The organism is Clostridium sp. DSM 17811 (genome assembly GCF_018861905.1).
GTDB classification, from domain to species: domain Bacteria; phylum Bacillota; class Clostridia; order Clostridiales; family Clostridiaceae; genus Clostridium_AD; species Clostridium_AD frigoriphilum.
The window spans coordinates 1-230686 of the sequence record NZ_JAHLDU010000007.1; the positions used below are offsets into that span (position 1 = coordinate 1).

Genomic DNA, 230686 nt, shown 5'->3' on the forward strand with positions numbered 1-230686 from the left:
CCTTCCCGAATTGATTTCAGTACTTAAATAACCTATTTCCCAGTCTGCCATTGTATCAAATACATAAAGATATACTTTGTTTTTCATTTTCTATTCCTCCACTTTCATTTTATTAGTACTATTTATCACAGGATGGTTTCAAGCTCCATCTTAATCAATTATATATTATCTTTACTGACAAATTCAGTCAGTGGAGATAATAGTCCAGCAAATCTTTAAGAATTGATGCCATAGCAGCTTTAAAACTATTTGGTTCAAGCACCTTTATTGCTTTACCATATGGAAGTAGAATATGCGGAACATAGGTATGGATTGAGTATTCATCCATTAAAAAAATCGTTCTGCATTCAGTTCGTTTTATCAGATGATATCCTAAAAACCAATGTGCACTTAGGTCATTCAATGCTTCTGACTTGCCCTCAATTACTAAAGTGCAAAGTCCTACTTTACTTTCTATATTCGGTAATAAGCTTTCTGTAAAAAACTCACGTGCCGAAAAAGCTTCAGGACGCTTAAACGTATTTTTAGTACTTATAATATTTATTATTCTATCTACCCTAAAGTTACGAATTTCATTCCTAAGATGGCAAAATGCAATAGCGTACCATTTATTGTTCCAGTAAAGAATCCCATAGGGGTCAACAACCCTATGCTTGGGATGCCCTTCATAACCTGTACAGTATTCAATTTCCATAGAGCATTCATTTGCAACAGCTTGCTCGAGTTCCATTAATATAGGTTTGACAGCTGGATCGCAAATACGGCTCACTACTTCAAATCCAACTAAATGACGATTGAGAACTTCTTCTTGTTCTTGATTCGAAAACATCTTTAACTTTGATGTTGCATTATTTAGTGATTCCATAAAAGGATATCCTGATTCCATTGCAAAAACAGCAGCATGCAAAAGTGATTTTTTCTCTTCAAGATTAAAAAACAGGGGTGCTCGGATAAAATTGTTAAGCAAACTATATCCGCCGTTATGACCAGGCTCCGATATTATTGGCACTCCACTAACACACAGTGCATCCATATAACGATAAACTGATCGTATGTTTATTTCTAACCTTTCGGATATTTGCTTTGCAGTTATTTTTGTACCTGAATTCAGCATCCATAAAATCGCTAGCATATTATCATTTTTTGGCATAATGCACCCCCTAATCTGGTAAACAATTAAATTTTATTGTTTAGGAATATAATATCATCAAATATTGTTTTTAAAAACTTATAACATTTTTTATTATTAAATCAACTGTGCCGCATTCGGAAATGAAGGTATAGCACTTATAAGCAAAGCCGTAAGAGGGAAGGCATCTGTTGGCGCTGTTAAATTTGACCACCATCCTGGATTTGATTTTAAAAGTGGTGATGAACTTTTTAAACAATTTCAACAAACTATGTGCTAAATAAATAACAAAGTATATTAGAACTGTAATTACGACAGAATATTCATATATTCAGTCGTAATCGAACTAATATTATCATCCAATCAAGGACTTGGGGGTTGGACTTTTACAACTTGTGTTAAATCCACTCTGGGTCTATTGACTACTTCTTAAAAATTTCACATTCATGATCCAATATATATCATATAATTATATATATTCAAGCCTATAATTGATTAGTTAAATTTAACTAAATGCTTAACAACCCATATATAGCTTAAAACGATAGATCTCTGAAGTAACTACAAATACTATAACCTGACTTTTTTGATTTTTGTTATTTTATCACATCTTCTCTCATAATATGAACCACTTTTTTAGGCTCTTCAAATATTGGACTGTGGGCAGATTCCTTAAAAAGATAAAATCCCTTTACAGGTGCACTAAGCTTTTTAAGATAAGCCTCTGACATCGAATAATTTACTGTATAATCATATATTCCCGAAAAGAAATATACCGGAATATCAAGTTTTGTTATAGTTTTGCTTAAATCCGTGCTGTAAAATTCATTCTTTAAACCAGTAGAATTTGAAAATGCTTTTCCACGCCATATGTTAATTTTCTCTTTCAAGATATATTCACTATTCTGCATAACTGGCAGAAAAATTCCAGAGACTACTGATTCCATTTTATGAGTTGTACCAATTCCTGCTCTATGCATCACATCGTCTCTTATCTTTTCGTATGCATCTGATAGACCATCCATTGTTTCAATAGGTGTTGCTTCAAGTTTCTTTACAGTTTTTTTATCGCCTTTTGCATTGTAGTACTTAATCATATATTCATATGCAATTTTCTCTGATTCCATTTGATTTGATATTTGTCCTACACCAATATAAGCGTGATATAACTCAGGTGATTTTGCTGCTGCCTGCAACGCTATATATGAACCCCACGAGTGTCCCATAAGGTATAATTTGTCCTGCCCGAAACGTTCACGTAAATAGTTTGTTACGCTTATTGTGTCAGACACAAACTGCTTTGTTGTCATTGTTTTTGCGGAGATATCACTGCTATAGGATAACCCTGCGCCCCGCTGATCCCACCATACCACCGTAAAATATTTTTCAAGTCCCGTAGGATATATTTCAGTAAGAAAATATTCAGGCATACCAGGGCCTCCGTGAACAAAAAGCAGTACTGGATTTGATATATTCTCACTTTTAATAATCATTCCCATATTCACTCCGTTAATTTTAACATTAATCTTTTCGGAAATACTGCCCTTCATAACATTTCCATTTTTGTCTCGCAACGGGTTCACTTTCCCAGGACTTTGTACTAATAAAATAATTGCAAGTGCAATGATGCATAGAGTAATGAGAGAAAATGAAATCAACATTATTTTACCAACCTTTCCTGCTAAATCTCGTTTAAAAGAAGTAATTATTTTGTGCTTTTCCATTTTGACAGTTCCTTTCATTTATAATTGCTCAGCTACATAATCCTAGCAATCTCTTATACAACATGCAATAGCGATTGTCCTATGTTACAAATACACTGTCATTACTTACAAATAAGTCACCTGCCAGCAGCTTTTTGCTGCTTTCTAACACCTAATTATTCATCTGTTTTCCCCTCTTTTTTCGCTCTGTTAATTTTTTGTTGATATAATCAGCATCCTTTCTTATCCCTACCAATCGTAGTAAATATCCAACTGCATATACTGGGATTGTATATATAAATACGAACCATTCTTCTCCTTTGGGGTACCAATTGAATTTTATCCCGAAGGCAAAAAACAGAAGTACCACAACAACGTATTGGGCAAACATAGAAATCACAGGCCTATTATCTAATACTAATCTAATCACAATCGGTGCCAGACACATTATAAAAGAATAAGCCACGATAGATCCAATGATTTTAAAGTTTGACCATAAACCATAAAAAAGAGCATCGATACAAAACACCCAAAATATAACAAGCATGCTAAATGCAAGACTTGTAATAATATAATCTCTAAAAATTTTCTTTTTACTTTTCATAATGTTGAGCCTCCCCCTCTAGCCATTTTTTAATTGCCGGAATATAGGTTCTTGTAATAATAACATTTTCACCATTAATCAATGTTGCTTTCAATCGGCTATTAAAAAGTGTATTTACACTATCTAGTACATCAATATTCATAATGCATGCTTTGTTTATTTGAATAAAACCCACCCCAGTTAATTCATCAATTAACTGATATAGTTTTTTACTACTTTTGAGTACCTGATCTTTTGTATAAATAAAAGTTTTCCTTTCAATACTTTCAATGTAGAAAATATCACAAATATTGAGGACTATATTTTTACCATTATTACTTCCAACTATTTTCATATCTATACCCTTAATTCTTTGTATAAGCTGCCGTACTTGTACATTCATAATCGGGTACCTGATTTGTACTTCAATGTTACTCTCCTTATCTTCTACAATTATAATATCCACTCTGTTACTCCTTTCTCTCTAATTCAGTCTCCAAGTTGCTCACAAATAATATCTATTTCTCATAATTTCACGATTATGAAGTAACTTCGAATGCTACTAGATCCATTTACTATTAAATTATTTGTACCAAAACGCCAAGCGTCAAAATAAAAACAAGAAAAACCGTTAAGAGTTCGTAATCTATGAAATGCTGAGACGACACAAAACATTTGTTTAATCATACCATAATTACCGTAAATTAGAGTCGTAATCAAAGGCTAGTGGCTCTATAAATATGTAGATTATTGTATCAGCCTTATTATGCATGTTTCTAAGGGTTTTACAACGAATTGTATTTGCCAAAATTACTATAAAAACAAGAAGAAACCATTACAAGTAATTATGTGTACATATATGTAAACAGTAATGTTTGTATATTTGTTTCCCTAAATGTAATACTCCCATTTGACCACAACTTACAGGTTTTAAAAAATTAGTTTACAAATCTGGACATCAAAAGAGAGGCTTTATAATTTACATTGTGCTAAACTTTTATACAAGAAGGGAGGGGGAGTAAAAGTGAAATGGAATTATGTGTTCCTACTGCTGAAACACCAAATGGGAATGGTATTACAGTAAAAGACCTTCCGCGAATAAAAGCTGTTTGTGCTACTCATATCGATGCTTATGAAACTATGAATTATGCATATGAAGCAATTGACCGTTATGCAAGGGAAAATAGACTAACATTACAGCCTCTCTTTAGGGAAGTCTATATCAAGGGAACGGGAATGTTTTTGAAAGGCAATCCCAAAAAGTATATTACAGAAACACTATTTCCGATTAAAGAGGTGAAGTAGAATGTCTGCAATTGTAATTGATAAATTAGTTAAACAGTATAAGAACGGTGTCAGAGCTTTAGATGATTTAAGTTTGAAAGTAAACAGCGGAGAAATTTTTTCTTTGCTTGGACCAAATGGTGCTGGGAAGTCTTCACTTATCAACATACTAACAACACTTTACAAGCCTACATCTGGAACTGTAACCATATTAGGTAAAGATCTATGCAAGGACCCTACAGATCGCCTGTGTTTCACAGCGCGTTTCTATTGATGATCATCTATCTCTTATGGAAAATATGATATTTCAAAGCAGGCTCTACAAGGTGGGCAATGGTACAGCAAAAAAAAGGATAAACATCCTTATTGACAGTTTTGGACTGTCGAAGTATTTGAAATACCCAGTTGCTTCCTATTCCGGCGGAGTAAAGCGTCGATTGGATATTGCAATGAATATGGTATCAATGCCTAAAATACTTTTTTTAGACGAACCAACGGTTGGTATGGAGGTTGCTTCCCGAAAAGCCATGTGGGAAATCATGCAAAAAATCCGAGATGATTTTAAAACAACGATTTTTCTGACCACTCATTATCTTGATGAAGCTGATCAACTTAGTGATACAATTTGTATTATGAAAGAAGGTCACGAATTGGTTCAGGAAACTCCTGGGAATCTGAAAGAATATATAAGACAAAATATACTCCGCATTGGTTTTTCTGAGAAGAAAAAAGCGGAAGAATGTGCAGATATACTTACTAAAGAACATATACTTACATCCATAAATGTCCGTGAATGCTCAATTTTTGCGGATGCTGGAGATGATCAAAAAACTTTTAAAAATGTTAACAAGCGACTTTGGGAAAAGAGTGTTTCTTTTGAGGCGATAGAAATAGTACAGCCCAGCCTTGAAGATGTATTCTTGAAGTTAACTGGGTATGGGGAAGAGGTAATTAAATGGAGATAATAAATATTTTATGGCGCAATATAAAGTGGCGCTTTCAGAACCCTATTTCAATACTACTTACAATTATACAGCCCCTTATTTGGCTAGTATTATACAGTTCAATCGCGAAAGAGTCCATGAAGAACATATCAGGCAGCAACTGGGTATTTCGGAGACTGAGAAAAGAAACTGTTAATTAAAGCGATTTATAAGAGTTAATTCTTCGTTGCACAATATATGCATGGAGGTGATTTTATGATCGCTATAGGTTATTCCAGCGTAAGACAAAACTACAAAAGATTTTGAAAGCATGAGTTGTTCAGTTATTGGGTTCGAAGAATAAAAGCTGTCCCTAGATTTATCTATATTGCAATTTGGAATGGAAATTATCATAATCAACTTTTAAAAAGATAGGTTATATAATACGCTATTATTAGCATAATCAATCCAAAGAGATTTGGAATCATTATATTAATATTTTGGAATATGTTTTCATAATGCAATAATGGTGTTAAATAAATTGCATTACACATAGATATTATCAATCCAATGGTAGGTATTATAATAACTACTTTTTTTATTATTGCTATTTCTGCAATGATGTAATAAAAAATTATAGTACACATCCAAAAACTTAACACAAGCCACGCGTGAGATAACCTAATTGCATATTTAGTTTTAAAATAAGTAAGGGTCAAAGTCAATATAATAAATAAAACTATTATTGGAGCAATTTTAGTGAATTTCAGCATTGTGTCTAATCTTTTTTTTATCTTTAAATTGATTTTGTCAGAATATTTATAAAAAATATTTTTTGATGATATCATTAAAAAAATTACTAATAAACTAAATCCTAAAATTAAGTATGACAAAGTGATCCCCCTTTTTACTACGCAATAATTTGCATGATAGTATTTTACTAATTATGATTTAAAATCCCTGATATGACAAAGGATTGGAAATATACAAACTGTATAAATTAAATTATTAAATGGTTCAGGATGTTCTCTTTTAAATGTATATTCTTTATTTTCAGACAAACTAATCACTCTTCTCCTTTATCTACTCACTATAAAGTACAATTTCTACTAACACTACATATTTGATCATACCATAATTATCATAAATTAAGTATATTTACTAATAATATTACTATAGAGAATTGAAGGAGCGGTATTAAAAAATAAATCCGCGATATATCATATAAATAGATATATTCAAGTCTAAAATTGCTTAGTTAAATTTAACTAAATGCTTAACAACCCATATAAATCAAGGCGTCATGCTCTACGCTCTTTAATACTATAATTAAATAAACTACCCACATATCATTAAATATGTGGGTACTTGCGACATATAAAAGAAAGATACAACAAAAACTAAATCTAAAATTATTCTACATCAACTTTACAAATTGGAATTTGATGAACTCCGAATTGTGCTCCTTTACGTAGTTATTTTTTCTTAACAGGAATCCAAATTTCGCTGTAGTAGTTTTCATCTTGATTACCTTGCGGATAATCAGCCGTATTGGTGTACATTTCTATATTATAACCTGCTGCAATTTCATAATCACTGCAATTAGGCAGCCATTCTGAGAAGATTTTTCTGTTCACATCTTGCAGAGTTTTCGGCATTGGGCCTTTGCAAGCAAAAACAGCCCACGTGTGTTTAGGAATAATCTTTGTAACAAAACCATTAGATGTTTCTATGGACGGATTATAATTGTCTGCAATCAAATATTCGAACTCATCTGAACCCATGCTATCATCTATGCATACTCCGTACATTCCGCATACAAATTTCCCTTTTCCTGTTTGATAATGATCTGTCCAAAACTGTGGAATTTCTGTAGTTGCACTATCATATTTAAATACCTTTGATACGCCTATGACAGTAAACGAATCTTTGTTAACAATTTTGTAATCCATAATATAACCACCCTCCAATGAAAATTTGATTTTCAGCGGAGCAAATGATTTAATCATTGCTCCATCTTTTCGAACAGCAGTAGGTGTGACACCATGGAATCGAGTAAAAGCTTTTGTGAAACTATCTGGTGAGGCGTAGCCATATTTCAGTGCAATATCAATGACTTTTTCATCAGCAGAAACAAGCTCACTGCCGGCAAGGGTAAGCCTGCGTTGTCTGATGTACTCTCCCACCGTAAAACCACAAAGCATTGCAAAGCCTTTTTGGAAATAGAACGGAGACATAAGTACTTTTTCTGCAATATTTTTTATTGCGATTTCCTCAGTGATATTCTCCTCAATATAGTTGATAGCTTCGCCGATTTCTTCAACCCACCCCATAATCATCCCCCCTATCTGTAAATATATCGTATCTCTTTTCAAGCGGTTGTTCCCGACTTTTTGTGTTATGTTTTGTCTTATATGAAATATTATTCAATAATACCATATTTACTATAAATATTAACATATTTATACTTAATAAAGATTAGCTTTTAGCAGCCTAATACCTTCCTCATAATCTTTCAATCCTGTTAAAACGTTTAATGCGGAATCATCTATATATGATTGGTACATTTTCTTTCTTACGGATTTTTGGCCTTCTGCAGCTACCTCTAATTGAATATCTTTGAAAAATTTATTATTACTATAATCGTATTCGGTAGAAATCACACCTTCAACATAAATTTTAAAATATTTTGCCGCGGAATCTAATTGTCGCTTTTTAATATATAACTTGCAAAGACTATAGTCACCTAAATGCAACCCTACATTAAATAAGCTTTGTATTTTACGAATAGCATCTATATATATTTGTGCATTTTCATATTTTTCAGTACTAATAGATATATTCGCTATAGTAGTAAGCATTGAAGTACTTTGAATTATATGCGATAAAAGCATATTTTCACATTGGACTTTAGCTTCATCATTTTTCCCTTGTCGTTGTAAAAGCATTGGGTAAATTGTCATAGGGTCTATAGATGATGAGGTTGAAAGTTCTTTTAATGCTTTTTCGCTTTCATCATAGTTTTCTAACATCATTTGAATACTGGCAATAGCAAATAGAGCTTGGGACATATATTTAGCATCTTTGCTTGTTACAATTTGCTCTAATAATTTAAGAGCACATTCCATTCTTGATTCAAAGAGCTTCTCGGACTTATCTGCGTGCATCATTGAATACATTTGTATAAGTTCAGCAATTGTCAACTTGAGATACACGCTATTAGGGTATTCATTTAAAAGTCCTTTGCACTTTTCGTATCCTGCGTCATAGCCTTCTTGTATAAATACTTCTGTCAATTTTTTCTTAATGTTAATAACATCATCTTCTAACAGTTTAGAATTAAAAGACAATAGTTCATCTAATGAAATATTTAATGCACGTGCAAGCGGTGCAAGTAGTTCAATATCTGGAAATGATTTTTCAGTTTCCCATTTACAAACAGCACCAGCCGAAACCCCTACCATATTTGATAGTTGCTCTTGAGTAATGCCTTTTTCTTTTCTACAACGCAATATTGTATCACCAATATTTAGATTTTTCATATAAACCTCCATTTGTTAAATTTAAAATCTTTTGATGATTTTATTATAAGTTAGTTCAAAAATCTATACAATGGAGGCTAAATCATAATAAGGTTAATAAAAATTGAATGCTATTCAATACAGAAGCACATCAAACGTTAAGGAATATATCAATTAATAAAGTTCGTGTTATATCATAGAAAAACTCATGACATACTCTAATGTTTCTCACGCTTTAGCATTAACAAGGACTTTATGATAGTATTAGGAAGAATGTATTATGAAAATCACCTTTTTATTAAGTAATAGATTATATTGAGTTTTTCTTTTTTCGTATTTTTTTAGCGCTAATATCAAACTATAGTCCCCTAATCTTTAACATAGTAATGAACAATATCCCTGCCATTGAGATGTAATATTTTATAATTGTGATACAACTTCTATACTTTATTTTACCATATATATCCATGTTATATTTCATTACTTGTAAGGGTCTCAAAAATCTATAGTTAAATGATACCCGACTCCTAAATAAATTACAAAAATGAACAAGAATTGATATGTATTAATTGGTGATATATACTACAAATTAAATTTAATATTGACTCTCACATGGTGTTAGGCATTATTATAAAGATGTCATTCGAATGGCAGCAATTTAGAGGAGTTGATTTTATGTTCAAGATTGGAGATTTTTCCAAGTTGACCAGAGTGTCCGTCCGCATGCTCCGGTATTATGATGAAGTTGGACTTTTTAAGCCTGCTAAAATTGATGACTTCACAGGATATAGATATTATTCGGCAAAACAGATTTCTGACATTAACCTAGTAATGTCATTAAGAGACATGAGCTTTAACGTAGCTGATATAGCAGTGTTTATGAAAGAAAAATCTGAGGAAAAGCTAGAATATATTTTAAAAGTCAAAGGTGAAGAAATTGAGAACAATATAAGAGCTGAGGAAATAAGACTTAAAAAAATCAACTCTGCCATTAAGGATATGAAAAAGGAGAGGGTTAGTATGAGTTATAATGTTACATTAAAATCACTACCAAGCTATAAGGTTATTTCTTTAAGGAATGTTATACCAACTTATGAAGCAGAAGGATTGCTTTGGATAAGATTGGGTGAATACATAATGAAAAAAAATATTCACTGCAATAATATATCTTATTCTACCTATCACGATGCAGGTTATAAAGAAGGTGAAGTTGATGCAGAGGTAGTAGTGGGTGTTGATAATCTAATGAAGGACGAAGACGGATTTACATTCAAGGAAACTGAGGCAGTGGATCAAGCTGCTATCATATTAGTTCCAGGAGATTATTCAAATGTAGCAGAAGCATATAATTTCTTAGCAAATTGGATTGAGGAAAATGGATATATTATGATAGGAAATCCACGTCAAGTTGCTATAAAAGGGCCTTGCAATGAAAAAAGGACAGAGGATTACTTGAGCGAAATCCAGATACCAGTAAAAAAGTAAAAAATGCAATTAAAAGCTATGAAATTTAAGATTAATCTCTTAATTTCATAGCTTTTTACATTATAAATGAAAGAAGGAGCCAAAACAATAATAACACTTTTACTGTAGTTTTAGTAAGTTTGGAAAATTCGCCTATTCGGAACATATTCACATCTCCTTTCCTTGTAAATTAAGATTACAGTATCCTCTAAAGGGAGTGTCAATAGGTCTTTTTAAATTGAGTCTTCATCCCAAAAATCCTCTATTTCATTCATAATTTCACTTGTAGGTGTTAAAGTAGCTTCTACAATTGATTTTCCTGTCTTTTTTAGATAATGCTTAACCATATGATAACCACAAGCATATCCTGCACAATATGGAAGTCCTACAGGGAAATAGCCTCGTAACTGTGCCATTTCATCACCATAAAGATACGCTGTAATGTTATCAAACCCTGTTGCATTTAAGCCATCTTTGATAATTGGCTTGATATAATTATTAAGAGTTTCTATATCAGTTTTACTTACCCAAGGTCCAATCATATCATCACCAAATATTGAGGTAGCAAAGTTTTCAGCGAGTCCCTCACTAATCATCATCTCTGCTAAAGTAATATTATTTTTCCATTTTTCAAATTGAAAACGCACATTATGATTACATTCATGAGCTAAGGCTACAGGAAGTCTTTTAAGTGTATGCTCATTTGGAACGAGGGATATAAAAATATATCCTGGGATACCTCCATCACCGCAATAACCATCATTCATAGACATATATGGGCTTTGAGGATTACCAAGTAAAATTGAAAACAGATAATCTTTTACAGGCAACTCATACCCAACTTTCGTAAAACATTCTAAGGAATTTTTAATTGTATTTTCACAAGTACGCCATAAATTTTGGTCTGAAATCATCTCGATGTTTTTATTTTGTTTATCATCTACCTCTGATGGTGGCAAATATCCAAACATATTACTTGCCATAACTACATCATATCCACCTTTTTGTGATGAGTTTATAGGCACATTAATGCAAGACCACTTAAATTCAAAAGGCCTCATCATTTCATAGCGATAAATATCATCTCGTTTTTCCTTTAGTGAATTCATCATTTTTTTATAAATTTTATCTGAACGTATTAGTGTAATATTCATCTTACCATCCCCTTTGTAAGCTTAATATACACTATGACGTAACGTGATAGTCAATAGGTTTTACAAAACAAATAGTATTAAGTAAATTACTCTTTAAAATGATAACTAAATAAACTATCCTTTAGTGTTATTCCAACAGAATTTTTATCCTAGGATCATCTTTGACGAAATCAAGAGTTTTATCTTTTTTAAATGATCCTTTTACTGCTTTTTCATATCTATCTTTGTCCCAACTGCTATTAACATTAATTTTTATATGCTTATAAAGTTTTGAATTCATAGAACCATCTATGCTACTTGCTTCATTTACCATATTTATAATCATTTCAATAGCCTTTTCTTTATCCTGTTTTTCCTTTGCATACCATAAATCTAATGAATATTTATGGTATGCTCCTAAATCAAATGCATCAGCAACCTTTTTAGCACGATCTATGTATTCTTCTGCCTCATTAAACTTCTTTTCTTTGAATAACATCCGTATTATTAGTGATAACGCAGTAAATGTTTCATGAGCACTTTTCCTTAATATACCTTCATAGGCGCCATAAGCCTCATCGATTTTTCCGCTACTTTCATATAATAATGCCTGTTGAATTTTTTTATCCACCTCTACTTCTGGAATTTTATCTAATAATTCTTGGGCTTTTTTATACTCTTTTTTAGCCCTATACATTGCTGATAATTCTAATTTTGCCATAGAAGCTGTCTTTTCTTTACTACTTGTTGCTACAAATTCAAGCCAAACAATGATTTTTCTTTCATATTTATCCTTTTCCTCAATTTGAGGCCCTAATAAATATATCCTTAATACTACTGATATCCAATATATCAACTCATCACAATTTGGATATTTTTTAATTAAATCACTGGCCTTTTCAAAAGCCTTTTGGAGTCCCTCTTTTGATGCCATTTCACCTACCTCTTTTGTAAGCTTTTTTACTTCTACATCTGTTAATTCCTCATTGAATGCTAATAAAGTATTAACATCAATTTTTAAAACACGTGCTAGAGGTGCTAACAGTGCTATATCTGGGCATGATATTCCGCTTTCCCATTTATTTACTGCTGGCGCACTTATATTTAAATAATTAGCAACTTGCTCTTGAGTAAGACTTTCCTTTTTTCTATAATTTCTAATAACCTCACTTATTTTCATAAAATTAACTCCTCCATTTGTTCATTTAATTAACCTAGGACTTAGCTAATTAAATTATATCAAAGCTATATAACTTAAACAATTGAAGCATTTTCATCTTTTATTCATAAAAATTAACCATTAGTTAATTTTCATAATAAAAATATTTAGGATCTTACTTGTGATACAGTATTTCCACTTTCCCAAATAACTGCTCATAAATTTTTAATTAATAAATCAATTTTAAATTCGCTATTTTAATGAAAATGCGATGGATAAGAATTTTTTATAAGCACAAAAGAATAAAGAATATAGGTATTCACATTCATTCTATCTGCTTGCTGAAACATATATAGCAACCCTTCTTAAGTTGTATTATACTTAGGTTATTGTTAATTCTCATTTACAGTATCAATTTTGTTTGCTAAGTCAATATATTTTTTTACAATAATATCATATACATCGAAAATTGACAATAATTTCAATAGACTAACGAATATTGACTACTGAATATTAACATAAGAATTGTGGTAACATCAACATCTAGTATTAATAATAGTACTCCCTAAAACAGAAAATTCAAGTGTACGCAAGTAATGAAATCGGATTAAACATTAGTAATGTCATTGAGAGACATGAGCTTCAAAGTAGCTGATATAGCAGCTTTTATGAAAGAAAAATCTGAGAAAAGGCTAGAAGATATTTTAAAAGTCAAAGGTGAAGAAATTGAGAACAATATAAGAGCTGAGGAAAATGGATATATTATGATAGGAAATCCACGCCAAGTTGCTATAAAAAGATCTCTTACATTCACATTGAGACTATTAAGCATTTTAGCAAAAAAACTTAGACCTGAATTAGTATAATTAACTGTACTTTTACTTAATTTCTTTTTCATGATACAATAATGAAGATATTCACGTATTTCTTTTTCTCTTAAAAATTTTGGTGATTTGTTGTAGTATTTAGCAAATTCACTAATGTGGCGGATATAATTTTTTATGGGCTTTGGGGTATTATGAAAAAGGTTTTTGTCTATGTAATTCATATTATATGAGTTATCTTTCTTATATTGTACATTCTAAAAATTTTAAGGGGGGATACTATTATATGATAAAATTTAATGCCAGTAACTTAAACTTTTTTTCCGGAATCTTATTTGCAATTGCATCAATAATATATTTTATTTCCAATAATAAAGTACAAGGAATTATATTTATATGTTTAAGTTTTACATTTATTGCACAGGGGTTTATCCAGAAAAAAAAAGAAAAATAGTAAAGTATATTAGAACTGTAATTATGAGAGAATGTTCATATATTCCGTCGCAAGTAACTCCCATATTTAATAAGGATAGGGGTTTAATATTAAGCGTATATTGATATTCCGAAAGTAACACAAGGGTAAGTGAGTTGCTTTCAGTTTGATTCTATTGGTCATTCTTTACTATTATATTTAACCTCACGCTTGATACTTTAAAGGAGAATGACATACTTAATGATAATGAATATATAAAATCATTAAATTATTTTAATTTATATGAAAGAAGGAAAAAGGTATAATGAGATTTTTAATTATTATAACATCAGCAATTGTAATTTATATTGTTTTTTTGAAACCAATGGCTAAAAAATATTATTTTATTTGCCCTAGTTGTAATAACAGATTTAAGGTGTCACCAATAAAAATGTCTACTACCACTACTGTGCCAAATTTTTATAAACATAAATTGAGATGTCCTTCTTGTGGAAATAAAAACTACATGAAACAAATAAAAGAAGAATAGTTTTTAATTTTACTTGAAAATAAAGTGAATGTAACACATAAATGACAAAATTAATTCTTATAAAGGGGCAGGACCTTTGTTGCATTTATAGTCTACATACTTTTAAAAAAATGTTTGAGCTTCGGGGTGTGGTTTATTTAGGGTATATAGAATTTATATATCTTGATAATTAATCAAATAAATCTATATGAGAAAGCTTTATATTACTGCTGGTGCTTATGTTGAAAGTACCACTTGCCTTTTCTCCGACAATTCTAATAGAATATTTTCCATCTTTAGGTGTAGTGAAATTTAGATTTCCATTATTACTTAGCTCATTTTTTTTTGTTATAATTTTATATTCTGAATCTAAAATCACAATATAAAATTTACCTTTACTAATTTTTGTATTATCATTAATAGTTATCTTATTACCTTTGATTGATGTGAACTCCATTAAAGACCATTTGCCATTAAAATTTCCAAAGTCGAAACTTTCGGTATTCTCACCACTTTTCTCATTTCCGTTATATTCAAAACTTTTTTCAGATAATTTATCATTACTTGATAAATAATTATTTGAATCAATATTAGGGAAATAAATTCTATATACTACTCTTCCTAAGAGTAGTATGCCTATTAAGTATATGATAATAAAAATACTTCTTTTTTTCATTTTTATAAGACCCCTTCCTAAAGTATTAGGTATATTACATAAAAAAACATTAAAAATCCCATAAATAATTTTCACCTTAGCATGTTAATTTTGCTCATTTTTAATGAATTGAGTAAATAATTCTTAAAAAAATATATTTCTCACTTTTGCTTCAAAAAGTTTTAGCTTTAAAAGATTTTCTAAGTTCTTTATATGATTAAATACTGAAGTTTGTGTTATAAACAATTCATCTGCTGCTTTTCTATAATTTTCATATTTTGCAATAACTATAAAGGTGTAATACCATTCTAAATTCATTTTTTTCTCCTATCGACCAATCATTAAGATTTCCTTAATAGTATATCAAGAAATTACAAATTTTTAAATATATAGTTTTAATGTATTATCTATAACAAAGGGGTTAACATTACGATAGAATTATCAAGATAATACTATAAGATACGGAATGCAACAAAGAAGTATTCATAAAGATCTTAAAAAATTAGGTAGAAAAGAAAGGACATGAGAATTTATGAAAATTAATGTTACAACAGAAAATGGTTATTTACCAGCTAAATATTCAAAATTTGCTGAGCAGAAATATCAATATAAAGGAAATCCATGTATATCTTTTCCTATTGAATTTATTGATGTTTCTGATAAAGTTAAATCAATAGCTATTACTTTTTTAGACTATGATGCTATTCCACTTTGCGGGTTCACTTGGATAAACTGGTCATGTTGTGGAGTCTGATGAATTAAAAATATTAGCACATTCTTAAACCTGGAGTATTTTACTTTGTTAAATAACTTCTCTTGTTCTTTTATTTTCAGCCATCGCTGGAGAAGCTGTTAGCACAGCAGTTTCTTTTTTATCAATTGTGTTTAATATTTCAGAAAGACTAACGCTTTTATCACTACCTATTTTGATAGAAGAAATCATATAGCATATATAGATATATCTTTCCATTAATACCTGCCACATTTTTAATAACACCATATTAAATGACATGGAGATCTGTTTTCACGATATTTATTGTAGATACAGAGGTATTACTTTGAATGTTATATTTTATGTAAAAGTATGTTAAACTAAAAAGGTAACATGCAATAACATTATAGAGGCTTACTAACTATCATTTCATCTAAACTACATTATATAATTTTTTTATTCCATCATTTGTAACCTATTATACAGAAATACAACCTATTCAAGATAACTCAATACAGGTTTAAGATATTCTGAAAGTAACACAATACCAATTTAGGTGTTGTTCATAAGTTTATGGATGTATTTACTGGGTGCTTAGCCAAATATGAACATAAAAGTTAATGAACAGTATTTTTATTTGGATACAAAACTCTTTAAAATTTCCCTAAACTACGTTATTAATCCTTATTTTAGTTATGTAATTATCTTTTGTTTCAACTGGTGATTCTATTGTGATGCAATCATTCATATTGTTGTCACTATCTATCGATGCTTTACGCTAATAGTATATTCTTTTTCGAGTGCTACCCCTAAAATTCCATAGTGTGAAAGTATTGCGTTTTTAATCTTGATGAGGATTACCGTATTTTTTACAAGTAAAATAATTTAGTGCGGGAGAACAAGAAAAATAGTGTGATTGTTAAATGTTAAGGAGGTTCGCGAATGCTTAAGATATTTTTGATTGAAGATGATGAAACAATTGCTTTAGGTATAAAAACATTTTTACTTAGAAATAGTTATAAGGTTATTCATGCAGAGAATTTTAAAAAGGGGAAAGAACTTTTTAAAACAGATATCGACATAATATTATTAGATTTAAATTTACCTGATGGTTCAGGGTTTGATTTTTGCCGTTATGTAAAAGGGATTAAAGACATTCCTATTATTTTTATAACTATCAGGGATGATGAATGCGATATTATAAAAGGACTAGATATTGGAGGGGATGATTACATCACCAAACCTTTTAAATTAAGTGTTTTGCATTCTCGTATACTTGCTGTTTTACGCAGAACTGTAAAACAACAAATACTTGACGATATTCTATGGTGTGGAAATATTAAAATGATTAAATCAGAAACAAAGGTATATAAAAATAATATCGAAATAGAACTTACAATTGGTGAATACAATCTATTTAGGCAACTATTAGAAAATAAAAACCGAACTTTAACGCGAGGGGTTTTACTTCAAAAACTGTGGGATATCGATGGTGAATTTGTAAATGATAATACATTATCAGTAGCTATAAAGCGTCTTCGTCAAAAACTTACGAATAATACAATTATTAAAACAGTGAGAGGAATAGGTTATAGGTTGGATGATTAAGGGGTATATAAGTAAAAAGAAAATTACTGTATGGATGGTTATTAGTTTTTTATGTATAACATTTTTTTGTATGATATTTGGAAATTTTATTTTTAAGCAGACAGAGAAGATTTTTTATGAAAAAGCCGCACAGATTATAGCGTTTGGTGTTAAGGCTGATCCTAATATTGAACAAGTATTGATATCATCGCTAAAAACTAATAATATAGCAGAAATTAATAAAGGGAAAAAAATATTAGAGCAATATGGATATAGTGAAGGTTTTTTAAATAGTTCTTATAATAATCGTAAAAGTTTTAATATAGTTACGGTTGGTATTTTATTTTTGATTGCTTCACTCTTGTTTTGTTTTGGAGGATTTCTGGTAGGGCTAAATCATATAAAGCGTAAACGCATCGATAATCTTGCAGAATCTCTTTACGCTATCAACGAAGGAAATTATAAAATAAACCCTCAGAAGAAAGAAGACGAATTCTCTATTTTAGAAGACGAACTATATAAAACAGTTGTGCTGCTTCGCGAAAACCGAGAAAAAGAAAGGAAAGAAAAAGAAAAATTAACAAATAACCTTGCAGATATTTCTCACCAAATGAAAACACCACTTACATCAATGTCACTTATGATTGAGTTATTGGAAGGCAGTCCTATAAATGGAGATGACGCTTTGTATATTGAGCGTATTTCAGCTCAGATATACCGTCTTAATCATTTGGTTTCGTCATTGTTAACACTTTCTAAACTAGATGCAGGAACCTTATCATTAGAATATAAATCGATTAATGTTTATGAAATGGTATGTACTGCTGTTGAGCCATTAATCTTAATGATAGAAAAAAAAGAGCAACAACTTTCTATTCAAGAGAATAGTGATGTAGTTTTTATGGGAGATTTTTATTGGAACAATGAAGCCATCTTAAATATTGTTAAAAATTGTGTGGAACATACACCGCGAGGAGGAAAAATTTCCATAGTATATGAACAAAACCCTATTTGTACACAAATTATTATTGAAGATAATGGAGAAGGGTTTCAAAAAAAGGATATACCGCACTTATTTACTAGATTTTACAAAGGCGAAAATTCAGCCAAGGACAGTGTAGGAATTGGACTCGCTCTTGCTCAATCTATAGTTAAGAAACAAAACGGTGAAATTCGAGCAGAAAATAAAAAAACAGGGGGAGCGTCATTCACAATTAAGTTTTATATAAATTAATTGTAATCAATGTCACCGAGAGGTCACTTAACAAAGATATAATTGGGTTTAGAAGAAAATAAGGACTAAATATTATGGAAGTAGGCCTTATTAAAGAGGGGAGATAACACTTTGGAAATATTAAGAACTGAAAATCTTACAAAAACCTATGGAATTGGTGAGACAAAAGTCACTGCATTGGATAATTTAAATTTGAGGATAAGCAAAGGACAATTTGTTGCAATAATTGGATCAAGTGGATCAGGAAAATCAACACTCCTGCATATGTTAGGTGGAGTGGATAACCCTACAAAAGGAAAAATATATATCGATGACATTGATATTTCATCAATGAATGAAACTGAATTAGCAATATTTCGTAGGCGAAAAGTAGGAATAATATATCAGTTTTATAATCTTATTCCGACACTAAATGTAGAAAAAAACATATTATTACCTATGCTTCTGGATGGTAAAAAACCTAAAAAAGAAGAATTTGATAAAATCATAAAAATGCTTGGTTTAAATGAAAGGCTTAGTCATCTACCAAATCAGCTTTCAGGAGGTCAGCAACAAAGAGTTGCTATAGCACGAGCATTAATTTATAGACCGTCTATTATTCTAGCAGATGAACCTACTGGAAATCTTGACAGAGCAAATACAGAAGCTATTCTTGAGATGTTGAGGGTTTCAAATAAAGAATATAATCAGACTATGATATTGATTACACATGACGAAAAAATTGCGTTGTCAGCAGATAGAGTGATTACAATTGAGGATGGTAGAATTGTGTCAGATGAGGTAATTAAAAAATGAAAATTATGAATGAATACACATATAACCATATGAAAAAGAATAAGCGACATACAATTTCTATACTAATTGCTATTATAATCGCTTCGGCACTTCTATGTTCGCTATGTATATTTATACATTCTAAATGGAAAACAGAAGTAACCACAACAATTGAACATACAGGTTATTGGCATGGAGAATTATACAACTCTATAGCTGGTGATAAATTAAAATATGTCACAGAAAATCCCGAGGTTGAAACCACGATGATTAAAGGACAGTGGGTTACGGCTAAACTTTCCAATACAAAACTCCCGTATCTATCAATGAGAGATGCTAATACAAATTTTTGGCTAGACATGGATTTAAAAAATACTCTTACTGAAGGTAAACTTCCTAAAAAATCCGGAGAAATTGTTATGTCAAAATTATTCTTCGCGGATAATCCTTCATATAAAATTGGTGATAAGTTGACTCTTCCCGTAGGTAATCGAATGCTTGGTAGTGACCTAGTTAACCATCAAAGTACGAAACGATCAGGCGAGACGTTTAAAACAACAGAAACTAATATATATACAATAGTTGGAGAATTAGATGTTTCTGCGAGTTCTGCATACCCCGGATACATCGCCATGGGATACTTGGATACTTCGCACATTAAGCCTAAAGATGAACTTACGGTTTATATGCGTTTTGTGAACCCTCGCACAATCTATGAAACATTACCACGAATTGCGAAAGCTACGGGATTAACCAAAAATGAAAATGGAGAGTATGGAGTTAAGTATAATACACCTTTATTAACTTTATATGGAATTAGCGATAAAAGTGTTGCAAACACTCAAATCATTATGATGATAGCAATGGCAATAACAATTATGTTACTAGTTATGGGGTCATTTATTCTTATTATCTATAATGCATTTTCTTTATCTGCTAACAGCAGGATTAAGGAACTAAGTATTCTAAAAAGTTTAGGAGCAACTCCAAGGCAAATTAAGTCGTCTGTTCTCTATGAAGGACTTTTGCTCTGGATTATTCAATTACCAATTGGTATCATGATAGGATATCTATTTAGTAATATTGTGTTTTCTAAAGTTAATAAAATTCTTAGTGTTACAGAAGATTATAGGAATGCATATGTTTCCTTTTCATGGGTAGTAGTTGGTTTTTCCATCATAGTCTCATTGATTACCGTTTTAGTTTCAGCATATATTCCTGCAAGAAAAATGATGAAAGTATCTGCTATTACTGGAATACGTCAGAATAGTACCAAAGTAAAATTAAAAAAACAAAAATCCCACTCAATAATCAATAAAATATTTGGTATAGAAGGTGAACTAGCAATATCACAATTTTCAGCTAACAAAAAGGCTTTGCGTACGGCAGTCCTATCTCTTTCAATGTGTTTTATCTTAATAGCGGGGTATCTGAACATTATAGCCATCCTCAATTTAGCCAATTCTAAGAATGCTGAAATACCTAATCTTCATGATATGAAGATTAGCATAAAAACTGTTGATAAACCAAGTGATAAGATGATAAATGAAGTTATTTCTCTGCCTAAGGTTAGGGATAGTGTCATTAGAAGACAGGTACGTACTTCAACTTATGTAACATCAAAACAGGAGTCAGATGTTTTTGCTAAATATGGAGGATTTGCTAAGGTACCCTCCAAACATAATGTATCGAGTGAAAATGGAAAGTATAGAATTATAACAAATTTAGTTGGATTAAGCGATAAATCATTTAAAAAGTATTGTGAAAAAATCGGTGCCGATGATGAATCATATTATAAGGAGGGTGTGACAACAGGAGTATTGTTAGATAGCACAAGATATGTATCAGAGAATGAAAAAGTTATGCGAAAAATACCATTGTTAAATGCAAAACAAGGCGATAAGCTAGTAATAAATGAAAAAACAGAAAATGATATGAAAACAAATTATAAATTTAATGCTCAAATTGGTCATGTTACAGAGATTTCTCCCTCTGAGCTAGGAATGGGTGGATACAGCTTAGCATATATAGTTCCTATGAAAACCTATCAACAACTAGTTAGTAATTTTATGCCAGAGCGTATGCTTGAATCTAGCAGTATGTCAATTGATTTATTGGTGGGTGATAAGGCTAGCCCAGCTGTGAAGAAAGAACTAACTCGAATTTGCAGTTCTTATCTTGGAACCGAAGATTTTACTATATGGAGTCTACTGGTCGAAAAAAATAATGACAAACTGGTTCAAAAATCCATTTCTATTGGTGTTTTTGCTGTAGCCTTAATGTTTGGATTAATTGGCATTATTAATGCTTTTTCTACCATTTCGAATAATCTTAGACTGCGCAAGAGAGAATTTGCTATGCTTCGTGCAGTAGGATTAACACCAAAAGGATTAAATAAAATGTTGATGATAGAAGGGTTGTTCTTTGCATTAACACCGATTATTGTTAGCATACCAATAGTATTATTTATTTGTTGGTTTATGTTAAGAGTAGCATTAATCACATGGCCTGAGTTTATATCTGTTTTTCCAGTTGTACCAATTCTAGCGTATGCTATGCTTATAATTGCATCTATATTTTTGGCGTATGGGATTTCTTCAACAGCCGTTAAAAAAAGTAATGTAATAGAATCAATTAAAGACGAAATAGTATAGTACTGGAGTCTGTTGTAAAAAAATTATTTTTTACAACTATAATCATAGGTGGGTAGTAACCGCAAAATGCGAAAATATACATTAGGACATATATTTCCAAAACACCGATATAATCAAAAAGGTTTTTGACTATATCGGTGTTTTAATTACTCTAAAATATATTCTCCCCATTTTTTACAATCTAACAGTACTGTTGCAACATATATTATGAATAATTATAGTAAATCTAACTTTGAGTCTTTTTCTGTAATTATTCTTATTGGTTTGCACGGATTCCCATATGCAAGATAGTTATCTGGTATATCTTTTGTAACAACACTGCCAGCGCCGATGACTGCGTTATTTCCAATATGAACACCACCGCAAACCACAACGTTACAAGCAATCCAAACATTGTTTCCAATATGGATTTCCTTTGCGTATTCAGATACAGACACATGTCCGTCCTTGTATTTCATGGCAACTCTTTCTTCGGGGATGAGTGGATGTGATGATGCCATGAGGGAAACGTTAGGTCCAAGCATAACATTATCACCGATATAAATTTTACCATCATCTAAAATTGTGGTATTAAAGTTCGCACCGAAATTTTCACCGATAAACGTATGGCACCCGTAATTAAATTGTATAGGACCTTGCAAATAATATTTTTCTCCGATTTTTCCGATAAATTCTTTGATTATTGGTAGACGACTTTCATCGTACTCATCAAGCAAATTAAATTTCTGACAGAGTATATGTGTCTTATGTTTAATATCTCGAAGTTCTTTCGTACGGGCATCAAACAGCCTGCCCGCAAATATTTTTTCTTCTTCTTTCATAGGTTACCTCCTAAAAATAATAGATTTGATTCGCAGGATATAAACCGACTTTTATAATTTAGCATCCATAAAATTTTAGATATTTCTCAATATTCGATTGTATATATTCAGCACTGTGATTACCAAGGAACACATGATTTTGAGAATTTATGCCTTTTTCTTTCAATATTTTATGTAATGTTGAACAACCTTCATAAAATCTACCTTCATCCTTATCTCCAGCATCAAGATAAACATCAATATCAAAAGAAATATTATTTTTTCTTGCAATATATATTGGATCATATTTTTCCCAGACACCCATGTCTTTAAAATATGGCTTGTCTTCCTCTTCAAGTTTCAGTTCTAAAGCAGGCATATGACCTCCTACTTTTGAAAACATATGCTGATGTCGAAATGTATTGTGAAGAGCTGCATAGCCACCAGCAGATGCCCCTCCTATATATCTTCCTTTTCTATCTTTTATAGTATTAAAAGTTTTATCTGTTAAAGGTACTATTTCTTTAATAAAGTAATCTTCATACATTCCTAAATTTATGATTCGATTATTCTCTAAAGGATTAGGTGCCTCTTTACATATTAAGGATGAGTTCACCCCCCGGCTGTTTTCAATTCTTGGACATACAATTATCAAAGGCTTAATTTCCCCATCTTTTATCATTCGATCAGCTTTAGTGGGTATGTCCATTTCAAACATTATATTTTCGTTCCCACTTCTCCCATGTAGAAAATATAATACAGGCAGAGGAGGTGAATTATTATAGCATTCAGGTAAATATACCAGCATTGCTATTTCTTTATCAAGTACATCGCTATAAAAGTTTACTTTTTCTACTTTTGATTTATTCATTTTTGTAGCACCTCATTTGGAATTGAATCGTACGAATACAATATAGGTTTTTTATCATACTTATAATACCATAATTTAAAAATAAAGTATATTTACAACAATTTCAAAATGGCATATAGCCTAAATGTGAGTTACATTTAAAATATTAATTGTAAATTGTTATTTCCTGTTTGATTTTCTCGTTAGAAACAATAGTGGATAGGCAGTCCATTTTATTTACTTTAGCACTGGTCTGATATACTTAAGAAACCGTTCCGGATTATAATAAAGGTAAATTATTCTACCGGGGGAAGTATCAAAGCAGTAGCCAGTGATTGCAAAATCAAAAGTTGCCATTGCCTTTTCAATTTTTTCCTCTACACTACGATTTTCCTGCTCATAATCAAATGGCCCATGTTCAAAAACAATATACTCGGCTTCGGGAACATCAATCATAAGCATTTGTGGTGGTACTTCGCCTTTATAATCAAAAGGAAGACGTGTACCGTAACACTCTGTGCGTGGAATACCCCAATCGCAGAGTCTGCCGTCCGGGTTGTTAATGTACGCCATAATCTGACCGCTACCGCTGTTAGATTCGCTACCACCATCGTCATCCAATTTGCCCTTGATGCTATCGAGTAAGCCGCAAATTGTTTCACAGTCCTGTCCCGGAATAAGACTTTGCTTTTGCCAAAAATCCCAATACCCATTACTCTCATAGTTTTTAATGTGCAAAAATTTGTGTGCGGGAATGGTTACAAAATAAATTTTAACATCATCTGTAGATTTCATCATACCAATCTCTCCCAATCCTAAAAAGTAGCGGTCGAAAGGGTTTATTTTTGTACGAAGAACGACATGATTAGGTTTTTTTCACTATCCCGAACCTCTTTTAGTGCAAAGGCTAATTTCCTATGCCGCAGATAATCCCTAAATTGCATACCAGATATTTCTTTGAATTTTCTCGTTGTATAAAATTCGGAATAACCCAACCTGCGAGAAAGAGATCGTAGTGTCAAGGCTTCGCCATTATAATTTTTAATACATTTGTCAATTTCAGCAACGATTATTTGAATTTGCTTCTTCCACTCGTACATTCATATGTTCACCTCGTTTCAATCACCCTACATTCATTATAAAGAAATAGAGGGATTACTGCTTGATTTTACTTGCTGTTATTTCATTTTTTTATTGGTTTTAATAGCCATGATGAAAATCATCAATGTTGCCAATAAGTCCACAATTGGTAATGAGATTCTTCAGTAGAAAAACCTCATTTTAGTGATTGTTAAATTTAATTAAATTTTTACTATATATATATTATTGCACTATGAGCACTGAACCGTACCATAAGTAAATGAGGTTTTTACTAAAATTGGATTTTAAAATGTAATGATAAAAGTTTGGATAACGCCTACAGGGTTGGCTATAGTAGAAGCCTTCCTTGTGGTGTTTTTTTTATAATTAAACAAGAGTATATAAATAAAAAAGCAGTAGATAAACAATTGACAAATATATCATTTATTGATATATTATATTTGATGATATATCAATGAATGATATATCATTAAATGATATATATAATATGAAGGAGAATTTTATGCCAAGAAAGGATTCTATTGATATTGGGGAACTAACAGATTCTGCTTTTTATATTTTATCTAGTGTTATTGAGGAAAAGCACGGATACCTAATTATGAAAACTATTGAGAACCTTACTAATAATGAAGTTACTATTGGTCCTGCATCACTTTATACAACACTGAAAAAGCTTTTAGCAGCAGATTTGGTGGAGTTAACTTCTGACACAGATAAAAATAAAAAAGTATATAAAATAACAAATAAAGGACGAGAGATGCTCATAAAAGCGATTGAGCGTAAAAAACAGATGGTTAAATTTGCTCAAAATTTTTTAAATTAGAAAAGGGGGATATTCATGAAAAGTAAATATGTAATGATTAGTGGACTTGCCTTTAGTGAAGAAGGTGATATGGAAAAACTAAAAAATTATGCAAGTCAAGGTTGGATATTAGAAGACATAGTAGGGTGCTTTTTCTATAAACTAAGAAAAGATAAGCCTCAAAACATAGTATATAACCTAGATTACCAAACAGAGACAAATGAAGAATACTTCACTATATTTAAAGATGCAGGATGGAAACTTGTTGTTTCTATAGAAAATTGTATGCACATTTTTTCAGCGCAAGCTGGAACTAAACCTATTTATAGTGATTGTGAATCAGAAATAGATAAATATACAAGTATAAAAAATCAAACCCAAAAAGGAACTCTATATTCTTTAATAATAGCTATAGCACTAATGGGGTTGCTAGTTGTTTCCTCAATTGTAATTAAACCTATATTTCTGATTATCCTTGGATTATTAATAATTGATATATTTATATTTGTCTTTAATTTTATGCCTTATTTAGCATATAATTCAAGAATTAAGCAAATAAAAAAATATGGTAAGTGTAATAGTAAAGTAATAGATAATAAAAGTTCATGGAAATTATATGCAATTGCAGGCGTTCTATGGTTAGCTATAGGAATATGGCATTTAATTGGGAAACAATATTTTTCAGCAGTATTTTTTATAATTTTTGGTGCTTTTTTTATTTTTTCAAGTTCAGCCTACTTTAAGAAATATAAAAAGTCTTTATAAATTATATACAAATTAAAGAAAACTCTTACCTTAACAATATGGGTAAGAGTATTTTTATGTAGGAGGTAATAACTATGATAGAAATTAGTTATTTTAGAGTTGGAATAGAGAATGTATATATTTCATTGAGAATTGTTATAACGCAAAGAGATGATATAGAGAACGACATAATAATTGTCTAACAAAATAAATCCTAGTGATCATTCTATCATTTGATTAAGGTACTGGCGAAAAATATTTCCCCTAGCCGCAGTTATTTCTACTTTAAATCTTAATTCTATTATAAAAAAATAGAACTAAAATCTTTACATCCACTCTTCAGGATGATTCATTGTCCGTTGTAATTCATCTAAAAACACCTTTATTTGATAGCCATCCACCGTAGCGTGGTTAACCGTAATAGATAAAGGCATTGTAGTCCTACCATTAGTTTCAACAAATCCGCCGGCTTCAAAAATCGGTGCATAATATTTTTTTGTATCTTGCAGATTCATGGATAAACTATTAAAGGTAAACCACGGAACACAAGATATGATATAGTTGTTAGAAGGCGGTGCACCCTTTGATGACATAATACCATGATTGGTTTCATGTTGTTCCATGTCTGTAATATAACGTTTATAAAACATCTCAAAACCATCATCATATTCTGACCGATCTCGCTAGAATCAAATCTCATCATTACCACCGCATTCGCTCCCATTACAGTTGCATTTTTAACTAATCGGTCAAGCGCTTGTTTACGTGCATCTTCAAGCATTGATGTATACTCATGAATTTCTCCACCAACTAGACTTCTTAACCCAGCCATGATATTACCACCTAATCCACGACTTCTTACAATTAATCCAAAAACTTGACCTTTTACTTCTAGTGCCTTGTATCCAGTAATATTTTCAGTTGTAACAACTATCATTCAATCTACCTCCCTAAATAAAAATCTCTTAATATTATTTTGTTTCCTATAATTTAAATGTATCCTTCATAAAATTAATTAAACTTTCTTTAAACATAGAAGATAAAGGTAATTTAGGATTACTATATGTTTTTAAATTTTTTTCTTGTTCAATCGGGGCATCTTTTAGAATATGATTCATTCCATCTATTATTTTTAATACAGCATCAGGGTTAGAATTCTTTAAAATCATTGCATCATCCACAGTAACTTGTAAATCAGTGCTGCCTTGAATAATAAGTACAGGAATGTTAAGCTTATTAATCTTCACTGCAGGGTCATATACCAATTAAAGAACCCTCACTATGACCTAAAATGTCAATCTTTAAAAATCGTTTATCATTATGTAACATTTGAACCCAATTGACAGTTCCATAAATGGTCTCTATGCCTGCATTTAGTCGGATGTTCTCTTCCTGATATGTCACTTTGTGTACCCTCCTTGATTAGAATATTTTATATTACATTGATTTAACGAAAGATAATATAAAAAGTTCATTATTTATATTATTTTTCTTGTTTTTTAGTAATTTAATGGATCTACGAAATATTTGAGGGTAGTTGATATCTGAATTTGTCCACCTGGAACCAATAATATATATTCAATTATACTACTATTGCATTATCCAAGAGTCAAAATAATAATGATAAAATGGATGAAAAAACATTAAAAGTTCGTGTCATAACCTAAGTAGGGTCAACATAAAGTATTTATACTGACAAAAACATAAAAGGCATATCAATTTGTTAGTGTGCCTTTAAAAAAGTTGACATTGATATGTTTTTTCAGCCACTGTCTGAAAAATTGTAGTTGTTCTTCGGTGTGGAAATAGTGTTCGCCTTGCTCCATTACTTGTAACTCAAAATTGAAGCGTTTTGCAAATGCGGCTACCACATCAAATTCACATAAGTTATCTTCCGAGCCATAGAGAATTGAGGTTGGATTATTCCAAGCAACAATAGGATGTTCTTTCACATAGCAGTAGTAATCCCAATAGAGTGTTTGTCCAATAGGTGTCGAAACTTCTTTTTCTGTTTTTAGTCTATTCTCAGTTACGCTAAACCATATCATCATATTATTTATGATACGTTCCATATTTACCACAGGAGAGAGAAACAAACATTGTTTCAACTGATCCTGGCTGTATGCTAATAGGCTAAAATATGCTCCCATACTACAAGCAAATAGACTTATATCATTTGATAATGATTTTGCATAATGCATAATGGTGTTAAGGTCTCGAACACAGTTTTGGACCTTGCAAGAATAGTTTTCATCCTTACGCTCACCATGTTCAGGCAAATCGAAACTAAGCACTTGATAACCTAGTACTGTTACCTCTTCGGCAAATACAACAATAGCATCGTCTGCCTTATTTGACATATTACCATGCACCACTACGAATATCTTATCTGATTTGTCGCCCCATAAAATTGCAGGGATATTTTTTATTTTCAAATTTTGTTTTAGAATCATAATTTCTCCTCCATAAAATATAAATACTCTGTAATTCGCATTTTTTAACAAGTATCACATAAAGTATTTATTTATACTACTAGTGCTTTATCCAAGAGTCAGAATAATATTGATAAAATGAATAAGTATGTTATATGGACAATATTTTAAAGATATAGTTTTGTACCTTGTTAGCAAAATGAATAGTTTGATCATCCACTCCATGTTCTAATATCCAATTTATAAGTGCAAAAACATTGGCCACATAAAGTCTGGCTAATAACTCCGTTGAAACAATTGTCATCTTTTGTTGTTCTTGTAAAAAGGCATGACATTGTGAAAAAAGAATCTCTTCAATTTTTGCGCGTAAATCCCCATTAGGAATATGAACCTTTAACAACACTTTTAAATCCTTTTGATGTTGTGAGTAAGTCTGAGCCGCCTCTTTAATAAACGTTTCGATATTGTCACTTTGCATTTGAAAAAAGCGTATTTGAGCTTTCTGCTTAATGAGATCAGCGTAATGATTTACGATTTTTTCTAACAGATCGTATTTATCCAAATAATGACTATAAAAAGTAGAACGACTTGTTAAAGATGCTTCACAAATGTCCTTAATTGTAATATGAATAAAATCTTTTTACTTTAATAAATTAATAAGTGCAGCTTCAATATTTCTTTTATTTTTAATAATGCGCACGTCTTCTACCATTTAATTTCACCCCTTTTGTACGGTTTCATACAAATTAGCTTATTTAGTTCGATTACTAATACATTGTACGATTTTGTAAATTGTCTGTCAATTAGATTGTTACTATACTTTAAGTATAAATTAAATATGAATCTGGTCAAAATTAACCAGAGAGTAATTAAGGGAGGTTATATTTATGTTCAAGAAATACACAGGCAACGAGCAATTCGATTTACAAATCAATCGTTTTACTCGTGACTATGAAGACAATTCAAAAGTACAGGCTGATTTAAAGAAAATTATTCCACAATTAGTAGATACTAAGGGTTGGTATAAAAGTTGGTCACAATTTGCTGCCAAGCGAGAAAAAAATGGTGATTATAGTATTGCCTCAAATTACTATAAAGCAGCTGATTTTTATTTATCAACAACTGACCCCAATAAACAAAAAATGTATGACGGCTTTCGTGAGAACTTTTATAAGGGATATCATGAATTTGAATTCGAGCAGTATGATGTTCCTTATGAAAACTCATTTTACCGACTATTAAATTAATAAATAAGGGTGCACACAAAACTCTGCTTGTCTTTGGTGGTTACGATGGTTACATGGAAGAAATTATTCCTATGATGAGATTTTTGAAAAACATAGATTACAATATTATTATTTTCGACGGGCCTGGACAAGGTACAGCTTTGAAAAATGGGCTGAAATTTATTATGAATTGGGAAAAGCCGGTTTCAATTATAATTAATTATTTTAATTTACAAAGTGTAAGTTTGATGCGTATGTCTTGGGGAGGTTACTTTGTTATGCGTGCTGCTGCCTTTGAAAAACGTATTGACAAAATTATTGCGTTAGACATTTTTTACTGTGGTCTAGATGAATTAACGCAAGGCATGCCTAAACTAAAAGCAGATATTCTGATGAGTTTGATTAAAGATAATCAAACTGATAAATTAAATTCCACCATTAATAAAATGATGGTTAATGACATTGATCTCAATTGGAAAGTTAACAAAAGTTATGAGAATACCGGCGAAACAACTCCTTATGGTCTGCTTAAAAACTTTGAACGTCACACAATGAAGGGTATCGGACAATTAGTTAATCAGGATGTATTACTACTAGCGGGAGAAAATGACCAATATGTTCTAATTTCAAGACTTCCACAAATTCAACAAGAACTCTGTAATGCGGCCTCAATTACAACGAAAGTCTTTACCAAAAAAACTGGTGGTGCAGAACACTGTCAAGCTAGCCGACCAGATTTGGAATTTGATGAAATAAAAAAGTTTCTTTAGCTTATTAGTTAAAAGCCCGTTAATATAATATAAAAAAGGACAAAGGCCGTGAGAATAAAAATCTCACGGCCTTTGTTTGATGCATGTTTTTTATAATTTTATGGAAACTATAATATTTACTACAAATTAATCATATTGTATATAAATATTATAAAGAAAGGAATGATACAATTATGAACAAGTTCATAAAAAAAACAAACTTATTTTTAATTTTTGCTTTTGTACTTGTGACACTATTTAATTTCTCTCTTACAACTACAGCTAAAGCTGATACTACAAACAAGACAATTAAAGCTACTCTAACAAAGGAACTAGTTAAAGCTAACAGTACGAATGTGAGCACAATAATAAATGATTTCCAAGGTGTGGCTAATTATATACATCAGTATAGTTATTTACCTGATAACTATATAACAAAACGACAAGCCAATAAACTTGGTTGGAGACCTGGAAGCGACCTTTGGAAATATGCAAAAGGAAAAAGTATAGGTGGAGACATATTTACTAATTCTGAGCAATGTTTACCAGATTCAAAAGGAAGAATTTGGCATGAATGTGACATAAACTATAATGGCGGTCATAGAGGTGCTGATAGATTGTTATTCTCAAACGATGGATTAATATATGGAACAACAGATCACTATCAAACTTTCACTTGCTACTATGGCGCAAACGGTAATTCATCTAGTAACTAAAAGGGGGGGAAATAACATTGAAGAAAATAATATTAGATGGTACACAATTTACTAGTAAAGAAAAGCTTCATGCTATACTCAAATCCGAACTTCAACTTCCCGATTATTATGGCAATAATTTAGATGCACTTTGGGACTGTCTTACATGCGATATTCATTTGCCTATGACAATCGAATGGATAAATTTTGAATGCAGCAAAGCATTACTAGGAGATTACGCTGAAAAAACATTAAAAATATTTTTAAGAACTGCTGACTTCTTAAATGATGATTTCAATATAAAGGTATATTAACCAGTACTTTTTACGCAAAAACAGCTAGAGCTTGTACGCTAGCTGTTTTTATTAGCTATTAAGGTATATGATTCAACATAGACCTTGAAGGATATAATTAATAGTGTTGTATGGTACGTAATGGGTATTCACCAATTATAAAATTAATTCCGCTTGTCATGATAAAAATAGCTACTTATTTCAGAAATAAACATAATCGAAGTAGTTATGCCAAAGCAACAAATAATGCCGAGAAACACCTCGTTTTTCGTTGCTCCCCATGCAATCATTGATAGTATTAAAACAGTAGCACAAGTGAATAGTGTAATATTAAAAGCGCTGGCTTTTGATTTCATATTAACTAAATTTACTCGTTCATCATCATTTTGATCATCTTCTTTTGTACATTGGCTGCTCAAACTTCTACATACGTCTGTAACTCCAAATAGGATACAAAAGACATCCACTATAATAGACTTGGCGTTTCTTAAAGTACTTAAATTATCAAACTGCTTAATTGTACTTGGAATGCTAATTAATGCTAATAATAAAAATATTATACCAATCCAAAATTTGTTTTTATTATATATTTTTTTCTTCATTTTTTAAATTCTCCTTTAAACAATATAATTTTTCAATAGTGGTGTTGAAAACGCAAGCTATCTTATACGCCAGCATAATCGAGGGGTTATACTGTCCTTTTTCAAGTGAAATAATTGTTCTTGATGAAACTGAAACTAAATCAGAAAGCTGCTGTTGCGTTATATTTGCTATGGTTCGTAATTCTTTTACTCTATTTTTCACTTAGACACCTCCAAATAACATGAAACAAGCTTCATGTGAAGCTTATTTCATGTTATCATTATATAAACATATTGTCAATAAATAGATAACAGAAATCTGTTTTTACAAATCACTGTTAATCAAATTCTTTGATATACTTATTAAACTTATAAGGTAACTAATTAAAGATATAAACAATAACTTATATGGAAATTTATATATTGTCAAAAAAATGCTCAAGTACGAGGTTCAATACTACCAATAGAAGAATATAATTATTACATTTAACATAAAATAATACCTATTAAGAAAGTTTGGCTGTGACATAGAACATAACGGTTACCAATGCTATTAATTTATAAAATACCCATCGGGTACTGCCGACATACCGGTAAAAACAAGCATATGCCGGAATCAATATTCAATATGTAATTTTTAAAGCGTTTCATTTGAAAATTACAATAAATAAGGTTTTAAAGTATGTAAATAAACAAATAGACCAAAAGATAAGAGAGGTGTATAAAATCTCTCTTATCTAACATGGTTACTTTCTGCCAACAAACAATTTCATTAGCATATCACTAACTAATATTGCTGTATTTGCAAGTTGGCCCTTGTAAATACAAATGCCTGCTATAATCCCTATGACTACGGTAGAAAGCACTATATTTAAAAAAGGAAGAAAGTGTCTATTATCAATAAAATCAATAATAAACTTGTGGTTTTCTTTTGCTTCTAACAACATTAATTCATTTGTTTTTGTTTTCGGTTTTGAATTTGATTTTCTTGTTGACATAATACACACTCCTTCTCTTAAATATTTTTTGACGATACATTGGTCAGATGTATCGTCAATTAAATTTTTAAAAGAACTAAGGTAGCGAAGCATGACCAGTGCTATCGCTACCTTAGCAAGGTATGCTTTTGTCAACAAGAAATCAACCGAAACAATTTGTTTATATTACAGCTGCAAACTATGGTCTTAAAAAAACCTCCATATTATCATTAACATTTCCTCTTTAAGGTTTACTTAAATTATTATAATGATATGGATTACTATACATGTTAATTATACATACTTGTTAAAATTTTACAATTAATCAAATACAAAGTTTATTGTTTTATTACATGTTCTTATTAGATCAACTTTTATAATATAACACTTTGATTATGTTTTGGATTTCCTGCATAATTAAATAATGGAGATAATAACTCAAATTCAAAAGATTCTCTACTTATTGCTCCAACCACCTCGCAACTATCATGTAATTGAAGTAAAAAATCAGCCATTTCTTTACTAGTATGATAAGTACCAAAAGACTTATCATAATCATACGCTTCTATATTGTTAGCTACGTTTCCGAAATTTGTTCTTGTAGCTGCAGGTGCTAATACTTTCGCTTGTAATTTAGCATTAGATCCTTCCAATTCTCTTGCTAACCCTTCGGTAAATGTACTTACAAAAAATTTGCTTGCGCAATAAGTTACAGCAGTTGGTACAATAATATATCCACCCGCAGATGAAACATTTATAAGCTTTGAACCCTCAATATTTTGATAATCACGTACAAATAGTGAAGATAGAATGACCAACGCTTCCACATTAAGTCGTAACATAGTTTCTATCTTTTCTAAATTTTGATTAGCGACACTATCATAATCACCAAAACCAGCATTGTTTATCCATGTTTCAAGCTGATATGGCTTTAGGTCTTGATACAACTTATAAACATTTTTAATAATAGATAAATCAGTATCCTTAACTATGACATTTAATGATGAATTATCATTTAAAATCTCCGTTTTTAATTTTTCCAAATTACCTTTGTTACGGGCAACAATAACTAAATTCTTACCACGTTTTGCAAATGCATTTGCAGTTTCATATCCTATGCCTGAACTTGCTCCTGTAATAACTGTGTATTTATTATCTTGTCTCATTTGAAAAACCTCCTTTAATATGGTACTATTTTCATTATATAATGTAGAGTTAACTCTATGTCAAATATTAAAAGGAGATTGATAAGATGGATTATTCAATAGGAGAATTTTCAAATCTTACTCAGATAAGCATATACACATTACGCTATTATGAGAAAGAAAATTTAATTATTCCAAATCGCAAACAAAATGGTAGGCGTTGTTATAGTGAAACTGACGTGAGTTGGATGCAATTTATAAAACGATTAAAAGATACACAGATGCCTATTAAGGAAATTCAAAAATATGCCGAGCTGCGTGCTTTAGGTGATTCTACTATGAATGAAAGGATGGAAATGCTGATAAAACATAGAATTGCGCTTAAAAAAAAAATTGCAAAATCAAATGAACATCTCGAGAAATTAAATGACAAAATTAATTATTATAAAGGTGTAATACTATTATAAATTCATTTTTTCTCCTATCGACCAATCATTAAGATTTCCTTAATAGTATATTAAGAAATTACAAATTTTAAAATATACAGTTTTAATGTATTATCTATAACAAAGGGGTTAACATTATGATAAAAATTCAAGTATAAGAGACGGGATGCAACAAAGAAATATTCGTAAAAATCTTTAAAAAATTAGGTTGCAAAAAAGAAAGGATATGGGAATTTATGAAAATTAATGTTACAACAGAAAATGGTTATTTACCAGCTAAATACTCAAAATTTGCTGAGGAGAAATATCAATATAAAGGAAGTCCATGTATATCTTTTCCTATTGAATTTATTGATGTTTCTGATAAAGTTAAATCTATAGCTATTACTTTTTTAGACCATGATGCTATTCCAGTTTGCGGGTTCACCTGGATACACTGGTTAGTTTGTAATATTCCAGCTAACATTAACTGTCTTACAGAAAATATAAGTGTAGATAATAGTCTGAATGTTGTGCAAGGTCAAAATAGCTTTGCTTCACCATATGTCGGGGAGACTGATTCTAATATAACAAATAGATATGCTGGACCAACTCCACCAGACAAGGAACATGAGTATACACTAAAAGTATATGGGCTCGATAAAAAATTAGATTTAAAGCAAGGATATTTCATGAATGATTTTTATAAAGCTATTAATGGCCATGTTGTAGAGTCTGATGAATTAAAAATATTAGCACATTCTTAAACGGGAATATTGTCTGCAGAAATGTAACAATTTAAGACATGTGATTATACACTTTAATATAAATTTATATTAGTCCATTGAACAAAAACAGGTCCTACTTCACTTGAGTAGGACCTGTTGCCACTGTGGGTAAGTGGGAATATTTCACTTTGTTAAATGACCTCTTTTGTACTTTTATTTTCTTGAATTAATGCCTTAGCGCTATCCGCGAAGCATTGTTTGTGTTTTAAACAACCTGCTTATTTTTTATATTAGGATATCTCTTTTTGTCACTGAATAATGCAAAAAGTATACCTGGTAAAAGAATTACAGCACTCATTTTAAATGTAAAACTAAAAGCTTTAACAGTATAGGTCAAAAAGTTATCTTGGATAACAGGTACTATTTTTTTGGTTTCTTTCTTTTGAGCTTCAAAACTTTCTTTGATTTTATTTTCAGTCATGGCTGAAGAGAAAGCTAGCACAGCAGTTTCTTTTTTATCAATTGTGTTTAATATTGCTGAAAGACTAACGCTTTTATCACTACCTGTTTTGATAGAAGAAATCATCTGCAGCTTGGTTTTATTATCAAATACAGTGTCATTCTGTATTATTTGCACAGCAGAGTCTTTAGCATCAGATATCTGAGTAGTCATATTTGATGTAAATATAGTTAAGACTAAGGCAACTCCAAGTACAGTTCCAAGTGTTCTTGTCATGTTACTTATTCCAGAAGCTATTCCTATTTTATCTACAGGAACGTTAGCCATTATAGAACCTATTAGTGTTGCCATACTAAGACCCGTACCAGCACCAGCAACAATTAATCTTAAAATAATATCTATATTTGAAGAATTTTGAGTAAGAGAACTATTTAAGTAGCAGGAGACACAAAGTAAAAGAATACCCAATGCACTAATTAATCTGCTACCTAATTTTTTTGTCAAAATAGCAGCTAATATTGAAAAAAGCATTGAGGTTAAGGACATAGTTGAAATAATAAGTCCTGCTGACAGTTGATTTAATCCTTTAACCTGAATTAGGAAAAAAGATAGCAAATAGGTACCAGACATCATACCAAGTCCCAGTAAGAATAGAGAAATCGAGCCGTTTGTAAATTGTACGGATTTAAATAAACTAAGTGGAAGCAGGGGCTCCTTAACTTTTAGTTCAATAATAACAAATAGTATAAGGACTATAGCGGAAACCGCAAAGAGGGAAAGGATAAAGATTGAAGTCCAGCCTTTTTCATTAGCCTTCATTAATGCGAAAGTTAAGCAAAACATAGCAGTGGAGATTGTTATAATTCCACCAAAGTCTATATTTTTACTTGCAGTTGGGTCATAAGATTCCTTTATGAATTTCATAGTTAGTATTATACAAATACAACCTATAGGTACATTAATAAAGAAAATATATCTCCAATTAAAAAATTGAGTTACTATACCACCAATTGATGGTCCACTTGCAGCAGCAAGACCAGCAAAAGCTCCCCAAAGTGCCATAATTGTTCTTCTCTTTTCTGGTGGGAATATTTCAGCAGAAAGAGGCATTGCAATAGTCACAACAAAAGCTGCAGATAGCCCTTGAAGTGCTCTAAATAATATAAGTACCTCAAGGGAATTCGAAATACCACATAGCAGTGAAGATATAGTAAATAGAAATACCCCTGTAATAAACAGTTTTTTTCTCCCAAATTGATCTGAAAGTCTTGAAGCAGTCAGTACAATAGCTGCAAAAGCTAGATTATAGGCATTTACTACCCAAGAAATATGGGCCATAGTAGTATTAAAGTATTCAGTCATTTTAGGCAAAGTGATATTTACTATAGTTGTATCTAATAATGCCATAAAAAACCCCAAAATAATGGCCACAAAAGAAATGATTTGATATTTTTTGTTCATAATATAAACCTCCTAAATAATAATGTTAAATATATTAGTATATAATAAACTACTATACATTATAGTAGCTAGGCGAAAAAAATGTCTCTCAATATAAAAATTTATTAGAGACACCCAATTATTAATTATAATGATCAAAAACTTTTTCAGACCATTTTTGTAGAATGTTATAAAATTCGTTATATAGATCTAATATAAGCAATTCAGAACCAGATCTTTCATTTTGATGTTTTGCGTTATTGTAAATTGACTCCACAAACGATCTACGTTCTTCTGCCTTGTTTTTGAAGTTTTCAAGGTATTCTTTTCTTTTTTCTTCTGGTACATTCTCTATATTAGCTAAAAATGCATTAAAATCTAAATAAACATTTCCTATATGTTTTGAACTTTCTTCCATTAGTTCATTGAAATATGAATTTCCTTTTTCATTCAGTGAATATAATGTTTTTTCGGGCATTTCACCTTCTTTAACAGTTCTTGAATTTAAATATCCATTATCGCATAATTTAATTATATTTTTATAAATTGAGGGGTCACTGATTTTTAGCCATTTAGTAAGATTCCAGATATCAAATTCTTTAACCATTTCATAGGCACTTTTCTCTTTGTGCTGCAGATAGCCAAGTATTATTAAATTTATTGAAGACACTTTAATCACCACCATTCACTATACTACTATAAAGTATAGTGGTGTATGATATATTTGTCAATATAGAATTTGATATAATTATTTTAAATATGTTGTTAACTTTTCTTTTTTACATCGATTTAACTATAAGTGTATCTAATTGTTATTTTACAATTTTGGTTAATTATAGTATAATTTACGCAAATCAAGGTTGTTAACAAGAGATAAAGAAAGGAGTCGTTATAATTATGAAGATTAGCACTTTAAATTTGTTATCAAAAGATGCTTCAAAAAATCTTAGAAACAATGCTACTACTAGTATTTCCTCTATGACTTCAATAATGTCAACGTTATTTATTTTGGGAATATTTGTACTATTCATGTTGAATCTTAGAATGGGTATTATCGGCATATACTCCAAATATGAAGTGCGGGTGACTTTAAGAGATGATATAAAGATTACTGATCAGCGAAATATATACAAAAAAATACAAGCATCAAATGTTGTAAATGATAGTGCTTTTGAAAACAATACTCCTCTATCAGCATCATATATAATTAAAGTGAATGGGCCAAATGATATATCTAAAATAATTTCTCAGTTTAAAGGGGTACAAGGTGTAAATAAAATTAACAGTAATCAAAACATTCCTAATAATATTTTGGGGATGATTAAAATGATTCAATGGGTAGGAGTGATACTTTTTCTTATACTTATGGTAGCAACATTTTTTTTAATTAAGAATACAATAGAACTTGCTATATATCCAAGAATTAATGAAGTCAATATGATGCAATATCTTGGTGCAACCGATTGGTTTATTAGATGGAAATTTATTTTTGAGGGGATAATAACTGGATTTTTAGGAGCAATATCCGCAGTAATAGTGCTTTATTTCTTATATAGTTTTGCATATCATAAAGCAAATTCTTATTATGAAGCATTGTGCATTAGTTTTATAAAGCCGTCGTTTATATTCACAACTATATCATGGAGTTTTATACTTATTGGAATAATTCTAACTGCTATAGGAAATATTTTTGTTATAAAAAAGTTGTTAATAGTTTAAAAAAGGCATATTGCATATTAAGTAAATATACACCCAATTAGGAATCGCAAATAAAACACGCCTATTTAATGGATGGAACTATTACTCCTAATATAAATATGTTGAATACTGATATTGCCAGTAGAATAAATAATCCTGTTGAACCTCTACTCAATTCAGTATTATTAATATTAATTGAAATTATTAGAAACAGCGTTCCACATATTATACCTTGTATTCCCAGTATTTTAGCTGTCTTGTCATGATTCTTAGTTATTGCACTTCTTATACGGGAATTACAAACTGTCCTTAATTTCATTGAGTATTTAACTAATATTTTAGAGGTATTTGTTAATAAATTTATACTGTCCAATAGTATCGCTACTGAAACTACTATAAGTACTACTTGTGATATATTCAAAATAAACCTCCTATTATATGTTCTATTTTCTTTTCTTTATGCAAATGATCATTATTACTAATCAATTACTGTGCACTTGATTATGGTTGAGATACAAAACATTTATTTAATTATACCATTTTTACCGTAAATTGGATATGAAAAGAATATATGATTTTAGCTAGGACATTATCTAACCATTTCATAAAAATAATGCTTTAATGAAATACAATATATGTTATAATTGCATTATTAATGTATTCTAAATTAATATAAGCAAAAAGAGACAGTTTAATGATAATAAAATTAAATTTTAAAATTTTATGTATTTAGGAGGAATAATGAGAAAAAATACAACTGTTATTTTCATAATTATATTTGCTATTGCATTCTTCGTTATTGGATATGTTAAAAATGTTATGTTTGTGGCAATAGACTGGGTAGCAGGTGCAACAATTTGGCAAAAATTCAGTGCTTATTTTTTAAGTGGTTTTTTCTCTAGTATCATCATTGCCTTTATAACAGCGCTGATACTAACAAGTATAATAAGCTTTGCTACTAGAAAAATAAGTTAATATACAATACAGAAATTTTACTAAAGCATTTAGCCGTTTTTATGGAGTAGCTCCTAAACAAATGAAAGGAGATGCATAAATTCCAATTTCGTTTGACTAGGTAAAATGCAGAAAATGTGTGGTTGAATTAATACATATTATATATATATCGTTACAAGTAACCCTACATAATTAGATGTAGGGTTACTTGTGTTCATATTATAACTAAAAAAATAATATGAACTTTTTATAATGTTAAGAACTCATATAAGTAGGTATAGTGGAACAGAGAAGAAAGTATAAAATCAAAGGGGGCAGAAATTTGGAAAAGCGGCTACTTGTTAAAAGTGCTAAAAATGGAGATAAAGAAGCACTTTTAAACTTAATTATGGAAAGAAAAAATGAGTTTTATAAACTTGCTTATGTTTATACTGAAAATAAGGAAGATGCTATGGATGCCATGGAGAATATGATAGTTATGCTGTATCAGCAAGATAAGCTCAGGTAGCATTAAAGAGCTTAATGAACTTGGAAGGGGACAAGAACTTAATAAAAGTTATAAGTTTAAAAATGGAGTAGAGGTTATTTTAGATGGGGTAATGTTTGATAATAATAAAACAACTATTATGTATAGAATTGTAGGAGAGAGCGAAGATAAAATTGAAAATTTAACTATATCAAATATCTTCTAATTCAAATGATATATCTAATGGAGAAGAGGGACATATAAGTTTTAAAATTAATATGTATAAAGCAATAAAGCGGGTAGTAAACAGTAATATAAATAAAATCATAGAATCTCAAGGCGTTAAATATAAATTCACAACTTTATCAGCAAGCAAGATGTCGGTCTTGGTAAATGGGACTATTCAATTAGCTGATGAAAAAGACAGGAAATTATTCACAGATATGATGAATGGTTCACAGCGGACACGTAGAGTGGAACTATTAGAATCATATATTAAGGATGGAAAAGTGGCAACAGAAATCATTGAAGGAGGAATGGGTAGTATGGGTTCGGATGGCAACAGAACTTGAATCAAAATCAAAAATTATAGATAATAAGGGAATAAAATTTTTAGAGAAGACCTATACGTTTAAAGGTAATGCTGAGGCTATGGGACTTATGTTTAAAACATTAAGCCATAGAATCATTATTAATAAACAAATAGTAATATATAAAGGATAATATATATTCAAATTAAATCGTAACCTCATTAGTACACTAATTGATATATAACATTCCCATTTATTTTATTTCTATGTAACTATTTAATTACAAATAAAGGTTATAATGAAAATCTAGACAGGAAAAAACAATTGTTTACGATATATATAAAGGGGTGTTTGTTATGAATAAAAGGTCTATATTAATGTTTTCTTTTGTAATGTCTTTAATGTTTATGGGGGGGTGTACTGTATCAAGTCCGAGTGAATTAATACAACCGCCTAAACTTTTAGATTCACAGCTTAAAAAGGATGATATAAGTTCAATAGCAAAACAGTTATTACCAGACAAAGCAAAGCTAGTGGCTATATCAAAGATATCTACTGGAAAACCTGTTATTAGTGTGGATGTTGATAATGATAAAAAAGATGAGATTATAGCATTCTTTGATCTCCCAGAATCTTTTGAAAAGGGATTTGTAGTAATTAAAGAAAAAAATGGTAAATGGAATAAAATATATGAGTACAAAGGTGAAGGAAGTAAAATAGTAAATAGTGAATTTCTAGTTATTAATGGTAAAAAAGCTTTATTATTTGGAAATCTAATCTCAACTCATGCAGGAGTAGTATATAACTTATTTACATTTGATAATGATAATATTAAAAAAGTTGACTTAGGCACGTGGAATAAGATGGAGGTAGTAAAGACTTCCTTAGAAACTGATAAAAAGGAATTTGTATTTGCAGGATGGAAAATATATGCTCCAGATAAAACCTATGTAATCGACCTAATTAGATTTGATGGCGAAAAAGTTACCTATGCTAAAGATTTATATAAAGAATACTTCAAAAACGTAGTTAAATATTATAAAGGTATAATAAAAGAAAATAGCCGCGATGTATCACAATGGTACTTTTTAGCTGATTCACAAGTGAAAGCAAATATGTATAATGATGCTCTTATATCTATACAGAAAGGTATTGATGTTAATAATGATAAAAATAAAACGTTTGGCGCATTTTCGGATACAGAGTTTTATTTATTAAAGGCACAATCTTTAAATGGGCTTAAAAAATATGATGAATCAAAGACTGTTTCAGAGGATTCAGCGGTAAAGCAAATCAGTAAACTAGAAAAAAACTCGAAGGCTAAAGATGATAAAAATGATTTTAGTTATATGAATGATGAAAAAGTTTTAGCTGATATTTATTTAGAAACTGCAAAGTCATATTATAATTTAGAACAAGTTGATAAAGGAACGCAATATTATCAAAAATATCTGGCAATAATTAAAACCCTTGAGAAGAAGGGGTATTTTAAAGATAGCATTGTAAAAGACAATGCAGAGCAACTACAGAAAATAAAATAATCATTGGGGCGTGGTGGTAAATGAATGAAAAGGTTCTTGTTGTTGAGGATGAAAAACACATTAGAGATTTTATAACTTTAAATTTATCATTAAGTAAGTTTAAAGTTATGGAAGCATCATCGGGTGAAGATGGGTTAATTAAATATGAAGCTGAAAAACCTGATGTAGTAATTCTTGATATAATGTTACCTAATATTGATGGTTATGAGGTATGTAAAAGGTTAAGAGAAAAGGGTTATGATTGCTGTATAATAATGCTAACGGCAAAAGGACAAGATATGGACAAAATAACAGGGCTTGATATTGGGGCGGACGATTACATGGTTAAGCCATTTAATCCTATGGAACTTATTTCAAGGATAAATGCTAATTTAAGAAAAATAAAAAGAAATGACATTAATTCGGATATTCTTATATACAACCAATTAAAACTTGATAAAATATCAAGAAAAATTTATAGAAATGAATTGGAGATAGAATTCACTTTCAGAGAGTTTTGTCTTATAGAGGTATTGATGGGAAATATAAATAAAGCACTTTCAAGGGAAAAGCTCCTAGATTTAGCTTGGGGAGAGGATTTCTTTGGTGAAATAAAGACTGTTGATGTCCATGTAAGGAGAATAAGAGAAAAAATAGAAGATAATCCATCGAAGCCTATTTATATAAAAACGGTTTGGGGAGTGGGGTATAGGTTTGGAAAATGAGAGGATACGTGTGAGGAGTATTAAGACAAGGCTTACAGTAAGTTACTTAATACTTATAATTTTGATTGTACTTATATTTGAAGGCATTCTTATGATTAGTATAAAAAAATATTATAACAATACTATTGAAAATACACTTAAAAATCAAGCAGAGATATCAAGTGATTTTTACAAGAAGTACCTTGCTGATACAGACCTTTTAAAGGCATCTAATGACATAATGGATAATTTTTCTTATTTAACAAACTCACAGATTCAGATTGTGAATACAAATGGAATAGTAATTAACGATAATAAGGGTGTTTCATCTGGAATAAAAATACAATCACCAGATATTGATGAAGCACTAAATGGAGAGATAGTAATTTTTAAAGGCACATATAAAGAAAGTATAATGGTAGTTTCAAAAAGTTTAATATCAAATGGTAGAACGGTTGGAGTTATACGGCTTATAACATCAATGGCAAAGGTAAATAAATTTCTTATAAGAATATATTTTGTACTCGCATTAATAGGAGTTATTGTTATTTTAGCCACAGCAAAACTAAGTATAATTATGTCTGAAACGATTATAGAACCCTTAAAAACTGTAACAAATGCAGCTAATGAAATGGCTAAAGGAAAATTTTCAATAAGAATAGATAAAAAATATAATGACGAAGTAGGTATAATGGCTGATACCTTAAACTATCTATCTGAGGAAACATTAAAAAATGAAAAATTGAAGAATGAATTTATATCATCAATATCACATGAACTTAGGACACCATTAACATCTATAAAAGGCTGGGCATTAACATTAAAAAGAAAAGAATTTACAGATGAGGTTAAAAAAGCGGAAGCACTTAATATTATAGTTGAAGAAAGCGAAAGATTATCATTGATGGTAGAGGATCTTTTAGACTTGTCAAAATTTCAAGCTGGCAGAATTACTCTTCACATAGATAAAATTGATATAAGCGAAATTTTAAAAAGTATAATTATGGAGTTTCAGCCAAGAGCACAGAAAAGTGGAATTATGTTAATTTATAATACTGAAGAAACTATATTTATTGATGGAGATAAAAACAGACTAAAACAAGTTTTTATTAATATATTAGATAATGCTTTAAAGTTTACAGGTAGAGGGGGAACAGTTTATATAGGGCAGAGTGAGGAAAAGGAAAGTCTAACGATAACTATAAGCGATAATGGTATAGGTATAAGCAAAGAAGATTTAAAAAGCATTACCAAAAAGTTTTACAAAGGAGACTCTAAAAAATCAGGAAGTGGATTGGGACTTGCAATATCAAATGAAATAATAAACTTGCATAAAGGAGATCTAGTGGTTAGTAGTGATTATGGAAATGGAACTAAAGTAGAAGTAAAGTTGCCAAAAATAAAAGATGCTTTTATTAGCAACAATTAAGGTAAATCAGTTGTGAAATATTACTTATTCAAAGGCAAAAGCTAGTTATGGAACTAATATATGTACAAATCCGGTTTATAAAAAATCAAGTATTTCTAAATCAGATTTTGAAAGCGGTTATCATGTTAATTTTAGCAAATTAAATAGTGCAAGTTTTCCTCTTAAGCAGGTTGTTGTAGATGGATTAAGTGATATAGGCAATCGTTTTTATGTAAAAGATGCTAATACACTTTTACTATTTAGTGGTGGATATTTTTTTGAATTAGACAGATTAAATTAGATTAATTAAATATTGTTATACAAGCCACAGTATGGATAGTAGTTCTATACTGTGGTTTTTAAAACACTTTATTTGGAAATTAACGATGGTTAAAAAATTCTTCTGCTTTTTCCACCCATTCTTCTGGACGATAATCACTTATTTCTGAATGATAATAACCTTTCAATTCAACTACTTTACACTTTTTAATATAAGACTGGAATAACTTTGCGGATTGTTTAATACATTTCATTTCCTTACCTCCATACCAGTAAATGGTATCTGCCTGACTGTCTCTTAAACTTTCTTTCATTTTGTATTGATAATAGGTATCAAGAATCCGAATTAGATTTTCAGTTTTTATAGATGTAATATCTCTCATATACAACTCTGCAATCTCTTTAGGATACTGCATACGTTTAGGAAGTATATTTAGGGCCCATTTGTTAAAAGTTTTGGAAAACAACAATTTGCCACACAATTTTACAACAAACGTACTGTATTTTACAAGAAATGGCTGAGGAATACAAAGTCCACTTTCTACAATCGCTTTTTCTGCAATATCCCTTCTTCTTGATAGAAGTTCTATTGTAATCTGACCACCGAGAGATACTCCGCTGACTGCAAAAAGTTTACCAGAACAGTTATTGTCAATATACTCAATTAACTGGTCTACAATTTTTTCTGTAGAAATATAAGGAACATTTCCTTCTTCACCATGTCCATCAATCACCGGTAGTATTACATGATATTTATTTTGCAATAATCTAGCTTCTCGTAAATAAAGCCAATAGGATCTACCTGCACCATGAATTAGCATTATGTGTGGTAAATTTTTATCTCCATACTCATAAAACTTCATAATTGTGGCTCCTTTCTGGATTTATTTTAAAATATTTCATCCAACATATTCTCTATCATTCTATGAATTATTTTCTCAATACCTATTTCGATTAAAATATCTTTTTTTCCATTCACGTAGCGTAAATTTTTCTCCATTTGCATTTTTGCATCCGATATTTTACTCAAACAATCACTGGGAAGTCTAGTAAGAAATTTCTGTATATCATCTCTTTTCAGGAAGCGATACACATTATCTTCATCCTTCAAAATCATACCAGAGTATAGTTCTCTCAAATCTTACCGATCTAGATACCCTTTTATTTGAATAATTTCTTCCACCTTCTGATTGATTCTTTCTTGATAAGCATTTAACAGAGAAGCAATTTATATATAACTATGTTAAATATTTGAATAATCTCATGACTATGTTGTATAATTGAATAAGGATACATTAATAATAAATATTGAAAGAGGTGAAACAAATAAAAAAATTAAGTAATGATAATTTCTTTATAAAATGGAAGCCAATTCACGAAAAAGGTATTATTGCATATGAGATAAGGAATACAGTACCTTTAATACTATTCATTATTCTAATGAATAGTATTTATTTAATAAAATATCCCATGAATACAGAAGCTCATACAATTTCAATTAGATCTTCTGCATTAATTGTATTAATCTTTATAGTATCAAGTGTAATAAAATGGTTTAATTCCGAAAAAAGATACACGTATATAAAGAAAGTTTATGAAGAAAACATATAAAAAATTTAAATATAGAATTCAAATAACCTTAATATAATACTGCAAAATAGTTATAAATTGTAAATCAAGGGAATAAAAAAATGAGTTCCCTTAAAAATCATCATATTATCAACACTATTATTAAACATAGCCAATATATAAATGTAATGGTTAATGGAAAATGGTGCATTCATTTATGATGCAATATATGAATGTTATGTACCAAAACTTCTAAATTTATAAACGATAAAAACGATTATTCTCATTATATATAAATCCGAATTTTTTATAAAAATTATAAAGGATATCTTTTGCTATTAGACCAACAAATGCTTTCTCTAAGCAATTTATTCTGATATATTCCATTATTTTTTCCATAATTCTAATACCAATTTTTTGTTTCTGAAATTTTGGTGATACCATTATATCATGAACATAAAAAACTGTTGCTCCATCTCCTACAACTCTTCCAAATCCAACGAGGGAGCCTTCACATTCAACACATAAACAATAACATGAATTGCTTATTCCTTTTCTGGTGACTTCTATATCTAATGCTCCCCAACCAACCTCTTTCCTTAATTTAATATATTGAGTTGTATCTGGTAATTTATCAATGAGTACAATATGCTTCATAAATTTCCCTCCAAGGTAATACGTGATTTTTTTACTGCTGACCAATCCCACCATTTTAAGGTTAACAGATATTGGATTAAATTATCATCAAAGCGTTTTCTTATGATTTTAGCAGGGGTTCCAGCAACTATATGGTAATCAGGAACATTTTTTGTAACAATAGAATTGTCAGCAATAATTGCACCGTTACCAATATGTATGCCAGGCATTATAACTACATTTTGGCCTATCCAAACATCATTACCGATAATGGTATCTCCTTTTACAAATTCAATGCCATGAGCAATTGCACAGAACTTTCCTATAATTAGTTTATCAGCTAGAAAATCATACCATTAAACATCATTTTAATAAACTATGGGTTTAGTATAAAATAAACTACAACAAATTGATAGAATGAAAATTATAATCATTAAATATTTTTTCATTTCATTAGCTCCTTTAGTTTAAATCTTATTAAATTAAGCAATATATTACCATAGATTTAAGTTGTATGCCATTATTTAATAGTTATAAAAATGCTCTATTTTTAAAAATATGGTATTATGTACTATATTAAATAAATAGTATATGTAGTATTTATTTAATATTACACCATATGAAAGATCTACAACAACTCAATAAATAGTAAAATTTGAAAGGAATAAGATAATGGATTTTAAAGAAATTATGAAACAAAATAAAGGATATTCTTCAAAGAACACAGATATGCCGTCAGAATTACAACAAAAGGCGAAAGAATTATGTTGGAAATATAATCAGACTGGACCATCTGAGGGAGAAAAAAGAAGTAGCATTTTGAAAGAATTACTTGGAACTTCACATCCTCTAACATTTATTGAACCATAATTTCATTGTGATTATGGTTTCAATATACATACCCATGGACTTACTGTGATTAACTATAATTGTGTGATACTGGATACATCGCCAGTCTATATTGGTGCAAATGCATTTATAGCTCCTGGGGTTTGTTTAGCGTGTTCAGGACATGCAGTTCTTCCAATGCAAAGGGCGGAAGGAATTGGAACTTCCAAACCTATTATAATAGAAGATGATGTATGGATTGGTGCCAATGTTACTGTATGCGGTGGAGTTACTATCGGAAAAGGTAGCATTATTGGAGCAGGAAGTGTGGTAAATAAAGATATTCCAGCAGGGGTAATTGCAGTAGGTAATCCTTGCAGAGTATTGCGAGAGATTACAAAAGAAGACATAATTAACTTATCCGCTGAGTAAGAGAAATTCAATTTTGTAGAGTTAATGTAAAATAAGGTGTTACTCTTTACTTGGAATGCATTATAAAAGTTAAGTAAAATAATATAACCTATAACGCAGACAATTTAAATTGTCTACTTTATAGGCTAGTGTATTATCTCTTTAGGTGTGTGTGTTTCAGTAGTTCTAGGGAGTGGTCACATCTACTTTTTCTATATCTTTTATGGATAAATAAGCTACAAAAATGCCTATAATCGCAAGAATGATAGGAATTATGATTATAGAACTTAATGTATCGCCATTAGATCCACTATTTAAAAAACTCACCACTATTATTGAAGTTATTATTGTGGCAGATCCTGATTTGTTTTTCATACCTATATATAGTGGAATTAAACTCACAAAGGAAAATGTTGCCGAATACACAAAAATATTAATTAAATTTTTCATTAAAATATCTTGAGTTAAAGGAATTTGAATAAAATTTGCAAATATATTTAGAAGATATATACTGAAAATCAAGAATATATTTGATAAAATCATAGTTGTAAAAGCAAATATAACCACAATAGCTAACTTTGCTGCCATAATCTTTTTTCTGTTTATTGGATAGCTAAACATAATATTTATTGTTTTACATTTGTATTCACCAATTATTAATTTAGAAATAAGAGCCGCTGCAAAAATTGAGAAAGTAGCTCTTACTATAGTACCTGTATATAGAAAGACATCACTATAATTTCTGAACATATTTTCCTTAGCGTTAAATTTTAAAGAATATACACCTAGAAGTAAAACAGCTAGTATAATTAAATTTGTAATCATAACTGTTTTTACATTTTTATTAAGTTTAAATTTCTTGATTTCTAATTTAATTAGTTTAAGCATTTATATTACCTCCATTTAAAAGTTTTAAGAAATAATCTTCTAAAGAACTTTTTTTCTTATTTATAGATTCAATTTCAATACCTTTTAAAATTAATGCTTTTGAAATATCTTTTTGAGCTAACTTCAAGTCATATATTCTTATAAATGTATTGTCTACAATCTTAAAGTTAGAAATGTTTAACTCATTTTCTAAAATATAAGAAGCTCTTATAAAGTCCTTAGTATTAATTTCTACATACTCAGTATGATCTGTTCTAATGCTCTCCATTGAGACCTCTTTTATTAATATTCCATTAGTTATTATCCCTATAGTATCTGCTATTTGTTCAATTTCGCTCAAAATATGACTAGATATTAAAATGGTAATACCATATTCTTTGCTTAACATTTTTAATAAATTTCTAATCTGTTTGATACCTATTGGATCAAGCCCATTAATAGGCTCATCTAATATTAAAAACTCCGGTTTTGTTATAATTGCCCTTGCAATTCCTAGTCTTTGTTTCATTCCTAGAGAAAAATTCTTAACTGGCTTATCATCTATACCACTTAAATTTACTAGTTCTAATGCCCTATTGATAGCACTTTTATCGTAATATCCCATATATTCACAATGAAGCTCCAGATTCTCTCTACCAGTGAGTTTATCGTAAAACACAGGATACTCAATGATGCTTCCTATCCGTTTCAAAATTTCATAAGCTTTAAAATTTAGTTTCTCACCAAAAATTTCAATTTCCCCAATGCTTGGTTTAACAAGATTTAATATCATCTTCATAATTGTAGTCTTACCAGCTCCATTGGGCCCTAAAAAGCCGTATATTTCTCCTTTTTTGATATTCATATTTACATTAGTTACAACCTCATTGTCTATAAATTTTTTCGATAAATTTATAGTTCTTAATATATAATCCATGGTTCATCCCCCTTTTTTTATCTACTATAGTTCTATTGTATGGTATAGACTTATCTTTTTTATTAACCAAATCTTACAAAAATCTTAAGTTGAAAATCAAAATACTTTTTATTTCGCATCTTACTAATATAAACTAATAAGTTATTCTCTTTAATAGAAAAATAAAGCTAGTTTTTTCATAAGGTTTGCTTTCTAGTGATATCTTCCCACCTAATTTCTCAACAAGCCTTTTGGTTATTGTAAGTCCTAATCCACTTCCTTGATATAATTTATTTCTTGAATCTTCAAGGGTGTACATCCTTTCAAATACCCTGTCAACATTAATTTCTTCGATTCCTTTACCTTTGTCGCAAATTTCTACATAGGAACAGTTATCATCATAAGTTAATTTCAATCCTAAGTATTTACCATCACTCCCATATTTAATTGCATTAGAAATTAAATTGTTCATTATTCTATGAATGGCATCTAAATTACCAAGTACATAAATGTTGGTACTAGGAATATCTATACTTACTTCATAACCTTTTGAAGTCAAATTCTCATAAAATTCTAGTATGCTTTTTTTGCAAATTTCGTTTATATTGACCCTTGATATAGTTATATCCTTATCACCTGATTCAAGCTTAGCCAAATCAAAGAACTCATTGATAAGATCAATTACTTCAAGAGCTTTGGTATAAACATTAGAAAGCAATAAATCCCTTTCAGCCTTACTAATATTATTGTCTAATTTTATTGTCTCGATATAGCCTAATACTACTGTGAGTGGAGTTTTTAAATCATGTGAAATGTTTGATAACATTTTGCTTATAGATATTTCCTTTTTTCTATAGTCAGCCAATATTTTTTGATTAAAATCTAAAAGATTATTAATCTCTACAAGTATTTTTTTAAGCTCTTTATCATCAGTGTCAACTAGGAGCCTTTCATTAGTATTTTCCTTTATAATTTTGTTTAACTTCTTTTGAATATATTTTAAATTATTACTTTTCTTCTTTTCAACATTAGTCTTAAAAAGTATTATACAAATTAGAACAAAGATAATTATTATTAATAAAGTAATCAATTATTAACCTCCAACTTGTAACCAATACCCCATAATGTCTTTATGTACTGTGGATTTGAAGGGTTATCCTCTATCTTTTCTCTTAGTCTTCGCATATGAACATTAATTACATTCTCATCTCCACAGTAATTATCTTTCCAAACAAAGCTGTAAATTTGAGCCTTAGTAAATACTCTATTTGGATTCTGGATAAACAATTTTAAAATATCAAATTCCTTAGAAGTTAGCGAAATAACCAGGTTATTTTTAACAACAGAGAAATTTTTTATATTTATAGTAAGTTTTCCAACTTTAAATATCAGTGATTCATCTTTCTTGTCACTAGCAGAATACTTTGTGGATCTTCTTATAGCGGCTTTAATTCTTGCAGAGAATTCTATCATAGAAAAGGGCTTAGAAATATAATCATCCGCTCCTAACCCGAGTCCCACTGCTTTATCTACATCACTATCCTTGGCAGACATAATTAATATTGGTACTGAACTTTTTTCTCGAATTATCTTCATAGTTTCTATACCGTCTAATTTAGGCATCATTAAATCAAGAACAATTAAATCAAAAACATGACTTAGATATTTAACAATCGCTTCTTCACCATCAAAGGCTGTTGTTACGATAAATCCATCCTTTATCAAGTAATTCTTAACCATTTCGCTAATGGCAATATCATCTTCAACAATCAAAATTTTATTATTCATAATCATTATGCCCCTTTTCATAGATATTTAAATTTTTGTACTAATGCAATAATTATACTATTTTACTGTAGATTAAACATAACAAATAAGCAAGTGATCTACATATGTAGTAAATAGTAATGGGAAAACACAAAAAGTTGAATTTTCACCAATTCTAAAATATTCTATTGTCTACATTAAATAAAAGAAGAGTGTACTTGCATAAGGTCTCTTTTAGAAATTGTTAAATATCTATGAAAAAATTATTTTACTCACAAGTGACCTCATATCTAATGATATGGGGCTTAATATATTTAAATTATGGTAATTATGGTATAATTATATACAATATGAGCTGCAAGGCAGCACGCGAAAGCGTCTTGTTTCTTCTTTGAAATGGAAGAAATGCTGTTTCTATTAGTAAGCTATTAATAAATAGTAGGAATACAATACAATTTTAAAAGGCTACACTACCAGAGGGGAAAGGCGTGAGGAGGCTCCATACTTACTCGACAATTTAAAAAAGGGGTGCAATAGAATGAACTGGATTGGTATATTACCAGTTGTAATTGGAGTAATTTATTTAATATATTCTGTTTTGTTTGGAGATAAAGTTAATTATTACAACAGAAGATTTAGTAGAAGAAACAAAATGACAATTATAAAATCAAGTGAATTTTTGAGGGTACAATTAAATTTTTCAATACTAAATTCTATATTCTGTATTATATCTGGATTGTTAATAATCATATTTAATCTTAATAGTTTATTTATTTTAGTAGTAGCTATAGTATCCAGTCTAATGGATTTTTTATTAGTAGTAAAAAGTAAAATGAAAGGGTATGTGGACTATAAATATAATTGAGGGTTAGAATAGGTCATAATATTTGTCGTCACAAGTAAACCTACGAAGAAGAAGTCAGAGGTATACAAAGTGGCATTAACAAATTATTAAAATGCAGTGTGTTCGTAAAACATGATGAAGTATATTTATATAGGATAGGGGTATTAAATTGAGAAAGATAGTGCTGTATAGTGACCAGATTATAAAAGAAAACCGAAAAATAGATTATGAACTTCTACGATTACTAAATAAAAAAAATCCATCAATAGGATATATTCCATCATGTTCAGATTTAACAAGAAAGTATTTTAATCCTAAAGTTCAATATTATAATGAATTGGGGATTAGTAACATACAATATTTTGATTTAGATAAGGAATATGATGAAACAAAGATTAACGATATATTTCAAAGTGATGCTATACATCTTTCTGGTGGAAACACGTTTTATTTTCTATACTTAATAAAAAAAAGAAACCTTGTTAAATCATTACAATTATATGTGGAACAAGGAGGAATATTAATTGGCATTAGTGCTGGAAGTATTATATTAAGTAAAACTATTGACATGGCACAATTTGGAGATGAAGATATTGTAGGTATAGATGATAGAAGTTCATTAGGTATTGTAGACTTTCAGTTTATGCCCCATTGGAGTGATGATGAAAGTATTAAGTATTTAGATGTATTAAAGGATTATTCAAAAGTAAAGAAAACAACAATATATGCATGTAATGATGGTGATGGAATAGTTATTGATGGCAACGACATTAAATTTATTGGTAATGTAATGAAAATTTAAAAGTAATTATTTATTAAAGAACAGTAGTTGATAAAAATTCAACTTGCTATTTTAACAGTAAATAAGCAAATAAAAATACTGCACAAAGGATTTAAATCCCTAGGTGTAGTATTTTTTGAAATTAGTATATGAAAATCCTAATATTAAGGAGATTTTTAAGGTAAGTTACAATTCACTTATTATCAATAAGCACCCAAATTACTTTTAAATACTGTCATTCATTAAACAACTAAGTGTTAACAAGCTATCAGTTAAATTGACATTTTCTAAAATTATTTCTTTTGGTACCTTTAAATCCACAGGTGTAATATTACAGATACATTTAACTCCATTTTCAATTATCATGTTAGTAACCGTTTGTGCATAATTCTTTGATACACAAATTATCCCGATGTTTGTTGGTGTTAACTTTAAGAAACTTACTAATTTGTCTATGTCTAGCACTTTAATATTTTGAAGTGTTAATCCTATAAGTTCTGGATTAACATCAAAAATACCAACTAATTTAAAATTTAATTGCTTATATCTAGTATAAGTAGCAATAGCTTTTCCAATATTATTCGCTCCTATTATTATCATATTGTGTTTTTTAAAGAGTCCCAATATACCATTAATTTCAATTAGTAATTCTTTAACATTATACCCTATTCTTTGTGTCCCAAAATCTCCAAAATAATTTAGGTCTCGTCTTATTTGACTAGAGGTAAAACCAATTATTTCACCAAATTTTCTTGAGGATATTGTAATCACATTATTAAGTACGAGTTTATTTAAATAGGTATGGTATTTAGTCAGTCGTCTAATAACCAACATTGGTATATTTTTTTGATTTTCCACAATATTAACTCTCCTTTGCTACAATAATAATTTAGATTTAAGAGATTTTAGTATTTTATTAGAAAGAAGCATCTTAATTAAATCGGACAAACAGTAAATTATTTAACTTTTACTTGATTTTACCAAATGAATTTATAAATATCTGTTTTATCTCATTTATCATTGGATATCTAGGATTAGCGCTAGTGCATTGATCATCAAACGCTTTCTCTGACATATCATCCAATGTTAAATAGAAATCTTTTTCTTTAACTCCTGTATCTTTTATAGTCAATGGAATATTTAATTCTTTTTTAAGATCAGTAATTGATTTTATTAATAAACCTACTTTTTCATCATCTGTATTCCCACCTAGATTTAAATAATTAGAAATAGCAGCATATCTCTCTTTTGAATCTGGGTATTTATTTTGTGGGAATGAAGTTTGTCTTACTGGAATATCTACTGCATTAAATTTAATTACTTCCTCAATCAATACAGCAATAGCAATACCATGAGGCATATGGTGTTGTGCTCCTAATTTGTGTGCCATTGAATGACATATTCCTAAAAATGCATTTCCAAATGCCATGCCTGCTATTGTGGATGCATGTGCCATTTTCTCTCTAGCAACTATATTGGTAGTTCCTTCGCTGTATGCTGTTGGTAAATATTCAAATATCATTTTTATAGCTTGAAGCGCTAATCCATCTGTATAATCCGTAGCCATGACAGATACATAGGCTTCGATAGCATGACTTAATGCATCTATTCCTGTAGCTGCAGTTAGACCTTTTGGCATATTCATCATAAATTCAGCATCTACAATTGCCATATTAGGTGTTAATTCATAATCTGAAAGTGGATATTTCATTCCTGTTTTCTCATCTGTTATAACTGCAAAGGGGGTTACTTCTGAACCAGTACCTGCAGTTGTTGGTATTGCTACTAATATAGCCTTAATCCCAAGCTTTGGAAAATGGTGTATTCTCTTTCTTATATCCATAAATTTCATTGCTAGCTCATCAAATTTTTCTTCTGGATGCTCATATAACACTTGCATAATTTTGGCTGCATCCATAGCTGATCCTCCACCGATTGTTATTATGGTATCGGGCTCAAATTCAAGCATTTCTTTGGCACCTTGATAAGCACATTCAAGTGTAGGATCAGACTTAACATCTGAAAACACCTTAAAACTTATATCAATTTTTTCAAGAACTTTTGTTATTTTATCTGCATAACCTAATTCACAAAGCATTTTATCAGTTACAATAAACGCTCTATTCTTGCCCATATCCTTTAATTCCTTAAGTGCAGATTCTAAGCATCCATATTTGAAGTATATTTTTTCTGGAACTTTAAACCAAAGCATATTTTCCCTTCTCTCTGCTACTGTTTTTATATTTAACAAATGTTTAGGTCCTACATTTTCTGAAACTGAATTTCCTCCCCAAAATCCACAGCCTAGGGTAAATGAAGGTGCTATTTTAAAATTAAATAAATCACCACTAGCCCCTTGAGCTGAAGGCATATTTATAAAAGTTCTTACAGTTTTCATTTTAGAACTGAATTTTCCTACTTTCTCTTTTTCCCTCAAAGAATCTATATACAATGAAGAGGTATGTCCCATACCACCTAATTCAATGAGTCTTTCTGCTTTTTCTAAAGCTTCATCAAAACTTTTTACTTTATACATAGCTAATACTGTTGATAGTTTTTCACGTGAAAACAGTTCTGTTAATTCAACTGAGACTACTTCTCCAATAAGCACCTTTGTCCATTCCGGTACATTAACATCTGCTAACTTGGCTATGTTACAAGCAGACTTTCCAACTATACTTGGATTAATCTTATCATTTTTAAACATAATCTTTTTGACCTTATCTATTTCATTCTGATTTAATATGTATGCTCCTCTTTTAATAAGTTCATTTTTAACTTTAGTATATATTGAATCTAACACTATTATAGATTGTTCTGAAGCACATATTGTACCATTATCATAAGTCTTGGATAATATTATTGAACTCACAGCCATTTCTATATCTGCACTTTCATCAATTATAGCTGGTGTATTTCCTGGTCCAACACCAATAGCTGGTTTTCCTGATGAATAAGCCGATTTAACCATACCTGGGCCTCCTGTAGCAAGTACCACATCAGCTTCACTCATAAGTATTTTTGAAAGCTCTATAGATGGGTCATCTATCCAAGCTATTATTCCCTCAGGGGCTCCGGCCTTAACTGCAGCATCCAAAAGCAATTTTGCTGTTTCTATTGTTGATTTTTTAGATCTTGGATGAGGAGAAAATATTATACCATTTCTCGTTTTCAAAGAAATTAATGACTTGAAAATTACTGTAGATGTAGGGTTAGTAGTTGGTACTATAGCTGCTATAACACCAATCGGTTCTGCAATTTTAGTTATACCATAAGTTTCATCTCTTTCAATAACACCACATGTTTTTTCGTCCTTATACTTATTGTAGATATATTCTGCTGCAAAATGATTTTTAATTACCTTATCTTCTACTAATCCCATACCACTTTCTTCCACGGCCATTTTAGCAAGGGATATTCTAGCACCTAAGGCTGCCATTGCTACTTTTTTAAAAATTTCATCTACTTGAGCCTGGGTAAAAGTAGAAAATTTTTCTTGAGCTTCTTTTACACTTTTTAGTTTCTTATTTAATTCTTCTACGTTTGTTAATTTCATATATAAACACTCCTTTTAAAATTTATATTATTTCAAATCGGGTTACATTGACAATAAATTAACATATATGTGGATCATATTTAAAAATAAACTAATGTTATATAACAATTTTATAAAGAATATTAATAATTAGATTTTAATTACTTAGTAATACTGGTAATGTTATGAATTATCACTTATCTAAGTTCTAGGTTAGTATAGATCAGCACAATATGTTTGTCAAATGTTTAACAATGAATTTGTATGATAGTTACGTTTACATTTATATTTATTTTATGTGCTGTTTTTGATATTCTAATGGGTAAAGATTTAAATCTATTCCTAGTTTTATTAAATCTTCAGTTAGTGATTTATCATATTCAGATAGCGATTTATTATCATTTAATTTAGTATTAATAAGATCACTAAACCTTTGTTTAGTGATCTTATCATATTGCATGTAGATGTTAGTTTAATGGCTTTGATAGGCTATAGGAGAGATAAGAGCATACCTAGAGTTAGAAGAAATTTATTATAAATGTTATATGTATTACTAGTAAAATATGGTGGGTGTGGTAGAATAACCAGTATATTACAACATAAATATAAATCGTAAAGAGGATATTATGTTAATTAATACAACTAGCTATGGAGATTATTTAAGTAATAAAAATGTAGGAGGGTACTATTGAAAGAAATAAGAATATTTAAAAATACCAATAATGTTTGTTTAGTTACGGAGGTAAATGATTTTATCAAGAATAATAAATTTAAAATTAAGGAGCTCCAATATAGTTCCAATACTGGCGGTTTATTTACAACTGAATATTCTGTTATGGTTGTGATTGAGGAAGAGAAAATATAAAGTAAGGATTTACTTTTCTCATATTTCGTTGCAATTAACCTCATATATATTTTAAACGGGAGGAAGATTATGGAGAATACAGATGAAGCGTTTGAATTTTACAATGCAGGTGCTGAAAAAAGCAGATTAGAAAGAGGTCTTGGAGTTTATTCTTCTTGGCTTTCAGAGATGAATAATGAAGTACATCTTTTAGAATTAGTATCATCCGCAGTTGAATATGTAATTAAAAATCAAAGCCAAGATAATACTTTCATTGCAGAAGTTTGTGACGCAAGAAATATTAATTAATATTGTGTAGTAACCAAATATCATAGATTCTATAAAATAATAATTTTTAATATGGACACAATAAAACCAAAATTATTATTGAGGTGATTATATTGAAAAGAACTTTGGTGTTTGTGTTAATATTATTTGTTTTAGTTTTTATACCTATACAAAATCCTAAGGCTTACTATGTTATAGGTGTAGTGAACAATAAAACTTTAAGCTCAGATATAGCAATTAAAGATGGTAATATAGTAATGATTTCTTATACTGATAGTGTTTCGGAGAAAACCCATAACGACATGGAAATATATAATATTAAGAGAATCGATGATTTTATAAGAAATATAAACAAAGGGAGAAAAGATAAAATTCGTATTGTAGAGTATGGAAAAAATGCCACTGGTACATGGGTAAATAAATTGTATGATTTAAAATATGATGGAAAGAAAATAATTGATATTGAGTATGATACATATTCCAATCCTAATGCGTTTATTCCAAGCCAACCAGAAATGTTCAATACGATAATAAAGCGAGATTATCCTGATGGAATATCTTATAGAATTTGTGATTCAGAAGGCGAAAATGATGATTGTGCCAAATTAATTAGTTTTTCCAAAAGCAGTATAATTGACAATAAAAAGTAGTATTATAAATAGTTTTTTCGATTAGTGGTTTTATCATATTTCGTCACAAGTAACCCTACATAATTTAATGTGGGGTTACTTGTATTAATATTGTGAATGTAACAAGTGAGTTACATTCACATTGATGCTATTGCTTATTTACTTATATCTCATTACCATTTTTACAATAATTAATACAATTTTCCAACCATTTAATAGTAGACTCTTCTCGTATAATAGCTCCGTCTAGAACCAGATAATCTCCAAAAACATCACTATTAAGAGGTGGAACGCCATCGTAGGGTTCCTTTTGCTCGTGTAAAAAGGTAAGTCTTTCATTATGCTTAAGTAATTGATGTTCCAATAAGTCGATTCTAGTATTTACATCTAAATTACTTGAAAAATACATTCTAAGCCTAAAAATATTTTTGGGGGTTTGCTCCATAGGGACATCCTTTTTCAACCATTTTAAAAATTCTTTTTTACCTTTTTCTGTGATATCATAAATTTTTTTTTCTAATATATCCCCACTAATTTCGATATCATAAATTATAAGTTTTTCGTCGACTAATTTTTTTAATTCTGGATAAATCTGACTGAGTTTTGCACTCCAAAACTCAGCTAATTGAAAATTAAATTCTTTTCCTATGTCATAACCAGTTATAGGTTTTCTATTTATTAATCCTAAAATTGCATATTTAAGAGTTCTCATTAACACACCTCATCCTTTTACCTATTTATTATAACACGGTTTTTGTAAATTACAATTTAAGTTGATTAGTAGAATCATATAACATAATACATATAAACATTTATATATATTATATTATATAACTGCATTGACATGATTGGTACATTGTGATAATATTAACAAAAAGAGACAAGGGGGACAATATTATGGAATTGACAAAAAAAAGATGGGGTATTTTGATTGCAAGCTGTTTTATTAATCTATGTGTTGGGTCGATATATGCATGGAGTGTATTTGCAGCTCCCATGGCAAAGCACTTGAGTAGTATTACTGGAATTGCATTAACTGCGGGTAGTTTAGCAATTGCATTTGTTATCACTAATTCAATTGCACCTATTACTATGATTTCGGGTGGTAGAATTAATGATATGTTTGGACCAAAAAAAGTTATTTTTGTCGGTGGTCTGCTTTTTGGAGGTGGTATGATATTAGCAGGTTTTTCGAATGGAGTAGGGTCCTTAGTATTTGCGTATGGCATCGTAACAGGTCTAGGTACTGGGTTAGTTTATGGATGTACAATCAACAATTCAATTAAGTTTTTCCCAGACAAACGTGGTTTAATTGGGGGTATCACAACTGCAGCTTATGGCTTAAGTTCTGTAATAGTACCACCAATTGCAAATGTATTAATTATTAATACTGGAGTAACTTCAGCATTTAAGATAATAGGTATTGCATTTATTGTTATTGTATGTAGTGCTTCTTTCTTTATTGAGAAATGTCCAGTGAACTTTGTTCCAGAAGGGTGGACACCACCGGTTTCTAATGGTAAGTTGAACAGAAATGAGAAAGACTTTAGAGGAATGCTAACAAGTCCTAAATTTTATGTAATGCTTGCAATGTTAACATGTGGTGCATTCTATGGTTTAATGTGTACTTCTCAGGCTTCTCCTGTAGCACAGAAAATGATTGGAATGTCAACTGTGGCAGCAACTGTTGTAGTTTCTACCTTGGCATTATTTAATACTGCTGGTCGTATTATCGCAGGTTATATTTCTGATAAAATAGGTCGAATCAATACGCTCACTGGTGCTTTTGTCCTTTCTATTGTTGGACTTATATGCCTGTATTTTTCAGGACAAGGAGATGTTGTGACCTTTGATATCGGTATTTCAATAGTTGGTTTATGTTTTGGTGCATTTATGGGCGTTTTCCCTGGATTTACTGCAGATCAATTTGGTTCTAAAAACAATGGTGTGAATTATGGAATAATGTTTATAGGATTTGCATTGGGAGGCTATTTTGGACCAACAGTGATGACAAATGTATTTAATACAGATAATAGTTATCAAAGAGCATTTATATTAGCTGCGGTTATTGGGATTGTAGGTCTTTTATTAACATTTGTTTATCGTTATGTGAATAAAAAAGATATGAATACCAAAGAAACTATAAGCGTATAAAATAAATATTTAACAAACAGATGAGGATTAAAAATATAAATCAAAAGGGAGAATAAAAGTATGCAAAGAAAGTATCCAAACCTATGTAAACCAATCAAAATCGGAAATGTGAATTTCAGAAACAGAATGTTTTCAGCTCCAATGGGAGGAACAGATATAACAGCTGATTGCACTATTGGACCTGCTTCAACAGCTTTTTATGAATTAAGAGCTAAGGGGGGCGCGGCATCGGTTACTGTCAGTGAATGTGTGGTTCATCCAGAAACAGAAGGTTCCCATATGTTTCATTTAGATTTGGAAACAGTAGGTTCACTTGCAAGCTTTACTTATACTGCAGATGCTATCCGCCGTCATGGTGCAATTGCTAGTGTAGAATTATCTCATTCAGGACAATATGCTGGAACTTATTTAACTGACAAGAATAAAAAACAAGGACTATCTCAATGGGGACCAAGTGCTGCGATTCGTCCAGATGGTCTTCCGGTAAAAGAACTTACTCAAGAATTAATTGATGACATAGTAGCAGCTTATGGAAATACTGCTGGACTCGCTAAAAGAGCAGGTTTTGAAATGGTTATGATTCATGGTGGACATGGATGGTTAATTAATCAATTCTTGTCTCCTTATTTTAATAAGAGAACAGACAAATACGGTGGCTGTCTAGAAAACAGAGTACGTTTTGCACAGGAGGTTATTGATAGTGTCCGAAAGGCAGTTGGGGCAGGCTTCCCAATCGAGTTTAGAATGAGTGGTTCTGAATTATTTGAAGGTGGTTATGATTTAAATGACGGCGTTGAAATCGCTAAATTAATAGAATCAAAAATAGATTTGCTTCATGTATCTGCAGGAACTTATCAAAGAGGATTTGGAATAACGCATCCTTCTATGTTTTTACCACATGGATCTAATGTTTACCTTGCAGCAGAAATTAAAAGGAATGTAAGTGTTCCGGTTGCAACGATTGGTGGTTTAAATGACCCAGAGATGATGGAGGAAATTATAGCCAGTGGTAAGGCTGATGTTGTTGAAATGGCTCGTGCACTTTTAGCTGATCATGAACTTCCGAAAAAGGTTGTGACAAATAAAGATAAGGATATTGTAAAATGTTTAAGATGCTTTACATGTATGGCAGAACGTGCTATGACATCTACAAGGCGTTGCACTGTTAATCCATTAATTGGACGTGAACTAGGTGGATCAGAAGTTATTCCTTCTCCTCATCCAGGTAAAGTTCTAGTAGCAGGTGGTGGACCAGGTGGACTTGAAGCTGCTATCACTGCTGCAAAACGTGGGCATAAGGTAATTCTTTGTGAGAAATCTGATGAGTTAGGTGGAATACTTAAGGGAGAACAAGCAATCCCATTTAAGTACGAAATGTATGAGTTAGGTGTAACTCTTGGAAAATTAGCAAAGGATGCTGGCGTTGAAATTCGATTGAATACAACTGTTACAAAAGAATATGTTGATAAAGAAAATGTTGATGCATTAATTATAGCAGTTGGTTCGGAACCGCTTGTACCGCCAATACCAGGTTTACATGGTGATAATGTAGTTATTGTTAATGACTATTATTTAGAGAAGGACAAGGTTAAGGGTGAAGTAGTAGTCCTTGGAGGAGGTCTTGCTGGATGTGAAGCAGCAATACATCTTGCACAAGAAGGTAAGATTGTACATCTAGTAGAAATGAGAGCAGAACTTGCTCCAGATGCAAATATTAGGCATCGTCCTATTTTACTTGCAGAAATAGAAAAAAATAATAAGATCCATGTTCATATGGAATATAAGGGATTATGTGTAACGCAAGAAGGTGTTGTCTGTGCTGATGTAGCTTGCGTGGAACATCTAGTTCCAGGTACTACAGTAATCTGTGCACTTGGACAGAGAGCAAGAAGAGATGTAGTAGAAGACTTAATTGACTGTGCACCTTTTGTTAGAGAAATTGGTGATTGTGTAAAAGCATCTACCATAACAACTGCAATATATCAAGGATATCATGCAGCTCTCGATATATAGGTATGAGATCTAATTATGAATAAGTAACATTTCAAGTAATGCAAAATTAAACCCTCAGACTGGATTTCTCTTAAGAAAGAAAATCCAATCTGAGGGTTTTTAGTGTCATGAAATGCTAAAAATTATTCATTGGAAGTTTTATATACTTTCCTCGGATGTCTTATCTGGAATTACTGTCCATCCAATGGAGTGCCAAAATTCTTCAAAATCAAAGGTGCTATTTTGGGTAAATATAAACCCTGTATTAATTCCAATTTTTTTTAATTCGCATAATGAACGATCTACCATTAGTTTGCTTATTCGTCTGATTTCATATTTATCATAAACAGCTATATGGTAAATAAAACCTCGTATGCCATCATATCCACATAATACAAAACCAATTATTTTTCCTTCCACTGTACATGATACTGAACTAATTTTAGGATTTCTTTTTAAGTAGTTCATTAAAACTTCCTTTTTATAAAAATTTTTCGAAACTACAGAATTAGAATCTATGTTCCTTAATGAAAGGACGTTCTGTAAATCCGATTCTTCCATAGCCCTAATTATTATTTCAAGTTCCATTTAACTCACCTCAGATTAGTCAAATTATTAGCTGGTACAACAAATAATTATACACTTTTAAATATTCTTTTCAATAAAAGAATATTTAAAAACATTGAGATGAAAATAAATTTATAGTATAATTAATTTGGAAATAGAACAATAATTTACATACTTACTTAAAATTATACAAATAGTTAAATATTAAACGTGGGAGATGTAACATGAAAAAGATTTTTAAAGCATTTATAATTATGATTTTAGCTTTCGTTGTGTGTATACCTATGCAAACAATGGTACAAGCTAGCACATTTACCAGTATGAGTTCTAAAAAAGATGTGGAAGTTAGTAAGCCTTGGACAGTGAGTTTTAATAAGGCTTTAAGTCTTCCAACGGTAAATACCACGAATATTAAGGTGGTTGATGAGAATAATAATAACATAGATATTACAGTTGTCCTAACTAATAACAATAAAACTGTAGTAGCTCAACCTGTTAAAAATTATGAATCTGGAAAGACTTACACGTTGATAGTAACAGACAATGTTAAGTCTAGCGACGGAAAAGTTCTTCCGAGTGAAGTTAGAATGGATTTTACCACCAAAAGTTTACCTACTAAACCAAGTGAGTTTACGGTATGTATTGACCCAGCTCAATACTATAGTACAATAACTAGTAACAGTGGTGTCAAAGCTAAGGATATAAATCTAAGTACAGCATTAAAACTAGGTACAATACTAAAAGCAAGAGGATTTAATGTAGTATATACAAGAGATAGCGATGCAGTATCTTGGACTCAAAGTGGTGAGGATGATGCAAAAGCACTAATTGCTAAAAATGCAAATGCTGATGTGTTTTTAAGCATAAACATGAATTCGTATACGCCAGATTCTGCTGCGAATGGGATTGAAACATATTACACAACTGACAAAAGTGCGAATAAGTTACTCGCGTCTTCGTTGCAAGCTGAACTAATAACAGCAACAAAAGCTAAGGATAGGGGAATACAAGTAGCAGATAGTACAAGTAATTTTGCAATATTAAATAAGACAAGCTGTCCTGCGATAGTTGCAGATTTAGGATTCATAACTAATCCATCTGAAGAAATATTATTAGAAAGTCAGCAGTATCAAAATAATGCTGCAAAGGCAATAGCTAATGGGTTAATGAGTTATGCTGGATTTGCAAATAATGATACTACTTACGATAATACTTCAACAGCAACTTCAGCTGCAGATATACTTGTTAATGTAAACGCAGGTGATAAATATATTCTCCCTGCAACTACAAATGTTACTATGAGTAATAATACTAAGAAAACGCTTGGAGTAACATGGCCTAATAATGTATTCAATATAATTGATTCAGGTACTTATAACTATTATGGAACTATAAACGGGACTAGTGTAAAAGTAAAAGCTATAATTAATGTAGGAGCGGCAATTACACCAGCTGCACCGATTATAATAACTACACCAACTACAGAATTGCAATCTACGGTAATCGGAGAAAAGTTATTTATATATTTGACTCCATCAGCCAATGTTGTTAGTACACTAAAGGCAGCAGTAAAATTGCATGATGGAGTAACAATAAATAACTGTGTTTATTTTTCAAGCGAGGCAATGCGAAGAATAAGTGTACCAGTACCTATAGGGGTATGCAACACACATCAATATTTAAATTATTTAAATAGTAATAAATGGTCAAAAACAAAGGATATTAAAGAGCTTGCACCAGGAAGCCTTTGTTTTACAACAAATGATTGTACTGGATATCCTACACATACGTTTGTATTTATGGGATGGGTTAATGACGGTGATTACACTATAGCATATGTTGCAGATAATCAAGGACAGGCTGTACACACACGAAGTATGTTAGCAACAGGTGATACAGATGCTTTCGCTTTCTTTATGTCCAAATAAATATTTTTTAGAGGATACGTACGAATTTAGGTTTACGGCTTTAAGCATGTTATATATGGTATGAAAGATCTGTATTAAATAATGAGGAGCTACATCGGTTGATGTGGCTCTTTTTTGCTCGCTTTTCAGGAGAAGTGGGAGAATATAACCTTATTTTTAATAAATAGGGGAAAGGGATAGAGAAAATAATGATTATAAATATATTGCTTGATACTATTGTGATAAAATGATTATAAATAAAAATCATAAAAATAATGGAACACATGGAGTTGATATTATGAACTATACAGAGGCTCAAGATAAATTGAATGAAGATAAATTTAGCCACAAATGTATTTTAATTAAAGGGAATTCGGCAAGTGGCAAAACAACTCTTGCAACTACTAAATACAAGAATCTTATAGAAAATGAAAACATTAAAAGTTCAAATATATTATGTTTATTTATGAATAAATATCAAAATATAACATGGACCAAAGAGATGATTTTTAATACTTCTGGTGAGATTAGAAAAAGCTCTTATTATGGATTTATTAGGAGAGAACTATCCCTTTATTGGCCTTATGTAGTAGAGGGGTGCACGGAAATAAAAATTAATATATTAAAGCCTGAGTTTGCATCTTTTGATGCTACCAATTATGCTATGAAAGCCTTAGTAGAACATTTTAGAAAAGCTAAAGGATATTTTCAAGATATAACATCAACCTCTTCAAAAATAGCATCAGATTTAATTTCTAACATTAATAATGCTGCGCTGTCATTAGTGCCTTTCAATGAAATAGGAACTAGGCTTTATAATTCATTAGAGGTAAATGATTTCTTAATTAAAGAAACATATAATCAATTAGACGAAGTAACTATGTATTATATTTCAAAATTACTCTGTAATGGTGTTGTAGATTATGGACTATCATTTTATTTATATAATAATTACTTACTTCATGATCCAAGATATAATAGTATAAATAATATAAAATATCTTATAGTAGACGATATAGATGAATCATCCCCTGCAGAGCAAGAATTGATATTTAAGATTATTAGTAATGTAGACAGGGCATATTTGTTTTATAATCCTAAAGGGGGTTTGTGTAGTTACTATGGAGCCAATACTGATTATTTGAAGAGTAAATTAACTATAAAGCATCACGAGATTATTTTAGATGATCATTTTTGCTGTAATGATGATTTTATTAATCTTTCTAGGATAATAGATAACAGGGCTCACAATCTCTTTATGGAGGATAAAATAAATGAAGATGTGCCAGCCTTTATAGATATGACATCACAACTAAGATCGGAAATGGTCCAAAAGATAATGTTAAAAGTTGAAGAACTCTTAAATCAGGGACTTAAACCAAGGGATATAGCAATAATATGTCCATTTAATGATTTTATTGTTTCTTATGAGCTTTTGAAAAAAGCTAAGGAATTAAATATATCAGTTATGGAGACTTCTAAAAAGGATAGGTTTATAGATAATGAATATTTACACCCTTTAATAGTACTCGCGGTATTGTGTAATGATTATAAAAGTATCTCTTTAACAAAGGAAGATTATAAAAACTTTTTCTCATTTATGCTAAAGCTAGATGTTATTCGAGGGTCTTTGCTATATTCTTTTGTAACTGAAAGTGGCCTGCAAGACATTAGTCCCGATATTGAAGATAGAGTGGGCATCGAGGCAGTAGGTAAATATAATGAGTTAAAAGAGTGGATAGAAAATTATAAAGTTAATTTAATAGATCACAGGGGCTCCCTTGGCGAATTTTTCAGAAAAGCCTTTTCAGAAGTTCTTATAAGGTTGCCAAAAGTTAAAGAACATATAGAGGACTATATAGGTTTATATGAAAGCTGCGAAGGCTTCATAAATACTTTAGATAAATTAGAGTTTAAAGGGAAATCTTCAGAGGAGAGGTTTATAGAATTTATTAGGGGACAGGGAAGTGGATTTTACAACATGAATGAGATTCAGGAAATGTTATTACAAGATAATAGTATAGTCTTAACATCTCCTTATACTTATTTGACATCTAATTTAAGCAGTAAGGTTCAGATATGGACGGATATTAATAGCAATATGTGGTCTCCTAGAAATGTAGGGGAATTATCAAATTCTTATGTATTAAAGAGTAATCGAAATAGTGATGACATGTATACTGAAAGAGAAGAAAATAATAATGTTTATGGAATTCTAATGTCTGTGGTTAATTGTTTATTAAGAAAATGTAGAGGTGAATTATACATATATGGTAGTGAATATTCTCTAAGTGGATTTGAGCAAGAAAGTAAATTTGCAGATATTCTTATAGAAATATTAAGTGAAAGAGGTGAAAGCATTGATAAAGGAGATAAATGATGAAGTTAAAAAAATTGTTTATAGGGAGGACCAGTTGCCTATAATGTTGTATCGAGGAGGAACTATGGCAGTGCCAGCAGTTCCAGGTGCAGGAAAGACTTTCATAATATGTAATCTAGTATGTGAAATTATAAAGGATAAGGTCCATAAACCTGGTAAAATACTTATAGTAACTTTTATGAATAGTGCAGTTAACAACTTTAAACATAGAATCTCTATGGTGTTACAAAATAAGGGAATAAACGCAAGTAATGATTATGAAGTCATGACTATCCATAGTTTAGCACTGAAAATCTTAAAAGATAGACCAGATGTAATGGGTGTTAATGAAGAATTTAAAATATTGGATGATGTTAATAAAAGTTTATATTTAAATAATTGCATATCAATGTGGCGAAGGAAGGGCGGAGAATTCACATTTAAGAAGATGATATCGGATAAATCCTTAAATAAATACGGTGGGAAACAAGATAAGTGGTGGAATGATTTTTTTACAACAGTTGATACAACTATTGGTGAATTAAAGATAAATGACATTTCTGCTGAAAAATTAAAAGAAGATATAAAATCATTAGATCAAAATAGTATCTTAGTACATATATCTGAAATTTATGATACTTACAGTAAAATTTTAAAAAGTGAGGGGTATATAGATTATAATGATTTGCTAATTCTTGCGTATAAACTTTTAAAAACTGATGACACAGTTAGGGAAAAGGTGCAAAAAAAATATACATTTGTCTTTGAGGATGAATGCCAAGACTCTAATTTAATTCAAGGAAAAATACTAAGTTTAATTTCAGAGAAAAGTGGTAATTTAGTAAGAGTTGGGGATGTTAATCAAAGTATAACAGGAACATTTACAGCGTCTGACCCTGAATATTTTAGGGAGTTTTGTGGCAAGGCAAATAATGCATTCAAAATGTTTATGGCGGGGCGTAGTACAAATCATATTATTGATTTAGCAAATGAACTAGTTGAGTTTACAAACAATAAGCATGGAGAAGAAAAGTGTAGAAATGCATTAGTAGATCAAAGAATTAAAAGTTTAGATGATAAAATTGAAACCTGCAAGGATAACTATGGTATAAGCACTATGATTTGTAATTCAAGAGAAGATGAAACTAAAAAAGCAGTTCGCGTGGCTATGAAATTTAAAGAAAAATTTCCTGGGAAAACCTGTGCAATATTAGTTCCTTTTAATAATCAAGTTAGAGAAATAGCAGATATTCTTAGAGCTTCTAATATCGAATGTGATGAGTTATCAAATAAATCAGATAAAAAAATTAAAGTTACGAGTACATTAGGATATATACTGCAATTTATTTCAAGACCACAAGATAGTGTTTTATTTAAAGATTTAATTAAGAATGTTTTCTGCGAGGAACAAAATGAAAAAAGTGAAAAATTATTCCATTTTATTTGTGGTTATGATGTTGAAAAGCTGATGTACCCAAGTTGCGGCAAAATAAATGAACTGGATATTCCAGGAGAAATATTAAACTCTAAGGTGTATAAACAATTTATTAGTTCTATGGATTTAATTAAAACAATATTTGAATATCCTCAGACACATTTTGATAGATTAATTTTATATATTAGCGATGTTCTAAATTTTACGCTTGAAAACAAAGCAATGGCAGAGGCAGTTGCGTCTTATGTTAGATTTGCGTCTATTGATAATAGTGGATTTTCATTAGCGTTTGTAGCAGAGCAATTGCTAGATGGAAAGAATGGAATACTTGATCATATCTCAGGTATAATATACGACTTAGAGGGGTATGAACCATCCCCTGATAGAGTAACAATATCAACTTGTCATAAAGCTAAAGGGCTAGAATGGGATTGTGTACTAATATTAAATATTACATCTTATCAGTATCCTTATATGACAAATGATAAATTTAAAGACTATTATTATTTGAAAGATGAATTTAAAAGCCCAACAGTTCTTTGCAGGGCCGAAATTGCTAAAATTTTAGGTAATAATATTTGTGAAGATCCATTAAAGGAAGCTAAAATACAAATAATAAATGAAAAAATAAGACTTTTATATGTAGGGATAACAAGGGCTAAGGAATATTTAATCTTAATGGCAACCCGATCTAATGAAGGAAAATGGAATGAAGATAAACCATCAAAGTATTTTTATGTTCTTCAAGATTACATAAATAGTCAAAGGGGTGTTTTATAAATGTTGGACATTAGAAAATTAAATCATGTCTATTATAGTCAAAATCTTTTAAATACTTTTGATAAATGTCCTCTTAAATTTAAAATAAAATATTTGGATAATATTAGATGGAAAAAAGATTCAATAGATGATGAGGATTATTATGAGAATATGAACATGGGACTGGATTTTCATCTCATAGCTCAAAGATATTTTTCAAATATTACTTTGGTTATAAATGAGAGTAATACTGAATTACTCCACTTTACAAAGTCGCTTCGAGAAAAATTTACTATTATAGATGAGAATATATATTTGCCAGAGTATGAAATTAAAATGAGAAAAGATAATATTAGGATTCAAGCGAAGTATGATTTAATAATTATTAAGCCAAATAATAAAATAGAAATATGGGACTGGAAGACAGAAAATAGGAAGCTCGATTATAGTGAAGTAAGTAAAAGAATGCAAGCTATTGTTTATATGTATATAGTAGGAGAAAGGTCCTTAGAAATATTTGATAGAGAGATACCATTTGAAAATATAAGCATGAGTTTTTGGCAACCTCAGTTTAAAGAGGATATCATCACTATTAATTATTCAAAGAGTAAGCATAAAGTATATGAAGAAAAAATTATAGATATAATACGCAGGCTTACTAATTATGATTTTAGTTTAGATTTCAATATTGAATTGTATAGAAAAATGTGTAAGTATTGCGAATTCGCAGGGGATACTCAGGCATGTGATGCTTTTGTTTAGTGCTTCATAAATGTGGATGTGTAAGTATGAAATATTAAAATAGAGTCAAACATATTGTTAAGTGGATTAAAGAAATATTGTAATATTTTATAATATAAAGATTTTAGTGTATTATCTTATAATAGACATAATATTATTATTAAATTTAAGAAAAAGAAATGGAGAGATATGATTTGAAAGGTAAATGTTATTACTGCAACGAGAAATTATCAGAAAGAACCGTTAAAAAACATGTTAAAGGCTGTAAAGTTAGGAAAGAAAAGATAGGAGAGTCTATCGCGAGTTCTAAAAAAACTAAGAGTCAATATATTTTGTCTATACTTCCACAGTATGGATCAAAAGAGTATAGTTTGTATATAGCTATAGATATAGATTTAACTTTAAAGAATCTGGATAGTTTTTTAAGAAATATTTGGTTAGAATGTTGTGGACACTTAAGTAGTTTTATTATTGATGACATAAACTATGACTCTTCAATAGAAGATGAATTTGAACTTTTTCCTCAAACTGAAACAATGGATTTTAAATTAAGACAGGTGATTTCTGTAGGTGATAAATTTAAATATGACTATGATTTTGGTTCTACTACTGCATTAAAACTTGAAGTTATAGATGAGTATGTGGTAGGGGAGAAGTATAGTCAAATAGAAATATTAACTAGAAATGATGAAATACAAAATTTTTGTGCGAATTGTAATCAAAAGGCAAAGTATTTTGATTATGAAGAAGAAAAGTATTTTTGTAAAGATTGTGTAGATGAAGACGCTGATATGGTAGGTGAATTTGAATATAGAAATTCACCTAGGGATGGAGTTTGTGGATATGCAGGAGAAAGAGATACGGAAAAGCAGTACTTGCCAGGAAATAAATTTAAGTTTAAGAAAACTAAAATAAAAGGGCGAAAGGATATAGTTCCATTTATAGAGGATGATGAATTCAATGTAGATGATTTTAAAGGGGACTTTGAATCTCTTTTGGATATTGCAATGGATGATATGAATTCAGAAGTTGGATATAAAGCAAAAAAATTATTGAATAGATTAAAAAGAGGGAAGTTTACACATAATTTAAGAGAATTATTAGAATGTGATACAAAAGATGAATTATTAAAAACAACATATATGCTAAATATTACGAGGGTATCTAAGTTTAATAAAGGCCAACTAATAGAAAAACTTTTAGAGGTATATGAAGAGAAAATAAAAAAGGCACTATATTCAATTGATAGTGAAAGATATGAATTTTTAAAAAGAATAATGGAAAACCAGGGATATATATCTTTTGAAGATGATAAGTTCACATCAAATCCAGAATATTTTTTAGAATGTGGATTTGTTTTTGCAACGATGAGAGAAGATGGTATATATTTAATCATGCCAAATGAAACAATAAATGCTATAAAATCCATAGATAATGTGGAGTACAGAAAGATATTAGCTAAAAACACAGAAATAATAAAGTTGATGTGGGGAATGACCTATAATTATGGAGTACTATTTATGAGTGATTTTATAAAGATGCTTAATAATTATATTGACTATTCTTTAGATGAAACTGATATTTACGCAGTAATTGTAAGTGGTGCAGATTATTATGATGGGTATAGGCTGCAAGGGAATATAGCTAGTAGTATAATGGTTCCTCTAGAAGATACTATAAATATTATTAATACAAGAGATAATATTTCAAGCGATAGGGATTTCTGTATTATAGAAAAGGCTGAGCTACTTGAAGCCGCTAATGAGGAATATTTAATTGAAAATAAAATAACCATGAGATTAAAAAAGTATTTAGAGAATAATTGGGAAATAGAAGAAACACAAATTGAAATGATTATAATTAATTTATATGATGATATTCAAGAAAATGAAAAAGAAGAGGTAGTAGATAACATCATAAGTGCATTGGGAGATATAAGTGAAAAGGATCTTCAAAAACTTTTAGTAGAAATAAATAGTTTTATAAATAACACTAGACTTTGGAGACTAAAAGGATATACTTTTAATGAATTAAATTCAGAAGATAATAATAATAATAATTCTACTCCTAAGATAGGAAGAAATGATCTTTGTATTTGTGGAAGCGGTAAAAAATATAAAAAATGTTGTGGATCTAAGGTTATTCAGTTATTTTAATAAGCTTTCACTATGGCAAGGATGTATTTGTTACAAAAGGTCTAGGTAATCTAAGGGCTACTTCAGCAGATGCAGACGTTTTTAGAGTTAGAGGATAAACATTTATCTTCTAGCTCTATTTTTCTAAGTTAATATATTATGGGTGGACACTTTAATTTGCAGTATAAATAATTCATCTTAATTAGTAATAATTATAAAGAATTTATTAAGTTTAATAAAAAGATAGAATATCCGTATATAATATAAATTGGAAGAACAATAATATTGAAATGTCGTCTAAGAATTACGTGGATCAAAAGTAGGTATTAAAATCGATTAAAGGAATTAGAGTAGGGGAGACGGAATATAGTTAAGTATGAAGTAAAAAGTAAGTGATGAGGAGGGGAAATAAAATGAAATTATTAATTGAAAATTTAGAAAAAAATTATGGAGAGAAACAGGTGCTTAAAAAAGCATCCTTTACTTTTGAAAAAGGGAAAATATATGGACTATTAGGACGAAATGGAGTAGGAAAAACAACTCTTTTTAATTGCATTAGCGGGGAAACTAAATATGAAAGTGGTAGTGTTAGTATTATGTGCGAGGGACAAGCAGCAAAGGAGATAGATTATAGAAAGGTAGGATATGTTTTTTCAGATCCCGTTATACCAGAGTTTTTAACTGGATATGAGTTTTTAAAATTTTATATTGATATTAATAAGGACAAAATTGAAAATTTGCTTACAATAGATGAGTATTTCGATATTATAAAGATTAAGAATGAAGACAGATATCGGTTGATGAAGGGATACTCACATGGAATGAAAAATAAAATGCAGATGGTTTGTCTTTTAATAACTCAACCACCCGTAATTTTACTAGATGAACCTTTGACTTCTTTTGATGTAGTGGTGGCCCTGGAAATTAAGAATCTGTTAAAAAAAATGAAAAGTGAGCATATTATTATTTTTTCTACTCATATTCTTCAATTAGCTACAGATTTATGCGATGAAATATTGGTTCTAAATAATTGCATTTTAGAAGAAGTGGATAGTGAGATTCTAAAAAGTGCTGAATTTGAAGAGAAGATTATGAAGATTTTGAAGGAGGGGGGGAATGATTAGTACATTTATTAATAGTTTTAAGGTATCTTTTGCAGAGCAAGCTAATACTTTTATTTATTTTCTTAAAAGGATACCTCTTCTGGGAAAAAAAATTCCTGATAATTTATATGAAAAAACTCACGCTAAACTAATTATAGGGGTAATACGTGAAATTTTAGGAGTATTCGCAGGATTCATAGGGAAAGCCATATATTTAGGTATAATGATTATTTTGCCTTCCTATTTAATCACTAAAGATATAACAAAGATGCAACCTATTTTCATACATATACTTTTCTTTTTAAGTTTTGTTTTAGGACCAATTATAAAAAGTATAATTTTTGATGAAAACAATAAAGATGCCTTTAACATGATAACCTTAATGAAGGCTGATGCTAGAGAATACTATTTGTCAAAGATAGTATATAGAAATATAACAGATTTTATATACTTTGTAATTCCAGTAATCATTATAGGAATAATAATAGGATTTTCGCCACTAAAAGCTATAGTGCTAGTTGCGGAATTAACAGCTTTGAAATTAATTGGTGAAGGTTTACAGCTCCATATATATGATAAGAAAGAAGTTTTGATTAAAAAGAAAGCAATATTTATATCTGTAGTAGTGATTGGCGGGCTTTTTCTTGCTTATGCATTACCATGTTTTGGACATGCAATTAATTTTAATCCAATATTATTTAATGTTTATGTTGTAATTATTCTATTAGGACTAGGCGTAGTATCATTTATATACCTATGGAAATATATAAAATATACACTAATTGCAAAAGCTTTATTAACTAAGGATAAATTATATAATGTAGAAGCTATTAGAAAGGGCGCTACTTTTTCAACAGTAAAATTGGATGAAAAGAGAATGAGTAAGGAAGAATTAAATACAAAAAAATATGACGAAAAGAAAGGATATGAATATTTAAATTCATTATTTTTTCTTCGTTTTAGAAGAATAATGGTTAAGCCTATAAAGCAAAGAGTTGTATTAATATGTGTTATATTTTTAATTGGAATGTATTTGGTATTTTTTATGCCAAATAAAAGGACAATGTTAGTGACTGAAATTAAAAAAAGTATTCCAATATTAATATTTATTATGTATACCATGTCAACGGGGGAAAGAATTTGTAAGGCCATGTTTTATAATTGTGATGTTAGTTTATTAAGATATGGTTATTACCGAGAGGGTAGTGTGATTTTATCTAATTTTACGTCTAGGCTTAAGCGGGTAGTTATTCTTAATCTGATACCTGCTTTAACTTTATGTGCTGCTATAGTTTGTATTATAGTGGCCAGTGGATACAGTTACGAGCTTATTAGCATGATGCCATTATTTTTGTGCATACTCTGTTTAGCTTGCTTTTTTTCCATACATCATTTGTTTATGTATTACGTGTTACAGCCTTATACAGCAGAGTTAACGGTAAAAAGTCCGTTATTTAAATTCGTAAATATGGTTATGTATCTTGCTTGTTATGCATGTCTTCAAATTCATACTCCTCCATATTATTTTACTGCAGGGATTATTATAACAACTCTTGTATATATGGGGGTTGCATTGGTTTTAACCTATAGAGTGGCTCCAAGAACTTTTAAGTTAAAATAGAGATCCCTATTTCTTCTTCACACTAGTTTAAGATATAGGTTATCGCAAAAAATATTGAAATGGTGTTGCACCATTTAAAACTAGTAAGGAGCTATCTCATAATAAAACTTTGAGATAGCTCCTTTATGAGTATTTTCTTGATTATTTTCCACTGGCACCATAATTTGACAACATTCTGGCACTAGGATCATTTACGTTACAGCCTTCCCATTCTTTGTTTGGCATCCAAAAGTCTACTATCATTTCTGATTGTAATGGATAATATTTTTCAAACAATTCTCTGTATAACAATGATTCTTTTGTGAATGGTTTAGAATTGTATTTATACTTGTTAGATAGTTTTTCAAATTCTTCATCAGTATAGCAATCCTTGGCATATTCTTTTAAATAGTCTACCATAGAATGCCCTACAGCATCGCTAAATGCTGCTTTTTCACGATATAAAATATTATCTGGTAGATAATCACCTTCAAACGAATGCCTTAAAAGGTATTTACCCATGTTGTATTTGTTTAATTTCTTTTCAGGGTCTATGGACATAACATATTTTACAAAATCTAAATCGCCAAATGGTACCCTTGCTTCTATAGAATTTGAGCTGATACAACGGTCTGCACGAAGTACATCGTACATATGAAGCTCTCTTATTCTCTTTTGTGATTCCTTTTGAAATTCCTCTGCATTTGGAGCAAAATCAGTATATTTATATCCAAATAACTCATCAGAAATTTCACCGGTTAAAAGTACTCTGACATCAGAAATCTCGTGTATTTTCTTGCAAATCAAATACATTCCCATACTTGCTCTTATCGTGGTAATATCGTAGGTTCCAAGAAGTTTAATAACCTGCTCAAGTGATCCAAGCACTTCTTCTTTTGTCATATATATAGTTGTGTGATCACTATGAATGTAATCTGCAACTTCCTGAGCATATTTAAGGTCAATTGCATCTTCAGTCATACCTATGGCAAAGGTTTTAATTGGTTTTCCAGGATACATTTTTTGAGCAATTGAACATACAAGGGAGCTGTCCAGGCCTCCACTTAACAAGAAACCTACTGGAGCATCAGCATCCATACGTTTTTCTATAGCAGTTACAAATTTATCATGAATTTTGCTGCAGATAACTTCTATGTCATCATTGCAATAAGCACCCTTAGTTTCTGCGATATCGCAGTAGCATGTAAATTTACCATCAGCATAATAATGGCCTGGTGGAAATGACATGATTTTGTACGTAAGACCAATTAAATTTTTCGCTTCACTTGCAAATATGATTTTACCTGATTCGGAATAACCATAAAAGAGAGGACGGATTCCAATTGGGTCTCTTGCTGCAATGAAAGTGTCCTTTTTTCCATCGTATATTACAGTTGCGAATTCTGCATCTAATTTTGAAAACATATCTAGCCCATATTCATAGTACATTGGAAGTAATATTTCACAATCACTATTAGAAATAAACTTATGTCCTTTTTCTATTAGGTCTTTCTTAATTTCACGGAAACCGAAAATTTCACCGTTACAGATGGATGCATCTGTATTTCTTGTGTATGGTTGCATTCCGCTGAAACTTAAATCCATAATAGAAAGTCTTTGAAACCCTAAAATACCAGACGGTAAAGTAAGAATCTCTGTCATATCTGGTCCTCTAGATTCGGTTCTTTGCAGAGCCTCTGCAAATTTATCATGTTTCATATCTGTTCCTGTATAACACATAATTGTACACATATTAATATCCTCCTTTTAGTCGGAACAGGTGGTAATTAAACCCGCTCGATCCGCTCACAAATTACCCGTTAAAGTCCATTTAGGACTTTAACCTCCTTAATTTTAGATACAAAAAAAAGCCCTCATCCTATAAAAAATAGGACGAAAGACTTATACTTCCGCGGTACCACCTAAATTAGCTTAAAAAGCTCACTTTAATCAGTACGGAATTAATATAAATTCGATACTGTCCAAGATGTAACGGTTTGGCTCCGTCCAATACTACTCTTAATAAATTTCGTTTGGAAGCTCCGGGATGTTCTTCACCATTTGATTAGTATCAGTCTCTCACCACCACTGATTCGCTTTGACTATTTCATAATAACTACTCTTCCCATCAAGGCTTTTATATTGATTATATGAATTTTGTTTTTGAATTCCTTTCATTTTACTTCGTATTTTATAATTCGTCAATAGTTTTATGAATTATTTTTTAAAATAAAATTCATTTTTTTGAAATATTATCTTATCCTTTTAAAGATCCACTAAGCATACCTTGTATAAAATTCTTCTGAAAAAAGAGAAATAATACAAGTACTGGAACTAATGCCATAACAGCTCCAACCATAATAGCACCATAATCTACTATATTTCCACCAGCCCGCATTAATGCTAAAACTAGCGGGATAGTAAAAGAATCTTTAGTATTTAGAACAATCAATGGCCATAAATAATTACCCCATTGTTGAACAAATGATAAAATAGCTAAAGAAGTAAATGCTGGTTTCATAGTTGGTACGACAATCTGAAAAAACATCCTGAAATCATTAGCTCCGTCGATTCTTGCGGATTCCATAAGTTCATCCGGGAACGCCATAAGGTTCTGACGCATTAAGAATACTCCGAAGATACTAGCAAGTGCCGGCAAAATAACTGCTGATGGACTGCTAATTAAATTCATTGCTGAAAGTTGCATGAAAAGGGGGACTAATGTAACTTGCTGTGGTATGAACATGGAGCATACACAAATAAAGAAAAGAACGTCCCTTCCTTTAAATTTATATTTAGAAAATGCAAAGGCAGCCATTGAATCAATTATACAGACTAAAATCGTATATACTGTGGCAATAAAAATACTGTTAAACAAATTTCTCCAAATATTAGAGAATGCCATAAGGTTGATGTAATTTTTAATAGAGTTCGTTCCTATAACAAATGATTTAGAACTCTGGAAAATTTGCGTGTTTGTATGAGATGATGCAATGATAGTCCATACAAACGGAAAGAAACATACTATAGCAACAATTGTTAATATAACATAAACAAGTCCAGACCCTTTTACGCTTTTAGATTTTTTTATTTCAGCCATAACTTAATCTCCTTTCGTCACTTTCATCTGAATAAAGGTTAAAATAGCAATCATAACCGCAAGAATATATGCCCCAGCAGATGAAACCCCATAGTTAAATGAAACAAATCCCGTATTGTATAAATATTGAACAATTGTTAAAGTTCCATCAACAGGCCCGCCTCTAGTAATTAAGTTTGTCTCTGTGAATAACTGAAGTACCCCGTTTACTGATAAAACTACTGAAAACAGTAACACTGGTTTTACCCCTGGTAATGTTATCGAAAAAAACTGTTTTATTTTAGTAGCTCCATCGATAGAGGCTGCCTCATATAAATCAGCAGCTATATTTTGTAGACCACTTAAGATGATAATGGCGTTATAACCTGTCCATCTCCAGGTTAATGCAGTAATAATTACAATCTTTGATAACCATGCTACATTCATCCATTCAACGGATGATCCACCTAACATACTAATTAAACTATTAATTAAACCATCTTTACTATTGCTAAAGAAGAGTAAAAATACAATAGAATAACTTACTGTATCTATAAGTACAGGCATAAATACAAACATTCTAAAAAATCCTTTGAATTTCAAGTTCCTGCTATTTAAAAAATTTGCTATTACAAGTGCAAGCATAGTTTGAATCGGAACTTGAATAATCAAAATTGTAAATGTATTTTTAATTGCCTTTAGAAAAGTAGGATCCGTTAAAACAAATTTAAAGTTAGATAATCCAACAGGAACGAATTCTCCACCTCTGTATTTTGTAAAACTAATTGCAAGTGAATAAATGATTGGATATACCATAAAAGTTAAAAATATAATTAGAAATGGCGCTAAGAACATCCATGGTATTATCTTTCTTTTGGTGTTTTCTTTCAAAATGATCACCTTCCTTTCTTATTATGGAAGTTTTAAAAATAAAAGCTTCGTACCTATGTATGGTACAAAGCTTTCATTACATATGAATGAAAGTTTTATGGTTTAATAAAGTTATTTAGCATCTATTGTATTCTGGGCAGCTTTTGTTGCTGCATCTAAAGCAGTTTTAGGATCCATTTTGTTAGCTAATATATTACCAGCAGCAGTTTTTAAACCAGCTGAAACATCTGTAAAGTAAGGACCCCAAGTAGTTGCTTTAGCACCAGTTAATTTCGAGAAAATAGTACCAACTTCCACGCCGCCATAATATTCATTTTTAGATTTGAAAAATTCTGTTTCATATGCAGGTTTGTATGAAGGGAACTCACCAAATTTCATGTTTACATCGTTACCTTCGTTAGTTTTCATTGCATATGATAAAAACTCTTTTGCCAAAGGTAAATTTACAGTTTTAGCAGAAACAGCTAGTATAGAACCTCCAGCATTAGCATAAGAGTTTCCTCCTTCTTCAAAAGCAGGCATTTTAATAATACCCCATTTACCAGAAGTAGTTGCACATGAATTTTTCATTGTTCCCATGAACCAACCTGGATACGCGAATGCTACTAATTTATTATCATTAATTGCTTTAATCCTATCATCCCATGCATTTGGAATATCCATAGCAACTTTTGCATCAGCCATTTTATTAATTAAATTTGAGGCTTTAATCATTTGCTCAGATGCTAAGTTTACTTTACCATCCTTATCATAATATTGTCCTCCTAATTGATTTAGATAAATCATAAATTCATCTTGACAAGTAGAACCGTTAAAATTGTATGCTTCTAAATAATAATTACCTTTTGTTTTTATTTTTTTGCCTGCCTCAATATATTTATCCCAAGTTGTTAATGTGGAAACATCAATTCCGGCAGCTTTAAATACATCAGTTCTATAGTACAGGGCAACTGGTCCGATATCCCATGGAATTGAATAGTATTTACCGTCCTTTGCTTTACATGTCTCTAATGCAAAATCTACCCAATTTGCAGAATCCGGGTTAACAATATCACTTATATCAGCAAATGACTTTAACCCATAATTGTTATAAAATGCAGGTATATCACGATTTTGAGTTTGAAAAATATCAGGTACACCACTACCCGAAGCAAGTGTAGGTTTAAGTTTTGAATAATCACTATCTGCATAATCAATAATAACCTTGCCGCTACCTTCATGTGTTAGATTGAAAGCTTTTGCAATCGTTGTTAAATTATCTGCTGCATTGTTCCATGATGCAATGTGTATGTCTTTCCCTGTACTTTTGGTGCTTTCCTTCGTTGCAGTAGCAACTGTGGATTTACTATCTTTTTTACCACATGCAGATAGACTAGTAAGCATAATTCCGGTTATTAGAAGACAAAATATTTTTTTCATTCTCATTGTTTACATCCCTCTTTCTTTTTTAAATTTTAAGTGATTTAAAATAGTAGGACTTTGTAACTTTAAGATATTTATTAATACTGATATGCAATGTTGTGAGAACGATTTCATATTGCCGTGTTCCATAATAGAAATAAATTATTAATATTATATACCACACTAATAGTATATTAATAGACTACCTTAATATGTTAAATCGTATAATTATATTTTTCACTCAGGCTTATACATCTTATTTAAAGTGATTTAAATTATTTTCTCTAACTAAATTAGATGCTCATAAAAAAGTTGTAAAAAAGTGTTGACCCTAACACAGTGTCATAGTGTAATATAAAAATAGAGCTTAAGTATATTGACAAAAACTCATGGCCGGCAGAGTGTCTGGCAGTATTGATAGCTTTAAAATCAAAGTTGGAGGTGCAGCAATGAAAACAATAAAACAAGTTTCGGATTTGACAGGAATAAGTGTGCGCATGCTACATTACTACGATAAAATAGGATTGCTAAAACCAAGTAATTTCACAGACTCAGGTTACAGACTTTATGACGATGAAGCTTTTGAAACCTTGCAACAAATTTTATTCTTTAAGGAACTTGATATACCTTTGAAAGAAGTTAAAGAAATCATGGCTAGTGCCCACTTTGATAAAATGCAAGCACTAAAAAGTCATGAAAAGTTGCTTATTTTAAAGCGCAACAGATTAAATGGTTTAATAGATCTTGTAAATAAAACATTAAAAGGAGAAAATACAATGAGTTTTAAAGAATTTGATATGAGTGAATATTATAATGCACTAGAAGGGTTTAAAACTGAACACAAAGACATTATAATTAAATCTTATGGCAGTATGGATAAATATGATGAATTAATTGAAACATGTAAATCTAAAGAAACTGAAATTGCTAAAATGGCTGTAAAGGAATATGGAAGTATAAAAAAATATGTGGAATCTATGAAGAAAATTTTTAATAGTGATGCAATGACTAAAGCAGAACAAATTGATGATTTTAAAAAAGAGTGTATTTATGATAGACATCCTAAATTAAAAGAGCTATATAAAAAACTTACAGCTGACTTAAGTAAAGATCCTTCTTCAGATGAAATTCAAGATATTGCGGGTGAAATAACGGGTATAGCTAAAAGAGATTATGAAGTTTTTAAAAATGAGCTTGGAGATTATTATTGGAACATTATGGTGAAACTTTTGTTGGAATTTCCTAAGGGCTTAGAAAAAAACTATGATGGAAGTGGCATGTCGTGGATAGAATCAATGGATAAAAAATATGGAGAGGGTTCGTCTAAATTTATGGGAAAAGCTTTAAAAATTTATTTGGGAGATTATGAGCCTAAAATAGAAACACTATATAAAAAACTTGGATCGGACTTAAGTAAAGACACTACTTCAAAAGAGATTCAACAAATTGTTTCTCAAATAGCAAATGAGAACCGAAAAATAAATGAAACTTTAAAAGTAGATGAGGGAGAAAATCATTGGGGTTATACAGCAGAACTTTATTTGTCAAATCCTATGTATATCAAAGTAATGGACAAGAAATATGGCAGTGGTTCATCTAAATTTATGGGAGAAGCTTTAAAATTTTATGCTGAAAATAATAAGTAACGGATAAAAGTATTGTTTATTCTCAATTAGATACTAATATATGAAGTTAAGTATTTATTATATATATTAAATTTGAATGAGGGTATAGAACATGAAAAATGACGTGAATTTTGGTTTCACGTCATTTTATTTTTCTCTTAATCATTCTGGGTACTGGAAAGAATAAAATAGTAGAAATCAATCTCTTATGTAAAGCTATTCTACTGTAATTGATTTAATTTTTTGCTCATTTGTAGCTTAAAACAAGTTACAATTAACTCGTAACAGGTAAGTATTAAAATAAATCCTGCGACAAATATAAATATATTGGTAGAAAATGGTATATAATCATTCGTTTGTTTTGATATACTTACATGTATAGATTTCGATATATACATGGCTACTGGATATGTCAGTAAATAAAACATAATGATTAATCCTTTGTAAACATCTATAATCATCTTGAAAATTTCTTTACCAGAATAACCTAATTTACGCATTATCAATATGTCCTTTTCACTATCCTGAAAACCAGCTTGTATTGCAAGGTAGAACAAGACAAGGCCGGAGATAACCGCGATTACCTGATTTATAATGGCACTTGATTGATTTGAAGAAGAACCTACTTTTATAACTGTCTTTTCTTCATCAAGGGTTATTATCTTAGTATAATTATTACTTGCTTTTATTGTATCTGTAGAATAGAAAACTCCATTATGTACCATTTTTGACACACCCAACATTCCTGCAAGCTTTTCTTTGCTTGTGTATACCATAAAAGTACCACCATTGCTACATACATCTGTTATTGTTTCATTATTTGACAATCCATTTAGCTTTAAATTAATCTGATCTCCCTTTTTTAAATTGTATAAAATACTTACGCCTTTTGATATAATAAAACTATCTTTAACTATTGTTATTTCCTTGCTTTCATTACGCAATTTCATATATTTACTGTTTCTTTGAAGTCCAATAATGTCGAAATTATTTTTCTCATCCTTCATTAAAAGTTCTGCTGATACTTGAATAAAGTCTTCGTAATCATCCCTGTCATTCGTGTATACCTCGCTAATCGCTTTTGCTTTATAGCTAACACCTTCAAACTGATTATCCATTGCATATCCACTTGATCTGTAGAGTGATATACTTGTTACAAATAACGTACTTACTATTGCTACAGCTCCAAAGCTCATTATGATATTTGATTTTTTTCTAAATAGTATTCTATAAGAAACTTTATTCTTTTCAGGAACCAATCTGCATAATACATTACAGAAAGATGTATATAAACCCATCTTGTTTTTTATAACTTTACTTTTCATTAATAATGATGCATCTTCTTTATAAAAAAGGTATACATATATTAAAATCACAATGATATTGATTACCGGCAATGAAAATATACCCAATGCATAGGTACTTATATTACATCCCTTTGTAAATCCATCAAAACAATAAGTTTCTACAAAGCGATTAACTAGGACCGACGATAAAAAGTAGCCGGTAACTGTTCCTAAGATGTTTCCGATAAATATATATGGAAGTGTACAGCCAAGCAATACTTTAACAATTTTACCTGTAGTAAATCCTAATGCTTTATACAATCCAAATTTTTTTCTATATAACTGGATAAACTTTTTATATAACATGGAATATACATATACAGTTACAACTAAAAATGATAGCAAAAATGTAAATGCTAATGATCTATTTGAGTTAAGCCCCATAGTTGGAAGTGAATCTCCATCAATTTTGGAAGATTCTTCAAAGTATTTAAAACTCTTATTATTATTTATATTACTTTTTATAGCTCGAGCATCCACATTTTTATTATATTTACCACAGAAATATTCCGTTAAGTTTCCAGATATCAGATTAAATGTATTGCCACCAGCAATTACAAAGGAAGCATTATCAAATGTTTGTTCCAGTTCACCGTATGGCACAAATGCTACATAATCTGGTAAATAAATATAACCTGTAATTGTATAGGTGGTGTTATTTATTTTGATAGTGTCTCCAATATTCACTCCATTTTTTTTTGCATATCCAGGAAGAACTGCTATTTCATTATCCTTTTTCGGAAGTCTTCCTTCTAAGAGATTAGTTTTATTAACATCTGTTAGATTGTTAATAAAATAATATGTTTTGTAACTGGTCACAATCTTTTTTATTGATCTTTTAGCAAACATAAAACTATATTTATTTCCTAACTTTTTTGCTAGCTGGGTTTCGAATTCAGAAACATCTATATTTTTATTTTTTATAATGGTTTCAATTCCATATTTTTTTATGTCTTCGTCTGATATATTATATTTCCGGATAATGTCCTGCCGCAATTGTCTATCATAAAATACATCCACTTTGAATCGGAAATCTTCTTGATTATATGCTTGAATATAATCATTTACATTTGTTACATTCTTATCGACTGAATATCTAATAAATAAAAACATTGATGTCGTAAACAGAGCCATTAAAACTATCACCAGTACATAACTCTTATTTTTCATGAAATCTTTTTTAATCTGTTTACTAATATATTCCATATATATTTACCTCGTATGAGATATTAGTTTCTACCATTTCATATCCTGCGCATCTATTCTGTTATTGTTAAAATAATCGCTACTGATTGTACTATTCTTCATTGTTATGATTCTTTCTGATGTCTTTGCAATTTCTTGATTATGAGTTATAAATATTACTGTAGTTTTATACTTTTTCTGTATTTCACATAGTAAAGAAACTACTTTTTTACTGTTTTTCTCGTCAAGTGCTCCTGTTGCTTCATCACAAAATATTAATTCAGGCTTTTTAATCATAGCTCTTGCAATGGATACTCTCTGCTGCTCTCCTCCTGATAGTTGACTCGGAAACTTATCCTGAAATTCAATAATTCCTAAATCTTTCATAAGATCATCTAGATACTTTCTTTGTGATTTATCATCCATGCCTAATAATATATTTTCTTTTACAGTTAAATCATCAAGCAAATTATATTCCTGAAATATATGGCTTACATTATGTCTTCTGTAAAAAGCCAGTTTTTCATTATTATACTTTGTAATATCTATCCCTTTAAAAATAACTTCACCATCTGTAGGCGTTAGTAAGCCTGATATGATATTTAATAATGTTGATTTACCAGATCCACTTGGCCCTACTATTGTAGTAAATGTTCCACGTACAAAATTAACTGATACATTTTTTAATACTGTTTCCGTTTTGTCGTACATCTTTAATAAATTTTTGACTTGTAAAATATATTCCATTGATATCCTCCTACCTATAAATATCCATTTACCACAGTGGTAACAGTTATCTCCAATTAAAGATTATTATAGTATAATTAGTATAAAATGTACACAAAAAAACATAGCAATAATAGATGGTTATAGAAATTTGTGAAGAAAGATTAAATTTACTAAAATATAATCACTATTGACTTTAATATAATTAAGGTTATACTTAATATTATTGAATATATTATGAAAGGAGAGTTTAAATGGATATCGATAAAATACCTGAATGGATACTTGCTTTGGAGCAAGAGGATGCTACTTTTTTTAAAAATTTTATTTTACTGTCAGGTTCATTAAAAGAAATTGCCAAACTTTATGGAGTTTCTTATCCAACAGTTAGGTTAAGATTGGATAAGCTTATTCAAAAAATAGAACTCTACCAAAAAAAAGAGGAACAACCATTTCAATCATTTATTAAAGGTTTAGCTGTTGACTCAAAAATAGATTTACAAACTGCTAAACTTATTATTGAAAAATACAAAGAATCACAAGGAGGAAAATAGTATGTCACAATTTGTTGTCACAATTATTGTTATAGTAGGTATAGTTTTACTTATGGCTGCTCAATCTGTATTGAGCAAGTTGGAAAGTTGGGCTTGGGGTAGCATCATACCAATAATTATTATCTTATTTGCTGTTTTTGTTTTCTCTTTTGCAGGACTTAATTTCGGGTTCAGAAGTTTCTTAAGTTTAGCACTTCCTTTTCTTTGGAGTTTAGAAGAATGGGATAAGGGACGCAAAAAACTGAAAGAGCAAAAAGAAAGAGAAATAGAAATTATGAAAGCGAAGGATTTAGAGTAATTTCTATTAGTATGATATTTAGTATACATTTTTCTTCTATTTCGTTGCAAGCAAGCCCATATTTAATTGGGCTTGTCAAAATAATGTCTATTATGTATGGAACATTCATTGATAAGCCAATTGATAATGCCGAAAAGGAGGTTGCATGGGTCGGCATTATAAATAATTTATTTATTGTAAGTTATTTTTGTCTTTTTAGCTACTTTCTTCGAAATGGAATATATGATATTCCCCAAAACATGTTTGTATAATGGAAGGGGTATTTCCGTCGCATAGGCAACATCAACTAGTCCAGTCTTTTTCCAATACTCATTGTCATAAAATTCACCCTCAGTTCCAGAATGGCTCATCCCACGAAAAATATTATAAACTAACAAACTCACAAATGTTGGAGAATATAATTTTCCACAAGATACATCCATATAGAATTTTTCAGCAACTATTTTGACCTTTTTAACTACTTTTGGGGAAGGATTATATCCTCCGTAGCTATTGGATATAACTGGAAGTTCATATCCATGATTAAATCCCCAACACATAAAAGTTTCTCGTAAGTATTTTGTGCATTTTTTAGCACCACTCCCACCTGCAGTTGAAATTGCTAACATTTTATTTTTGAAAAATTTTGGTCTATGAGTGTTAAAAGCTAAATGATCTATAAAATTCTTCATCAATGCAGTCACATGATTGGCATAGCAAGGGCTCGCAATAATTGTGGCATCATTTTCTTCGATTTTGTCAATAAATTTTTGTACTTCCAAGTGATGAGGACAACTTTTATTTCCTCTAATTAAACATGAACTACATCCGATACAAAAGGGGAGATTTATTTCTGCCAAATGTATCTCGTCAAACACTATTTTATTATGTGAAATTTCTTGCATATGTTTTTTTATTATTTCCACAAGCGTCCATGTGTTTCCTTTATGTGCACTACCATTAACAATTAGTATCTTCAATTAGCATTACCTCCAATACATCCATTTACCCCAGGGGTACATCCATTCACCCCAGGGGTAACAGTTATATCCAATTAAAGATTATTATAGTATAATTAGTATGAAATGTACATTATATCTGAAGTATTAATTACAAATGCAACTGTTACTTGTAGCCAAGTAAGAACTGCAGCAGTCATGATATTTTGTAAAACCACTTAGGGAGGATATTATGTATAAAATATTAGTAATTGAAGATGAAGAGAAAATTAGGGATATAATAAAAAAATCCCTTGGCAAGTGGGGGTTTGAGGCTTATGCAGTTGATAACTTCAATAATGTATTTGAAGAATTCACTAGGATAAATCCGGGACTTGTTCTTATGGATGTAAATCTGCCTGCTTTTGATGGCTTTTATTGGTGTAATAAGATTAGAAGCATTTCTAAGGTGCCAGTCATATTTTTATCTTCTAGAAGTACAAATATGGATGTTATTATGGCCGTGAATATGGGCGCGGATGATTACATTACAAAACCTTTTTCAATGGATATACTTATGGCAAAAATAAATGCAATTTTACGTAGAACCTATTCTTATGGAGATACAAGTATGGATACCATTGATTATAAAGGAGTTGTGTTATCACTAAGAGATAACATGTTATATTTCAATGAAAAATCAATTGAACTAACTAAAAATGAATTTAAAATACTATACATATTAATGAAAAAACATGAAAACATAGTAAGCAGAGAGGCTATAATGCAAGAGCTTTGGCAGGATGAAAACTTCATCGATGACAATACACTAACAGTTAATATAAATAGACTCCGAAAAAAGCTAAAGGAAATTGGGCTTATAGATTTTATTAAGACTATTATAAATCAAGGATATGTTGTTAAATGAAGTTTACTAAATATTTAAAGGAAAACCTTAGGCTCTTAGTATTTTATTTTATTCTCATGGGCTTTATTTTATTAACTATATGTTTTGACAGACAAAACCGAGTACTTACTTCTAATGTTCTTTATATTATATTCGTTTCTTTTTTTATGTTAATAATTTATATAAGTATAGATTATTATGTACAATTTCAAAATATTAAAAAGCTTTTATTCGTAAAAGATTCAGAGGATAAAACTCCTATTTTACCTAGCCCGATGGATTATAGAGATGAAATATATGCTCAGATAATTCAGATGATTTATGAAGATTTCATGAGAATGGCAAGGGTCACGGAAACAGATTTCAAAGAAAATGCAGAGTTTATGACTGCTTGGGTTCATGAAATTAAAACGCCAATTACCACCTCAAAGTTACTACTTGAGAGTGAGGAGAAAGGCTGTGAATCATTAAAGGAAGAAATTGAAAAGATTGATGATTATGTTGAAAAGGTGCTTTGTTATTCTAGAAGTAATAGTTTTTCTGAGGATTATATTCTTTCAGAAGTAAGTATCAACAAATTAATTAAAGAAAGCATTAAAAAACATTCAATTATATTTATAAAAAAACACATTAAATTAATAAATAAAGTCCCTGAAACACTTATTATAGATACTGACAAAAAGTGGTTGCTTTTCATAATTGATCAGCTCCTATCAAACTCATTAAAATATACCAGTAATGGTGGAAGTATAATATTTAAACATATTGAAGCCGAAAAAGAAGCTTTATTAATAGTAGAAGATACTGGAATAGGCATTAAAAGAGAAGATATAAATAGATTGTTTAAAAAGTCCTTTACAGGTTTTAATGGAAGAAACGAAAACTTGAAAGCTAGTGGAATGGGTTTGTACCTTTCACAAAAGATTGCTAAAAAACTTGGTCATTATATTAGTCTAGAATCAGAATATGGTAAAGGAACCAAAGTAATTATTCATTTTTTGAAATGGGATAATTATTATGATGTTACAAAAATGTAAGTTGAAAGAGCAAAATGTAAGCCGAAGCAATGGCGGTATATTTTGCTTTTTTGTATACTAAGAGTGTAAAACATATTCAAAATAATTAATGTTACGGGGGTCTTTATAATGACAGAAGTATTAAAAATAGAAAATTTAAGAAAAGTTTATGGATCAAAATTTGGAGGTGTAAAATATACAGCACTTGATAATATAAATTTGAAAGTAGAAAATGGTGAATTTGTAGCAATAATGGGACCATCTGGTTCAGGAAAAACAACTTTTTTAAATGTAATATCAACTATTGATAAACCAACTTCAGGAAGTGTTTTAATAAGTGGTGATGACATAACCAAGCTAAAGGAGCCAAATTTGTCTAAGTTTAGAAGGGAAAAACTAGGGTTTATTTTCCAAGACTTTAATTTACTTGATACTATGACGCTAAAGGAAAATATTGTGCTTCCCTTGGCTTTATCGAAAACTCCTTATAAGACTATAAAGGCAAAGCTACAAGAAATAAGTATTAAGCTTGGCATTAATGATATATTAAACAAATATCCTTATGAGGTATCAGGCGGACAAAAGCAAAGAGCAGCTGCTGCAAGGGCAATGATTACGCAGCCTTCTATGGTACTTGCTGATGAACCTACAGGTGCTTTAGATTCCAAAGCTTCCAAAGAATTACTAGGCTGCCTCGAAAATTTAAATGATAAAAATAAAGCTACAATTATTATGGTTACTCATGATGCCTTTGCAGCATCTTATTGCACGCGAATTATATTTATTAAAGATGGTAAACTATTTAATGAAATTTATAAAGGTGACAAATCAAGAAAGGATTTTTATCAAAATGTATTAAAGATTCTTTCAGTCATAGGAGGTGGTGCAGATGACCTTAATTAGTATGGCTGTAAACAATATAAAGAAAAACTTTAAAAATTATTGGGCATTTTTTATAAGTTCCACCTTTAGTGTTTTTGCATTATATCTATTTATGTCTATTATAAATAATAAAGATGTAAAACTCCAACTAGGTGATATGAAAAGCCTTATGGTTTTATTTATCATAGCTGCATATATGATTGCAGCTTTTTCAGCGTTTTTTATATGGTATTCTAATTCTTTCATTATAAAGTCAAGAAAAAAAGAGTTCGCAACTTATATGTTACTAGGCATGTCTAAAAAACAGACTGTAATACTAAACTTTATAGAAAATCTTATAACTATAGCTTTTGCCTTTTGCTCTGGAATTGCTTTAGGATTGATTTTTAATAAATTTTTTATAATGCTATTATATGTAATGATAAGAGCTACAGGTGATGTGACTTTTCAGATTAGTTTAGAAGCTTTAAAATTTTGCTCTATATTATTTGGAGCTATGTTTATAATAATTACTATTCACAGTTCTATTCTTATATACAGGGATAACCTTATAGATCTTTTCAATTCATCCCAAAAAGCTGAGAAAGGATTAAAAGTATCTTTTTTAACTTTTATAATAGGCATCATTTCTATGGTTTCCTTGGGTTATGGATATTATATGGCTATTAGAAAGCTCTCTATTAATATTCTTATAGCCCCTATAGTAGTATTGTTAGTTGTTATAGGTACTATATTATTTTTTACAAGCTTTATTTCTTTAATTATTTATATTAATAAAAAGAATGAGAAAGGTCTCTTTAAAGGAACAAAACTCATATATATTTCACAGCTTTATTATAGATATAAAGGTAATGTAGGTACACTAAGTGTGATAGCAGTTACAACTACGATAGCTCTTTGTGCCATGATTTTCTGTTTTGGACTTTTTAATAAAGTAGAAGTGAACTCAAGAAACATGAGACCATTTTCTGTAGAATATACAAATGGTAATAATACAGATACGATTTTTAACGATACTATTAAAGAGCATAAAGAGATTTCGATTGTGTATAAGGATACTATGGAGTTTCTTCGCGTAAAAGCTAAAAATCCCTTGTCTGGTACTAATGATACATTTTTAGTTCTTAATGAAAGTAAATTTAATGAAGTTAATAGTCATGAAAAATCAGATGTAAAAGTAAATTTAAAAAACGATACAGATTGCTATTTTTTTCAAATAGCCGCATTTACTCCTGATAAAAGCGTGATTGGTAAAGATGTTAAATTAAAGAGCACAAATAAAGACTATAATCTAAAAATAGCAGGTACTGGTATGAAATACTTTATGGCACTTGATGACTCCAAACCAACGCTCATTGTAAGGGATGGTGTTTATTCTCAGATTAAGGGTACAATTTCTAAAGATAATGGCTATAAAGTAACGGGATATATTCTTAATAATGATTTCATTTCACAAAATTTTATAAAGGATTTAAAAAGTGAAATACCACCAGAAAATAAGCTTTTAACATTTTATGATCATTTTACGGATGGTCTAAAATTAACAGGGATGATGAGCTTCATTGGATTATTCATTGGAGTACTATTTATTACAGCTACAGGAAGCATTATATATTTTAAAATGTCTATGGAAGCTTCTGAGGATAGAAATAAATTCATAATTCTTAGAAAAATAGGGGTTAGCACACCTGAAATAACAAAGGCTGTTTCAAAGGAACTTATGATTTTATTTGGAGCACCATTGGTTGTGGCATCTATAAATACTTTTGTTGCTTCAATTCCACTTGGCAAAATGATGGGATTTGATATTACTAAAGAACTTATTATTATGATTTTGGTTTATGCTCTGCTTTATAGTATATATTATTTAATAACATTAAAATCCTATATTAAAACTGTAAGCAGCTAGAAGGTAACTTAAATTTTAATATTAGGAATCAAAGTTGGAAATGCACTGAATAATTTAATGTTATAATATTGTTTAACGAGACCTACAAAATGCAAAATTAAAAAGCATATATCATTCCTAATGGTGGAGTGATATATGCTTTTTTAATTTTAGGAGAAGGAACTATATTAAATTGCATTAAAAAGTAAAAATCAATAAAATAGAATTTCAGTGTATAATAAGACTATAATTGCAGGATTACAAATATTAAAAACATAGATTAACCTTGTTGTTAAAGAGTGAAGTGAAAAGGAGAAAAATTAAGGAATGATGAAAAACTTTCAAATCAAAACTGTACAATCAAAAACATTTAAGATAGCATTATCCGCCACTATAGCAATTACTATATCAAATTATATAGGATTAGAATTTGGAGTAACTTCAGGTATAATTGCGATTTTAAGCATTCAAGATACCAAGAAAGAGGCACTATTAGTTGCAGGTAAGAGAATAATATCATCCACTGCGGCTATACTTCTATCTTTTACGTTATATACATTATTTGGAAATAATCCTATGATATTTGGACTGTTTTTACTTATATTTATACCATTAACCAATATTTCAAAAACCACCGAGGGGATGGTTATTGGTGCAGTATTATCAACACATCTTTTAATAAGTACAAATATTAATATTTTGTGGATTATAAATGAAGCAAAGTTAACTATAATAGGCATTGGTGTTGCAATGATATTTAATCTATATACTGCTTCTTTAGAGGAAGAGTTTGAAAAAAACAAGGCGAAGATAGAAGAACAATATAGATTAATTTTATCAGATATGGCTACCAGCTTAGTAACTCAAGCAGTGCCAATTTATGAGCAAAATGTACTTTTGACAGTTGAAAAACTAATTGTGAACACTAAATTAATGGCACAAAGAATAAATAATAATAATTTGTTTAAAAGCAAAGATTATTATGGAAGTTATATAGACATGAGAATGCTACAACTAGATGCTATAAAAAGAATGAAAAGGCATTTTTCTAGGGTTTATATGACCTATGAACAAACTACAATATTGGCAGAGTTCACAAATGATGTTGCAGTAAATATTCATGAAGATAATGATTGTATTGAACTTATTAATAAGCTAGAACTACTTAGAAAAAATTATGGGGACATGGAACTACCAAAGGACAGAAATGAATTCGAAACTAGAGCATTATTATTTCAATTTTTAAATGATTTAGGGGATTTTCTAATTATTAAGAAAGAATTTAAAGAGCTTTTTAGAAATATATATTGAGATATAGATGTAAAAATAGATTGAATAACGCATATAAATACAAGGTAGAAGAATTTAATATATGAATAAATAATATTAAAAGAGGAAAATATAGCGTTTTGTGGAATATAAATGGTATGCTATAAATTATTATTAGTAAGTAGGACTACCAGATTAAACAATGTGTAGTTAAGTTGAAAAACAGTATTTTAATCTTACAGTGGAGGGATAAATATGAATAAATCAAATATTATAATAACAATCGATCGTCAGAGTGGAAGCGGTGGAAAAGAAATAGGTGAAAGACTAAGTGAAAAGTTGAAATTTTCATATTATGATGATGAGATAGTAAGAGAAGCAGCAAAGGACTTGAAGACTTCTGTTGAAGAGATGGAATCATATGATGAGAAGCAAGATGGTATATGGAAAAATATATTGTCATATTCTGAACATGGTAACCTTTCATCTTTTTCAAATGTAGAAATAATTACGGATGATAAAGCACATAAAGCAGAGTCAAATGTTATTATAAAGGTTGCTAATGAAAAGTCAGCAGTAATAATAGGAAGAGCAGCATCTTATATTCTTCGCAACCATCCTAGACATGTAAGCATTTTTTTACATGCTGACGTGGATTATCGTAAGAAACGTACTCGGGAATCGTATAATATATCAGGTGATGAAGCACTACACTTAAACGAAAAAATTGATAAGCAAAGATTAAAATATTACAAGGTATTTACAGAAACAGATATGTACAATGCATGCATATATGACTTGTCAATAAATACAAGCGAATTGGGACTTGAAAAAAGTGAAACCTTAATAATGGAGTATATTAAAGAAAGGTTTGGAGATGAATTGTTAAAAGCCATAATGTAGTTAAAAAAGAAGGCTATTTTAACAATCTGTTCCGTTTAAGCTTTAAAACACGCAAAAACTTCTAGTTATTACTACGATCTTAGAGGTCGTAATAGAAATTGGAAGTTTTTGTTTTTTGTTTCATTACAGGCAAAATAGTGAACTGGAATGTTGATATACAAAGAGTTTTAGCAATTGTAATGTAGTAGATGGAATGTATAATTGTGACAAAAATGATAGCTTTAATCAAAAGTAAACATTTACAAAATGGGCGAATAGTATGTATAATTCAGATAGGATACGAAAAGACAAATTGTATACAACACTTACGTAAGTGATTTCATATAATATCAAAGATCTATTTATTATCAAAATCTTAATAAAGGGATGTGAAGAAAATGATTCAATTAAGAGGTAGATCTACAAAATTATTTTCAATGATTCTTATTGTAATGTTTATTGCAGCAAGTTTATTTGTTAGTCCTCAGAAAGTATATGCCTCAAGCAATATTGCTATGGGTAAAACATCGACATCTGATAGTGAACTTTTAGGGCACGATGCATCAAATGGTAATGATGGTAAGCAATCAACGTATTGGAGTGCTGCGGATACAAGTGACAACCATTACTGGACGGTGGATTTGGGAGGCCTTTATGAGCTTAAAGAAACTGAAGTAAAGTGGCAAAAAAATACTGTTTACAAGTATAGAGTGGAAACGTCTACAGATAATTTGCATTGGACTTTAAGGATAGATAAAAGCAATAATACCAGTACTATCCAAAAACAAAAGGACATTTTTAATGGCCTTGCAAGGTATGTGAAAATTATTATTTTAGATGTTCCATCTAATGATTATGCAAGCATTTGTGATTTTAAAGTATCGGGAAGTGCATTCAAAAATAATTCACCCACTATGGTTTATATTGCTGGGGATTCAACTGCGCAAACTTATGGTGCAAGCTTTACTCCACAAACAGGATGGGGGCAATGTATTGAAAAATATTTTAGTAGAGATGTGATGTTTGATAACAGAGCTATAGGTGGAAGAAGCTCAAAATCATTCATTGTTGAGGGCAGGCTGGATGATATTTTAAACGTAATTAGGCCAAAAGATTACCTATTTATCCAATTTGGTCATAATGATGCGTCGTATATTCCCGCTCGTCATACAGACCCATATACTAATTATAAGGATTACCTTAAACAATATATTACGAAATCCCGTGATATAGGAGCGATTCCTATATTGATTACGCCTGTAGCAAGGCTTAATTACAAAAATGGAGTATTTTTAAATGATTTTCCGGATTATGTGATTGCAATGAAGCAGGTAGCAATTGAAACAAACACACCAATAATTGATATGATGAACACTTGCATCGATTATTATACCTCCGTTGGATATGAGACTGTATTTCCTAATTATTTAGTATCATCCAATGGAACAGATTATACTCATTTTACACAAGCCGGAGCAAATATGATTGCCAATATGACGGCGCAAAAAATCAAAGCGCTTAATATACCTATTTCAAAATATGTTATGAATTCAAATGAAAAACAAATAAATTATAAGTTTGATTTTGGAGGCGTGGCAGAGCCAGGTTATACAAATGTTAGTGCATCACTAGAATACAATCCATCTGTGGGTTATGGTTTTAATACTCCGGTAAACATGAAAAATGTTACAGCAGCTGGTAGCGGGGCAGGAAGTGATGCAGTTCAGTTCCTAACTTTTGGCACAAAAAGTTCAAATACATTTAATGTAGATCTACCAAATGGACTTTATGAGGTTGCGGTGACGTTAGGGGATACCTCAAGAACAAGTGTAGCAGCAGAGGGCGTTTATCAAGTAATGAATATGACCGGTAACGGTGCTACTGATAAATTTAAGATTCCTATTACAGATGGACAGTTAAATATACTTGTGACGGAAGGTAAGGAAGGCAAAGCATTTACGTTAAGTGCACTTGAAATTACAAAGATATCAGATAAGGCCGAAACAGATAAGACTATATACATTAGTGGAGATTCTACCGTATGTAACTATTATCCAATTGATACTAGTTTGCAGTGTGGTTGGGGGCAGATGTTGCCACAATTCCTAAGTAATAAGGAATATCAAATTAGAGATATGGCTACAGGTGGACAGTTTGCAAGAGGATTTCGTGATGATGGACAATTTGAATCTATAATGAAATATATTAAAAAAGGAGATTGCTTTATATTAGAATTTGGTATTAATGACTCAAAATATGAGACAGAAGCGGAATTTAAAGAAATTATGCGTGATATGATTAAGCAGGTGAAAAGTAAAGGTGCAAAGGTAGTGCTCGTAACTTCACAAGGAAAAGCAACTGATTTTGATTTAAATAATGTACACTCTGCTGTAGACAAATGGTATAGACATTCAACAGTCGCTTTGGCTGATGAGGAAAAAGTTCCATTAATAGATCTTAATGTTTTAAGCTCGAAATATTATACATCAATAGGTCAAGAAGCCACAGCTAAGCTTTTTATGAGTGATAGTTTACATCCTAATCGCGCAGGAGCTATAAAACTTGCTAGTATTGTGGCATCGGAGCTTAAAAAATAAAACACCAGGGGGCACTAAATGTATAGAAAAAAAATTAGTTCGATTAGCATTTTAATTTTATTTTTCTTCGTTTTTAGTATTTTTCCAATGGAAAGTGTGCATGCGGCTAGTTCACTTTCAGTTCCAGAGGCGTTAACTGTAGTTCCAGCAGTGCCATCAAAAGTTATAGTAGACAAAGCTGGTTGGTCTGTAGTCCAATTAACAAGTAGCTCTACTAGTTTGGCAATAGGATGTAATGTATATAGATCTGATGCTAAAGATGGTACTTATGCATTAGTAGGAAAGGCTACAAAGGCCAATAATGATTACCATTATAAAGATACAAATTTAACTGCACATAAGGACTATTTTTATAAGTTCGCTGCATTTAATTATATTGGAGAATCAGAAAAAACAGCAGCAGTTAAAGTAACTACAAAGAAGGTTATTCATAAACCATCTACTCCAATAGGACTCACATTAAATTCTATGGTAGCAAGTGCTGGAATTTATAAAGTGAGAATTGACTGGACATACACTTATGGTGCTACTAGTTACAATGTGTATAGATCTACTAGTGAAAGTGGTACTTTCACTAAGATAGGTACTTCAACTAATGGATTATATATAGACAGTAATGTAGGCGCAGCAAATGCAATGTATTACTATAAAGTGTCAGCTGTGAATATTAGTGGTGAATCATCATTATCAGAGGTTATAGCTGCAAAGCTTACAGCTACATTTAGAGCGGTTCCAACAGAACTTTTAGTTAATAGTCAGGCTACTAGTCAGGCAGCTATTAATTTAAGTTGGGCAACAGTAACTGGTTCAACCGGTTATAATATTTACAGAGCGGCAAAGGTGGATTATGCTTACAGTAAAATAGGAACTTCTACAAATGTAACTTATAGGGATACAAAAGCAGCTGTAGGGGTTGAGTATCTTTATAAAGTATCTTCAATAGATGAAAATGGAGAGTCATTAAAATCTACTGAAGTTACAGGAAAATTAGCAGATAGCAGTGTAACTGTTTTATCTGAAGCAGTAAAAGACTTAGAGTATAAATATGAAAGCAAGGATAAGTTAAAACTTACATGGGATGCTTTAAAGAATGCAACATCTTATAATATATACAAGTCATTATACAAAGATATGAAATATACCTATGTTGGCAGTACAAATAAAAATAAGTATGTTGATGAAAAAAGTGTAGACAGCGCAACTTATTATTATAAGGTGGTAGCAGTAAATGCAGGAGGAGAATCTTCCAAGGCTAATCCATTAACTGTAGGGGCTAAGGTTGTCTTAAAACGTCAAATGGAAAATATTGATCGCGGAATAAATGCGGTAAAAGCAGCTAATGGAGTCCTAGTTAGTTGGCGTTTACTTGGTACAGAAGCACAAGATTTAGAATTTGATGTATATAGAGATAATGTTAAAATAAATAGTAAACCCATAAAATCAAGCACAAATTATTTAGATGCAAAAGGAACTACAACTTCAAAATATTATGTTCGTACTATAGGTGGAAAATCGAAAGAATCACAATCGGAAACGGTTACTGCCTGGGAAAATAACTATAAGGAGCTACCAATTAGAAAACCAGCAGCAGGGATTAATAAAGCTGGTGAAATCTATGATTATACAGCAAATGATGCTAGTGTTGCCGATTTAGACGGCGATGGCAAGTATGAAATAGTTCTAAATTGGGCACCAACTAATGCTAAGGATAATTCGCAGGCAGGATATACTGGTAACACTTATATTGATGCTTACAAATTAGATGGAACTTTTATGTGGAGGATAGACTTAGGGAAAAATATAAGATCAGGGGCTCATTACACTGACATAATGGTCTATGACTTTGATGGGGATGGTAAAGCTGAACTTACTACTCGGACAGCAGATGGTACAATAGATGGAGAAGGGAATATAATTGGTGATGAAGATAAAGATTATAGTAATGCAAGGGGTTATATATTAGATGGACCAGAATATCACACGATGTTTGAGGGCGCAACAGGCAAGGCTTTAGATACCCAGGTATATGAACCCCAAAGAGGAGCTTTTGCTACTGATATTAATGAATGGGGCGATACCTATGGAAATCGTGGGGATCGTTTTATAGCAAGTGTAGCCTACTTAGATGGAAAAACACCAAGTGTAGTAATGCAACGTGGTTATTATACTAGAATGGCAATAGTTGCTTATGGTTTTAAGAATGGAAAATTTGTTAAGCAATGGACTTTCGATAGTCAGTTTGATGAAGTAGATCCAAATGGTCTTAAGTACACGGAGTATAGAGGTCAAGGAAATCACAATGTTAGTGTCGGTGACGTTGACGCAGATGGTATGGATGAGATTATTACTGGAGCTGCTGTTATAAATCAAGATGGTAAGGCTCTTTATACTACAAAACTTGGACATGGAGATGCTATGCATTTTGGTGATTTAGATCCTACTAATCCAGGACTTGAGATATATCAAGTTCAAGAAGAAAAAGGTTCACCTTACGGAATGGATATAAGAGATGCTGGGACTGGAAAAATTCTTTTCGGCGTTAAATCAGGAATTGATACAGGAAGAGGACTTTCGGCAGATATTGATCCAAATTATATAGGTGAAGAAATTTGGGCAATAGATGGCGCATGGAATAGCAGTACAGGTGGACTTTATAGTGTTAAGGGAGAAAAAATATCTGAGGGGATACCATCATCAAACTTTGCTATATGGTGGGATGGAGATTTGCAAAGAGAATTACTTGATCATAATTGGAATGGTTATGGTGGCCTCGCAAGTCCAGGAACTATTAGCAAATGGGATTATGTTAATAAAAAATCTGTAAACATATTAACTGCGACGGGTACTAATTCTAATAATGGAACAAAAGGTAATCCTTGTTTGCAGGCAGATTTGTTTGGTGATTGGAGAGAAGAAGTAATTTGGAGAACGGAGGATAGTAGTGCTTTAAGAATTTATGCTACTAGTGATGTAACGGAAACTAAATTACCTACTTTAATGCATGATCCTATTTATAGACTTGGAGTTGCGTTTCAAAATACAGGTTACAATCAACCACCACATACAAGTTATTATTTAGGAAGTGGAATGACAACTCCACCACAACCGAACATTACAATGGCACGTGGGGGCACGGAAATTAAAATAAAATAACCTATTAAATAGCGTATTGATTAATAAAAAAATCAGTGCGCTATTTTAATTTGGGGAAAGATGATTTGCAAAGGCGTATGCAGGAATTTGGACTAGTAATTATATGGAACTAAGTGGTATAATTGTTATATTGTGTGAGTAGAGTTTTAGGGGGATATTCATGAAAAAAATATCAGTAAACAGATTTCCAATGATTGTGAAGTTTTTTTTGGCATTTACTCTTTTTTTAGTGATTCCGTTAATTATTACAGGAATTATTTTTAATTATACCATGATTAGTTACTCGGAAAATGAAATTGGTAGTACAGCTGAAATTAATTTAAAAACGGTTAATAACATAAATGTTTTATTTAGTACCAGCATATTAAAAGACGTAGCGAGAATATCACAAAGCGATGTACTTAATAATTTAAGTACTGTAGAAAATTATAATAACATTAAATCAGATGCTAATAATGTAGTAAAAGTAACTCAGGTTTATACATTATTAAATGAGGTTTTAGCATCAAATTATAGGATAACTACAATTTATGTTTATATTGATGGAGCGGATTATATTATCACTTCTAATCGCGGAACTGTGGAGATGAGCAAATTTAACGATGTCCAATGGATTAAAGCATATAAAGAAGCTAGGTCTATAAATTTGGAACCACATTGGATAGGAAATAGAATAATTCCAGATAGAAATCCTCAAACTGCTGTATTACAAAATGAAAATTCTAATATGGCCTCTGTTATATCCTATGTATATCCTTTGGCACCTATAAACTCTAAAGTGGATGGAGCAATAGTTATTAACATGTATGAAGATGAGCTGAGTAAATTAATAAATAATAGGGATCTTTCAGGAGATGGTTATATTTATATAACAGATACTAAAGGAAATATAATTTCACATAAAAATAAGTCCTTAGTAAGAACTAATATTTCTAGCACAAAGTATGTGAAAAATATATTAAGTTTTGATAAAGTAAGTGGGTATATGATTGATAATGTGGATAATGAAAAAAAAGTTATTACATATTATAAGTCACAATTTAATGATTGGATTTATGTAGGGATTTATCCTCTTGCAAACCTTATGGAAAAGGCAAATAAGTTATCAACCAAAATCATTTTAATTATTATTTTTATTATAGTTTTAGGTCTAGGATTTTGTTATATAGTTGCGAAAAGACTTTATAACCCTCTTAATAAGTTAGTTCAAGATGTTAAAGTAAGAAATAAATGGACTGATTTAAAAGAAGATGAAATGAAACTTCTTTCTAATGCTTTTAGTGCTATGGCAAGAGAAGAGGATACCATGTATGGGATATTAGAAAACAATAAGCAAGACTTAAAACAGGGGTATATTTTAGATTTAGTTAGAGGAAACTTACAGAAATATATTAACTCTGAAAATCAAGTTGAATATGATTTTTTCTATGAAAATTTTATTTGTGCAATAATTGCAATCGACAGATTTGATGAATTTTTGGCGAAATATTCACAGGAGCAGCAATACTATTTAAAGATGTTAATTATTAATGTGTGTGAAGGAGTAATCAACAAAACTTATGTAAATGCAAGTGTGCTATTTGATATTAGTAAAATCGCAGTAATTATTAATATGGAGGTTTTCAACAAAAATGAAACCTATAAAATAGTAGAAGACTTGTTTAAAGAAGTACAAGGTGAAATATTAAAAGTAATGGACAATACAATTTCAGTTGGAATAGGGGAATGTCATAGTGAAAAAACAGGAATAAGATTATCATATTTTGAGGCTAACGAAGCTATAAAACGTAAAATTTTATACGGCTATGGAAGTATAATTAAATGGAAATCATCATTAGATGATGACTACAAATATTTTTATCCATATAATATTGAAAAACATATTTTTAACTACTTAAATGCTGGATCTATGATGGATATAGATAAGGAAGTTAAAATTATTATTGAAGAAATAAAAGCTATGGAAGAGATATCCTATGATAATATTACACAAATTTTTAATCAGCTTGTAGGTAGTACAATAAAATATCTTGTGGATAATAATACTAATATAAGTTATATTTATGGAAGCGGCTATAATATTTATCAGAAATTGTCTGCAAAGGAGACACTAGATGATATAGGGTTATTACTACTAGATTTTTATTCTCGTATAATTTTATATAAAAAGAAATCTGCAGATGAGAGTCTAGAATATATGGATACAATAGAAGGATATATTAAGAGTAATTATCATAAAGATATAGATTTTGAAGGTATGGCTAGATGTATTGGTATAAGCTATTCTTATATAAGAAAGATATTCAAAGAAAATACAGGAAAAACAATTATAGAATATACCAATAGATTAAGGATAAATGAAGCCAAAATACATTTAAGGGATACAGATAAAAGTTTGCCAGAAATAGCTTCATGTATAGGATATAACAATGATCAAAGCCTGTCTAGATTTTTCAAAAAATATGAGGGTATAACTCCAGGAGAGTATAGAACATTAAATTTCAAGAACTGTGCTAAATAATAGAAGCTACTATCAGTATTGTTTTTGATGGTAGCTTTTATTATTGTCTTTTATTTATTTTGTTTTATTAGAAATCAGCAAATTTAAATAAAGGAAGCCTTCGGAATAAAGGGTTTGAGGATGTTATCAAAAACAAAGCCTATTGGCAAAAGTGATTATATACAAGTATTGTGAAAGCGGATAAGATATAAATGTAAACGATTTATATTTTTAAAAAGGAGTGAACCTTATGGACAACAGTAATACACCTACACCGAGTAACTTTGGTATTTTAGATGTTTCCAAAGTAACTAAGAAAAAGAAAAAAGGAATTTTATACTATATTAAAAAAGACTTCTTTTTATATTTGCTATTATTCATACCCGTTACATATTTTGTGATTTTCAAATATGTACCAATGTACCAAATAATAGTAGCGTTTAAGGATTACGATGTAATCAATGGAATCAATGGTAGTAAGTGGATCGGACTAGATGCATTTAAAGAAGTTTTCAAAATGGCGGATTTTTATAAAGTTTTAAGAAATACATTATCGCTTAATGTATTAGATTTAATTCTAGGTTTTCCAGCACCTATAATCCTTGCTATATTATTAAATGAAATAAGGATTAAATGGTTTAAAAAGGTATCTCAGACCATACTTTATTTACCACACTTTCTTTCTTGGGTTATTATAGGTGGTATGGCTTATCAGCTACTATCTCCTACAGGCATGGTTAATATTTTAACTAAATCATTAGGGGCAGAGGCAGTACCTTTTCTTATTGAAAAATGGCATTGGTTAGGAACTTATTGTGTAATTGGTGTTTGGCAAGGGGTAGGTTGGGGAACGATAATCTACTTGGCATCAATAACGAGTGTTAACTCAGAATTGTATGAAGCAGCTATGATTGATGGAGCTGGTAGATTAAAAAAAATATGGTATATAACTCTACCTGCGATTAAGCCAACCATAATTATGATGCTTATCTTAGCTGTTGGAAATGTAATGAAAATAGGTTTTGATCGTCCATTTGTATTAGGTAATCCTTTGGTAATGGATTTTTCAGATGTTATAAGTACCTTTGTTTATAGGGTTGGACTTCAATCAGTTAGATATAATATAGCAGCGGCCGTAGGTTTATTCCAATCAGTTATAGGATTAGTTCTAATACTATTTGTAGATAGGTTGGCTAAAAAATTCGGTGAACAAGGGATTATGTAAGAAAGGAGTTGAAAATATGAATACAAAGTTATTAGATAAAATTTTAGATATAATAGTATTTTTGTTTATAAGTATTGTAGTTTTACTATGCCTAGTGCCATTAATTCATGTTGCAGCAGTATCATTTAGTAGCTCTCAGGCTGTTGTAGCGCAAAAGGTTACGCTTTTGCCGGTAGATTTTACTATGGAGTCATACAAGCAAATTTTTAATGATAAATCAATGATTACATCACTTTTCTTTACCATAAAAATGACGGTGATATATACTGTATTAAGTATGGTACTCACCATATGTGCAGCTTATCCATTGACAAAAAGCTCTTTGAAGGGCAGAGATTTTTTCTTTTTACTAATTATAATCACAATGTATTTTTCAGGTGGTATAATACCAGATTATATTCTTGTTAAGGATTTAAGTTTGTTAAATAGCATGTGGGGGCTTATTCTCCCAGGAGCAATAAGTGTATTTAATCTCATAATACTTAAAACTTTTTTTCAAAACTCAATACCTAATAGTCTTGAGGAATCAGCAAAGCTAGATGGATGTACAGAGATAGGCATACTTTTTAAGATTGTACTTCCACTTTCAATGCCAATAATTGCAACCTTGAGCTTATTTTATGCTGTGGGTAGATGGAATGGATTTCAAGATGCACTTTTCTATATCACAAGGCCAGAATTATATCCACTTCAATTAAAGCTTTATCAATTAGTAAGTGCCACTTCTTCAAATGGAGCCCTTGCAGCAGAAGGAGTTGGAGCAGCTGTGCAACTAGCACCAGAAGTTTTAAAAGCTTCTGTAGTAATGTTTGCAACAGTTCCTATATTACTAATATATCCGTGGCTTCAAAGGTACTTTGTATCAGGTGTAATGATTGGTGCTGTAAAAGAATGATAGTTTACTGCTAAAATAATATGCAGTTTCTATATAGTTTGAAATTTTAGATTATAAGGGGGAGAATTAAAAATGAACAAAAAACTTCTGAAAATCGTCAGTGTGGCTATGCTAACGACTGTTATTGTAAGTAGCCTTGCAGGGTGTGGCTCATCAAAAGAATCAGCAGATTCAACAAGTGATTCTTCAGTTGCCGTGGATGCACCTTATAAAAAGCAAGTGGAAATTAAAATTCCAATATATGACAGAGGCATCCAAGGTCAAGCACCTGTAGATAACAATCATTGGACTAAATACGTTAATGATACCTTTGGGAAGAAATATAACGTAAAAGTTACTTATGTTACAATCCCAAGGACTACGGATGTAGACAAGTTTAATATGCTTCTTGCATCTGGTGATGCCCCAGATATAATTTTTAGTTATGACTATACAACGGCGTCAAGTTTTTACACAAGGGGTGCTTTCCAAGAAGTAACGAAGGCTGAACTTGATAAATATGCACCAAATCTCGAAAAAACACTTGGAGCAGATGTTTTGAAATATGGAGTGTTTGATGGTAAGCAAATGTTAATACCAGCTAAAAGACCACTTGTAGGTGGTATATCTAGTGTTATAAGACAAGATTGGCTAGATAAATTGGGGATGAAAGTTCCTACAAATAGAGATGAGTACTATGCAGTTCTTAAAGCATTTAAAGAAAAAGATCCCGGTAAAGTAGGAGCTAATAATGTTATACCACAGGGATTGTGGAGTATGTCTGCTGCTGGTTCTGGGAATATAAATTATGCATTTAGACCAGCTAATGTTTCGGCTGAAGAATTTGCAATGTATTCTGATGTAGTAATTCCATCGTTATCATGGAAGCCAACAGAGGATACATTAAAATGGGACAATAAACTTTTTAATGAAGGGCTTATAAGTCCTGAGTTTGTACTAGATAAGGATGGTACAAAATTGCAAGCAGATATAAGTAATGGTAAGGTTGGAGTATTTCTTATGCCTTTAAAAACTCCTCCAGTTTTACAAACACTTGTAAAAAATGTACCTACAGCAAAATTTACGGTACTTCCTGCAGGTGCACTTTTACCAGCTGGTCAAGCACCACAAGCTTTCGCATACGCACCATATGGTATGCTTAGTGGCATAAATAAAAAGTGTAAGCATCCTGATGCAGTCCTAAAATATATGGATTGGATGAGCAAAAGCGAAAATTTATTTGTACTTCAAAATGGTGTGGCAGGTAAAAACTATAATTTAAAGGATGGACTTCCAGTGGAAGTAGCTAATTATACTGGAGAGGATAAACTTAATTTTAGCTCTAACAAGGATATGTGGGGTATTGTTACTGAACAAAAAGAATTTGGGAGTTTAGATAAAAATTTAAAGATGGATGCAATTGCTAAAGGAGCACCTGGCTTTGAAAAAGTGTATATTGATGGTTACAAAGAAACGTTAATAGGTGCAAAACCAAACTTTATGTTTAATAAACCTGTAACTTCTTTAACAAAAAACTCGAAAACACTTGGAAGTAAGTGGGAAGAAGCTTCTGCCAAAATAGTTATGGGTAAAGTAAGTGAATTCGATGCTTTATATGCAAAATATAGTAAAGATTATTTAACAAGTGGATACCAAGAAGTTATTAATGAAAGAAAATCAATATACGAAGGTATGAAAAAGTAAAATAATAAAAATATAGACCTGTGACAAAGTAATTTGTTACAGGGCTATATTTATAATAGAGTGTAATTTTAAAAATTCACAAGATATATATGAAGAAAGGAAGTAATTTTAGTGAAGAGATTAGAATATGATGAAGAAAAAATAAAAGAACTTATAGACAAGGTTGTAAAGAGAACCATGAGAATAGACTTTACTTGGGATTGGCCTTGTGGAGTTGCCTTTTATGGTATATGCAAGGCTTGGGAGGTCACTAAAAATCAAGAATATATCGATTATCTTGTCAAATGGGTAGATGAATATATTGAAATAGGACTGCCTGAATTTACTGTTAATGTAGTTGCTATGGGACACACTCTAATAACTTTGTTTGAGGCTACAGGGGATCAGAAATATATGGATTTGGCTATAGAAAAGGCTGAATATTTAAGAAAGGATGCAACTAGGTTTGGGGAAGGGGTTTTTCAACATACAGTTTCGCCAGGCAATGATTTTCCAAAGCAAGCCTGGGCAGATACTTTGTTTATGGCAGCTTATTTTCTTCTTAGAATGGGTAAAAAATTAGATAATAAAGAATATGTGGAAGACGCCTTAAATCAATACTATTGGCATGAAGAATTTTTACAAGATAATAAAAATGATCTATTTTTTCATGGATGGGATAATATTAACCAAAACCATATGTCAGGCATTCATTGGGCGCGTGCAAATGCTTGGGCAGCCTATACTATGGCAGAAGCAACCACCCTTATAAATTATTTGTATCCAGCTTTTATGGGCATAAGTGGTTCGTTAAGAGATCAACTAAGTGCTTTAGTTAGGTTGCAGTCAGAAGAAGGTTTATGGCACACCATATTAGATGATGAAAGTTCCTATTTAGAAACTTCAGCTTCTGCTGGAATTGCTGCAAGTCTTGTAATTGTGAGACATCCTCTTCAAAGAAAGTATGTTCAAAAGGCGTTAGAGGGAATAATGAATAATATTTCAGAAGATGGATCAGTTATGAGTGTTTCTGCAGGTACTGCAGTAATGATAGATACGCAGGGTTATAAGAAAGTTCCTAAAAAGAGGGTTCAAGGCTGGGGACAGGGGTTAACTTTGGCTTTTCTTGCAGCAATCTTGAAGTATGAACAATAATTTAAAGGGTGGGATAGTATGAGTGAAAAAATATTAAATAACGGTGGATTTACATTGCCAGGAGAAGCTGGTTTTGAAGATTTAACTTTAAAATTGGCAGAAAAATGGGGAGCCGATGTAATTAGAGATAGTGATGGAACTCAATTATCAGATAAAATAATAACTTCGGGTTATGATATTTATTCCACCATTTGTTTAGTTCGCGGTTCCAATGAGTGGGCTAAATTAAATATGGATAAACTTCAACAATGTTATCTAAGGAGTTATCCACTAATTGCTAAGGGTGATACGGTTAAGATAGATATTTTAAAAGGTTTTTTTAAAAAACAATTTTTGATAAATATTAAAGATAACCCAAAAGAGTTTTGGCAAGTCTTTGATAGAACTACTGGATTGGAAATAGAAATTTCTAATTGGGAGTTAGACATAAACACGGGAACAGTTATGGTGAAAAACACAAAAAAATGGCACAAATACACGGTTAATTTTCTTGTGTATAGAATTTGGGAAGAAATATCCGCATACAACCATATAACAAATAATTGGGGGAATAGGGAGCATGAATTACCTATAGAGCCTATGTACAAAGAGACTCAAGAGCATATTCTTAAATATTTAGATCAATGGCTTATAGATCACCAGCATACAAAAGTAGTACGATTCACATCTATGTTTTATAATTTTTGGTGGCTATGGGGCAGTGATCCTAATTTGAAGTTTATCGTAAATGATTGGGGCGCCTATGATTTCACAGTAAATCCTTTATCTATGAAACTCTTTGAAAAAGAAAAAGGTTATAAAATGACTTCAGAGGATTTTGTAAATAAAGGTTTATACAATAACTCATATTTACCACCTTCTGAAAAATATAGAGATTGGATGGATTTTATAAATAAATTTGTAATTGAGTTTGGTAAAAAGTGTATTGATTTAGTTCATAAACATGGAAAAAAAGCCTATGTATTTTATAATGACCATTGGATAGGAATGGAACCTACCTTAGATAGTTTTAAAGAGTTTGGCTTTGATGGGATAATTGATGGCGTGTTTAGTGGATTTGAAACAAGAAAAGTTTCAGGAACTAAAGGTGTTGCAATAAGAGAATTAAGACTTCATCCCTATTTCTTTCCAACAGGAGTAAATGGAGTTGGAACTTTTATAGAAGGAGGAGACCCATCGCTGGAATGTAAAACTTATTGGTTAGATATAAGGAGAGCTCTGCTTCGTGATTGCGTAGATAGAATTGGTTTTGGTGGATACCTGCATTTAGTTGAGGATCATCCTGCATTTGTTGATTATGTTCAAGAATTAGCAGAAGAGTTTAGGACAATTAGGGAATTGCATAAAGAGGGCAAACCTTATTCTTCTAAATTTAAGGTAGCTATTTTATCTGCTTGGGGAAATATGCGGGCGTGGGGTTGTCGTGGTCACTTTAATCATGGAAATTATTATAATGAAATTATGGAATCTATCTCAGGATTGCCTGTAGAAGTAGAGTTTATTAGCTTTAAAGATATTATTGATAAAGGTATTTCTGGTGATATTAAAGTAATAATTAATGCTGGACAACTTGATGATGCTTGGAGTGGGGGTTGGCACTGGAGTAATGAGAAAGTTATTGAAATCCTTACGGAGTGGGTTTCAAAGGGAGGTGGCCTTATTGGAGTTGGAGAACCTTCTGCGGTAAAATATAGTGGTCAATACTTTCAGATGTGCCATGTATTTGGGGTGGAGAGAGAAGTCGGTTTAACGGTATGTTTTGATAAATATGCATATAAAAAGGCTGAAGAAACCCACTTTATCCTTAAGGATATTCAAGGCGAATTGGATTTTGGAAAAGAAATTGATAATATATATGTAATAGACAAAAATATACAGGTTATTGCAGATAAAAATCAATCAATTCAAATAGCTACAAATACTTTTGGAAAAGGTAGGAGTGTATATTTCTCAGGGCATAAGTATAACCCTGAAAATATAAGAATATTATTAAGAGCAATATACTGGGCAGCTGATGAAGAGGGAGAATTTGGTTTGTGGACTTGTAGCAACGTAAATACAGAATGTGCTTACTACCCTAAAAGCAATAAATTGGCAGTTATTAATATTACTAGTCAAGCTGAAGAAACCACAGTATATGATTGTAAGAAAAATGAAATTCCGGTTTCTTTAAAACCGTATGGAATAAAAATAATAGATCTAGGATAACAACTAGGCGTCTTTAAACAGACGCCTAAATGTTTAAAAGAGGAGTGAAAACCGTGTTTTTTAAAAAGTTTATATTCGGCGCAACTGCAGAAGTTGAAGGCTTTATAAATATATTGAAGGATACCTTATATGCTGAGGAAACTGGTTATGGGTTTGTTACTGAAAAGCTAAAAGAAAAAAATGAATTGCTTCAAATTCCTGAAATCGGAAGTGCTTTTGACATTGATCCAGAGTTAACTAGGCAAAAGATTACTAATATTATTATGGAGCAAAAGGGAACACTAAATAGCTTAGTTAGCGGCTTTTGTTCTAGCGATAAGCCGGATGTACCACTATGCTTTAAAGTGAAAGTTCCTCATAGTGGAAATTATAATATAAAATTAGTTATGGGAAATAATAATTCAGATATGATTATATCCGTCTTTTCTCAAAGAAGAAGATGTGTTCTTAAAAATGTAATGGTTAAAGCTGGAGAACTTCTAGAACATAATTTTACGGCTAATGTTTGTGACATAATACCAAGAGGAAAAACTGAAATATATAGGGATGATAGTATTGATATCACTATAATTGGCCAAAATGCATGCATGAATTTAGTAACTCTTGAGGAAGCTCTTGAGATACCAACAATCTATGTTGCAGGAGATTCCACTTTAACGGATCAAGGGACAATTTATCCCTATAATCCTTTGACTAGTTATTGTGGGTGGGCCCAAATTTTACCCCTTTTTTTGAGTCAAGGTATTGCTGTATCAAATCATTCTCATTCAGGGCTTACTACAGAAAGTTTTAGGCGGGAAGGCCACTTAAGTATTGTAGAGAATAATATAAAACCAAAGGATTTATTTATTATGCAATTTGGCCATAATGATCAAAAGGACAAAACCTTGGATGCTTTTGGTGGATATGCTAATAATTTAAGGAGATATATAGATGAGGTAAGAGAAAAAGGTGCTTATCCTGTTATTGTAACTCCAGTTAGTAGAACTATTTGGAATGGTTTAGATGGTGCATTTAATGATATGTTTAAAGATTATGCTAATGCCTGCATTTTAGTTGCAAAGGAAAAAGGAGTGCCATTAATAGACTTACATGAAAGAAGCGTTGCGTTTATTTTAAAGCATGGCCAAAAAAACTCTTCTAAATACTTTGTTCCTAAGGATTATACACATAACAATGATTTTGGAGCTTTTGAAATGGCTAGATTAGTAGTTGAAGAGATTAAAAAAGTTAATATAGAATCTTTAGTTAAATATTTAATTGATATACCAGAAGATAAAATACAAATAGAACAATTGAAAAGTTGGGTAGAGCCTAGTGATGAAGAGATTAAAGCTGATATTAAGCAGTGGACAAAGGCAAATAGTTGGGCAGAGGAAATTGATGTTAACAACTATATTGATATATTTAGAGCTAATAAAAATGTTTCTAAGGTTGAATTTTTAGATAGGATACTTAAAGATTTAAAATATCCACCTACCAATGTTTATAATGATATATTTGAAGATGTATTTGGAGATGAGTGGTACGCAGGAATAGTTCAAGCTGCTTATAATTATGGCCTAATTTCTAATGAAAACAAAAACTTAGGTCCTAAAGAACAAATTTCTATTGAAGAAGTTAAGGTTATAGCCAAAAGAGCATATAAACTAAAAATTAGAAGTTGTGTATAATAAAATATAGAGATAAGCTAACTCTTATTGGTATTTATTAGATAACATAAAATATAAAAAGAAAAGGATATATCTCATTTAATTTGATATATCCTTTTCTTTTTTGTTTTTTATATACTTCAAGCTAAGAAACAAAACTTATTTATATTATTTTACGAAAGCGATAGAAGTTAGATTTAGTAATAATATGAATAATGAAGACCTTATCATAATAAATTGCATAAAACACCATGAAACAGCAAGAAAATTTAAATAAATGAATAAATAACTATTGCATCTTGCAATATTTTTTAGTATTATAAATGTTGTGGATTATATTTATGTAAAGCAAAAATAAAGGGGGAAAAAAATGAAGAAAATGATATTAAAAGTATTGATTATAGCGACAGTTACAATGGGGCTCGCTGGGTGCGGTAATGCTATTACATCTCAAACTAAGGATTCGAATAAAAAGTTTACTAAAACATATGTTATTTCAACTGATGCAACATATGCTCCTTTCGAGTATGAAAAGGATGGTAAATACATCGGGATAGATATTGATTTATTAGCTTCCATTGCAAAATTAGAAGGGTTTAAATATGAATTAAAGGCTATGGATTTTAAAGGGATAATTCCAGCTCTCCAAGCAAATCAGGTTGATGGTGCAATCGCAGGCATGGGAATTACTGATGTGCGAAAAAAAGTTTTAGATATGTCAGAGGGCTACTTTGAATCGGGACTTTCAGCAGTTGGGAAAAAGGGTAATGATAAACTAAAATCAGAAGCGGATTTCAAAGGTAAGATTTTTGCTGTTAAAAAAGGAACACTTGGAGCAACATATGCTGAAGATAATAAAGATAAATTAGGAGCAACAGTTAAGTATTTTAATGATACAGCTTCTATGATGCAGGAAGTTAAGAATGGTAATGCAGATGTTACTTTTGAAGATTACCCTGTAATCGCATATATGATTTCAGTTGATCCAAATTCAGGTTTAAAAATTATTGGTAATAAGCTAACAACACAAAATTATGGCTTCGCAGTTAAAAAAGGAAGCAATACAGAATTAGTAACTGCTTTTAATGATGGATTAAAAAAATTAAAAGCTAGTGGCGAATATGACAAAATAGTACAAAAATACATTAAAAAATAAAATGAATTTGTAAACTTCAAAGGGACTACAAATCTCTTTTTGAAGTATTATAACAATGTATGCTGTTTCAATACCATAAAGGAGGTAAAACAAATGGACATATTAACATTATTTAAACAAAGTCTACCTGCACTTTTATCGGGATTTTATGTGACATTGCAAATAACAATAATATCATTAGTAATAGCAACTATTCTTGGCTTAAGTTTTGGAATGCTCGCAATAAGCAGAAACAAAATACTAAAATTCGTGGCTACTGCCTATGTTGATATATTCAGAGGAACGCCACTTATTGTACAGGCCTTCTTTATTTATTTTGGTCTTCCAGCTGGTCTTGATATAAAGATACCAGCCTTTGTTGCAGGAGTACTTTGTATCAGTTTAAATGCTGGTGCCTATATGGTAGAAATTTTTAGAGCGGGAATTATGGCTGTAGATAAAGGGCAAATGGAGGCAGCTAGAAGTTTAGGATTACCTTATGGGAAAACTATGAAACTAGTTATATTGCCACAGGCTATAAGGAATATGATCCCAGCAATTATTAATCAGTTTATTATTTCTTTAAAGGATACTTCTCTTTTATCTGTAATTGGAATTAGAGAACTTACCCAGAGCGGTGAAATAATTATCGCAGCTAATTTTCGCTCTCTTGAAACGTGGAGTTTCGTTGCAATATTTTACTTTGTTGTAATTATGGCACTAACCTATGCAGCTAGGTCTGTGGAAAGGAGACTTAAAATATGATTCAAGTTAAAGGATTAAAAAAAGTATTTAAAGATTTAGAGGTTTTAAAAGGTATAGATTTTAATATAAGAAAAGGCGAAGTTGTTTGCTTAATAGGACCTTCAGGGTCTGGTAAAAGTACGGTGCTTAGATGTCTTAATAGACTTGAAGAAATAGATGGAGGAACCGTTTTAGTTGATGGCGAAGATGTTGCTCATAATAAATTGGATGTAAATATTCTTAGACAAAAATTAGGAATGGTATTTCAATCTTTCAATTTATTTCCTAACCTTACAGTGATTCAAAATATTACTTTAGCACCAATTAATTTAAAAAAATTATCTAAGGGCGAAGCAATAAAAAGGGCTCTTGAGCTCCTAGAAAAAGTAGGTTTAAGTGAAAAAGCTGATGTTTATCCAGATAAACTATCAGGGGGACAAAAGCAAAGAGTAGCTATAGCTCGCGCACTAGCTATGGGGCCGGAAATAATGTTATTTGATGAGCCTACATCTGCTCTGGATCCTGAGATGGTTGGAGAAGTGCTTCAGGTTATGAAGGAACTAGCAATTGAAGGCATGACTATGATTGTAGTAACTCATGAAATGGGATTTGCAAGAGAGGTAGCTAATAGAGTATTGTTCATGTCTGATGGATATTTAGTTGAAGAAGGAAAGCCAGAAGATATTTTCGACAATCCTAAAAATTTAAGAACTAAAGAGTTTTTAAGTAAGGTACTATAATATTAAAAGTTAGCATATGAGGTCGTTTGTAGAAGCAGGTTTAGTAAGGAGCTACTGAAGTATATTTTTATATATTTCAGTAGCTGTTTTGTTGTTAAGGTTAGGTCTCTTAGAAAATATTTCCTGCTTCGTTGGTATATTTTTATAGGGTCAGAACATTTTACTAATAAAAAAGTGGGTAACCCAAAGGGCTACCCATTCATGTCTAGTAGTTTATTTACTATTCTTAATGAAATCATTTGTTTGTTTTTGAACTTCAGCTAATACTTTATATAATCCTGCTTTTTTTAGCTCTTTCTTATAAGTATCAATTCCTGTAGTTGGATCAACCTTCCCAAGATCTAAGGGAACTCCGAACTGAGTAATTACTTTACCTACTGCAGCCACTTCATTCTTAACCTTAGAATCATCAAAGTTAAATGTTTCAAGAGGATTGTGAACTATATCACTGCTTGACCATTTATCACTAAATGATTTTACCGCTTTAGGCTGATAAATATCCATCCTGTTAATATTTGTATGCCATCCCCAAGGACATACATTGCCTGCTGGGAAATTAGAAGTAGCATCCAAAACTGTATACATGCTGTCGCCTACTGGTTCCCAGTGTGTTCCTTTAATTCCATAGGAAGTTAAATCATATATTTCTCGGTCATATCTTAATAAATCTATTGCCATCATGGCTCTTTCAGGATTCTTTGACTTAGCATTTATAGCCATACCATTGTTAGTGTAAGTATTAATTAATTTCTTTGAGCCTTGAAATACGTCCACAACTTCAGCTTTCCAAGCAGGATGAATTCTATTTACTTCTTGAACACTCTTAGCAACTGTATTAAGATTCCATACCATTGAGGCTGCTGTTCCTGCTTTAAATGCTTCGTCTCTTGTTCCGTTATTTGATCCATTTGTTTTTGACCAATAACTATTATTAGCATATTCCCTCATCTTTACAACATAGTCTTTGTACTCTGGGGTATCAACAAAAGCAAATACCTTTCCTGATTTATCTTTTATATTATAACCTATTGTGGGAAGCGGAGTTCCAGATACATATGAAATTTCCTTTCCATCCATCAAATATGGACTTTGAAGATCTTGTCCTCCTGCCGCATTAGCTAAAGGAACAATGGCTTTTTCATTTTTTGCTATTGCATCATAGTATTTTTTTAGCCCATCAATTGATTTGATTTCAGGTATTTTGTATTTTTCTCTTAAATCTCCTCTTATAGCAAATAGTGAATAATTATATTCATTTTGATCATTTGGTACCATATATACTTTTCCATTAACCTTGGCCTGGTCCCAAGCTGTCTTAGGTTCATTTTTCCATGTCTGTGGGGCATATTTTTGTATAAAGTCATTGCTTAGTTCGTAAAAACCTTTGTTTGTTGCTATCTGATTATAAAAACACCAGCCTGTGGCGGTAAATGCTAAATCAAAGTTATCGCCGGATGAAAATAAAAGTGGATACTTAGTATCCTTATCAGCCCATGATATAAACTGTACGTTTAGTGTTGCATTAATCTTTTTACTCATAATCTTGTTAACCTCTGCATAAACTTTATCAAAATCCTTAGGTTTATCACCTAGAATGTACATTTTTAATTCTACCTTGTCTAGCTTACTTACATCATTTGTATTTGCCACTTGTGTATTACTCTTACTGCAACCAGTAAATATTAATGTAAAAGACATTAATAGAGCTAATACTAAAATAGGTTTCTTTGAAGATTTTCTCATATGTTACCCACCTTTTATAGTTTGAATTTTGAAACTATTTCATTAAGCTCTTGGGTCATTTCTGACTGTGTAATAGATGCTTTAGCTATATGTTCCATAGCCGCTGTTGATTGCTGCATACTATTTTGCATGTCATTATATCTATCTGAAGAAGACTTAGTCATTTGAGACATGTTTTTTATTTCGTTATTAACTTCGTTCATTGTTAATGAAATTTCCCCTGTCATTGATGACAATTCTTCAGCAAAAGTATTAATAAAATCAGCATCCTTAGAATAATCTTTAGCCATAGTTGTAAATTTATTGAATTGAGAATTTACGTCGTTATCTATAAAGCTTAATAACTTTCTACTCTGATGTGAGAGATTTTTGAATGCTAGTTGAACTTTTTCAATTGTCTCTTTAACATTTTTAACTTCATTATTAGATAATACGGCAAGTTTTCGTACTTCATCTGCAACTACTGCAAATCCTAGCCCATGTTCACCGGCTCTTGCAGCTTCTATAGCTGCATTTAGTGCAAGAAGGTTAGTCTGCTCTGCTATACCTGCGATGGTGTCAGCCATGGTCTTTATGCTATCTACAACATTACCTTCTTCAATTGCCTTAACAATACTCTCTTCTGTTTTTAGATGTACTCTTTTAACCTCTTGTATAGCATTAGAACTACTTTCTTGTATTATAGTTGCTCTGTTCTTAATTTCACTAGCATTATTGCTTGCGTTTAAAGCTTTGCTTGATAAAATACTTATCCTTGAGTCTGCTTTTTGGATTGAAGTAGATATTTCCTCGCAAGTGACACTGGTATTATTAATACCTTCATTTATGTATGTGGTTTCATTACTGATACTATCAATCTGGGAGGTTATCTCCTCTACAGTAGCTGCGAGTTCTTCGCTGGAAGAACTAATCTCTTCTATGTTTGTGATTAGCAATTTAATTAAGTTTCTAGTATTATTTTGAGAAACATTAAGAGCTGTAATTGTTTGTCCAAATTCATCTTGTCTTTTCACATCTATTGATGATGAAAAATCATAATTAGCAATTTTTTTAGAATAATTGTTTATAATAGTCAGCATACCAACTGAATCCCTTTTAATTAAATAACCGATAATTAAGGATACAATAAAGCATATTATCGCAATTAAACTAAATTGAATAATAATACTATTAAGCTGTTTTTGATTTGAAATCTTAGTGTTATTAGCATACATATCCATTATATCTGCAACTTTTTTTAAATTTTCTCTACAGGACGAGAAATTTGTATCAAAGCTCTTGGGATCGTATACTGTTTTATCTACATAATCAATAGAGTATAGCCATGCTTCAAATTCCTTATCAAAGTTATCTAATAATTGAAATGCAGTTTTGTTTTCAGCTTTATCCTTCAATCCATTAAAAACACTTTTATCTAAATTCATGATATCTCTAGCTTGTTTTTCATTAACTTTTATTTGTTGAACATTTTTAACAAAATCACTCATGTTCGTTTTCAAGGCTTCTGCATCATCCTTGTTTATGGTATTTAGTCTCATTTTATTTATGGACACTAAGGATTGGAACATACCTCTATCGGCACTTAAAATCATAGAATTAGTTTTATAAACTTTATTATAATAGCTGTCTGTTAAATTTTTAGATGTATTTTGGATATATGTAATACCTAGGATTGAAATAATTATGAGTGATACTAGGGGCATTAACAACATTCCGTTAAGTTTTATACCTATTTTTAGGTTCTTTAATTTGTTTTTCATCAGCAATTCACCTCATATGTTAAGATAGTTTTTGTAAATGATTATTTGAAATTCTCAGATGATTTGAAATATTTGGTTATAAACTCCAAATCAACCAATGTAAATAGCCGTGTTAAATCTTTAACTATCCTCCCCTCAATTCTAAATTTTTAATTAATTGTTCAATGTTTAATGAATTATTGAATATTATTGAACTTTTCAAGAAAATAACTTTAAAAACCGTTACATTTTATAACAATACTCCTTTTTTTTATAATGTTCAACACATTTCAACTATTTTTAATATATTTTCCATATCGAGTGGATTATATATTGCTTTATAGAGTGCTGGATTAGAAAAGGGATTCCTAAATATAGGGATCCCTTAAAACAGATCTAGATTAAAAGTTGTGTATTATAAAATATATATATGGTAAGGATGATAAATCATTGGGATAATATGAGTGGAGATATAGAAAGAGGTTATGCAGGGAAGTCTATATTTTTAAGGACAACCATATTATGAAAAATAAATCTAGAATTAGGGAGTATGCAAGACTTATGGCTTCTGTTACAATAAATGGTATTATTATATATAATGTTAATGTGCATAAGCAGGAGACAAAACTTATTACGGATGAATTATTACCAGAAGTTAAAAAAATAGCAGATATATTTAGAGCGTATGGAATAAAGCTTTATCTAAGTGTGAATTTTGCTTCGACTATTGAAATTGGAGGACTTTTAACTGCAGATCCTCTTAATATATGTTGGCAGAAGCATTAAGACCTTTTGGAGGAATAGTTATATGGAGATGTTTTGTTTACAACTGTCAACTTGATTGGAGAGACAGAAGCAAGGACAGAGCTAAAGCGGCATTTGATAATTTTAAACCACTAGATGGGGAATTTGATGAAAATGTAGTGCTTCAAGTTAAAAATGGACTTATGGATTTTCAAATAAAGGAACCTATTTCACACTTGCCCACTAGGTGTAGGCTGGATGATTAATCCAAATCACCACTATGGTCCAAGTGTTGAAGGTTATGAATATTCACCTTGGGGGAGATAGAACTCTTGCTACTGGAACAGGGTATATAGGTGAATACGAACCCCTAGTAGCGGCTAAATTTGAAAATATAGCAACATGCCCGGAGGAACTTCTTTTATTTTTCCATAATGTTTTATATTCATATAAGCTTAAAACAGAAAAAACTGTTATTCAGCATATATATGATACTCATTTTGAAAGGGTAGAGAAAGTTGATGAAAGTATAAATAAGTGGGAAACACTCCAAAACAAAATAGATAGTAAAATATTTGATTTAGTAATGGAAAAGTTTCAAATCCAAAAAGAGAGAGGATGGTTTATATGAAAGTTATATCCAAATATAAAAATGAAAATCTAAGTTTCGAAGACCGTGCTAAGGACCTTGTATCAAAAATGACGCTGTTTGAAAAGGTAAGCCAAATGACTTATAATTCAGCTGCAATAGATAGACTTTCTGTACCTTCATATAATTGGTGGAATGAAGCACTACATGGCGTTGCTAGAGCGGGGGTTGCTACAATGTTTCCACAGGCTATTGGCATGGCAGCTACTTTTGATGAAGAGTTAATATATCAGGTTGCCGGCGTTATATCAACTGAAGGAAGGGCTAAATACAACGAATCGCAAAGAAAAAAGGATCATGATATTTACAAAGGGTTAACTTTCTGGGCTCCAAATATTAACATTTTTAGAGATCCTAGATGGGGACGTGGGCATGAGACATATGGTGAAGATCCTTACTTAACAGGTAGATTAGGTGTAGCATTTATAAAAGGTTTGCAAGGAAATGATAAAAGATATATGAAGTCAGCTGCTTGTGCAAAACATTTCGCAGTGCATAGTGGTCCGGAGGCGAAAAGGCATAGTTTTAATGCAGTAGTGTCTAAAAAAGATCTTAGGGAAACATATCTCCCCTCTTTTAAGGAAGCTGTAAAAGAGGCCAATGTTGAGGCTGTTATGGGTGCATATAATAGGACTAATGGAGAAGCATGCTGTGGAAGCAAAACACTTTTAAATGATATTCTTAGGGATGAATGGGGATTTAAGGGACATATAACATCTGATTGTTGGGCAATAAAAGATTTCCATGAAGGTCATGGGATTACAAGTAATGCTGTAGAGTCAGTGGCTCTTGCAGTAAATAACGGTTGTGATTTAAATTGTGGAAATATGTATTTAAACCTTTACCTTGCTTATAAAGAAGGAATGGTAACGGAGGAAACTATTGATAAGTCAGTCATAAGACTAATGAACACAAGAATGAAACTTGGTATGTTCGATGATCCAACAAATGTTCCGTTTGCAAAGATTCCTTATGAGGAGAATGATAGTAAGGAGCATCTAGAACTAGCTCTAGATGTATCTCGTAAAACTATGGTTTTATTAAAAAACGAGGATAATATACTACCATTAGATAAAAATAAAATAAAATCTATAGCTGTAATTGGTCCAAATGCAAACAGTAGAGATGCGTTAATAGGCAACTATTATGGTACATCATCAAAATATGTCACAGTGCTTGAGGGTTTGCAACAAGTTGTAAATCAAGATACTAGAGTTTATTACGCGCAGGGCTGCCATCTCTTCAAAGATAAGGTTGAAAATCTTGCAATGCCTGAGGATAGAATAGCAGAAGCAGTTTCTGTGGCGCAGAGATCAGATGTAGTAGTTATGTGTTTAGGGCTTGATGCCAATATAGAAGGTGAAGAAGGCGATGATTCAAATGCTCAGGCAGGTGGAGACAAAATGGATTTGAACCTTCCAGGATTACAGCAAAAATTATTAGAAGAGGTATATAAAACAGGTAAACCTATTATTCTTGTACTTCTATCAGGGAGTGCTCTTGCAATTAATTGGGCGGACGAACACATACCTGCAATTGTTCAGGCTTGGTATCCAAGTGCACAGGGTGGTAAAGCTATAGCTTCATTAATTTTTGGAGAATATAGTCCATCAGGAAAATTACCTGTAACTTTTTACAAATCTACGCAGGAGCTTCCGGATTTTGAGGATTATGCTATGAAGAATAGAACTTACAGATACATGGAAAATGAAGCACTTTATCCCTTTGGATATGGTCTTAGTTATAGCAAGTTTGAATATAGTAATCTTAGGATTAGTAAGTCAGAAATTGAGGTTAATGAAACCGTTAATCTTAGTGTAACAGTGAAAAATATTGGGCAATATGAAGGGGATGAAACGGTACAGCTGTATCTTAAGGATGTAGATGCTACTGTAGTTGTACCAAAATATCAACTTAAGGGAATAAAGAATGTAAGTTTAAAGCCAAGTGAAGAAAAAGAAGTTAGTTTTGAGTTAACACCAAGGCAAATGGCACTTATAGACGATGAAGGTAAATGTATACTTGAACCTGGTTTATTTGAGGTATTCGTAGGTGGGAGCCAGCCAGATAAACGAAGTAAGGAACTCACTGGTGTTTGTATTCAAAAGAGTACCTTTAACGTTAAAGGGGAGAGTATAGTATTAGAGTATTAAATGGAGGTTGTGAACACCATGATTTAGGAGCCTTGGGATCTGCGTTTAATAAAGTTGCCATAAAAAGAAGGTTTGTGGATGCAATTTTGATTTTGGTTGGTTCCGTTTTGAGCGGTAAGAGGGATACTCAAAGTTCTCTCTTATTTTATGACAACTAAAACATATAATTAGGAAATTGTCTAAAGTAGTAAGTTTTGCTATGGATAATCAAACTTTGGGTAGCTTTACAGTGAATGTTGTACATTGATTGATTTTACTTTCTACTGCAATTTCTCCACAAGTAAGCTCTACAATTCGTTTAACGATTGAAAGGCCAAGCCCATTACCTGGTGATGTGTGAGATCTATCTCCTTGATAAAATTTATCGAAAATATGCTTCAAGGTATTATCATCCATGCCATTACCATCATTGCTTATTTTAAACGCAATATCATCAAGGGTTTCATGGCACTCGATTGTTATATTGCCGTTATCCTTGGAGTTTTTTATTGCGTTTTCAATGAGATTTATCCAAAGATGTGAGAGCATCTCGGTATTTCCATAAATCTTAATAACCTCTAAATTAAGGTTGATTTCTATATTCTTCCTGCTCCATTGATTTTCAAGAAGTATGATACAATTTCGAATTTGTTCATCCAGTTCATATTCTGTTTGATCCGTAATAATTCGTTGATTTTCAAATTTGGTAAGGATTAGAATATTTGCAGACATATTAGTTAGCCTTTCAGATTCATTTATAATAATATCAGTGTATTCCTTTCGCTTTACTGTTGAAAGATTATCATTTTGAAGTTGCTTTGCAAATCCACGAATTGAAACAATTGGTGTCTTAAATTCATGAGAAAAATTATTAATAAAGTCATTACGAAACATTTCTATACTGCCTAGCTCTTCTGTCATATGATTAAAATTTCTAAGTAAATCCGCTATTTCTGATCTAGAGCTGAGTTCTTGTACGCGAACGCTAAAATCTCCCGTAGATACTACTTTAGTTGCCTTAATCAGTTGATTAAGGGGTTTTAATATGTTTTCACTTGCTACAGCTGAAATTGAAGTTCCTATAACTATACTAACAAACAATGCAATTAATTGAGAAATAATTGGTGCAAGTACAGGAATTGCAAAAATACCAGCTGAATACAAAAAAAGAAAACATAACCATGTTAACAATCCGGCAGATATCATAATACAAAATACAAGAAACACCATTGTGATTTTTAGAGATTTTATTCTATTCATGTTTTTGTCACCGCCTTGTAACCAAGTCCGCGAACTGTAATAATTTCAAAATCAGAATTACCTTTAAATCGGTCACGCAAACGATTTATGTGAACATCTACCGTGCGTTCATCCGTACCGGAGTTCATATCCCATATTTCATCCATCAAACTTCGCCTGGTAAAAATTTTATTTTGATAGGCCAACAATTTGTATAATAGCATGAATTCTTTATTGGGTAATTCTGTAGTATTACCATTTTGAAAAACGGTAAGTGCATCATAATTCAAAATAGTTTTCCCAACCGTAAGTTTATGTTCATTTACGATTTTAGAGCGACGAAGTAGTGCTATAATTCGAAGAATCATTTCCTCCTCGTCAATGGGTTTAACCATATAATCATCTGTTCCTACTATAAAACCTTCCTTTTTATCAGCATGTGTTTCTTTTGCTGTTACCATTAATATTGGTAGAGTGTTGTTACAGCTGCGTAGAGTTTCCGTTAATTCATAACCATTCATACGTGGCATCATAATGTCGAGAACAATCAAATCAACATGATGATTATCCATTTTATCAAGGGCATCTACGCCGTCACTAGCAAGAATAACTTCATAACCACTTTGAAGCAATACCTCTTCCATTAATTTTCTTGTGTTTTTATCATCTTCTACAACTAAGATTTGAAACATTTGAAAGCCACCCTTCTTATCCTTATATTATGATAGTTTATCAATTTATTGTAAATAGTTTTTTTGATTTTAGTCTCAGTTTACATTCAGTTAATATTAGTAATATATAATTAAAGATATAATTATAGAAGAAAGGAGTCTATTGAATGCTGATTCTTAAAAACATTGTAAAAGAATACACAGCAGGAAATACAAGAATAAAAACCTTAAAAGGTATAAATATTGACTTCAGAGAGAATGAATTGGTATCTATATTGGGACCACCAAATTGTGGGAAAACAACTATGTTGAACATTCTTTGCGGGCTTGATATATATACAAGTGGTAATTTATCTGTAAATGGAAAATCCACAAAGGGATTTTCAAATAGAGATTGGGACGCCTTTCGCAATAATTCTATTGGTTTGATGCTTCAAAGATATAACTTGATTTCGCATGAGACTGCACTTGCAAATGTCGAGCTTACTATGAAACTTTCGGGTGAAGCGAAGTTTGAGCGCCGCGCAAGGGCAATTGCAGTTCTAAAAAAAGTTGGTATTTGTGATAAGTTTAATAAAAAGCCAAATCAAATGTCCTATGGTGAGATAAAGCGTGTTACAATTGCAAGAGCACTGGTAAACGATCCAGATGTTTTGATTGCAGATGAGCCAACGGAAACACTTGACTTAGAAACAAGTATAAAAATCATGGAGATTTTAAAAGAAATTTCAAAGGATAAACTGGTTATCATGGTTAACAATGACTTGGAGATTGCACAGAAGTATTCGACAAGAATTATAAAACTTTTTGACGGCAAGGTGATTTATGATTCTAATCCTTATCATGTGGTTGTAGAAAAGCCGACAAGGAATGAAAAAGGTAAAAAAACTTCTATGAGTTTATTAACCGCTTTGTCCCTAAGTCTTAACAGCTTGATGACCAAAAAAGGAAAGACTTTCATAACTTCATTTATTGCAAGCAGTGGTATTATAGGAATTGCACTTATTTTGTTGCTTTCGAGCGGTGCTACGACTTCTAGTATGAAAATTAGGTGTAAATTTATTGTATTTGCATTAATTTCACTTGTGGTATCTTTAATTAGTATTAGTACTAGCATATATATTTCTGTTTTGGAGAGGACTAAGGAGATCGGTGTATTACGTAGTATTGGTGTTTCGAGAAAAGATATTTTCCTTGTTTTTAATGCCGAAACACTTATTATTGGTTTGGTTTCCGATGTAATAGGTTTTTGCATTATATATGTTTTAGGGATTTTCAAATTGCCTGCGACTTCCTGGATGGTGATTGTTATAATCAGCATGGTAGTTCACCTTATGGCAGGTTTTATTCCTTCAATAATTGCAGCAAAGAAAGATTACTTTCTTGAGTTAAAAAATAGCTAATTAATATAAAAATTATCGGACTATACGTTATTTGAAAGAAAATATTTTATAATATAAAGGAGAGAACATTATGTCTAAAGTAATAGGTATTGATTTAGGTACAACAAATTCTTGTGTGGCTGTAATGGAAGGCGGGGAGGCTGTCATAATTCCTAATGCAGAGGGTGGCCGCACAACTCCATCCATAATTGCATTTTCTAAAACAGGCGAACGTTTAATAGGTGAGCCTGCAAAACATCAGATAGTTACTAATCATGAGCGTACAATAAGCTCAATAAAGCGTGAAATGGGTAGTGATTACAGGGCTAATATTGATGGTAAGAAGTATTCACCACAAGAACTTTCTGCAATGATACTTCAAAAACTTAAAACTGATGCAGAAAGCTATCTGGGTGAAACTGTAAGTGATGCTGTAATTACAGTACCTGCATATTTCACAGATGCACAAAGGCAAGCAACTAAAGATGCAGGTAAAATCGCTGGCTTAAATGTACAACGAATCATTAACGAGCCAACAGCAGCCGCAGTTGCTTATGGTGTAGATAAAGAAACACCTCAAAAAGTGATTGTGTACGATTTTGGAGGAGGCACATTTGATGTGTCTATTCTTGATATCAATAATGGAGTTATTGAAGTACTTGCTACTGCAGGAAATAATCGTTTAGGTGGTGATGATTTTGATAGCTGCGTGGTTGATTATCTTGCAGATGAATTTAAAAAGGAAAACCATTTTAATATTAAAAAAGACCCTACTGCTATGCAACGTGTAAAGGAAGCGGCAGAAATAGCAAAAGTTGAACTGAGCGGTATGACATCAACTGAGGTAAATCTTCCCTTTATTACTTCAAATAAGTCAGGTCCAGTACATATGAATATTACATTAACAAGGGCAAAATTTGATGAACTTACAATGAAACTTGTGGAGGCCACAATGGATCCGATGCACCAGGCAATGCGTGATTCTGGGCTCAGTATATCAGAAATCAGCAAGGTTTTACTCGTGGGAGGGTCTAGTCGTATTCCAGCAGTGCAAGCGAGCGTTAAAAAGTTTATAGGCAAAGAACCGTTTAAAGGTATTAATCCTGATGAATGTGTTGCTATGGGTGCTGCATTTCAAGGTGGGGTCCTTGTAGGTGTTGTAAAAGGCTTATTACTTTTGGATGTAACACCACTTTCTCTAGGTATCGAAACTATGGGAGGAGTTTTTTCGAGAATTATTGATCGTAACACAACTCTTCCAATAAAAAGGAGCCAAGTTTTCACTACGAGCGGTAATTTTCAAACTTCTGTTGAAATTCATGTTTTGCAGGGTGAACGTGAAATGGCATCTCATAATAAAACATTAGGTAAATTTAAACTAAAAGGTATTCGCCGTGCACTAAGAGGCGTTCCACAGATTGAGGTATCATTTAGTATTGATGCAAATGGTATTGTAAATGTATCTGCGAAAGATTTGGGAACTGGCAAAGAACAAAATATTAATATTACTGCTACTTCAAACCTTAGTCAGTCTGAAATTGATCAAGCTATTCTTGATGCAAAGCAGTTTTCTAGCGAGGATGCAAAAAATAAAGAAGAAGCCACAATAAAAGATCAGGCGGAACAGTTAATTTATAAGGCATCAGTAATTATGAAAAAGCTTGATAAAAATGATAGCTTAGTGATAAAAGAATCTGTTAAAAACACCAAGAAAGCATTGAAGAGCAAAGATAAAACTCAAATGGTTGAAGCCGTAAATGAGTTATCTAAAGTGTTAGAAGAAATGGATCAGAAAGGGCCACATGATGATATTTCAGATACCACAGGTAATAATGAAAAATAACAGTTGTAGGTGAAGTATATAAATAAGGCGGGTGAATAGTATGTTTGGTTATGTAGTGGTGAATGCGGATAAGTTAACAATTGAAGAAAAACAACAATATAGAGCATTTTATTGCGGGTTATGTAAGACACTAGGAACACGTCACGGAATAATAAGCCGTTTCACACTCACTTATGACATGACTTTTCTTGTTTTGTTTCTTTCTGCACTTTATAAGACTGATACACAAATGCAAACTGAGAGATGCATCATCCATCCTTTGAAGCCACATGAATATTGTCAAAATGAAATTACAAAGTATGGTGCTGACATGAATGTTGTACTTGCCTATTATAATTTTCTTGACGATTGGACAGATGATAGAAATATACTTTCACTTAGCGCGGCAAAACTGTTTGAACGTCAATACAAGCGCATTGAAAGGCAATATCCAAATCAATGTAAGGTAATTCGCAAGTGTCTTTGTGAGCTTTATGAAATCGAAAAATCAGGAGAGCTTAACCCCGATGTTCCTGCAAAATGTTTTGGGGAACTAATGGGCGAAATTTTCGTTTTAAGGGAAGATGAATATGCTGATAAATTACGAACATTTGGAACATCACTTGGCAAGTTTATTTATATAATGGATGGTTGTATGGATTTAAAGTCTGATATAAAAAATGAGCGATATAATCCGATGATAACATCATCATCTGAAAAATTTTATGACATTTTAAATCTGCTTATGGCTGACTGCATTGAAAATTATAAAAGGTTGCCAATTGATCAAGACAAGGGATTAATTGAAAATATTCTGTATTCAGGTGTCTGGTCAAGGTATGAAGCAGAAAAAAACAAGGCAAAAGGGGTGCACAAATAATGATATCAGATCCTTACGAAGTGCTTGGTGTTTCTTCAAATGATTCAAAAGAAGAAATTACTAAAGCTTATCGCAAACTAGCGAAAAAATACCATCCAGACTTGAATCAAGGAGATAAAGATGCCACAAGAAAAATGAGTGAGATTAACGCTGCTTACGAACAGATAAAAAGAGGGGAAACTACCCAAAATAATAGTGGAGGAGCTTCTAGTGACCAAAGTTCATATGGTAATGGGAATAATTCTTATGGGGGAGAGAATCCATTTAGAGACTTCAACCCTTTTGAAGGATTTGGTTCTTTTAATGGTGGTCAGAACCAAAGACATGAATATTCCGAATTTGATTCGGTTACTAGTTATTTGAATGCTGGATATTATAATGAGGCACTTAATGTGCTTAACGATATCACAACTAGGAATGCAAATTGGTACTATTACAGTGCAATTGCTAACTCAGGGTTAGGCAATACAATTACAACACTAAATCACGCAAAAACAGCAGTGCAAATGGAACCAAACAATCTTGAATATCAAAGATTATTAAACCAAGTACAAAATGGTGGTCGTGTGTATCAGCAACAGAGTCAGGATTTTGGCATGCCAACAATAAGTTTAAGTAAGATATGCTTAGGTCTTTGTTTTGCGAAACTGTTCTGTGGGTGCTGATGAGAAAAATATTAATAAGGAGTGAATAGAATGGGAAATTTTAAAAATAAGTTAGCACAATTTATGTATGGAAGATATGGTACGGATCAACTGTATATTGCTTTGATTGCTATATATTTTGTTTTGGTAATTGTTAATGCTTTTATTAGTTCTGATATTATCAGCGTTTTGATGTTTGCTATTTTGATCCTGATTGTTTTTAGAGCATTGTCTCGAAATATTTACAAAAGAAATCTGGAAAATGAAAAATTTATGAAGTTTTTTAAACCTATTAAATCAAAAGGATCTTTTGAGCTTCGCAGAATTAAAGAAATTAAAACACATCGTTTTCGCAAATGTCCACATTGCAAGAAGATGCTTCGTTTGAAACGATTGAGGGGAAAACATACAGTAAAATGTCCTAGTTGCAATAAGGAATTTGAACTTCGTATTCTAGGGTAAGTAAAAAATAAGAACTCTTTTTATATTTATTATAAAAAGGGTTCTTATTTTATAGACTACATAAATATCATATTACCGATTTTTATGGAACCTGATTTTTTAATGCCATTATTAAAAAACAATGCATTTTTTATTGGATTAGTTCCATTAATTGCTGCAATTGCAGCTTTAACATCGCTCGCAGGTGCAGGTCTTTTAATGTTTCCATTTTGTACACAGGTAAATTGATAAGAACCGTTATACTTTTGATTAATTACAGCACTAATTGAATTTGGGAATCTGCTGCTCTTAACCCTATTCATAACTACTGCACCCACAGCAACCTGAGCAATATATGACTCTCCTCCGGCTTCCGCAGTTATTAATCTAGCTAGTAAGTTTAAATCGCTTGCTGTGTATTTTTTGGCACTTGGTGTTACTGCCTTTAAACTAGATACACTTTTTTTTACAGTAGCGCTAGTTGTCTCTGAAACCTTGAGAACTTGTCCAGGAAAAATAGAATCATTCCATTTGTTATTAGCTTTCCTTAGAGTAGTTAATGATTCCTTATATTTTTGCGCTATTTTAGATAAAGTATCTCCACTTTTCACAGTATAATTTTTAGTTGTTAAGGTCGCTGCAAATATATTTTGTGATGAAATTATTGAAATACCAATTGTTAGTGCTGATGTTAAAAAAATTGATTTATAGCTTTTAAATTTAATAATTAATTCCTCCTAATGCCTTCCAGGTTAGTTGACGGGTTAGGGTAGAGGTACCCCACTTTGTGAATCAAGTTTCACCCCAAAATTAAATCCCCGGTACTTCTTTTAGAAGATTCGGCTACTTTGATATAATAATACAGCCCTTAAAAAATGTCAATTTGGGCTATTTAAAGATTTACGCCGGGTTTATGTAGAAAAAGTAAATAATATGTTTTCTCCTATCCTTACCACAAGGGGGATTAAGAAGTATTTGAAATCGTTATCACATGCTATAAAACTTAAATATATGGGTAATCATTCAATAATTGTTAACATATTAAAAAAGTTAATAATGATACCTGATAGCTAATCTGCGGCTATTATTATTTAACCATTTTTAATTTTGTAATAGCTCTCTAATTGTTAGTAGTTATGGATTGAATCTTATTTGAATTATTTGTAATATCTTTTCATCAGTTAAATGTTGTAGTTCTAAATTTAATACTAACTAAATATTAAATGTGAACTTTTTGTAAAATTGCAATTAACCCATAATTTTCACATATTTTCGTGCTGTATTTTATTAAAGATAATTTAATGAGGCATTCATGCAGAGATTCAAAAATGTACCAAGTGACGTGTGCATGGGGCTAACAGAAATAGAGCCCATGGATAAATATTATCCATGGGTTCTATTTTTTTATAAAATTATTTAATTAAGTGTTTTAAATGAATATTTTTGAGATTTTAAATATTCAATAACTTGTGGTAATGCTTGGGCAGTTGTTGATTTCGTAAAGAAATCGTGCATTAAAATAACTACATGGTCTTTTCCCTCAGTATTCTTTTTTAGGTTACTTAGTAATTTAGATACTGGGATATTTTGTCCTTCTGCATCACCAGTTAAATCATTCCAATCAACATAATTGTATCCAGCACTATTAAGTGATTCTCTAAAAGGTTTTAGTTTTCCACCAAATGATCCGCCTGGAAATCTTACTAATTTAGTACTGAAATTACTACCAAGGATCGATTTTAATATAGTATCACATTTGTTAATATCACTTATAAAAGTGTTAGTGTTAGAGTAAATATAATTATAGTTATGTGAATATGAATGGTTCCCAATGGAGTGTCCAGCCGCTAATTCTTTCTTTACCAAATTAGGATATTTTATTGCCATATTACCCACTATAAAAAAAGTTGCCTTTATATTATATTTATCTAAAGTCTTTAAAATCACAGGAGTATTGTTGTCAGAAGGCCCATCATCAAAAGTAAGATAGGCTACTTTATGTCCATCTGACTTGTAAATATGTTTATAAAAATCTGCGGTTGGTGGTTTTAACTTTGGTTTTAAAGTCACTTTTTTTGGTGCTACTACACTTTTTTTTAAGCTGTTTTCTGCATTAGCAGGAAGGACTTTCTTTACTTTACTATTGCTATTAATATAAAATATTAAACATGACAGAATAACTATAATTATAACTGATAGTATTAAACCAAACTTTCTTTTTCTTCTTTTTCTTATTCTTCTTTTTTTTCTTTTTTCAACATTTATCACAATTTATCACCAATCATTTCATTATTTGAATTTTAACAAGCAGTATTTACATAATGCCTTATAAAAAACCATAATACAAGTAAAACACCCTAAAATGTCATTTTTATGTCATGAACGGAAGTTAAGCGCATCCTAAAGTTTATTTACTAGTGGGTTTTATTTGATTACAATGAAAAAATTGTATATTGTTTTATGTCACAGTTTATATTGAGCTGAATAACCTATGGTAGCAGGTTAAACAATGAAACTGCTAGGAGGTAAAATTATGTATAGTTATTGGCAGTCTGATATGAGCGAAGATGATGAATATAAAAAGCATGGTAGGCATGAATATAATAAATGTGCGAAATATGAATGTTGTAAGCATCAGAAACCTGAATGCGAAAAGTATAAAAACCCTGAATGCAATAAGTGGGACAAATATGAATGTGAAAAGTGTGAGAAACATGAATGTGAAAAATGCAAGAAACATGAGTATAATAAGTGTGAAAAACATGAATGTAACAAGTGCGGTTGATCTTATTTAAAAGTTGGACAAGATATAAGGGAATTCATAAATAAAGCTATTATTTTATTTGTGAATTATTGATATAGATATCAAATGAGCTGCCTTACAAAAGGCAGCTCATTTTTATGAATTATAAGTTTTGAATATTATTAATGAAAAAAATAACCATATGCTTTATAATATAAGTAGATTATATAAGATCTAAAGAAAGGAAAAACCTCATGTTTGAAGAAATATATGGGAGTGCAGTATCATTAATAGATATAGATCAGGAGTGGATAGATTTTGAATAATGAATTTAATTATATGGATGAGATAATAAGTGAACATAATGAAAGAATGCAGAACCTAAAAAAATATTATCCTTTTTTTAAGATTAGGGAGATATCTTTAGATTTATTTAATGAAGGTAAATATAATTTTATTGATATGGGGTACATAGTAGTAGCAACATTAAGATTATTTATAGAAGAAAATAATTTTAATGATATAGGGGTTTCTTTTGAAAAGTTTTCTGATTTTACTACAGAAATTCTAAAACGGGATTATAATTTGTACCTAGATGAAAAAGAGAATAGTTTACTTGTAAATTATATTTTCGAGAAAATTATAAATGATGGAAAACCTTTTTCTTATAATTATTTTGATCCTGTGGAAAAGAAACAAATGTCTTCTAGGATCAAACTAATTGAATCCAAAATATCAGATAATACAATACGGTATTACATAACATCTGAGGCTATTGAGTTTTACCTTGATACAAAGGAAATAAAGGATGAAAGTAAAATAAGTATTCAACAGATACTGCTCTCTAAAATGATTGAGTCTAAGAATTTTAAAGGTGGTATTGAAGTTGTAAAACGTATTAATAATGAAGTTAGTAAACTAATGCAAAGAAAGAATGAGATCTTGAATATCTTGAGTTACAACGTTACTGAGGGAATAAAAGAGGCAGATGAACTTTTTAATAATAGCATGAAGTGGTTTGATGAGGAACAAGGTCTATTTGATAAGAATAAGAAACTAATAGAAATTGCTCTTGAGAGAATGGAGGAAAATGAAAGTCACGATACTGAGGATTTCTTGAAAAATAGGGAATATATTTATAATCTAGAAACTGAGATTAAACGAGCTATTTCAAAACATAGTGCACTTTTAAATTCTTCTACTGACCTTAAGATAAAATCGGATGAAATTATTAAAAAGGTGACATTAAATAAACTTAGAATGTCTTTTGACTTTAAAACTGTTTATCAAAGGACTCTTCTTTTGGATAATGTTGGACTTCTAGCTTATCTTATGAATCCGCTTTTAAAGATAAAGTTTAATAAGACTTTTAATTTAAAAAATACAGATGAGCTTTTAACCTACAGACCTAATAATGAGGAAGACATTGAAGAGGTTACAACTTTTGAAGAAACAGAATATATATCACTTGACGATATAGAGGATGAAAGAATAGCTTCTAATTTCATAATATTTATGAATTTATTAATGAAATTCCTTTTGGAGAAAGATCAATTTTCCTTAAGAGAGTTTAATTTGTATTTAGCAGGTAAGTTTAAAGGAGATATCTTAAAAAATGGAGATTATTATTCCTTTATACTACATATTGCGCAAAAAAATTATTATGATTTATCTAAGCTTGACGTCGACGAAAAAACTATCTTTGATAAAATAATAATTAATTTATTAACACCTGAAAATCGTTATGGGCTTATAGGTCTTAAATTTAGAGTAATCCCAATGCCTGAGGATGTAATAGAAATATCATCTTTATTTAAAATTACCAATATAAAATTTGAAAGGGTGAAGTAAATTGGATAACTGGAATATGGAGAAAGCCCTTGAGCTATTTGCAAAGCTTATTACTGGCGAGAATGTAAGCAGTAGCGAAAATACAGACTTATACGAGGAATACAATTCAAACATAGAAATGTATAATATATTTGGTAGCATGATTGAAAAGCTAAATTTAACTTTATATCAATATAAGGATGCTTTATTTATTACGGCTGGAGAAAAGAATAATGTGTTTGGTTATACTAATGAAGAATTAAGGAAGATGTTAGGACTTAAGGTTAATAAAGAATTATACATGTGTTATTTTATTATTTATAATATTATTACACTGTTTTATAAAGATTCTTCAAGTTACACATTTCAAGAATATATAAAAAGTGAGGATGTTCTGCGAAGCGTTGATGGATCACTTTCAAGTATTATCAGTAAATTGGATGTAATAGTGAAAAACGAACTTGAGGAGAATAGTTTTAATGTCATAGCTCTTTTGTGGGATGAACTCCCTTTAACTCACTCGAATGATTTATCAGTAAATGCTAGAGCATATAAAAACTCGAAGCTAGGGTATATAAAAATTGTATTCAATTTTCTAAAAGAGCAGAACCTTTTTATTGAGGTAGAGGAACGATATTATGCGAACGTTAGATTTAAGGCACTTATAGAAAATTATTTTGAAGACTTCAGAGGTAGGCTTTACGCGATAATGTCAGAAGGAGGACTTAATTAATGCCGCAAATAAACAGGATAAGAATAAACAATGTTAAATATAATAATGGTACTCAAACATATGATGATTTTAAAATGGAACTTTCTTGTAGCAATACTTTGTATGATCTTGCAAATGGTGGGGGTAAAAGCCTTTTAATGTTATTGCTTATGCAAAATCTTATACCTAACTGTCATTTAGATGACAAACAACCTATAGAAAAGCTCTTTAGGGGGAAAGATTCTAGTAGTGTTATTCACTCACTAATTGAATGGCGATTAGATGATGGAGATAAATCAGGATATAAGTATATGACTACAGGTTTTTGTGCTAGGAAAGGTACAGAAACATCTGGAAATATCGAAAATAAAAAAGACACAACATCTTTTGACTATTTTAATTACTGTATATTTTATAATACTTATAATGAAAATGATATAAATAATTTGCCACTTCAAGATAATAAAGAAAGAATAACCTATGGTGGCTTAAAAAAACAATTAAGGACTCTTCAAAGTAATAATTCTTTCGTTGTGGTTTCGGATATCTTTGAGGATAGAAAGGGAGAATATCAAAGGTTTATTAGTGAACATGGTTTATACGAAAGCGAATGGGAAATTATTAGGGGGATAAATAAGACTGAGGGTCATGTGAGAGGTTACTTTGAAGAAAATTATAGGACATCAAGAAAGATTGTCGAGGATTTACTTATAGAAAAGATTATTCAAAAAGCATTTATGGCTAAAACTAGTAAGGTAAATGATGAAGAAGAAATGGCAAAAACACTTTTGGATATCAAGGATAAAATCATAGAGTTATCTAAAAAGAAAAAAGAAATCTCAAATTATGATAGACAGGCGGGTGTGGTTAACGATTTTATTATTAGGACAAAAACACTTGTTAATGTATATGATGAAAAGGGAAAAATTGAAGATTCTATTGTAAAAACTTACAATACTCTTGGAAACAATGTAAAAAGTAAATACGAAGAACTTAATTTAATAGAGGCAGAAACAAATAATATTGATAAAGAAGATAAGAAAACAGAAAAAGACATTCAAACTATAAAGCTACAAATTATGAAAAATGAGTTAAATACAACTCAAGGTGAGCTTAAAGATTCACAAGGTAAATTTGAAAATGTTAAATTTAAAGTTGACAATGCTTATAATGAAATTAACCTTAGACAAGTTAAGAATTATTTTGTAGATTTTCTAGAAAATAAAGGCAAATATTCTGAAATAAAAGAGGTAATTGATAATATATTTAAAGCCAATGAAACGTTAACATTAGACTTAAATAGACTAGCTTATAACAAAAAAATTAGAGATGAGATTAAACTTAAGGGGTTAAATAATAAGTTAACTGAATCATTAAGTAAAGTTTATGACTTGTCAAGTAAAGTAAAAGAATTTGTTAGGTTAGAAAGAGATCTTGATAATAAAATAGCTGTCTCTGAAAGCAACATATTACAATCAAAAGAAAGACTTAAATCACTAAAAGAAAAGGTTAAAGTTCTTAGAAGTAAGCTTAACATTATGATCATAGGTGATATAGATGCTGATATTAAAAAAATTGGGCTGGATAGATCACAAACCATTCTAAAGATAAAAGATAATAAATATATATTTGATTCTTTAATGTTAAAAAATAGTAGCTACAAAATTGATATTGCTAAAAATGAAGAAAAAACAACTTCAATTCAAGGCAAAATAGTAGAATATAATGATTTAATGCAAAAATATGACATAGATAAAATTAAGGTCAATAAATTATTAGAAGTTTATGAGGCTCAGGATGTTTTATCTTTAAGTAATAGTCTAGAAATTAAATATAAAGAGTTGCTTAGAGCAATACTTGCACAGGAGCAGGAATTACAACAATCATTAGATTATTATACTCAGTTAGATGAGGATAAACCAATGCCCACAACTAAAGAAATATTAAAAGTAAAAAAATATATTAATAGGAACTATAATGAAGACGGGATCTTGGGCATAGAATATCTTAAAGACCTCTCAATAGAGGAAAAAGAAACTATTTTAAGTAAGATACCTTTCTTGCCGTACTCTATTATTGTAACTTATAATCTTAATAAACTTCTTAAGGACGAAAAGTTTAGAGATTATGATTTTGGTAACTATGCCATTCCAATTATTAGCTTAGAGACTATTAAAGATGGGCTTGACTTTAATATTAATGGTTTAGATTTTGTCGTAAAAGATAGGTCCAAATTTATAAATTCAGATAAAATAAAACAGGAAAAAGATAAAATAGGGAGAGAAATATCAGAGATAAGAACTAACCTGGATCTTCTTAAAAGAAATGAAGAAACCTTAAAAATAGATAATACATATATTAAAGAGTTCAAGTTTTCTTATGATAATAAAATCGATGTGATTAAAGAGAATCGTACTAAATTAAAGTCTGAAAAGCTTTCATTAGAAAATGAAAGGATAGTTTGTAGTAAAGTTATAGATGGACTTGAACTCAAGATGAAAAATATCAATTTAGAAAATATAGATTTAGAAAATAAGTTAACTATTTTGGAGAAGGATTTAAGGAATATTAACGAAGTAAAGATTGATTTAGATAACTTGGATTTGGAAGAAAATAAACTTCAGAAATTTGTAGAAAGTTTAAATTCTTTAAACTTGAAGCATATGGAAATTAAAAAACAAGTGATAACGGAGGAAAGTAAGCAAAAAAATGAACTTGAGGTAAATAGCCACTTAAAGGTAAAAATAGATGAAGTAAATGATGAATGGATTAAAATGTATAAAACATATTATAATAACGATAAATATGAAGAATTAAACATAACTGATGATGAAATAGATTCGAAATTTAGAGGAAGTAAAAAAGCATTAGAAGAAAAAAATTCAGATATAAGGGACAAAGATCAACTCTTACAAAATTACCAAAGTAATATGGATAAAGATAGGAGCGAAATTGACAATAGAGAATATTCTATAGATAAGCTTTATGAACTTAAAAATAGAAATGAGATTTTAGTAACAAAGCAAGAAGGATTAAAACAATTAAAAGAAGAACATAAAATATTAAAAGAAAAGCAAGAAGTGATTAATAAGGATGTTCAAAAGTATACATTAGCCAGGAGTAATATTTGTGGGAAAATTGAACTATTAGAAGATAGGTTTTCAAAGGATTTTGGACAATATGTAGCTATTGGAATTGAAGTCTTTAAATTTCAACAATTTGAAGAGGACAATACTCGCAAAAGAGAAAAACTTGCTTTGAAAAAAGCAGAACTTTTAACATTGCAAATTAAGATTAATAAAGTTATTGAGAAATTAAAAGCTATTATAGTTAATATTGAAGTAGTTTTAAGATCTAGTAATATTTCTAAAGATAAAACAAATGAGATGATAGACGACACTCAAGATATAAAAAGTTATTATGAAAGTTTAGAAAAGGAATTTGATAAAGTTTGCATTAAAGAAAAAAACAGTAGAGCAAATTTCGAAAGTAATAAAGAAAAAAACATAAAAACTCTTAAAGAAATGGGAGCTTTTGAAATAGCCGAAGAATTTTTAAGGAGTGTTAATGCTCCTGTATTAACTAGTGAGTGCAAAGTGCTTATAGAAAATTTAGAAAGTATTAAAGAGCTTATATTTATTCAAAAGGGAAAAATAGAGAATGATATTAAGGATATGGAGAAAATAAAAGATAATTTTCAAAATCAATGTCTCCAACGTTGCACAGATGTGAAAACAGAGCTTGATAGATTACCACGTTTATCAAGATTAAATTTGAATAATGAGATAATACAAATGGTTAGTCTTCAGATACCATATGTTAAGGAAGAACAGCAAAAGTTCCATATGTCGTTGTACATAGAAGATACAATAAGAAATGTTGATAATATGAATGATAATTTAGACAAAATAAAATATATTAAAAATCAATTAGCTCTTAAAAGGCTGTTTTCTGTTATTGTAACAGACATGAATAAAATAGTTTTAAAACTTTACAAAAGAGAGCAGATATCAGAGCAAAGTAAAATATTAGAATATGAGCAGGCAGTTGGTAGTACAGGCCAGTCACAAGGAATATATATTCAATTTTTAATATCCATAATTAATTATATTAAAAACATAAATTCCTTTAATACTGATAATAATAAATTAAGAAAAACCATATTTATAGATAATCCATTTGGAGCAGCTAAGGACATATATATTTGGGAACCTATATTTGAGTTTCTAAAAATAAATAATGTGCAGCTCATTGTGCCAGCCCGTGGTGCTACTCCTGCTATATCTGGAAGGTTTGATGTGAATTATATTCTAGGTCAAAAACTTATTGGTAATAAGCAGCAGACGGTAGTAATGCAGGTAAGAAGTCAGGTCTGCGTGGAGCAGGTTGAATTTAAGAAAATAGAGCATGAGCAGATGGGATTTGAATTATCATAAAAAACCAAAACACATAGATTTATAAATCATAGCAGGTCAGAGAAAAAAGAGCCAATAGGCTCTTTTTTGTTGTATAAATAGATATTTATTGAAAAACTATAGTTGTGGCTTTGTGCCAAATTTGTTCTAATTAATGGTAATGAACGGTATTTTATTAGCCTGAGGTTACTTTTGGTGCACATGCTAGTAAAACCGATAAGTAAGATTTTAATAATTATAAAAAAAATGAAAAAGTTTACAAAAAGATATTGCAGAAAGTGCAAATTAGATGTAAAATTAACTTATTAAAGTGAGTTTAAAAAGTATTTCGGTTTATATTTAAATGAAGGAGAAGGTAAATATTATTATTAAAAAAATTACAGATAGTGAGTTTAAGAAATATGGACATGTTTTAGAAAATTATAATTGTTCTAAATTAATCGAAAAATGAAAACGACACCATTGCCGAGTGATGCATTAATTAAATAATTAGAAGATTTAGAAACAATACAAGACTTAAAAATAACTATTCATAATAAAATATAGGAGGACATAAAAATGAAATTATTTATTGATACAGCAAATGTTGCAGATATTCGTGAGGCGAGTGACATGGGTGTTATTTGTGGTGTAACTACTAACCCGTCTCTAATTGCAAAAGAAGGAAGAGACTTTAATGAGGTTATAAAAGAAATAGCATCTATTGTAGACGGACCTATAAGTGGGGAAGTTATTTCTTTAGATTCAAAAGGTATGATAAAGGAAGGAAGAGAAATAGCTAAAATACATAAAAATATGATTGTTAAAATTCCAATGACGCAGGATGGTCTTAAGGCTGTAAAAGTACTTTCGAAAGAAGGAATAAAAACAAATGTAACGTTAATATTTTCAGCAGGGCAAGCTTTACTTGCTGCAAGAGCAGGAGCATCATATGTAAGTCCCTTCATAGGGAGACTTGATGATATAAATGCTAATGCTATGGATTTAATAAGAACTATTGTTACAATATTTAAAGTACATAGAATAGATACTGAAATAATTGCGGCTAGCATAAGAACTCCAATGCATGTCACAGATGCAGCAGTTGCAGGGGCACATATTGCTACAGTACCACTTAAAATTATTAAACAAATGATAAAACATCCATTGACAGATGCTGGGATAGAAAAATTTGCAAAAGATTGGAAAGAAACTTTTGGTAAATAATAAGGAGGTGCACATAATGAATGTAGATAATTTAGCTATTAATACTATAAGAGTACTTTCAGCAGAAGCGGTGCAAAAAGCAAATTCTGGTCATCCAGGGTTACCACTTGGATGTGCGACCATGGCTTATACTCTATGGTCAAAGCAAATGAAACATAATCCTAAAAATTCAAAATGGGAAGATAGAGATAGATTTGTACTATCAGCAGGTCATGGGTCTATGCTTTTATACTCACTTTTAAACGTATTTGGATATGATTTAAGTGTTGAAGATATAAAAAATTTCAGACAGTTTGGAAGTAAAACACCAGGACATCCAGAATATAAACATACAGACGGAGTTGAGACAACTACAGGACCACTTGGACAAGGCATTTGTAATGCAGTAGGTATGGCTATTTCTGAAAGCTATCTTGCAGAGAAATTTAACAAACAAAATTTTAAGGTTATAGATCATTATACATATACTATAGCTGGAGATGGTTGTTTAATGGAAGGAATTTCAAGTGAGGCATCTTCCCTTGCAGGAACACTAGGGCTTGGAAAACTTATAATGATGTATGATTCTAATAATATATCGATTGAAGGAAGTACCGATATTGCTTTTAGAGAAGATGTCGCTAAAAGGTATGAAGCTTATGGTTGGCAGGTTATAAAAGTAGCTGATGGAAACAACACAGAAGAAATAAATGCTGCTATAATTACGGCTAAAAAGGAAGATAAAAAGCCAACAATTATAATTGTAAAGAATATAATAGGATATGGTTGTCTTGCTAAGCAAGGAAAAGCCAGCGCACATGGGGAACCACTTGGAGAAGAAAATATTATTGCATTAAAAGAAAATATAGGATGGAATTATGATCCTTTTACTGTTCCAGAAGAAGTTAAAAAACAAATGGAAAGTTTTAATAAAGTAGCAGCATCTAAAGAAGTAACTTGGAACAAGTTATTTGAAGATTATAAATCGACTTACCCAGAACTTGCAAAAGAGTGGGAACTTTGGTTTAGTGGTAAAATAGCCACTGATTTATTAGAGAATGAAAGTTTTTGGAGTTTCGATAAACCAATGGCAACAAGACAAGCATCCGGAGTGCTTATTAACAGAATAGCAAAGCTTGTACCAAACATAATTGGAGGCTCAGCAGATCTTGCTCCTTCAAACAAAACATATATGAAAGATAGAGGAGATTTCTCAGCTGAGGATAGATCTGGAGCAAACATGCATTTTGGAGTAAGAGAACATGCAATGGCTGCTATCGCCAATGGAATATATCTTCATGGTGGTTTAAAAGTATTTGTATCTACATTCTTCGTATTTAGTGATTACATGAAGGGGGCCATGAGACTTAGCGCAATAATGAAATTACCAATAACTTATGTACTTACTCACGATAGTATTGGAGTTGGTGAAGATGGACCAACTCATGAACCTATTGAACAATTAGCTGCTTTAAGAGCTATGCCAAATATGGTAGTGTTTAGACCAGCTGATTCTAAGGAAACAGCTGCAGGTTGGTACCTAGCAATAGCAAAATCAGAAGGACCAGTGTCTCTTGTATTAACAAGACAAACTTTGCCGTTATATAATGGCTCAAGTAAGGAAGCACTTAATGGCGGATATATTCTTAAGAATTCTGTAAAAGAAACACCCGATGTAATATTAATTGCTTCCGGCTCAGAGGTTGAACTAATATTTAAGGCATCAGATGAATTAAAGAGAAAGGGAATAGATGCCAGAGTAGTAAGTATGCCTTCCTTTGAGTTGTTTGATAGACAAAGTAAAGAATATAAGGAAAAGATATTGCCTGGCAATGTAAGAGCAAGAGTTGCAGTAGAAGCAGCATCTTCATTTGGTTGGCACAAATATGTGGGACTTGATGGAGCCGTAATTTCAATTGATCACTTCGGTGCATCAGGGAAGGCAGAAGTTTTATTTGAAGAGTTTGGATTTACAGTTAATAATGTGGTTGACACTGTATTGAGATTGAAGAATAAATAATATTAAAAAAAAGGCTATATTACACAATATTGAGGTATAAGTAAATAATAAAATTGATTTAAGCGGCTAAAGTCCTAAATTGCAGGGGACTAAGGCCGCTTAATCTTTTTTGTAATTTTTGGTATTGTAGAAGATGATATATTCATCAATTGCATTATAAAGATGACAAAATACAAAAAATTCTATAAAAGGTATATAAATTAACTTCTAAAAAGCAAACAAATAGTATATAATAGTATTACGAACATATGTTCTAGGATTTAAAAGTGAATATTAAAGAAAGGAAGAGGTTTATGAGTAGATTGATATTTCATATAGATGCTAATAGCGCTTATTTATCATGGGAAGCTGCTTATAGACTTCAGCGAGGTGAGTTATTAGATCTAAGATTAGTTCCTTCTGTAATAGGTGGAGATGAAGAAAGCAGGCACGGTATTGTTTTAACAAAATCAATTCCAGCTAAAAAATTCGATATTCACACGGGAGAAACTTTATATAGTGCTAGGGCGAAGTGTCCTAGTATTGTAATAGTGCCACCAAGATATTGGTTGTATATGAAGTGTAGTGCAGCTATGCATCAAATATTTGAGCAGTATACTCCAAAAATTCAGCGGTTTAGTATAGATGAAAGCTTTCTTGATTTTTCTAACATGGAAGGTTTGTATCCAGATTACATGAAGCTCGCTGAAATTATAAAGGAGCGGGTAAGCAAGGAGCTTGGGTTCACAGTAAATATAGGGATATCAAATAATAAACTGCTCGCAAAAGTAGCCTCAGATTTCAAGAAACCAAATAGAATACACACGTTATTTCCCCGGGAAATTAAAAGTAAAATGTGGCCATTACCAGTTGAAGATCTATTTATGGTGGGTAGAGCAACGACACCTAAATTACATGGTTTAAACATTAATACTATTGGAGAATTAGCAAATTATGATTTAAAAATCTTAAAGAACAAATTCAAGAGTCAGGGCCTAGTTATTTGGAATTATGCTAATGGCAATGAATTTTCTGAGGTTAAAAAGAGCAATTACATTGAAATGAAGGGAATAGGAAATTCTACTACAACTCCATTTGATGTTTACGATAAAGAAACAGCTCATATAGTATTGTTATCATTATGTGAAACTGTATCTATGCGTTTAAGAGATTCGAAGAATTGTTGCACTGTGGTAAGTATAAGTGTTAGAGGAAGTGATATGATATTTTATTCACGTCAGAAAAAATTGGCGGTAGCAACTGATTCTACTCGTAAAATATATGAAACAGCTTGCTATTTATTTGACAATATTTGGAAAGAAGATCCAATAAGGCATTTGGGAGTACATATAACAGACTTTTGTGATAATGATTTTTATCAGTGTTCTTTACTTGATACCTTTAATTATGAGAAAGATAGCAATCTTAATAAAACAATTGATGAAATTAGGCTAAAATATGGTTCTAAAGCTATCAGTAGATCTTGTTTTCTTCATTCAGGGTTAAATAATATGTGTGGCGGAATGGCAGAGGGGGAGGAAGAATACCCAGTAATGAGCGCAATGCTTTAAAAGGAGATTAAATAAATGAAAGTTTTAGCATTACCTATAGAAATGGTTTCTTATACAGATAACAAAGGAAACATAAAACCAGTAAGGTTTAGAATGCAAATAGGTGATGAGCCTATGCAAGTTATAAAAATAGATAAAGTTATAGTAAAGGATACTCAGAGATTTGCAGGTAACATTATGACTGTTTATAAATGTCAAAGTTTGATTGGCAATTCTATAAAGTTATTTGAGATTAAATATGAGCTTGCAACATGTAGGTGGATATTATATAAAATTTAAAGTGGTAAAATATGTAACCAAAGTGTCTTATAAAAAGATACGGCAAAGAATGATGAAGATAAAAACAATAGTTAATTCTATTGCTTTTTATCTTAGCTCTCATTCCTTCTAGTGAAAATTTTTAAAAACAACTAAGAATATATATCTGAAAATTCAATTTTAATTTTCTCTATAGGATCATTTATATTATAATTTTTATTTCTGTGAGACATCTGAGATTCTATGAGCTTAATAGGTAATTTAATATTAAATTCACTTCCAACACCCATTTCACTTTTAACACTTATTTCTCCTCCATGCATTTCTACCAATGATTTTACTAATGATAATCCTATTCCATTGCCTTCCACAGTCCCCCTAAGAGAATCATCAACCTGGGTATATGTGTTGAAAATTTCGTTTAACATGTCCTGTGGTATTCCAATTCCTGTATCCTTTATTTTTATAAGTATATAGTTTTCATTATCGTAAATATTTACATTTATTACACCTTCAGCTTCAGTAAATTTAATTGCATTTGATAATATGTTCAGCATTATTCTTTCAAATTTACATGAATCAAAAGATGTCATTTTTTCTTCTATATCCGTATCGAACACTATACTTATTTTCTTCGCTTTTGCATAAGTAACTACAGATAGGGTGATGTCTTCAATAGTTTTTACAATATTTCCATTTGCCAATTCTAATTTAAAAAAACCAAGTTCAATCTTATTCATATCTATAAGATTGTTAATAAGCTTTATCAATCTATAACAATTTTGCTTCATTACTTTTGAATATTTAGAAAACATCTCATAATCAGGAGCTACGGACGTAGTATCATATTTACTATCTAGTAGTTGTAATGCACTGAAAATAATATTAAGGGGTGTTTTTAATTCATGCGACATAGAAGAAAACATTTCTGATTGATCCATATTGTATTTTCTAGATGCCTCTAATAATCTATTTTGATCTAAAATACTGTTTTTCATTTTTTTTGCATCTAATTTTAGATTTAATTTTTCATAGCCTATTTGCGAAATTGAATTGGCAATAATAAATACAGCGTCTACAGCCAATTTCAATTTTTGTTCTTCTATAACATTAATTTCTCTAAGTGCCTCTAAAAATCCATTTTCACTAGTAGTTGGTTCTTTTATTGTATTTTTAAAATCTGAAACTGATGGCTTGTTTATTAAAAATTGCCCGCCCAATATAGTTCCTATATGCTCTCCATTTACTAAAATTGGAGCCGCAAAATCTATCAAACCAGCATGACACCTGCTGATGTATGGCTTACCTGATTTTGCAGCACCTTCTCCACATTTTCGATGAGATTCTGAACATTTATTATTCCCCAATACTGAATTTTGAATAAAATTTGTGCAAAAATTTGTATACCTACTAGGTTTTGTAACAGGATTACCATTTATATCTACAATAACACTTGCAATATCCATATTTTTTGAAAAGTTATCTTGAAGCTTCTGGAGTAATTCAATATCTAAAATATCTGTGATTTCTAGTCGTGATTTATTTATCATTTTCCCCCCCCCTAAAACTTTTCGTATATTTTGTTATTATATAATTATTTTTTTGTTTAGCATAATTTTCATTATTTCCTATATATTATAACATAATTGACAATAAAACAACAAAATTGCAAATTAAATACTTATAGATCTTTTTAGCCTCACACGATGTTATAAGCTATGGAAAACTTTTTAACAGACTGAATGAAATAAATATTGGTGATAAAATTAATCTTTCTATGTCGAATGGTAATTTCATATATGCCATCACAAATAAACCCATATCATTAGATGTGGGTTTACTATATTTAGAATATATTAATCCTACTTATAATATAAAACAAAATTCGCAGCTTTTTGCTTTAGTTTTTCTTAGTAGCATTTTTGTTAACTGTACTATTAACGTTATCTGGAGATATACCCATTATTGTAAACAACTCAGAAAATATTTTTTTTGATGCTGGTACTGCTGTCTGGGCTGCATAATAGTTATCTGAGTTAGGTTCCTCTATAGTAACTATTAAGCTTACTTTTGGATTACTGGCAGGAGCAATGCCTGCAAATGATGATATGTATTTACCGGAGATATAGCCACCGCTGACGCTATCAACTTTATTAGCAGTTCCTGTCTTACCACCTATATGATAACCAGCCATATAGGTTCCAGCGGCAGTTCCTTTTTTAACGACAGTTTCCAAATATGTTCTTAATAAAGCCGATTTACTACTGCTCATTATAGTTCTTTTGTTAAAATTACTATATTTATTGTCCACAACTGTTTTACCGTTTATATTATGAGATATTTCTTTCATAACATGTGGCGTTATCAATGTACCTCCATTAGCAACTGCATTAAATGCTGCCATATACTGTATTTGTGTAACTGCAACACCTTGTCCATATGACATCGTAGCAAGATCAAGTGGTGTAATGCTTTTTAAATCTTTTATTAACCCAGTGCCTTCTCCAGGCAAGTCTATATTAGTTTTTTTACCAATTCCAGCGTCTTTTGCAAACTTATAAAGATTCTCTTTTCCAATCATTTGTCCAAGAGTTATAAACCCAACATTGTCGGAGTTTTTTAATATATCTGAAAAAGTTTCAACGCCATACTGTTCTTTATTATCGTTGTACAATGTTTTATTGCCAATCTTAATGCTGCCATTATTTGTGAAAAGATATTTATCAGTCACAGAATTATATTGGAGTCCAGCAGCAGCCATTATGACCTTGAAGATTGATCCTGGCTCAAATACATCGCTTACAGCTGTATTCCTCCATGTAGCCTCTGATTGACTGCTTGTATTACCCTTTGCATAAGGTTCATTTAAATTATAACCAGGCGAATTTGCCATTGCTAAAACCTCACCATTATTGGGATTCATAATTGTTATACTTACAGATTTCGCACCATTTTCTTCTAAAGTTTCCTTAGCAACTCTTTCAGCTAACTCTTGAATTTGTTCATCTATAGTTAATGTCAAATTTTTTCCATTTATAGGATTAACCGTAACAGCTTCGGTATAAGGTAATTCGTTACTAAATCTGTCCAGCTGAACCACTTTCACGCCAGGGGTACCTGCTAAATAATTGTTATAGCTCAGCTCTACCCCATTAACCCCAGAACCATTTAAATTAATATGTCCTAGTACCTGAGAGAGAAAAGTATCGTTTGGATATATTCTTTTAACATCACTTGAAATTATTATTCCTTTGTATTTCAAATTATTAATAGAATCTACTACCTCTTGCTCAACCTGTCTTTTAAGCGATACGAATTGAAGTAATTTGCCTTCACTATTCTGGGTATTTAATATTTTTTCAACATCGCTGCTTTTAACATTAAGAATCTTTGCCAATTTTTCAGAGGCTTGTCCTTCGGGTATTTTATTATCAACTAAATACTTATTTAATACAGTTAAATCAGCATCTATCCTATAGACATTAATGCTTAATGCCAATTGCAGGCCATTTCTGTCTAGAATTTCTCCTCTATAAGGAGCTATTGTTATACTTTTAGTTTGCTGTTGTACTGCTAGCGTTCTGTAATTAGAACCATGAATGCTCATTACATAAAATAATCTGCCCACTAAAGCACTAAATAATAAAGAAAATGCTATACCTATACTAAAAATTCTTTTACATCGAGGCTTTTTTCTTTTCAATTTGTTCACCAACCTGCCTTATATTTTAGTTTAAAAATATGTATATTAAATCATTTTTCATTAATATATACTATATTATACTACATTACACACAAAAATAACTACAATTGAGATGCTAGAAACAGAAAATTGTTCTATTAAAGGAATGATGGCTAATCTCACCTTTAAAATGGATAGAAATAAGAAGGGTAAGCCGTGGCTAAATATTTTATTAGGATAAAACAGTGATTTTTACTTATTAAAATTATTTAGGGTAAATATTTAATATCTGATATGTTATAATAAGGTATAGCATGTTGAAGAGAGATAGATGATTTTAAATTGTATAAAGAAAATTAGGAGGAGATAATAATGGAAGTAATATCAAGTTTTCAAGTTAATCATATTAAATTATTAAGAGGTTTTTATGAATCAAGGATAGATGGAGACATCATTACTTATGATCTTAGGATGAAAGAACCTAATAGAGAACAAGTTATGTCAACAGGTGCTTGTCATACTATTGAACATATAGGTGCCACATATTTAAGGAATAAAGATATAGCTAAAGATGTTATCTACTTTGGACCTATGGGTTGTAGAACAGGTTTCTATATGATCATGAGGAATATAGATAAGACAAAGGGTATTGAAGTAGTAAAAGATATGATGAAATTTATACTAGCGTTTGAAGGAGAGATACCGGGAGCACAACCAGACCAGTGTGGTAATTATTCAGATATGGATCTAATAGGAGCAAAGAAAGATGTACAAGAATATCTTGATACTCTTCTTAATGCAACTTCTTTAAATGTAACTTATCCAGAAATAAAATCTTAAGATCTTAACGTTACTTATGTATATAGACAGTGCTAAAAATTTAATAGAATATCTAAATAAGAAAGATATACAAATTATATTGTGTATCTTTCTTATATTTTATAATGTAGTATATACATTATTTTAAATACATTACAATAAAGGGGGAGATCTTATATGAGTTTTCAATTACCAGAGTTCGTGCCGCCAGATTTCTCTCAGAGTGTTTTTGAGAACGCACCAGATGTTAAAGTAGGGGAGGTTAAGAAAGATGGAGTTGCACCTAGGGGCTTCTTAATAACTTCTATATTTCCTGAATATTTTAAAATTAAAGGACAATGGGTGCTACCAAATCAAACATCTATAGAATGTACTGCAGTTGTTCGTGGTAACAACACAGTAGAAATTGTGGAATTTAGAAATCTTAAAACTTATGACAAAGTTGTTTTAGGGAAAGCTAAAGATGGAAGTGAAGGTGTATATAAGCATACTAGTGGATTTGATAATTTACAAAGTATTGGAACAGGGAGATCTGTTGAATCTTCATTTTCAAGGGATTATAAAGAATTATATGAATTACTAGAATATGAAAAACAAAATAATGGATATATAGTTTGGGTTCTAGGCCCAGCTGTAGTTTTTGATTATGATACTAGAGCCGCTTTATCTGTACTTTGCGCCAATGGGTATGTTGATTCTCTTATGGCTGGGAATGCCATGGCAACTCATGATCTAGAGGGAGGGTTACTAGGGACAGCCCTCGGTCAAAATATATATACTCAAGAATCTGCTCCAATGGGTCATTATAATCATTTAGATCTAATAAATGAGGCTAGACGCGCAGGCTCGGTAGAAGCATTACTTGATGAAGGAAATATAAAAGATGGATTTATGAAAACCGCGATAGAGAAGAAAATACCTATAGTCCTTGCTGGGTCTATAAGGGATGACGGGCCACTTCCTCAGGTTTATCATGATGTATCTTGCGGACTTGATGCTATGAAAGAAGAAACAGATAAAGCAACAGTAATAATTTGTCTTGCTACTGTTCTTCATTCAGTTGCAACTGCAAATTTGACTTCATCTTATAGAGTTTGCGATGGAAAAGTAAGACCAATATATTTTTACTGCGTAGACATTTCTGAATATGCTGTTAATCAAGTATCAGTTGCCAGAGAATACATAGGTATTAAAACGATAGTTACTAATGTTCAAGATTTTGTAGTTAAAGTTCAAAAAAACTTATGTTAATATTGCACTAAAATAAATTATCATATCAATTAGGGGGACAATTTAAATGACTTTTGAGCTACCAAAGTTTACACCACCAGATTTCGGACATGAATTTTTTATTAAATCTCCGAACTGCAAAATCAAAAAAGTAATTAAAGAAGGGGTTGCTCATAGTGGTTATCATGCATTATCAATATATCCTGAGTATTTTAAAATAAAAGGTAATTGGATACTCGCGAGTGGAAGCCGTATGGATAGCGTTGCAATTGTTACTCCGAGTGGTGGCATAGATATTGTAGAATTTAGAAATTTAAAAATTGGAGATAATGTTGTCGTAGGAAGATCTGAAGATGGAAGTGAAGGTATATATATGTATACTAATGGTTTTATTACTCAGAAGGGAGAGGCTGATACCTTTGCATTTAGAACCGGGAGATCAAGAGAAACAGCCTTTTCTAAAGATTACGATGAATTATATAAAATTATGCAATATGAAAAGGACCACGAGGGAAAAATAGTTTGGGTCCTAGGACCTTCAATTGCATTAGATTATGAATCAAGAGCTGCTTTTACTTCAATTGTTGAAAATGGTTATGCTCAAGCTGTTTTATCTGGAAATAACTTTGCTACCTATGATTTAGAAAAGGCAATGTTCAAAACAGTTTCAGGTCAGGAAACCTTTGAGTCACGTGAAACTGCTCATTATAACTATATTGCAACTATAAATGAAGCTAGAAGAATAGGTTCGCTTAAAGGATTGATAAATTCAGGGTTAGTTAAAGACGGTATATTAAAAGCTTGCCAGGAAAATGATGTTCCTGTAGTACTTGCTAGTAGTATAAGAGATAGGTATACATTACCAGATGTTTATGATAATGTGTATGAGTCTCAAGATGCTATGAGAAAACATACTAGAAATGCAACTATGCTCATATGTTTATCATCAGTACTCCACACGATAGCAGCAGGAAATATGACTCCATCATATACTGTAAAAGATGGGGTTGTTAGACCGGTATATATATATTCTATTGATATACAAGAGTTCTCTGTTAACAAATTATCTGACAGAGGAACATTAGAAGTTAAAACATTGGTTACAAATGTCCAAGATTTTATAACAAATGTAGCGGAAGGATTAATAAAATAATATTTACAATTATGTTTGTTTAAATGATAGATATTAGAAGTATATATATTTCTATATAAAAAGGAAGCTTTTGTAAGCTTCCTTTTTCATTATTTATTAATCTTTTCATTGAAATCCGAAACAACATCAAGCATGGTAACATTTTTTAGAACATTTTCCATTGATTCTTGTGCACTAAACAATGTTACTTCAATAACAGATTGAATGTTTGCACCTATGGGACAATTTATATTTGAATTTTGATGAACTTGAAATAAACCACCAGTGTCCACTACATCTACCGCTTTGTATACTTCTAATAAATTTATATCTTCAATATGCTTAGTAAGATATGAACCTCCTGTTCCACGTTTCATATCAACAAGTCCTGCACCTTTAAGCATTCCAAGTATTCTTCTAATTACTACTGCGTTAGTATTCACACTGCCTGCAATCATATCTGAAGTTGGCAATGGATTTGGATAAATGGATAGAAGAGATAGTATGTGGACTGCTACAGTGAATCGACTACTTATTTTCATAATCAAACTCCTTTTTAGCTAAATACAGCTTTTAAATATTATTACATAAATTTATTTCTTCAATAATTTATTTCCTTAATAGAATTTTATCAAGTTCTTCAAAACTGCTATAGCCTTGAGCGATGATTGTCCTTTTGTTTCCTTTTTCAAGAATAACTGTTGGAAAACTCTGTACCCCTAATTTTTGACCTTTTTTAAAGCAGTCAAAAGTTTCTTCACTCAATTCTTGTGAAAGAAATATTTCTTCAAAGTCTCTTTTAGAAATACCAAAACTTTCGGCGATTTTAGTATAAACAGTAATATCATTCATATCTTGACCGTTTACGAAAAATGCTTCTTGAATTTTTTTTAGAAAATCAAAGGACATATCTCTATTTAATTTTTGAAAGAGAACCATTGCCTTTGCACCTGGCAAGCTATCTAGAACTCTATTACCGCCACCTAATACATTTTTATTAAAGGCTTCACCGAAGTGAACACCAGTTAAGGCCTCTACTCTAACGTTGTTGATTTTTATATATTCACCTAAAGAAGTATCCATTTTTTTTACTTCATCACCTACCCACATACCTCCAGGTATTATTTCAAAGTCATATTTATCCTTATGTTTTTCATGGATTTTAGTAATAACATCACTAAAACCATAACACCATCCACACATTGTATCCATAACATAATATATTTTATTTTTCATGTCTTTTACCTCCTAAAATATTAGTATCCGATAGTAAATCTTTCACGAGAGAATTCTGGATTTTCAACTTCGTTAAGAAGAGCCAGCGCATAGTCCTCAAATGAAATTTTGCTTTCTCCTTGCTCATCTACAATTAAATTATCTTTGCCAATGTTATATTTCCTAGTTCGGATTCCGGCTTCAAATAGTGCTGCTGGGCTTAAAACTGTCCAGTCAAGTTCATTTTCATTTTTATAAAGTTCTAAGGCACCGCTGTGTGCTAAGCCGATTGGTTTCCAGTCAGTAGGAAAGCTTTCTGAATCAACCAATTTTAAGCCAGGAGCAACATATAAACTTCCTGCTCCACCGATAGCGATAAGTCGAGGTACCAAAGCTTTTTTCGTTGCATTTATTAGATTTTTTGTAACAACTAGTAAACTACCTTCGTCGCCTGGCTTAGGTCCAAAGGCACTAATAACAAGGTCATTTCCTTTTATCGCATTTACTAAGCTTTTTTCATCAAACGCATCTGCCTGAATTATTTTTAAATTGTCATGCTCATTTATATATTTTGATTGATTATGGACAATTGCTGTAACCTCATAATTTCTTGATATAGCTTCATTCAATATCACCTTACCTACATTGCCATTTGAACCTATAATTACTATTTTCATATATATCATCCTCCAATTTATAATTTTAAACATTAAGTTATAACTTAATGATGTAATTATGATGATTACAATTGCTGTTGTACTCATTATAGTTACAACTTAAAAGAATGTCAATCATTTTTTTATTCTTAATACAGTTTTATTTAGGGGAGTCTATTATAAAACTTTATTTAATATAATATTTAAAATAATAATATTAAAAAGGTAGGCAATAGATGAACCCTATAAAATTAAATGAGAATAATGCTTTTCAAATTATTATTGGGTTATTAACAGTTTTATTATTAACATTAATTATTTCCATTGTATATTATCAAAATAGAAATCCTATAAAGATAACAATGGGAGGACGGTTTTATAAGCAGTTTAGTGATAGGGAAGGAAAAGATACAGATAAATATTTTAGACCATCAAAATTACCTTCTATTAATGATAGGTTTAATGATTATAGATTTTTTAATAAGTTCTATGATAAAAAGCCCTCTGAAATTACATTACCCAGTAGTCTTTTTAAAACTCCAGAAGATACAATAATTAATTATTTCAGTCTTTTAAGGGAAGCAGCGAACCCAATAGAAGGGAAGGGAGCAGGCTGTGGAACACTTGGCAATGCTCAAATACCCTACCCAGTAGCATATAATTTTTTATCATCTAGATATAGAGATAAGTTAAATTACACTGAGTACCTTAAATCTTTTGAAAATATTCTTCATATAAATCTAATAAAACTAAAAAAGGTTCCTGAATTAAATGAAAATTTAGATAAAATGAAATACTTTGCTGAGATTGAAACTATTAAAGGTACAGAAGATAATATCTCTAATTTTGCTTATTATTATGCTTTTATTGAAATATCAAAAGAAGGTAATTTGTATAAAATTTCCGATGTTAAACTTTTCGGAGAAGATTTTTTATGTGCACCTTATCATGGTTGGAGTCATAATGCTGAATTTGTAGTGGATATTAAATATGGAGATTGGTGTAAACTCGTAAAGGAAAGGTATCCAACAAAACAAGAAGGATATGTAAAAAATATATATTTCAAAGGTACAGATGGTAATGATTATAAGTTTATATTTTTTCAATTAACTAATGATACTGATATAGAGATAGCACAATATAAAAAGGATGAAAAGGGGAATTGGAATTTAATAAAGATTGATCCTGGAAAATGTTTATAGAAAAACATCTATACATAAAATATATCGCCTAGAGTAACCCCATATCAATGATATAGGGTTACTTTATCATTGTGTAAGCACTATTATGTTTTTGTAATCTACAATAAAAGCTTCACCTTTTTTCATTAAAATATTACCTGAACTATAAGGTTTACCCTCCACGGTTATATAAACTTTTTTCACCATATAATAATCACCAAATGTATTAGTAATACATTGAAGTATCTGATTTTCATAAGCACTGTAGGTATTCATTTCCTGCGTGAATTCCTTTGAAAAGTCAAGGTATACCATATTATCTTTATTTAAATAAAGACTTTTAATTTTTGTGTTATCACTAATTAATTTTCCTACATTATTATTTGGAACTTCTCTTAAATAGTTCTCAAATATTTTTTTGGTTATATCATTTGTATTAAAGGAAAGTTTTTTATCTGTAACATAATTCATACTGTTCTTTGCATTTGGATAATAGAATTTAACTGTTTGAACGAGGGGTACCCTTTTCTCTATCTTACTTAATGAAGAAGTTACTTTACCATCATTTGTGTACATTGTCTTAACTAATCCAATATTAGCTGCATAATAATCTTTGGATGTGGTGTCTTTTCTCACAGTTGTAACCTCTATACATTCATAACTAGCTAATGGAGTTTTTATAGCAACTTTAACATTGGTTATGGTTCGTTTACTTCCATCTTTCAATGTCCAAGAAGTACCTTTAGTAAGTGGTTGCTTAAGTAAAATTTCAGGGTTATTATTAATTTGGTAAGTGAAATTTTCTCTATAATAAATCTCATTTTTAGAAGAGATAAGTCTTAATTCTCCATCTTTATTTTCGAGTACTTTTATCGCCTCCGTACAACCATTGTTAACTATAATCTGTTCTCGATTTCCTATTAAATAGTCCACATAGACAGAATAAGTGTTATATTCATTGCCAGCACCAGTGTACATATACTTTGTGCCTTTTTCAAAAGGATAGTAGTCACCTATCTTAGCTGCTCGGGAAGTCAACTTTGAATTACAAGCTTTAGGTGTTGTACTACTTATGTTATTTGAAATAGTACTTTTAACTGTTGATCCTTTGTAACAACAAGTTAGTAAAACAAATGTAACAATAACTAATAAAATGCGAATGCTTTTTCTCATATCAGCACATGCCCCCTGTTTCCTACTTTATATAAATTCAAATTTACACTAATATTGTACCCATTATTATCAGCTATTATAATACCCTTATTTGCTAAATAATAAAATACAGTTTTAATTGTGGAAGAGGGCTGTTAAATTGACTATTTTTAATATTCATTTGTATAATATTCTAATATATAATTATCTAATATTTGGCTTAATCTTAATACAGATGTATGACTTAAGCCTTTTAGTACGATAAGGTTTTCTAATTCTTCTCTTAAATTTTCTATAGTAAGCATGATATTACTCATTAACATCATTCCCTTCATAACTTATAATAAATTTTATCAACTAATAGATTAATAATGATTGCACTAAAACAGAAATTTATTCTTATTTATAAATACGTTAGGGAAGTTAAATTTAAGGGGGAAAAATAGTGAAAAATTTAGAAAATTGATTATTAAAGTTAATAACATCTTAATTAACGTAAACTTAGGAATAGGTAGAATTTAATTATTGACAATTATTTACTTTATGTGTAATATATTGAATATAAATATATATTGTGATCAAATGTATATTTTTAAAAAGAATAAAGTAAACGCTTTCATGTTAACGTGAACAAAATAAAAGAGGGGGTAATCAAATGGCAAAAAAATCATTAACAAGTAATCAAGTTAAAAAAATTTCAAAACAACTAATGTTAGCTGTATTAGCATCATCAGTGGTTATGACAACGTGTTTAAGTGCCAGCGCTTCAACCTATAATTTAAGTTCTGTATCATTAGAAAACACACAAAGTGTGGGAAATACAGTATCAATATTAGAAAGTAATGGGTGGTTGGAGTCAGCAAATGTTGAATGGGCTGAGGCTAAAGGTGCAACTGGGTACAATGTTTATTGCAAATTAGCAAGTGCAACAGATTCTGAATATAAACAATTAGATAATCAATTAATCAGAAAATATTCATCATATTTTAGAGCTGATGTTTTAGGTCTTTCACAAGGCGATTATGTGATGAAAATAGTGCCTACCATAAATAATAAAGAAGCTAGTTTAGAACAAGTAATTACAAAAACTATTAAAGTAAAAGCAAATACAAGAGAAGGGTTTGCTTTTGCTTCTGGATCGCCGATGGGTACAGGCTCAGGTGGATATAAAGATGATGGTACAGTAGCAAGTAATGCTAAAATTGTGTACATTACAGCAAGTAATGTAAATAAAGTAACAGCAAATATTATAACAAATATTAAGGGAACCGAAACATTGTGTACAGGTATTACTGATATTTTAGCAAAACGTCAAAAGGGTTATGATAAACGCCCACTTATTATTCGTATGGTAGGTGAAATTAAAGCTGCTGATATTACTGGTCTTAATAGTACTGGATATTTACAATTAAAAGGGTGTTACAATGTTACATTCGAGGGCGTAGGGGAAGATGCTACTGCTTATGGATGGGGAGTTCTTATTAGAGATTGTCACAATGTAGAATTTAGAAATATGGGCGTCATGTTATTCCCAGATGACGGTATTTCACTTGATACAGACAATGAAAATATTTGGGTTCATAATAATGATATTTTTTATGGGGCAGCTGGAAGCGATGCTGATCAAGTAAAGGGTGATGGCTCTTGTGATGTAAAAAAATCAACTTATGTTACAGTTGCATACAATCATTTTTATGATTCTGGTAAATGTTCACTTTGTGGTATGAGTGACACGGAAAATTTCTATGTAACTTATCATCATAATTGGTTCGATCACTCAGATTCAAGACAACCACGTATTAGAGTTGGGACAATTCATATTTATAATAACTATTTTGATGGGAATTCAAAATATGGAGTTGGGGTTACAAAAGGTGCGTCAGCTTTTGTAGAAGATAACTATTTTAGAAATTGTAAATACCCAATGTTATCATCGCTACAGGGTTCTGATATTTCTGGTGGCAGTGTAGGGACCTTCTCAGGTGAAGCAGGAGGTATGATTAAGGCATATAATAATAAAGTAGAAGGAGCAACAAAGGTTATTTATTCTAAGGATGATGCAACTCAATTTGATGCATATTTAGCATCGGCAAGAAATGAACAAGTTCCAAGCATGTATAAATCTGTAAGTGGAGGAAACACGTATAATAATTTCGATACAAGTTCATTAATGTATAAATATGTACCGGATGCACCGGAAAATGTAGAAAGTAACGTTACTACTTATGCAGGAAGAGTAGATGGTGGAGATTTTAAGTGGAATTTTACAGATGCTGATGATGTAAAATCTGAAGTAAATAATGAATTAATGACTAAAATTAAGAGTTATAAATCTGATTTAGTATCTGTTGGAGGAAATTTAGTAAGTGAAACAACAGCTTTAGTTAAATCAACTGCAGTTTTAAGTTCTGGTGATAAAGTTACAACAAGTGGTTTAGTTTTAAAAACTGATGCTAATATTGCAAATGCAATTTATACTTCACCTTTAGGGACAACAACAGGTACTGGAACACAAGAAAGTCCAATGTCACTTGAAACTGCAATCGCTTCTGTAAAAGCAGGAGGTACAATTTTATTGATGAATGGTACTTACTCTTATAGCAAGCAATTAACAATACCAGTAGGAAACAATGGGACTGCTAGCGCATATAAAACAATAAAACCTTGCCAAGGCGCAAATGTAACATTAGATTTCTCATCACAACCATATAATATGGTAGATACAAGTTTAAATGCTAGAGGTCTTCAAATGGAAGGAAATTATTGGCATGTATACGGCATAAGAGTAACTGGGGCAGCTGATAATGGTATATTCCTATGTGGTAACAATAATATTGTAGAGTACTGTGTATTAGAAGCTAATAGGGATTCAGGACTACAAATTAGCCGTCGTAGTTCTAACCTTGCAACTATGGATTTATGGCCTACTAACAATCAAATCATTAATTCTACATCATTTAATAATTCAGATCCTAAAACTGGAGAAAATGCTGATGGCTTTGGAGCAAAGCTAACATGTGGTGAAGGGAATGTATTCGATGGTTGTATTTCATACAATAATGTAGACGATGGTTGGGATTTATTTTCTAAATCAGAAACAGGTCCAATAGGTGCAGTAACAATTAAAAATTGTATTGCTTTTAGAAATGGACAAACAACGGCAGGTAAATACACAAAAAACAGTGATGGTAATGGATTTAAATTAGGGGGTTCAGGTATTGCAGGTGATCACTCAGTTATCAACTGTATTTCATTTGAAAATAAGAACCATGGTTTTACAGATAACTCTAACCCTGGAACAATCACAGTAAAAAATTGCACGTCATTTAATAACAGTCAAGCTGATGGTAAAAAGTCAAACTTTGACTTTGCTAGGACATCTGCTTCACATAATGTTTTTGAGAATTTAATTTCATTTAGCAATACAAAAGTTTCAAGTGATAAATACATTGGCGTTGCAACAAACTGTAGTTTTCAAAATGGTGGCAAATATTATTTTATAAAAGATAAACAAAATATATACTCAAGTAATTTGGCAACTAGAGGGACACTAAACTCAGCAGGTGTCAGCGCAGCAGATTTTGTAAGTATAACATCTCCAGCACTAGGTGCAAATGTTCATAAGTTATGGAGAAATGCAGATGAAACAGTTAATACTCAAGGATTACTAATGATGGCAAATTCAAGTGTATACAAAACAATGGGCGCTGTATTTGGTACATCAAAATAAGTAAAAGCGAAAACTTATAAATAGTAGAGTTATTTACAGTAATAATTACAAAAAAACTATGGTAAATCAATAATTTACCATAGTTTTTTATTTTTAATTAATTTTGTTTTAATAAAGTAACTAAGTACCTCTGTTACTAAAGCTAAAACAGTTCCAACTGCAATTATAAATAGATAACCTATAATACTGGTTAAGTCACCCCAGCCAGGTGAAGTATTGACCATCACAATATAAAACATATAAATTATAGCTACTATGGTACAAAATGTATAAATTATAAAGAAAATCCGTTTACCTAAAAAACCACCTATGCATGGAATTAAACTAGAGGCTACAGATATTATAAGCAAACCCAATATAGGCCTAGATAATAGTTCACTTGCAAGCATGACTCTGGTTGTAAGTAAACTTAAAAATGTTATTATTGTATAAAAAACAAAAACCATAATCCACTGACGTGTTCCTTTTTTCGGTAAAATAACTATCCCTCCTTTAAGTACAAAATGGGTTGTATATTCTTTGTCATAACATGCATATATATACTATAACATTAAACATTAAGGAGAGAAATTATGAGTAAACATAAAATTGCTAAACATAAGCCTATAGGCCCAACTAATGTCCATTCCTATTTTGTTAGTAGTAATCCACCTACATCTTTTAATCCTATTAGTATATATCCAAGTATTGACGAAACTACTTTCGTAGGCCCGTTCTCTAGTATTATAGGCGATGTAACAATCGACACAGACGTATTTATTGGATGTAATGTAACACTTAGGGCTGATGAGGGTACACCATTTTACATTGGATCTAAAACTAATATTCAAGATGGAGTAATATTGCACGGATTAAAAAATATAAAATTTACCGTTAATAAAAAAGAATATTCTATTTATATAGGAAAAGAAGTTAGTATAGCTCATGGAGCAATAGTGCACGGCCCATGTGTTATTGGAGATAATACTTTTGTTGGATTTAATGCCATTGTTTTTAATTCTATTGTGGAAGAAGGATGTTATATTGATTTGGCAGCTATTGTTACAGATGGAGTAAGGATACCAGTTAATAGATACGTTCCTGCTGGAGCTATAATAAATACTCAAGAAAAAGCTAATGCTTTAGAAATGCTATCGCAAAGCAATGAGGAGTTCGCAAAAGAAGTAATCAAATCAAATGTCGAACTTTCACAAGCTTATTCTCATTTATAAATACTTCAGAGAGTTTAAATTTAAGGGAGGAGGAATAATAAAAAATTTAGAAAATTAATTATAATATCTAGATTATATTAACGAAGGCAAGCTAGGTATATTATTATATATCTGTTATAATAGAAACAAATATCTGAATATTTGAAAAAATTAGACGAAATTCAGCATAATCATTATCTAATGAAAAATAAATTTAAGAATTTTACCAGAGCATAAAGTAACTATTCACATGATGAAGAGGAGGATTATTATTATGAAAATTCAATTCTATGGAGCAGCAAAAACTGTTACAGGTTCATGTCATATTTTACACATAAACGGAAAGACGGTTTTGCTTGATTGTGGTTTATATCAGGGCAAAGGTGAAAAAGTATTTGCAAATGAGACATTTGATTTTAATCCTAAAGAGGTAGATTATGTGATTTTATCACATGCCCATATAGATCATAGTGGAAGAATACCTCTACTTTATAAAATGGGATTTAAAGGAGAGGTTTTATCAACGCAGGCGACAATGGATTTATGTAGTATTATGCTGCCTGATAGCGGGCACATTCATGAATCTGAGGTTGATTGGAAAAATAAAAAAAGAAAGCGTCAGGGATTAAAAACTTTAGAACCATTATATACATTTAAATTAGCAGAACTTTCTCTTTCACTTTTTAGAGCATTTCCCTATGATGAGATGATAGATGTTTTTGATGGGTTAAAAATAAGATTTAGAGATGCAGGACATCTTTTGGGTTCGGCAATTGTTGAATTATATATGACTGAAAAGGATCAAGAAGAAGTAAAACTTGTATACAGTGGTGATTTAGGTAATTTAAATAAGTCAATTATAAAAGATCCAACCATTATTAATCATACTGATTACCTGATAATAGAGACTACATACGGCAACAGAGTTCATCCTGAGATTAAGGAAGATTTAAAGGCGTTATTAAAAATAATTAAGGAGACCTTTGCAAGAGGGGGGAATGTTATTATACCTTCATTTGCAGTAGGCAGGACTCAGGAAATATTATATGAATTAAATAAATATGTAGAAAATGAAGATTTGAAGGATATTAAAGTTTATATTGATAGTCCTTTAGCCATTCAAGCAACAAAGGTATTTGAGAGCCACAATGAGGATTATGACAATGAAGCAAAAGAACTTGTAATGAAGGGGGAGTATCCTTTTAGGTTTGATGGTTTGAGATTCTCAGTTTCTGCAAATGATTCAATGGAAATAAATAAAATTCAAAGCAATGTAATAGTTATCTCCGCAAGTGGAATGTGTGATGCAGGTAGAATAAAACATCATCTTAAATATAATTTGTGGAGAGAAGAATCATCAATTGTTTTTGTAGGGTATCAAGCAGAAGGAACCTTAGGACGAAATATAGTAGGTGGGGTAAAAACAGTTAAGATATTTGGAGAACAAATTGCTGTTAAAGCTCACATTTATAACTTAGAGGGATTATCAGGACACGCTGATAGAAATGGATTATTCAACTGGATAGAAGGGTTTATGGACAAACCAAAGGAAATTCTGCTTGTTCATGGAGATAAAGAAGCTCAGGATAGCTTTAAACAGTTATTGGATTCTAAGGGTTACAGCGCAAGAATTGTTGAAAGTGGAGAGGAATTTTATATAAACGAAAAAGCTAATAAAGTTAGCAAAATTGAAAAAACTTATGGAAGTGATAAAGCTTATAAAACTTATAAAGCTGATGAAGATTTAAGAAAAAAATTGATAAAAGATATTAAATCAATAAATAATATTGAAGGGTTAGAAAAGGGAGATTTGCTTGATATTATAAAAGATATTATTTATGATTAAAAGTAAGCTAACAATATTTTAAAATAAAATTAATATTTGAACTTTAATTGAATTATAATAAAAATGAAAGTCCTGAATTAATTCAAGACTTTTATTTTTTAAAACTATTTTATTTTGTAAAGGAGAATTTAATAATGAAAACAGCCTTAAAAGAAAGAAAGGATGTAGATAAGTCACTTACTTGGGATTTATCTTCACTATACAAAACGGAGAAGCAATATAATTTAGCGTTGCAAGGGTTAGAGGAACTTACTCTAGAAATAGAAAAAAACTATAAACAAAAACTAAACAACGCTAGTATAATAAATGAGTGTTTGGATAAGATGAGACTTATAATGGAAAGCGAAGATCTTGTAGAAAATTATGCAAGTCTTCAAGTTTCTACAGACCAAGCTAATGTAGAAAATCAAACTAGATATATGAAGTCTATTAACGTATTAGCTGATTTAGAGAGCAGATTAAGTTTTGTAAAAAGCGAAATTAATGAACTAGATGATAAAATAATAGATCAAGCAATTGAAGAATCAAAAGAAAATGCACATTATTTAAGTGAGATAAAAAGATTTAAAAAACATTCATTGCACCCAGAAGTTGAAAAGGCATTATCCGCTTTATCTGGAACACTAGATTCTGCTTATTCAACATATGAGACAACTAAATTAAGTGATATGGATTTTGAAAATTTTATTTTAGATGGCATCGAATATCCTCTTAGCTATGTACTTTTCGAAGATGAATGGGAATATGAGACTGATACTAAAATTAGAAGAGCGGCTTTTAAAGCATTTTCTTCAAAACTCGGAGAATATAAACATACAGTAGCAGCACTTTATCAGACTCAGGTTCAAAAGGAAAAAACAATAGCCTCTCTTAGAGGATTTGATTCTGTTATAGATAGTTTATTATTTCCTCAACAGGTAGAGAGAGAATTATATAATAGACAAATAGATATAATCATGGAAAAGTTAGCACCGCATATGAGAAAATATGCAAAATTGCTCCAAAAAATTCATAATATTAATGAAATGACATTTGCAGATTTAAAGCTTGAAGTAGATCCAACCTATGAGCCAACAATATCTGTGGAGGAATCAAAAAAATATGTTGAGGGAGCATTATCGGTTTTAGGTGAAGATTATGTAGAGATGGTAAAAAAAGCTTATGACGAAAAATGGATCGACTTTGTTCAAAATAAAGGGAAATCAACAGGTGGCTTTTGTGCTACTCCTTATGGTAGTCATCCTCTAATTTTATTATCTTGGACTGAGAAAATGAAAGAAGTGTTTGTACTTGCTCATGAATTAGGTCATGCAGGTCATTTTACGCTAATTAACAAAAATCAAAATATTTTTAATGCTCAGCCATCATTATATTTTATAGAAGCACCATCTACTATGAATGAGATGCTTATGTCAAATTATCTTATGAAAACAAATGATGAGCCTAGATTTAAGAGATGGGTTTTATCTTCTATGATAAGCCGTACTTACTACCATAACTTTGTAACACATTTATTAGAGGCAGCGTATCAAAGAGAAGTTTATAAAATAATAGATGCTGGCGGAAGTGTGCAGGCCGAAAATCTTAATGAAATAAAAAAAGGGGTTCTTAAAAAATTCTGGGGAGATTCTGTGAAAATTGTTGATGGTGCAGAACTTACATGGATGAGGCAGCCACATTATTATATGGGACTTTATCCATATACATATAGTGCTGGACTTACAATAGCTACGCAGGTAAGTAACAGAATTTTAAAAGAAGGTAAGCCGGCTGTAGATGATTGGAGAAAAGTATTAAAAGCAGGAGGAACTAAATCGCCCATAGAGCTTGCTAAGATGGCAGGAGTAGATATAACAACTGACAAACCTCTATTAGATACTATAGAATATATAGGAAATATAATTGATGAAATAATAAAACTTACAGAAGATATGGATGTTATTCACTAAAATTTGGGCATATTAGGTGTAGTTGTGGCGTCTATTGTTAGGGATACGTTTGTATGAATCAAGCCTTTTAGTATGCTGAAAGACTAGCTAGGTATATAATAATATATCTGCTATAATAGGAATAAATATTTGAATATTTCGAAGAATTAGATGAAATTAAAATCAAAACATTATTATTTTAAAATAAAAAAGTAATAGAAATAAGATTATATTAAGGATGTGGGTTAAATGAGTAAATTAGAAAAAATAATTGAGTATAATAAAAATTTTGTAAAAAATAAAGATTATGAGAAATATATAACAACTAAAATACCTAAAAAGAAAATGGTTATATTAACCTGCATGGATACTAGATTAACAGAATTATTACCAAAGGCTATGAATATAAAAAATGGTGATGCAAAAATTATAAAGGATGCAGGAGCAACTGTTATGCATCAGTTTGGTGGTGTAATGAGAAGTATATTAGTTGCAGTATATGAATTTAAAGCGGAAGATATTTTTGTAGTAGGGCATCATGGTTGTGGAATGAGTAATTTAGATACAACAGAGGTTGTTAATAAAATGATGGATATGGGAATAAAAAAAGAAACATTGTTAACATTATACAATGCAGGAATTGATGTTAAGCGTTGGCTTCATGGATTTGAATCAGTTGAAGGATCTATAAAAGAAAGTGTAAGTAGGATAAAAAGTCATCCTCTACTTCCAGAAAACATAAAGGTACATGGACTTATTATGAATCCAGAAACAGGAGAAATAGAAGTTGTGATAAATGGTGATGAATAGGTACAAAACAAGAATAGGATGTGAAATTTGTGGATAGTGAAAAGCAACAATTAAGTGTTGAAGTGGCAAGATTATATTATCAGTCAGATTATAGCCAACAACAGATTGCGTTGCAACTTGGAATATCAAGACCGACTATATCTAGGCTTCTTCAATATGCCAAAAAAAAAGGCTATGTAAAAATTAGTATTATTGATCCATTTGATGATTTAGATAATTTAGCCTATGAATTAAAAGAAAAATATGAATTAAATGATGTTCATGTTGTTTTCTCACCTAGGGATGATTATGTTTCTAGCAGAGAATATATTAGTAAAGAAGCAGCAGAATATTTACAAGGAACCATAAAGAATGGAGATATTATTGGGGTAAGTTGGGGAACAACAATGTATGAGGTTGCAAAAAGACTTATGCCACAAAGTGTTAAAGGCATAGAAGTAGTTCAGCTAAAAGGTGGAATTAGTCATTCAGATGTAAATACATACGCCTCAGAAACAATTGCTCTTTTTGCCGAAGCGTTTAAGACAGTTCCAAGATACTTACCTCTTCCTGTAATTTTTGATAATGCCATCGTGAAACAAATGGTAGAAGAGGATCGTCATATAAAAAGTACTATGGAAATGGGGATTCAAGCTAATGTAGCCATTTTTACCGTTGGTACTGTTCGTGATGGGGCTTTACTTTTTCGTTTAGGTTATTTAAATGAAAAAGAGAAAAAGATTTTAATGGAAAAGAGTGTAGGAGATATTTGTTCACGTTTTTTTGATGAGAATGGTGAAATATGTGATGAACAAATTAACAATCGTACCATAGGGATATCCATAGATGAGCTTAAACAAAAGGAGAAGTCTATTTTAGTTGCAGGTGGTAAACTGAAATTGAAAGCTATAAAAGGAGCATTAAAAGCTAAAAGTGCCAATATACTAATTACAGATCAATATACTGCAAAGAGACTTTTAGAATAATATTTGAACATAATTTCATGTATAGCTTTACAAAGTTTCAAAAAAGCCTTATTATAAAATTATAATAAGGCTTAAAAAGGAGGGTTATAATTAATATGGAATATGAAAAATTAGTTTCACAGGCTTTACAGGCAAGAAAAAATGCATATGCTCCTTATTCTAATTTTAAAGTTGGTGCAGCTGTACTAACTGATGACGGAAAGATATTTACAGGGTGTAATATTGAAAATGCATCATATGGTGCTACTAATTGTGCGGAAAGAACAGCTATATTTAAAGCCGTTTCTGAAGGTTATAAAACTATTAAAGCAATTGCTATAGTAGGAGTACAAAATGACTATACTTATCCTTGCGGTATTTGTAGACAAGTAATAGCTGAATTTGCAACAGACGATACAAAAATAATTCTAGGTAAAAATGATACTGAATATTTAGTTAAAACATTAGATGAAATATTACCAGGAGCTTTTACTAAGAAAGATTTAGGCAAGTAAGAAAATATTCTGTTGGCGTATAACACAAATAATCAAACTTAAAAGCATATTTATATAATTGTTTTACTTTAAACAATTATATAAAATATGCTTTTTGTTTTCAAAATTTATTTGTACGATTTTATAACTATTTTATCCTTAATATAGAAGTTTAAAATAGTCAAAATCTAATTATAAAATATCTTGAAAAATATAGTGAACAAAATTTCAAATTAGTCTTTACAAATGTTCAAATAAGATTTATTATAAAAGTATAATAAAGATAAAAAGGAGATTTACAATGAATATTGCTACAAGTATTGATCATACTGAACTTAAACCAGATGCAACTAAGGAACAAATATTACAATTAATAAAAGAGGCAAAAACAAACAAATTTTCATCCGTTTGTGTAAATCCAAAATGGACTAAAGAGGCAAGCCTAGGATTAAAAGATAGTGGAGTAAGTGTATGTGTTGTTATAGGATTTCCACTTGGTGCAAACACAACTGAAACAAAAGCATTTGAAGCAAGTGATGCCATTAAAAATGGAGCAACAGAAGTCGATATGGTTATTAGTATCGGTGAACTAAAGGATAAAAATTATACATATGTTGAAAATGATATTAAGGCTGTTGTTGAAGTCGCAAAAGGAAAAGCGCTTGTAAAAGTTATTATTGAAACTTGTCTTTTAACAAAAGATGAAAAAATAAAAGCTTGTGAGCTCGCTAAAAAAGCAGGAGCAGATTTTGTAAAAACATCAACAGGATTTTCAAAAGGTGGAGCAACGGTGGAAGATGTTAAATTAATGCGTGAAACAGTAGGGACAGAAATGGGTGTAAAAGCTTCAGGTGGTATTCATACCAAAGAAGAGGCTACGCAGATGATTAATGCTGGTGCAAATCGTATTGGAACAAGCTCAGGTATTTCTATTATTTCATAAAAAATGAAAAGGAAATTAACAATAATATTACTTATTGTTAATTTCTAAAATAATTTGCCTTTTGTGTAAACGTTATATAAATTATGTAAATATTTAGGGGGAATCAAAATGAAATATATTATTGGAATTATAGGTTTAATTGTTGTCTTAGGCCTTGCATGGATTACTAGTGCTGATAAAAAAAAGGTAAAATACCGACCTATCGTTGTAATGGTTATTTTACAATTCATACTTGGATTTATATTGCTAAATACTGGTGTTGGTAATTTTTTAGTAGGTGGAGTAGCGAGTGGGTTCGGCTTATTGCTTAAATGTGCTGCTGAAGGCGTGAATTTTGTATTTGGTGGATTAGTTAATGATAATCAATTTACATTTTTTATAAGTGTTCTTTTACCAATAGTATTTATTTCTGCTCTAATTGGAATTCTACAGTATTGGAAGGTATTACCGTTTGTAATTAAATATATCGGATTAGGTTTAAGTAAGATTAATGGTATGGGTAAGCTCGAATCATATAATGGAGTAGCCGCTGCTATTCTTGGTCAATCAGAAGTGTTTATTTCAGTTAAAAAAGAACTAGAGCTATTACCAGAGCATCGTCTTTATACCCTTTGTGCGTCAGCGATGTCAACAGTGTCTATGTCAATAGTTGGTTCTTATATGGTTCTTTTAAAACCTAGATATGTTGTAACAGCACTTATTTTAAACTTATTTGGTGGATTTATTATATGTTCAATTATAAATCCATATACAGTAACAGCAGAAGAAGATATATTAGTAGTTAAAGAAGAAAAAAAGCAATCATTCTTTGAAATGCTTGGGGAATATATTATGGATGGATTCAAAGTAGCCATCATAGTTGGAGCAATGCTTATTGGATTCGTAGCCATAATTGCTATGATTAATATGGCCTTCAAAGGTGTTTTTGGTATTTCTTTTCAAAATATACTGGGATATGTATTTTCACCATTTGCTGTTTTAATGGGTGTACCTTTTAAGGAAGCAGTACCCGCTGCAAGTATAATGGCAACAAAATTAGTATCAAATGAATTTGTTGCAATGACTAGTTTAGCATCTATACACTTAAGCGCACGAACAACGGCTATTGTTTCTGTATTTTTAGTTTCTTTTGCAAACTTTTCATCTATTGGAATTATTGCAGGGGCAGTAAAAGGACTTAATGAAAAACAAGGTAATGTCGTTGCTAGATTTGGTCTAAAACTATTATTTGGTGCAACGTTAGTTAGTGTATTAACAGCAACTGTTGTTGGTTTAATTGTATAAGACAAAAGAAAGAAGGGGTTAAAATGGAAAAATTTAAAAGAATTCATATTATAGTGATGGATTCAGTCGGTATTGGTGAATCACCAGATTCAAAGGATTTTGATGATTTCAATGTTAATACATTAGCTCATATTGCGCAGAAGAAAAATGGGCTTAATATGCCTAATATGGCAGCCCTGGGATTATCAAATATTTATGAAATAAAAGGCGTAGAAAAAGCAATTCATCCAAAAGCTTATTATACAAAAATGCAAGAAGCCTCTTGTGGAAAAGATACAATGACAGGTCACTGGGAGATGATGGGATTATATATTGATAAACCGTTCCGTGTTTTTCTAGATGGTTTTCCAAAGGAGTTAATTGAAAGGATTGAAACTTTTTCTGGTAGAAAAATTATAGGAAATAGACCTGCTAGTGGAACAGAAATCATAAAAGAACTTGGTGAAAGGCAGCTTAAAACTGGAGAATTAATAGTATATACATCAGGAGATTCTGTGCTGCAAATTGCTGCGAATGAAGAGATTATACCTTTAGATGAATTGTATAAAATTTGCGATTATTGTCGCAAGATAACGCTAGACAATCCATATAAGTTAGGACGAATTATTGCTAGGCCATTTGTTGGTAAAACTGCAGATACTTTTAAAAGAACTTCTAATCGTCATGATTATGCGTTAAAACCTTTTGATAAAACAGTAATGAATTATTTGAAAGATGATAATCTAGACTCTATTGCAATTGGAAAAATTTCGGATATATTTCTTGGAGAAGGAGTTACAAAAGCAATTAGAACTACATCTAACATGGATGGTATGGATAAATTAATAACATTATTAGATGAAGAATTTCATGGCATTAGTTTCCTTAATCTAGTGGATTTTGATGCAGTTTATGGACATCGCCGTGATCCAATTGGTTATGGTGATGCATTAGAAGCTTTTGATAAAAGGTTACCAGAAGTCTTGGAAAAATTACAAGAGGATGACTTATTATTAATTACAGCAGATCATGGAAATGATCCAACTTATCGAGGAACAGATCATACAAGGGAATATGTCCCACTACTTGCTTATTCAAAACGGTTCAAGGAAGGTAAAGATTTAGGAGTACGCAAAACATTTGCTGATATAGGGGCAACTGTTGCTTATAATTTTAATGTTAAGATTCCCAAATATGGCGAAAGCTTTTTAGAAAAATTAAAATAAAAGGGTGGTAATAAAAATGAGAATGGTAGATGTAATTTCAAAAAAACGTGATGGTAAAGAGTTAACAACACAAGAAATCAATTTTTTTATAGAAGGCTATACTAAAGGAACTATTCCTGATTACCAAGCAAGTTCACTTGCAATGGCTATTTATTTTCAAGACATGAATGATCGTGAGAGAGCAGATTTGACTATGGCTATGGTTAATTCCGGAGAAACTATTGACTTATCAAAAATTGAAGGTATAAAAGTAGATAAACACTCAACAGGGGGTGTAGGCGATACAACAACGCTGGTACTCGCACCGCTAGTTGCGGCTTTGGATATACCTGTTGCTAAAATGTCTGGACGAGGACTTGGACATACTGGTGGAACTATTGATAAATTAGAATCTATAAGCGGTTTCCATGTAGAAATTACAAATGATAAGTTTATTGAATTAGTTAACCGTGACAAAGTTGCTGTTATTGGTCAAACAGGGAACTTAACTCCAGCAGACAAAAAATTATACGCACTTCGTGATGTAACTGGAACTGTTAACTCAATTCCACTAATAGCTAGTTCTATTATGAGTAAAAAAATTGCATCGGGAGCTAATGCAATAGTACTTGATGTTAAAACAGGCGCAGGAGCTTTCATGAAAACGGACAAAGATGCAGAAAATTTAGCTCATGCAATGGTTCAAATTGGTAATAACGTAGGAAGAAATACCATGGCAATAATCTCTGACATGTCACAACCTTTAGGATTTGCAATTGGTAATGCACTTGAGGTAAAGGAAGCAATTGATACATTAAAAGGAGAAGGTCCTGAAGATCTTACAGAACTTGTCCTAACACTTGGAAGTCAGATGGTAGTGCTTGCTAAAAAAGCAAAAACATTAGAGGAAGCAAGAAAAATGCTTCTTGAAGTAATAAAAAATGGTAAAGCACTAGACAAATTTAAAGTATTTGTTAAAAATCAAGGTGGAGATGAATCGGTTGTAGATAACCCAGAAAAATTACCGCAAGCTAAATATAAAATTGATGTCCCTGCTTTAACTAGTGGTTTTGTATCTAATATGGTAGCTGATGAGATTGGAATTGCAGCAATGTTACTTGGGGCAGGTAGAGCAACAAAAGAAGATAAAATTGATTTAGCAGTAGGCCTTATGCTACGCAAAAAAGTTGGCGACAAGGTAGAAAAGGGTGAACCTATCTTAACTATATATTCAAATCGTGAAAATGTAGAAGATGTAAAAGCAAAAATATATGAAAATATCTCTATTAGTGATCATGCAACTAAGCCAACATTAATCCATGAAGTTATTACTAAGTAGTGGGTGAAAAGGGAAAGTGTATAGATGCTTTAAATTCTAGCGCTATAAGTATTGGTTTACTATCAGGGGTTTGGATCATACTAAGTACTAAACTTGGACTTATGGCTTGGGTTGGTTTTATGGGATGTACTAGTTATTATGCTGCTGGAAATCGGTTTATAAAAGGATGGAAGAAATCAGTGATATGTAATATGTCTGGAATATTTTGGGCGATGATTGCTATTCAGTTTTCAAATATGATTCCTATACCAGAACCAGTAGCTGTTATGACTACCATTATTTCATTTTTTATAATCGCGCAAGCTAAAATTCCATTTTTAGCATTTATTCCTGGAACTTTTGTAGGCTGTGCTTCAACTTTTGGGATGAATGGAAATTGGAAAGCTACAATAATAGCTTTATTAATGGGATCAGTCTTAGGAATACTTTCAGATGTTGGTGGAGTGTTAATTAAAAAACTAACTGAGAGAAAATCAGATAAGACAATATCACAAGTTTCATAAAAAAATTATTGAGCAAGTTAAAAATAAAGTTGACATCATATGAATGATGTTAACTTTATTTTTATTTAAAAAGTTAATAATTTTTAAATTAAGTTGGCTTTAGATATCCTAAATTTAACAAAGATATATAAAGTAATTAATTTATCAAACGATATATTAATTGGAGGAGAACGAATTTATAATAATACATATAAGATTAAAATTAAAATACGACAAATCTAGACATTAACAATATAACAATTAGTAGTAGAAATTATATTGATTGGAGTGGATAAACTTGATTAAAAAATTGTCTTTCAAAATGAAATTATTATTTACCATTTTACCAGCAGTAATAATTGGAATGCTAGTTCTAAGTTACACGGCCTTTTATCAATTTAAGAAAACTATGGAAAGCGAAATTATTAGCAGTAGGGTAGAAACCACGAACGGCTTGTCAGAAAATATAAATTCTTGGTTAAATGGAAAGCTCCTTGAAGTAAGAAGTTCTGCAAATACACCTACAGCCAAATTAATTAATTCAAATTTAGGCGCTGTTGATAAATTTAATTCAGAGAGAATCAAATTTTTAGAAAAAAATTATCCTGGTGAATACGATAATGCAGCTGCTACATTATTTAATAATGATGGAAAATCTAGGGCACAATATTCTAATGGAAAACTCGTAAATGGTGATGTGTCTGAAAAACCATGGTATAAAGGTTTAATGAGTGGTGCACCATATCTTATATCAAATCCGGTAGTCTCAAAAGGGACTGGTAAAACTTTAGTAGTAGTAGGGGTTCCAATAAAAGACCCATCTGACAAAACTATAGGAACAATTATATCAGGAGTTAATCTTTCTTATATTCAGGATAAAGTTAAAGATTTTAAATTTGGAGAAAAAGGATATAGTTTATTAATTGGAAAAGATGGAACAATTCTTGTAGATCCAGACAAAGAATTAGTGATGAAAAAGAAAATATCAGATATAGCGGATGCAAACATGAAAGCGTTAGGTAAGGATATGCTTCAACAAAAATCGGGTATATTCAGATTTAGTAACGATAATGGGAAATACATAGTATTTTATAATAAAGTTCCTTTAGCTGGTTGGAGTGTAGCTAGTGTAGTAGATGAAAGTGAACTTTTTGCTCCTGCTCAAAGGATGATGATAACTTTACTTTTAATTACGTTATTAATTGGAGTTATACTTGCTTTTATAATTGTGTTAATTGCGAAACGAATAGCATCACCTTTAACTAAATTATCTGAGTTCTCTGAACAAATTGCTTTAGGGAATCTTAGTAATAAATTAACTATGAATCAAAATGATGAAATTGGGCAAGTGGCAAATAGCTTGAATGGCACTGTAGCTAGCTTGAAAGATATGATAAGATCAATAGGCGAGTCAGCTAGTGAAGTAGGCTTACTGTCAAATAATTTGTCATTAACAACAAAAGAATCCGCACGTGGAACGGAGGAAGTTTCTCAAACTATGCAAGAAATAGCTAGTGGAGCTGTTAAGCAGGCTGAAAATGCGGGTAAAGCAACAACGATAACAAGCGAGTTAGTAAAAGATATAAATGAGGTTCTAGAGCAGTGCAGATATATGACAAATGTTGTAGAAAAATCTATGAAAATAAGTAATTCTGGTGCACAAGGTATCAAAGATGCAGTAGAAAGTATGGAAACTATAGCTAAAACGAATAGCTATAATGTTGAAAGAACACATAATTTATTAGAACAATCAAAAGAAATTGGGCAAATAGTAGATGTAATAAGTGATATAGCTGAGCAGACTAATTTGCTGGCGCTTAACGCAGCAATAGAGGCTGCAAGAGCTGGAGAGCATGGAAAAGGGTTTGCTGTAGTTGCAGATGAAGTGAAAAAACTTGCTGAGCAGTCAGGTGAGGCTTCAAAGCGTATAGTAGAACTTATAAATGGAGTTCAGAACCAAGTTGAAACCATAGCTGTGACAATGGATAAAGGTACAAATGAAGTAGTGAGTGGTGTTCAAGTTGCAATTCAAGCTGGTAAAAATTTTGATGAGATAGAAAAAGTTTTCGGTGAACTAGCTTCTACTGTACGTAATATGTCACAATCTACAAGTGATATGTCTAAGAAATCAGATATTACAGTTGAAGCTATAGATAGCTTTGCAGCCATATCAGAAGAAAATTCTGCTGCTACAGAACAGGTTACAGCATCCACTGAAGAGCAGACAGCTAGTATGTATCAAATAGGAGAAACAGCCAATAAATTGGATGACTTGGTTGAAAGACTTAAGGAAACAGTTAATAAATTTAAATTATAAGATGCCAATTGGCATATATAATGGTGTGAGAGGTCGGCTAATCAAATAATGATTAGCCGACCTTTTTATTGCAATGGATATTTTTAATCTATAATATGCATATTGAGTGGCATCATTAGATGTTTTACTAATATATTGTATGCAGTATCACCATTGCCTTGTTTAAGATAATGGAAAAATTGCTCATGCTCATCTAAAGTACTGTCAATACGTCCAGTAAGAGAGAGAGCTGTTGACGTTGTTAATTGGATCAAATACATAAGCCTTTGAAATGTTTTACTAAATTCACTATTGTCTACATAATTAATTAATGCAAGATGAAAATTGTGGTCATAATCCATAAAAGATTTATGAGAGTCATTAGAATCTTTCGTATTTTTCATACGATCTAACAACTTATTTAAAGTTTTTATTAATTGCTGGCCTTTTTTGCTTTCTATTTCACTTGCAATTACATGAGTACAAAATCCTTCTATTGCGCATCTTATTTGAATTGATTCTAACATATCTTTTTCATTGAGTTGTCTTATCATAAATCCCTTGCTTGGAATAATTGTAATATATCCATCTTGGCTAAGGCATTGAAGAGACTCTCTCATAGGAGTTCTTGAAATACCTAATTCTGCCGCTAGTTTTGTTTCCGAGTATAGGACATTAGTGTTAAGCTTCTTTGTGAGAATTTGATCTTTTACATAGTTGTAAGTCTGAGTTTGTAATGAACTTTTTGTATCAATATTTAAATTAGCCATAGTGTACACTCCCCTATATTACTATCATATACTAAAAAATATTTAAGGTCAATAAAAAACGCTTGACAGTATACCGACACACCGGTATACTGGTAATAAGAAAACAAATGGTATTAAAATTAAATTTTAAGGAGGAAATATTATGAACTCATATAAAATGGGAGACTTAAAAGTAATCGATTTAACAAAGGTATTAGATCCTAAAACAGAAAGTAGAAGGTGTGGACTTACTAGATTTAACACAGGTGGACCAATTCCAGATTTTCATACAATTATGGATTTAACAAGTCATTTAGGAACTCATGTTGAGTGCCCATATCATCACAATGATAATTGGTCAGATGTAGAGTCACTTCCAATTACTACATTTATGGGAAGAGCAATTTACGTTAACATTACACATATGAAACCTAATGAAAAAATTAAAAGGATTGATTTGGAAAAGGCTTGTGGGGATAGAATTAGAGAAGGCGATATAGTGATCTTAGATTCACCTATGAAACTAACTCCATTTACACCAGCATCTAATACAGGAGACGATAAAAGACTATTTATCTGTCGTGAGACTGCGCAGTGGTTGAAAGATAAAGGAGTGAAATGTGTTGGTTTTGGTGATGGTGTATCAATTGAAAGCAATAATGAAGATGTAAAAGCTTTTCATGATGTATTGATGGAAGTAAATGTTGTATTTTTAGAAGTGTTAAAGAATTTGGAAGAGTTGTCTGTAGATACATTCTTTATGTCATATTCTCCACTTCCGATTATTGGTTTAGATTCATGTCCAATTCGCGCATATGCAATTGAAGGGTTAATAGAATTTTCTAAATAAGGAGGGGGTGCAAATATGAAAATAGCGGTAATCGGTGCAGGTGCTATGGGGTCTATCTATGGTAGCTACTTATCGAAATATAATGAAGTTTATTTGGTGGATAATAAACAGGATGTTGTAGATGCAATCAATAAAGATGGATTAAAACTTCAGGAAAATGGTTCAGATGTAGTATATAGGCCAAAAGCTGTTACATCATCAGAAGGAATTGGGAAGGTTGATTTGCTTATCCTATTTGTAAAATCCTTGTATTCAAAAGCCGCCTTAGAAGAAAATAAAGGAATGATTGATAGCAAGACTTATGTTATGACACTCCAAAATGGTTCTGGTCATGAAGATATTATTTCAGAGGTAGTTCCAGTTGAACGTATTATTATCGGTACAACAGAAGATAATGGTGCAATTCTTAAACTAGGACATGTTAGACATGGTGGAACTGGAAGAACGAATATTGGAATGCTAGTTGAGGACAAAGATGAAATGCTTAATACATTAAAAAAATGTTTTGACAAATCTGGTTTTGATACAATGGTTCACGATAATATTCAAAAATTAATATGGGATAAGTTATTTACAAATGTATCACTCAGTGCAATTACTGGGGTGTTACAAGTAAAAATGGGCTTTATTGCTGAAAATCCTAGTGCATGGAACTTGGCAAAGCAATTAATAAGAGAAGCAATAGCTGTATCAAATGAAATGGGGCTAGTATTTGATGAAGAAATAGTAATATCAAAGGTTAAGAAAGCTTCAGAGGACTCTCCTAATGGATGTACTTCTATTTATACAGACTTAAGAAATGGACGACTAACAGAGGTAGATACAATAAGTGGTTCAGTGGTGTCTGCTGCTAAAAAGTATGGAGTAGAAGTTCCGTCTCATGAATTTATTGTGAATATGGTTCATGCTATGGAACAACGAAATAATTAAAAAGTTAAGTGATTAATCTTAAAATAATTGAAATAAGGGGAGGTTTAACATGATATTTTCATCTGTTTATTCAAAGGATGACGTTTCTAAGTATCCAAAAGCTATTCAAGCAGCAATTAAATATTTAAAAGAAAACGATTTTACAACTATGAAAGTAGGAGTTTACGAAATTCAGGGAAAGGATATTTACGCACAGGTATTTGATGCACAGACAGAACCAATCGAAAAGAAAAGACCAGAAGTTCATGAAAAGTATGTAGATGTTCAGTTCATTGCTTCTGGGAAAGAAAGATTGGGATTTACTCCTGATATGGGAAAATATGAAGTTGATGAGAGAATCGATGATAGAGATTTGATTTTTTATAAGGACGTTGAAAATGAAGGATTTATAGAAGCTACACCGGGATGTTATTGTATTTTCTTCCCGAATGATGTGCATAGACCAGCAGTAATGGCTGAAGAAGCTATGATTGTGAGAAAAGTTGTTGTAAAGGTAAAAGTAGCATTATTATAGTAAAGAAGATATTGTTTTTCTGATTTATGTAAAATGAAATCGGTTTAATAAGAAAGTCAGGAAATTTCATCATACTTTTTGCAAATGATATTTATATATGAGCAGGTAAGTATGACGAAATTTCTATAATAAGAAAAGAAATTGTAAAGGTTAACACTGAAATGTTTTGAATTTAAAAAGCATATTTTTATTTATTTAAGAAAAGGGGATGTAGATATGAGTCAAAATGCAAAAACACTTTCAAATATTCCATGCCAGCGTTGGTTTCGTATTATTCCACCAATCATTATTGTTTATATTGTAGGTTTTATGGATCGTACTAATATAAGTTTTGCGATAGCAGGAGGAATGAGCAAAGAGCTTGGAATGACTGCAAGTATATCAGGACTCGCTGCAGGTATATTTTTTATAGGATTTCTTTTTCTTCAAGTTCCAGGAGGATTACTTGCAGAACGTAAGAGCGGTAGGAAACTTATAACTTATGTAGTTATAGTGTGGGGAATTATAGCCACACTTGGTGGGTTTGTTCATAATGTGAATCAATTACTTATAATCCGTTTTTTATTAGGAGTTTCAGAAGGGTGCGTTTTACCATGTTTGCTTACCATGCTAAGCCATTGGTTTCCCAATGAAGAAATTGGAAGGGCAAATGCTCTTTGTATAATGAATGTGCCAATAGCATCTATTATAACAGGGCCACTTTCTGGATTTATTTTAGCTAGCTATAGTTGGAGATATGTTTTTATAATAGAAGGTATATTATCCTTATCTGTATTATTTGTATGGCTTCCAATGATTAGTGATAGACCAGATGATGCTAAATGGATTTCTAAAGAAGAAAAAGATTATATAAATAAGAAAATGCTAGAACAAGAAGAAAGTGTAAAAGGAAAAATATCAGAAAAAGTTGGGTTTAAAGAGATATTTCAGAGCAAAAATATGTGGAAGCTTGTACTATTAAATCTATTTTATCAAACTGGAATATATGGATTTTCATTATGGTTACCTACAACGCTTAAAAATCTAACTAATTCAGGAATGGCTATGGTTGGTATTTTGTCTATATTTCCTTATATAGGCACTATAATTGGATTATATGTATTTGCTAATCTCTCAGATAAAAGTAAAAATAGAAAAAAATATATAATTATACCTATATTAAGTTTTGCTTTATGTTTATATTTATCTGTTCTGTTTAAGCAACATATGTGGGTTTCATTTGCATTTTTGGTTGGCTGTGGAGTATTTTTACAGGCAGCAGCGGGAGTGTTCTGGACAATTCCTCCAACCTTGTTTAGTGGTGATATGGCAGCTGCTTCTCGTGGAATTATAAATGCTTTAGGAAATCTAGGTGGTTTTTTAGGACCATATATAGTAGGATGGTTTATTCAAAAATACAACTATAACTTTGCAATATATTTTCTTGTATGTTCATTAATAACAGCAGCTTTAATTACGCTATCTTTGCCTAAAAATTTAGGTGGAGCTACTAAAATAAAGAATCAAGAATCAGTTACAAATGTAAAAATTTCATAAGTACTTAAATGTAAAAGGGGATAGAATTAACATATTCTAAAAAGAACATAAAAATACAACACAAGGGGATTCCCAAAGCGAGAATCCCTTAAAATATACCTAGATTAAATTATATTCTTTTTCTTCTTTGAAACATATAATAAGCATATGAAAATAATAACTAATGAAATGATTAATGTAGTGATAATTCCATAATATTCACCTGCAAAACCACTCGAAGAAACATGTTTTATGAGTATCCCCAAATAAGCCCAAAATATAACTATACCATAAGGGACATCTTTATTTATTATTGTTGTAGCCATACCAATAATAATTCCAACTAATAAAATAGCTATTGTCCAGATTTGCTCAGATATGCCCCAACCATTCCAGCCTAAACTAACAAGTAGTGTGGTGGCATTAGCTATTGTTGCTACAGTAATCCACCCAAAATAAACGCTAAAAGGAAGTTTTACAAATAACTTTTCCTTTGTGGTTAGTTTTATGGAGCTTATTTTATTATTAATTTTAATTAAGCAAACCAGTATTACTATCATTAAAATCATGGAAAGTGGAATAAATTTATACTGCCAGCTAAATATCCATGTTGCATTGGTTAGTGAAGATATAATAAAATAACCATCAATAAGTTTAACTATAGCTTTAGTATCAGTTTCCTTAAAAAGTCCCAATTGATAAACTATAAATCCAGTAAGTAATAGGTATATTATTCCCCATATTGCAAATGTAACGCCAGCAGGTGCAAATAGATTAGGATATGAATCAGAAACTCCACCAGTTGTTATTCCATTAATCGGTAAAATATTTGCTAATGCATTAACAGCAATCATGAGAACAAAACTAAGCACAGTAAAAGTTTTTAGAATTTTTACTCCTCTTTCCTTAGACATTATTAAATCACTCTCCAATGTTATTATTTATAAAGATACTCTTAGTTTACTAAACTTTCTCATTAAATACACCATAAATATGATTCGATTTTTAACATTAATTTTATCTGTTTAATTAAACAAAATTAATTTAATGCCTATTACTTAAATATAGAGTGTTTCAGCTGCACACTTTAATAAGAAGTATGGTATTATAATAAACGGACAAAAAACCGAAAACATAGTTCATTGGGGAGCGATATAATATGAAAATTTTTATAAAGAAAAAATGGAAATATTCTTTACTGATTATTCCAATAATAATTATAATAGTTATAGCATATTCAAGTGATTATTATAGAGCCATGCCGGAAGCTAAAATTATGCTTCAATCTAATGATAAGGTTAAATATAACGGTTCACCTTGGATTGAATATACTGTTAAAAACAAAATAGTTACGAAAGGACTAATTATATATCCTGGTGGAAAAGTTGCACCGCAGGCTTATGCACCTTTAGCTGAGAAAGTAGCGGAGTCTGGTTTTAAAGTTGTAATTGTACCAATGCCATTGAATCTTGCTGTGCTTTCTCCTAATAAGGCAGAAAAAGTAATAGGAAAATATCCGCAAATTAAGCAGTGGTATATAGCTGGGCATTCCCTTGGAGGGGTTATGGCAGCAAAATTTGCATACAAAAACCAAGATAAAATTAATGGCCTAATACTCTTAGCGTCATATCCTCAGAAAAGTAACAATCTATCATCAAGTGTAGTAAAAGTTTTGTCAATGTATGGGACTAAAGATGGATTTGTTGGAAAGGATAAGATTGATGAAACCAGAAAACTATTGCCGAAAAGCACAAAATTGATTCCTATTAGGGGAGGTAATCATTCTCAAAATGGTTGGTATGGATTCCAAAAGGGGGACAATACAGCGACAATAACAAGAGATGAGCAACAAAATATTATAGGTAAAGCTATAGTTGAATTTATAAGTGAAAAATAGGGAGTGATTTGACTTAGTTTGATGTTAGAGTTAGATAAAAATAGAGTTATTGGATAAATGTCTATCCAATAACTCTATTTTATCTAAATATTAATAATTTGCAGTATATATTATGATTCCAATACTGAGTTAGTATCATCTTCATTTATAGCATCTTGTTTTGATTTTATTGATAGGTTGGAGATTACAAAAGCTAGTAAAGTAGGTATAAGCCATGAAAATCCTGCACTAGCTAGAGGGATAAATTTAATGAATCCAATGCTACCAGCATATGCAGCATTTATGGTGTCTAAAATACTTATAATTAGTGTTGTGTATATAGTTATAGCAACGACTTTATTATTTTTAACTTTATCACCAAGCAATGTAATGACTATTAGAACAATTACAATTGGGTATAAAATTTGTAAAACAGGACCTGCAAATGTAACTATACTATCAACGTCGTTTGTAGCTATTAATCCACTTACTACAGCCATAATAATAGCAGCGGTTTTGTAAGATAATTTGTTTTTTGAAAGATTAGCAAAGAATTCAGCTCCACTTGCAAGTAATCCTATAGCAGTTGTTAAGCATGCGAGTGCAACACATAAACTAAGAACAACTGAACCAATACTTCCAAGGTCTAACTTAACAAGCCCTGTAACTAGACTAGTTCTTGCTATATTTTTTGGAAACAAAGTACTTGACTGCGTCCCAAGATACATAAGTCCACCATATACAAAGGCTAAACCTGTTACGGCGACTATTGCTGATTTTATTGTCATCTTCATTATATCTTTTGCATTTTTATAACCTTTGGCTTTAACAGATGAAATAATTATTCCTGCAAATATAACAGAAGCCATAACATCCATTGTTTGATAACCTTCTATTAAAGCTTTTGAAAATCCATTTTTGTAAGATGTATTTACAATTGGTCCAATAGGGTCTATTATTCCTTTAAATATAATTATAGCGAGCATTAATAAAAGTGCTGGTGTAAGTATTTTACCAACGTTATCAATTATTGAAGAAGGTTTAAGTACAAATGCAAGCGCTACTAAAAAATACAATATAACTATTATGTTTTGTGATACGGATGGAAACAAAGGATGTATTCCAAGTTCAAAAGTTGTTGCAGCGGTTCTTGGAATTGCAAGTAACGGTCCTATAACAAGAATTAAAGCTACACTTGTTATTACAGCAAATTTTTTACCTACTCTATTTGCCATTTTTTCGTAAGTACCATTAATCTTAGCACAAGCGATTATTCCAATTAACGGAAGGCCAACTCCTGTAATAAGGAAGCCTGTAATAGATGTAAAATAAGCACTTCCTGCTGCTTTTCCGAGGAATGGTGGAAAAATTAGGTTCCCAGCACCAAAAAACATTGCAAATAGTGCAAAACCTATAATTAGGGAATGTTTTGTTGAACTCTTCATTTATATGTACCTCCTGATGAATATGTTTATGTAGAAAATATGTATCTAGTCGTGTATTGCTGTGGAGAGGTAGGGGTTATTAACTAAAAAGGTGGCTCTTTTATGCACCTTAAATTTTATATAGATGTATTATACCACAAATAGTATTGGTATGTGCACTATTAAATTTGACACAAGTATCTATCTGCTTTATAATTTAATGAAGATTAAAAATATAATTATTTAATTGAAAAAAATGGTAAAAATAAAGGAGCGAAAAATTAATTGATAAGTATTATTAAAACGGCAATTCTAACTATATTAATATCATTTGCATCAGGATTATTGCTTGATTATTATAAGAACTTAGGACCTAGAATATTATGTAATATTCGAAAAGGTAAACCTACAGATACAACTACAGATAGCGAAGAAAATTGTGGATATGTTATTACGGTTAAGAATCCATCAAATAGGACAATTCATGAGTTAACTATAAATATAGGCTCACAAACTAAGTTAAGGAGTACAGATGCCAAAATAACAAGAGGTTTAAAATTTGATTCATCAATAAATGATAACATTTTAGAGGTTTATATCCCCTTTATAAGTAAGGGTGATGAGTTTTCAGTTACAGTTTATTTAGAAAATCAACATAATAAACCTGTTATTGTAATTAAATCACCAGAAAACTTTAAGGAAATATATTCTGGGGAACAAAATGGAATACTAGCGTTACTGCTAAATATACCGACGAATATAAAACACCTAATATCGAAGGAAACGAAAAAATCTGAAGAAGTACAATCTGAGGAAGTCCATTCTGTTGATAAAGATGATTTTACAACAGTTATGAGTAAGGTAACAGGCGATGAACAAATAATAAATAAAAGCAATAGAGAAGTATTTCCTGAAAACAAGAAGCTTAGTAAGAACAAAAAGAAAATAATTATTGTAGCAATTATTTTAGTTATGATTGCTGGGGTTTCTGGGGAAGTTTATTCTAAAATGACTGCAGAAACTACACCAACTCCAACTGTAAAAACTGTTGTTCCTCAAAAGTCAACAGTTGAAAAAGAGTCATCAGGACAATCAACTGGAACTAAAAGTACAAAAAAATCTGTAGACAAAACAAATGAAACTACAAGTACCAAAAAATCGGTCGACAAAACAACTGAAACTACAGGTACAAAAGCAGCAACAAAAAAATCAACTGGAACTGCAGGTACAAAACAATCAACAGCAGGAACTACACCTGCCGCTGGATCAAAAGATGGAACAACCGAAACTACACCTGCGGCTGGATCAAAAGATGGAACCACCGGAACACCAACAGCTGGATCGACAGATGGAAAAACTGAAACTACACCTAATGCAGGATCAACAACGGAGACTACACCTGCATCAGGTACAACAGGTGGAACTACAAGTGGTACAACGGGCAATTAAATTATTAGTAATATTAGTAGGATTTATAAAAAAACATCCCCAAAATAATATATTAAAATACAATGAGTTGAATGTAATATAGCTTAAATAAAAAAGCTGAATCTTAATAATAAGCTCTCTTTAAAGTGGATAGATTAAAAAATCTGTCCGCTGTAAAGAGAGCTTTTGTTATGTGAAGGGTCAATAATTTATCAATTGTATACTACTAAAAAAAAATAGGTATATAGAAAATTTTAATATGTTCGATAACTATAATATACAGATAGTAATCACTATAAGTATAAAAAGATAATTGAAACAAAATATAATGACTATAGTATTAGAAATAGTTTAAAGGGGTAGATGTAATTATGAAAGATGTAAAAGTTTTAATTGTCGACGACTCACCTTTCCAAATAGCATTATTAACAGATGTTCTCACTGAAAGTGGATTTGATGTAGTTGGTGAGGCGAAATCTTTAGAAGAAGTTATTGAGGAAGTTACAAGAGTTAGACCAGATCTAGTAACAATGGATATGACTCTTCCAGGAACAGATGGATTTGAATGCACAAGAGCCATCCATAAAATTGATAAAGATATTAAAGTTATAATTGTTAGTTCGATGATGGATGATGAACTTGTAAGAAAAGCCAAAAAAACTCATGTGTGTGGATATATTCAGAAACCTGTTGATTCAGAGGAATTATCCTTATTAATAAATAGAGTTATGGCAGATGAAGAATTATATTTAGAGCTTGAGAAATTATATTCAGATGTATTTAAAGAGGCTCTATTAAATATTTTCAATAAACTTACAAAGACGGTGCCAGAAATTACAGATGAAAGTAATGATAATATTGCTATACATAGTGAAGGTATATCAATAGTTATGGGGATTACAGGTAAATATTCAGGTAGACTAATTTTGGATATGGCCTATGAAACGGCAAAGAGCCTTGCAACAATATTATTAAAAAGAGATCCTAAAAGTAGTGAAGAGTTGCTTAATGTTATGTCAGAAATAGCTAATATGTTTGCAGGAAATGCGTGCTCAATGATAAATAAGAAAAACAAATTGTTTGGTCTAAGGGTTGCACCACCAACAATATTTCATGGTGAGTCAATAAATATATCAAAGGCAGAACTAGAGAATACCTTCTCTGCTATTGTAAAATCTCAATTTGGAAATTTGACTATAAATATAGGGTTTAATAGAGGTGAAGGGGAATGGATGTCAATCATATAAATCCAGTTTTAGAATCATTCAACATAATACTACCACAATTAGGGTTAAATGATATTAAAAAAAATGGAATTAGTGTAAAAGGTAAATATATAAAAAGCAAGGGCGTTGTGATTATTATTGGAATAATTGGAGATGTTAAAGGTAATATCATTTATGGTATGAGTGTTGACACTGCAAAAAAAATTGCCTCAATAATGATGATGGGAGCGCCTGTAGATAACTTTGATGAGTTGCCACAAAGTGCAATCTCAGAACTTGTTAATATGTTAACGGCAAATGTTGCAATGAATTTTTCAAAGGATAATATAAATATAGATATCTCTACACCAACCCTGATTGAGGGGGATTTTACAGCAAGTAGTAATGCTGATAAAGTTCTTTGCGTTGAGATGAGCGTAGATGGAATGATTATTGAAGTTAATATTTCTTTAGAAAAGAATACAATATAGAGGTATATATTGTAAATGGCAAAAATAATAATCAAAAGAGAGCAAATTATATTAAATTCGCTCTCTTTTGATTTGTTGTTATATAATTTAAATTGTAATCAATTCATATTCATTACTGCCTAAATTCAATTTTACAGCATGGTCAATTGCCACTTTCCAATTAGTTTCAGGGCTGACATTAGTGAAATGGTCATGATTTTTTTTACCATCTTTATCTAGAATACTTCCGGGTATAATAGGTTGTGCATTTACAGCATCAGCGCAAGCAACATCTAGTGCAACAGGATCAAAGGAAGCAAACATACCTACATCTGGAACAATTGGCACATCGTTCTCTCCGTGACAGTCACAGAAAGGTGATACATCAATGACTAGACTTATATGGAAGCTTGGGCGACCATTTAGAACTGCACATGAGTATTCGGCAATTTTTTTATTCAAAATATCATTTGACTCATCTGATGCAGGAATAACAGCATCCATAGGACAGACACCAATACAGCGACCGCAGCCAACACACTTATCATGATTAATAGTAGCCTTTTTTTGCGTTACTGTAATAGCATTGTGGGCACAGTTTTTAGCACATTGGCCACAGCCTATACAGTCATCATGTGAGATATATGGCTTTCCACTACTATGCATCTCCATCTTACCTGCACGAGATCCACAACCCATACCTACATTTTTAAGAGTACCACCAATACCAGCTGCTTCATGTCCTTTAAAATGAGTTAAAGTAATAAATATATCTGCATCCATGATAGCATGACCAATTTTTGCCTCTTTCACATATTCACCACCTACAACAGGAACTAAAACTTCGTCGGTGCCTTTTAATCCATCTCCAATTATAATGTGACAGCCTGTAGAGAATGGAGAAAAGCCATTAACATAAGCGGAATCTAGATGGTCAAGTGCATTTTTACGACCACCAACATATAAAGTATTGCAATCAGTAAGAAATGGTTTTCCACCCAATTCCTTTACAATATCTACTATTGTTTTAGCATAATTTGGTCGTAGGTAGGCTAGATTTCCAGGTTCTCCAAAATGAATCTTAATAGCCGTAAATTTTTTATTAAAATCAATTTGACCGATCCCAGCAGTTTTAATTAGACGGGTCAATTTTTGTTGCAAATTTTCTTTAAGTGTCGCATGCATATCAGTAAAATATACTTTCGATTTTTCCATGTTTAATAACCTCCAAGGTTCATATCTTTTTATTCTTAAATAAGAATAGCTTTAGTATTTTAATTGATTTGTTTTTACTAGTATGCTTACTTATTAACCTTTATTATATATGATATTACCCAAAAAGAAAACATGCACCTTTATGATAGATACTATACAAAAGGTGCGTGCTTTTTTTGTTTATAAATTATGTAAGTAAGATAAATCATATTTACAATTTTTAGTTATTAATTTTAGTTATTGGATATAATTAAAAGTTATAGGATAGAAGACAATATAATTAACTAATACAAACTTAGGGGTTGATTAATCAATGCCAGATATGTGGATGTGCATAGGAAATATACGAGGGGCTACAGAAGGAAAGTTATTTTTAAGTTATGGAGAAGTTTTTACAGTGATAAATAAAATCAGATTAACTAGCATAGATAAAGATATAAAACTATTTGTAAGTAATGATGAAATAAATATATTCTTTAAGCATATAGAGACCAGTTACCCAGTATATGGGGTTTGGATAACAAAAGGTTATAACAACTGTTTAAGAAAACTATTTAACTTAAAGCCTAAAAAAAAATTAAGTTATAGTAGAGTGGATTTAGATATTTTTGATAAGGGTACTCTTCATAGAATTTACATAGAATTATTATTATATCTTTATAAAGTAAAAGCAGATGAACTCCTTATACAATTTTCTACAATAATAAGATATCAATTAGAGTCTTTAAAGATGATTTATAAAAACAAAGATTTAGTTAATTTCGATGAAGAATTTGATCAAACCAAAATACAGTTTAGAAAAATATATGAATTTTGTAATTCAATAGAACTTAAAACTAAGCAAATTGAATTAGAATATAGAAAGAAAGTAATTAAAGAACAATTGGAAAAAAGAAAAGAAATAAATAAATTAAATATACTAATGTTAGACGAAATTAATAAAATGAAAAATTAAAGAACTATTGCAAGAAAACAACTACTAAAACTTAAAATTTAGTGGTTATTTTTATATATTTTAATTAATCACAATGGAATTAATTAAAACAATGCTGAATTTCAAAATAAAACGAATCGTATTAAAGCTTTTCTAAAACTAATATAAAGATAAGATAAGCTTAAACGATAATATAGATAACAAAATAATTCAAAAGAATGCAAGGGGTGAGGGCATGACAAAATTTGCAATGAAAAAAAATATAAATTTTACAAAGGTTAAAAGCATTAAGACCCTAATACTTATTTCTATTTTACCCGTAGTTTTAATATCATTAGCAATTATTGGTGTTTTTTCGATTTATACTTCTAAAAAACTCATAACTACAGAAATTCAAAATAGAATGGAACATCAATTGCAAGAAAACATTAATCTAATAGATAAAGATATGCAAAAGCATAGTCAAATAGCAGTTGATTTAGCTAAAGTTATTGGAACTAGTAGATTGGAATTAAGCAAGTCAACAATTATAGGAACTCAGAAGGAAGTGCTCTCTACTAATAAAGATACATTGGGAGTGGGGGTTTGGTTTGAGCCATATAAATACAAGAAAGATATAAAATATTTTGGACCTTATGCATACAAAGAAACAGGAACGTCAAAGGTTACTGAGGATTATGCTACTCAGCAGTATAATTACCCCACGCAACCTTGGTATATTATAGGTAAAAATACAGAAAAAAATATTGCTTGGAAGGAACCTTACTACGATGATAATTTAAAAATGACTATGCTAACAACTACTGCACCAATATATGACAATGAAAATTTTCTAGGTGTAGTAACTGCTGACATGAGCTTAAACACGATACAAGAAAACATTAAAAACATTAAAGTAGGTCAGACAGGAAAAGCAATGTTACTCGGAAAAGATGGAACATATTTGTCAGGTATTGCTAGAGAAGTAACAATGAAAGGTAAAATCACGGAAGATAAAAATACAAGCATAGCGAAACTCGGAAAGGATATTTTACAAAATAAAGAGGGCGTATCTTATTATGAAGATGATAATGGTAAAAATTTTGTATATTACAAACAGATACCAGAGCTCGGATGGAGTTTAGTGTTATCAATTCCACAAAAGGAACTTTATTCTCCAATTAATAAACTATTGTTTAATATAATTATACTTATTCTAATTACTTGTGTATTAGTGGTATTTGCGGTTAATGGATTTAGTAGATATCTTACTAAGAATATTAAAGAAGTAAATGACCTTTCACATGCAATTGCAGAGGGTGATTTGACCCAGATATTAAATGTTAGAACTGAGAATGAACTAGGATCAATGGGAAACAATTTAAATAGAATGACCAATAATTTAAGAGAAATAGTTAAAAAAGTTACTGAAAGTTTAGAGCAAGTAGTAGCAACATCAGAGGAACTTACAGCAAGTTCTGATCAAACACAACAATCAGCACAGCAGGTTTCGCTAGCTATTCAACATGTAGCCCTTGGTAGTGTGGAGCAGGTTACTATAACTAATGATACAACAAAAATTGCAGAAGAAATATTTACAGGTATGGAACAGATATCAAACAATATACAAGCAGTGACAAATATTTCTTTAGAGTCATTTAAGAGAGCAGAAAAAGGTAATGACATAGTATATTCAGCTATAAAGCAAATGAATAATATTAGCGACAAAGTTGCGATGTCTTCAAAGGCCGTGTCAATACTTGGAGATAAATCAAAAGAGATCGGAAGTATAGTAACATTAATAACTTCCATTGCTGGTCAGACAAATTTATTAGCACTAAATGCAGCAATTGAAGCAGCAAGAGCTGGTGAACAGGGCAGGGGGTTTGCGGTAGTAGCTGATGAAGTTAGAAAATTGGCAGAGCAATCTGCATCAGCGGCTGGGAATATATCAAACTTAATAAATGAGATCCAAAAGGAAATAGTAAATGCTGTTAAAGCTATGGATAACGGTACAATTGCAGTTAAGGATGGCATAAGTATGGTGAACCAGGCAGGCAAGTCTTTTGGAGCGATATTAGAGGATATAAATTATATAGCTTCTCAAATGCAAGATGTGTCTGCAGTAACAGAAGAAATAGGTGCAGGATCGCAGAATATGTTAGGAGCTATTGAGAATGTGGCTAAGATTTCTACTGAGTCTTCAGAAAATGCTGAAAATGTAGTAGCAGCATCAGAGGAACAGACAGCACTAATGAAAGAAGTGGCTAATGCTGCTGAGAATTTAACGCAAATGGCCGTGGAACTTCAAAGTTTAATGAGTAATTTTAGATTATAGTAGAAGATAATTCTACATAAAAATATTATTATAATTGCTAATTTTACTGTACAAAAAAGCAATAATAGTTATATAATTGTAATAGTTCTAAATTTGTCAGATTGAAATATATTATTAGAGGGGGATATTTATGAAATGTAAAAAATTAGTTAGTTTAGTTATGTCTATGTCAGTTATTGCTATGGTATTTGCGGGGTGTTCAAGCTCAGACAAATCTGCTACCAAACCAGCTACAACTACAAAAGCGGCATTTAAAGACGGAATGGTTACAGATACAGGAGGCGTTAATGATCAATCTTTTAATCAAGGATCATGGAAGGGACTTCAGTCATTTGCTAAAAACAATCCAGGTGCTCAAGTTAAGTATTTAGAATCAGTCCAGAGCTCGAATTATCCGTCTAATTTGAACCAGTTTGCTAGCAATAAGTATGATCTTGTGTGGGGAATTGGTTATTTAATGGAGGATGCAGTAAAAGCTTCTGCAAAAGCTTATCCCAATGTAAAATTTGCAGTTATTGATGATGCAATGACACCACATCAGAGTAATGTTACTGGTGTTATATTTAAAGCACAAGAATCATCTTTTCTTGTTGGATATATTGCAGCACTTAAGACTAAAACTAACAAAGTTGGATTTATTGGTGGAATCACGGGAAATGTAATTGATCAATTTGATTATGGTTTTAGAGCTGGCGTTGCATATGGTGCAAAAGAACTTAAAAAAACTATCACTGTTAATGTACAATATGCAAATTCCTTTAGTGATTCAGCTCTTGGCAAGGCAATTTCTCAAAATATGTATTCAAAAGGCGCAGATATTATATTTACCGCTGCAGGAAATGTTGGACAGGGTATGGTCGCTGAGGCAAAGAGTGAAAATAAGCTTTGTATAGGCGTTGATATGGATCAAGCATATCTTGCACCAAACAATATGCTTACTTCATCATTAAAAAATGTTAGTAACGTGACAGAAGCACTTTCAAAGCAAGTTAAAGATGGAGTAAATGTTGGGGGAAAGACACTTAGTTATGGTCTTAAGGATAACGGGGTTGGAGTTCCATATACAGCACAAGCTATAAAAATGTGTGGACAGGATGTTCTTGACAAAACAAAGAAAGTTTCTGCAGATGTTGTGAGTGGTAAAATTGTTCCTCCTTACGATAAAGCTACCTTTGCTACTTATAGTAGTACATTAAAATAATTATTAAATAGTAACATAAAAAGAATGAATAGATTTAATTAAATACACTAAATTGTGAAAACTCATGATTTAGTGTATTTAATATAAGATATAAAAAAAGGAGAATAAACCATGGAAGATCAACAATATGCTGTGGAAATGAAGTCTATTTATAAATATTTTGATGATTTTTGTGCGCTTTCCTCGATAGATCTTAAGATTACTAAAGGAAGTATACATGCACTTTTGGGTGAAAATGGGGCTGGAAAGACAACTCTTATGAATATCCTTTATGGACTTTATACACCCGATAGTGGACAAATACTTATAAGTGGCGAGAGTGTGGAAATGAAAAATCCAAACGTTGCAATAGAACATAAAATTGGAATGGTCCACCAGCATTTTAAGCTTGTGGGGAAGTTTACAGTAATTGAGAACATTATTCTTGGGAAAGAAGTAGTTAAGGCCGGCTGCATTTTGGATATTGCTAAAGCACGTAATGAGGTTAAAAAATTATCCGAAATATATGGACTTGATGTTGATCCTGATGCGAAAATAGAGGATATATCTGTGGGAATGCAGCAAAGGGTTGAGATTTTAAAGGCGCTATATAGAGGCGTAGAAATTCTTATTCTTGATGAGCCTACTGCGGTTTTAACACCTCAGGAAATAGAAGAGCTTATTAAGATCATGCATAATCTTACCGAGGATGGTAAAACAATAATTATTATAACTCATAAACTAAAGGAAATAAGAAAATCCTCACAGTATTGTACGATCATTCGCCGTGGGAAATATATAGATACGGTTGATGTAAAAAATACTACTGAGCAGGAGCTCGCTTCCATGATGGTGGGAAGGGACGTTAATTTAAAAGTTAAAAAGACAAAAGCTAAACCTGAAGATGTTGTATTTACAATAGATAATCTTATTGTTGAAGATAGCAGAAAAATAGAAAGAGTAAAAAATTTCTCTCTTGAAGTTAGAAAAGGAGAAATAGTTGGTATTGCTGGCATTGATGGTAATGGCCAAAAGGAGCTTGTTGAAGCAATAACTTGCCTTAAAAAAGTGAAATCTGGAAAAATTTCTATAAATGGAATAGAACTGCAAAATACATCGCCACATAATGTCATTGAACACGGAATTTGTACCATACATGAAGATAGACAAAAGAGGGGGCTCATTCTTGATTTCCCGGTGAAGTATAATTTTATAACTGAAAAATATAATAAGTCTAAATTCTCAAAGCACTTTATTTTAAATAATAAAGCAATAAATAAATTCACCGAGGATTCTATTAAGAAGTATGATATTAGACCAGAAGATTGTGCATCAAAACCTGTGAGTGCATTGTCTGGTGGTAATCAGCAAAAGGTAGTAATTGCAAGGGAACTTTCTAATGACCCTTTGCTTCTTATTGCATTTCAACCAACAAGGGGACTTGATGTAGGAGCTATAGAGTTTGTACATAGTACGCTTGTGAAACATCGTGATAGTGGGCATTCAATTTTGCTTATTTCCTTTGAACTTGATGAAATTATAAATGTTGCTGACAGAATTTGTGTTTTATATGATGGACAGATAGTAGCCGAATTTTTACAAGGTGAAGTCGACGAAAAGCTGATTGGTCTTCTAATGGCAGGAGGGGAAAAGAAAAATGAAATATAAAATTGCTCAATTGCTAAATAAGGCGGTCACCAAAATAATTCTTGCTATAATACTTGGGTTTATAGTGGGAGCAATTGTACTCGCCTTTGCTGGTTATAATCCATTTGATTGTTATTCTATGATGGTTACGAGTATTTTCTCAAGTCCACTCAATATAGTTCAGGTTATGATTTTGACAATGCCAAATATTCTAACCGGTCTTAGTGTTGCTTTTGCATTTAAGACAGGACTTTTCAATATCGGAGCTGAGGGTCAATACCTTGTGGGAGCAATGGCAGCTGTTATAATTGGTAGCAAACTCAACTTGCCACCAGGTATAAATATAATCGTAATAATGCTTGTCGCTATTCTTGCTGCTGGGTTGTATGGAGCCTTTGCTGGACTGCTTAAAGCAAAGTTTGGTATTCATGAAGTTATAACAACAATTATGCTAAACTGGATAGCCTTATACTTTAATAACTATCTAATATCAGTACCAGGAATCGGAATAAAAAATACACAATATTCTGTTGCTATTAATCACAATGCCTGGACCAATTTACTTGTTAATTGGAAAGAAACACCACATGGTCAGGCTTTTTTAGCAAGTCATCAAACACTATCCACAATATTACTTGCAACCGATATAAATTATGGAATTATTATAGCTATAGCTGTTGCAATACTTATATGGTTCGTATTGTATAAAACAACATTTGGATACCAGGTTAGAGCTGTAGGACTTAATAAAGATGCAGCTGAATTTGCTGGAATTGGCGTTAAGAAAAATATTATTATGACTATGTTTATTGCTGGTGGGCTTGCAGGACTTGCAGGTGCTCTCCAAATGGCAGGTTCTCTTCCTCATGCACTAGTAACTCTCGCATCTGCGCCAGGATATGGATTTAACGGCATAACTGTGGCACTTATGGCTAATAGTTCACCTGTGGGATGTATATTTACGGCACTTCTTTTATCGGGGCTTCAGTTTGGTGGAAGCACAATACAGATGAACCTTGGTGCACCGTCAGAGGTAGTTAATATAATGATTGGTGTTATTGTGTTCTTTGTTGCGGTAGCTTCTATGTTTACTATGATATCCGAAAAGATGAAGAAGAGGAGGGTGAAAAATGGGCACTAGTATATTACTAGCATTAAGTATTACGCTTATGTATTCTGCACCGTTAATGTTCGCTGGTCTTGGAGGGGTAATATCCGAGAATGCTGGTGTAGTAAATATCGGTATTGAGGGAATGATGACAATTGGAGCATTTGCAGGAGCGACGGTGGGTTATTTCACGGCGAGTCCATGGCTTGGTTTTTTGGCTGGAGGACTAGCAGGAGGACTGCTTGCTTTAATACATGCGGTTGCTTGTATTTCCTTTAGGGCAGATCAAACTATATCAGGTGTTGCTATTAACTTCCTTGGACCAGGAATTGCACTATTTCTTGGAAGAAAATTATTTGAAGGAAGTACAATGACAAAACCAGTTCCGAATCTAATGCCAACTTTATTTGGTGACTATGCAACGAACTCATCAAACTTACTTTTAAAAACATTAAATGTGAGACTTACTATACCTATAGTTTTCATTTTTGTTTTTATTATGTGGTTTGTGTTATATAAGACAAGTTTTGGACTTCGAATTAGATCAGTAGGTGAAAATCCAGCCGCTGCAGATACTCTTGGAATAAATGTAAATAAAGTAAAGTACCTGTCTGTATTTGCATCGGGAATTCTTTCTGGATTTGGAGGAGCTGCAATGACTTTGGCTGTGGTTAACTGTTTTACACAATCTACTATATCGGGGCAAGGTTTTATAGCTCTTGCCGCAGTTATTTTTGGAAAATGGAAACCACAGGGTACAATGGCTGCATGTCTCCTCTTTGGATTTGCTCAGGCTTTGGTTGTAATTCTTGGTGGAAGTACATCGATAATCCAGATTCCACCATCAATCCTATCAATGTTACCTTATGTTTTAACCTTGATTATATTAGTCGCTTTTGTTGGGAACTCCACAGCTCCTAAGGCTGATGGTATACCATATTATAAGGGTAAATAATCACGAGACATATTTATACAAGTTAATTAGACCCTCTGGTATTTTATTACTGGAGGGCTTAATATGTAAAAGAATTATTAGAAATATCATGGGATACTTAACTCACATTTTAATTAAAAGGAGAACTCAATGAAAAATTGTATAAATAGTATCTATATAGTGGATTTTCTAATGTCTTTTATTACAGTGTTTGGTGTAGTAATGTTTTTACCTATGTTTCCACATATACAAGAAGTATTTGGGGTGAGTGTTTCACAAATTTCTTGGATACCCAATGTGGCATTTTTAACAATGATAATATTTGCAATACTCGTGAGTAAAATTATAAATAGAGTAGGGATTAAAAAATTGCTCCTAATAAGTTTAATATTGTGGATTACAGGAATAGTACTTGAAATTGTTGCACTTAGTAATTTACATTTTTATGTTTTTGTAATAGGAAGGTTTGTGGAAGGAATTGGAGAGGCCTTTATGTTTCCATTACTTTTATCTATGAACAAGTTTGAATTAAAAACTTTGGGGAGTGAAAAGATTGGTCTCAGTCTTATTGAGTTTGGGGCAGCACTTGGTGGTTTAATATCTGGAATAATATCTGGAAATTTTATTAATAATCCTAGACAATTTCTTATAATTCCAATTTGTTTTGCAATTATAGTAGGAGTTTTTATCATAATTAAATTAAAACCTGTAGTTTTGATTGATACAGATACGGAGAGTCAAAATAAAGAAGTAAAAGAGAGTAATAAAGCATACATAAGCTTAGTGCTTATGATTTTTATTATTCAAACAATATTTTCATCAATTCAAGTTTATTTGGCTTATTATATGGATGCTATTTCATCACCTAATTTGACCGGATTTGTGATTTCAATTGAGCAAATTTTATTAGCAATAGGCACAATTGCGCCTATAGTAATCCTTAAAAAGATATCATTAAGAACAACTAGAAATATTATTTTTTTAATTTTTGTCTTTGGGACTATTATATTGAGTTTGCAAATATCTATTTATTTATCCATATTAGGATTTGGAATAATGGCATTCTCTATAGGGGTAGGGTTTACAATCTCGAATATTTGTGTTACTAAAGTTATTAGCACAAAAGTATCACAAAAACTTTCAATATACACTGCTGTAAGGAACGCTGGAGGATTCGTGCTTTCTTTTATATGGGGTAATATGATAGCTAGTTACCGTGAATCAGGACAAAGTTATGGAGATGTTTTTAAACATTTATATACATTTGAAGGGATAATAGTAATAGGTATTTTTATAATAATAATTTTTATGCAAAAAGGAGAAGTAATGTTTAAACCTGAATTTGTACAAAAGAAATTATAGATAAATAGAGCTTGCAGATAATAATCTGCTAGCTCTATCTTTTTATTGATTAAATTTTTTTCAATTCATTATAAAAAATTCAATCATAAATTACTCTGTTATTATTTAGCCTTCATAGGTTACCCATTGCTTTTTTAAGCTGCTTTTTTTGGCAAGTTCTATTATCTTAATTGTATCTCTCGCCTCAGAAGCAGTTACTTTTAGTGTATCTTTACCTAAAATAGAGTTATAAACATTCGTGTAAAATGCGCCATAATCTCCGACTTCACTTTCAATCTTGCCAGTAATATGTAGTCCGTCGATAATTGTGTTTATTTTTCCATTCATGCTTTCAGGTTCTTTACCCCAATTATCCAAATCATTTGGTGATAATCCCTCCTTTAAACTTTCTTCTTGTACATCCATTCCATATTTAATAAAGGAACCTTTAGTCCCAAGGAGAGTAAAATGAGCACTAATTTCTTTAACAAGTGTTCCAGCTTTTAATGTAACCTTCAAGTTTTGGTAGTTTAATATGATTTCAAAGTTATCAATAATTATTCCATCATGTCTTTGAATTCTTAAGTCACCAAATACTTCAGTGGGTAGTCCAAATAAAAATAGTGCTTGATCTATTAGATGAGAACCTAAATTATATAAAATGCCTGTACCAGGTAATTTCTTTTCTTTCCAAGTATTTTCTTCAAAGTAGTCCCTAAACCTATCATAATGTGCTTCATATTCAACTACATCTCCAAGTAGATTACTTTTAACAATCTTTTCTACAGTTTTAAAATCACTGTCCCATCTTCTATTTTGATGAACGGTTAATATTTTGCCATTTTGTTTTGCAAGGTCTATTAATTTATCAGCTTCATCGGTTGTTACTGTAAATGGTTTTTCAACTACTACATGCTTATTGTTTTCTAAAGCTTTTTTTGCTAATTCATAATGAAGTGAATTTGGTACTGCAATGACTACAAGTTCAATATTAGGATCATTAAGTAATTCATTAATATTTGATGATATTAAAACATTTGAATAACTCTCTTTTAAGGATTTTATAGCAACTTCATTAGTTGTATAAACCTTATATAGATTTAGCCCACTTGTAGTAGTAATAATAGGCGCATGAAATACTTTACCTGCCATACCATAACCGACTAATCCAACATTAATTATCTTATTCATAACATTCACCCTTTCTTAACTGTTTACATATACATAATTATGAGTTTATTTTGTCTTATAGTATAATAAGTATAATTATACTGTTTTCATATAAGATAGTAAACGATTGTATTTTTCTAAAGCAAAAGTTCTTCCTATAAATTATTGGGACAATATCTATGTACATTTTAACTTTAGGTTGTGGTTTGTAAATTATATGACCACAGCCTAGAGTTTACAATTGTTTAATTTTAATTAAGAACTGAATAGTAATTTCTTTTGAGAGCCCTTTCGCATTCTTATAAATCAAGATTTACTATAGTTCTACCTACTAGTTTTCCTTTAAGAATCATTTGAATTTTTGAATCTAAATTAGTTAGGCTTTCTTTCTGAACGTTTAAAGTTAAATTATTGGGTTTCCATTCATTTGAAAGCAAATTCCATGCTTTAATCTTAAGTCCATAGGACATTGAACAAAATCTACCCCAAAGAGAGATATACCTCTAAGTATAAATGGGTATACTGTAGTTAAAAGCCCCGGAGAAGCAACACTTCCACCATATCTAGTGGATTTAAGTGCTGATGCTAGAATAGTTCCACCAACGGTATCTATTACTCCAGCCCACCTTCCTTTTAAAAGAGTTATTCTTGACTTATCATCTATTTCTCCTCTAAAAATTATATCTTTTGCTCCTATTCCTAATAACATATCTTTTGCATCAGGTTTGCCTGTAGTGGCAATAACGCTGTATCCAAGTTTAGCGAGGATGCTTACTGCACTGATTCCTACTCCGCCAGTTGCACCAGTTACTAATATATCTCCATCAGATGGAGTAATACCTGATGCTATTAGTTTATATACAGATAAAGCAGCTGTGAAACCTGCAGTTCCATATATCATAATTTCTATCAGCGAAAGATTTTCAGGTAACTTAACTACCCAGTCAGCAGGAACTCTGATATACTGGCCGTAACCACCAGGGATGTTCATGCCTAAATCATATCCTGTAACTACTACAGAATCTCCAACCTTAAAATTTTCTCGTTGTCATAAAATTAAACTCTCCTCTATAAAAATAATACTTTAACATAAGATTATAATATACATAATTATTAAGTTATATACATAAGTATAAAGTTGAGGTTTTATATGAATGATAAATATATAATACATTTTATAAGCACAACTAGAAAAAAATGATAAGTTTTATTAAGAGAGATAATTCGAAATTGTTATTGTTAATATAGTTTGTAGTTTTAATTAAAAATAAATCTGACACCATATGAATAATGATGTCAGATTTATTTTTATTCCATTGAGATGTAATTTCTTATTTTAAAGGAAACATTTAAATGGTAAATCTATGTCTCCATCAAAACAGTCATCAAAACCGCGAGGATAATGGTATTCACGTTTATCTTTATCTGCAGGATAAATGAATTTTCCTCCTACTTGCCAGATGTATGGAAGAAATTTATATTGTAATCTGTCTTTTTTCATTTCAAATAGTACATTAATTTCCTCGGTGTCTGCTTGGAAGTTTGACCATATATCATGATGGAATGGAATTACAACTTTAGTATTTAAAGCTTCACCCATTCTAAGTATATCTGATGCAGTCATTTTGTCGGTTATGCCTCTAGGATTTTCTCCGAAAGAACCTAGTGCTACATCTATTTGATAATCGTTTCCGTGTTTAGCATAATAGTTAGAGTAATGTGAATCACCACTGTGATATATAGTTCCACCTGGCGTTTTAATAATATAATTTACTGCACGCTCATCTATGTTGCCAGGCATTTTACCTGCTAGAGTAACATCTTTTGGAACTGTAATTAATGCAGTACGGTCAAATGATTCAAGAGCAATAAGCTCTGTATCCTTAATCTTAACAACATCTCCAGGTTTTACTACAATACAACGATTTGCAGGTACGCCCCAGCTAATCCAGAGGTCAACACAAGTTTGAGGTCCTATAAAAGGTACAGATGGTTCGCAATTTTTCATAACTGCGGTTGCTACATTTATATCAATATGATCATTATGATCATGTGTTGATATTACAGCGTCAATTTGTTTAATAGCAAATGGATCTAAAACAAAAGGAGCTACTCTAAGGTTTGGTTGTAATTTTTTACAGCCAGACATTCTTGCCATCTGATGTTCTGGTTTTATTAAAGGATTTTTCATAGTTTTTTTACCTGTGCCGCACCATAAATCAATACAAAGATTTGCATTACCTTCTGATTTTACCCAAAGGCCTGTACAACCAAGCCACCACATTGCAAAGCTACCAGGCTTAACTATTTCTCCTTCGATTTCTTCATTAAGCCAAGTTCCCCATTGGGGGAAAGTGCTCAGTATCCAGGATTCTCTTGTTATATCATCTATTTTACTCATATTATTCACCATTCCTTTTATAATTATTATTTTACTTCGTCTAGATTTAAAGCTTCTCTGATTTTACTTTCTATTTCTACTTCTGACAAAAGATTTCTAAGTCCTATAATTTTAGTTTTAGAACGGGCATTTGTAAAATTTGATACTAAGGACTCAGAGACAAAAACCATGTCAAAAGAAGATATAACGGATTTTGCCTCACCAACACTAAGGTGGTCAACATCTACGTCAATTTTTAGTTTTTTGAAAACCTTAATAATCTTCATTTTAATCATTTGGCTTGATCCCATTCCATTTCCACAAGCGGCTAATACTTTCATTTTAATCTCTCCTTTTTTAATATGAGTTTAACAATCAGTGTCTACATGTGTAAAATAGTTTGATTTATTTTTACGATATTGCATTTGAGGAATAACGAGCATTGCTATAATTAGAGCAAATACGCCAAATATTTTAAATGTATTTGCAAAAACACCGAATGCAGGCCAAATGGTAGCCCAATCAATGTTACCATGCCATCCACCGGTAAGCGGGCTTTGTACTCCAGCACCAAAGAACCATATTGCAAAAGCACCACCTAGTACCTGAAGCATACCACAACAAACTGGTATTATTGTAGCAGCACGGACACCACCACGTTTATTAGCGAATACTGCTAAAGTTGCATTATCAAAGAATACTGGTACGAAACCTGTGATAATCATAACAGGGGAATGAAATATGAGTAACCCTGCGATTGCTATGAACTGACCAAGTGCTCCAAAAACAAAACCATATACAACAGCGTTTTTTGCACCAAATCCGTAAGTAGCGGCACAGTCAACAGCAGGAGTTAATCCTGGTATGAATTTATCAGATATACCTTGAAAAGCTGTTGTAAGTTCTGCAACAAACATTCTAACACCACTCATAAGTATAAATAGGTAAACTGAAAATGTTAAAGAACGATTTATAATATAAGCTGCGAAGGATAATGTTGCTGGAAAGTTACCAGAAGCAACTTTGCCGATTGGGTTTTCTAGTCCTCTCATGTACGGTTCACCAAGAATCAACATAATGATACCAAAGAAAACTAACATTAAAGTACCAGCGGTCACAACGTTATCATTAAATATTGAAAGAAACTTAGGTAATTTTATGTTATCTAGATTTTTATCTTTATTACCTAGTTTGCCCGCAATTTTATCTGTTAGCCAAACTGCGCCCATTTGCTGATGACCAATAGCAAAACCAGCATTGTCTGTAAGGTTGTTACATGCTTCAACTGTTAAGTTTGAAAATACAGCTTGATATGTACCAACGAGTAAACCTACTATAATAGCTCCAGTTGCATTAGCATAGTCAGGTAATGCAAAGAATACAATAAAAGTTGCTGTTGTTGCTTGTTGAAGCATGATATGACCTGTAAGGAAAAGCGTCCTTATTTTTGTTATTTTACCAAAAGCAACTAATAGTAAGTTCCATAAGAATGCGAACATAAGTGCAATCATAACCATTGAGGCTAATGAGCCTAAGCTTTTATTTGCAGCAGCTAGTCCAAAATATGGATCAATAACTGCAGCATTCATGTGAAAACGATCATTTAAACCTGCAAGAATAGGTCTAAATGTAGTAACAAGACCACCTGCACCTATATTCCAAATCATTATGCCAATGATACATTTCATTGTGCCTGCAAAAGTTTCGTGTATTGGTCTTCTTAGAAATAAATAACAGATTAATACAATTAAACTAATGAAATATTCTGGTTTTGTAAGAATATTGTCTGAAAACACTTTAAAGAATCCACTATTCGCAATACTATTAATATCCACTAATTTGACCCCCTAATTAAATACTATTCTACATGAGATTTGTTTAATTCTCTTGCCAATGCTTCTGGGTCTGTACAATTACGTATAAAGTCCATATTTTCTTCTTCAGAGAGATAATCGCTTAACTTTGAAAGTAAAGCAAGATGATCAGTATCATTTACAGCAGCAAGTGTTATAACGATGTCTACAGGATCATTTTCGCAATTAAAATGCACTGGCTTTGATAAGGAAAGCAAACTGATGCCGGTTTTTAAAACGGTTACATCTGGCCTCGAATGAGATAATGCAAGTCCTGGTATTATTACAATGTATGGACCATATTCTTCAACAGTTTTAATTGTTAATTCAATATATCCTTCAGTAATGTAATTTGAGTTAACGAGTAGTTGACCTGAAAGTCTCATAGCTTCTACCCAATCTTTAGCTGTAGCATTTAAATTAATGTTTTCTGAAAGAATGATGTTTTCATTAAGAATAATATTATTATTAATTTTAATCACTTCCTTTATAAATTTAAGTTTTAATATTCTGTATACTTTTATGATAGCGATATTATTATACAATGTCAACATATGTGTAACGATTGCACATATGTGCAAAAACTACAATTGAACTTCATCATCCAATTCCAAAATTTTTAACGCTGCGGTATCATCTATTATTAATGTTTTTATATATTTACCTCTTATTGCACCTAAAATAGCTTTTGATTTTTCTTTTGATCCTGCAACGCAAATGACATCTGGTGCGTTATAAAAATCTATTAAATCAATTCCTATAATAGTGTTGTTTAACTCAGACTCAATTTGGTTACCATTTATATCATAGTAACGCCCGCCAATGTGTCCAACAGCTCCACTTGATTGAAGTGAATATTGAGTATAGCTGTCTATATATTTGCTCCAGGCTGTATTTGAAATAGTTGAATCTATAGATCCTACGCTTGTTAGTATAACTGTGGCTCTCTTAGCAAGAGACAAAGTATCTGATATATAAGGGTCACGTATAAGTTTATCTTTCATATCTTTATCCTCCACAAAAAGGGGAGCTAATAAGTAATGATACTTTCCTCCGTAAATCTTCGCGAATTGTTTTACTAGATCTATTCCATCTATTTCTGGATTATCTTTTAAAGCAGCTCCCATTATTTGTACTACTGTGAGGGGAATGTTTTTGTTAGACTTAAGACTTTGAACAGTATTGTATATGGTGTTTCCCCAAGATATACCAAGTATAGTGTTCTTATTTATTTTAGCATCAATATAGTAAGCCGCAATTTCACCAAGTTTAATCAGAGTTAATTCATATGAAGATCCCTTTGTATTAATAATTCTTACATGTTTTAGTTTGAATCTCTTCATAAATTCATTCTCGATGTCCATTAATCTTTCCCAAGGTTCTTTTATAATTATTTCTACTATTTTTTTATCCCTTGCCTCTTTTAATAATCTTGAAATTTTAGAACGTGAAGTGAACAAACGTTCAGCGATTTGTGATTGAGTCATATCATGTTCATAATAAAGACTTGCTACACTAGCTAAAAGACTATTTTTTTCATTTTCATTCATATTATCAAAGTCATTCATAATTAAAACTCCTTTTTAATCAATATTTTAAATAAAAGTTACATGCTCAGGGCAGTTAATTAGTAATAATTCAGTTGCTTAGTAGAAAAACAAAAACTTTAGAGCAAGTAATACTATAATGTATTGAACAAATGATATTTATAGTGAACATATACTTATAATATAATTATAATATTATAATGAAAAAAATGCAATAAACTATATATTGTAAGGCTTACGAATTAAACTGAACATATGTGCAATAGATGAGAATGTGTTGACTAAGAAAAAACTAGATGATATATTTAAATAAAAGTTTAGTCAAAGGGGTGTGAAGGAATATGTATGATTTAAATAGAGTTCCTATTGGTATTTATGAAAAAGCTTTGCCTTCTAGTTTTTCCTGGGAAGAAAAGTTAACATCAGCAAAAGAAGCTGGCTTCGACTATTTGGAAATTTCAATTGATGAAACAGATGAAAGGTTAGCCAGACTTGAATGGTCAAAGGAAGAAAGAGAAAAATTAAAGAAACTTATTAGTACTACTGGGGTTATGATTCCAAGTATGTGCTTAAGTGGTCATAGAAGATTCCCCTTTGGAAGTAAAGATGAAAATACTCGTAGTAAAGCCTTGGATATTATGAAAAAGGCAATCGAACTATCCGCGGATCTAGGGATACGGACAATTCAATTAGCTGCCTATGATGTATATTATGAGGAAGAGGATGAGATTACAAAAGCTTTCTTTATAGAAGGAATGGAAAAATCTATAGCAATGGCAAGTAAAGCAGGCGTAATGCTTGCACTTGAAATAATGGATACCAAATTTATAAGTACTATATTAAGAGCAATGCCATATATAACTAAATTTAATTCCCCGTGGTTTAAGATATATCCAGATTTAGGTAATTTGAGTGCTTGGGGTAGCGATGTTGAGGCAGAACTAGAACTTGGACTTCCGCATACTGTTGCAATTCACGTAAAAGAAACAAAGCCAGGAGTATTTAAAGAGGTTCCTTTTGGTGAGGGGATTGTAAAATTTGCTGCACTTTTTAAAAAATTAAAAGAATTAAATTATCAAGGACCCTTTCTAATAGAAATGTGGGCTGATAATAGCAAGATTACTACCAAAGAAGATGCTGTGCGTGATATTTATAACGCAAGAATATTTGTTAAAGAAAAAATGATCGAAGGTGGGATGGTAAATGCTAAAAGAGCTTAAAGAAAAAGTATTAGAAGCTAATTTACAGCTCCCTAAAAAGGGATTAGTAACATTTACTTGGGGAAATGTAAGTGCCATTGATAGAGAAAAAGGATTAATTGTAATAAAACCAAGTGGAGTTTCCTACGAAAAAATGAAAATTGATGATATGGTAGTAATTGATCTAGATGGCAAAATAGTTGAGGGTAAATTAAATCCTTCCTCAGATACTGATACACACATATTACTCTATAAAGAATTTAAAGGAATTGGAGGTATAGTGCATACCCATTCAAGTTGGGCAACAAGCTGGGCACAGGCCGGGATGTCAATACCTTGTTTTGGAACAACGCAAGCAGATTATTTTTATGGAAGTATTCCATGTACTAGAAAAATGTCGCAAGAAGAAATTAAGGGAAGATATGAATATGAAACTGGTAAGGTAATTGTGGAGACATTTAAAGGAATTAATCCGGAATTTGTACCAGGTGTATTAGTAAATAATCATGGTCCTTTTGCTTGGGGAAAAGATGCAATGGATTCGGTTCATAATGCTGTTGTAATGGAAGAGGTTGCAAAAATGGCTTATAGAAGTATTCAATTAAATAAGGAACTAGGATCTATAGACAATAATCTTCTAGGCAAGCATTTTTTAAGAAAACATGGTGAAAATGCTTATTATGGTCAAAAATAAAAAAATATCTTAGATGAGGTGGCAAATATGAAAATTAATAAAAAGGTCATTGCAAATTTAACAAAATGTTATTCAGTAGCTCCCTTAAAATATAAGGGTACAAACTGTTTTTTAGTAGCAGCTGAAAAAGTTGATCGTTGTATACTTTTTGATTTAGAAGGAAATGAAATTGAAACAGTATGGAATGAACCTGGTGGCGTTATGAGTATGGTTCAGGTGCCAGGAACTAATGGACAGTTTTTGGCAACGCATAAGTTTTATTCACCGAATGATTCAAAAGAAGCGAAAATTGTAATAGTAACACCTGGCACGGACGGGCGATGGAATGTTAAAACTTTAGTAAAACTTCCTCATGTCCACAGATTCGACTTAATCAAGCGAAACGGTAATATATATCTAATAGCATGTACTTTAAAATCAGGTCATGAATATAAAGATGACTGGTCAAGCCCTGGAAAGGTATATGCAGCTAAGCTTCCTAATGATTTAAGCAAATTTAATGAGGAGTTTCAGCTTGAGCTAAAGGTAATAAAGGATGGTATGCTAAAGAATCACGGATATTATAAAGTGATGGAAGCGGGAGTAGAGACTGCTGTAATTTCCTGTGAAATTGGAGTTTTTCAGTTTGTACCTCCAGAGGTAGAAGGGGTGGAATGGGAAATTAAGCAACTAATAAATACTCCTTCAAGTGATGCGGTTCTAGTGGATATTGACAGTGATGGGGAAATGGAATTGGCTGTACTTGCACCTTTTCATGGAGAAACTGTACGAATATATAAGAAGATAGAAGGAACTTACACGGAAATGTATGCACATCATGAGCCGGTAGAATTTACCCATGCCCTTTATGGAGGAAATTTATGTGGAAAGCCTTCTATTGTAGTTGGACATAGACAAGGTGGAAAATCCCTATTTGCACTTACGTATAATATTGAAAAAGGAAAGATACAATGCGAAAACATTGATACAGGGTGTGGACCAGCTAATGTATATCATTATGTAAAAGATCATAAAGATATTATTATAGCTACAAACCGTGAAGTTGATGAAGTGGCTATGTACACAATTGAACCTTAGAGAGGAGGAAATCAAATTTATTATCATATAGACTTGTTTTATGATAAAATTAGTTATTAGAATTATTTATCTTTTGATTGGAGAGTTTAATATGTGTATTAATGAAAATTTTAGACTAACAATATTAGAAACTAGTGATGTTCATGGAACAGTCTTACCTATAAATTATTCGGACAACTCCTATGCAAACTGTGGTCTTGCAGCTTTGTCCACTATAATTGCAGGGGAAAGAGAAATAAACCAGGCTACCTTACTTATAGATAATGGAGATATGGTTCAAGGTACAGCTCTTACATATTTTCATGCTAAAATTAATAATAGTAGGCCAAATCCAATGATTGAGGTCATGAACATTATGGGATATGATGCTGCGGTAATTGGCAATCATGAATTTAATTATGGAAGGGCTTATTTGGATAATGCTATAAAAACTTCGAATTTTCCATGGTTATGCGCTAATATTACAAATAAAATTACAGGGGAAAGTTTTATTAATAAACCTTACATTGTTAAAACTTTTGATAATGGTTTAAAGGTAGGTATTTTAGGGCTAACAACTAAGTATATTCCTAACTGGGAAAGTGAAGATACAATTAAGGACTTAGATTTTAAAGATGTAGTAAAGAGTGCAAGTTATTGGCTCCATATAATGAAAGATAAAGAAGCTACGGACATAAATATAGTATCCTATCATGGCGGGTTTGAAAGAGATTTAGAAACGGGCGAACCTTCTGAAAAACTCACAGGAGAAAATCAAGGTTATGAGTTATGTACTAAAGTGAGTAATATGGATGTGCTTCTAACTGGCCATCAACATAGAGTTATAGAAAATTTATTGGTAAATGGTGTTTTAGTTGTGCAACCAGGTTACAATGGTAATTGTATTGGCAAAGTAACTATGGACTTAGTCAAAATATCTGGAAAATGGTCGGTGCGAAGCAAAGTGTCTAAAGTTATTGATGCAAATGCTTTAGATGTTGACAAGAGAATTTTGAATGCTACATGCCCAATAGAAACAGAAACGCAAGCTTGGCTTGATATTCCAATTGGACATGTAGAAGGAGACATGCTTATAAAAGATCCACTAAAGGCAAGGCTTAAAGATAATGCTTTTGTTGAGTTTATAAATAATGTTCAGATGGATGCAGCAAAGGTTGATATATCAAACACAGCTATCTTTGATAATAAATGTAAGGGTTTTAATTATAAGGTTACGATGAGAGATATAATATCAAATTACAAATATCCGAATACATTAAAGGTAATTAGGATAAAAGGTTCTGACATAAAAGCGGCTCTCGAGAGAACTGCAGAATATTTTGGTTTAGTTGATGGCGAGGTAGGGTTAGCAAAGAATGGTAATTATCTTAAACTTCAACATTATAATTATGATATGTGGGAAGGCATAGATTATGTTATAGATATAACAAAACCTATAAACTTTAGAATTACGAAAATTAATTATAAAAACTCTCCTATTAATATGGAAGGGGAATATGATGTAGTAATGAATAATTACAGAGCAGGTGGCGGTGGTAATTATTTATTGTTTAGGGGTAAACCAATCCTTAAAGATATACCAACAGATATGGCTGAACTAATTGCAAATTATATACTAAGGAGAAAAACAATTAAAGCAACCGTTAATGATAATTGGAAAGTTATATACTAGATAAAATTATGTAATTGATATTACTTTGAAGTGATTAAAAAAACACAGGTGAAATGCCTGTGTTTTTTTTGCCTAAAGAATAGATTATTTTAATTTTCCAGCGCGAATGTCATCTGTCATTCCTTTATAAGGTGCTATGGATATTGTTTTTTGATTATTAACACCAGAGTTCTCTAAAAATGTTATATCAGCGAATTCTGGGACAACATATTTGGGATAAGTATCATATTTTTCACGTGATTCCTTCATTAAATCAATATAATCATTTTGATAGCAAACCGTAATTTCTGGGTGTTCATGAACCCATTTTGGGAAAAAGATAACGCCATGCATCCTTTTCTCAGTTGGCATAAAGTTTAAAGAAACGTCTGTTCCAGTTGGTTCTGTCCACGAAACTTTATAAACACTTTCTATTAGTTTTACAATATCAACTTCTTGGTCACGAACCCAACGACCTGCAACCATACCACTATGAATACGATAATCAATTGTATGATCATTTTTAATATAAATTTCGTATTCCCAACCATTTTCATAAGTATAAATCATATGACTTCCTACAAATTTTTTCATTTTAGATTCCTTCTTTCAATTAATTTTTTATTCCAATTCACTATAAAGAGATAAATATATACATTACACAATCAGCATTTTTATAAATTAATCTTAAATTTATAAAACAATAGATATAAATTTAAGGTAATAAAATGTCGTCATAAACATGTAAGCATTGACATGTTTATATTATAGCGCTTTATTGTATAATAAGTCAAATATATTTAGAAACTTAAAAAAAGAAAGAATATTTTTATTAAATGTAGAAATAAACGAATAGTATAGAAGATTAAACATATTATTAATAGAGCAAAAAGGAGAACTATAATAATGAGTGAGATTGAGTATAAGAAGGTTGTTTCTAAAGATTGTCCAACAATATTGGGCCAAAAGCATTTATTAAATATAAACGATGAATATCTATTAGCAAACGGTGGGGTTCTGATAGATAATGGAGGAAATTTGATTTGGAATACTAAGTGGGAACATTATTTTTCAAGAGCTATATATATAAAAGAAAAACAAGTGATTTTGACAAATAGAACTCTTGATTTTGGTATAGAGGGGGAGTATAACTGTGGAATAGCTTGCATTGACATGAAGACAGGAAATTATATATGGAAACATTTCTATGACAAATATGAATCTAAGCTTAATTTAAGAAAAAAAGAACCGGATATTAACATGATTAGAAGTATAAAAAAGGTATGCGATGATGAAAATTGCGTATATGCTGATGATTTTAAAGTTGATTTGGATGATGGGTCTTATTCATATATAGGAGAAAGAAGAATAAAAAAAAACAAAACACCAAATGAAATCTATCCTGAATTTGTAAAATCATTTAAAGAAAAGATTCATAATAATGCTGAATATAAATTAAAGTTTAATATCAAAGATAATATTATTAAGATCAATAATCAAAAATTATTTAAAGAAGGATACTTTTTTAATAAATGTGACTTTATTATGGAAACAGATCAAAGCATACACTTTTTTGGTACACCAGCAAAGAGAAATCACCAAAATTCAATATTATTTAAATACTCAAAAAAACTAAAAAAAGTGGTGGAAGAAATTGATCTACCATTTAGGAATGCACCTTTTGAAGCCTATGACTTCTTTGGAAAGGGTATGCTGATTTTTGTAAGAGACGATATATATTTATTAAAAGACTTTTTTTTAGAATAGAGTATAGATTATTATATATAGAAGAAAAGTTATGCCAAGTTAATAAGGGCATAACTTTTCTTCTATTGTTATTTTACCACTGTTTAAATCTGTTAGCATTATGTAAAGATTTAGAAAATATAAAAGCAAAATACTGCATTTGGGGGGGACCCAATGCAGTATCTTTTATACATATAACAATAAAGTTGGTATATTTAAATTATTGACTATTCTACAAATTTTATTCATTTTATTTGTATGATTTTTATATAACTTCAGGAGTAGTATCCGGTAGTTTTATTATTTATACAAAAATTAAAGGATATTTGCAGATATTTGTTGAATAATGACAGTGGAATATTTTCATTTTAGGTAGAGCATTTTAAACGCCATATAAATATGTATTAGCAGTTATGTAATTGCTCGAATATAATTATATATATGATTATTTTATTTTAGAACAAAAGTAAAAAATATATTACAAGGGGATTAAAATGAGAAATATTAAAAAATATCTGACTTCTATTTTGGGGGTAATACTTATTTTCAGCTTGACTGGTTGCTCAAATATATCTGAAAATGTTACAAAAACAACTTTATCAAGTAAAGTATCGTCAAAGCAAAATACAACTGAGAAACAGCTTCAACCTACTAAAAATATAAGCTTAGTTAATAGTAAGGCGATTAACGATAAAAAGGCTGTTAATGGTAATTTAAGGGTTTCATATATAGATGTAGGACAAGCTGATAGCATCTTGATAGAGCAAGGAACAAGCTCAATGCTAATAGATGCAGGTAATAATGAAGACTCAAGTACTGTTAAAAATTATATAACAAAGCAAGGTATTACGAAACTTGATTATATTGTAGGGACTCATCCACATGAGGACCACATTGGAGGACTTGACTATGTAATAAATAGTTTTCAAATAGGTAAAATTTATATGCCAAAGGTTACATCAAATACTAAGACTTTTTTAGATGTGGTAAGTGCCATTAAAGCTAAGGGAATGAAAGTAACTGCACCTACAGTTGGGGAAACTTTTAAAGTAGGGGGTGCAACAGCTACAATTTTAGCACCCAACAGTACTGGTTATGAAGATTTAAATAATTTTTCAATTGTAATAAGATTAACCTTTGGCAATAATAGCTTTATTTTTGACGGGGATGCGGAGGGAGCATCTGAGAATGAAATGTTATCTAAAGGCTTTGATATAAGTGCTGATGTGCTTAAGGTTGGACATCATGGTTCGAGCTCATCAACTACGCAATCATTCTTAGATAAAGTAAATCCTAAGTATGCGATTATTTCAGTAGGTAAAGACAATAGTTATGGCCACCCTCACAAATCAACAATGGATAAATTGAAGGCGAAAGGTGTTAAGGTCTATAGGACTGATGAAAGTGGAACAATAGTTGCAACATCGGATGGTAAAAATATAACCTTTAATACTAAACCAGGTAGTTATTCTTTTCTAGGATCAGGTTCAAGTTCTTATAGTAAAAGTTCTTCAAGTAGCGTAACCTTGACAGTTAAAACAGTTGCGACAAAATTGCCTAAATCATCAAATAATAGTAAAGTTGTATATTATACTCCATCAGGGAAATCATATCATTATGATAAAAATTGTAGAACACTCGCAAGAAGTAAGACTATATTAAGTGGAACGTTAGGTGAAGCACTAAGTTCTTCACATAATGATCCTTGTAATATATGTGCAGGAGGTAATTAAGTGAATGTAATAATTGATAGATTTGAAGGGAATTATGCTGTGTGTGAAAAAGAAGATAGGACTATGATAGATATTAAAAAATCTAAAATTCCTAGTATAGCTAAAGAGGGGGATGTACTAAGTATTGATAATGATGTGATTATTATTGATATAGAGAAAACTAAAAAGAGGCTTAACGAAATTGAAAAATTAACAAAAGGATTGTGGGAATAGATATTATTAATTTGAACATATAAAAGCTGGTGAATTAATTCACCAGCTTTTATATGTTTAAGGTGTATATAGCACTTCTACTTTTACCACTGTGACCACGCATTTTTTAGATTCAAATTCTAAATTTGACTATAAGATACTCAATAATTTAATAAATAAACAAAAAAATAGCCAATTAGTATTGACAAGTGTTGGTTAAGTTATGTATAATATAATCAATAAGTAACAATAAAATAACAACATAGGAGGTTGAAAAATGAGCAACTTGATTTTAAAACCAATACATATAAATAATGTGGGGAAATTTGCAGGGGCAATGATAACGAATACATATAAATAATGATTGTTTGGCAAAATCGAATTTAAAGGGAATTGTTATAATTATATGAATCATTATGAAAGGGGTGGAATAAATGTCATTAGTAGGTATGAAAGATTTATTGAGTAGAGCAGAAAAAGGAAAATATGCAGTTGGATCTTTTAGTATAGCAAATATGGAGATGATAATGGGGGCTATAAAAGCTGGTGAAGAATTAAAATCACCAATGATACTTCAAATAGCGGAAGTAAGATTAAATCATACACCATTATGTTTAATAGGACCGATGATGATTGCAGCAGCAAAAAATGCAAAAGTTCCAGTATCTGTACACTTAGACCATGGAATTACAATAGAAAGAATAAAGGAAGCTCTTGAGATTGGATTTACTTCAGTTATGATAGATGGTTCAAAACATACACTTAAAGAAAATATGAAGTTAACAAAGGAAGTTATTTCTGAGGCAAAAAAATACAATGCAGACGTAGAAGCTGAAATAGGGCGTGTTGGCGGTAGTGAAGATGGCTCAGAAAATTTATCAGCGTTATGTACTGGGGTAAATGAAGCAAAGGAGTTTTATGCGCAAACGAGTGTTGATGCATTAGCAGTAGCAATAGGGAATGCTCATGGAGTATACTTAGAAAAACCAGAATTAAATTTTGATATATTAGATAAAATAAATAAAAGTGTAGAGGTTCCATTAGTACTCCACGGGGGGACAGGAATAAGTGAGGATGACTTTAGGAAATGTATAAGTCTTGGAATTAGAAAAATAAACATAGCAACTGCAACATTTGCATCAGTTGAAGAAAATGTTAGAAGATTATATGAACAGTCCCAAAAGGTTGATTACTTTGAATTGCATCAGGCAGAAATAGAAGGGGCATATCTTAATGTAAAGAGACATATGTTGATATTTGGAAGTCAAAATAAAGCTTAGGAGGCAAAATGATGGGTTACATTAAATTTGATAATAGTAGGAAATTCGATATTGTTCCAATAGGTAGAGCTGCAATTGATTTTAATCCTATTGATATAAATATGCCACTTTCAGAAAGTACAACTTTTAAAAAATATTTAGGTGGGTCACCAGCGAACACTGCTGTCGGACTTGCAAGATTAGGTAAAAAGGTAGGGTTTATTGGCAAAGTTTCAGATGATAGATTTGGTGAATTTATTATTAACTATTTTAAAAAAGAAGGAATAGATACGTCACAGGTCGCCATTGCTAAAAATGGAGAGTCTTTAGGGCTTACCTTCACGGAAATACTAAGTCCAACAGAAAGTAGTATATTAATGTATAGAACCGGTGTTGCAGATTTAGCTCTCGAAGCCTGCGAAATAAGCGAAGAATACATTAAAAATTCTAAGGCTATTATAATATCTGGGACTGCTCTAGCGCAGAGCCCTTCAAGAGAAGCTACTTTGAAAGCATTAGAGTATGCAAAGAAAAATAATACAGTAGTTATATTCGATATTGATTATAGAGAATATAATTGGCTTAATAAGGACGAAATTGCAATTTACTATGCTATTGTTGCGAAGGCTAGTGACGTTATAATAGGTTCAAGCGAAGAATTTGAATTAACTCAAGGAATAATTGGACAAGACAATAGTGATCAGGAAATTGCTAATAGATGGTTCGGTTATGGGAATAAAATTGTTGTTATAAAACATGGTAAAGATGGATCAACGGCTTATACATCAGATAAAAAAAGCTATAATATAAAGCCTTTCCCGGTTAAACTTCTAAAATCTTTTGGTGGTGGAGATGCATATGGTTCTGCATTTGTTTATGGATTACTTGAAGGCTGGGATATTATTGATTGCTTAGAGTTTGGTAGTGCTTCAGCTGCAATGCTTGTCGCAAGTCACAGTTGCTCAGATGCAATGCCAAAAGCTAAAGAGATTAAAGAATTTATAAGAAAGAGTAAAGAAGAACATGGAGAAATGGTTGCACGAGTTTAAAAAAGAATTATAAGGAGGTATTAACATGGTTAATAGTTTAGGCGGCATAAAGTATGGCGGAAACTACTTGTGTGAAATTGATGGTAAGAACAAAGACATGTTAATGGATATAGTAGTTGTGAAACTCAGAAAGGGAGAAAGGAAAGAATATTATGAAAATGATAAGGAAATGGCATTACTTCTCCTAACAGGAAATATAAAAATAAGTTGGAAAGAAAACGAAAAAATAATGAAGAGAGATTCTGTATTTGATGAGGATCCATGGTGTCTTCACGTATCAAAAAATACAAAAGTTGAATTAACTGCAGAGGATGAAAGTGAAATACTTATTCAATCTACAGATAATAAAGAAGAATTTGAACCTAAATTTTATGCACCTGAAGATTGCCAAAGTGATATCTTTGGAGAAGGTACATGGAATGGTACTGCAAGGCGGGTAGTTAGAACTGTATTTGATTATAGGAATGCACCTTATTCTAATATGGTCATGGGTGAAGTTATAACCTATCCTGGTAAATGGTCAAGCTACCCACCACATCATCATCCACAACCAGAGGTATATTTCTATAAATTTAATAAACCTCAAGGTCTGGGTTTGTGTTTGATTGGTGATAATGCATATAAAATAACTGATGAAAGTTTTGCTACAATACCAGGAGGTCTTGTTCATCCACAAACATCTGCACCAGGTTATGCAATGTATTATTGCTGGATGATTAGACATTTAGAAAACAATCCATGGACAGACAGGATAGATGTACCAGAGCATCAATGGCTTTGGGAAAAAGATGTAAAGATATGGCCTGATAAATAGTATTAATGACAAATTAAGATATTAGGAGGTTTGAAATGGGTACAATTAGACTAACTACAGCACAAGCATTAATTAAATTTTTAAATAACCAGTTTGTGAGTTTTGATGGTAAAGAAGAAAGATTTGTTGAAGGAATTTTTACAATATTTGGGCATGGTAATGTACTAGGTCTTGGGCAAGCATTAGAGCAAGATCCAGGTGATTTAATAGTTCGTCAAGGAAGAAATGAACAGGGTATGGCTCAAGCCGCTGTAGCTTTTGCAAAGCAAAAAAGAAGAAAACAAATATACGCATGCACATCATCTGTAGGACCTGGTGCTGCTAATATGATAACTGCTGCAGCAACAGCTACGGCAAATAATATACCTGTACTATTATTGCCCGGTGATACATTTGCTACAAGGCAGCCGGATCCTGTACTTCAGCAAGTTGAACAAGAACACAATGCTTCAATTAGTACAAATGATGCTTTTAAACCTGTAACTAAATATTGGGATAGAGTGAGCAGACCGGAACAATTAATGTCAGCTGTGATAAATGCAATGAGAGTATTAACAGATGAGGGAGATACTGGCGCAGTATGTATTGCACTGCCACAGGATGTTCAAGCAGAAGCGTATGATTATCCAGAATATTTTTTCAATAAGAAAGTTCATAGAATTGAAAGAAGAAAAGGTACAGATGCAGAACTAGAAGATGCTATAAGCTTAATAATTAGAAAGAAAAAACCATTAATTATTTGCGGTGGTGGAGCCAAATATTCAGAGGCAGGTGAAGAACTAAAGAAATTTGCGCAGGAATTTAACATACCTATTGCCGAAACACAGGCAGGAAAAAGTACAGTAGAATCAACTCATTATCTAAATTTAGGTGGAGTCGGAGTTACAGGAAATCTTGCTGCAAATCTTATAGCTAAAGATGCTGACTTAATAATAGGACTTGGAACAAGATTTACAGATTTTACAACGGGTTCTAAAGGATTATTTAAAAATGATGAAGTTGAGTTCTTAACAATAAACACATCTAGATATAATGCAAATAAAATGGGTGCTACTAAAGTTGTTGGAGATGTATTGGTTAATCTAGAAGAACTTATATATAAGCTTATTGAAAAAGGATATAAGAGTAAATATAACAAAGAAATTTCTGATGCGAAAAACAAATGGGAAAAAGAAATTGATAGATTATATAGTATAAAATATGGTAAAGATGATTTCAAACCAGAAATAGTAAGGCAAAATGAAGCAAGTTTAAAAGAATTTTATGAACTTTGCGGAGAAGCTCTTCCACAAACTACAGCTATAGGTGAAATTAATAAGTTTCTTGAAAAAGATTATGTTGTAGTTGGTGCTTCAGGGAGTTTACCAGGAGACCTACAAAGGTTATGGGTTTCAAGAGATAAATATAGCTACCATATGGAATATGGTTTTTCATGCATGGGATATGAAATATCAGGGGCTTTAGGAGTGAAGCTTGCAGAACCTAATAAAGAGGTATATGCAATGGTTGGTGATGGAAGCTACTTAATGCTTCATTCGGAACTTGTGACCTCTATTCAAGAAAACAAGAAGATAAATGTATTGTTATTTGATAATAGCGGATTTGGTTGTATTAACAATCTAGAAATGGGAAATGGAATGGGTAGTTTTGGAACCGAATTTAGATATAGAAATGAAGAAAGTGGTAAGCTTGATGGTGGCTTAATTTCAATAGATTTTGCAAAATGTGCACAGGGGTATGGAGTGAAAAGCTATACAGTCAAAACAATAGAAGAGCTTAAAGCCGCACTAGTAGATGCAAAAAAACAAACTAGGTCTACTTTAATAGATATAAAAACTCTTCCAAAAACAATGACAGATGGTTATGATTCTTGGTGGCATGTAGGTGTTGCTGAGGTTTCTAATAAAGAATCAATAAAAAATGCTTATATTGATAAAAAAAATAATCTTATAAATGCAAGGAAATACTAAAACTAGGGGAGATGCTATTATGTTAAAAGTTGGAATTATTGGTGCAGGAAGAATTGGAAAGGTACATGGAGAAAGTATATCAAAATATGTGAAAAATGCTGAAATAAAGTCAATTGCAGATGCATACCTAAATGAAGATACAAGAGAATGGGCAAAAAGTAAAGGAATACATGAAATATATACTGACTATAAAAAAATACTAGAAGATCCAGAAATAGATGCAGTATTAATTTGCTCTTCAACAGATACACATTCTCCAATATCAATAGAAGCAATAAAAGCAGGTAAACATGTTTTTTGTGAAAAGCCAATTGATCATGATTTATCAAGAATAAAAGAAGTTATTAATGAATTAGGCAAATCCAAGGTTAAATATCAAGTAGGTTTTAATAGAAGATTTGACCATAATTTTATGTCAGTTAAGAATGCGGTTGTTGCCGGAAAAATTGGAGAACCTCGTATTTTGAAAATAACTTCAAGAGATCCTGAAGCACCTTCAATTGATTATGTAAAAGTTTCTGGTGGCATGTTTTTAGATATGACAATTCATGATTTTGATATGGTAAGATATCTTTTAGATAGTGAAGTGGAAGAGGTATATGCAGCTGGTGGGGTATTAATTGATAAGGCTATAGGTGAGGCTGGAGATATTGATACAGCGATTATAACATTAAAGATGAAAAACGGAACCTTAGCAGTAATTGATAACTCAAGGCAGTCAGCTTATGGATATGATCAAAGGGCAGAAGTATTTGGATCATTAGGTCAAGTTGCAGTAGCAAATGACAGCACTTCAACAGCCGTAATCTCAAATGGAGCTGGTGTTACAGGAGAAAAACCTCTATTTTTCTTCCTAGAAAGATATATGCAGGCTTATGCACTAGAAGTGACAGAATTTATTGACGCGATTGTAAATAATACGCCTACGCCTGTAAATGCAGAAGATGGGCTACAAGCTGTATTAATTGGTGTAGCCGCTACAAAATCATTACATGAGAATAGACCAGTTAAGATATCTGAAATTAAATTTTAATTTAAAGGGGTGTTAATTATGTTAGATAGTAAAAAAGTTAAATTAGGTATTGCTCCAATTGCATGGACAAATGATGATATGCCAGACTTAGGAAAAGAAAACACTTTTGATCAGTGCTTAAGTGAGGCTGCATTAGCAGGATTTAAAGGAACTGAAGTAGGAAACAAATATCCAAAGGATGTTAACGTATTAAAAAAGGCTTTAGAACTTAGAGGGCTTGAAATTGCAAGTGCTTGGTTTAGTTCATTTTTAACTACAAAGCCCTATGAAGAAACTGAAACTGAATTTGTTAAGCATAGAGATTTTCTACATGATTTGGGAGCTAAGGTAATCGTTGTAGCTGAGCAAGGACATAGTGTACAAGGCCAATTAGAAACCCCCGTATTTGATGGGAAATACTATTTTAATGAGGAAGAATGGAAACTGCTTGGAAATGGATTAAACAAGCTAGGAAAGTTAGCTAATGACAAGGGAATGAAACTTGTTTATCATCATCATATGGGAACAGGAGTACAAACGACAGAAGAAATAGACAAACTTATGAGTATTACTGATGAAAATTTAGTTTACTTATTGTTTGATTCAGGTCATTTAGTATATTCAGGTGAAGATCATATAGCAATTCTTAAAAAGTATATAAATAGAATTAAGCATGTTCATTTAAAAGATGTTAGACCGGAGATAGCAAAAAAGGTTAAAGCAGAAAAGCTTAGTTTCCTAAATGGAGTTAGATTAGGAGCTTTTACGGTACCAGGTGATGGAAGCATAGATTTTGAGCCAATATTCAAGATCTTGTCAGATAATAATTACGAGGGTTGGTTACTAGTGGAAGCAGAGCAAGATCCAGCAAAGGCAAATCCATTTGAATACGCAGTTAAAGCTAGAAAATATATTAAGGAGAAATGTGGGATATAATCTTATTATAAAAATATTTCTAATTTAGATAATTAGGAAAAGTTTAATTATGATGTTATTTTATTAGTAAAGTTATCTAAAAGAGATAACTTTACTTTTTTAGCAATTATATAATTAGATGTACTATTGACGTATGTTGGTTAAGTTGTGTATAATTATAATTAAAAATCACAATAACTTACCAATAAATATTAGATAACGCTGGGCACGTTTCTATTAAACTATGTAATTAAATTCGGTAATATTTAATACAAAAAACATGAAGAGAGGATATCTTATAATGAAAACTAATAGGATCAAAGAAATCGAGGAATATATACTAAGCAATGAGTCAGTTAGTTTAGACTCATTATGTGATGTATTTAAAATTTCCAAAAACACAATCAGGCGAGATATAAATGAAATCGAAAAAAAGGGTAGCATAAAAAAAGTATATGGTGGAGTAACGGCTGTTGTTAAAGATTTAATACCTTTCGAAGAACGAAACATTAAAAACAACTACAAAAAAATAGCAATAGCTAAGGCTGCATGTGAATTTGTAAAGGATGGAGATGTTATATTCATTGATTCTGGTACAACAACACTTAATATGATAGACTTCCTAAAAAATAGAAATGATATAACTATATTGACTAATAACCTGAATGTTATAGTTAGTGCGCTCCCTTATCCAAATTTAAATGTTATTTGTACAGGAGGTAGTCTAATAAGAAAAACAAATTCTTTTGAGGTCATTAATACCCTATCTATATTTAAAGACTATAATATAAGCAAAACTTTTATGGCAGCCACAGGCATTTCTATAGCTAATGGAGCTACCAATTCTTCACCATTAGAATATAAACTTAAAAAAGTTATAGTAGAAAAGAGTACTGAGTTATACTTACTAGTAGACTCTACTAAATTTGATGTTTCAGCACTTATGACATATTGTGAATTAAGCGAGATAAATCATCTTGTAACAGATAAAAAACCGCCTGAAGAATATATAGAATTCTTTGAAAAAAATAAGATTGATGTTATTATATCGGAATAATGGTTAAAGAAGAGCAATTAGATATTATAAATTGTTCTTTTTTCTTTTTGATGTTTTTTTATAAAGTACATTATGGTTAGATTTAAGACCATAGTCAGCGCAAAACGCAGCAGGCATCTTTTACACCATGTCTTCAATAGTGATAGATATAGAGCTCTTAAATGAACTACATAACCTATTTGGAAAAGGTTTTACTTTGTATTAATCACAACTATTATATCTATTAATTACATTAATGTTCTTTTGCCTATAATAAAACCTCCTTAATGTAGTTTAATAGAAAAAACAACAAATACTCAATACATAATCAATACATGATATATATATATAATTGTTATTGACTTTTTGCCCTTAATATAAGTATAATATAATCATAACATAACAAATAGATAACAAAAACAAAACTAAGCTAAACAATACTTTTAGGGGGTAATGTAATGAATAGTTATTTTATAAAAACAATGGAAACACTTACGATTAGTAATAATAGTTAATACAGCACATGTAAACGATTTGTGTAAACGATTTATGAATATTATCAAAAATAAACATAGTGAGACTTTGTAATAAAAATAATTATTAATAAAGTTTCACGGCTAAAAATTAGGAGAACCGATGTTTTAGGGATTTTACAAGCTACTAATAATATAATAGGAGGAATTATTATGGAATTCGAACAAGATCCTAAGAAAAAAAAATATTTTAGAAGAATAGCTACTGTATCAACTTTTGGTGGACTTTTATTTGGTTATGATACGGGGGTAATTAATGGGTCACTGTCTTACATGACAAGAAAAGATCAATTAAATTTAAGCACTATGACGGAAGGACTTGTTACAAGTGGATTATTATTTGGTGCCGCTATAGGTGCAGTAATAGGAGGTCGTTTATCTGATAAATACGGTAGAAAAGCAATAATTAAGCTTCTTGCTATAGTTTTTGTCTTTGCAACACTAGGCTGCTCAATTTCACCTACTGCTTCAATTTTAATTGCTTGCAGATTTATATTAGGGCTAGCTGTAGGAGGGGCATCAGTTATTGTACCAACATTTTTAGCAGAAATATCTCCTACAGAAGTAAGGGGTAGTATTGTTACTCGAAATGAAGTTATGATTGTAATTGGACAATTATTAGCGTATATATTGAATGCAATTTTAGGAAATGTTTTCAATACTCCTAGTATTTGGAGATATATGATAGTTATTGCTACTATACCAGCACTTATTTTATGGGTTGGAATGTTTACAGTTCCTGAAACCCCAAGATGGTTAGCTGCTAACGGAAAAATATCCGAAGCATTGGAAGTTTTAAGGAAAATTCGTACTCAACACCAAGCGGATGATGAAATTAAACAAATATCAGATATTATTGAAGCTGATAAACATTTAGAGCGTGCGACCTTTAAAGATTTAAATATTCCATGGATTCGTCACCTTGTATTAATTGGAATCGGAATAGCCATCACACAGCAAATTCCAGGAATTAACATAATGATGTATTATGGAACATCAATTTTGGAGAAAGCTGGATTTGGAACTCAAGTAGCATTAATAGCTAATATAGGAAATGGATTAATGTCTGTTACTGCAGCACTTGTTTATATGAAGTTTTTTTCAAATAGGTTTGGTCGTAGATTCCTATTATTAGTGGGACTTACTGGAACAACTTTAACAATGCTTGCGATGACTATTCTTACGAATACTTTAGCAGGTTCACCTATTCTTCCATATGTTGTACTTACACTAACTATAGTTTTCTTGGCTTTCTTCCAAGGATGTCTTGGACCAATAGCCTGGCTGTTATTAGCTGAAATTTTTCCACTAAGAATAAGAGGACTAGGAATGGGTATTTCAGTATTTTTCCTATGGATTACTAATTTTTTCATTGGTCTTCTTTTCCCTACAATGTTAAGTAATTTTGGTTTATCTGGTTCATTTGCAGTATTTGTAGTGCTAGGTGTTATTGGATGGACATTTGTATATAAGTGTGTACCAGAAACACTTGGTAAATCCCTAGAAGAACTAGAAATACATTTTAAAAGTTACAAATCAAAAAAACAAAAATTAGAAATAAACGCAAATAGATAAATAACTTGTTTGAATTGACATGTGTTGCATAAGTTATGTATAATAGAATCAACAGATAATAATAAAATAACAATAAAAGAATCAAGTAGTGAGCAAATTGTTTCCAAAATAGAAATATTTAAATTCTTGATAACGGGTTTAATTAGTAAATAATATGTAGCAATTGATTAATAATTAATTGCTAATTTACAGAAAGGTGATGAGAATAATGTTTAAATTTATCAAAAAAGATAAAGAGGAAAAGTGTATAATCTTAAAATCCCCTATTGTGGGAAGGTGTTTTGATATGTCAGAAATGCCTGATGAAATGTTTTCAAAAAAATTATTAGGAGATGGAGTAGGATTTGAATCAACTGATGGAATATTATATGCACCAGTTGATGGTGAAATCCTTCAAGTGTTCCCTACAAAACATGCCTTGATTTTAAGGACTAAAGAGGGGATAGAAATATTACTTCATATAGGAATTGATACATTACAGATGAAAGGTGAGGGTTTCGAAGCTTTTACTGAAAAGGGAAAACATGTTAAAGTAGGAGATAAATTATTAACTTTTGATAATGAATTAATAAAAGCAAAAGTTAAATCTAATTTGAGCGTACTAATTGTTACAAATAATAATTTAATAGAATCTATTGATATTAAATTAGGTAGTGTAGATAAAGATAATGAAATACTAAAAATAAGATTAAAGAAATAGGGAACTTGCCAACGTGAGTTTCTATCACATTATTTAAGACGCTCGGACATATATGTAAAAGTAGTATGGAAACATTTTATAAAATTTTTAAGCCCTACGTAAAGATATATCTTTACGTAGGGTTATTTGTTTTAACATTAAGATATTCTATAACACAGTTGCATAAGCAAAAACACCAATAAAACCTTAATGCAACTAAAACATACTCAAATTTTAAAAAAATGATTTAATATACAATTACTATTGACAAGTGTTGGTTAAGTTATGTATAATGTAACCAAGATATGAGAATAAAACAATGATATAGGAGGTTCGATGATGAGTAACTTATTTTTAACACCAAGATATATAATTACTGGAAAGGAAGCGCTTAGCCAAGCTAGTGAAAATGTTAAGCAGCTAGGAAAGAAGGCTTTGATTGTAACAGACAATATGATGGTTAAACTTGGAAGTCTTAAAAAAGTAACAGATATGTTAGATAGTATCCATACTGAATATGCGGTTTATAGTGAGGTTAATAGTGAGCCCACAGATACCATGGTAAATGGAGGAATATTAGCTTATAAACAAGAAAAATGTGATTTCTTAATTGGATTAGGTGGCGGAAGTCCTATAGATACAATGAAAGCTGTAGGAGCCATGATAACGAATACAGGAGATATCAATGAATATTTAGGAAAAATAATTCCTAATGAAACACCTCCTTTAGTTGCATTGCCTACAACTGCAGGAACAGGTTCAGAAGCAACTCAGTTTACCATAATATCTGACACAAAGAGAGATATAAAAATGTTGTTAAAAGGACCTAATCTAATACCGACTTTAGCAATAATAGATCCGATTTTTACAACGACAGCTCCACCTAATGTAACAGCAGCTACAGGACTGGATGCATTAACCCATGCAATAGAAGCATATACATCGAAGAAATCACAGCCTATGTCAGATACATTTGCACTTTCGGCAGTTAAAAGGATAAATAAATATTTACTAAAAGCTTATCAAAATGGAAATGATGTTGAAGCTAGAACAGAAATGTCAATAGCCGCACTGGAGGCTGGGATTGCTTTTAATAACGCTTCAGTTACAATAGTTCACGGTATGAGCAGACCAATAGGGGCACTTTATCATGTACCACATGGATTATCTAATGCAATGCTTCTTGAAGATTGTTTGAATTTTGCGCTACATGGAACGCCAGAAAGATTTTGTGACTTAGCTAAAGCTATAGGCATCTATAAAAAAGGTGATAGCGATATAGAAGCTGGAGGAGCATTTATAAAAGAAGTTGGGGAGTTATGTAAAAACTTGGATATTCAAACTCCTGAGGAGTTTGGTGTTGATAGGGAAAAATTCTTTGATAATTTAGATAAAATGGCAATTGATGCAATAGATAGTGGTAGTCCAGGAAACACAAGAAGAGAGCCTAACAAGGAAGATATAATAAACATTTATAAGTCATTATGGAAGATGTGAAATAGATTCAATTATTAGGAGCTTTTAGCTTAAATGAACATTAAAACTTAGGAGGTTGTAAACATGGATTTTAATTTAACAAAGGAACAAGAACTAGTTGTGAATAAAACAAGAGAGTTTTCAGAAAAGGAGCTTAAACCTATAACAATTGATAATGATGAAACTAGGGAATTTCCTATAGATGCATACAAGAAGTTGGGCTCAATGGGGATGCTCGGTTTACCATATTCAAAAGAATATGGCGGCTCAGGCGGAGATTATTTATCATATGTTTTAGCTGTAGAAGAAGTTTCGAAGATACATGCTTCACTAGGCATTTCATATTCTGTCAGTGTATCTCTTTGTGCAGGAGGAATATTTAGCAGTGCCTCAGAGGAACTAAAGAAAAAATATCTTCCAGACATATTATCAGGAAAAAAACTTGGTTCGTTTGGATTAACTGAGCCAAATGCTGGTTCAGACGCATCAGGTGCTCAAACTACAGCATTGAAAGATGGAGATCGTTATATATTAAATGGTTCTAAATGTTTCATTACTAATGGACCTTTATCAGATACATTTTTAGTATTTGCTTTTACAGATAAAAGTTTAGGGAACAAAGGATTATCAGCATTTATTGTTGAAAAAGATTTCCCGGGATTTTCAATAGGCAAAATTGAAAATACATGTGGAATAAGATCAGCTCAGGTTTCAGAACTTATTTTTAAGGACTGTATAGTTCCAGTTGAAAACTTAGTAGGACTAGAGGGGAAAGGTTTTGGAATAGCAATGAAAACTCTTGATGGTGGAAGAATAGGAGTTGCAGCGCAAGGACTTGGAATTGCAGAAGGAGCATTTGAGATAGCAAAAGAGCATTTGAAAGAAAGAAAACAATTTGGAAAGCCATTATATAAAAATCAGTATTTATCATTTAAAATGGCTGAATTAGATCTGGAAATTGAACAAGCTAAGTATATATTATATAAAGCAGCTCTTGATAAACAAGACGGAAAAAATTATTCGATATCAGCAGCTAAGGCAAAACTTGCGTGTACAGATCTTGCTATGCATGTAACTACAGAGGCAGTTCAAATGCTTGGTGGAAATGGATATATGAAAGAATATAATGTTGAACGAATGATGAGAGATGCGAAAATTACTCAGATATATGAAGGAACAAATGAAATACAAAAAATGATTATTAGTGGTAGCATTTTTAGATAATTTAAATAACATAATTATTTATTGCAGTTTGTTTTAAGCGAAGCAAACTGCAATAAGATAACGTTTAAATATAAATGTATTTAACATTAATTTCTAAATAAAACAAGGATAGTGTTAACACTATCCTAAAAAAATAGGGGGAATAGAAATGAATAATATTATTTTTGAAGAGGGAAAAGGTATTGCAAAGATTATTATTAATAGACCTAAGGCCCTTAATGCTTTAAACAGTGAGACTATAAAAGAGTTAGGAACAGTTATAAATGAAATATCAGAAAGAGAAGACATAAAAGTCGTAATAATTACTGGCGCAGGTGAAAAGTCTTTTGTAGCAGGTGCTGATATAACTGAAATGAAAGATTTAACTGCAATACAAGCTAAAGAACTCTCACGTAAAGCACAAAAGGTGTTTTCAGAAATTGAAAATATGCCTCAGGTAGTTATTGCTGCAGTTAATGGGTATGCTCTTGGCGGTGGATGTGAACTTTCTATGTGTTGTGATATAAGACTTGTTTCATCTAAAGCAAAGTTTGGTCAACCAGAGGTTGGCTTAGGAATAATTCCAGGATTTGCTGGAACTCAAAGGCTCCCTAGATTGATTGGAAAAGGAAGAGCTAAGGAACTTATATTTACCACAGATATGATAGATGCTGATGAAGCATATCGTATAGGTCTTGCAAACAAGGTGTATAACCCGGAAGAATTATTACAAAAGGCATATGAAATGGCTGAAAAGATAATGAGCAAAGCTATGTATGCAGTAGGTTTAGCAAAAGCTTCAATTAACAATGGTCTTAATATGGATACTGAATCATCTTATAGCTATGAAAATAGTTTATGGACAATATGTTTTGCAACTGAAGATCAAAAGGAAGGTATGCAAGCATTTATTGAAAAAAGAAAAGCAATTCTAAAAGGATGCTAATCTATATTAATAAATTTATAATATTGTAAAAGGGGATGCAATTATATGAAAATATTAAAGGCTAGAGAAGCTGCTGAATTAGTAAAGGATGGCGATTGTATTGTAACTGACGGGTTTGTTGGTAGTTGTTGTCCTGAGACTCTTACTATAGCTTTAGAAAAGCGTTTTTTAGAAACAGGTAAGCCTATAAATTTAAATCTTATGTATGCTGCGGCTCAAGGCGATCAAAAAGGAAAGGGTGCGGATCATTTTGCACATGAAGGAATGACTAAAAGAGTTGTGGGTGGTCATTATAACATGTCACCAGCTCTTGGTAAATTAGCTGTAGAAAATAAAATAGAAGCATATAATCTTCCACAGGGAACTCTTGCTCAGCTGATGCGAGATATTGCTGGGAAAAGGGCTGGTACAATAACTCATGTAGGATTAAACACATTTGTTGATCCTAGAATTGAAGGTGGAAAATTAAATGACATTACAACAGAGGACATTGTAAAGGTAATTGAAATTGAAGGTGAAGAAAAGTTATTATATAAATCATTTCCAATTAATATCTGTTTTCTAAGAGGCACCTATGCTGATGGAAATGGGAATATAACTCTAGAAAGAGAAGTAGCTACTCTTGAATCAACATCTATTGCTCAAGCAACAAAGAATAGTGGTGGAATAGTTGTAGTTCAAGTTGAAAAAGTAGTAGCTAATGGCAGCCTTGATCCACGACTTGTAAAAATTCCTGGAATATATGTAAATTATGTTGTTGTCGCTTCTCCTGAGGAACATGAGCAATGCTTTGGAGTTGAATATAACCCAGCTTGCACAGGAGAAATAAAAGCATCAATGGATTCAATAGAAAATACACATTTAGATGCCAGAAAAATAATAGCAAGAAGAGCTGCGTTTGAGCTTGAATCGAATAGTGTTGTAAATCTAGGAATTGGAATACCTGAGGTAATATCATCAGTTGCGAGTGAAGAGGGTATTTGCGATTACATGACACTTACAGTAGAAGCAGGAGCCGTTGGTGGAGTACCCCTAGGTGGTTCAGCTTTTGGTGCATCAGTAAATCCAGAGGCAATTCTAGACCAAGCCTACCAATTTGATTTTTATGATGGCGGTGGGGTCGACTTAGCATTTTTAGGACTCGCTCAAGTTGATAAAGAAGGAAATTTAAATGTAAGTAAGTTTGGTACACGTATTGCAGGATGTGGTGGATTTATCAACATAACCCAAAATGCAAAAAAAGTTATGTTTTGTGGAACATTTACAACTCAAGGACTTAAAGAGGAAGTAAAGGATGGAAAGCTTGTTATAAAACAAGAAGGTAAGATGGCTAAATTTATTGAGAAAGTTCAGCAAATTACTTTTAGTGGTGAATATGCACGAAAAGTAAATCAGCCAGTAATGTATATTACAGAGCGAGCTGTGTTTGAACTTAAAAAGGATGGGCTTTACCTTACTGAAATAGCATCAGGTATTAATTTGCAAAAAGATGTTTTAGATTTAATGGATTTTAAACCTAAAATGGATGGAACTCCTAAACTTATGGATGAACGTATTTTCTATGATAGACCAATGGGCTTAAAATCAAAAGTACATGTTTAAAATAAAGATAAACTAAAACACGAATAAGCTCTATGCAGTAACTTGCATAGAGCTTATTTAAATTGGTAAAAATATTCTAAAACTCTATTAAAAAAGAGGCTCAACAGCTTTTATATTTAAGGTGTATATTGCCCTTCTACTTTTACAACTATATCATTTTGAGTATAGATATAACATAACATATGTCCATTCCTACTATTAGCGACACGTTTGAAAGTAGAGTAGGTAGTAGGTTGGTTATTAATATCATTGTTAAGTGGATTTATCAAAAATCCAAGAACGTTTAGTGAGGCAGTATTAGCTATAACATAACTTTTTATAGTTTTGTTATTATTAAAAATATAGTAATCATCATATACGTAATATTTTCCATCTTCATATAGGGCAGTTCCATCCTTTTTAGCTGCTTCAATAGCATCATTTCCTATTAGAAACTTTACATCGTCAAAGCTCAAATATCTCTTGCCATTTTTGTCATATACATTAGAGATATAACCAATTTGTTTTGATTTTATTATTGGTTTAGGATTAACAATAACCTGCGTTTTCGTTTCTTCTATTGATATTTTTTTAGAAAAAGAAAATGTTCCTTTTTGATAGACTAATTCTTTTAAATTAGCAGAGCTCTGCTTAATGTCTTGATGAAACTTGTCAACTAGTACCCTGTTTTTAAAATAACCTGCGGTTAATACTAAAATAACAACGCAAGTTACTATAGCTAGTATTGTTGAAACTTTTACTTTGGGTCCATTTAAATTAGAACTCATAAAATATTCACTCCTTTTATAATCAAATAACTAACATCATTATTATTGTATTCGTAAATATACTATTTTTATAACAAAAGTAACTGTTATATTAAACAGAATTAACGGCATTTTAATCTGTTTTTAATGTTGTCGATATAATATATAATATGGAAAGGGGATAAATATTTTAATTAATAGCAGAAATGCTGTTTTAGGATAATACCTAATAAAAAAAAGGATGGAAAGCATGAAAGTGAAAAATAAAAAACACACAAGCATTCATATTTTAATGTTTTTAATTTTTGAATTAGTATTCACAATTATCATAGGCCCATTTATGGTTTATTATGGACCATTTAAAAATGTAAAGAGTACAGTGGTAGGGTCAGCAATGACTACTCTTACATTACAATATCTAGTAACATCGTTTTTATCAGAAGAAAAAATAAATCAAATTATGAGCGATCAAAAAATAGAAGTTATAGCTCAAAATAATACAAATACTGTTGCTTCTGGTGTGGTTGTAAAAAATAAAAATAATAATGGTATTGAAAGATATGATGTAAAAGGGAAAAAGTTTAAAGGGTATTTACTCGTAATTAATGATCCGACTAGATTAAAAGTAGGATATAGTAGTAAGCTTGGCTCGAAAGGGGAGATAACTAGTACTATTGCAAAACATAATAATGCAATAGCTGCAATTAATGGTGGTGCATTTACAGATAAAACTTCCGGAACTCTTTTAAAAGAAGTTGGAGCAAATCCAGCTGGAGTTATAATATCTAGGGGAAAAGTTATTTATGATGGTATGAAAGATGAGAATCAAAAAAGAGAATGTGTAGCATTTACAAAATCGGGTAAGCTTTTAGTTGGGCTTTATTCTATAAAAGAAATGAAAGATTTCGAAGTAACTGAGGCAGTATCATTTGGACCAGCAATGATAGTTAATGGCAAGAAGGCTATTACTAAAGGGGATGGAGGATGGGGTATTGCACCTAGAACATGTATTGCACAAAAAAGAGATGGGACAATATTATTATTAGTCATTGATGGTAGGGAGCTCTCTAGCATAGGAGCTACTTTAAGAGACGTACAAGATGTATTGTACAAATATGGGGCTTATAATGCTACTAATTTAGATGGCGGTTCTTCTTCTACAATGTTCTATAATGATGAAGTTATAAACAAGCCTTGCGGTAGTGAAGGTGAGAGAACAGTACCTTCAATTATATACGTAGAGAAAAGGTAATGGAGTAAAATTTATCAAAGAATATTTTAAATAAAGGAGAAAATATTCCGAAATGCTAAAAAATATTTATACAAGGGTGAGTGAAATTTATGATATTAATACTTAAATCAATAATAATGGGTATAGTTGAAGGAATAACGGAGTTCTTACCAATTTCTTCAACTGGGCATATGATCATAGTAGGTCATTTTATCAACTTTACAGGTGCGTTTGCTACTTTATTTGAAATTGTTATTCAGCTTGGAGCAATTCTTGCAATTGTAGTTCTTTATCGGGCTAAGTTATGGGATTGCATTATAAATCTAAAACCAGGTCAATCAGGATTTAAGCTTTTGATTAATGTTATCGTGGCATTCATGCCGTCGGCAGTATTAGGACTTATATTACATAAGAAAATAGAGGCAGCTTTGTTTGGACCAGTTCCTGTACTTGCCGCATTAATAGTTGGTGGTATTTTAATGATTTTGGTTGAAAATAAATTTAGAAAAAGAGATGTAATTGGAAATGTTGATAATATTATTATGCCACAAGCTTTAATTATAGGGTGTTTTCAATGTCTTGCCCTATGGCCAGGTATGTCAAGATCTGCATCAACAATAATGGGAGCATGGATAGTTGGAATAAACAGTGTTGCAGCAGCAGAATTTTCATTTTTCCTTGCTATACCTACAATGCTTGGAGCAACCGCTCTAACATTATTTAAAGCTAAAATGGCACTTACTGGTATTGAGGTATTATCATTAATAACAGGGTTTGTTGTATCATTCTTAGTGGCTATTGTAGTTGTAAATAAATTTATAACTTTCCTAAAGAATAAACGTATGAGAGTATTTGCTGTGTATAGAATATGTCTTGGTGTATTTTTATTAGTACTGGTATTTATGAATATTTTAAAATAAGTTGTTGACATTGAATCTCTTCACTTTTGTGGGGGGATTTTTTACTAATATAAATATAAACTTGTTATTGTAAATTGAGTGAACATATGTCACAATAGTGTAATGTTAGATGTGCTTTATATTATTTTATTATTTATTGGTAACACTTAATTTTAAGTCATGTATGAAATTTTGAGAACATAGGAGGCAAAGATGGGATCCAAGAATATATCACAGCGAAAACGGAAAAAAAATTATAAGCTTAGAAATTTTATATTTTATTTGGTTTTTATATTAGTATTTACAGGAGTAAGTGCTCCATTAATTATATTTCATGGTCCTTTTACTAATGTGAAAAAAACGATTGTAGATGCAGCAATGACTACACTTAGTCATCAATGGATTGCAAAGCTTTTTTTATCTGATGCAGAAATTCAGAAAATTCGTGATGAAGATACAGTTCAGGTTATGCAGCAGGGTAATAATATCAAGTTTAGTAATAGCCATGACAATAGTATTGAAAGATATAATATTTCAAGTGGAATAAAGTTCAAAGGATATCTACTTATTATTAAAGATCCGACTAGAGTTAAAGTTGGCTACAGTAACAAACTTGGAACCCAGGGAGAGCTAACAAGCCAGATAGCTCAGGATAATGGTTCTATAGCAGCTGTTAATGCAGGAGGTTTTTCTGATTCTTCCTCAACTAACACGAAATGGACTGGCACGGGAGGAAAACCGACGGGTATTATTATGAGTAATGGAAATATTAAATTTAATGATATAACAGATCCAGACAAAAAGGTTGATATTACAGCCATTACAAGCAAAGCTCAACTTCTTGTTGGACTTCACAGCTTGAATGAGTTAAAGACGCTTGGGGTAACTGAAGCGGTGTCGTTTGGACCAGCTCTTGTAGTTGATGGTCAGGGAATGATAAAATCCGGAGATGGAGGCCAGGGAATTGCACCGAGGACAGCAATTGGTCAGCGTGCGGATGGTGCTATATTATTGCTTGTTATTGATGGAAGAACAACTAAAAGCTTAGGTGCATCACTTAAAGATGTACAAAACGTAATGCTTGAATATGGAGCATCTAATGCCTCTAATTTAGATGGTGGATCATCAACCACAATGTACAATAATGGTAGTGTCATTAACAACCCTTGCAACGCACTTGGCGAAAGAGCTGTTCCATCAGCTATTATCGTTAATCCTTAACAGATAGGAGAGTAACTATGAAAAAAGTATTTAAAAAAATGATAATATTAATAATCATTTCATTAATCGTACAAAGTGGTGGACTTTTCTATTTGAATAACTACTTTTTAACTTCGAATGCTGCTTTGAAATCTCAAAAGGTAGGAGACTCAGCGCAAAGTAAGAAAACGTCTGTTTCAACATTCAAAGTACCAAGCAACGCAACCACTGTAGATGTTTCTTATGATGCAGGATATATTTCATATTATTTGAATAATCAGCTATATGTTGTCAATACTATAACTGGTAAGAGCATTAACGTATTGTCTTCTAATGGAGTTAAAATATCATTTTGTAAATGGCTTCCGGATAGAAATAGAATGCTAGTTGTAGAAACTCAAAATAGAAATCTTTCATTATCATATTATGATGTTACTCAATCACAAAAGAGTAAAGTATCTGATATTTTAATGATTAGCTCAGCGTCTACTGTAAAGGATATTGAAGTATCACCTTTAACAAATGTAATTTATATAAAAGTTAAAAATGGTTATAAGTATTATTCTATATATTGGGTAAACATAATGAAATCAAGAAAAAAAATTGTTACTAAATCTGAATATGTAGGAAATATTGGAGTAATACCTCATGAAGATAAGATGGTGTACGAAAATTTAACCAATAACAAGGTTTATGCAACGGGGCCAGACCATGCTTTGAACTTCAGTGGCTCTACAAAATCATGCTTACTTGCAATAGATAATAATGATCAGGTTTATGTTGGAAATGTGGATAGTAGTAATAAAATTGATAAGATATATTATGGTAAATTGGGTGGTG

At 31.0% G+C, this 230686-nt stretch carries 207 protein-coding genes, 7 pseudogenes, 1 riboswitch and 1 other annotated feature (1 of these 216 cut by a window edge); of the genes and pseudogenes, 137 read left to right on the forward strand and 77 right to left on the reverse strand.

Annotation, left to right across the window (positions count from 1 at the left end; translation table 11 throughout):
• Both KPL44_RS25285 and KPL44_RS10410 read right to left on the reverse strand, forming a co-directional pair.
• Positions 1-87: pseudogene (locus KPL44_RS25285) on the reverse strand (glutamine amidotransferase); the annotation flags it as partial.
• A 100-nt stretch (positions 88-187) separates the two neighbouring features.
• Complete coding sequence (locus tag KPL44_RS10410) at positions 188-1150, reverse strand: helix-turn-helix transcriptional regulator (RefSeq protein WP_216249533.1); 963 nt, start codon at positions 1148-1150, stop codon at positions 188-190.
• A 100-nt stretch (positions 1151-1250) separates the two neighbouring features.
• Here KPL44_RS10410 and KPL44_RS25290 point away from each other — a divergent pair, with 100 nt between their 5' ends.
• Entirely contained in the window at positions 1251-1409 is a 159-nt protein-coding gene (locus KPL44_RS25290) for a DUF6506 family protein (RefSeq protein WP_367302944.1), read from the forward strand.
• Between the two features lie 316 nt (positions 1410-1725).
• Here KPL44_RS25290 and KPL44_RS10415 read toward each other — a convergent pair whose 3' ends face one another.
• The 3 genes from KPL44_RS10415 to KPL44_RS10425 all read right to left on the reverse strand — a co-directional run bounded on the left by KPL44_RS10415 (position 1726) and on the right by KPL44_RS10425 (position 3881).
• On the reverse strand, positions 1726-2853 hold the full coding sequence (locus tag KPL44_RS10415; RefSeq protein WP_216249537.1) for an alpha/beta fold hydrolase: 1128 nt from the start codon (positions 2851-2853) through the stop codon (positions 1726-1728).
• Between the two features lie 151 nt (positions 2854-3004).
• On the reverse strand, positions 3005-3436 hold the full coding sequence (locus KPL44_RS10420) for a hypothetical protein (RefSeq protein ID WP_216249540.1): 432 nt from the start codon (positions 3434-3436) through the stop codon (positions 3005-3007).
• The gene (locus KPL44_RS10425) at positions 3426-3881 is read right to left on the reverse strand and encodes a LytTR family DNA-binding domain-containing protein (RefSeq protein ID WP_216249543.1); all 456 of its coding nucleotides are present in this window, start codon (positions 3879-3881) and stop codon (positions 3426-3428) included. Before KPL44_RS10425 ends, KPL44_RS10420 begins: the two co-directional genes overlap by 11 nt.
• 563 nt (positions 3882-4444) lie before the next feature.
• Here KPL44_RS10425 and KPL44_RS10430 point away from each other — a divergent pair.
• Genes KPL44_RS10430 through KPL44_RS10435 form a run of 3 tightly spaced genes read left to right on the forward strand, consistent with a single transcriptional unit; the run spans position 4445 to position 5664 of the window.
• A complete protein-coding gene (locus KPL44_RS10430; RefSeq protein ID WP_216249546.1) occupies positions 4445-4720 on the forward strand; it encodes a GyrI-like domain-containing protein in 276 nt (91 codons plus the stop codon).
• Between the two features lies 1 nt (position 4721).
• Positions 4722-4973, forward strand: a complete 252-nt coding sequence (locus KPL44_RS25295) for an ATP-binding cassette domain-containing protein (RefSeq protein WP_253201715.1) — start codon at positions 4722-4724, stop codon at positions 4971-4973.
• A gap of 16 nt (positions 4974-4989) precedes the next feature.
• The gene (locus KPL44_RS10435; protein WP_253201716.1) at positions 4990-5664 is read left to right on the forward strand and encodes an ATP-binding cassette domain-containing protein; all 675 of its coding nucleotides are present in this window, start codon (positions 4990-4992) and stop codon (positions 5662-5664) included.
• Positions 5665-6038: 374 nt separating this feature from the next.
• Here the strand turns inward: KPL44_RS10435 and KPL44_RS10440 are convergent, their stop codons facing one another.
• From KPL44_RS10440 to KPL44_RS10450, 3 genes are all read right to left on the reverse strand, one after another.
• Complete coding sequence (locus KPL44_RS10440) at positions 6039-6515, reverse strand: hypothetical protein (RefSeq protein WP_216249548.1); 477 nt, start codon at positions 6513-6515, stop codon at positions 6039-6041.
• 582 nt (positions 6516-7097) lie between these two features.
• The gene (locus tag KPL44_RS10445; RefSeq protein WP_216249553.1) at positions 7098-7955 is read right to left on the reverse strand and encodes an AraC family transcriptional regulator; all 858 of its coding nucleotides are present in this window, start codon (positions 7953-7955) and stop codon (positions 7098-7100) included.
• Positions 7956-8090: 135 nt separating this feature from the next.
• The gene (locus KPL44_RS10450) at positions 8091-9164 is read right to left on the reverse strand and encodes a helix-turn-helix domain-containing protein (RefSeq protein ID WP_216249556.1); all 1074 of its coding nucleotides are present in this window, start codon (positions 9162-9164) and stop codon (positions 8091-8093) included.
• Positions 9165-9818: 654 nt separating this feature from the next.
• Here KPL44_RS10450 and KPL44_RS10455 point away from each other — a divergent pair.
• Complete coding sequence (locus tag KPL44_RS10455; RefSeq protein ID WP_216249559.1) at positions 9819-10628, forward strand: MerR family transcriptional regulator; 810 nt, start codon at positions 9819-9821, stop codon at positions 10626-10628.
• Between the two features lie 212 nt (positions 10629-10840).
• Here KPL44_RS10455 and KPL44_RS10460 read toward each other — a convergent pair whose 3' ends face one another.
• A complete protein-coding gene (locus tag KPL44_RS10460) occupies positions 10841-11761 on the reverse strand; it encodes a DUF2268 domain-containing protein (protein WP_216249562.1) in 921 nt (306 codons plus the stop codon).
• 127 nt (positions 11762-11888) lie between these two features.
• Positions 11889-12920 (reverse strand): helix-turn-helix domain-containing protein, encoded by a 1032-nt coding sequence (locus tag KPL44_RS10465; RefSeq protein WP_216249564.1) that lies wholly within the window; start codon positions 12918-12920, stop codon positions 11889-11891.
• A gap of 599 nt (positions 12921-13519) precedes the next feature.
• Here KPL44_RS10465 and KPL44_RS25300 point away from each other — a divergent pair.
• The gene (locus tag KPL44_RS25300) at positions 13520-13765 is read left to right on the forward strand and encodes a hypothetical protein (protein ID WP_253201717.1); all 246 of its coding nucleotides are present in this window, start codon (positions 13520-13522) and stop codon (positions 13763-13765) included.
• A 26-nt stretch (positions 13766-13791) separates the two neighbouring features.
• Here the strand turns inward: KPL44_RS25300 and KPL44_RS26045 are convergent.
• A pseudogene (locus tag KPL44_RS26045) lies at positions 13792-13947 on the reverse strand (phage integrase N-terminal SAM-like domain-containing protein); the annotation flags it as partial.
• 62 nt (positions 13948-14009) lie between these two features.
• On the opposite strand from KPL44_RS26045, the gene KPL44_RS10475 reads away from it, so the two are divergent.
• Together KPL44_RS10475 and KPL44_RS10480 are read left to right on the forward strand one after the other, a co-directional pair.
• Positions 14010-14177, forward strand: coding sequence for a hypothetical protein (locus tag KPL44_RS10475; RefSeq protein ID WP_216249571.1), 168 nt, complete (start codon positions 14010-14012; stop codon positions 14175-14177).
• Between the two features lie 283 nt (positions 14178-14460).
• On the forward strand, positions 14461-14685 hold the full coding sequence (locus tag KPL44_RS10480) for a hypothetical protein (protein WP_216249574.1): 225 nt from the start codon (positions 14461-14463) through the stop codon (positions 14683-14685).
• Between the two features lie 169 nt (positions 14686-14854).
• Here the strand turns inward: KPL44_RS10480 and KPL44_RS10485 are convergent, their stop codons facing one another.
• The gene (locus tag KPL44_RS10485; RefSeq protein WP_216249577.1) at positions 14855-15340 is read right to left on the reverse strand and encodes a hypothetical protein; all 486 of its coding nucleotides are present in this window, start codon (positions 15338-15340) and stop codon (positions 14855-14857) included.
• A gap of 123 nt (positions 15341-15463) precedes the next feature.
• On the reverse strand, positions 15464-15637 hold the full coding sequence (locus tag KPL44_RS10490; protein ID WP_216249579.1) for a LysR family transcriptional regulator: 174 nt from the start codon (positions 15635-15637) through the stop codon (positions 15464-15466).
• Between the two features lie 214 nt (positions 15638-15851).
• Between KPL44_RS10490 and KPL44_RS10495 the strand changes: the two genes are divergently transcribed.
• A complete protein-coding gene (locus KPL44_RS10495) occupies positions 15852-16073 on the forward strand; it encodes a hypothetical protein (RefSeq protein WP_216249582.1) in 222 nt (73 codons plus the stop codon).
• A gap of 48 nt (positions 16074-16121) precedes the next feature.
• Here the strand turns inward: KPL44_RS10495 and KPL44_RS10500 are convergent, their stop codons facing one another.
• A complete protein-coding gene (locus tag KPL44_RS10500) occupies positions 16122-16304 on the reverse strand; it encodes a hypothetical protein (protein ID WP_216249584.1) in 183 nt (60 codons plus the stop codon).
• Between the two features lie 669 nt (positions 16305-16973).
• On the opposite strand from KPL44_RS10500, the gene KPL44_RS10505 reads away from it, so the two are divergent.
• From KPL44_RS10505 to KPL44_RS10520, 4 genes are all read left to right on the forward strand, one after another.
• Positions 16974-17639: a response regulator transcription factor gene (locus tag KPL44_RS10505; protein ID WP_216249587.1), complete on the forward strand. Its 666-nt coding sequence runs from the start codon at positions 16974-16976 to the stop codon at positions 17637-17639.
• On the forward strand, positions 17632-18852 hold the full coding sequence (locus tag KPL44_RS10510; protein WP_216249589.1) for a sensor histidine kinase: 1221 nt from the start codon (positions 17632-17634) through the stop codon (positions 18850-18852). Before KPL44_RS10505 ends, KPL44_RS10510 begins: the two co-directional genes overlap by 8 nt.
• A 111-nt stretch (positions 18853-18963) precedes the next feature.
• Complete coding sequence (locus KPL44_RS10515; RefSeq protein ID WP_216249592.1) at positions 18964-19647, forward strand: ABC transporter ATP-binding protein; 684 nt, start codon at positions 18964-18966, stop codon at positions 19645-19647.
• The gene (locus tag KPL44_RS10520) at positions 19644-22280 is read left to right on the forward strand and encodes an ABC transporter permease (protein ID WP_216249595.1); all 2637 of its coding nucleotides are present in this window, start codon (positions 19644-19646) and stop codon (positions 22278-22280) included. Before KPL44_RS10515 ends, KPL44_RS10520 begins: the two co-directional genes overlap by 4 nt.
• Positions 22281-22495: 215 nt before the next feature.
• Here the strand turns inward: KPL44_RS10520 and KPL44_RS10525 are convergent, their stop codons facing one another.
• The 3 genes and pseudogenes from KPL44_RS10525 to KPL44_RS10535 form a co-directional block, all read right to left on the reverse strand.
• Positions 22496-23101 carry a sugar O-acetyltransferase gene (locus tag KPL44_RS10525; protein WP_216249599.1) on the reverse strand — a complete coding sequence of 202 codons (606 nt, stop codon included), beginning with the start codon at positions 23099-23101 and terminating at the stop codon, positions 22496-22498.
• 58 nt (positions 23102-23159) lie between these two features.
• Positions 23160-23951, reverse strand: a complete 792-nt coding sequence (locus KPL44_RS10530) for an alpha/beta hydrolase (RefSeq protein ID WP_216249602.1) — start codon at positions 23949-23951, stop codon at positions 23160-23162.
• A 216-nt stretch (positions 23952-24167) separates the two neighbouring features.
• Positions 24168-25030, reverse strand: a pseudogene (locus KPL44_RS10535) (AraC family transcriptional regulator).
• Between the two features lie 503 nt (positions 25031-25533).
• Between KPL44_RS10535 and KPL44_RS10540 the strand changes: the two are divergent.
• Together KPL44_RS10540 and KPL44_RS10545 are read left to right on the forward strand one after the other, a co-directional pair.
• A complete protein-coding gene (locus KPL44_RS10540) occupies positions 25534-25854 on the forward strand; it encodes a PadR family transcriptional regulator (RefSeq protein ID WP_193564926.1) in 321 nt (106 codons plus the stop codon).
• A 15-nt stretch (positions 25855-25869) separates the two neighbouring features.
• Positions 25870-26598, forward strand: a complete 729-nt coding sequence (locus KPL44_RS10545) for a DUF2812 domain-containing protein (protein ID WP_216249604.1) — start codon at positions 25870-25872, stop codon at positions 26596-26598.
• A gap of 305 nt (positions 26599-26903) precedes the next feature.
• Here KPL44_RS10545 and KPL44_RS10550 read toward each other — a convergent pair whose 3' ends face one another.
• The 6 genes and pseudogenes from KPL44_RS10550 to KPL44_RS10575 form a co-directional block, all read right to left on the reverse strand.
• The gene (locus tag KPL44_RS10550) at positions 26904-27227 is read right to left on the reverse strand and encodes a CatA-like O-acetyltransferase (protein WP_367302943.1); all 324 of its coding nucleotides are present in this window, start codon (positions 27225-27227) and stop codon (positions 26904-26906) included.
• Positions 27203-27514, reverse strand: a pseudogene (locus tag KPL44_RS25305) (YbjQ family protein); the annotation flags it as partial. The gene KPL44_RS10550 and the pseudogene KPL44_RS25305, both read right to left, overlap by 25 nt.
• Positions 27515-27560: 46 nt before the next feature.
• Entirely contained in the window at positions 27561-27842 is a 282-nt protein-coding gene (locus KPL44_RS10560; protein WP_216249613.1) for an alpha/beta fold hydrolase, read from the reverse strand.
• On the reverse strand, positions 27832-27981 hold the full coding sequence (locus tag KPL44_RS10565; RefSeq protein WP_216249615.1) for a hypothetical protein: 150 nt from the start codon (positions 27979-27981) through the stop codon (positions 27832-27834). Before KPL44_RS10565 ends, KPL44_RS10560 begins: the two co-directional genes overlap by 11 nt.
• Positions 27982-28292: 311 nt before the next feature.
• Complete coding sequence (locus KPL44_RS10570) at positions 28293-29027, reverse strand: alpha/beta hydrolase (RefSeq protein WP_216250118.1); 735 nt, start codon at positions 29025-29027, stop codon at positions 28293-28295.
• A gap of 133 nt (positions 29028-29160) precedes the next feature.
• Entirely contained in the window at positions 29161-29571 is a 411-nt protein-coding gene (locus KPL44_RS10575) for a hypothetical protein (RefSeq protein WP_216249617.1), read from the reverse strand.
• Between the two features lie 325 nt (positions 29572-29896).
• Between KPL44_RS10575 and KPL44_RS25310 the strand changes: the two genes are divergently transcribed.
• From KPL44_RS25310 to KPL44_RS10590, 4 genes are all read left to right on the forward strand, one after another.
• A complete protein-coding gene (locus tag KPL44_RS25310) occupies positions 29897-30256 on the forward strand; it encodes a hypothetical protein (RefSeq protein WP_253201720.1) in 360 nt (119 codons plus the stop codon).
• Positions 30257-30309: 53 nt separating this feature from the next.
• Positions 30310-31005: an alpha/beta hydrolase gene (locus KPL44_RS25315; protein ID WP_253201721.1), complete on the forward strand. Its 696-nt coding sequence runs from the start codon at positions 30310-30312 to the stop codon at positions 31003-31005.
• Between the two features lie 173 nt (positions 31006-31178).
• Entirely contained in the window at positions 31179-31700 is a 522-nt protein-coding gene (locus tag KPL44_RS10585; RefSeq protein WP_216249619.1) for a ribonuclease, read from the forward strand.
• A gap of 17 nt (positions 31701-31717) precedes the next feature.
• Positions 31718-31993: a barstar family protein gene (locus tag KPL44_RS10590; RefSeq protein ID WP_216249621.1), complete on the forward strand. Its 276-nt coding sequence runs from the start codon at positions 31718-31720 to the stop codon at positions 31991-31993.
• 143 nt (positions 31994-32136) lie between these two features.
• Here KPL44_RS10590 and KPL44_RS10595 read toward each other — a convergent pair whose 3' ends face one another.
• The 4 genes from KPL44_RS10595 to KPL44_RS10610 all read right to left on the reverse strand — a co-directional run bounded on the left by KPL44_RS10595 (position 32137) and on the right by KPL44_RS10610 (position 34696).
• Positions 32137-32574 (reverse strand): hypothetical protein, encoded by a 438-nt coding sequence (locus tag KPL44_RS10595; protein WP_216249623.1) that lies wholly within the window; start codon positions 32572-32574, stop codon positions 32137-32139.
• Positions 32555-32776 (reverse strand): helix-turn-helix transcriptional regulator, encoded by a 222-nt coding sequence (locus tag KPL44_RS10600; protein WP_216249625.1) that lies wholly within the window; start codon positions 32774-32776, stop codon positions 32555-32557. The genes KPL44_RS10595 and KPL44_RS10600 overlap by 20 nt, the downstream gene beginning before the upstream one ends.
• A gap of 523 nt (positions 32777-33299) precedes the next feature.
• Positions 33300-33551 carry a hypothetical protein gene (locus tag KPL44_RS10605; protein ID WP_216249641.1) on the reverse strand — a complete coding sequence of 84 codons (252 nt, stop codon included), beginning with the start codon at positions 33549-33551 and terminating at the stop codon, positions 33300-33302.
• Positions 33552-33904: 353 nt separating this feature from the next.
• Positions 33905-34696: an SDR family NAD(P)-dependent oxidoreductase gene (locus tag KPL44_RS10610; protein ID WP_216249645.1), complete on the reverse strand. Its 792-nt coding sequence runs from the start codon at positions 34694-34696 to the stop codon at positions 33905-33907.
• 86 nt (positions 34697-34782) lie between these two features.
• Between KPL44_RS10610 and KPL44_RS10615 the strand changes: the two genes are divergently transcribed.
• Both KPL44_RS10615 and KPL44_RS10620 read left to right on the forward strand, forming a co-directional pair.
• Entirely contained in the window at positions 34783-35142 is a 360-nt protein-coding gene (locus tag KPL44_RS10615) for a MerR family transcriptional regulator (RefSeq protein WP_216249647.1), read from the forward strand.
• Positions 35143-35357: 215 nt separating this feature from the next.
• The gene (locus KPL44_RS10620; RefSeq protein WP_216249650.1) at positions 35358-35867 is read left to right on the forward strand and encodes a YbhB/YbcL family Raf kinase inhibitor-like protein; all 510 of its coding nucleotides are present in this window, start codon (positions 35358-35360) and stop codon (positions 35865-35867) included.
• Between the two features lie 226 nt (positions 35868-36093).
• Here KPL44_RS10620 and KPL44_RS10625 read toward each other — a convergent pair whose 3' ends face one another.
• Both KPL44_RS10625 and KPL44_RS10630 read right to left on the reverse strand, forming a co-directional pair.
• Positions 36094-37749 (reverse strand): MFS transporter, encoded by a 1656-nt coding sequence (locus tag KPL44_RS10625; protein WP_216249653.1) that lies wholly within the window; start codon positions 37747-37749, stop codon positions 36094-36096.
• A gap of 121 nt (positions 37750-37870) precedes the next feature.
• Entirely contained in the window at positions 37871-38398 is a 528-nt protein-coding gene (locus tag KPL44_RS10630) for a PadR family transcriptional regulator (protein WP_216250120.1), read from the reverse strand.
• Positions 38399-38625: 227 nt separating this feature from the next.
• On the opposite strand from KPL44_RS10630, the gene KPL44_RS10635 reads away from it, so the two are divergent.
• Positions 38626-39447 carry an FtsX-like permease family protein gene (locus tag KPL44_RS10635; protein WP_253201723.1) on the forward strand — a complete coding sequence of 274 codons (822 nt, stop codon included), beginning with the start codon at positions 38626-38628 and terminating at the stop codon, positions 39445-39447.
• Positions 39448-39508: 61 nt separating this feature from the next.
• On the opposite strand, the gene KPL44_RS10640 is transcribed toward KPL44_RS10635, so the two are convergent.
• Positions 39509-39847 (reverse strand): hypothetical protein, encoded by a 339-nt coding sequence (locus tag KPL44_RS10640; RefSeq protein ID WP_216249656.1) that lies wholly within the window; start codon positions 39845-39847, stop codon positions 39509-39511.
• Positions 39848-40167: 320 nt separating this feature from the next.
• On the opposite strand from KPL44_RS10640, the gene KPL44_RS10645 reads away from it, so the two are divergent.
• From KPL44_RS10645 to KPL44_RS26050, 7 genes are all read left to right on the forward strand, one after another.
• A complete protein-coding gene (locus KPL44_RS10645; protein WP_216249659.1) occupies positions 40168-40401 on the forward strand; it encodes a hypothetical protein in 234 nt (77 codons plus the stop codon).
• Between the two features lie 301 nt (positions 40402-40702).
• Positions 40703-40888, forward strand: a complete 186-nt coding sequence (locus tag KPL44_RS10650; RefSeq protein WP_216249662.1) for a hypothetical protein — start codon at positions 40703-40705, stop codon at positions 40886-40888.
• Between the two features lie 236 nt (positions 40889-41124).
• Positions 41125-41418, forward strand: coding sequence for a hypothetical protein (locus KPL44_RS10655; protein WP_216249665.1), 294 nt, complete (start codon positions 41125-41127; stop codon positions 41416-41418).
• Complete coding sequence (locus KPL44_RS10660) at positions 41402-41569, forward strand: hypothetical protein (RefSeq protein ID WP_216249668.1); 168 nt, start codon at positions 41402-41404, stop codon at positions 41567-41569. Before KPL44_RS10655 ends, KPL44_RS10660 begins: the two co-directional genes overlap by 17 nt.
• 163 nt (positions 41570-41732) lie before the next feature.
• Positions 41733-42917: a tetratricopeptide repeat protein gene (locus tag KPL44_RS10665; protein WP_216249671.1), complete on the forward strand. Its 1185-nt coding sequence runs from the start codon at positions 41733-41735 to the stop codon at positions 42915-42917.
• Between the two features lie 20 nt (positions 42918-42937).
• Complete coding sequence (locus KPL44_RS10670) at positions 42938-43621, forward strand: response regulator transcription factor (RefSeq protein ID WP_216249674.1); 684 nt, start codon at positions 42938-42940, stop codon at positions 43619-43621.
• A gap of 10 nt (positions 43622-43631) precedes the next feature.
• Complete coding sequence (locus tag KPL44_RS26050; RefSeq protein WP_216249690.1) at positions 43632-45029, forward strand: HAMP domain-containing sensor histidine kinase; 1398 nt, start codon at positions 43632-43634, stop codon at positions 45027-45029.
• A 359-nt stretch (positions 45030-45388) separates the two neighbouring features.
• Here the strand turns inward: KPL44_RS26050 and KPL44_RS10680 are convergent, their stop codons facing one another.
• Together KPL44_RS10680 and KPL44_RS10685 are read right to left on the reverse strand one after the other, a co-directional pair.
• Positions 45389-46150 (reverse strand): alpha/beta fold hydrolase, encoded by a 762-nt coding sequence (locus KPL44_RS10680; protein WP_216249692.1) that lies wholly within the window; start codon positions 46148-46150, stop codon positions 45389-45391.
• A 26-nt stretch (positions 46151-46176) separates the two neighbouring features.
• Positions 46177-46425 (reverse strand): hypothetical protein, encoded by a 249-nt coding sequence (locus KPL44_RS10685; RefSeq protein WP_216249695.1) that lies wholly within the window; start codon positions 46423-46425, stop codon positions 46177-46179.
• A gap of 170 nt (positions 46426-46595) precedes the next feature.
• On the opposite strand from KPL44_RS10685, the gene KPL44_RS10690 reads away from it, so the two are divergent.
• Entirely contained in the window at positions 46596-46898 is a 303-nt protein-coding gene (locus KPL44_RS10690; RefSeq protein ID WP_216249698.1) for a hypothetical protein, read from the forward strand.
• A gap of 216 nt (positions 46899-47114) precedes the next feature.
• Here the strand turns inward: KPL44_RS10690 and KPL44_RS10695 are convergent, their stop codons facing one another.
• Positions 47115-47513: a GNAT family N-acetyltransferase gene (locus tag KPL44_RS10695; RefSeq protein ID WP_216249701.1), complete on the reverse strand. Its 399-nt coding sequence runs from the start codon at positions 47511-47513 to the stop codon at positions 47115-47117.
• Positions 47510-47845: pseudogene (locus tag KPL44_RS10700) on the reverse strand (CatB-related O-acetyltransferase); the annotation flags it as partial. The gene KPL44_RS10695 and the pseudogene KPL44_RS10700, both read right to left, overlap by 4 nt.
• 319 nt (positions 47846-48164) lie before the next feature.
• Between KPL44_RS10700 and KPL44_RS10705 the strand changes: the two are divergent.
• Positions 48165-48752: pseudogene (locus tag KPL44_RS10705) on the forward strand (sugar O-acetyltransferase).
• A gap of 165 nt (positions 48753-48917) precedes the next feature.
• Here KPL44_RS10705 and KPL44_RS10710 read toward each other — a convergent pair.
• The 4 genes from KPL44_RS10710 to KPL44_RS10725 form a co-directional block, all read right to left on the reverse strand.
• On the reverse strand, positions 48918-49619 hold the full coding sequence (locus KPL44_RS10710; RefSeq protein WP_216249703.1) for an ABC transporter permease: 702 nt from the start codon (positions 49617-49619) through the stop codon (positions 48918-48920).
• On the reverse strand, positions 49612-50535 hold the full coding sequence (locus tag KPL44_RS10715; RefSeq protein ID WP_216249705.1) for an ABC transporter ATP-binding protein: 924 nt from the start codon (positions 50533-50535) through the stop codon (positions 49612-49614). Before KPL44_RS10715 ends, KPL44_RS10710 begins: the two co-directional genes overlap by 8 nt.
• Positions 50536-50668: 133 nt before the next feature.
• Positions 50669-51604, reverse strand: coding sequence for a sensor histidine kinase (locus tag KPL44_RS10720; protein WP_216249707.1), 936 nt, complete (start codon positions 51602-51604; stop codon positions 50669-50671).
• Complete coding sequence (locus KPL44_RS10725; RefSeq protein ID WP_301182956.1) at positions 51601-52302, reverse strand: response regulator transcription factor; 702 nt, start codon at positions 52300-52302, stop codon at positions 51601-51603. Before KPL44_RS10725 ends, KPL44_RS10720 begins: the two co-directional genes overlap by 4 nt.
• 517 nt (positions 52303-52819) lie before the next feature.
• On the opposite strand from KPL44_RS10725, the gene KPL44_RS10730 reads away from it, so the two are divergent.
• Positions 52820-53146 (forward strand): hypothetical protein, encoded by a 327-nt coding sequence (locus KPL44_RS10730; RefSeq protein ID WP_216249709.1) that lies wholly within the window; start codon positions 52820-52822, stop codon positions 53144-53146.
• 148 nt (positions 53147-53294) lie between these two features.
• Entirely contained in the window at positions 53295-53927 is a 633-nt protein-coding gene (locus KPL44_RS10735; RefSeq protein WP_216249711.1) for a Type 1 glutamine amidotransferase-like domain-containing protein, read from the forward strand.
• Between the two features lie 204 nt (positions 53928-54131).
• Here KPL44_RS10735 and KPL44_RS10740 read toward each other — a convergent pair whose 3' ends face one another.
• The 3 genes from KPL44_RS10740 to KPL44_RS10750 form a co-directional block, all read right to left on the reverse strand.
• Positions 54132-54764, reverse strand: a complete 633-nt coding sequence (locus KPL44_RS10740; protein WP_216249712.1) for a redox-sensing transcriptional repressor Rex — start codon at positions 54762-54764, stop codon at positions 54132-54134.
• Positions 54765-54873: 109 nt separating this feature from the next.
• Positions 54874-57462 carry a bifunctional acetaldehyde-CoA/alcohol dehydrogenase gene (gene adhE, locus KPL44_RS10745; protein WP_216249714.1) on the reverse strand — a complete coding sequence of 863 codons (2589 nt, stop codon included), beginning with the start codon at positions 57460-57462 and terminating at the stop codon, positions 54874-54876.
• Between the two features lie 268 nt (positions 57463-57730).
• Positions 57731-57901: a hypothetical protein gene (locus KPL44_RS10750; protein WP_216249717.1), complete on the reverse strand. Its 171-nt coding sequence runs from the start codon at positions 57899-57901 to the stop codon at positions 57731-57733.
• 228 nt (positions 57902-58129) lie between these two features.
• On the opposite strand from KPL44_RS10750, the gene KPL44_RS10755 reads away from it, so the two are divergent.
• From KPL44_RS10755 to KPL44_RS10765, 3 genes are all read left to right on the forward strand, one after another.
• Positions 58130-58306 carry a hypothetical protein gene (locus tag KPL44_RS10755; RefSeq protein WP_216249719.1) on the forward strand — a complete coding sequence of 59 codons (177 nt, stop codon included), beginning with the start codon at positions 58130-58132 and terminating at the stop codon, positions 58304-58306.
• Positions 58307-58375: 69 nt separating this feature from the next.
• Entirely contained in the window at positions 58376-58594 is a 219-nt protein-coding gene (locus KPL44_RS10760; protein ID WP_216249722.1) for a hypothetical protein, read from the forward strand.
• A gap of 92 nt (positions 58595-58686) precedes the next feature.
• Positions 58687-59223 carry a DUF4362 domain-containing protein gene (locus KPL44_RS10765; protein ID WP_216249724.1) on the forward strand — a complete coding sequence of 179 codons (537 nt, stop codon included), beginning with the start codon at positions 58687-58689 and terminating at the stop codon, positions 59221-59223.
• A gap of 142 nt (positions 59224-59365) precedes the next feature.
• On the opposite strand, the gene KPL44_RS10770 is transcribed toward KPL44_RS10765, so the two are convergent.
• On the reverse strand, positions 59366-59914 hold the full coding sequence (locus KPL44_RS10770) for a PadR family transcriptional regulator (protein WP_216249727.1): 549 nt from the start codon (positions 59912-59914) through the stop codon (positions 59366-59368).
• A 185-nt stretch (positions 59915-60099) separates the two neighbouring features.
• Between KPL44_RS10770 and KPL44_RS10775 the strand changes: the two genes are divergently transcribed.
• The gene (locus tag KPL44_RS10775; protein WP_216249730.1) at positions 60100-61356 is read left to right on the forward strand and encodes an L-lactate MFS transporter; all 1257 of its coding nucleotides are present in this window, start codon (positions 60100-60102) and stop codon (positions 61354-61356) included.
• 60 nt (positions 61357-61416) lie between these two features.
• On the forward strand, positions 61417-63369 hold the full coding sequence (locus KPL44_RS10780; RefSeq protein WP_216249733.1) for an oxidoreductase: 1953 nt from the start codon (positions 61417-61419) through the stop codon (positions 63367-63369).
• Between the two features lie 138 nt (positions 63370-63507).
• Here the strand turns inward: KPL44_RS10780 and KPL44_RS10785 are convergent, their stop codons facing one another.
• Positions 63508-63936 (reverse strand): GNAT family N-acetyltransferase, encoded by a 429-nt coding sequence (locus KPL44_RS10785; protein WP_216249736.1) that lies wholly within the window; start codon positions 63934-63936, stop codon positions 63508-63510.
• Between the two features lie 203 nt (positions 63937-64139).
• On the opposite strand from KPL44_RS10785, the gene KPL44_RS10790 reads away from it, so the two are divergent.
• From KPL44_RS10790 to KPL44_RS10820, 7 genes are all read left to right on the forward strand, one after another.
• Positions 64140-65843, forward strand: coding sequence for an N-acetylmuramoyl-L-alanine amidase (locus KPL44_RS10790; RefSeq protein ID WP_216249739.1), 1704 nt, complete (start codon positions 64140-64142; stop codon positions 65841-65843).
• Between the two features lie 226 nt (positions 65844-66069).
• Positions 66070-68202 carry a hypothetical protein gene (locus KPL44_RS10795; RefSeq protein WP_216249744.1) on the forward strand — a complete coding sequence of 711 codons (2133 nt, stop codon included), beginning with the start codon at positions 66070-66072 and terminating at the stop codon, positions 68200-68202.
• Positions 68183-70396 carry an ATP-dependent helicase gene (locus KPL44_RS10800; protein WP_216249746.1) on the forward strand — a complete coding sequence of 738 codons (2214 nt, stop codon included), beginning with the start codon at positions 68183-68185 and terminating at the stop codon, positions 70394-70396. The genes KPL44_RS10795 and KPL44_RS10800 overlap by 20 nt, the downstream gene beginning before the upstream one ends.
• On the forward strand, positions 70397-71137 hold the full coding sequence (locus KPL44_RS10805) for a PD-(D/E)XK nuclease family protein (protein WP_216249749.1): 741 nt from the start codon (positions 70397-70399) through the stop codon (positions 71135-71137).
• A gap of 173 nt (positions 71138-71310) precedes the next feature.
• Entirely contained in the window at positions 71311-73272 is a 1962-nt protein-coding gene (locus KPL44_RS10810) for an SEC-C metal-binding domain-containing protein (protein WP_216249752.1), read from the forward strand.
• A 392-nt stretch (positions 73273-73664) separates the two neighbouring features.
• A complete protein-coding gene (locus tag KPL44_RS10815) occupies positions 73665-74375 on the forward strand; it encodes an ABC transporter ATP-binding protein (protein WP_216249755.1) in 711 nt (236 codons plus the stop codon).
• Complete coding sequence (locus KPL44_RS10820) at positions 74368-75975, forward strand: hypothetical protein (RefSeq protein WP_216249758.1); 1608 nt, start codon at positions 74368-74370, stop codon at positions 75973-75975. Before KPL44_RS10815 ends, KPL44_RS10820 begins: the two co-directional genes overlap by 8 nt.
• 141 nt (positions 75976-76116) lie before the next feature.
• On the opposite strand, the gene asnB is transcribed toward KPL44_RS10820, so the two are convergent.
• The 4 genes from asnB to KPL44_RS10840 form a co-directional block, all read right to left on the reverse strand.
• Positions 76117-77706, reverse strand: coding sequence for an asparagine synthase B (gene asnB, locus KPL44_RS10825; protein WP_216249761.1), 1590 nt, complete (start codon positions 77704-77706; stop codon positions 76117-76119).
• 134 nt (positions 77707-77840) lie between these two features.
• Positions 77841-78095, reverse strand: a binding site (T-box leader).
• 116 nt (positions 78096-78211) lie between these two features.
• Positions 78212-79054 carry a carbohydrate ABC transporter permease gene (locus KPL44_RS10830; protein ID WP_216249764.1) on the reverse strand — a complete coding sequence of 281 codons (843 nt, stop codon included), beginning with the start codon at positions 79052-79054 and terminating at the stop codon, positions 78212-78214.
• 3 nt (positions 79055-79057) lie between these two features.
• Positions 79058-79924, reverse strand: a complete 867-nt coding sequence (locus KPL44_RS10835) for a carbohydrate ABC transporter permease (protein ID WP_253201724.1) — start codon at positions 79922-79924, stop codon at positions 79058-79060.
• Between the two features lie 111 nt (positions 79925-80035).
• The gene (locus tag KPL44_RS10840; protein WP_216249768.1) at positions 80036-81349 is read right to left on the reverse strand and encodes an ABC transporter substrate-binding protein; all 1314 of its coding nucleotides are present in this window, start codon (positions 81347-81349) and stop codon (positions 80036-80038) included.
• A gap of 425 nt (positions 81350-81774) precedes the next feature.
• Here KPL44_RS10840 and KPL44_RS10845 point away from each other — a divergent pair, with 425 nt between their 5' ends.
• Positions 81775-82971, forward strand: a complete 1197-nt coding sequence (locus KPL44_RS10845) for a MerR family transcriptional regulator (RefSeq protein WP_216249771.1) — start codon at positions 81775-81777, stop codon at positions 82969-82971.
• Positions 82972-83171: 200 nt separating this feature from the next.
• On the opposite strand, the gene KPL44_RS10850 is transcribed toward KPL44_RS10845, so the two are convergent.
• Both KPL44_RS10850 and KPL44_RS10855 read right to left on the reverse strand, forming a co-directional pair.
• Positions 83172-85502, reverse strand: a complete 2331-nt coding sequence (locus KPL44_RS10850) for an FtsX-like permease family protein (RefSeq protein ID WP_216249773.1) — start codon at positions 85500-85502, stop codon at positions 83172-83174.
• 30 nt (positions 85503-85532) lie between these two features.
• Positions 85533-86228: an ABC transporter ATP-binding protein gene (locus KPL44_RS10855; protein WP_216249776.1), complete on the reverse strand. Its 696-nt coding sequence runs from the start codon at positions 86226-86228 to the stop codon at positions 85533-85535.
• Positions 86229-86461: 233 nt separating this feature from the next.
• Here KPL44_RS10855 and KPL44_RS10860 point away from each other — a divergent pair, with 233 nt between their 5' ends.
• Together KPL44_RS10860 and KPL44_RS10865 are read left to right on the forward strand one after the other, a co-directional pair.
• A complete protein-coding gene (locus KPL44_RS10860; protein WP_216249781.1) occupies positions 86462-86761 on the forward strand; it encodes a DUF2089 family protein in 300 nt (99 codons plus the stop codon).
• A 1-nt stretch (position 86762) separates the two neighbouring features.
• Positions 86763-87059: a hypothetical protein gene (locus KPL44_RS10865; RefSeq protein WP_216249783.1), complete on the forward strand. Its 297-nt coding sequence runs from the start codon at positions 86763-86765 to the stop codon at positions 87057-87059.
• Between the two features lie 167 nt (positions 87060-87226).
• On the opposite strand, the gene KPL44_RS10870 is transcribed toward KPL44_RS10865, so the two are convergent.
• Positions 87227-88018, reverse strand: coding sequence for a flavodoxin family protein (locus KPL44_RS10870; RefSeq protein WP_216249786.1), 792 nt, complete (start codon positions 88016-88018; stop codon positions 87227-87229).
• 211 nt (positions 88019-88229) lie between these two features.
• On the opposite strand from KPL44_RS10870, the gene KPL44_RS10875 reads away from it, so the two are divergent.
• The 18 genes from KPL44_RS10875 (at position 88230) to KPL44_RS10960 (ending at position 114486) form a co-directional block, all read left to right on the forward strand.
• Positions 88230-88904, forward strand: a complete 675-nt coding sequence (locus KPL44_RS10875; RefSeq protein WP_216249788.1) for a response regulator transcription factor — start codon at positions 88230-88232, stop codon at positions 88902-88904.
• A 146-nt stretch (positions 88905-89050) separates the two neighbouring features.
• Positions 89051-89920 (forward strand): sensor histidine kinase, encoded by an 870-nt coding sequence (locus tag KPL44_RS10880; protein ID WP_253201725.1) that lies wholly within the window; start codon positions 89051-89053, stop codon positions 89918-89920.
• Positions 89921-90028: 108 nt separating this feature from the next.
• Positions 90029-90802 (forward strand): ABC transporter ATP-binding protein, encoded by a 774-nt coding sequence (locus tag KPL44_RS10885; protein WP_216249793.1) that lies wholly within the window; start codon positions 90029-90031, stop codon positions 90800-90802.
• Positions 90789-92690: an FtsX-like permease family protein gene (locus KPL44_RS10890; protein ID WP_216249796.1), complete on the forward strand. Its 1902-nt coding sequence runs from the start codon at positions 90789-90791 to the stop codon at positions 92688-92690. Before KPL44_RS10885 ends, KPL44_RS10890 begins: the two co-directional genes overlap by 14 nt.
• A gap of 306 nt (positions 92691-92996) precedes the next feature.
• A complete protein-coding gene (locus KPL44_RS10895) occupies positions 92997-93980 on the forward strand; it encodes an aromatic acid exporter family protein (protein WP_216249799.1) in 984 nt (327 codons plus the stop codon).
• Between the two features lie 213 nt (positions 93981-94193).
• Positions 94194-94841 (forward strand): AAA family ATPase, encoded by a 648-nt coding sequence (locus tag KPL44_RS10900; RefSeq protein WP_216249802.1) that lies wholly within the window; start codon positions 94194-94196, stop codon positions 94839-94841.
• A 377-nt stretch (positions 94842-95218) separates the two neighbouring features.
• The gene (locus tag KPL44_RS10905) at positions 95219-97417 is read left to right on the forward strand and encodes an SGNH/GDSL hydrolase family protein (protein WP_216249805.1); all 2199 of its coding nucleotides are present in this window, start codon (positions 95219-95221) and stop codon (positions 97415-97417) included.
• 18 nt (positions 97418-97435) lie between these two features.
• Positions 97436-100570, forward strand: a complete 3135-nt coding sequence (locus KPL44_RS25785) for a rhamnogalacturonan lyase family protein (protein WP_301182957.1) — start codon at positions 97436-97438, stop codon at positions 100568-100570.
• Between the two features lie 160 nt (positions 100571-100730).
• The gene (locus KPL44_RS10915; protein ID WP_216249806.1) at positions 100731-103091 is read left to right on the forward strand and encodes an AraC family transcriptional regulator; all 2361 of its coding nucleotides are present in this window, start codon (positions 100731-100733) and stop codon (positions 103089-103091) included.
• A 229-nt stretch (positions 103092-103320) separates the two neighbouring features.
• Positions 103321-104295, forward strand: coding sequence for an ABC transporter permease (locus tag KPL44_RS10920; RefSeq protein WP_216249815.1), 975 nt, complete (start codon positions 103321-103323; stop codon positions 104293-104295).
• 16 nt (positions 104296-104311) lie between these two features.
• The gene (locus KPL44_RS10925; RefSeq protein ID WP_216249818.1) at positions 104312-105190 is read left to right on the forward strand and encodes a carbohydrate ABC transporter permease; all 879 of its coding nucleotides are present in this window, start codon (positions 104312-104314) and stop codon (positions 105188-105190) included.
• A gap of 72 nt (positions 105191-105262) precedes the next feature.
• Positions 105263-106873, forward strand: coding sequence for an extracellular solute-binding protein (locus KPL44_RS10930; RefSeq protein ID WP_216249822.1), 1611 nt, complete (start codon positions 105263-105265; stop codon positions 106871-106873).
• 111 nt (positions 106874-106984) lie between these two features.
• The gene (locus tag KPL44_RS10935) at positions 106985-108007 is read left to right on the forward strand and encodes a glycoside hydrolase family 88/105 protein (protein WP_216249824.1); all 1023 of its coding nucleotides are present in this window, start codon (positions 106985-106987) and stop codon (positions 108005-108007) included.
• Positions 108008-108025: 18 nt separating this feature from the next.
• On the forward strand, positions 108026-110215 hold the full coding sequence (gene gnpA, locus KPL44_RS10940) for a 1,3-beta-galactosyl-N-acetylhexosamine phosphorylase (RefSeq protein WP_216249827.1): 2190 nt from the start codon (positions 108026-108028) through the stop codon (positions 110213-110215).
• A gap of 53 nt (positions 110216-110268) precedes the next feature.
• A complete protein-coding gene (locus KPL44_RS10945) occupies positions 110269-111888 on the forward strand; it encodes a GDSL-type esterase/lipase family protein (RefSeq protein ID WP_216249830.1) in 1620 nt (539 codons plus the stop codon).
• A gap of 349 nt (positions 111889-112237) precedes the next feature.
• Complete coding sequence (locus KPL44_RS10950; RefSeq protein ID WP_216249832.1) at positions 112238-113023, forward strand: transporter substrate-binding domain-containing protein; 786 nt, start codon at positions 112238-112240, stop codon at positions 113021-113023.
• A gap of 93 nt (positions 113024-113116) precedes the next feature.
• Entirely contained in the window at positions 113117-113767 is a 651-nt protein-coding gene (locus KPL44_RS10955) for an amino acid ABC transporter permease (RefSeq protein ID WP_216249835.1), read from the forward strand.
• Positions 113764-114486, forward strand: a complete 723-nt coding sequence (locus tag KPL44_RS10960) for an amino acid ABC transporter ATP-binding protein (protein ID WP_216249839.1) — start codon at positions 113764-113766, stop codon at positions 114484-114486. The genes KPL44_RS10955 and KPL44_RS10960 overlap by 4 nt, the downstream gene beginning before the upstream one ends.
• Positions 114487-114699: 213 nt before the next feature.
• Here the strand turns inward: KPL44_RS10960 and KPL44_RS10965 are convergent, their stop codons facing one another.
• Together KPL44_RS10965 and KPL44_RS10970 are read right to left on the reverse strand one after the other, a co-directional pair.
• Complete coding sequence (locus KPL44_RS10965; RefSeq protein ID WP_216249842.1) at positions 114700-116229, reverse strand: DUF3502 domain-containing protein; 1530 nt, start codon at positions 116227-116229, stop codon at positions 114700-114702.
• 14 nt (positions 116230-116243) lie between these two features.
• Positions 116244-117989 carry a methyl-accepting chemotaxis protein gene (locus KPL44_RS10970; RefSeq protein WP_216249845.1) on the reverse strand — a complete coding sequence of 582 codons (1746 nt, stop codon included), beginning with the start codon at positions 117987-117989 and terminating at the stop codon, positions 116244-116246.
• A gap of 409 nt (positions 117990-118398) precedes the next feature.
• On the opposite strand from KPL44_RS10970, the pseudogene KPL44_RS26200 reads away from it, so the two are divergent.
• Together KPL44_RS26200 and KPL44_RS10980 are read left to right on the forward strand one after the other, a co-directional pair.
• Positions 118399-119334, forward strand: a pseudogene (locus KPL44_RS26200) (hypothetical protein); the annotation flags it as partial.
• Positions 119335-119339: 5 nt separating this feature from the next.
• Positions 119340-121514, forward strand: coding sequence for a glycoside hydrolase family 3 C-terminal domain-containing protein (locus tag KPL44_RS10980; RefSeq protein WP_216249848.1), 2175 nt, complete (start codon positions 119340-119342; stop codon positions 121512-121514).
• A 207-nt stretch (positions 121515-121721) separates the two neighbouring features.
• Here the strand turns inward: KPL44_RS10980 and KPL44_RS10985 are convergent, their stop codons facing one another.
• Positions 121722-122753 carry a sensor histidine kinase gene (locus KPL44_RS10985; RefSeq protein ID WP_216249851.1) on the reverse strand — a complete coding sequence of 344 codons (1032 nt, stop codon included), beginning with the start codon at positions 122751-122753 and terminating at the stop codon, positions 121722-121724.
• A complete protein-coding gene (locus tag KPL44_RS10990; protein ID WP_216249854.1) occupies positions 122750-123424 on the reverse strand; it encodes a response regulator transcription factor in 675 nt (224 codons plus the stop codon). The genes KPL44_RS10985 and KPL44_RS10990 overlap by 4 nt, the downstream gene beginning before the upstream one ends.
• A gap of 146 nt (positions 123425-123570) precedes the next feature.
• Here KPL44_RS10990 and KPL44_RS10995 point away from each other — a divergent pair, with 146 nt between their 5' ends.
• From KPL44_RS10995 to KPL44_RS11015, 5 genes are all read left to right on the forward strand, one after another.
• Positions 123571-124806, forward strand: coding sequence for an ATP-binding cassette domain-containing protein (locus tag KPL44_RS10995; RefSeq protein ID WP_216249856.1), 1236 nt, complete (start codon positions 123571-123573; stop codon positions 124804-124806).
• Positions 124807-124876: 70 nt separating this feature from the next.
• The gene (dnaK, locus tag KPL44_RS11000) at positions 124877-126628 is read left to right on the forward strand and encodes a molecular chaperone DnaK (protein ID WP_216249857.1); all 1752 of its coding nucleotides are present in this window, start codon (positions 124877-124879) and stop codon (positions 126626-126628) included.
• A 40-nt stretch (positions 126629-126668) separates the two neighbouring features.
• Complete coding sequence (locus tag KPL44_RS11005; protein WP_216249860.1) at positions 126669-127487, forward strand: DUF5685 family protein; 819 nt, start codon at positions 126669-126671, stop codon at positions 127485-127487.
• Positions 127487-128152, forward strand: coding sequence for a DnaJ domain-containing protein (locus tag KPL44_RS11010; RefSeq protein ID WP_253201726.1), 666 nt, complete (start codon positions 127487-127489; stop codon positions 128150-128152). Before KPL44_RS11005 ends, KPL44_RS11010 begins: the two co-directional genes overlap by 1 nt.
• A 30-nt stretch (positions 128153-128182) precedes the next feature.
• Positions 128183-128593, forward strand: coding sequence for a BRcat domain-containing protein (locus tag KPL44_RS11015; RefSeq protein ID WP_216249862.1), 411 nt, complete (start codon positions 128183-128185; stop codon positions 128591-128593).
• Positions 128594-128649: 56 nt separating this feature from the next.
• Here the strand turns inward: KPL44_RS11015 and KPL44_RS25790 are convergent, their stop codons facing one another.
• Both KPL44_RS25790 and KPL44_RS11025 read right to left on the reverse strand, forming a co-directional pair.
• Positions 128650-129183, reverse strand: coding sequence for a cell wall hydrolase (locus KPL44_RS25790; RefSeq protein WP_216249865.1), 534 nt, complete (start codon positions 129181-129183; stop codon positions 128650-128652).
• Between the two features lie 115 nt (positions 129184-129298).
• Positions 129299-129427: riboswitch (cyclic di-AMP (ydaO/yuaA leader) on the reverse strand.
• 561 nt (positions 129428-129988) lie between these two features.
• Complete coding sequence (locus KPL44_RS11025) at positions 129989-130840, reverse strand: polysaccharide deacetylase family protein (protein ID WP_331701672.1); 852 nt, start codon at positions 130838-130840, stop codon at positions 129989-129991.
• Positions 130841-131105: 265 nt separating this feature from the next.
• On the opposite strand from KPL44_RS11025, the gene KPL44_RS11030 reads away from it, so the two are divergent.
• From KPL44_RS11030 to KPL44_RS11065, 8 genes are all read left to right on the forward strand, one after another.
• Positions 131106-131357 (forward strand): hypothetical protein, encoded by a 252-nt coding sequence (locus KPL44_RS11030; protein WP_216249866.1) that lies wholly within the window; start codon positions 131106-131108, stop codon positions 131355-131357.
• 276 nt (positions 131358-131633) lie between these two features.
• Positions 131634-133166, forward strand: a complete 1533-nt coding sequence (locus KPL44_RS11035; RefSeq protein ID WP_216249868.1) for a hypothetical protein — start codon at positions 131634-131636, stop codon at positions 133164-133166.
• A 1-nt stretch (position 133167) separates the two neighbouring features.
• Positions 133168-133878: a DUF6063 family protein gene (locus KPL44_RS11040; RefSeq protein ID WP_216249870.1), complete on the forward strand. Its 711-nt coding sequence runs from the start codon at positions 133168-133170 to the stop codon at positions 133876-133878.
• Entirely contained in the window at positions 133878-138293 is a 4416-nt protein-coding gene (locus KPL44_RS11045) for a hypothetical protein (protein WP_216249871.1), read from the forward strand. The genes KPL44_RS11040 and KPL44_RS11045 overlap by 1 nt, the downstream gene beginning before the upstream one ends.
• 537 nt (positions 138294-138830) lie before the next feature.
• On the forward strand, positions 138831-139478 hold the full coding sequence (fsa, locus tag KPL44_RS11050; RefSeq protein ID WP_216249873.1) for a fructose-6-phosphate aldolase: 648 nt from the start codon (positions 138831-138833) through the stop codon (positions 139476-139478).
• 16 nt (positions 139479-139494) lie between these two features.
• Positions 139495-141477 carry a transketolase gene (tkt, locus tag KPL44_RS11055; protein ID WP_216249876.1) on the forward strand — a complete coding sequence of 661 codons (1983 nt, stop codon included), beginning with the start codon at positions 139495-139497 and terminating at the stop codon, positions 141475-141477.
• A 293-nt stretch (positions 141478-141770) separates the two neighbouring features.
• Complete coding sequence (locus tag KPL44_RS11060; RefSeq protein WP_216249881.1) at positions 141771-143027, forward strand: DNA polymerase Y family protein; 1257 nt, start codon at positions 141771-141773, stop codon at positions 143025-143027.
• A gap of 15 nt (positions 143028-143042) precedes the next feature.
• The gene (locus KPL44_RS11065; protein ID WP_216249884.1) at positions 143043-143306 is read left to right on the forward strand and encodes a hypothetical protein; all 264 of its coding nucleotides are present in this window, start codon (positions 143043-143045) and stop codon (positions 143304-143306) included.
• Between the two features lie 131 nt (positions 143307-143437).
• On the opposite strand, the gene KPL44_RS11070 is transcribed toward KPL44_RS11065, so the two are convergent.
• Entirely contained in the window at positions 143438-144835 is a 1398-nt protein-coding gene (locus tag KPL44_RS11070; protein WP_216249886.1) for a sensor histidine kinase, read from the reverse strand.
• Positions 144836-145185: 350 nt separating this feature from the next.
• The gene (locus tag KPL44_RS11075) at positions 145186-146988 is read right to left on the reverse strand and encodes a peptidoglycan D,D-transpeptidase FtsI family protein (RefSeq protein WP_216249889.1); all 1803 of its coding nucleotides are present in this window, start codon (positions 146986-146988) and stop codon (positions 145186-145188) included.
• Positions 146989-147339: 351 nt separating this feature from the next.
• On the opposite strand from KPL44_RS11075, the gene KPL44_RS11080 reads away from it, so the two are divergent.
• The 3 genes from KPL44_RS11080 to KPL44_RS11090 all read left to right on the forward strand — a co-directional run bounded on the left by KPL44_RS11080 (position 147340) and on the right by KPL44_RS11090 (position 150169).
• Positions 147340-147807, forward strand: coding sequence for an S-ribosylhomocysteine lyase (locus KPL44_RS11080; protein WP_216249891.1), 468 nt, complete (start codon positions 147340-147342; stop codon positions 147805-147807).
• Between the two features lie 156 nt (positions 147808-147963).
• On the forward strand, positions 147964-149037 hold the full coding sequence (locus KPL44_RS11085) for an ornithine cyclodeaminase family domain (protein ID WP_216249893.1): 1074 nt from the start codon (positions 147964-147966) through the stop codon (positions 149035-149037).
• A gap of 46 nt (positions 149038-149083) precedes the next feature.
• A complete protein-coding gene (locus KPL44_RS11090) occupies positions 149084-150169 on the forward strand; it encodes an ornithine cyclodeaminase family domain (protein ID WP_216249895.1) in 1086 nt (361 codons plus the stop codon).
• Between the two features lie 89 nt (positions 150170-150258).
• Here KPL44_RS11090 and KPL44_RS11095 read toward each other — a convergent pair whose 3' ends face one another.
• From KPL44_RS11095 to KPL44_RS11105, 3 genes are all read right to left on the reverse strand, one after another.
• Positions 150259-150690: an Rrf2 family transcriptional regulator gene (locus KPL44_RS11095; RefSeq protein ID WP_216249900.1), complete on the reverse strand. Its 432-nt coding sequence runs from the start codon at positions 150688-150690 to the stop codon at positions 150259-150261.
• A gap of 67 nt (positions 150691-150757) precedes the next feature.
• Complete coding sequence (locus tag KPL44_RS11100; RefSeq protein ID WP_216249904.1) at positions 150758-151384, reverse strand: DsbA family protein; 627 nt, start codon at positions 151382-151384, stop codon at positions 150758-150760.
• 20 nt (positions 151385-151404) lie between these two features.
• Positions 151405-152040, reverse strand: a complete 636-nt coding sequence (locus tag KPL44_RS11105) for an NAD(P)-dependent oxidoreductase (protein WP_216249906.1) — start codon at positions 152038-152040, stop codon at positions 151405-151407.
• A 215-nt stretch (positions 152041-152255) separates the two neighbouring features.
• Between KPL44_RS11105 and KPL44_RS11110 the strand changes: the two genes are divergently transcribed.
• Positions 152256-153221, forward strand: a complete 966-nt coding sequence (locus KPL44_RS11110; RefSeq protein ID WP_216249908.1) for a hypothetical protein — start codon at positions 152256-152258, stop codon at positions 153219-153221.
• Between the two features lie 66 nt (positions 153222-153287).
• Here the strand turns inward: KPL44_RS11110 and KPL44_RS11115 are convergent, their stop codons facing one another.
• Positions 153288-154373 carry a GerMN domain-containing protein gene (locus KPL44_RS11115; protein ID WP_216249910.1) on the reverse strand — a complete coding sequence of 362 codons (1086 nt, stop codon included), beginning with the start codon at positions 154371-154373 and terminating at the stop codon, positions 153288-153290.
• Between the two features lie 149 nt (positions 154374-154522).
• The gene (locus KPL44_RS11120; RefSeq protein ID WP_216249913.1) at positions 154523-154669 is read right to left on the reverse strand and encodes an aspartyl-phosphate phosphatase Spo0E family protein; all 147 of its coding nucleotides are present in this window, start codon (positions 154667-154669) and stop codon (positions 154523-154525) included.
• Between the two features lie 338 nt (positions 154670-155007).
• Here KPL44_RS11120 and KPL44_RS11125 point away from each other — a divergent pair, with 338 nt between their 5' ends.
• A complete protein-coding gene (locus KPL44_RS11125) occupies positions 155008-158082 on the forward strand; it encodes a pectate lyase family protein (RefSeq protein WP_216249917.1) in 3075 nt (1024 codons plus the stop codon).
• A 74-nt stretch (positions 158083-158156) separates the two neighbouring features.
• Here KPL44_RS11125 and KPL44_RS11130 read toward each other — a convergent pair whose 3' ends face one another.
• A complete protein-coding gene (locus tag KPL44_RS11130; RefSeq protein ID WP_216249920.1) occupies positions 158157-158528 on the reverse strand; it encodes a hypothetical protein in 372 nt (123 codons plus the stop codon).
• A 126-nt stretch (positions 158529-158654) separates the two neighbouring features.
• Here KPL44_RS11130 and KPL44_RS11135 point away from each other — a divergent pair, with 126 nt between their 5' ends.
• The 12 genes from KPL44_RS11135 (at position 158655) to KPL44_RS11190 (ending at position 172843) form a co-directional block, all read left to right on the forward strand.
• On the forward strand, positions 158655-159293 hold the full coding sequence (locus KPL44_RS11135; protein WP_216249922.1) for a carbonate dehydratase: 639 nt from the start codon (positions 158655-158657) through the stop codon (positions 159291-159293).
• 253 nt (positions 159294-159546) lie between these two features.
• Positions 159547-161118: an MBL fold metallo-hydrolase RNA specificity domain-containing protein gene (locus KPL44_RS11140; protein WP_216249927.1), complete on the forward strand. Its 1572-nt coding sequence runs from the start codon at positions 159547-159549 to the stop codon at positions 161116-161118.
• A 134-nt stretch (positions 161119-161252) separates the two neighbouring features.
• Positions 161253-163067, forward strand: coding sequence for an oligoendopeptidase F (gene pepF, locus KPL44_RS11145; RefSeq protein WP_216249930.1), 1815 nt, complete (start codon positions 161253-161255; stop codon positions 163065-163067).
• Between the two features lie 228 nt (positions 163068-163295).
• Positions 163296-163856, forward strand: a complete 561-nt coding sequence (locus KPL44_RS11150) for a beta-class carbonic anhydrase (protein ID WP_216125823.1) — start codon at positions 163296-163298, stop codon at positions 163854-163856.
• Between the two features lie 29 nt (positions 163857-163885).
• Positions 163886-164821, forward strand: coding sequence for a sugar-binding transcriptional regulator (locus KPL44_RS11155; RefSeq protein WP_171297430.1), 936 nt, complete (start codon positions 163886-163888; stop codon positions 164819-164821).
• Positions 164822-164916: 95 nt separating this feature from the next.
• Positions 164917-165315 (forward strand): cytidine deaminase, encoded by a 399-nt coding sequence (locus KPL44_RS11160; RefSeq protein WP_216106063.1) that lies wholly within the window; start codon positions 164917-164919, stop codon positions 165313-165315.
• A 280-nt stretch (positions 165316-165595) separates the two neighbouring features.
• The gene (gene deoC / locus KPL44_RS11165; RefSeq protein ID WP_216249933.1) at positions 165596-166237 is read left to right on the forward strand and encodes a deoxyribose-phosphate aldolase; all 642 of its coding nucleotides are present in this window, start codon (positions 165596-165598) and stop codon (positions 166235-166237) included.
• 108 nt (positions 166238-166345) lie between these two features.
• Positions 166346-167521, forward strand: a complete 1176-nt coding sequence (locus KPL44_RS11170) for a NupC/NupG family nucleoside CNT transporter (protein ID WP_216249937.1) — start codon at positions 166346-166348, stop codon at positions 167519-167521.
• A gap of 23 nt (positions 167522-167544) precedes the next feature.
• Positions 167545-168726 (forward strand): phosphopentomutase, encoded by a 1182-nt coding sequence (deoB, locus tag KPL44_RS11175; protein WP_216249940.1) that lies wholly within the window; start codon positions 167545-167547, stop codon positions 168724-168726.
• Positions 168727-168742: 16 nt separating this feature from the next.
• Entirely contained in the window at positions 168743-170044 is a 1302-nt protein-coding gene (locus KPL44_RS11180) for a pyrimidine-nucleoside phosphorylase (protein WP_216249943.1), read from the forward strand.
• On the forward strand, positions 170044-170547 hold the full coding sequence (locus KPL44_RS11185) for a DUF1097 domain-containing protein (RefSeq protein ID WP_331701654.1): 504 nt from the start codon (positions 170044-170046) through the stop codon (positions 170545-170547). Before KPL44_RS11180 ends, KPL44_RS11185 begins: the two co-directional genes overlap by 1 nt.
• Positions 170548-170848: 301 nt before the next feature.
• On the forward strand, positions 170849-172843 hold the full coding sequence (locus KPL44_RS11190; RefSeq protein ID WP_253201727.1) for a methyl-accepting chemotaxis protein: 1995 nt from the start codon (positions 170849-170851) through the stop codon (positions 172841-172843).
• A gap of 83 nt (positions 172844-172926) precedes the next feature.
• On the opposite strand, the gene KPL44_RS11195 is transcribed toward KPL44_RS11190, so the two are convergent.
• Complete coding sequence (locus tag KPL44_RS11195) at positions 172927-173592, reverse strand: GntR family transcriptional regulator (RefSeq protein ID WP_253201728.1); 666 nt, start codon at positions 173590-173592, stop codon at positions 172927-172929.
• Positions 173593-173734: 142 nt separating this feature from the next.
• Here KPL44_RS11195 and KPL44_RS11200 point away from each other — a divergent pair, with 142 nt between their 5' ends.
• The 4 genes from KPL44_RS11200 (at position 173735) to KPL44_RS11215 (ending at position 177401) form a co-directional block, all read left to right on the forward strand.
• Positions 173735-174421 (forward strand): cyclase family protein, encoded by a 687-nt coding sequence (locus tag KPL44_RS11200; protein ID WP_216249946.1) that lies wholly within the window; start codon positions 173735-173737, stop codon positions 174419-174421.
• Between the two features lie 15 nt (positions 174422-174436).
• On the forward strand, positions 174437-175351 hold the full coding sequence (locus tag KPL44_RS11205) for a ketopantoate reductase family protein (protein WP_216249948.1): 915 nt from the start codon (positions 174437-174439) through the stop codon (positions 175349-175351).
• A 49-nt stretch (positions 175352-175400) separates the two neighbouring features.
• On the forward strand, positions 175401-175865 hold the full coding sequence (locus KPL44_RS11210; RefSeq protein ID WP_216249951.1) for a YhcH/YjgK/YiaL family protein: 465 nt from the start codon (positions 175401-175403) through the stop codon (positions 175863-175865).
• A 216-nt stretch (positions 175866-176081) separates the two neighbouring features.
• Positions 176082-177401, forward strand: coding sequence for an MFS transporter (locus tag KPL44_RS11215; protein ID WP_216249954.1), 1320 nt, complete (start codon positions 176082-176084; stop codon positions 177399-177401).
• 104 nt (positions 177402-177505) lie between these two features.
• Here KPL44_RS11215 and KPL44_RS11220 read toward each other — a convergent pair whose 3' ends face one another.
• Positions 177506-178294 carry a tryptophan-rich sensory protein gene (locus KPL44_RS11220; protein ID WP_216249957.1) on the reverse strand — a complete coding sequence of 263 codons (789 nt, stop codon included), beginning with the start codon at positions 178292-178294 and terminating at the stop codon, positions 177506-177508.
• Positions 178295-178539: 245 nt separating this feature from the next.
• Here KPL44_RS11220 and KPL44_RS11225 point away from each other — a divergent pair, with 245 nt between their 5' ends.
• Positions 178540-179277 carry an alpha/beta family hydrolase gene (locus KPL44_RS11225; RefSeq protein WP_216249962.1) on the forward strand — a complete coding sequence of 246 codons (738 nt, stop codon included), beginning with the start codon at positions 178540-178542 and terminating at the stop codon, positions 179275-179277.
• Between the two features lie 110 nt (positions 179278-179387).
• Here KPL44_RS11225 and brnQ read toward each other — a convergent pair whose 3' ends face one another.
• Positions 179388-180701, reverse strand: a complete 1314-nt coding sequence (gene brnQ, locus KPL44_RS11230) for a branched-chain amino acid transport system II carrier protein (protein ID WP_216249965.1) — start codon at positions 180699-180701, stop codon at positions 179388-179390.
• Positions 180702-180965: 264 nt separating this feature from the next.
• Here brnQ and KPL44_RS11235 point away from each other — a divergent pair, with 264 nt between their 5' ends.
• The 3 genes from KPL44_RS11235 (at position 180966) to KPL44_RS11245 (ending at position 183804) form a co-directional block, all read left to right on the forward strand.
• Positions 180966-182129 (forward strand): hypothetical protein, encoded by a 1164-nt coding sequence (locus KPL44_RS11235; RefSeq protein WP_216249968.1) that lies wholly within the window; start codon positions 180966-180968, stop codon positions 182127-182129.
• A gap of 350 nt (positions 182130-182479) precedes the next feature.
• Complete coding sequence (locus KPL44_RS11240; RefSeq protein WP_216249971.1) at positions 182480-183355, forward strand: response regulator; 876 nt, start codon at positions 182480-182482, stop codon at positions 183353-183355.
• Positions 183337-183804, forward strand: a complete 468-nt coding sequence (locus KPL44_RS11245) for a chemotaxis protein CheX (RefSeq protein WP_071612482.1) — start codon at positions 183337-183339, stop codon at positions 183802-183804. Before KPL44_RS11240 ends, KPL44_RS11245 begins: the two co-directional genes overlap by 19 nt.
• Before the next feature lie 87 nt (positions 183805-183891).
• On the opposite strand, the gene KPL44_RS11250 is transcribed toward KPL44_RS11245, so the two are convergent.
• Positions 183892-184998, reverse strand: a complete 1107-nt coding sequence (locus tag KPL44_RS11250) for a DUF362 domain-containing protein (RefSeq protein WP_216249975.1) — start codon at positions 184996-184998, stop codon at positions 183892-183894.
• Positions 184999-185311: 313 nt separating this feature from the next.
• On the opposite strand from KPL44_RS11250, the gene KPL44_RS11255 reads away from it, so the two are divergent.
• The 7 genes from KPL44_RS11255 (at position 185312) to KPL44_RS11285 (ending at position 194480) form a co-directional block, all read left to right on the forward strand.
• On the forward strand, positions 185312-185953 hold the full coding sequence (locus tag KPL44_RS11255) for a hypothetical protein (RefSeq protein WP_216249977.1): 642 nt from the start codon (positions 185312-185314) through the stop codon (positions 185951-185953).
• A 214-nt stretch (positions 185954-186167) separates the two neighbouring features.
• Entirely contained in the window at positions 186168-188249 is a 2082-nt protein-coding gene (locus KPL44_RS11260; RefSeq protein WP_216249982.1) for a methyl-accepting chemotaxis protein, read from the forward strand.
• A 130-nt stretch (positions 188250-188379) separates the two neighbouring features.
• On the forward strand, positions 188380-189450 hold the full coding sequence (locus tag KPL44_RS11265; RefSeq protein WP_216249985.1) for a BMP family ABC transporter substrate-binding protein: 1071 nt from the start codon (positions 188380-188382) through the stop codon (positions 189448-189450).
• Between the two features lie 111 nt (positions 189451-189561).
• A complete protein-coding gene (locus KPL44_RS11270) occupies positions 189562-191097 on the forward strand; it encodes an ABC transporter ATP-binding protein (protein WP_216249989.1) in 1536 nt (511 codons plus the stop codon).
• The gene (locus tag KPL44_RS11275; protein WP_216106082.1) at positions 191087-192217 is read left to right on the forward strand and encodes an ABC transporter permease; all 1131 of its coding nucleotides are present in this window, start codon (positions 191087-191089) and stop codon (positions 192215-192217) included. The genes KPL44_RS11270 and KPL44_RS11275 overlap by 11 nt, the downstream gene beginning before the upstream one ends.
• The gene (locus KPL44_RS11280) at positions 192207-193139 is read left to right on the forward strand and encodes an ABC transporter permease (RefSeq protein ID WP_216249992.1); all 933 of its coding nucleotides are present in this window, start codon (positions 192207-192209) and stop codon (positions 193137-193139) included. Before KPL44_RS11275 ends, KPL44_RS11280 begins: the two co-directional genes overlap by 11 nt.
• 129 nt (positions 193140-193268) lie before the next feature.
• The gene (locus tag KPL44_RS11285; protein ID WP_216249997.1) at positions 193269-194480 is read left to right on the forward strand and encodes an MFS transporter; all 1212 of its coding nucleotides are present in this window, start codon (positions 193269-193271) and stop codon (positions 194478-194480) included.
• Between the two features lie 105 nt (positions 194481-194585).
• On the opposite strand, the gene KPL44_RS11290 is transcribed toward KPL44_RS11285, so the two are convergent.
• The 7 genes from KPL44_RS11290 to KPL44_RS11320 all read right to left on the reverse strand — a co-directional run bounded on the left by KPL44_RS11290 (position 194586) and on the right by KPL44_RS11320 (position 201430).
• The gene (locus KPL44_RS11290; protein ID WP_216250012.1) at positions 194586-195650 is read right to left on the reverse strand and encodes a Gfo/Idh/MocA family oxidoreductase; all 1065 of its coding nucleotides are present in this window, start codon (positions 195648-195650) and stop codon (positions 194586-194588) included.
• A gap of 382 nt (positions 195651-196032) precedes the next feature.
• Complete coding sequence (locus KPL44_RS11295) at positions 196033-196620, reverse strand: zinc-binding dehydrogenase (protein WP_216250014.1); 588 nt, start codon at positions 196618-196620, stop codon at positions 196033-196035.
• A gap of 345 nt (positions 196621-196965) precedes the next feature.
• Entirely contained in the window at positions 196966-198030 is a 1065-nt protein-coding gene (ulaG, locus tag KPL44_RS11300) for an L-ascorbate 6-phosphate lactonase (RefSeq protein WP_216250016.1), read from the reverse strand.
• 26 nt (positions 198031-198056) lie between these two features.
• Positions 198057-198350: a PTS sugar transporter subunit IIB gene (locus KPL44_RS11305; RefSeq protein ID WP_071612497.1), complete on the reverse strand. Its 294-nt coding sequence runs from the start codon at positions 198348-198350 to the stop codon at positions 198057-198059.
• Positions 198351-198377: 27 nt separating this feature from the next.
• On the reverse strand, positions 198378-199844 hold the full coding sequence (locus KPL44_RS11310; RefSeq protein WP_331701630.1) for a PTS ascorbate transporter subunit IIC: 1467 nt from the start codon (positions 199842-199844) through the stop codon (positions 198378-198380).
• 23 nt (positions 199845-199867) lie between these two features.
• The gene (locus KPL44_RS11315) at positions 199868-200416 is read right to left on the reverse strand and encodes a PTS sugar transporter subunit IIA (protein ID WP_216250019.1); all 549 of its coding nucleotides are present in this window, start codon (positions 200414-200416) and stop codon (positions 199868-199870) included.
• 30 nt (positions 200417-200446) lie between these two features.
• Complete coding sequence (locus KPL44_RS11320; RefSeq protein WP_216250022.1) at positions 200447-201430, reverse strand: sugar-binding transcriptional regulator; 984 nt, start codon at positions 201428-201430, stop codon at positions 200447-200449.
• A gap of 320 nt (positions 201431-201750) precedes the next feature.
• On the opposite strand from KPL44_RS11320, the gene KPL44_RS11325 reads away from it, so the two are divergent.
• From KPL44_RS11325 to KPL44_RS11340, 4 genes are read left to right on the forward strand one after another with little or no spacing between them, the layout of a single operon-like run.
• Positions 201751-202629, forward strand: a complete 879-nt coding sequence (locus KPL44_RS11325) for an L-ribulose-5-phosphate 3-epimerase (RefSeq protein ID WP_216250024.1) — start codon at positions 201751-201753, stop codon at positions 202627-202629.
• Positions 202613-203302, forward strand: coding sequence for an L-ribulose-5-phosphate 4-epimerase (araD, locus tag KPL44_RS11330; protein ID WP_216250034.1), 690 nt, complete (start codon positions 202613-202615; stop codon positions 203300-203302). The genes KPL44_RS11325 and araD overlap by 17 nt, the downstream gene beginning before the upstream one ends.
• Positions 203303-203329: 27 nt before the next feature.
• Complete coding sequence (locus KPL44_RS11335) at positions 203330-204379, forward strand: hypothetical protein (RefSeq protein ID WP_216250036.1); 1050 nt, start codon at positions 203330-203332, stop codon at positions 204377-204379.
• Positions 204380-204419: 40 nt separating this feature from the next.
• Positions 204420-206051: a bifunctional metallophosphatase/5'-nucleotidase gene (locus KPL44_RS11340; RefSeq protein WP_253201729.1), complete on the forward strand. Its 1632-nt coding sequence runs from the start codon at positions 204420-204422 to the stop codon at positions 206049-206051.
• A gap of 84 nt (positions 206052-206135) precedes the next feature.
• On the opposite strand, the gene KPL44_RS11345 is transcribed toward KPL44_RS11340, so the two are convergent.
• Positions 206136-206624 (reverse strand): phenolic acid decarboxylase, encoded by a 489-nt coding sequence (locus KPL44_RS11345; protein ID WP_216250038.1) that lies wholly within the window; start codon positions 206622-206624, stop codon positions 206136-206138.
• Between the two features lie 312 nt (positions 206625-206936).
• Between KPL44_RS11345 and KPL44_RS11350 the strand changes: the two genes are divergently transcribed.
• The 16 genes from KPL44_RS11350 to KPL44_RS11425 all read left to right on the forward strand — a co-directional run bounded on the left by KPL44_RS11350 (position 206937) and on the right by KPL44_RS11425 (position 225770).
• Complete coding sequence (locus KPL44_RS11350) at positions 206937-207797, forward strand: hypothetical protein (protein WP_216250039.1); 861 nt, start codon at positions 206937-206939, stop codon at positions 207795-207797.
• A 473-nt stretch (positions 207798-208270) separates the two neighbouring features.
• Positions 208271-209509: a ComEC/Rec2 family competence protein gene (locus KPL44_RS11355; protein ID WP_216250041.1), complete on the forward strand. Its 1239-nt coding sequence runs from the start codon at positions 208271-208273 to the stop codon at positions 209507-209509.
• Positions 209510-209722 carry a DUF3006 domain-containing protein gene (locus KPL44_RS11360; RefSeq protein WP_216106098.1) on the forward strand — a complete coding sequence of 71 codons (213 nt, stop codon included), beginning with the start codon at positions 209510-209512 and terminating at the stop codon, positions 209720-209722.
• A gap of 413 nt (positions 209723-210135) precedes the next feature.
• Positions 210136-210981 (forward strand): class II fructose-bisphosphate aldolase, encoded by an 846-nt coding sequence (locus tag KPL44_RS11365; protein WP_216250044.1) that lies wholly within the window; start codon positions 210136-210138, stop codon positions 210979-210981.
• A gap of 11 nt (positions 210982-210992) precedes the next feature.
• Positions 210993-212009, forward strand: a complete 1017-nt coding sequence (gene iolC / locus KPL44_RS11370; RefSeq protein WP_216250047.1) for a 5-dehydro-2-deoxygluconokinase — start codon at positions 210993-210995, stop codon at positions 212007-212009.
• Positions 212010-212034: 25 nt separating this feature from the next.
• Entirely contained in the window at positions 212035-212823 is a 789-nt protein-coding gene (locus tag KPL44_RS11375) for a 5-deoxy-glucuronate isomerase (protein ID WP_216250049.1), read from the forward strand.
• Positions 212824-212858: 35 nt separating this feature from the next.
• Positions 212859-214793, forward strand: a complete 1935-nt coding sequence (gene iolD, locus KPL44_RS11380; protein WP_216250052.1) for a 3D-(3,5/4)-trihydroxycyclohexane-1,2-dione acylhydrolase (decyclizing) — start codon at positions 212859-212861, stop codon at positions 214791-214793.
• Between the two features lie 19 nt (positions 214794-214812).
• Positions 214813-215826 carry an inositol 2-dehydrogenase gene (iolG, locus tag KPL44_RS11385; RefSeq protein WP_216250055.1) on the forward strand — a complete coding sequence of 338 codons (1014 nt, stop codon included), beginning with the start codon at positions 214813-214815 and terminating at the stop codon, positions 215824-215826.
• Positions 215827-215844: 18 nt separating this feature from the next.
• Positions 215845-216741 carry a myo-inosose-2 dehydratase gene (iolE, locus tag KPL44_RS11390; RefSeq protein WP_216250058.1) on the forward strand — a complete coding sequence of 299 codons (897 nt, stop codon included), beginning with the start codon at positions 215845-215847 and terminating at the stop codon, positions 216739-216741.
• A 280-nt stretch (positions 216742-217021) separates the two neighbouring features.
• A complete protein-coding gene (locus KPL44_RS11395) occupies positions 217022-217777 on the forward strand; it encodes a DeoR/GlpR family DNA-binding transcription regulator (RefSeq protein ID WP_216250060.1) in 756 nt (251 codons plus the stop codon).
• Between the two features lie 665 nt (positions 217778-218442).
• Positions 218443-219864, forward strand: coding sequence for a sugar porter family MFS transporter (locus tag KPL44_RS11400; RefSeq protein WP_216250061.1), 1422 nt, complete (start codon positions 218443-218445; stop codon positions 219862-219864).
• Between the two features lie 208 nt (positions 219865-220072).
• Positions 220073-220564 carry a PTS sugar transporter subunit IIA gene (locus KPL44_RS11405; protein ID WP_216250063.1) on the forward strand — a complete coding sequence of 164 codons (492 nt, stop codon included), beginning with the start codon at positions 220073-220075 and terminating at the stop codon, positions 220562-220564.
• A 318-nt stretch (positions 220565-220882) separates the two neighbouring features.
• Positions 220883-222040 (forward strand): iron-containing alcohol dehydrogenase, encoded by a 1158-nt coding sequence (locus KPL44_RS11410; protein WP_216250065.1) that lies wholly within the window; start codon positions 220883-220885, stop codon positions 222038-222040.
• Between the two features lie 63 nt (positions 222041-222103).
• On the forward strand, positions 222104-223243 hold the full coding sequence (locus KPL44_RS11415; protein ID WP_216250067.1) for an acyl-CoA dehydrogenase family protein: 1140 nt from the start codon (positions 222104-222106) through the stop codon (positions 223241-223243).
• 148 nt (positions 223244-223391) lie between these two features.
• Positions 223392-224168 carry an enoyl-CoA hydratase-related protein gene (locus KPL44_RS11420; protein ID WP_216250069.1) on the forward strand — a complete coding sequence of 259 codons (777 nt, stop codon included), beginning with the start codon at positions 223392-223394 and terminating at the stop codon, positions 224166-224168.
• Positions 224169-224213: 45 nt separating this feature from the next.
• Positions 224214-225770: an acyl CoA:acetate/3-ketoacid CoA transferase gene (locus KPL44_RS11425; RefSeq protein ID WP_216250071.1), complete on the forward strand. Its 1557-nt coding sequence runs from the start codon at positions 224214-224216 to the stop codon at positions 225768-225770.
• Between the two features lie 116 nt (positions 225771-225886).
• Here KPL44_RS11425 and KPL44_RS11430 read toward each other — a convergent pair whose 3' ends face one another.
• Positions 225887-226537 carry a hypothetical protein gene (locus KPL44_RS11430; RefSeq protein WP_216250073.1) on the reverse strand — a complete coding sequence of 217 codons (651 nt, stop codon included), beginning with the start codon at positions 226535-226537 and terminating at the stop codon, positions 225887-225889.
• 220 nt (positions 226538-226757) lie between these two features.
• Between KPL44_RS11430 and KPL44_RS11435 the strand changes: the two genes are divergently transcribed.
• From KPL44_RS11435 to KPL44_RS11450, 4 genes are all read left to right on the forward strand, one after another.
• Complete coding sequence (locus KPL44_RS11435) at positions 226758-227768, forward strand: phosphodiester glycosidase family protein (RefSeq protein ID WP_216250077.1); 1011 nt, start codon at positions 226758-226760, stop codon at positions 227766-227768.
• Positions 227769-227857: 89 nt separating this feature from the next.
• On the forward strand, positions 227858-228667 hold the full coding sequence (locus tag KPL44_RS11440) for an undecaprenyl-diphosphate phosphatase (protein ID WP_216250080.1): 810 nt from the start codon (positions 227858-227860) through the stop codon (positions 228665-228667).
• Between the two features lie 192 nt (positions 228668-228859).
• Positions 228860-229867, forward strand: a complete 1008-nt coding sequence (locus KPL44_RS11445) for a phosphodiester glycosidase family protein (RefSeq protein WP_216250092.1) — start codon at positions 228860-228862, stop codon at positions 229865-229867.
• A 17-nt stretch (positions 229868-229884) separates the two neighbouring features.
• Positions 229885-230686, forward strand: partial view of a hypothetical protein gene (locus KPL44_RS11450; protein WP_216250094.1) — the 5' portion only. Its footprint extends 215 nt past the window's final position; only the first 802 of its 1017 coding nucleotides appear in the window; it begins with the start codon at positions 229885-229887; its stop codon lies off the right edge, out of view.

Bases quoted from the DNA above. Each gene is read 5' to 3' on its own strand.
- KPL44_RS11405 (WP_216250063.1), top strand. From the start codon at position 220,073: ATGTTTAAATTTATCAAAAAAGATAAAGAGGAAAAGTGTATAATCTTA.
- KPL44_RS10890 (WP_216249796.1), top strand. From the start codon at position 90,789: ATGACCTTAATTAGTATGGCTGTAAACAATATAAAGAAAAACTTTAAA.
- KPL44_RS10770 (WP_216249727.1), bottom strand. From the start codon at position 59,914: ATGAGAACTCTTAAATATGCAATTTTAGGATTAATAAATAGAAAACCT.
- gnpA (WP_216249827.1), top strand. From the start codon at position 108,026: ATGAGTGAAAAAATATTAAATAACGGTGGATTTACATTGCCAGGAGAA.
- KPL44_RS10780 (WP_216249733.1), top strand. From the start codon at position 61,417: ATGCAAAGAAAGTATCCAAACCTATGTAAACCAATCAAAATCGGAAAT.
- KPL44_RS11270 (WP_216249989.1), top strand. From the start codon at position 189,562: ATGGAAGATCAACAATATGCTGTGGAAATGAAGTCTATTTATAAATAT.
- KPL44_RS25295 (WP_253201715.1), top strand. From the start codon at position 4,722: ATGTCTGCAATTGTAATTGATAAATTAGTTAAACAGTATAAGAACGGT.
- KPL44_RS10760 (WP_216249722.1), top strand. From the start codon at position 58,376: ATGGAGAATACAGATGAAGCGTTTGAATTTTACAATGCAGGTGCTGAA.
- KPL44_RS11220 (WP_216249957.1), bottom strand. From the start codon at position 178,294: ATGTCTAAGGAAAGAGGAGTAAAAATTCTAAAAACTTTTACTGTGCTT.
- KPL44_RS10665 (WP_216249671.1), top strand. From the start codon at position 41,733: ATGAATAAAAGGTCTATATTAATGTTTTCTTTTGTAATGTCTTTAATG.
- KPL44_RS10550 (WP_367302943.1), bottom strand. From the start codon at position 27,227: ATGTTTTATAAACGTTATATTACAGACATGGAACAACATGAAACCAAT.
- KPL44_RS10620 (WP_216249650.1), top strand. From the start codon at position 35,358: ATGAAAATTAATGTTACAACAGAAAATGGTTATTTACCAGCTAAATAC.
- iolD (WP_216250052.1), top strand. From the start codon at position 212,859: ATGGGTACAATTAGACTAACTACAGCACAAGCATTAATTAAATTTTTA.
- KPL44_RS10790 (WP_216249739.1), top strand. From the start codon at position 64,140: ATGAAAAAGATTTTTAAAGCATTTATAATTATGATTTTAGCTTTCGTT.
- ulaG (WP_216250016.1), bottom strand. From the start codon at position 198,030: ATGAGTAAAATAGATGATATAACAAGAGAATCCTGGATACTGAGCACT.
- KPL44_RS25310 (WP_253201720.1), top strand. From the start codon at position 29,897: ATGTTCAAGAAATACACAGGCAACGAGCAATTCGATTTACAAATCAAT.
- KPL44_RS10895 (WP_216249799.1), top strand. From the start codon at position 92,997: ATGATGAAAAACTTTCAAATCAAAACTGTACAATCAAAAACATTTAAG.
- KPL44_RS10795 (WP_216249744.1), top strand. From the start codon at position 66,070: ATGATTATAAATAAAAATCATAAAAATAATGGAACACATGGAGTTGAT.
- KPL44_RS10820 (WP_216249758.1), top strand. From the start codon at position 74,368: ATGATTAGTACATTTATTAATAGTTTTAAGGTATCTTTTGCAGAGCAA.
- KPL44_RS10485 (WP_216249577.1), bottom strand. From the start codon at position 15,340: ATGAAAAAAAGAAGTATTTTTATTATCATATACTTAATAGGCATACTA.
- KPL44_RS10520 (WP_216249595.1), top strand. From the start codon at position 19,644: ATGAAAATTATGAATGAATACACATATAACCATATGAAAAAGAATAAG.
- KPL44_RS11015 (WP_216249862.1), top strand. From the start codon at position 128,183: ATGGGAAATTTTAAAAATAAGTTAGCACAATTTATGTATGGAAGATAT.
- KPL44_RS10865 (WP_216249783.1), top strand. From the start codon at position 86,763: ATGTCACAATTTGTTGTCACAATTATTGTTATAGTAGGTATAGTTTTA.
- KPL44_RS11110 (WP_216249908.1), top strand. From the start codon at position 152,256: ATGAACCCTATAAAATTAAATGAGAATAATGCTTTTCAAATTATTATT.
- KPL44_RS10970 (WP_216249845.1), bottom strand. From the start codon at position 117,989: ATGAAAAACAAATTAAAGAACCTAAAAATAGGTATAAAACTTAACGGA.
- KPL44_RS10900 (WP_216249802.1), top strand. From the start codon at position 94,194: ATGAATAAATCAAATATTATAATAACAATCGATCGTCAGAGTGGAAGC.
- KPL44_RS11100 (WP_216249904.1), bottom strand. From the start codon at position 151,384: ATGAAAAATAAAATATATTATGTTATGGATACAATGTGTGGATGGTGT.
- KPL44_RS10585 (WP_216249619.1), top strand. From the start codon at position 31,179: ATGAACAAGTTCATAAAAAAAACAAACTTATTTTTAATTTTTGCTTTT.
- KPL44_RS11400 (WP_216250061.1), top strand. From the start codon at position 218,443: ATGGAATTCGAACAAGATCCTAAGAAAAAAAAATATTTTAGAAGAATA.
- KPL44_RS11085 (WP_216249893.1), top strand. From the start codon at position 147,964: ATGAGTTTTCAATTACCAGAGTTCGTGCCGCCAGATTTCTCTCAGAGT.
- KPL44_RS10430 (WP_216249546.1), top strand. From the start codon at position 4,445: ATGGAATTATGTGTTCCTACTGCTGAAACACCAAATGGGAATGGTATT.
- KPL44_RS11440 (WP_216250080.1), top strand. From the start codon at position 227,858: ATGATATTAATACTTAAATCAATAATAATGGGTATAGTTGAAGGAATA.
- KPL44_RS11045 (WP_216249871.1), top strand. From the start codon at position 133,878: ATGCCGCAAATAAACAGGATAAGAATAAACAATGTTAAATATAATAAT.
- KPL44_RS10840 (WP_216249768.1), bottom strand. From the start codon at position 81,349: ATGAGAATGAAAAAAATATTTTGTCTTCTAATAACCGGAATTATGCTT.
- KPL44_RS10750 (WP_216249717.1), bottom strand. From the start codon at position 57,901: ATGCAATATGATAAGATCACTAAACAAAGGTTTAGTGATCTTATTAAT.
- KPL44_RS11150 (WP_216125823.1), top strand. From the start codon at position 163,296: ATGAGTAAATTAGAAAAAATAATTGAGTATAATAAAAATTTTGTAAAA.
- KPL44_RS10730 (WP_216249709.1), top strand. From the start codon at position 52,820: ATGAACTGGATTGGTATATTACCAGTTGTAATTGGAGTAATTTATTTA.
- KPL44_RS11415 (WP_216250067.1), top strand. From the start codon at position 222,104: ATGGATTTTAATTTAACAAAGGAACAAGAACTAGTTGTGAATAAAACA.
- adhE (WP_216249714.1), bottom strand. From the start codon at position 57,462: ATGAAATTAACAAACGTAGAAGAATTAAATAAGAAACTAAAAAGTGTA.
- KPL44_RS10710 (WP_216249703.1), bottom strand. From the start codon at position 49,619: ATGCTTAAACTAATTAAATTAGAAATCAAGAAATTTAAACTTAATAAA.
- KPL44_RS11285 (WP_216249997.1), top strand. From the start codon at position 193,269: ATGAAAAATTGTATAAATAGTATCTATATAGTGGATTTTCTAATGTCT.
- KPL44_RS10445 (WP_216249553.1), bottom strand. From the start codon at position 7,955: ATGGGGTGGGTTGAAGAAATCGGCGAAGCTATCAACTATATTGAGGAG.
- KPL44_RS25315 (WP_253201721.1), top strand. From the start codon at position 30,310: ATGGAAGAAATTATTCCTATGATGAGATTTTTGAAAAACATAGATTAC.
- KPL44_RS11090 (WP_216249895.1), top strand. From the start codon at position 149,084: ATGACTTTTGAGCTACCAAAGTTTACACCACCAGATTTCGGACATGAA.
- KPL44_RS10540 (WP_193564926.1), top strand. From the start codon at position 25,534: ATGCCAAGAAAGGATTCTATTGATATTGGGGAACTAACAGATTCTGCT.
- KPL44_RS11215 (WP_216249954.1), top strand. From the start codon at position 176,082: ATGAGTCAAAATGCAAAAACACTTTCAAATATTCCATGCCAGCGTTGG.
- KPL44_RS11240 (WP_216249971.1), top strand. From the start codon at position 182,480: ATGAAAGATGTAAAAGTTTTAATTGTCGACGACTCACCTTTCCAAATA.
- deoC (WP_216249933.1), top strand. From the start codon at position 165,596: ATGAATATTGCTACAAGTATTGATCATACTGAACTTAAACCAGATGCA.
- KPL44_RS10510 (WP_216249589.1), top strand. From the start codon at position 17,632: ATGATTAAGGGGTATATAAGTAAAAAGAAAATTACTGTATGGATGGTT.
- KPL44_RS10915 (WP_216249806.1), top strand. From the start codon at position 100,731: ATGAAAAAAATATCAGTAAACAGATTTCCAATGATTGTGAAGTTTTTT.
- KPL44_RS10815 (WP_216249755.1), top strand. From the start codon at position 73,665: ATGAAATTATTAATTGAAAATTTAGAAAAAAATTATGGAGAGAAACAG.
- dnaK (WP_216249857.1), top strand. From the start codon at position 124,877: ATGTCTAAAGTAATAGGTATTGATTTAGGTACAACAAATTCTTGTGTG.
- KPL44_RS11290 (WP_216250012.1), bottom strand. From the start codon at position 195,650: ATGAATAAGATAATTAATGTTGGATTAGTCGGTTATGGTATGGCAGGT.
- KPL44_RS11335 (WP_216250036.1), top strand. From the start codon at position 203,330: ATGAAAATTAATAAAAAGGTCATTGCAAATTTAACAAAATGTTATTCA.
- KPL44_RS11135 (WP_216249922.1), top strand. From the start codon at position 158,655: ATGAGTAAACATAAAATTGCTAAACATAAGCCTATAGGCCCAACTAAT.
- KPL44_RS10475 (WP_216249571.1), top strand. From the start codon at position 14,010: ATGATAAAATTTAATGCCAGTAACTTAAACTTTTTTTCCGGAATCTTA.
- KPL44_RS10495 (WP_216249582.1), top strand. From the start codon at position 15,852: ATGAAAATTAATGTTACAACAGAAAATGGTTATTTACCAGCTAAATAT.
- KPL44_RS11095 (WP_216249900.1), bottom strand. From the start codon at position 150,690: ATGAAAATAAGTAGTCGATTCACTGTAGCAGTCCACATACTATCTCTT.
- KPL44_RS11430 (WP_216250073.1), bottom strand. From the start codon at position 226,537: ATGAGTTCTAATTTAAATGGACCCAAAGTAAAAGTTTCAACAATACTA.
- KPL44_RS11410 (WP_216250065.1), top strand. From the start codon at position 220,883: ATGAGTAACTTATTTTTAACACCAAGATATATAATTACTGGAAAGGAA.
- KPL44_RS11205 (WP_216249948.1), top strand. From the start codon at position 174,437: ATGAAAATAGCGGTAATCGGTGCAGGTGCTATGGGGTCTATCTATGGT.
- KPL44_RS10595 (WP_216249623.1), bottom strand. From the start codon at position 32,574: ATGAAGAAAAAAATATATAATAAAAACAAATTTTGGATTGGTATAATA.
- KPL44_RS10635 (WP_253201723.1), top strand. From the start codon at position 38,626: ATGAAGATTAGCACTTTAAATTTGTTATCAAAAGATGCTTCAAAAAAT.
- KPL44_RS10500 (WP_216249584.1), bottom strand. From the start codon at position 16,304: ATGTGGCAGGTATTAATGGAAAGATATATCTATATATGCTATATGATT.
- KPL44_RS11320 (WP_216250022.1), bottom strand. From the start codon at position 201,430: ATGAATGACTTTGATAATATGAATGAAAATGAAAAAAATAGTCTTTTA.
- KPL44_RS11010 (WP_253201726.1), top strand. From the start codon at position 127,487: ATGATATCAGATCCTTACGAAGTGCTTGGTGTTTCTTCAAATGATTCA.
- KPL44_RS11275 (WP_216106082.1), top strand. From the start codon at position 191,087: ATGAAATATAAAATTGCTCAATTGCTAAATAAGGCGGTCACCAAAATA.
- KPL44_RS10530 (WP_216249602.1), bottom strand. From the start codon at position 23,951: ATGAATAAATCAAAAGTAGAAAAAGTAAACTTTTATAGCGATGTACTT.
- KPL44_RS10850 (WP_216249773.1), bottom strand. From the start codon at position 85,502: ATGGAATATATTAGTAAACAGATTAAAAAAGATTTCATGAAAAATAAG.
- KPL44_RS11345 (WP_216250038.1), bottom strand. From the start codon at position 206,624: ATGAAAAAATTTGTAGGAAGTCATATGATTTATACTTATGAAAATGGT.
- KPL44_RS11425 (WP_216250071.1), top strand. From the start codon at position 224,214: ATGAAAATATTAAAGGCTAGAGAAGCTGCTGAATTAGTAAAGGATGGC.
- KPL44_RS10460 (WP_216249562.1), bottom strand. From the start codon at position 11,761: ATGAATATTACACTAATACGTTCAGATAAAATTTATAAAAAAATGATG.
- KPL44_RS10805 (WP_216249749.1), top strand. From the start codon at position 70,397: ATGTTGGACATTAGAAAATTAAATCATGTCTATTATAGTCAAAATCTT.
- KPL44_RS11350 (WP_216250039.1), top strand. From the start codon at position 206,937: ATGAGTGAGATTGAGTATAAGAAGGTTGTTTCTAAAGATTGTCCAACA.
- KPL44_RS10655 (WP_216249665.1), top strand. From the start codon at position 41,125: ATGTATAAAGCAATAAAGCGGGTAGTAAACAGTAATATAAATAAAATC.
- KPL44_RS11435 (WP_216250077.1), top strand. From the start codon at position 226,758: ATGGAAAGCATGAAAGTGAAAAATAAAAAACACACAAGCATTCATATT.
- KPL44_RS10605 (WP_216249641.1), bottom strand. From the start codon at position 33,551: ATGTCAACAAGAAAATCAAATTCAAAACCGAAAACAAAAACAAATGAA.
- KPL44_RS10545 (WP_216249604.1), top strand. From the start codon at position 25,870: ATGAAAAGTAAATATGTAATGATTAGTGGACTTGCCTTTAGTGAAGAA.
- asnB (WP_216249761.1), bottom strand. From the start codon at position 77,706: ATGTGTACAATTATGTGTTATACAGGAACAGATATGAAACATGATAAA.
- KPL44_RS10785 (WP_216249736.1), bottom strand. From the start codon at position 63,936: ATGGAACTTGAAATAATAATTAGGGCTATGGAAGAATCGGATTTACAG.
- KPL44_RS11395 (WP_216250060.1), top strand. From the start codon at position 217,022: ATGAAAACTAATAGGATCAAAGAAATCGAGGAATATATACTAAGCAAT.
- KPL44_RS10980 (WP_216249848.1), top strand. From the start codon at position 119,340: ATGAAAGTTATATCCAAATATAAAAATGAAAATCTAAGTTTCGAAGAC.
- deoB (WP_216249940.1), top strand. From the start codon at position 167,545: ATGGAAAAATTTAAAAGAATTCATATTATAGTGATGGATTCAGTCGGT.
- KPL44_RS10960 (WP_216249839.1), top strand. From the start codon at position 113,764: ATGATTCAAGTTAAAGGATTAAAAAAAGTATTTAAAGATTTAGAGGTT.
- KPL44_RS10525 (WP_216249599.1), bottom strand. From the start codon at position 23,101: ATGAAAGAAGAAGAAAAAATATTTGCGGGCAGGCTGTTTGATGCCCGT.
- tkt (WP_216249876.1), top strand. From the start codon at position 139,495: ATGAATGTAGATAATTTAGCTATTAATACTATAAGAGTACTTTCAGCA.
- KPL44_RS10715 (WP_216249705.1), bottom strand. From the start codon at position 50,535: ATGGATTATATATTAAGAACTATAAATTTATCGAAAAAATTTATAGAC.
- KPL44_RS11445 (WP_216250092.1), top strand. From the start codon at position 228,860: ATGGGATCCAAGAATATATCACAGCGAAAACGGAAAAAAAATTATAAG.
- KPL44_RS10480 (WP_216249574.1), top strand. From the start codon at position 14,461: ATGAGATTTTTAATTATTATAACATCAGCAATTGTAATTTATATTGTT.
- KPL44_RS11210 (WP_216249951.1), top strand. From the start codon at position 175,401: ATGATATTTTCATCTGTTTATTCAAAGGATGACGTTTCTAAGTATCCA.
- KPL44_RS11325 (WP_216250024.1), top strand. From the start codon at position 201,751: ATGTATGATTTAAATAGAGTTCCTATTGGTATTTATGAAAAAGCTTTG.
- KPL44_RS11315 (WP_216250019.1), bottom strand. From the start codon at position 200,416: ATGTTGACATTGTATAATAATATCGCTATCATAAAAGTATACAGAATA.
- KPL44_RS10420 (WP_216249540.1), bottom strand. From the start codon at position 3,436: ATGAAAAGTAAAAAGAAAATTTTTAGAGATTATATTATTACAAGTCTT.
- KPL44_RS11120 (WP_216249913.1), bottom strand. From the start codon at position 154,669: ATGAGTAATATCATGCTTACTATAGAAAATTTAAGAGAAGAATTAGAA.
- KPL44_RS11255 (WP_216249977.1), top strand. From the start codon at position 185,312: ATGCCAGATATGTGGATGTGCATAGGAAATATACGAGGGGCTACAGAA.
- KPL44_RS11190 (WP_253201727.1), top strand. From the start codon at position 170,849: ATGAAATTATTATTTACCATTTTACCAGCAGTAATAATTGGAATGCTA.
- KPL44_RS10435 (WP_253201716.1), top strand. From the start codon at position 4,990: ATGGAAAATATGATATTTCAAAGCAGGCTCTACAAGGTGGGCAATGGT.
- KPL44_RS11280 (WP_216249992.1), top strand. From the start codon at position 192,207: ATGGGCACTAGTATATTACTAGCATTAAGTATTACGCTTATGTATTCT.
- KPL44_RS11115 (WP_216249910.1), bottom strand. From the start codon at position 154,373: ATGAGAAAAAGCATTCGCATTTTATTAGTTATTGTTACATTTGTTTTA.
- KPL44_RS10410 (WP_216249533.1), bottom strand. From the start codon at position 1,150: ATGCCAAAAAATGATAATATGCTAGCGATTTTATGGATGCTGAATTCA.
- KPL44_RS11245 (WP_071612482.1), top strand. From the start codon at position 183,337: ATGGATGTCAATCATATAAATCCAGTTTTAGAATCATTCAACATAATA.
- KPL44_RS11080 (WP_216249891.1), top strand. From the start codon at position 147,340: ATGGAAGTAATATCAAGTTTTCAAGTTAATCATATTAAATTATTAAGA.
- KPL44_RS11065 (WP_216249884.1), top strand. From the start codon at position 143,043: ATGAAAGTTTTAGCATTACCTATAGAAATGGTTTCTTATACAGATAAC.
- KPL44_RS11260 (WP_216249982.1), top strand. From the start codon at position 186,168: ATGACAAAATTTGCAATGAAAAAAAATATAAATTTTACAAAGGTTAAA.
- KPL44_RS11070 (WP_216249886.1), bottom strand. From the start codon at position 144,835: ATGATAAATAAATCACGACTAGAAATCACAGATATTTTAGATATTGAA.
- KPL44_RS11005 (WP_216249860.1), top strand. From the start codon at position 126,669: ATGTTTGGTTATGTAGTGGTGAATGCGGATAAGTTAACAATTGAAGAA.
- brnQ (WP_216249965.1), bottom strand. From the start codon at position 180,701: ATGAAGAGTTCAACAAAACATTCCCTAATTATAGGTTTTGCACTATTT.
- KPL44_RS10610 (WP_216249645.1), bottom strand. From the start codon at position 34,696: ATGAGACAAGATAATAAATACACAGTTATTACAGGAGCAAGTTCAGGC.
- pepF (WP_216249930.1), top strand. From the start codon at position 161,253: ATGAAAACAGCCTTAAAAGAAAGAAAGGATGTAGATAAGTCACTTACT.
- fsa (WP_216249873.1), top strand. From the start codon at position 138,831: ATGAAATTATTTATTGATACAGCAAATGTTGCAGATATTCGTGAGGCG.
- KPL44_RS10905 (WP_216249805.1), top strand. From the start codon at position 95,219: ATGATTCAATTAAGAGGTAGATCTACAAAATTATTTTCAATGATTCTT.
- KPL44_RS10920 (WP_216249815.1), top strand. From the start codon at position 103,321: ATGGACAACAGTAATACACCTACACCGAGTAACTTTGGTATTTTAGAT.
- KPL44_RS10950 (WP_216249832.1), top strand. From the start codon at position 112,238: ATGAAGAAAATGATATTAAAAGTATTGATTATAGCGACAGTTACAATG.
- KPL44_RS11170 (WP_216249937.1), top strand. From the start codon at position 166,346: ATGAAATATATTATTGGAATTATAGGTTTAATTGTTGTCTTAGGCCTT.
- KPL44_RS11225 (WP_216249962.1), top strand. From the start codon at position 178,540: ATGAAAATTTTTATAAAGAAAAAATGGAAATATTCTTTACTGATTATT.
- KPL44_RS11060 (WP_216249881.1), top strand. From the start codon at position 141,771: ATGAGTAGATTGATATTTCATATAGATGCTAATAGCGCTTATTTATCA.
- KPL44_RS11420 (WP_216250069.1), top strand. From the start codon at position 223,392: ATGAATAATATTATTTTTGAAGAGGGAAAAGGTATTGCAAAGATTATT.
- KPL44_RS10670 (WP_216249674.1), top strand. From the start codon at position 42,938: ATGAATGAAAAGGTTCTTGTTGTTGAGGATGAAAAACACATTAGAGAT.
- KPL44_RS10880 (WP_253201725.1), top strand. From the start codon at position 89,051: ATGTTAATAATTTATATAAGTATAGATTATTATGTACAATTTCAAAAT.
- KPL44_RS10965 (WP_216249842.1), bottom strand. From the start codon at position 116,229: ATGAGAAAATCTTCAAAGAAACCTATTTTAGTATTAGCTCTATTAATG.
- KPL44_RS11295 (WP_216250014.1), bottom strand. From the start codon at position 196,620: ATGAACATCCCTGGTGGTTACGGCCAGTATATCAGAGTTCCTGCTGAC.
- KPL44_RS10680 (WP_216249692.1), bottom strand. From the start codon at position 46,150: ATGAAGTTTTATGAGTATGGAGATAAAAATTTACCACACATAATGCTA.
- KPL44_RS11200 (WP_216249946.1), top strand. From the start codon at position 173,735: ATGAACTCATATAAAATGGGAGACTTAAAAGTAATCGATTTAACAAAG.
- KPL44_RS10625 (WP_216249653.1), bottom strand. From the start codon at position 37,749: ATGAACAAAAAATATCAAATCATTTCTTTTGTGGCCATTATTTTGGGG.
- KPL44_RS25300 (WP_253201717.1), top strand. From the start codon at position 13,520: ATGTCATTGAGAGACATGAGCTTCAAAGTAGCTGATATAGCAGCTTTT.
- KPL44_RS10465 (WP_216249564.1), bottom strand. From the start codon at position 12,920: ATGAAAATAAGTGAGGTTATTAGAAATTATAGAAAAAAGGAAAGTCTT.
- iolG (WP_216250055.1), top strand. From the start codon at position 214,813: ATGTTAAAAGTTGGAATTATTGGTGCAGGAAGAATTGGAAAGGTACAT.
- KPL44_RS11140 (WP_216249927.1), top strand. From the start codon at position 159,547: ATGAAAATTCAATTCTATGGAGCAGCAAAAACTGTTACAGGTTCATGT.
- KPL44_RS10450 (WP_216249556.1), bottom strand. From the start codon at position 9,164: ATGAAAAATCTAAATATTGGTGATACAATATTGCGTTGTAGAAAAGAA.
- KPL44_RS10930 (WP_216249822.1), top strand. From the start codon at position 105,263: ATGAACAAAAAACTTCTGAAAATCGTCAGTGTGGCTATGCTAACGACT.
- KPL44_RS11355 (WP_216250041.1), top strand. From the start codon at position 208,271: ATGAGAAATATTAAAAAATATCTGACTTCTATTTTGGGGGTAATACTT.
- KPL44_RS10455 (WP_216249559.1), top strand. From the start codon at position 9,819: ATGTTCAAGATTGGAGATTTTTCCAAGTTGACCAGAGTGTCCGTCCGC.
- KPL44_RS25785 (WP_301182957.1), top strand. From the start codon at position 97,436: ATGTATAGAAAAAAAATTAGTTCGATTAGCATTTTAATTTTATTTTTC.
- KPL44_RS10955 (WP_216249835.1), top strand. From the start codon at position 113,117: ATGGACATATTAACATTATTTAAACAAAGTCTACCTGCACTTTTATCG.
- iolE (WP_216250058.1), top strand. From the start codon at position 215,845: ATGTTAGATAGTAAAAAAGTTAAATTAGGTATTGCTCCAATTGCATGG.
- KPL44_RS10645 (WP_216249659.1), top strand. From the start codon at position 40,168: ATGAGAAAAAATACAACTGTTATTTTCATAATTATATTTGCTATTGCA.
- KPL44_RS10985 (WP_216249851.1), bottom strand. From the start codon at position 122,753: ATGAATAGAATAAAATCTCTAAAAATCACAATGGTGTTTCTTGTATTT.
- KPL44_RS11180 (WP_216249943.1), top strand. From the start codon at position 168,743: ATGAGAATGGTAGATGTAATTTCAAAAAAACGTGATGGTAAAGAGTTA.
- KPL44_RS10855 (WP_216249776.1), bottom strand. From the start codon at position 86,228: ATGGAATATATTTTACAAGTCAAAAATTTATTAAAGATGTACGACAAA.
- KPL44_RS10490 (WP_216249579.1), bottom strand. From the start codon at position 15,637: ATGAATTTAGAATGGTATTACACCTTTATAGTTATTGCAAAATATGAA.
- KPL44_RS11305 (WP_071612497.1), bottom strand. From the start codon at position 198,350: ATGAAAGTATTAGCCGCTTGTGGAAATGGAATGGGATCAAGCCAAATG.
- KPL44_RS10415 (WP_216249537.1), bottom strand. From the start codon at position 2,853: ATGGAAAAGCACAAAATAATTACTTCTTTTAAACGAGATTTAGCAGGA.
- KPL44_RS10775 (WP_216249730.1), top strand. From the start codon at position 60,100: ATGGAATTGACAAAAAAAAGATGGGGTATTTTGATTGCAAGCTGTTTT.
- KPL44_RS10925 (WP_216249818.1), top strand. From the start codon at position 104,312: ATGAATACAAAGTTATTAGATAAAATTTTAGATATAATAGTATTTTTG.
- KPL44_RS10990 (WP_216249854.1), bottom strand. From the start codon at position 123,424: ATGTTTCAAATCTTAGTTGTAGAAGATGATAAAAACACAAGAAAATTA.
- KPL44_RS11125 (WP_216249917.1), top strand. From the start codon at position 155,008: ATGGCAAAAAAATCATTAACAAGTAATCAAGTTAAAAAAATTTCAAAA.
- KPL44_RS11105 (WP_216249906.1), bottom strand. From the start codon at position 152,040: ATGAAAATAGTAATTATAGGTTCAAATGGCAATGTAGGTAAGGTGATA.
- KPL44_RS11195 (WP_253201728.1), bottom strand. From the start codon at position 173,592: ATGGCTAATTTAAATATTGATACAAAAAGTTCATTACAAACTCAGACT.
- KPL44_RS11160 (WP_216106063.1), top strand. From the start codon at position 164,917: ATGGAATATGAAAAATTAGTTTCACAGGCTTTACAGGCAAGAAAAAAT.
- KPL44_RS10830 (WP_216249764.1), bottom strand. From the start codon at position 79,054: ATGGCTGAAATAAAAAAATCTAAAAGCGTAAAAGGGTCTGGACTTGTT.
- KPL44_RS11265 (WP_216249985.1), top strand. From the start codon at position 188,380: ATGAAATGTAAAAAATTAGTTAGTTTAGTTATGTCTATGTCAGTTATT.
- KPL44_RS10725 (WP_301182956.1), bottom strand. From the start codon at position 52,302: ATGAATAATAAAATTTTGATTGTTGAAGATGATATTGCCATTAGCGAA.
- KPL44_RS11340 (WP_253201729.1), top strand. From the start codon at position 204,420: ATGATAAAATTAGTTATTAGAATTATTTATCTTTTGATTGGAGAGTTT.
- KPL44_RS10875 (WP_216249788.1), top strand. From the start codon at position 88,230: ATGTATAAAATATTAGTAATTGAAGATGAAGAGAAAATTAGGGATATA.
- KPL44_RS11365 (WP_216250044.1), top strand. From the start codon at position 210,136: ATGTCATTAGTAGGTATGAAAGATTTATTGAGTAGAGCAGAAAAAGGA.
- KPL44_RS10995 (WP_216249856.1), top strand. From the start codon at position 123,571: ATGCTGATTCTTAAAAACATTGTAAAAGAATACACAGCAGGAAATACA.
- KPL44_RS10695 (WP_216249701.1), bottom strand. From the start codon at position 47,513: ATGAAGCATATTGTACTCATTGATAAATTACCAGATACAACTCAATAT.
- KPL44_RS11130 (WP_216249920.1), bottom strand. From the start codon at position 158,528: ATGGTTTTTGTTTTTTATACAATAATAACATTTTTAAGTTTACTTACA.
- KPL44_RS10615 (WP_216249647.1), top strand. From the start codon at position 34,783: ATGGATTATTCAATAGGAGAATTTTCAAATCTTACTCAGATAAGCATA.
- KPL44_RS11030 (WP_216249866.1), top strand. From the start codon at position 131,106: ATGTATAGTTATTGGCAGTCTGATATGAGCGAAGATGATGAATATAAA.
- KPL44_RS10845 (WP_216249771.1), top strand. From the start codon at position 81,775: ATGAAAACAATAAAACAAGTTTCGGATTTGACAGGAATAAGTGTGCGC.
- KPL44_RS11375 (WP_216250049.1), top strand. From the start codon at position 212,035: ATGGTTAATAGTTTAGGCGGCATAAAGTATGGCGGAAACTACTTGTGT.
- KPL44_RS10885 (WP_216249793.1), top strand. From the start codon at position 90,029: ATGACAGAAGTATTAAAAATAGAAAATTTAAGAAAAGTTTATGGATCA.
- KPL44_RS10505 (WP_216249587.1), top strand. From the start codon at position 16,974: ATGCTTAAGATATTTTTGATTGAAGATGATGAAACAATTGCTTTAGGT.
- KPL44_RS10660 (WP_216249668.1), top strand. From the start codon at position 41,402: ATGGCAACAGAACTTGAATCAAAATCAAAAATTATAGATAATAAGGGA.
- iolC (WP_216250047.1), top strand. From the start codon at position 210,993: ATGGGTTACATTAAATTTGATAATAGTAGGAAATTCGATATTGTTCCA.
- araD (WP_216250034.1), top strand. From the start codon at position 202,613: ATGCTAAAAGAGCTTAAAGAAAAAGTATTAGAAGCTAATTTACAGCTC.
- KPL44_RS11250 (WP_216249975.1), bottom strand. From the start codon at position 184,998: ATGGAAAAATCGAAAGTATATTTTACTGATATGCATGCGACACTTAAA.
- KPL44_RS10860 (WP_216249781.1), top strand. From the start codon at position 86,462: ATGGATATCGATAAAATACCTGAATGGATACTTGCTTTGGAGCAAGAG.